The organism is Domibacillus sp. DTU_2020_1001157_1_SI_ALB_TIR_016 (assembly GCF_032341995.1).
GTDB classification, from domain to species: domain Bacteria; phylum Bacillota; class Bacilli; order Bacillales; family Domibacillaceae; genus Domibacillus; species Domibacillus indicus_A.
The window spans coordinates 2,066,290-2,296,975 of sequence record NZ_CP135439.1 but is presented as its reverse complement, the minus strand read 5'-3'; the positions used below and the strand labels follow the sequence as shown (position 1 = coordinate 2,296,975).

235 protein-coding genes and 8 pseudogenes (1 of these 243 cut by a window edge) are annotated in these 230,686 nt (G+C 42.9%); 208 read left to right on the top strand and 35 right to left on the bottom strand.

Annotated features, from left to right (window positions below; genetic code table 11):
• From rimM to RRU94_RS19285, 92 genes are all read left to right on the top strand, one after another.
• On the top strand, positions 1 to 102 hold the final stretch of the coding sequence (gene rimM, locus RRU94_RS19740) for a ribosome maturation factor RimM (protein ID WP_315692553.1). The gene continues 414 nt to the left of window position 1, outside the view; 102 of the gene's 516 nt are visible here — the last part of the coding sequence; its start codon lies beyond the left edge, outside the window; the stop codon is at positions 100 to 102.
• Positions 99 to 833: a tRNA (guanosine(37)-N1)-methyltransferase TrmD gene (gene trmD, locus RRU94_RS19735; protein ID WP_315692552.1), complete on the top strand. Its 735-nt coding sequence runs from the start codon at positions 99 to 101 to the stop codon at positions 831 to 833. The genes rimM and trmD overlap by 4 nt, the downstream gene beginning before the upstream one ends.
• 130 nt (positions 834 to 963) lie before the next feature.
• Positions 964 to 1,308 (top strand): 50S ribosomal protein L19, encoded by a 345-nt coding sequence (gene rplS, locus RRU94_RS19730; protein ID WP_315696060.1) that lies wholly within the window; start codon positions 964 to 966, stop codon positions 1,306 to 1,308.
• A gap of 98 nt (positions 1,309 to 1,406) precedes the next feature.
• Positions 1,407 to 1,946: a signal peptidase I gene (lepB, locus tag RRU94_RS19725; RefSeq protein ID WP_315692551.1), complete on the top strand. Its 540-nt coding sequence runs from the start codon at positions 1,407 to 1,409 to the stop codon at positions 1,944 to 1,946.
• A 25-nt stretch (positions 1,947 to 1,971) separates the two neighbouring features.
• On the top strand, positions 1,972 to 2,826 hold the full coding sequence (gene ylqF, locus RRU94_RS19720) for a ribosome biogenesis GTPase YlqF (protein WP_315692550.1): 855 nt from the start codon (positions 1,972 to 1,974) through the stop codon (positions 2,824 to 2,826).
• A gap of 73 nt (positions 2,827 to 2,899) precedes the next feature.
• Positions 2,900 to 3,670, top strand: a complete 771-nt coding sequence (locus RRU94_RS19715; RefSeq protein ID WP_315692549.1) for a ribonuclease HII — start codon at positions 2,900 to 2,902, stop codon at positions 3,668 to 3,670.
• 19 nt (positions 3,671 to 3,689) lie between these two features.
• A complete protein-coding gene (locus RRU94_RS19710; RefSeq protein WP_315692548.1) occupies positions 3,690 to 5,447 on the top strand; it encodes a hypothetical protein in 1,758 nt (585 codons plus the stop codon).
• Positions 5,444 to 5,716: an EscU/YscU/HrcU family type III secretion system export apparatus switch protein gene (locus RRU94_RS19705; protein WP_309087069.1), complete on the top strand. Its 273-nt coding sequence runs from the start codon at positions 5,444 to 5,446 to the stop codon at positions 5,714 to 5,716. The genes RRU94_RS19710 and RRU94_RS19705 overlap by 4 nt, the downstream gene beginning before the upstream one ends.
• Positions 5,717 to 5,870: 154 nt before the next feature.
• Positions 5,871 to 7,031, top strand: a complete 1,161-nt coding sequence (gene sucC / locus RRU94_RS19700; protein WP_242232064.1) for an ADP-forming succinate--CoA ligase subunit beta — start codon at positions 5,871 to 5,873, stop codon at positions 7,029 to 7,031.
• A gap of 34 nt (positions 7,032 to 7,065) precedes the next feature.
• A complete protein-coding gene (gene sucD, locus RRU94_RS19695) occupies positions 7,066 to 7,968 on the top strand; it encodes a succinate--CoA ligase subunit alpha (protein WP_242232063.1) in 903 nt (300 codons plus the stop codon).
• A gap of 66 nt (positions 7,969 to 8,034) precedes the next feature.
• The gene (dprA, locus tag RRU94_RS19690) at positions 8,035 to 8,913 is read left to right on the top strand and encodes a DNA-processing protein DprA (protein WP_315692546.1); all 879 of its coding nucleotides are present in this window, start codon (positions 8,035 to 8,037) and stop codon (positions 8,911 to 8,913) included.
• 205 nt (positions 8,914 to 9,118) lie between these two features.
• Complete coding sequence (gene topA / locus RRU94_RS19685; RefSeq protein ID WP_315692545.1) at positions 9,119 to 11,197, top strand: type I DNA topoisomerase; 2,079 nt, start codon at positions 9,119 to 9,121, stop codon at positions 11,195 to 11,197.
• 143 nt (positions 11,198 to 11,340) lie between these two features.
• On the top strand, positions 11,341 to 12,645 hold the full coding sequence (trmFO, locus tag RRU94_RS19680; protein ID WP_315692544.1) for an FADH(2)-oxidizing methylenetetrahydrofolate--tRNA-(uracil(54)-C(5))-methyltransferase TrmFO: 1,305 nt from the start codon (positions 11,341 to 11,343) through the stop codon (positions 12,643 to 12,645).
• A 62-nt stretch (positions 12,646 to 12,707) separates the two neighbouring features.
• On the top strand, positions 12,708 to 13,607 hold the full coding sequence (gene xerC / locus RRU94_RS19675) for a tyrosine recombinase XerC (RefSeq protein WP_309087074.1): 900 nt from the start codon (positions 12,708 to 12,710) through the stop codon (positions 13,605 to 13,607).
• Between the two features lie 14 nt (positions 13,608 to 13,621).
• Complete coding sequence (gene hslV / locus RRU94_RS19670; protein WP_315692543.1) at positions 13,622 to 14,161, top strand: ATP-dependent protease subunit HslV; 540 nt, start codon at positions 13,622 to 13,624, stop codon at positions 14,159 to 14,161.
• Positions 14,162 to 14,190: 29 nt separating this feature from the next.
• Positions 14,191 to 15,585, top strand: coding sequence for an ATP-dependent protease ATPase subunit HslU (gene hslU / locus RRU94_RS19665; protein ID WP_315696058.1), 1,395 nt, complete (start codon positions 14,191 to 14,193; stop codon positions 15,583 to 15,585).
• A gap of 20 nt (positions 15,586 to 15,605) precedes the next feature.
• A complete protein-coding gene (codY, locus tag RRU94_RS19660; RefSeq protein ID WP_251270249.1) occupies positions 15,606 to 16,385 on the top strand; it encodes a GTP-sensing pleiotropic transcriptional regulator CodY in 780 nt (259 codons plus the stop codon).
• A gap of 235 nt (positions 16,386 to 16,620) precedes the next feature.
• Positions 16,621 to 17,019: a flagellar basal body rod protein FlgB gene (gene flgB / locus RRU94_RS19655; RefSeq protein ID WP_315692542.1), complete on the top strand. Its 399-nt coding sequence runs from the start codon at positions 16,621 to 16,623 to the stop codon at positions 17,017 to 17,019.
• Positions 17,016 to 17,468: a flagellar basal body rod protein FlgC gene (gene flgC, locus RRU94_RS19650; RefSeq protein WP_315696055.1), complete on the top strand. Its 453-nt coding sequence runs from the start codon at positions 17,016 to 17,018 to the stop codon at positions 17,466 to 17,468. Before flgB ends, flgC begins: the two co-directional genes overlap by 4 nt.
• A 21-nt stretch (positions 17,469 to 17,489) precedes the next feature.
• A complete protein-coding gene (fliE, locus tag RRU94_RS19645) occupies positions 17,490 to 17,795 on the top strand; it encodes a flagellar hook-basal body complex protein FliE (RefSeq protein ID WP_309087078.1) in 306 nt (101 codons plus the stop codon).
• Between the two features lie 36 nt (positions 17,796 to 17,831).
• Positions 17,832 to 19,400 (top strand): flagellar basal-body MS-ring/collar protein FliF, encoded by a 1,569-nt coding sequence (fliF, locus tag RRU94_RS19640; RefSeq protein WP_315692541.1) that lies wholly within the window; start codon positions 17,832 to 17,834, stop codon positions 19,398 to 19,400.
• 9 nt (positions 19,401 to 19,409) lie between these two features.
• Entirely contained in the window at positions 19,410 to 20,423 is a 1,014-nt protein-coding gene (fliG, locus tag RRU94_RS19635; protein WP_242234424.1) for a flagellar motor switch protein FliG, read from the top strand.
• Positions 20,416 to 21,174 (top strand): flagellar assembly protein FliH, encoded by a 759-nt coding sequence (fliH, locus tag RRU94_RS19630; RefSeq protein ID WP_315692538.1) that lies wholly within the window; start codon positions 20,416 to 20,418, stop codon positions 21,172 to 21,174. The genes fliG and fliH overlap by 8 nt, the downstream gene beginning before the upstream one ends.
• 3 nt (positions 21,175 to 21,177) lie before the next feature.
• Positions 21,178 to 22,494 carry a flagellar protein export ATPase FliI gene (gene fliI, locus RRU94_RS19625; RefSeq protein ID WP_315692537.1) on the top strand — a complete coding sequence of 439 codons (1,317 nt, stop codon included), beginning with the start codon at positions 21,178 to 21,180 and terminating at the stop codon, positions 22,492 to 22,494.
• A 3-nt stretch (positions 22,495 to 22,497) separates the two neighbouring features.
• Positions 22,498 to 22,944: a flagellar export protein FliJ gene (gene fliJ, locus RRU94_RS19620; protein ID WP_315692536.1), complete on the top strand. Its 447-nt coding sequence runs from the start codon at positions 22,498 to 22,500 to the stop codon at positions 22,942 to 22,944.
• Between the two features lie 7 nt (positions 22,945 to 22,951).
• Entirely contained in the window at positions 22,952 to 23,569 is a 618-nt protein-coding gene (locus tag RRU94_RS19615) for a MotE family protein (RefSeq protein ID WP_315692535.1), read from the top strand.
• A 53-nt stretch (positions 23,570 to 23,622) separates the two neighbouring features.
• Positions 23,623 to 24,975, top strand: coding sequence for a flagellar hook-length control protein FliK (locus RRU94_RS19610; RefSeq protein ID WP_315692533.1), 1,353 nt, complete (start codon positions 23,623 to 23,625; stop codon positions 24,973 to 24,975).
• Between the two features lie 3 nt (positions 24,976 to 24,978).
• Positions 24,979 to 25,644: a flagellar hook assembly protein FlgD gene (gene flgD / locus RRU94_RS19605; RefSeq protein ID WP_315692531.1), complete on the top strand. Its 666-nt coding sequence runs from the start codon at positions 24,979 to 24,981 to the stop codon at positions 25,642 to 25,644.
• Between the two features lie 13 nt (positions 25,645 to 25,657).
• Positions 25,658 to 26,047, top strand: a complete 390-nt coding sequence (locus RRU94_RS19600; protein WP_315692530.1) for a TIGR02530 family flagellar biosynthesis protein — start codon at positions 25,658 to 25,660, stop codon at positions 26,045 to 26,047.
• Between the two features lie 76 nt (positions 26,048 to 26,123).
• A complete protein-coding gene (flgG, locus tag RRU94_RS19595; RefSeq protein ID WP_315692529.1) occupies positions 26,124 to 26,918 on the top strand; it encodes a flagellar basal body rod protein FlgG in 795 nt (264 codons plus the stop codon).
• A gap of 61 nt (positions 26,919 to 26,979) precedes the next feature.
• Positions 26,980 to 27,201 (top strand): flagellar FlbD family protein, encoded by a 222-nt coding sequence (locus tag RRU94_RS19590; protein ID WP_315692528.1) that lies wholly within the window; start codon positions 26,980 to 26,982, stop codon positions 27,199 to 27,201.
• Complete coding sequence (gene fliL / locus RRU94_RS19585) at positions 27,191 to 27,640, top strand: flagellar basal body-associated protein FliL (protein WP_315692527.1); 450 nt, start codon at positions 27,191 to 27,193, stop codon at positions 27,638 to 27,640. The genes RRU94_RS19590 and fliL overlap by 11 nt, the downstream gene beginning before the upstream one ends.
• 31 nt (positions 27,641 to 27,671) lie before the next feature.
• On the top strand, positions 27,672 to 28,673 hold the full coding sequence (gene fliM, locus RRU94_RS19580; protein ID WP_309087090.1) for a flagellar motor switch protein FliM: 1,002 nt from the start codon (positions 27,672 to 27,674) through the stop codon (positions 28,671 to 28,673).
• Entirely contained in the window at positions 28,663 to 29,838 is a 1,176-nt protein-coding gene (fliY, locus tag RRU94_RS19575; RefSeq protein WP_315696053.1) for a flagellar motor switch phosphatase FliY, read from the top strand. Before fliM ends, fliY begins: the two co-directional genes overlap by 11 nt.
• Positions 29,839 to 29,860: 22 nt before the next feature.
• Positions 29,861 to 30,226 (top strand): response regulator, encoded by a 366-nt coding sequence (locus RRU94_RS19570; RefSeq protein ID WP_242234436.1) that lies wholly within the window; start codon positions 29,861 to 29,863, stop codon positions 30,224 to 30,226.
• 13 nt (positions 30,227 to 30,239) lie between these two features.
• Positions 30,240 to 30,911 carry a flagellar biosynthetic protein FliO gene (locus RRU94_RS19565; protein WP_315692525.1) on the top strand — a complete coding sequence of 224 codons (672 nt, stop codon included), beginning with the start codon at positions 30,240 to 30,242 and terminating at the stop codon, positions 30,909 to 30,911.
• Complete coding sequence (gene fliP, locus RRU94_RS19560; RefSeq protein ID WP_251270230.1) at positions 30,904 to 31,569, top strand: flagellar type III secretion system pore protein FliP; 666 nt, start codon at positions 30,904 to 30,906, stop codon at positions 31,567 to 31,569. The genes RRU94_RS19565 and fliP overlap by 8 nt, the downstream gene beginning before the upstream one ends.
• 12 nt (positions 31,570 to 31,581) lie before the next feature.
• Complete coding sequence (gene fliQ, locus RRU94_RS19555) at positions 31,582 to 31,851, top strand: flagellar biosynthesis protein FliQ (protein ID WP_315692524.1); 270 nt, start codon at positions 31,582 to 31,584, stop codon at positions 31,849 to 31,851.
• A gap of 6 nt (positions 31,852 to 31,857) precedes the next feature.
• Positions 31,858 to 32,634, top strand: coding sequence for a flagellar biosynthetic protein FliR (gene fliR / locus RRU94_RS19550; protein ID WP_315692523.1), 777 nt, complete (start codon positions 31,858 to 31,860; stop codon positions 32,632 to 32,634).
• Between the two features lies 1 nt (position 32,635).
• Positions 32,636 to 33,712, top strand: coding sequence for a flagellar biosynthesis protein FlhB (flhB, locus tag RRU94_RS19545; RefSeq protein ID WP_315692522.1), 1,077 nt, complete (start codon positions 32,636 to 32,638; stop codon positions 33,710 to 33,712).
• 22 nt (positions 33,713 to 33,734) lie between these two features.
• The gene (gene flhA / locus RRU94_RS19540) at positions 33,735 to 35,771 is read left to right on the top strand and encodes a flagellar biosynthesis protein FlhA (RefSeq protein ID WP_315692521.1); all 2,037 of its coding nucleotides are present in this window, start codon (positions 33,735 to 33,737) and stop codon (positions 35,769 to 35,771) included.
• Positions 35,768 to 36,883 (top strand): flagellar biosynthesis GTPase FlhF, encoded by a 1,116-nt coding sequence (flhF, locus tag RRU94_RS19535; protein WP_315692519.1) that lies wholly within the window; start codon positions 35,768 to 35,770, stop codon positions 36,881 to 36,883. The genes flhA and flhF overlap by 4 nt, the downstream gene beginning before the upstream one ends.
• Positions 36,880 to 37,770: a MinD/ParA family protein gene (locus tag RRU94_RS19530; protein ID WP_315692518.1), complete on the top strand. Its 891-nt coding sequence runs from the start codon at positions 36,880 to 36,882 to the stop codon at positions 37,768 to 37,770. The genes flhF and RRU94_RS19530 overlap by 4 nt, the downstream gene beginning before the upstream one ends.
• Positions 37,767 to 38,858: a protein-glutamate methylesterase/protein-glutamine glutaminase gene (locus RRU94_RS19525; RefSeq protein WP_315692517.1), complete on the top strand. Its 1,092-nt coding sequence runs from the start codon at positions 37,767 to 37,769 to the stop codon at positions 38,856 to 38,858. Before RRU94_RS19530 ends, RRU94_RS19525 begins: the two co-directional genes overlap by 4 nt.
• Positions 38,859 to 38,864: 6 nt before the next feature.
• The gene (locus RRU94_RS19520) at positions 38,865 to 40,904 is read left to right on the top strand and encodes a chemotaxis protein CheW (RefSeq protein ID WP_315692516.1); all 2,040 of its coding nucleotides are present in this window, start codon (positions 38,865 to 38,867) and stop codon (positions 40,902 to 40,904) included.
• 13 nt (positions 40,905 to 40,917) lie between these two features.
• Positions 40,918 to 41,355, top strand: a complete 438-nt coding sequence (locus tag RRU94_RS19515; protein WP_315692515.1) for a chemotaxis protein CheW — start codon at positions 40,918 to 40,920, stop codon at positions 41,353 to 41,355.
• A 10-nt stretch (positions 41,356 to 41,365) separates the two neighbouring features.
• Positions 41,366 to 42,007, top strand: coding sequence for a chemotaxis protein CheC (locus tag RRU94_RS19510; protein WP_315692514.1), 642 nt, complete (start codon positions 41,366 to 41,368; stop codon positions 42,005 to 42,007).
• Positions 41,997 to 42,497, top strand: coding sequence for a chemotaxis protein CheD (locus RRU94_RS19505; RefSeq protein WP_251270219.1), 501 nt, complete (start codon positions 41,997 to 41,999; stop codon positions 42,495 to 42,497). The genes RRU94_RS19510 and RRU94_RS19505 overlap by 11 nt, the downstream gene beginning before the upstream one ends.
• A 127-nt stretch (positions 42,498 to 42,624) precedes the next feature.
• On the top strand, positions 42,625 to 43,386 hold the full coding sequence (locus RRU94_RS19500; RefSeq protein ID WP_315692512.1) for a FliA/WhiG family RNA polymerase sigma factor: 762 nt from the start codon (positions 42,625 to 42,627) through the stop codon (positions 43,384 to 43,386).
• Positions 43,387 to 43,411: 25 nt separating this feature from the next.
• Positions 43,412 to 43,717: a hypothetical protein gene (locus RRU94_RS19495; RefSeq protein WP_315692511.1), complete on the top strand. Its 306-nt coding sequence runs from the start codon at positions 43,412 to 43,414 to the stop codon at positions 43,715 to 43,717.
• Positions 43,714 to 44,190, top strand: a complete 477-nt coding sequence (locus RRU94_RS19490; protein WP_315692510.1) for a DUF6115 domain-containing protein — start codon at positions 43,714 to 43,716, stop codon at positions 44,188 to 44,190. The genes RRU94_RS19495 and RRU94_RS19490 overlap by 4 nt, the downstream gene beginning before the upstream one ends.
• A 145-nt stretch (positions 44,191 to 44,335) precedes the next feature.
• Complete coding sequence (gene rpsB, locus RRU94_RS19485; RefSeq protein WP_050181424.1) at positions 44,336 to 45,088, top strand: 30S ribosomal protein S2; 753 nt, start codon at positions 44,336 to 44,338, stop codon at positions 45,086 to 45,088.
• A gap of 104 nt (positions 45,089 to 45,192) precedes the next feature.
• Entirely contained in the window at positions 45,193 to 46,074 is an 882-nt protein-coding gene (tsf, locus tag RRU94_RS19480; protein WP_315692508.1) for a translation elongation factor Ts, read from the top strand.
• A gap of 91 nt (positions 46,075 to 46,165) precedes the next feature.
• Positions 46,166 to 46,888, top strand: a complete 723-nt coding sequence (gene pyrH / locus RRU94_RS19475; protein WP_251270214.1) for a UMP kinase — start codon at positions 46,166 to 46,168, stop codon at positions 46,886 to 46,888.
• Positions 46,889 to 46,905: 17 nt separating this feature from the next.
• On the top strand, positions 46,906 to 47,448 hold the full coding sequence (gene frr, locus RRU94_RS19470; protein ID WP_255821970.1) for a ribosome recycling factor: 543 nt from the start codon (positions 46,906 to 46,908) through the stop codon (positions 47,446 to 47,448).
• Between the two features lie 117 nt (positions 47,449 to 47,565).
• Entirely contained in the window at positions 47,566 to 48,327 is a 762-nt protein-coding gene (locus RRU94_RS19465) for an undecaprenyl pyrophosphate synthase (protein ID WP_315692507.1), read from the top strand.
• Between the two features lie 24 nt (positions 48,328 to 48,351).
• Positions 48,352 to 49,143, top strand: a complete 792-nt coding sequence (locus tag RRU94_RS19460) for a phosphatidate cytidylyltransferase (RefSeq protein ID WP_315692506.1) — start codon at positions 48,352 to 48,354, stop codon at positions 49,141 to 49,143.
• A gap of 13 nt (positions 49,144 to 49,156) precedes the next feature.
• Complete coding sequence (locus RRU94_RS19455) at positions 49,157 to 50,302, top strand: 1-deoxy-D-xylulose-5-phosphate reductoisomerase (protein WP_315692504.1); 1,146 nt, start codon at positions 49,157 to 49,159, stop codon at positions 50,300 to 50,302.
• A gap of 20 nt (positions 50,303 to 50,322) precedes the next feature.
• Positions 50,323 to 51,582 (top strand): RIP metalloprotease RseP, encoded by a 1,260-nt coding sequence (gene rseP / locus RRU94_RS19450; protein WP_315692503.1) that lies wholly within the window; start codon positions 50,323 to 50,325, stop codon positions 51,580 to 51,582.
• A gap of 28 nt (positions 51,583 to 51,610) precedes the next feature.
• Positions 51,611 to 53,317, top strand: coding sequence for a proline--tRNA ligase (locus RRU94_RS19445; protein ID WP_315692501.1), 1,707 nt, complete (start codon positions 51,611 to 51,613; stop codon positions 53,315 to 53,317).
• Positions 53,318 to 53,376: 59 nt separating this feature from the next.
• The gene (locus tag RRU94_RS19440; protein WP_315692500.1) at positions 53,377 to 57,687 is read left to right on the top strand and encodes a PolC-type DNA polymerase III; all 4,311 of its coding nucleotides are present in this window, start codon (positions 53,377 to 53,379) and stop codon (positions 57,685 to 57,687) included.
• A gap of 148 nt (positions 57,688 to 57,835) precedes the next feature.
• Positions 57,836 to 58,309 (top strand): ribosome maturation factor RimP, encoded by a 474-nt coding sequence (gene rimP, locus RRU94_RS19435; protein WP_315692499.1) that lies wholly within the window; start codon positions 57,836 to 57,838, stop codon positions 58,307 to 58,309.
• Positions 58,310 to 58,351: 42 nt separating this feature from the next.
• The gene (nusA, locus tag RRU94_RS19430; protein WP_251270206.1) at positions 58,352 to 59,488 is read left to right on the top strand and encodes a transcription termination factor NusA; all 1,137 of its coding nucleotides are present in this window, start codon (positions 58,352 to 58,354) and stop codon (positions 59,486 to 59,488) included.
• A gap of 14 nt (positions 59,489 to 59,502) precedes the next feature.
• A complete protein-coding gene (gene rnpM / locus RRU94_RS19425) occupies positions 59,503 to 59,778 on the top strand; it encodes an RNase P modulator RnpM (RefSeq protein WP_242234464.1) in 276 nt (91 codons plus the stop codon).
• Between the two features lies 1 nt (position 59,779).
• Positions 59,780 to 60,088, top strand: coding sequence for a YlxQ family RNA-binding protein (locus tag RRU94_RS19420; protein WP_242234465.1), 309 nt, complete (start codon positions 59,780 to 59,782; stop codon positions 60,086 to 60,088).
• Between the two features lie 37 nt (positions 60,089 to 60,125).
• Positions 60,126 to 62,105, top strand: a complete 1,980-nt coding sequence (infB, locus tag RRU94_RS19415) for a translation initiation factor IF-2 (RefSeq protein WP_315692497.1) — start codon at positions 60,126 to 60,128, stop codon at positions 62,103 to 62,105.
• A 24-nt stretch (positions 62,106 to 62,129) separates the two neighbouring features.
• Complete coding sequence (rbfA, locus tag RRU94_RS19410; protein ID WP_046175015.1) at positions 62,130 to 62,480, top strand: 30S ribosome-binding factor RbfA; 351 nt, start codon at positions 62,130 to 62,132, stop codon at positions 62,478 to 62,480.
• Between the two features lie 85 nt (positions 62,481 to 62,565).
• Positions 62,566 to 63,459, top strand: a complete 894-nt coding sequence (gene truB / locus RRU94_RS19405) for a tRNA pseudouridine(55) synthase TruB (RefSeq protein WP_315692496.1) — start codon at positions 62,566 to 62,568, stop codon at positions 63,457 to 63,459.
• A 22-nt stretch (positions 63,460 to 63,481) separates the two neighbouring features.
• Positions 63,482 to 64,444, top strand: coding sequence for a bifunctional riboflavin kinase/FAD synthetase (gene ribF / locus RRU94_RS19400; protein WP_315692495.1), 963 nt, complete (start codon positions 63,482 to 63,484; stop codon positions 64,442 to 64,444).
• A gap of 109 nt (positions 64,445 to 64,553) precedes the next feature.
• Positions 64,554 to 64,823 carry a 30S ribosomal protein S15 gene (rpsO, locus tag RRU94_RS19395; protein WP_242234468.1) on the top strand — a complete coding sequence of 90 codons (270 nt, stop codon included), beginning with the start codon at positions 64,554 to 64,556 and terminating at the stop codon, positions 64,821 to 64,823.
• Between the two features lie 77 nt (positions 64,824 to 64,900).
• Positions 64,901 to 67,027: a polyribonucleotide nucleotidyltransferase gene (gene pnp, locus RRU94_RS19390; protein WP_251270203.1), complete on the top strand. Its 2,127-nt coding sequence runs from the start codon at positions 64,901 to 64,903 to the stop codon at positions 67,025 to 67,027.
• Positions 67,028 to 67,160: 133 nt separating this feature from the next.
• The gene (locus tag RRU94_RS19385) at positions 67,161 to 68,402 is read left to right on the top strand and encodes a M16 family metallopeptidase (protein ID WP_315696050.1); all 1,242 of its coding nucleotides are present in this window, start codon (positions 67,161 to 67,163) and stop codon (positions 68,400 to 68,402) included.
• 106 nt (positions 68,403 to 68,508) lie between these two features.
• Positions 68,509 to 69,381 carry a dipicolinate synthase subunit DpsA gene (gene dpsA / locus RRU94_RS19380; RefSeq protein ID WP_315692494.1) on the top strand — a complete coding sequence of 291 codons (873 nt, stop codon included), beginning with the start codon at positions 68,509 to 68,511 and terminating at the stop codon, positions 69,379 to 69,381.
• Positions 69,382 to 69,384: 3 nt separating this feature from the next.
• Positions 69,385 to 69,990 (top strand): dipicolinate synthase subunit B, encoded by a 606-nt coding sequence (locus RRU94_RS19375; RefSeq protein ID WP_315692493.1) that lies wholly within the window; start codon positions 69,385 to 69,387, stop codon positions 69,988 to 69,990.
• A gap of 173 nt (positions 69,991 to 70,163) precedes the next feature.
• Positions 70,164 to 71,216 (top strand): aspartate-semialdehyde dehydrogenase, encoded by a 1,053-nt coding sequence (asd, locus tag RRU94_RS19370; RefSeq protein WP_251270200.1) that lies wholly within the window; start codon positions 70,164 to 70,166, stop codon positions 71,214 to 71,216.
• A gap of 40 nt (positions 71,217 to 71,256) precedes the next feature.
• Positions 71,257 to 72,465, top strand: a complete 1,209-nt coding sequence (gene dapG, locus RRU94_RS19365; protein ID WP_315692491.1) for an aspartate kinase — start codon at positions 71,257 to 71,259, stop codon at positions 72,463 to 72,465.
• Between the two features lie 42 nt (positions 72,466 to 72,507).
• Entirely contained in the window at positions 72,508 to 73,374 is an 867-nt protein-coding gene (dapA, locus tag RRU94_RS19360) for a 4-hydroxy-tetrahydrodipicolinate synthase (protein WP_315692490.1), read from the top strand.
• A gap of 143 nt (positions 73,375 to 73,517) precedes the next feature.
• The gene (locus RRU94_RS19355) at positions 73,518 to 75,185 is read left to right on the top strand and encodes a ribonuclease J (protein WP_251270197.1); all 1,668 of its coding nucleotides are present in this window, start codon (positions 73,518 to 73,520) and stop codon (positions 75,183 to 75,185) included.
• A gap of 102 nt (positions 75,186 to 75,287) precedes the next feature.
• Positions 75,288 to 77,585 carry a DNA translocase FtsK gene (locus RRU94_RS19350; protein ID WP_315692488.1) on the top strand — a complete coding sequence of 766 codons (2,298 nt, stop codon included), beginning with the start codon at positions 75,288 to 75,290 and terminating at the stop codon, positions 77,583 to 77,585.
• Between the two features lie 266 nt (positions 77,586 to 77,851).
• Positions 77,852 to 78,577: a GntR family transcriptional regulator gene (locus tag RRU94_RS19345; RefSeq protein WP_242234477.1), complete on the top strand. Its 726-nt coding sequence runs from the start codon at positions 77,852 to 77,854 to the stop codon at positions 78,575 to 78,577.
• A gap of 45 nt (positions 78,578 to 78,622) precedes the next feature.
• A complete protein-coding gene (locus RRU94_RS19340; protein WP_315692485.1) occupies positions 78,623 to 79,711 on the top strand; it encodes a BMP family lipoprotein in 1,089 nt (362 codons plus the stop codon).
• A 154-nt stretch (positions 79,712 to 79,865) separates the two neighbouring features.
• Positions 79,866 to 81,392, top strand: coding sequence for an ABC transporter ATP-binding protein (locus tag RRU94_RS19335; RefSeq protein WP_315692484.1), 1,527 nt, complete (start codon positions 79,866 to 79,868; stop codon positions 81,390 to 81,392).
• Positions 81,379 to 82,431: an ABC transporter permease gene (locus RRU94_RS19330; RefSeq protein WP_410492987.1), complete on the top strand. Its 1,053-nt coding sequence runs from the start codon at positions 81,379 to 81,381 to the stop codon at positions 82,429 to 82,431. The genes RRU94_RS19335 and RRU94_RS19330 overlap by 14 nt, the downstream gene beginning before the upstream one ends.
• The gene (locus tag RRU94_RS19325) at positions 82,432 to 83,391 is read left to right on the top strand and encodes an ABC transporter permease (protein ID WP_315692482.1); all 960 of its coding nucleotides are present in this window, start codon (positions 82,432 to 82,434) and stop codon (positions 83,389 to 83,391) included.
• A gap of 285 nt (positions 83,392 to 83,676) precedes the next feature.
• Positions 83,677 to 84,954 (top strand): EF-P 5-aminopentanol modification-associated protein YfmF, encoded by a 1,278-nt coding sequence (yfmF, locus tag RRU94_RS19320; RefSeq protein WP_315692481.1) that lies wholly within the window; start codon positions 83,677 to 83,679, stop codon positions 84,952 to 84,954.
• Entirely contained in the window at positions 84,951 to 86,249 is a 1,299-nt protein-coding gene (yfmH, locus tag RRU94_RS19315) for an EF-P 5-aminopentanol modification-associated protein YfmH (RefSeq protein ID WP_315692480.1), read from the top strand. Before yfmF ends, yfmH begins: the two co-directional genes overlap by 4 nt.
• On the top strand, positions 86,250 to 86,972 hold the full coding sequence (gene ymfI, locus RRU94_RS19310; RefSeq protein WP_315692479.1) for an elongation factor P 5-aminopentanone reductase: 723 nt from the start codon (positions 86,250 to 86,252) through the stop codon (positions 86,970 to 86,972).
• A gap of 58 nt (positions 86,973 to 87,030) precedes the next feature.
• Positions 87,031 to 87,276, top strand: coding sequence for a DUF3243 domain-containing protein (locus RRU94_RS19305; RefSeq protein ID WP_315692478.1), 246 nt, complete (start codon positions 87,031 to 87,033; stop codon positions 87,274 to 87,276).
• 138 nt (positions 87,277 to 87,414) lie between these two features.
• Entirely contained in the window at positions 87,415 to 88,206 is a 792-nt protein-coding gene (locus RRU94_RS19300) for a DUF3388 domain-containing protein (RefSeq protein WP_242234486.1), read from the top strand.
• 18 nt (positions 88,207 to 88,224) lie between these two features.
• Positions 88,225 to 89,109 (top strand): helix-turn-helix domain-containing protein, encoded by an 885-nt coding sequence (locus RRU94_RS19295; protein WP_315692476.1) that lies wholly within the window; start codon positions 88,225 to 88,227, stop codon positions 89,107 to 89,109.
• 24 nt (positions 89,110 to 89,133) lie between these two features.
• Entirely contained in the window at positions 89,134 to 89,712 is a 579-nt protein-coding gene (gene pgsA, locus RRU94_RS19290) for a CDP-diacylglycerol--glycerol-3-phosphate 3-phosphatidyltransferase (protein ID WP_315692475.1), read from the top strand.
• Between the two features lie 64 nt (positions 89,713 to 89,776).
• The gene (locus tag RRU94_RS19285) at positions 89,777 to 91,027 is read left to right on the top strand and encodes a competence/damage-inducible protein A (protein WP_315692474.1); all 1,251 of its coding nucleotides are present in this window, start codon (positions 89,777 to 89,779) and stop codon (positions 91,025 to 91,027) included.
• A gap of 215 nt (positions 91,028 to 91,242) precedes the next feature.
• Here RRU94_RS19285 and RRU94_RS19280 read toward each other — a convergent pair whose 3' ends face one another.
• The gene (locus RRU94_RS19280; RefSeq protein ID WP_315692472.1) at positions 91,243 to 91,407 is read right to left on the bottom strand and encodes a hypothetical protein; all 165 of its coding nucleotides are present in this window, start codon (positions 91,405 to 91,407) and stop codon (positions 91,243 to 91,245) included.
• A 32-nt stretch (positions 91,408 to 91,439) separates the two neighbouring features.
• Between RRU94_RS19280 and recA the strand changes: the two genes are divergently transcribed.
• The 12 genes from recA (at position 91,440) to RRU94_RS19220 (ending at position 106,098) form a co-directional block, all read left to right on the top strand.
• Complete coding sequence (gene recA / locus RRU94_RS19275) at positions 91,440 to 92,489, top strand: recombinase RecA (RefSeq protein ID WP_315692471.1); 1,050 nt, start codon at positions 91,440 to 91,442, stop codon at positions 92,487 to 92,489.
• Between the two features lie 241 nt (positions 92,490 to 92,730).
• The gene (rny, locus tag RRU94_RS19270) at positions 92,731 to 94,290 is read left to right on the top strand and encodes a ribonuclease Y (RefSeq protein ID WP_251270185.1); all 1,560 of its coding nucleotides are present in this window, start codon (positions 92,731 to 92,733) and stop codon (positions 94,288 to 94,290) included.
• A gap of 63 nt (positions 94,291 to 94,353) precedes the next feature.
• Positions 94,354 to 95,154 (top strand): TIGR00282 family metallophosphoesterase, encoded by an 801-nt coding sequence (locus RRU94_RS19265; RefSeq protein WP_315692470.1) that lies wholly within the window; start codon positions 94,354 to 94,356, stop codon positions 95,152 to 95,154.
• A gap of 67 nt (positions 95,155 to 95,221) precedes the next feature.
• Positions 95,222 to 95,482 (top strand): stage V sporulation protein S, encoded by a 261-nt coding sequence (locus tag RRU94_RS19260; protein ID WP_050181379.1) that lies wholly within the window; start codon positions 95,222 to 95,224, stop codon positions 95,480 to 95,482.
• Between the two features lie 177 nt (positions 95,483 to 95,659).
• Positions 95,660 to 97,402: a 2-oxoacid:acceptor oxidoreductase subunit alpha gene (locus tag RRU94_RS19255; RefSeq protein ID WP_315692467.1), complete on the top strand. Its 1,743-nt coding sequence runs from the start codon at positions 95,660 to 95,662 to the stop codon at positions 97,400 to 97,402.
• A 2-nt stretch (positions 97,403 to 97,404) separates the two neighbouring features.
• On the top strand, positions 97,405 to 98,286 hold the full coding sequence (locus RRU94_RS19250) for a 2-oxoacid:ferredoxin oxidoreductase subunit beta (RefSeq protein ID WP_251270182.1): 882 nt from the start codon (positions 97,405 to 97,407) through the stop codon (positions 98,284 to 98,286).
• A 122-nt stretch (positions 98,287 to 98,408) separates the two neighbouring features.
• On the top strand, positions 98,409 to 99,944 hold the full coding sequence (gene miaB, locus RRU94_RS19245) for a tRNA (N6-isopentenyl adenosine(37)-C2)-methylthiotransferase MiaB (protein WP_315692466.1): 1,536 nt from the start codon (positions 98,409 to 98,411) through the stop codon (positions 99,942 to 99,944).
• 1 nt (position 99,945) lies between these two features.
• Complete coding sequence (locus RRU94_RS19240) at positions 99,946 to 100,383, top strand: YlbF/YmcA family competence regulator (protein ID WP_315692465.1); 438 nt, start codon at positions 99,946 to 99,948, stop codon at positions 100,381 to 100,383.
• A gap of 102 nt (positions 100,384 to 100,485) precedes the next feature.
• Complete coding sequence (gene cotE, locus RRU94_RS19235) at positions 100,486 to 100,986, top strand: outer spore coat protein CotE (protein WP_242234497.1); 501 nt, start codon at positions 100,486 to 100,488, stop codon at positions 100,984 to 100,986.
• Between the two features lie 85 nt (positions 100,987 to 101,071).
• Positions 101,072 to 103,651, top strand: coding sequence for a DNA mismatch repair protein MutS (gene mutS, locus RRU94_RS19230; protein WP_315692464.1), 2,580 nt, complete (start codon positions 101,072 to 101,074; stop codon positions 103,649 to 103,651).
• Between the two features lie 11 nt (positions 103,652 to 103,662).
• On the top strand, positions 103,663 to 105,525 hold the full coding sequence (gene mutL, locus RRU94_RS19225; RefSeq protein WP_315692463.1) for a DNA mismatch repair endonuclease MutL: 1,863 nt from the start codon (positions 103,663 to 103,665) through the stop codon (positions 105,523 to 105,525).
• 12 nt (positions 105,526 to 105,537) lie between these two features.
• A complete protein-coding gene (locus RRU94_RS19220; RefSeq protein WP_315692462.1) occupies positions 105,538 to 106,098 on the top strand; it encodes a glycerol-3-phosphate responsive antiterminator in 561 nt (186 codons plus the stop codon).
• Between the two features lie 30 nt (positions 106,099 to 106,128).
• On the opposite strand, the gene RRU94_RS19215 is transcribed toward RRU94_RS19220, so the two are convergent.
• Positions 106,129 to 106,893: a polyphosphate kinase 2 family protein gene (locus RRU94_RS19215; protein WP_410492986.1), complete on the bottom strand. Its 765-nt coding sequence runs from the start codon at positions 106,891 to 106,893 to the stop codon at positions 106,129 to 106,131.
• Positions 106,894 to 107,131: 238 nt separating this feature from the next.
• On the opposite strand from RRU94_RS19215, the gene RRU94_RS19210 reads away from it, so the two are divergent.
• The 7 genes from RRU94_RS19210 to RRU94_RS19180 all read left to right on the top strand — a co-directional run bounded on the left by RRU94_RS19210 (position 107,132) and on the right by RRU94_RS19180 (position 114,160).
• Positions 107,132 to 107,947, top strand: a complete 816-nt coding sequence (locus tag RRU94_RS19210) for an MIP/aquaporin family protein (protein WP_315692460.1) — start codon at positions 107,132 to 107,134, stop codon at positions 107,945 to 107,947.
• A 13-nt stretch (positions 107,948 to 107,960) separates the two neighbouring features.
• A complete protein-coding gene (gene glpK, locus RRU94_RS19205) occupies positions 107,961 to 109,451 on the top strand; it encodes a glycerol kinase GlpK (protein WP_315692459.1) in 1,491 nt (496 codons plus the stop codon).
• A gap of 151 nt (positions 109,452 to 109,602) precedes the next feature.
• Positions 109,603 to 111,225, top strand: coding sequence for a glycerol-3-phosphate dehydrogenase/oxidase (locus RRU94_RS19200; RefSeq protein WP_315692457.1), 1,623 nt, complete (start codon positions 109,603 to 109,605; stop codon positions 111,223 to 111,225).
• A gap of 53 nt (positions 111,226 to 111,278) precedes the next feature.
• Positions 111,279 to 112,220: a tRNA (adenosine(37)-N6)-dimethylallyltransferase MiaA gene (miaA, locus tag RRU94_RS19195; RefSeq protein ID WP_315692456.1), complete on the top strand. Its 942-nt coding sequence runs from the start codon at positions 111,279 to 111,281 to the stop codon at positions 112,218 to 112,220.
• A 43-nt stretch (positions 112,221 to 112,263) separates the two neighbouring features.
• Positions 112,264 to 112,494: an RNA chaperone Hfq gene (hfq, locus tag RRU94_RS19190; RefSeq protein ID WP_242234506.1), complete on the top strand. Its 231-nt coding sequence runs from the start codon at positions 112,264 to 112,266 to the stop codon at positions 112,492 to 112,494.
• An 81-nt stretch (positions 112,495 to 112,575) separates the two neighbouring features.
• A complete protein-coding gene (locus RRU94_RS19185; protein WP_315692455.1) occupies positions 112,576 to 113,487 on the top strand; it encodes an AAA family ATPase in 912 nt (303 codons plus the stop codon).
• A 37-nt stretch (positions 113,488 to 113,524) separates the two neighbouring features.
• The gene (locus RRU94_RS19180) at positions 113,525 to 114,160 is read left to right on the top strand and encodes a TetR/AcrR family transcriptional regulator (protein ID WP_315692454.1); all 636 of its coding nucleotides are present in this window, start codon (positions 113,525 to 113,527) and stop codon (positions 114,158 to 114,160) included.
• A gap of 46 nt (positions 114,161 to 114,206) precedes the next feature.
• Here RRU94_RS19180 and RRU94_RS19175 read toward each other — a convergent pair whose 3' ends face one another.
• Positions 114,207 to 114,815: a trimeric intracellular cation channel family protein gene (locus RRU94_RS19175; protein WP_315692453.1), complete on the bottom strand. Its 609-nt coding sequence runs from the start codon at positions 114,813 to 114,815 to the stop codon at positions 114,207 to 114,209.
• A gap of 150 nt (positions 114,816 to 114,965) precedes the next feature.
• Between RRU94_RS19175 and RRU94_RS19170 the strand changes: the two genes are divergently transcribed.
• The 3 genes from RRU94_RS19170 (at position 114,966) to glnA (ending at position 118,121) form a co-directional block, all read left to right on the top strand.
• Entirely contained in the window at positions 114,966 to 116,228 is a 1,263-nt protein-coding gene (locus RRU94_RS19170) for a methionine gamma-lyase family protein (RefSeq protein WP_315696048.1), read from the top strand.
• A 117-nt stretch (positions 116,229 to 116,345) separates the two neighbouring features.
• A complete protein-coding gene (locus tag RRU94_RS19165; RefSeq protein WP_242234510.1) occupies positions 116,346 to 116,741 on the top strand; it encodes a MerR family transcriptional regulator in 396 nt (131 codons plus the stop codon).
• A 45-nt stretch (positions 116,742 to 116,786) separates the two neighbouring features.
• Positions 116,787 to 118,121 carry a type I glutamate--ammonia ligase gene (glnA, locus tag RRU94_RS19160; RefSeq protein ID WP_315692451.1) on the top strand — a complete coding sequence of 445 codons (1,335 nt, stop codon included), beginning with the start codon at positions 116,787 to 116,789 and terminating at the stop codon, positions 118,119 to 118,121.
• Here the strand turns inward: glnA and RRU94_RS19155 are convergent.
• The gene (locus RRU94_RS19155; protein ID WP_315692450.1) at positions 118,110 to 118,535 is read right to left on the bottom strand and encodes a tyrosine-type recombinase/integrase; all 426 of its coding nucleotides are present in this window, start codon (positions 118,533 to 118,535) and stop codon (positions 118,110 to 118,112) included. The genes glnA and RRU94_RS19155 overlap by 12 nt on opposite strands.
• Positions 118,536 to 118,604: 69 nt before the next feature.
• The gene (locus RRU94_RS19150; RefSeq protein ID WP_315696046.1) at positions 118,605 to 119,201 is read right to left on the bottom strand and encodes a tyrosine-type recombinase/integrase; all 597 of its coding nucleotides are present in this window, start codon (positions 119,199 to 119,201) and stop codon (positions 118,605 to 118,607) included.
• 36 nt (positions 119,202 to 119,237) lie between these two features.
• Between RRU94_RS19150 and RRU94_RS19145 the strand changes: the two are divergent.
• Positions 119,238 to 119,561 (top strand): annotated as a pseudogene (locus RRU94_RS19145) (RusA family crossover junction endodeoxyribonuclease); the annotation flags it as partial.
• 76 nt (positions 119,562 to 119,637) lie between these two features.
• Here the strand turns inward: RRU94_RS19145 and RRU94_RS19140 are convergent.
• Complete coding sequence (locus tag RRU94_RS19140) at positions 119,638 to 119,901, bottom strand: hypothetical protein (RefSeq protein ID WP_315692449.1); 264 nt, start codon at positions 119,899 to 119,901, stop codon at positions 119,638 to 119,640.
• 109 nt (positions 119,902 to 120,010) lie between these two features.
• Here RRU94_RS19140 and RRU94_RS19135 point away from each other — a divergent pair, with 109 nt between their 5' ends.
• A complete protein-coding gene (locus tag RRU94_RS19135; protein ID WP_315692448.1) occupies positions 120,011 to 120,403 on the top strand; it encodes a hypothetical protein in 393 nt (130 codons plus the stop codon).
• A gap of 548 nt (positions 120,404 to 120,951) precedes the next feature.
• On the opposite strand, the gene RRU94_RS19130 is transcribed toward RRU94_RS19135, so the two are convergent.
• Positions 120,952 to 121,287 (bottom strand): L,D-transpeptidase, encoded by a 336-nt coding sequence (locus RRU94_RS19130; protein ID WP_315692446.1) that lies wholly within the window; start codon positions 121,285 to 121,287, stop codon positions 120,952 to 120,954.
• Positions 121,288 to 121,907: 620 nt separating this feature from the next.
• Between RRU94_RS19130 and RRU94_RS19125 the strand changes: the two genes are divergently transcribed.
• Both RRU94_RS19125 and RRU94_RS19120 read left to right on the top strand, forming a co-directional pair.
• Entirely contained in the window at positions 121,908 to 122,237 is a 330-nt protein-coding gene (locus RRU94_RS19125; RefSeq protein ID WP_315692445.1) for a hypothetical protein, read from the top strand.
• A complete protein-coding gene (locus RRU94_RS19120; RefSeq protein ID WP_315692444.1) occupies positions 122,218 to 122,502 on the top strand; it encodes a hypothetical protein in 285 nt (94 codons plus the stop codon). Before RRU94_RS19125 ends, RRU94_RS19120 begins: the two co-directional genes overlap by 20 nt.
• Positions 122,503 to 122,553: 51 nt before the next feature.
• Here the strand turns inward: RRU94_RS19120 and RRU94_RS19115 are convergent, their stop codons facing one another.
• A complete protein-coding gene (locus RRU94_RS19115; RefSeq protein WP_315692443.1) occupies positions 122,554 to 123,084 on the bottom strand; it encodes a DUF5065 family protein in 531 nt (176 codons plus the stop codon).
• Positions 123,085 to 123,498: 414 nt separating this feature from the next.
• On the bottom strand, positions 123,499 to 123,798 hold the full coding sequence (locus RRU94_RS19110) for a hypothetical protein (RefSeq protein ID WP_315692442.1): 300 nt from the start codon (positions 123,796 to 123,798) through the stop codon (positions 123,499 to 123,501).
• 144 nt (positions 123,799 to 123,942) lie between these two features.
• Here RRU94_RS19110 and RRU94_RS19105 point away from each other — a divergent pair, with 144 nt between their 5' ends.
• Entirely contained in the window at positions 123,943 to 124,263 is a 321-nt protein-coding gene (locus RRU94_RS19105; protein ID WP_315692441.1) for a hypothetical protein, read from the top strand.
• Between the two features lie 499 nt (positions 124,264 to 124,762).
• On the opposite strand, the gene RRU94_RS19100 is transcribed toward RRU94_RS19105, so the two are convergent.
• Complete coding sequence (locus tag RRU94_RS19100; RefSeq protein ID WP_315692440.1) at positions 124,763 to 124,948, bottom strand: aspartyl-phosphate phosphatase Spo0E family protein; 186 nt, start codon at positions 124,946 to 124,948, stop codon at positions 124,763 to 124,765.
• A 112-nt stretch (positions 124,949 to 125,060) separates the two neighbouring features.
• The gene (locus RRU94_RS19095; RefSeq protein WP_309087278.1) at positions 125,061 to 125,228 is read right to left on the bottom strand and encodes an aspartyl-phosphate phosphatase Spo0E family protein; all 168 of its coding nucleotides are present in this window, start codon (positions 125,226 to 125,228) and stop codon (positions 125,061 to 125,063) included.
• Between the two features lie 172 nt (positions 125,229 to 125,400).
• Between RRU94_RS19095 and RRU94_RS19090 the strand changes: the two genes are divergently transcribed.
• The 5 genes from RRU94_RS19090 to RRU94_RS19070 all read left to right on the top strand — a co-directional run bounded on the left by RRU94_RS19090 (position 125,401) and on the right by RRU94_RS19070 (position 128,488).
• Positions 125,401 to 125,703, top strand: coding sequence for a hypothetical protein (locus tag RRU94_RS19090; RefSeq protein WP_315692439.1), 303 nt, complete (start codon positions 125,401 to 125,403; stop codon positions 125,701 to 125,703).
• A 212-nt stretch (positions 125,704 to 125,915) separates the two neighbouring features.
• Positions 125,916 to 126,089 carry a DUF3954 domain-containing protein gene (locus RRU94_RS19085; protein ID WP_315692438.1) on the top strand — a complete coding sequence of 58 codons (174 nt, stop codon included), beginning with the start codon at positions 125,916 to 125,918 and terminating at the stop codon, positions 126,087 to 126,089.
• Positions 126,090 to 126,395: 306 nt separating this feature from the next.
• A complete protein-coding gene (locus tag RRU94_RS19080; RefSeq protein ID WP_315692437.1) occupies positions 126,396 to 127,244 on the top strand; it encodes an STAS domain-containing protein in 849 nt (282 codons plus the stop codon).
• Between the two features lie 288 nt (positions 127,245 to 127,532).
• Entirely contained in the window at positions 127,533 to 127,916 is a 384-nt protein-coding gene (locus RRU94_RS19075) for an ArpU family phage packaging/lysis transcriptional regulator (RefSeq protein ID WP_315692436.1), read from the top strand.
• Between the two features lie 410 nt (positions 127,917 to 128,326).
• On the top strand, positions 128,327 to 128,488 hold the full coding sequence (locus RRU94_RS19070) for a hypothetical protein (RefSeq protein WP_315692435.1): 162 nt from the start codon (positions 128,327 to 128,329) through the stop codon (positions 128,486 to 128,488).
• Positions 128,489 to 128,535: 47 nt separating this feature from the next.
• On the opposite strand, the gene RRU94_RS19065 is transcribed toward RRU94_RS19070, so the two are convergent.
• Both RRU94_RS19065 and RRU94_RS19060 read right to left on the bottom strand, forming a co-directional pair.
• Complete coding sequence (locus RRU94_RS19065; RefSeq protein ID WP_315692434.1) at positions 128,536 to 128,883, bottom strand: hypothetical protein; 348 nt, start codon at positions 128,881 to 128,883, stop codon at positions 128,536 to 128,538.
• 406 nt (positions 128,884 to 129,289) lie between these two features.
• Entirely contained in the window at positions 129,290 to 129,460 is a 171-nt protein-coding gene (locus RRU94_RS19060; protein ID WP_315692432.1) for a DUF8096 family protein, read from the bottom strand.
• 100 nt (positions 129,461 to 129,560) lie between these two features.
• Between RRU94_RS19060 and RRU94_RS19055 the strand changes: the two genes are divergently transcribed.
• The 5 genes and pseudogenes from RRU94_RS19055 (at position 129,561) to RRU94_RS19035 (ending at position 133,951) form a co-directional block, all read left to right on the top strand.
• A complete protein-coding gene (locus RRU94_RS19055) occupies positions 129,561 to 129,743 on the top strand; it encodes a hypothetical protein (RefSeq protein ID WP_315692431.1) in 183 nt (60 codons plus the stop codon).
• A gap of 82 nt (positions 129,744 to 129,825) precedes the next feature.
• Positions 129,826 to 130,526, top strand: a pseudogene (locus RRU94_RS19050) (hypothetical protein).
• Positions 130,523 to 131,818, top strand: coding sequence for a PBSX family phage terminase large subunit (locus RRU94_RS19045; protein ID WP_315692430.1), 1,296 nt, complete (start codon positions 130,523 to 130,525; stop codon positions 131,816 to 131,818). The pseudogene RRU94_RS19050 and the gene RRU94_RS19045 overlap by 4 nt, the downstream one beginning before the upstream one ends.
• Positions 131,819 to 131,822: 4 nt before the next feature.
• The gene (locus RRU94_RS19040) at positions 131,823 to 133,217 is read left to right on the top strand and encodes an anti-CBASS protein Acb1 family protein (protein ID WP_315692429.1); all 1,395 of its coding nucleotides are present in this window, start codon (positions 131,823 to 131,825) and stop codon (positions 133,215 to 133,217) included.
• Positions 133,175 to 133,951 carry a phage head morphogenesis protein gene (locus tag RRU94_RS19035; protein ID WP_315692427.1) on the top strand — a complete coding sequence of 259 codons (777 nt, stop codon included), beginning with the start codon at positions 133,175 to 133,177 and terminating at the stop codon, positions 133,949 to 133,951. The genes RRU94_RS19040 and RRU94_RS19035 overlap by 43 nt, the downstream gene beginning before the upstream one ends.
• Here RRU94_RS19035 and RRU94_RS19030 read toward each other — a convergent pair.
• The gene (locus RRU94_RS19030; RefSeq protein ID WP_315692425.1) at positions 133,929 to 135,026 is read right to left on the bottom strand and encodes an ATP-binding protein; all 1,098 of its coding nucleotides are present in this window, start codon (positions 135,024 to 135,026) and stop codon (positions 133,929 to 133,931) included. The genes RRU94_RS19035 and RRU94_RS19030 overlap by 23 nt on opposite strands.
• Positions 135,027 to 135,205: 179 nt before the next feature.
• Here RRU94_RS19030 and RRU94_RS19025 point away from each other — a divergent pair, with 179 nt between their 5' ends.
• The gene (locus tag RRU94_RS19025) at positions 135,206 to 135,664 is read left to right on the top strand and encodes a DUF2213 domain-containing protein (protein WP_315692424.1); all 459 of its coding nucleotides are present in this window, start codon (positions 135,206 to 135,208) and stop codon (positions 135,662 to 135,664) included.
• Here RRU94_RS19025 and RRU94_RS19020 read toward each other — a convergent pair.
• Positions 135,620 to 135,880, bottom strand: a complete 261-nt coding sequence (locus tag RRU94_RS19020) for an Arm DNA-binding domain-containing protein (RefSeq protein WP_315692423.1) — start codon at positions 135,878 to 135,880, stop codon at positions 135,620 to 135,622. The two genes, RRU94_RS19025 and RRU94_RS19020, sit on opposite strands and share 45 nt — an antisense overlap.
• 288 nt (positions 135,881 to 136,168) lie before the next feature.
• On the opposite strand from RRU94_RS19020, the gene RRU94_RS19015 reads away from it, so the two are divergent.
• The 15 genes from RRU94_RS19015 (at position 136,169) to RRU94_RS18945 (ending at position 153,844) form a co-directional block, all read left to right on the top strand.
• Positions 136,169 to 139,480 (top strand): substrate-binding domain-containing protein, encoded by a 3,312-nt coding sequence (locus RRU94_RS19015; RefSeq protein WP_315692422.1) that lies wholly within the window; start codon positions 136,169 to 136,171, stop codon positions 139,478 to 139,480.
• A gap of 19 nt (positions 139,481 to 139,499) precedes the next feature.
• On the top strand, positions 139,500 to 140,207 hold the full coding sequence (locus RRU94_RS19010) for a LytR/AlgR family response regulator transcription factor (protein ID WP_315692421.1): 708 nt from the start codon (positions 139,500 to 139,502) through the stop codon (positions 140,205 to 140,207).
• A gap of 218 nt (positions 140,208 to 140,425) precedes the next feature.
• The gene (locus RRU94_RS19005; RefSeq protein ID WP_315692420.1) at positions 140,426 to 141,427 is read left to right on the top strand and encodes a LacI family DNA-binding transcriptional regulator; all 1,002 of its coding nucleotides are present in this window, start codon (positions 140,426 to 140,428) and stop codon (positions 141,425 to 141,427) included.
• Between the two features lie 244 nt (positions 141,428 to 141,671).
• Positions 141,672 to 142,496: a sugar phosphate isomerase/epimerase family protein gene (locus tag RRU94_RS19000; protein WP_315692419.1), complete on the top strand. Its 825-nt coding sequence runs from the start codon at positions 141,672 to 141,674 to the stop codon at positions 142,494 to 142,496.
• A 21-nt stretch (positions 142,497 to 142,517) separates the two neighbouring features.
• Positions 142,518 to 143,684: a substrate-binding domain-containing protein gene (locus tag RRU94_RS18995; RefSeq protein WP_315692418.1), complete on the top strand. Its 1,167-nt coding sequence runs from the start codon at positions 142,518 to 142,520 to the stop codon at positions 143,682 to 143,684.
• Between the two features lie 26 nt (positions 143,685 to 143,710).
• Positions 143,711 to 144,904 carry a levoglucosan dehydrogenase gene (locus RRU94_RS18990; RefSeq protein ID WP_315692416.1) on the top strand — a complete coding sequence of 398 codons (1,194 nt, stop codon included), beginning with the start codon at positions 143,711 to 143,713 and terminating at the stop codon, positions 144,902 to 144,904.
• Between the two features lie 63 nt (positions 144,905 to 144,967).
• Positions 144,968 to 146,467, top strand: a complete 1,500-nt coding sequence (locus RRU94_RS18985) for a sugar ABC transporter ATP-binding protein (protein WP_315692415.1) — start codon at positions 144,968 to 144,970, stop codon at positions 146,465 to 146,467.
• The gene (locus tag RRU94_RS18980) at positions 146,448 to 147,446 is read left to right on the top strand and encodes an ABC transporter permease (protein WP_315692414.1); all 999 of its coding nucleotides are present in this window, start codon (positions 146,448 to 146,450) and stop codon (positions 147,444 to 147,446) included. The genes RRU94_RS18985 and RRU94_RS18980 overlap by 20 nt, the downstream gene beginning before the upstream one ends.
• A 22-nt stretch (positions 147,447 to 147,468) precedes the next feature.
• Positions 147,469 to 148,647 (top strand): Gfo/Idh/MocA family protein, encoded by a 1,179-nt coding sequence (locus RRU94_RS18975; RefSeq protein ID WP_315692413.1) that lies wholly within the window; start codon positions 147,469 to 147,471, stop codon positions 148,645 to 148,647.
• On the top strand, positions 148,644 to 149,615 hold the full coding sequence (locus RRU94_RS18970; protein WP_315692412.1) for a sugar phosphate isomerase/epimerase family protein: 972 nt from the start codon (positions 148,644 to 148,646) through the stop codon (positions 149,613 to 149,615). The genes RRU94_RS18975 and RRU94_RS18970 overlap by 4 nt, the downstream gene beginning before the upstream one ends.
• Positions 149,616 to 149,634: 19 nt before the next feature.
• A complete protein-coding gene (locus RRU94_RS18965; RefSeq protein WP_315692411.1) occupies positions 149,635 to 150,669 on the top strand; it encodes a zinc-dependent alcohol dehydrogenase family protein in 1,035 nt (344 codons plus the stop codon).
• A 21-nt stretch (positions 150,670 to 150,690) separates the two neighbouring features.
• A complete protein-coding gene (locus tag RRU94_RS18960) occupies positions 150,691 to 151,530 on the top strand; it encodes a sugar phosphate isomerase/epimerase family protein (protein WP_315692410.1) in 840 nt (279 codons plus the stop codon).
• A gap of 21 nt (positions 151,531 to 151,551) precedes the next feature.
• On the top strand, positions 151,552 to 152,796 hold the full coding sequence (locus RRU94_RS18955) for a substrate-binding domain-containing protein (RefSeq protein ID WP_410492985.1): 1,245 nt from the start codon (positions 151,552 to 151,554) through the stop codon (positions 152,794 to 152,796).
• A 340-nt stretch (positions 152,797 to 153,136) separates the two neighbouring features.
• Positions 153,137 to 153,364: a HAMP domain-containing protein gene (locus tag RRU94_RS18950; protein WP_315692409.1), complete on the top strand. Its 228-nt coding sequence runs from the start codon at positions 153,137 to 153,139 to the stop codon at positions 153,362 to 153,364.
• A 96-nt stretch (positions 153,365 to 153,460) separates the two neighbouring features.
• Complete coding sequence (locus tag RRU94_RS18945) at positions 153,461 to 153,844, top strand: methyl-accepting chemotaxis protein (RefSeq protein WP_315692408.1); 384 nt, start codon at positions 153,461 to 153,463, stop codon at positions 153,842 to 153,844.
• A 5-nt stretch (positions 153,845 to 153,849) separates the two neighbouring features.
• Here RRU94_RS18945 and RRU94_RS18940 read toward each other — a convergent pair whose 3' ends face one another.
• Positions 153,850 to 154,041: a hypothetical protein gene (locus RRU94_RS18940; RefSeq protein ID WP_315692407.1), complete on the bottom strand. Its 192-nt coding sequence runs from the start codon at positions 154,039 to 154,041 to the stop codon at positions 153,850 to 153,852.
• Positions 154,042 to 154,546: 505 nt separating this feature from the next.
• Here RRU94_RS18940 and RRU94_RS18935 point away from each other — a divergent pair.
• From RRU94_RS18935 to RRU94_RS18900, 8 genes and pseudogenes are all read left to right on the top strand, one after another.
• A complete protein-coding gene (locus tag RRU94_RS18935; protein WP_315692406.1) occupies positions 154,547 to 155,893 on the top strand; it encodes an MFS transporter in 1,347 nt (448 codons plus the stop codon).
• 100 nt (positions 155,894 to 155,993) lie between these two features.
• A complete protein-coding gene (locus RRU94_RS18930; protein ID WP_315692404.1) occupies positions 155,994 to 157,166 on the top strand; it encodes an iron-containing alcohol dehydrogenase in 1,173 nt (390 codons plus the stop codon).
• Between the two features lie 87 nt (positions 157,167 to 157,253).
• Positions 157,254 to 157,751, top strand: a pseudogene (locus tag RRU94_RS18925) (aldehyde dehydrogenase family protein); the annotation flags it as partial.
• Positions 157,752 to 157,910: 159 nt separating this feature from the next.
• Positions 157,911 to 158,225 (top strand): NIPSNAP family protein, encoded by a 315-nt coding sequence (locus RRU94_RS18920; protein WP_315692403.1) that lies wholly within the window; start codon positions 157,911 to 157,913, stop codon positions 158,223 to 158,225.
• A gap of 123 nt (positions 158,226 to 158,348) precedes the next feature.
• Positions 158,349 to 159,392, top strand: coding sequence for a TRAP transporter substrate-binding protein (locus RRU94_RS18915; protein ID WP_315692401.1), 1,044 nt, complete (start codon positions 158,349 to 158,351; stop codon positions 159,390 to 159,392).
• Positions 159,393 to 159,432: 40 nt separating this feature from the next.
• Positions 159,433 to 159,931, top strand: a pseudogene (locus tag RRU94_RS18910) (IS3 family transposase); the annotation flags it as partial.
• Positions 159,930 to 160,157: an ArdC family protein gene (locus RRU94_RS18905; protein WP_315692400.1), complete on the top strand. Its 228-nt coding sequence runs from the start codon at positions 159,930 to 159,932 to the stop codon at positions 160,155 to 160,157. The pseudogene RRU94_RS18910 and the gene RRU94_RS18905, both read left to right, overlap by 2 nt.
• An 87-nt stretch (positions 160,158 to 160,244) precedes the next feature.
• A complete protein-coding gene (locus RRU94_RS18900) occupies positions 160,245 to 160,709 on the top strand; it encodes a zincin-like metallopeptidase domain-containing protein (protein WP_315692398.1) in 465 nt (154 codons plus the stop codon).
• A gap of 289 nt (positions 160,710 to 160,998) precedes the next feature.
• Here the strand turns inward: RRU94_RS18900 and RRU94_RS18895 are convergent, their stop codons facing one another.
• Positions 160,999 to 161,658, bottom strand: coding sequence for a GntR family transcriptional regulator (locus RRU94_RS18895; RefSeq protein ID WP_315692397.1), 660 nt, complete (start codon positions 161,656 to 161,658; stop codon positions 160,999 to 161,001).
• Positions 161,659 to 161,813: 155 nt separating this feature from the next.
• Here RRU94_RS18895 and RRU94_RS18890 point away from each other — a divergent pair, with 155 nt between their 5' ends.
• The 22 genes from RRU94_RS18890 to RRU94_RS18785 all read left to right on the top strand — a co-directional run bounded on the left by RRU94_RS18890 (position 161,814) and on the right by RRU94_RS18785 (position 186,604).
• Positions 161,814 to 162,587: an electron transfer flavoprotein subunit beta/FixA family protein gene (locus RRU94_RS18890; RefSeq protein ID WP_315692396.1), complete on the top strand. Its 774-nt coding sequence runs from the start codon at positions 161,814 to 161,816 to the stop codon at positions 162,585 to 162,587.
• A 16-nt stretch (positions 162,588 to 162,603) separates the two neighbouring features.
• Positions 162,604 to 163,581 (top strand): electron transfer flavoprotein subunit alpha/FixB family protein, encoded by a 978-nt coding sequence (locus tag RRU94_RS18885; protein ID WP_315692395.1) that lies wholly within the window; start codon positions 162,604 to 162,606, stop codon positions 163,579 to 163,581.
• A 35-nt stretch (positions 163,582 to 163,616) separates the two neighbouring features.
• Positions 163,617 to 165,707, top strand: a complete 2,091-nt coding sequence (locus RRU94_RS18880) for a (Fe-S)-binding protein (RefSeq protein WP_315692394.1) — start codon at positions 163,617 to 163,619, stop codon at positions 165,705 to 165,707.
• 149 nt (positions 165,708 to 165,856) lie between these two features.
• A complete protein-coding gene (locus RRU94_RS18875) occupies positions 165,857 to 167,026 on the top strand; it encodes an iron-containing alcohol dehydrogenase (protein ID WP_315692393.1) in 1,170 nt (389 codons plus the stop codon).
• Positions 167,027 to 167,038: 12 nt separating this feature from the next.
• The gene (locus RRU94_RS18870; protein ID WP_315692392.1) at positions 167,039 to 168,499 is read left to right on the top strand and encodes an aldehyde dehydrogenase family protein; all 1,461 of its coding nucleotides are present in this window, start codon (positions 167,039 to 167,041) and stop codon (positions 168,497 to 168,499) included.
• Positions 168,500 to 169,138: 639 nt separating this feature from the next.
• Positions 169,139 to 170,158, top strand: coding sequence for a DctP family TRAP transporter solute-binding subunit (locus RRU94_RS18865; protein ID WP_315692390.1), 1,020 nt, complete (start codon positions 169,139 to 169,141; stop codon positions 170,156 to 170,158).
• A 149-nt stretch (positions 170,159 to 170,307) separates the two neighbouring features.
• Positions 170,308 to 171,450: an acyl-CoA dehydrogenase family protein gene (locus RRU94_RS18860; RefSeq protein WP_315692388.1), complete on the top strand. Its 1,143-nt coding sequence runs from the start codon at positions 170,308 to 170,310 to the stop codon at positions 171,448 to 171,450.
• 53 nt (positions 171,451 to 171,503) lie between these two features.
• Positions 171,504 to 173,099 carry an acyl CoA:acetate/3-ketoacid CoA transferase gene (locus RRU94_RS18855; RefSeq protein WP_315692387.1) on the top strand — a complete coding sequence of 532 codons (1,596 nt, stop codon included), beginning with the start codon at positions 171,504 to 171,506 and terminating at the stop codon, positions 173,097 to 173,099.
• A gap of 4 nt (positions 173,100 to 173,103) precedes the next feature.
• Complete coding sequence (locus RRU94_RS18850; protein WP_315692386.1) at positions 173,104 to 174,852, top strand: FAD-binding protein; 1,749 nt, start codon at positions 173,104 to 173,106, stop codon at positions 174,850 to 174,852.
• Entirely contained in the window at positions 174,849 to 175,613 is a 765-nt protein-coding gene (locus tag RRU94_RS18845) for an enoyl-CoA hydratase/isomerase family protein (protein WP_315692384.1), read from the top strand. The genes RRU94_RS18850 and RRU94_RS18845 overlap by 4 nt, the downstream gene beginning before the upstream one ends.
• A 16-nt stretch (positions 175,614 to 175,629) precedes the next feature.
• The gene (locus RRU94_RS18840) at positions 175,630 to 176,340 is read left to right on the top strand and encodes an RraA family protein (RefSeq protein WP_315692382.1); all 711 of its coding nucleotides are present in this window, start codon (positions 175,630 to 175,632) and stop codon (positions 176,338 to 176,340) included.
• The gene (locus tag RRU94_RS18835) at positions 176,337 to 177,332 is read left to right on the top strand and encodes a 2-hydroxyacid dehydrogenase (protein WP_315692381.1); all 996 of its coding nucleotides are present in this window, start codon (positions 176,337 to 176,339) and stop codon (positions 177,330 to 177,332) included. Before RRU94_RS18840 ends, RRU94_RS18835 begins: the two co-directional genes overlap by 4 nt.
• 391 nt (positions 177,333 to 177,723) lie before the next feature.
• The gene (locus tag RRU94_RS18830) at positions 177,724 to 177,855 is read left to right on the top strand and encodes a hypothetical protein (RefSeq protein ID WP_315692379.1); all 132 of its coding nucleotides are present in this window, start codon (positions 177,724 to 177,726) and stop codon (positions 177,853 to 177,855) included.
• A gap of 131 nt (positions 177,856 to 177,986) precedes the next feature.
• Entirely contained in the window at positions 177,987 to 178,562 is a 576-nt protein-coding gene (locus RRU94_RS18825) for a TRAP transporter small permease (RefSeq protein ID WP_315692378.1), read from the top strand.
• On the top strand, positions 178,559 to 179,833 hold the full coding sequence (locus RRU94_RS18820) for a TRAP transporter large permease subunit (RefSeq protein WP_315692377.1): 1,275 nt from the start codon (positions 178,559 to 178,561) through the stop codon (positions 179,831 to 179,833). The genes RRU94_RS18825 and RRU94_RS18820 overlap by 4 nt, the downstream gene beginning before the upstream one ends.
• A gap of 145 nt (positions 179,834 to 179,978) precedes the next feature.
• Positions 179,979 to 180,371 carry a zincin-like metallopeptidase domain-containing protein gene (locus RRU94_RS18815; protein ID WP_410493055.1) on the top strand — a complete coding sequence of 131 codons (393 nt, stop codon included), beginning with the start codon at positions 179,979 to 179,981 and terminating at the stop codon, positions 180,369 to 180,371.
• A gap of 1,284 nt (positions 180,372 to 181,655) precedes the next feature.
• Positions 181,656 to 182,657: an LLM class flavin-dependent oxidoreductase gene (locus RRU94_RS18810; RefSeq protein ID WP_315692375.1), complete on the top strand. Its 1,002-nt coding sequence runs from the start codon at positions 181,656 to 181,658 to the stop codon at positions 182,655 to 182,657.
• 83 nt (positions 182,658 to 182,740) lie between these two features.
• On the top strand, positions 182,741 to 183,082 hold the full coding sequence (locus RRU94_RS18805) for an ArsR/SmtB family transcription factor (protein WP_315692374.1): 342 nt from the start codon (positions 182,741 to 182,743) through the stop codon (positions 183,080 to 183,082).
• Positions 183,083 to 183,100: 18 nt separating this feature from the next.
• Positions 183,101 to 184,063 (top strand): TIGR03571 family LLM class oxidoreductase, encoded by a 963-nt coding sequence (locus tag RRU94_RS18800; RefSeq protein ID WP_315692373.1) that lies wholly within the window; start codon positions 183,101 to 183,103, stop codon positions 184,061 to 184,063.
• 255 nt (positions 184,064 to 184,318) lie between these two features.
• Positions 184,319 to 184,870, top strand: a complete 552-nt coding sequence (locus RRU94_RS18795) for an NADPH-dependent FMN reductase (RefSeq protein ID WP_315692372.1) — start codon at positions 184,319 to 184,321, stop codon at positions 184,868 to 184,870.
• Positions 184,871 to 185,102: 232 nt separating this feature from the next.
• On the top strand, positions 185,103 to 186,068 hold the full coding sequence (locus tag RRU94_RS18790) for a nuclear transport factor 2 family protein (RefSeq protein ID WP_315692371.1): 966 nt from the start codon (positions 185,103 to 185,105) through the stop codon (positions 186,066 to 186,068).
• Between the two features lie 158 nt (positions 186,069 to 186,226).
• The gene (locus tag RRU94_RS18785) at positions 186,227 to 186,604 is read left to right on the top strand and encodes a DMT family transporter (protein ID WP_315696042.1); all 378 of its coding nucleotides are present in this window, start codon (positions 186,227 to 186,229) and stop codon (positions 186,602 to 186,604) included.
• On the opposite strand, the pseudogene RRU94_RS18780 reads toward RRU94_RS18785, so the two are convergent.
• The 3 genes and pseudogenes from RRU94_RS18780 to RRU94_RS18770 all read right to left on the bottom strand — a co-directional run.
• Positions 186,601 to 186,705, bottom strand: a pseudogene (locus RRU94_RS18780) (hypothetical protein); the annotation flags it as partial. The gene RRU94_RS18785 and the pseudogene RRU94_RS18780 overlap by 4 nt on opposite strands.
• Positions 186,706 to 186,751: 46 nt before the next feature.
• Positions 186,752 to 186,949: pseudogene (locus RRU94_RS18775) on the bottom strand (small, acid-soluble spore protein, alpha/beta type).
• A gap of 239 nt (positions 186,950 to 187,188) precedes the next feature.
• Entirely contained in the window at positions 187,189 to 187,818 is a 630-nt protein-coding gene (locus RRU94_RS18770) for a DUF421 domain-containing protein (RefSeq protein ID WP_315692370.1), read from the bottom strand.
• A 389-nt stretch (positions 187,819 to 188,207) separates the two neighbouring features.
• Between RRU94_RS18770 and RRU94_RS18765 the strand changes: the two genes are divergently transcribed.
• On the top strand, positions 188,208 to 188,981 hold the full coding sequence (locus tag RRU94_RS18765) for a TerC family protein (protein WP_315692368.1): 774 nt from the start codon (positions 188,208 to 188,210) through the stop codon (positions 188,979 to 188,981).
• A 328-nt stretch (positions 188,982 to 189,309) separates the two neighbouring features.
• Here RRU94_RS18765 and RRU94_RS18760 read toward each other — a convergent pair whose 3' ends face one another.
• The gene (locus RRU94_RS18760; RefSeq protein ID WP_315692367.1) at positions 189,310 to 190,644 is read right to left on the bottom strand and encodes an MFS transporter; all 1,335 of its coding nucleotides are present in this window, start codon (positions 190,642 to 190,644) and stop codon (positions 189,310 to 189,312) included.
• A 422-nt stretch (positions 190,645 to 191,066) separates the two neighbouring features.
• Here RRU94_RS18760 and RRU94_RS18755 point away from each other — a divergent pair, with 422 nt between their 5' ends.
• Genes RRU94_RS18755 through RRU94_RS18745 form a run of 3 tightly spaced genes read left to right on the top strand, consistent with a single transcriptional unit; the run spans position 191,067 to position 194,509 of the window.
• Positions 191,067 to 191,774 (top strand): FadR/GntR family transcriptional regulator, encoded by a 708-nt coding sequence (locus tag RRU94_RS18755; RefSeq protein WP_315692366.1) that lies wholly within the window; start codon positions 191,067 to 191,069, stop codon positions 191,772 to 191,774.
• A gap of 19 nt (positions 191,775 to 191,793) precedes the next feature.
• Positions 191,794 to 193,203 (top strand): FAD-binding oxidoreductase, encoded by a 1,410-nt coding sequence (locus RRU94_RS18750; protein ID WP_315692365.1) that lies wholly within the window; start codon positions 191,794 to 191,796, stop codon positions 193,201 to 193,203.
• Position 193,204: 1 nt separating this feature from the next.
• Positions 193,205 to 194,509, top strand: a complete 1,305-nt coding sequence (locus RRU94_RS18745) for a (Fe-S)-binding protein (RefSeq protein ID WP_315692364.1) — start codon at positions 193,205 to 193,207, stop codon at positions 194,507 to 194,509.
• Positions 194,510 to 194,684: 175 nt separating this feature from the next.
• Here the strand turns inward: RRU94_RS18745 and RRU94_RS18740 are convergent, their stop codons facing one another.
• From RRU94_RS18740 to RRU94_RS18730, 3 genes are read right to left on the bottom strand one after another with little or no spacing between them, the layout of a single operon-like run.
• Positions 194,685 to 195,821, bottom strand: coding sequence for an alcohol dehydrogenase catalytic domain-containing protein (locus RRU94_RS18740; RefSeq protein ID WP_315692363.1), 1,137 nt, complete (start codon positions 195,819 to 195,821; stop codon positions 194,685 to 194,687).
• A 29-nt stretch (positions 195,822 to 195,850) separates the two neighbouring features.
• Entirely contained in the window at positions 195,851 to 196,210 is a 360-nt protein-coding gene (locus RRU94_RS18735; RefSeq protein ID WP_315692362.1) for a spore coat protein, read from the bottom strand.
• 18 nt (positions 196,211 to 196,228) lie between these two features.
• Positions 196,229 to 196,435 (bottom strand): spore coat protein, encoded by a 207-nt coding sequence (locus RRU94_RS18730; protein WP_315692360.1) that lies wholly within the window; start codon positions 196,433 to 196,435, stop codon positions 196,229 to 196,231.
• A 153-nt stretch (positions 196,436 to 196,588) separates the two neighbouring features.
• Here RRU94_RS18730 and RRU94_RS18725 point away from each other — a divergent pair, with 153 nt between their 5' ends.
• From RRU94_RS18725 to RRU94_RS18715, 3 genes are all read left to right on the top strand, one after another.
• A complete protein-coding gene (locus tag RRU94_RS18725) occupies positions 196,589 to 196,795 on the top strand; it encodes a hypothetical protein (protein ID WP_315692359.1) in 207 nt (68 codons plus the stop codon).
• On the top strand, positions 196,792 to 197,085 hold the full coding sequence (locus tag RRU94_RS18720; protein ID WP_315692358.1) for a spore coat protein: 294 nt from the start codon (positions 196,792 to 196,794) through the stop codon (positions 197,083 to 197,085). Before RRU94_RS18725 ends, RRU94_RS18720 begins: the two co-directional genes overlap by 4 nt.
• 537 nt (positions 197,086 to 197,622) lie before the next feature.
• Positions 197,623 to 198,720, top strand: a complete 1,098-nt coding sequence (locus RRU94_RS18715; protein WP_315692357.1) for an L-dopachrome tautomerase-related protein — start codon at positions 197,623 to 197,625, stop codon at positions 198,718 to 198,720.
• A 104-nt stretch (positions 198,721 to 198,824) separates the two neighbouring features.
• Here RRU94_RS18715 and RRU94_RS25745 read toward each other — a convergent pair whose 3' ends face one another.
• Complete coding sequence (locus tag RRU94_RS25745) at positions 198,825 to 199,178, bottom strand: IS3 family transposase (RefSeq protein WP_410493054.1); 354 nt, start codon at positions 199,176 to 199,178, stop codon at positions 198,825 to 198,827.
• Positions 199,179 to 199,324: 146 nt separating this feature from the next.
• A complete protein-coding gene (locus RRU94_RS18710; RefSeq protein WP_315692356.1) occupies positions 199,325 to 199,663 on the bottom strand; it encodes a transposase in 339 nt (112 codons plus the stop codon).
• A gap of 283 nt (positions 199,664 to 199,946) precedes the next feature.
• Between RRU94_RS18710 and RRU94_RS18705 the strand changes: the two genes are divergently transcribed.
• From RRU94_RS18705 to RRU94_RS18685, 5 genes are all read left to right on the top strand, one after another.
• Complete coding sequence (locus tag RRU94_RS18705; protein WP_315692355.1) at positions 199,947 to 200,075, top strand: LacI family DNA-binding transcriptional regulator; 129 nt, start codon at positions 199,947 to 199,949, stop codon at positions 200,073 to 200,075.
• Positions 200,076 to 200,471: 396 nt separating this feature from the next.
• A complete protein-coding gene (locus tag RRU94_RS18700; RefSeq protein WP_315692354.1) occupies positions 200,472 to 201,281 on the top strand; it encodes a sugar phosphate isomerase/epimerase family protein in 810 nt (269 codons plus the stop codon).
• Between the two features lie 141 nt (positions 201,282 to 201,422).
• A complete protein-coding gene (locus RRU94_RS18695) occupies positions 201,423 to 202,607 on the top strand; it encodes a levoglucosan dehydrogenase (protein WP_315692353.1) in 1,185 nt (394 codons plus the stop codon).
• A gap of 109 nt (positions 202,608 to 202,716) precedes the next feature.
• Positions 202,717 to 203,895 carry a Gfo/Idh/MocA family protein gene (locus RRU94_RS18690; protein WP_315692352.1) on the top strand — a complete coding sequence of 393 codons (1,179 nt, stop codon included), beginning with the start codon at positions 202,717 to 202,719 and terminating at the stop codon, positions 203,893 to 203,895.
• A 217-nt stretch (positions 203,896 to 204,112) separates the two neighbouring features.
• Complete coding sequence (locus RRU94_RS18685; RefSeq protein WP_315692350.1) at positions 204,113 to 205,381, top strand: MFS transporter; 1,269 nt, start codon at positions 204,113 to 204,115, stop codon at positions 205,379 to 205,381.
• A gap of 180 nt (positions 205,382 to 205,561) precedes the next feature.
• Here RRU94_RS18685 and RRU94_RS18680 read toward each other — a convergent pair.
• Positions 205,562 to 205,762, bottom strand: a pseudogene (locus tag RRU94_RS18680) (transposase); the annotation flags it as partial.
• On the opposite strand from RRU94_RS18680, the gene RRU94_RS18675 reads away from it, so the two are divergent.
• The 4 genes and pseudogenes from RRU94_RS18675 (at position 205,723) to RRU94_RS18660 (ending at position 208,159) form a co-directional block, all read left to right on the top strand.
• Complete coding sequence (locus tag RRU94_RS18675) at positions 205,723 to 206,313, top strand: hypothetical protein (RefSeq protein WP_315692349.1); 591 nt, start codon at positions 205,723 to 205,725, stop codon at positions 206,311 to 206,313. The pseudogene RRU94_RS18680 and the gene RRU94_RS18675 overlap by 40 nt on opposite strands.
• A gap of 407 nt (positions 206,314 to 206,720) precedes the next feature.
• Complete coding sequence (locus tag RRU94_RS18670; protein ID WP_315692348.1) at positions 206,721 to 207,071, top strand: helix-turn-helix domain-containing protein; 351 nt, start codon at positions 206,721 to 206,723, stop codon at positions 207,069 to 207,071.
• Positions 207,072 to 207,107: 36 nt separating this feature from the next.
• Positions 207,108 to 207,710: pseudogene (locus tag RRU94_RS18665) on the top strand (recombinase family protein).
• Positions 207,711 to 207,775: 65 nt separating this feature from the next.
• Positions 207,776 to 208,159 (top strand): hypothetical protein, encoded by a 384-nt coding sequence (locus RRU94_RS18660; protein ID WP_315692346.1) that lies wholly within the window; start codon positions 207,776 to 207,778, stop codon positions 208,157 to 208,159.
• A gap of 296 nt (positions 208,160 to 208,455) precedes the next feature.
• Here RRU94_RS18660 and RRU94_RS18655 read toward each other — a convergent pair whose 3' ends face one another.
• Complete coding sequence (locus RRU94_RS18655; protein ID WP_315692344.1) at positions 208,456 to 209,691, bottom strand: IS110 family RNA-guided transposase; 1,236 nt, start codon at positions 209,689 to 209,691, stop codon at positions 208,456 to 208,458.
• Between the two features lie 464 nt (positions 209,692 to 210,155).
• Between RRU94_RS18655 and RRU94_RS18650 the strand changes: the two genes are divergently transcribed.
• Both RRU94_RS18650 and RRU94_RS18645 read left to right on the top strand, forming a co-directional pair.
• Positions 210,156 to 210,308 carry a hypothetical protein gene (locus RRU94_RS18650; protein ID WP_315692343.1) on the top strand — a complete coding sequence of 51 codons (153 nt, stop codon included), beginning with the start codon at positions 210,156 to 210,158 and terminating at the stop codon, positions 210,306 to 210,308.
• Between the two features lie 29 nt (positions 210,309 to 210,337).
• A complete protein-coding gene (locus RRU94_RS18645; protein WP_315692342.1) occupies positions 210,338 to 210,709 on the top strand; it encodes an SMI1/KNR4 family protein in 372 nt (123 codons plus the stop codon).
• A gap of 154 nt (positions 210,710 to 210,863) precedes the next feature.
• Here RRU94_RS18645 and RRU94_RS18640 read toward each other — a convergent pair whose 3' ends face one another.
• The 3 genes from RRU94_RS18640 to RRU94_RS18630 form a co-directional block, all read right to left on the bottom strand.
• Positions 210,864 to 211,787 (bottom strand): hypothetical protein, encoded by a 924-nt coding sequence (locus tag RRU94_RS18640; RefSeq protein ID WP_315692341.1) that lies wholly within the window; start codon positions 211,785 to 211,787, stop codon positions 210,864 to 210,866.
• A 189-nt stretch (positions 211,788 to 211,976) separates the two neighbouring features.
• Entirely contained in the window at positions 211,977 to 212,417 is a 441-nt protein-coding gene (locus RRU94_RS18635; RefSeq protein WP_315692340.1) for a DUF4304 domain-containing protein, read from the bottom strand.
• A 167-nt stretch (positions 212,418 to 212,584) separates the two neighbouring features.
• Entirely contained in the window at positions 212,585 to 213,274 is a 690-nt protein-coding gene (locus tag RRU94_RS18630; RefSeq protein WP_315692339.1) for a DUF975 family protein, read from the bottom strand.
• A 218-nt stretch (positions 213,275 to 213,492) separates the two neighbouring features.
• Here RRU94_RS18630 and RRU94_RS18625 point away from each other — a divergent pair, with 218 nt between their 5' ends.
• The 3 genes from RRU94_RS18625 (at position 213,493) to arr (ending at position 214,905) form a co-directional block, all read left to right on the top strand.
• Positions 213,493 to 214,083 (top strand): barstar family protein, encoded by a 591-nt coding sequence (locus RRU94_RS18625; protein ID WP_315692338.1) that lies wholly within the window; start codon positions 213,493 to 213,495, stop codon positions 214,081 to 214,083.
• A 130-nt stretch (positions 214,084 to 214,213) separates the two neighbouring features.
• Positions 214,214 to 214,366 carry an SMI1/KNR4 family protein gene (locus RRU94_RS18620; RefSeq protein ID WP_315692337.1) on the top strand — a complete coding sequence of 51 codons (153 nt, stop codon included), beginning with the start codon at positions 214,214 to 214,216 and terminating at the stop codon, positions 214,364 to 214,366.
• Positions 214,367 to 214,488: 122 nt separating this feature from the next.
• Positions 214,489 to 214,905 (top strand): NAD(+)--rifampin ADP-ribosyltransferase, encoded by a 417-nt coding sequence (gene arr / locus RRU94_RS18615; protein ID WP_315691551.1) that lies wholly within the window; start codon positions 214,489 to 214,491, stop codon positions 214,903 to 214,905.
• A 1,494-nt stretch (positions 214,906 to 216,399) separates the two neighbouring features.
• Here the strand turns inward: arr and RRU94_RS18610 are convergent.
• Together RRU94_RS18610 and RRU94_RS18605 are read right to left on the bottom strand one after the other, a co-directional pair.
• Positions 216,400 to 216,933 carry a hypothetical protein gene (locus RRU94_RS18610; protein ID WP_315692336.1) on the bottom strand — a complete coding sequence of 178 codons (534 nt, stop codon included), beginning with the start codon at positions 216,931 to 216,933 and terminating at the stop codon, positions 216,400 to 216,402.
• A gap of 155 nt (positions 216,934 to 217,088) precedes the next feature.
• Positions 217,089 to 218,852: a sigma-54-dependent Fis family transcriptional regulator gene (locus RRU94_RS18605; protein WP_315692335.1), complete on the bottom strand. Its 1,764-nt coding sequence runs from the start codon at positions 218,850 to 218,852 to the stop codon at positions 217,089 to 217,091.
• Positions 218,853 to 219,093: 241 nt separating this feature from the next.
• Between RRU94_RS18605 and fdhA the strand changes: the two genes are divergently transcribed.
• Together fdhA and RRU94_RS18595 are read left to right on the top strand one after the other, a co-directional pair.
• Positions 219,094 to 220,308 (top strand): formaldehyde dehydrogenase, glutathione-independent, encoded by a 1,215-nt coding sequence (gene fdhA, locus RRU94_RS18600; protein WP_315692333.1) that lies wholly within the window; start codon positions 219,094 to 219,096, stop codon positions 220,306 to 220,308.
• 12 nt (positions 220,309 to 220,320) lie between these two features.
• Entirely contained in the window at positions 220,321 to 221,076 is a 756-nt protein-coding gene (locus RRU94_RS18595; RefSeq protein ID WP_251273164.1) for an MIP/aquaporin family protein, read from the top strand.
• A gap of 4 nt (positions 221,077 to 221,080) precedes the next feature.
• Here RRU94_RS18595 and RRU94_RS18590 read toward each other — a convergent pair whose 3' ends face one another.
• Entirely contained in the window at positions 221,081 to 221,206 is a 126-nt protein-coding gene (locus RRU94_RS18590; RefSeq protein WP_315692331.1) for a hypothetical protein, read from the bottom strand.
• Positions 221,207 to 221,425: 219 nt separating this feature from the next.
• On the opposite strand from RRU94_RS18590, the gene RRU94_RS18585 reads away from it, so the two are divergent.
• The 6 genes from RRU94_RS18585 (at position 221,426) to RRU94_RS18560 (ending at position 227,871) form a co-directional block, all read left to right on the top strand.
• Positions 221,426 to 221,728, top strand: a complete 303-nt coding sequence (locus tag RRU94_RS18585; RefSeq protein ID WP_315692329.1) for a hypothetical protein — start codon at positions 221,426 to 221,428, stop codon at positions 221,726 to 221,728.
• A gap of 186 nt (positions 221,729 to 221,914) precedes the next feature.
• Positions 221,915 to 222,244 carry a hypothetical protein gene (locus RRU94_RS18580; RefSeq protein WP_315692328.1) on the top strand — a complete coding sequence of 110 codons (330 nt, stop codon included), beginning with the start codon at positions 221,915 to 221,917 and terminating at the stop codon, positions 222,242 to 222,244.
• Positions 222,241 to 222,414, top strand: coding sequence for a hypothetical protein (locus RRU94_RS18575; protein ID WP_315692327.1), 174 nt, complete (start codon positions 222,241 to 222,243; stop codon positions 222,412 to 222,414). Before RRU94_RS18580 ends, RRU94_RS18575 begins: the two co-directional genes overlap by 4 nt.
• Positions 222,415 to 223,611: 1,197 nt before the next feature.
• Positions 223,612 to 225,816, top strand: a complete 2,205-nt coding sequence (locus RRU94_RS18570; RefSeq protein ID WP_315692325.1) for a phosphatase PAP2 family protein — start codon at positions 223,612 to 223,614, stop codon at positions 225,814 to 225,816.
• A gap of 212 nt (positions 225,817 to 226,028) precedes the next feature.
• Complete coding sequence (locus tag RRU94_RS18565) at positions 226,029 to 227,651, top strand: S-layer homology domain-containing protein (protein ID WP_315692324.1); 1,623 nt, start codon at positions 226,029 to 226,031, stop codon at positions 227,649 to 227,651.
• 85 nt (positions 227,652 to 227,736) lie between these two features.
• Positions 227,737 to 227,871 carry a hypothetical protein gene (locus tag RRU94_RS18560; RefSeq protein WP_315692323.1) on the top strand — a complete coding sequence of 45 codons (135 nt, stop codon included), beginning with the start codon at positions 227,737 to 227,739 and terminating at the stop codon, positions 227,869 to 227,871.
• A 27-nt stretch (positions 227,872 to 227,898) separates the two neighbouring features.
• On the opposite strand, the gene RRU94_RS18555 is transcribed toward RRU94_RS18560, so the two are convergent.
• Positions 227,899 to 228,054 (bottom strand): hypothetical protein, encoded by a 156-nt coding sequence (locus tag RRU94_RS18555; RefSeq protein ID WP_251270147.1) that lies wholly within the window; start codon positions 228,052 to 228,054, stop codon positions 227,899 to 227,901.
• Between the two features lie 191 nt (positions 228,055 to 228,245).
• On the opposite strand from RRU94_RS18555, the gene RRU94_RS18550 reads away from it, so the two are divergent.
• The 4 genes from RRU94_RS18550 (at position 228,246) to RRU94_RS18535 (ending at position 230,629) form a co-directional block, all read left to right on the top strand.
• Positions 228,246 to 228,473 (top strand): hypothetical protein, encoded by a 228-nt coding sequence (locus tag RRU94_RS18550; RefSeq protein ID WP_315692322.1) that lies wholly within the window; start codon positions 228,246 to 228,248, stop codon positions 228,471 to 228,473.
• Between the two features lie 82 nt (positions 228,474 to 228,555).
• Positions 228,556 to 228,768 (top strand): hypothetical protein, encoded by a 213-nt coding sequence (locus tag RRU94_RS18545; protein WP_251270145.1) that lies wholly within the window; start codon positions 228,556 to 228,558, stop codon positions 228,766 to 228,768.
• A 445-nt stretch (positions 228,769 to 229,213) separates the two neighbouring features.
• Positions 229,214 to 229,912, top strand: a complete 699-nt coding sequence (locus tag RRU94_RS18540; RefSeq protein ID WP_315692321.1) for a polysaccharide deacetylase family protein — start codon at positions 229,214 to 229,216, stop codon at positions 229,910 to 229,912.
• A 237-nt stretch (positions 229,913 to 230,149) separates the two neighbouring features.
• Positions 230,150 to 230,629, top strand: coding sequence for a DUF3942 family protein (locus RRU94_RS18535; RefSeq protein ID WP_315692320.1), 480 nt, complete (start codon positions 230,150 to 230,152; stop codon positions 230,627 to 230,629).
• Positions 230,630 to 230,686: the final 57 nt, after the last annotated feature.

The window sequence follows — 230,686 nt, the reverse complement described above, 5'->3', positions numbered from 1 at the left end:
GGCAAGACATTTTATATCCCTTACATTAATGATGTAGTGAAATCGATCGACAAAGAGAAAAAGCTGATCTTAATCGATCCGATGGAAGGACTGCTTGAATGAAGATCGATGTGCTGACACTATTTCCGGAAATGTTCGAGGGCGTTTTTTCTTCATCCATTATGAAAAAAGCATCCGAAAAAAATAAAGCGTCTTTTCGGGCGGTTAACTTTCGGGATTTTGCGGAAGGAAAGCATAAAGTGGTCGATGATTATCCGTACGGCGGCGGTGCGGGAATGGTGCTTAAGCCACAGCCTCTTTTTGACGCGGTAGAAGCGTTAAAGGGGGAAGCGGAGGCAGCTCCGCGCATTATTTTAATGTGCCCGCAGGGAGAGCGTTATACGCAAAAAAAAGCAGAAGAGCTTTCAAAAGAACAGCATTTGATTTTTTTATGCGGTCATTATGAAGGCTATGATGAACGGGTCCGCAATCACCTTGTAACCGACGAAATTTCGATCGGTGATTACGTGCTGACTGGCGGTGAACTGGGGGCAATGGTCATAGCGGACAGCGTGGTCCGTCTGCTGCCGGGCGTGCTTGGAAATGAACAGTCTGCCGTACTGGATTCATTTTCGTCCGGTATGCTTGAGCACCCCCATTACACACGTCCAGCCGACTTTAGAGGCATGAAGGTGCCGGATGTCCTTCTATCGGGCAATCATAAGCATATTGAAGAGTGGCGTGCAGAGCAGTCGCTTAAGCGCACGTGGGAACGGCGGCCTGATTTGCTGGATTTAATGAATTTAACCGATCAGGAAAAAGAAAAAATTAAGCGATGGGAATCCGAAAAATAACGTTGATTTAGTGGGGAATCTATGATAAAATTTCATAGTCAGTGTGTAAAATAACACGCTGCATTAAAACGGTGTTCCGCTGTCGTGATTGCGCGGGTATGAACATTTGTTAGAAGGAGAGGAAAACACAATGAACCAATTGATTCAAGAATTGACACAAGAGCAGCTTCGTACTGATCTTCCAGCTTTCCGTCCGGGAGACACAGTTCGTGTACACGTTAAAGTTATCGAGGGTACACGTGAGCGTATTCAGGTATTTGAAGGCGTTGTAATCAAGCGTCGCGGCGGCGGCGTAAGCGAAACATTCACAGTCCGCAAGATTTCTTACGGCGTGGGCGTTGAGCGTGCATTCCCGCTTCACACACCAAAAATCGCACAAATCGAAGTTATGCGTCGTGGTAAAGTTCGTCGTGCGAAATTGTACTACTTGCGTAACCTACGCGGTAAAGCAGCGCGTATTAAAGAAATTCGATAATAAGAGAGCAAAGGAGTCTGCCTGCAGACTCCTTTTTCTTTCAGGTTTTACGACCATCATGATATGATAAGTGTACTTGAATTGAAGGTGGTGCCAGCATGGCTAAAGGAAAAAATGAATTTTGGGAATGGACGAAAGCGCTGCTGATCGCGGTCGGGCTTGCTGCCCTGATCCGGTATTTTATATTTGCGCCGATTGTGGTCGACGGTCTTTCGATGATGCCGACACTTGAAAGCGGGGATCGGATGATTGTGAATAAACTTGGTGATCCGGACCGTTTCGACATTGTCGTATTTCATGCGCCCGAACAGAAAGATTACATAAAACGAGTCATAGGTCTTCCGGGAGACACCATTGAGTATAAAAATGACGTTTTATACGTGAATGGGAAAGCTATAGAAGAACCGTATTTGGATGAATATAAGAGCGAAGTAACCGACGGTCCATTGACCCCTGACTTTACGTTAGCTGAAATTACCGGCCAGGAAACCGTGCCGGAAGGCGAGATTTTTGTGATGGGCGACAATCGCCGTTTCAGTAAAGACAGCCGCCATATCGGTACTGTTAAAATTGATGAGATTGTCGGTGAAACCAGACTTGTTTACTGGCCGTTTGACCAAATTCATCTTGTAGAATAAACGGACTCGAAAGGAATGTGTACGCTTGACAATACAATGGTTTCCAGGCCATATGGCCAAAGCAAGACGGCAGGTAACAGAGAAATTAAAACTCGTTGATATCATTTTTGAATTGGTGGATGCGCGCCTGCCTTTGTCTTCGCGCAATCCGATGATCGATGAGATTTTAAACCAGAAGCCGCGGCTTGTCATCTTAAACAAAGAGGATATGGCAGATCCGGTTATGACAAAAGAGTGGATTGCTTACTTCAAAGAAAAAGGCATTGAAGCCGTTTCGGTGAATTCGCAGGCGGGCAGCGGACTCGACAAAATTGTAAAAGCAGCTGAGAGCATTTTAAAAGAAAAATGGGATCGAATGCGCGCACGGGGAATGAAGCCGCGGGCAATAAGAGCGATGATTGTTGGTATTCCAAATGTCGGCAAGTCAACACTCATTAACCGGATTGCAAAAAAAAATATTGCCAAAACCGGTAATATGCCAGGCGTAACAAAAGCACAGCAGTGGATTAAAACGGCTAAAAACCTGGAGCTTTTGGATACGCCGGGTATTTTATGGCCAAAGTTCGAAGACCCGGAAATCGGCTACAAATTGGCCTTGACGGGTGCCATAAAAGACGCGATCTTGAATTTGCAGGATGTGGCGATCTGGGGGCTTCGTTTTTTAGAGAGCGAGTATCCGTCGCGGCTTCAAGAGCGCTATGGCTACAGAGAACTTCCGGAAGACATGGCGGTTGTTTTTGAACAAATTGGTGAACGGCGCGGCTGCCTGTCTACAGGAGGCGGCATTGATTACGACAAGGTAACGGATGTAATTATTCGTGATGTGCGTACAACGCAGTTTGGCCGCCTTACGTTTGATATTCCGCCACAAAAAGCGTGAAGGACTTCCTTCACGTTTTTTTGTGGAAAAAAAAGAAAAAAAGCCGATAATACAGATAAGGAGCCAAGAAAACATGTGCAAGGAAACGATTACCCAAATTAAACAGCAGCTCGCAGCTGTCAGCAGCTTAGAAGACAAACAGCTGGCCCGGTGGGAGAAAGATGAAAGAAGGGGCGTACAGGCAGCTGTGAAAGCGTGCAGGCGCCGTCTTCAAAAGAAAAAGGATGAACAGGAGCGCCTGAAGCAAATGATGGCGTATGAGCGGGCAGCAATGAAGCGGGGGATGCAAAGCATTGCCGGCATTGATGAAGCGGGCAGAGGGCCCCTTGCAGGCCCTGTAGTAGCTGCTGCATGTATTCTGCCGGATGGTTTTTTGCCAGAAGGATTAAATGACTCTAAAAAAATAAAAGAATCCATCCGTGATGAACTATATGCGCTGATAATAGAAAAAGCGGCAGTCGGCGTCGGTATTGTCAGCGCAGAAGAAATTGACCGAATCAATATTTACGAAGCTGCTAAAAAAGCGATGATGCTTGCAGTAGAATCACTTCCAAAGCAGCCGGATCACCTGCTTGTCGATGCGATGACGCTGCCGGCTGCCATCAGCCAGGAGGCTATTATAAAAGGGGACGCTAAAAGTGCGTCTATTGCCGCAGCGTCTATTATTGCCAAGGTAACTCGTGACCGGCTCATGAAAGAATATGCAGCCCAATTTCCCGGCTATGGATTTGAAAAGAATATGGGATATGGCACGAAAGAGCATATTGAAGGATTAAAGCAATTTGGCGTAACGCCGCAGCACCGCAAAACATTTGCGCCTGTAAAAGATATGCACACACTATAAAAAGCAGGAGGAGCATTCTATGGAAATTGGGCAGCAGGCCCTTCAAAGAGGCGTGCGGCTGCAAGAGGCGCGCAGCCCGATTGACATATTGAAAGAAGGTCATATTTTTTCTGGTAAAACCATCAAGCTTTTACCCGGACAAATGGCTGAAATCGCAGCGCTTGGCCAAAAGCTGACCGCACAGCTTGAAACACCGCTGCAAGCAGGAGAGCGCTACACGTTTCAAGTGGTTTCTTTGGATCGGGGTGTTTCACTCCGTGTACTTGCAGAAAACCCGGCAGCAAAGCTTCCAGCCGATCAAGTGTCTGTCCTGCTTGAAAAAATGGGACTGCAGCCAACGAAAGAAAACATGGCTTTTACAGCAGCAGCTCTCCAAAATGGAACAGCTCTTTCAAAATCTCTGATCCAAACCGCTTCAGGATGGCTTGGGAAGTCTGGAGCAGAAGGGATAGAAGTAGTCCGATTTATGCTGAGCCGTCATTTGCCGATAACAGAAAATGTTTTCCAGTCCCTGGCGGCTGCCCGTTCAACGGGTTCGATGACCGAAAAATTAGGTTCTTTACAGCAATTACTCGTACAAAATGGCTTTAAACAATCAGAGGCAGCCAAAGCGATTGGCCGCCTGCTTGGTGAAACAGCAGAGACATTTGCTTTTAAAGGCACAGCCAATGAAAAAGCGGTTCAGCTGGCTTCAGCGCTGCAAGGTACCGATACGCCCGAAAAAGCGGCAGCCATCCGGGTACTCGGCCAATCAATGGCTGCAAATCCTTCTTTAGCAGCCCAGCATGGAGAAGCACTGCTTGCCGGGATTGCCAGAAGCTCTGAGCCATCTTTGAACCAGAAGACGGAACTTCGCCCTGTCCAGCTGCTTAAACAAGCACTGTCCCAGCTGACTGGAAGTTCTGTGTCTGAAAAAGCAGTTACCGCTTTTAAGCAGGCTCTTTCTTTATCCCTCCCTCTTGGGCATCCCGAACGACCGGCTTTGATGCAGCAGTTGGCACAGCTCGCAGACGGGTTTGAAACGGGACAGTCCCTTTCTCAAAGAACGGCTGCATCCTTGCTTCAGCTGGCTTCTTCTGCCGCTGTATCCCTTCCTGACCAGGCCGCGGCAAGAATGGCTGTATTGATCGGTACCGATGCGCTTTCTTTTGAGGAACCGCCGGCAAGTTCGGTTCTACGTGATGCCTTCCGCTTTCTTGGAGTGGACCACGAAGCCGTTCTTGCCTCGAGAGAAAATATCCAAAACGCTCCGCAGACTGTTAAGCAGGAGCTGATCAAGCTCATGTCAGATACAATGCCGGCACCCATTAAAGAAGCTGCTGAGCAGTTGGTTGGCCGTCTTAATGCACAGCATATTTTGTCTGCCGAATCTGGCCCTGTTCAGCAGCTGGTGCTGCAGTCTCCCCTGCAATTTGGTGAATTTAAAGGCGATGTGACGATCAAGTGGGAAGGAAAGAAAAAAGCAGACGGAAAAATTGACGCTGATTTTTGCCGTGTATTGTTTTATGTGGAAATGCCGCGTTTAAAACAAACGGTCATTGACATGCAGGTGCAAAACCGGATTGTGTATTTGCACATTGCCGCGGAAATTCCGGGCCCGCTGCTGAAAAAAATAAGCAGCCCGGCTGTTGATTCGTTGAAAGAGGCCCTTGAAGCAGGCGGATACCGCTTGTCTGGCGTTTCGTTCAAGGAACCAGCGGCGCTGGAAAAGGAAAAGCCGCCGCTTGCCCGCATTATGGATGATGATCGTTATATGGGGGTGGATATACGCATATGAACCAGCCAAACCGGAGGCAGGCCGCCGCTCTTTCTTATAATCCAGACTCAGTGGGAGCACCAGTTGTAAAAGCAAAAGGGAAAGGACTCATCGCTGATCAAATTATTGCCTCTGCAAAAGAAAATAATATTCCGATACAAGAAGATCCAGGGCTTGTTGAGCTGCTGGGACAACTCGAAATAAATGAAGCGATTCCAGAAGATTTATATCAAGCGGTAGCCGAAGTATTCGCATTTGTATACCGTCTTGATCAGTCCCTTGATAAATAAACATTGTAAGCGTTTTGCGAAAAATGTCTGTTCTTGAAAAAAGAACAGATTTTTTATGTTCAAAACCTGGACATAATTCAGATTTTTCTCTACAATGAAGTCGCAGTCTGTTTTGCAAAAAGACTATGTTTTGAGACCGATAGGAGGCTGGAAGATGAATATTCATGAGTATCAAGGGAAAGAAGTTCTCAGAAGCTACGGCGTTGCCGTGCCGAATGGGAAAGTTGCGTTTTCCGTTGAAGAAGCGGTTGAAGCAGCAAAAGAACTTGGCACAGCAGTAAACGTTGTCAAAGCACAGATTCATGCGGGCGGCCGCGGAAAAGCGGGCGGCGTTAAAGTCGCAAAGAATCTCGATGAAGTACGTACATATGCACAAGAAATCCTCGGTAAAGTGTTAGTCACGCACCAGACAGGTCCTGAAGGCAAAGAAGTAAAGCGCCTTCTTATTGAAGAAGGATGCGACATTCAAAAAGAATACTATATCGGCTTAGTGCTGGACCGCGCAACGTCTCAAGTTGTTTTAATGGCATCTGAAGAAGGCGGAACAGAGATTGAAGAAGTAGCCGAAGCAACACCAGAAAAAATCTTTAAAGAGTATATTGACCCAGTAACTGGCCTTAGCGCATACCAGGCCCGCCGTATTGCGTTCAATATCAATATTCCGAAAGAACTTGTTGGACAAGCTGTTAAATTTATGATGAGCCTTTACACTGCGTTTGTAGAAAAAGACTGCTCTATTGCTGAAATTAACCCGCTTGTTGTAACAGGTGATGGAAAAGTAATGGCGCTGGATGCAAAATTGAATTTTGATTCAAATGCTCTATACCGTCATAAAGACATTTTAGAATATCGTGATCTTGAAGAAGAAGATGCAAAAGAAATCGAAGCATCAAAATATGACCTCAGCTACATTGCCCTTGATGGAAATATCGGCTGCATGGTAAACGGTGCAGGTCTTGCCATGGCAACGATGGATATTATCAAGCATTATGGCGGCGATCCGGCTAACTTCCTTGATGTTGGGGGCGGCGCAACAGCTGAAAAAGTAACAGAAGCATTTAAAATTATTTTGTCTGATGAAAATGTAAAGGGTATTTTCGTTAACATTTTCGGCGGCATTATGAAATGTGACGTTATTGCAACAGGTGTGGTAGAAGCTGCGAAGCAGGTAAGCCTGTCCGTACCACTTGTTGTGCGTTTAGAAGGTACGAATGTAGATGCCGGTAAAGCAATCTTGAACGAGTCAGGTCTTGACATCGTTTCAGCAGATTCTATGGCAGATGGCGCGCAAAAGATCGTTAGTCTCGTAAAATAATCAGGATGTTGACAATAGAAAGGCAGGTATAGGCATGAGTGTATTCATTAATAAAGATACAAAGGTAATTGTTCAGGGCATCACGGGCTCTACTGCCCTTTTCCATACAAAACAAATGCTTGAATATGGAACGAAAATTGTTGGCGGTGTTACTCCTGGTAAGGGCGGCACTGAAGTAGAAGGCGTACCGGTATTTAATACGCTTCAAGAAGCCGTGCAGGCAACAGGTGCCAACGCGTCTGTTATTTACGTACCGGCTCCATTCGCAGCAGATGCGATTTTGGAAGCGGTTGACGCAAATCTTGACCTTGCTATTTGTATTACAGAACATATCCCAGTACTCGACATGGTAAAAGTAAAACGTTATATGCAAGGTAAGAAAACGCGCCTTGTTGGGCCAAACTGCCCAGGTGTTATCACACCGGATGAGTGCAAAATCGGTATCATGCCAGGGTATATCCATACAAAAGGCCATGTTGGTGTTGTATCACGCTCCGGCACACTTACGTACGAAGCTGTACACCAGTTAACACAAGCAGGAATCGGCCAGTCTACAGCTGTTGGTATCGGCGGTGACCCGGTGAACGGAACAGACTTTATTGATGTCTTAAAAGCATTCAATGAAGATCCGGAAACAAAAGCCGTTATCATGATTGGTGAAATCGGCGGTACAGCAGAAGAAGAAGCAGCCGAGTGGGTAAAAGCCAACATGACGAAACCAGTTGTCGGCTTTATCGGCGGACGTACAGCGCCTCCAGGAAAGCGTATGGGCCATGCTGGTGCGATTATTTCAGGTGGTAAAGGAACAGCTGACGAAAAAATCCGTGTTATGAACGAATGCGGCATTCAAGTAGCGGAAACTCCGTCTGTTATGGGTGAAACATTAATTAAAGTTCTTGAGCAGCAAGGACTTTTAGAAGAATGCAAAACACATTAATCGAAAACGAAGACGCCTGAGTTACTCAGGCGTCTCTCTTTGCATGTATTAAGGGAGGGAAATGCGTTGCACCATACAACTAAGCATCTTTTAAAACTGCAGTACTGTCCAGGTATCAGCTGGAAAGACCAATATGTATTATTAAAAAATGATCCTTATTTAAGCCATCTTCCCCGCATGACAGCCGCAGAATTTGCTGCCGCCACAAACCGTTCGATTGGACAAGCAGAAACCATTTTAAGCGGGTTTCATTCTCTTTCCTATCATCATCTTTATTCTTCTTTATTGGAGTCCTCTACAACCTTTATTCCCATTTTTGACCCGCAATATCCTGAACCATTAAAAATGCTCCCACAGCCTCCATGGGGCTTATTTGCTATGGGAGAAACGGCCCTTATGAGCAGCCGGAATATGCTTGCTGTTGTGGGGGCCCGTGATGGAAATGAATACGGAAAACAAGTACTGCAAATGCTGGTCCCTGCTTTAGTCAAAAGAAATATTGCAATCGTCAGCGGGCTTGCTAAAGGAATCGACGCTTTTTCACATGAAGCTGCCCTTCGGGCAGGCGGCAAAACGATTGCGGTTATTGCGGGCGGATTTAGTCATTTCTACCCAAAAGAAAACAAACCATTAGCACATCGCATTTCCAGGCAAGGTCTTATTTTGTCTGAATACGCACCGAACCGAAAGCCGGAGAAATGGCAATTTCCAGCTCGAAATCGGATCATCAGTGGATTATCAAAGGGTGTGTTAGTCGTACAAGCAGCTAAAAAAAGCGGTTCACTTATCACTGCTTCTTTTGCACTTGAACAAGGCATTGACGTATTTGCAGTACCAGGACCAATTACTCATCCGCTTTCGGAAGGTGTGCATGCTCTAATTGCGGATGGAGCCAAAATTGTTCATGGTGCTGACGATATTTTATCGGAATGGAGGCAGGAATAAAAAAACTTTTCGCGAAAACAGTTGCAATTCAGGTTTATATCATATAAATTTTGCAACAGAATGATTTTTACAAACCATGTCCTGTTTTGTAATAAATAGAGAATGAAAATGAATAGCACAAATAAAGAAACGTTTGACAAACAAACCATAACCGCATAATAATATGTCTAATTATTCATTTTACCTCTCGGGGAGGCTTTATCTTATGTCAGATTATTTAGTAATAGTAGAGTCCCCGGCGAAAGCGAAGACAATTGAACGCTATCTCGGGAAAAAATACAAGGTGCGCGCATCCATGGGGCATGTTCGGGATTTGCCGAAAAGCCAAATGGGCGTAGACATAGAACATAATTATGATCCAAAATACATTACGATCCGCGGCAAAGGCCCGGTTTTAAAAGAACTAAAAACAGCTGCCAAAAGAGCGAAAAAAATCTACCTCGCGGCTGACCCGGATCGCGAAGGAGAAGCGATTGCCTGGCATTTGGCGCATTCACTAAACATTGATACTGCCTCTGACTGCCGGGTCGTATTTAACGAGATTACCAAAGACGCGATCAAGGAATCTTTTAAGCACCCGCGGCCAATTAATATGGATTTGGTGGATGCCCAGCAGGCACGGCGGATTCTTGACCGGCTTGTCGGCTATAATATCAGTCCGTTATTGTGGAAAAAAGTAAAAAAGGGCCTGAGTGCTGGACGTGTTCAATCAGTGGCTCTTCGCCTTGTGATTGATCGTGAAAATGAAATTAAAATATTTGTACCAGAAGAATATTGGACCATTGAAGCAGAATTTACAAAAGGAACGGATACATTCAATGCTTCTTTTTACGGGTTAAATGGCAAAAAAGAAAAGCTTTCATCAGAAGCCGATGTAAAAAAAGTGCTGGCTGCGATTGAAGGGAATCAGTTTTCGATTCAAACCGTTACAAAAAAAGAACGCCGGCGTAATCCAGCTGCTGCGTTTACCACTTCTTCGCTGCAGCAGGAAGCGGCACGCAAATTAAATTTTCGAGCGAAAAAAACAATGATGCTCGCCCAGCAATTGTATGAAGGAATCGACCTTGGCAAGGAAGGCACGGTGGGTTTGATCACGTATATGAGAACGGATTCAACACGCGTCTCGGAAGTAGCGCAGTCGGAAAGCCTGGAGTACATCACTGCTCATTATGGAAAAGAATATGTGAAAGAGCAGGGGCAAAAAAGCGAATCAAAGAAAAAAGGTGCCCAGGATGCCCATGAAGCGATTCGTCCGACCAGCACGATGCGTGAGCCGTCCGCACTGAAAGATTTTCTTTCGCGGGATCAGCATCGCCTTTATAAGCTCATATGGGAGAGATTTATCGCGAGTCAAATGGCCGCAGCTGTAATGGATACCGTCAGCACAGATATTGTAAACGGTGATGTGATGTTCCGGGCAACGGGGTCAAAAGTAAAGTTTCCTGGCTTTATGAAAGTATATGTAGAAGGTACGGATGACACAAAAGAAGAAAAAGAAAACTTTCTGCCAAATCTCGAAAAAGGGGATACGGTGCAATCAAAGGAAATTGATCCAAAGCAGCACTTTACTCAGCCGCCGCCCCGTTATACAGAAGCCCGTCTTGTTAAAACGCTGGAAGAGCTCGGCATTGGGCGTCCGTCCACGTATGCACCTACTCTTGACACGATTCAAAAACGCGGATACGTGGCACTGGATAATAAGCGTTTTGTTCCGACAGAACTGGGAACGATCGTCCACGAATTGATGGCCGAGTTTTTTGCGGATATTATCGATGTGGAATTTACGGTGAAAATGGAACGTGACCTTGATAATGTAGAAGAAGGCATTAAAAAATGGGCAGCCGTTATTGATGAGTTCTACAAGGGCTTTGAAGGCCATCTGGAAAAAGCAGAAAAAGAAATGGAACAGGTTGAAATAAAGGATGAGCCTGCTGGTGAGGATTGTGAAAAATGCGGCCATGAAATGGTCTTTAAAATGGGCCGCTTCGGGAAGTTTATGGCATGCAGTAACTTCCCGGACTGCCGAAATACAAAAGCCATTGTAAAAGAAATCGGTGTGAAATGCCCTAAGTGTGCAGAAGGTAATATAATAGAAAGAAAAAGTAAAAAACGGCGTATTTTTTATGGCTGTGACCAATTCCCTGGATGCGATTTTCTATCGTGGGATAAGCCAATTGAGCGCCCATGTCCGAAATGCGGAAAACTGCTCGTTGAGAAAAAGCTGAAAAAAGGCGTGCAGATTCAATGCACAGAATGTGATTATAAGGAACAGCCGCAGTCTTAAAGTGGTGAAAGCCGCCTTGTTTGGAGCAAAACAAGGCGGCTTTTTGCATGGACAACAACATTTTGCTTTTTTTCTACAAGCAGGTAGTGTACAATGCTTAATGGACATACGGGTACGTACCTTTAAAGCAGGGGGAAACAACGATGAATCAACCAATTAACGTAATCGGAGCGGGACTTGCGGGCAGCGAAGCCGCCTTTCAAATAGCAGAACGGGGCTTGCAGGTCCGCTTATACGAAATGCGCCCGGTTAAACAAACACCAGCGCATCATACAGATAAATTTGCCGAGCTTGTGTGCAGCAATTCATTGCGGGCAAACGGGCTGACAAATGCGGTTGGCGTGTTAAAAGAAGAAATGCGCCGTTTAAATTCAGTGATTATCAGTTCAGCAGATGCATGTGCGGTTCCGGCGGGCGGTGCACTGGCTGTAGACCGGCATGAATTTGCGGGACACGTAACAGAGCGGGTGAAAAATCATCCGAATGTAACCGTGATTAATGAAGAAGTAACGGAAATTCCAGAAGGGATTACCATTATTGCAACAGGTCCTCTGACAACGAGCGGATTAGCTGAAAAAATAAAAGAGCTTACAGGGGAAGAATATTTATACTTTTATGACGCGGCAGCACCGATTGTTGAAAAAGACAGTATTGATATGAATATTGTGTATTTAAAATCCCGCTATGACAAAGGGGAAGCGGCTTATTTAAACTGCCCGATGAATGAAGAAGAGTTTGACCGTTTTTACGAAGCATTGATCGCGGCCGAAACGGTGCCGTTAAAAGAATTTGAAAAAGAAATTTTCTTTGAAGGCTGTATGCCGATTGAAGTTATGGCCAGCCGGGGCAAGAAAACCATGCTGTTTGGCCCGATGAAGCCGGTCGGACTGGAAGATCCACGTACAGGAAAGCGCCCATACGCAGTAGTGCAGCTTCGCCAGGATAACGCAGCCGGAACACTTTACAACATTGTTGGTTTTCAAACCCACTTGAAATGGGGGCCGCAAAAAGAAGTGCTTCAGCTTATTCCGGGACTTCAAAATGTTGAAATTGTTCGTTACGGAGTAATGCACCGCAATACGTTTATTAATTCACCAAAAGCGCTGCTGCCAACTTATCAGCTAAAAAGCCGTCCAACACTTTTCTTTGCCGGACAAATGACTGGCGTAGAAGGATATGTAGAGTCAGCGGCAAGCGGCTTAATGGCAGGAATTAATGCTGCAAGGCTGGCACTTGGACAGGATCCGGTAACCGCACCGCAGGAAACAGCTATTGGCGGCATGGCACACTATATTACGCATACATCCCCGGATAATTTTCAGCCGATGAATGCCAACTTTGGGTTGTTCCCGGCGTTGCCAGAGAAAATTAAAGGCAAAAAAGAACGGTACAAAGCGCTCGCTGGGCGGGCTTTAGAAACAATTCAAACTTTTTCGAAAAGTTTGTAAATTTCTTGCGAAGGGCTGCTGACATATGCTATTATGTAGTAGCCCTTTTGTGAGGTGGGAAAATGTCTAAACTTTTCAAAAATTATACAAACTCTTATTTTGCTTACCTGCAAATTGAAAAAAACAGCTCTGTTCATACGGTAAAGAATTATCGTGATGATCTGGAGCACTTTTTTATGTTCATGAATGAACAGCTTATTACAGAATTAACAGATGTAACGCATCAAACAGCGCGCTTATATTTAACCTTGCTTCATGAGAAAAAAATGGCGCGGGCGTCTGTTTCACGAAAAATATCGGCCCTTCGCGGGTTTTATCGTTTTTTAATGAGGGAAAATGTCGTAACGGAAAATCCGTTTTTGCTTGTGCATCGGCCGAAAGGAACAAAGAAGCTCCCGTCTTTTTTTTATGAAGAGGAAATGAGGGAGCTATTTGAAGCGGCAGAAGGGACAGATCCCCTGTCTATCCGAAATCGGGCGCTGCTTGAAATCCTCTACGGGACGGGTATTCGTGTCAGTGAGTGTGCGGCGATTGAGCTGCCCGATTTGGATGCGCGCCTCGGTGTTCTTCTCGTCCATGGAAAAGGCGGGAAAGAAAGGTACGTGCCATACGGCAGTTTTGCAGCAGAGGCTGTGGAACATTACAATCAAAACAGCCGGCCCCTTTTAATGAAGAAAAATGAACATAGTAAATTGTTTGTGAACTTCAGGGGTGCGCCAATCACGACTGGCGGAATCCGCCATATTTTAAATGATTTAATTCAAAAAGCTTCGTTATCAGGGAAAATTCATCCGCATATGCTAAGGCATACGTTCGCAACGCATATGTTAAATAACGGCGCGGATATGAGAACGGTACAGGAGCTGCTTGGGCATGCCAGCCTTTCGTCTACCCAAATGTACACACATATTACGAAAGAACACCTGCAGCATACATACCGCAATCATCATCCACGTGCATAAAGGAGAGAGAAGAAGTGGGAGAATTTCATGCAACAACGATATTTGCTGTTAAGCACAATGGATCTTCAGCGATGGCTGGAGATGGACAAGTAACGTTTGGCAACGCGGTTGTAATGAAGCACACGGCTAAAAAAGTACGTCGCCTTTTTAATGGAAAAGTCGTCGCTGGCTTTGCCGGATCAGTTGCGGATGCGTTTACGTTATTTGAGCTTTTTGAAAAAAAACTGAATGAATACAGCGGCAATCTGCAGCGGGCAGCTGTCGAGCTTGCCAAGGAGTGGCGTACTGATAAAATGCTTCGCCGTCTGGAAGCCATGCTGATCGTGATGGATAAAGACAATTTACTCCTTGTATCGGGTACAGGCGAAGTCATTGAACCGGATGACGGCATTTTAGCGATTGGATCGGGCGGGAATTATGCTTTGTCAGCAGGACGGGCACTCAAGCAATATGCTGTAGGGCTGACTGCGGCGGAAATTGCAGAAGCCGCCTTGAAAACGGCAGCAGATATATGTGTATACACGAACCATAATATTATTGTGGAAGAACTGTAGTGAGGAGTGAAAAAATGAAGCCAAATACGATGAATATGACACCGCGCCAAATTGTCGAGCGTCTTGATCAATATATTGTAGGACAAAAAGAAGCGAAAAAGTCTGTCGCTGTTGCGCTTCGTAACCGGTACCGCAGAAGTTTGCTTGATGAAGCGATTCGTGATGAAGTCGTGCCGAAAAATATACTCATGATTGGGCCGACTGGGGTGGGGAAAACAGAAATTGCCCGTCGTATGGCCAAGCTTGCAGGTGCGCCATTTATTAAAGTGGAAGCCACAAAGTTTACCGAAGTGGGCTACGTCGGCAGGGATGTTGAATCAATGGTGCGGGATTTGGCTGAAACGGCCGTCCGGCTCGTCAAAGAAGAAAAGATGAACGAAGTAAAGGAACCGGCCAAAGAAGCGGCAAACCGCCGTCTTGTCGAGCTGCTTGTTCCATCACGCAAAAAAAGCACATCGGTTAAAAATCCGTTTGAAATGCTGTTTGGAGGACAGAACAGCCAGCAGGAAGAACCAGATGATTCAACTGAAGATATGTCTATTTTTGAAAAACGCCGTGCAGTTGAGCAAAAGCTTGCAGCCGGAGAACTTGAAAATGAAACCATTACGGTGGAAGTGGAAGAGCAGCCGCCTTCTATGTTTGATTTGTTTCAAGGCTCCGGAATGGAGCAAATGGGGATGAATATGCAGGATGCTCTTGGCGGACTGATGCCGAAAAAAAAGAAAAAGAAAAAGCTTGCTGTGAAAGACGCCCGCTCTGTACTGGAACAGGAAGAAGCCCAAAAGCTGATTGATATGGATGAGGTTACACAGGAAGCAGTTAGACGTGCCGAACAAACCGGGATTATATTCATTGATGAAGTGGATAAAATAGCGGTAAAAGGCGGTGCATCTTCAGGAGCCAATGTTTCACGCGAAGGAGTTCAGCGCGACATTCTGCCAATTGTAGAAGGGTCAACCATTGTGACGAAATACGGGACGGTTAAAACAGACTATATTCTATTTATTGCAGCAGGCGCCTTTCACATGTCTAAGCCGTCTGATTTAATCCCAGAGCTGCAAGGGCGCTTCCCGATCCGGGTTGAATTAGAGAAGCTGTCAACAGACGATTTTGTTCGAATTTTAGTAGAGCCGGATAATGCGCTTCTTAAGCAGTATAAAGCATTGCTTGAAACAGAAGGCATCCATGTTGAATTTACAGATGAAGCTGTTCAGCGCCTGGCCGAAATTGCTTTTCATGTGAACAGTGAAACAGACAATATCGGTGCCCGCCGTCTGCATACAATCATGGAAAAGCTGCTTGAAGATTTATCTTTTGAAGCACCAGACATTACGATGGAAAAAATCACAATCACACCGCAATACGTAGATGAGAAATTATCTGCTATTTCACAGAACAAAGATTTAAGCGAATTTATTTTATAATCAATCGGAGGAACTGCATCATGAATCTTTTAGAGAAAACAAGAAAAATTAATCAAATGCTGCAAAACGCGGCAGGTAAAACGGTGAACTTTAAAGAAATGGCTGAATCCCTTTCTGAAGTAATTGAAGCGAATATTTTTGTCGTGAGCCGCCGCGGAAAACTGCTTGGCTTTGGCGTAAACCAGCAAATTGAAAACGAGCGAATGAAACAAATGCTCGTTGAACGCCAATTTCCAGAGCAATACACAAAAAGCCTGTTTAATTTAACTGAAACATCATCCAACTTAGATGTAAACAGTGAATACACCGCTTTTCCAGTGGAAAACAAGGAGCTGTTTCAAAACGGCTTAACAACGATTGTACCGATCGTAGGTGCTGGTGAGCGTCTTGGTACACTTGTACTGGCTCGATTAGAAGAACAATTCCATGATGATGATTTGATTTTAGCGGAGTACGGAGCAACAGTCGTTGGAATGGAAATTCTTCGTGAAAAAGCGGAAGAAATGCAGGAAGAAGCCCGCAGTAAAGCGGTAGTGCAAATGGCCATCAGCTCTCTTTCCTACAGCGAGCTGGAAGCAATCGAGCACATTTTCGAAGAATTAGATGGGAAAGAAGGACTGCTGGTTGCGTCTAAAATTGCAGACCGTGTGGGCATTACCCGCTCTGTTATTGTAAACGCGCTTCGTAAGCTTGAAAGTGCCGGGGTGATCGAATCACGTTCGCTTGGTATGAAAGGCACATATATCAAAGTCCTAAACAATAAATTCTTGATGGAATTGGAAAAACTGAAATCAAATTAACAGAAAACACCTGCAGTAACAAATACTGCAGGTGTTTTTTTGTCGATTTTTTTATGATAATAATACCAAAAATGTTTAAGTATGAGAGTATTATGTCAATTTATTCTTTAGTTATAGGAAATATGAAATTTTTTTGTTATTTTTGTTAAGTAGGTGTCGAAAAATGTCTTTTATGTTATATTTCTTTAAGTGTATAATTTATTAACAAAATAACTAAAGAATTCAAGGTACTGGAGTGGTTAAATTGAACCTGTTTTCAAATTCAATCACTTCTTTAGAACGAGGTTTGGATTACGCGGCTTTAAAGCAAAAAACGATTGCTGATAATATTGCCAATGTCGATACACCAAACTATAAGGCTAAAGAGGTAAACTTCAAGGAAATATTGGAAAATAATCAAAATGATTTTAAAAATAACCGAACGGATCAGCGTCATTTTCATTTTTCCGCTCAATCACCAAACCATGTCATTATGACTGCACGAAATATGTCCTACAACGAAAATGGAAATAGTGTAGATTTAGATGCCGAAATGTCCAAAATGGCAGAAAATCAAATTTATTATAATGCACTGACAGACCGGCTTAGTTCAAAGTATGCTTCTCTGACAAATATCATAAAAGGAGGCAGATAAATATGTTTAACGGAATGAACATTACGGCATCTGCCCTGACTGCACAGCGTCTGCGTATGGATGTTATTTCTTCTAATATGGCAAATGCTGAATCTACCCGGGCAAAGCTCGTGGATGGAGAATGGCAGCCTTATCAGCGTAAATCCGTTGTGCTGCAGCCGAAAGGAAATTCGTTTTCAAGCTTTTTGCAGATGGCGTCAAACCGCCAGGAAGCAGGAAACGGTGTAAAAGTGACTAAAATCATTGAAGATACAGAAACACCTAATAAAATGGTTTATGACCCAGAACATCCTGATGCGAATGAAGAGGGCTATGTAAGCATGCCAAATGTAGACCCTTTACGGGAAATGGTTGATTTAATGAGTACAACCCGCTCTTATGAGGCGAATGTAACGGTTTTCAATGCTTCGAAGGCTATGATGACTAAAGCGCTTGAAATTGGGAAATAAGGAAATAAGGAGATGATTTAAATGGCGATTGAAGCATTAAATGCGGTTTCTACACCTGCGATCGAAACATCTGCTTTAAAAAAAGCAGCTACACCCTATGAATCTCAGCAAAAATTCGCGGATTTTTTAAAAGATTCGTTGAATACTGTCATGAAAACGGAAGCGGAGTCAAACTCGCTGACGGCAAAAATGATCAATGGTGAAAATGTCGATATCCATCAAGTGATGTCAGCCGCTCAAAAATCAGGCATCACCATGCAGTTAACATTGGAAGTCCGTAATAAAGCTGTAGAAGCTTATCAGGAAATGATGCGGATGCAGATGTAATAGATCATGACCGAATGAAGTGACCGGGGGATTGTAATGAACGAAAATATAAAACAACAGCTTGCAAGAATAAAAGAATATTGGAACAGCCGGTCAAAAAAACAAAAAGTGATTGGAATATCATCCTTTGCTCTTTTTGTTATTGCGTTGTCACTAATCGTTTTTTTGACTAACAGAACGACAATGGTTCCTCTTTACAGCGAGCTTGCTCCTTCAGAGATTGGTGCTGTAAAAGAAAATCTCGACGGGCGGGGTATTCCGTACGAAGTGACTGAAGGAGGAACCAGTATCCTTGTGCCGGAAGAATCGGTCGATACGCTTAAAGTGGATCTAGCCGCTGAAGGCCTTCCGCAGTCCGGTACGATCGATTACAGCTTTTTCAGCGAAAATGCCGGGTTCGGAATGACGGACAATGAATTTAATGTTCTTAAGCTTGATGCGATGCAAACCGAGCTTAGCAATCTTATTTCTGAGATTGATGGAGTAAAAGATGCGAAGGTTATGATTAACCTGCCGCAGCAGCAAATTTTCGTTACCGATGAAGCAGAAAAAGCATCTGCTTCGGTTGTGCTGAATACGGAACCAGGCTATCAATTTGATGAAAAACAAATTAAGTCCCTCTATCACTTAGTATCCAAAAGTGTCCCGAACCTTCCTGTCGAAAATATTGCCATTATGAATCAAAATTTTGAATACTACGACCTTGCGAGTGCAGGAAGCGGTTCGGGCGATTCATTCGAACAGCAGCTGGCTGTGAAAAAACAAGTGGAACGCGATGTACAGCGGCAGGTACAAAGTATGCTTGGCACACTGATGGGCGCGGACAAGGTGGTTGCAACAGTTACAGCCGATATTGACTTTACCCAGGAGAATCGAGAAGAAAACCTGATAGAGCCGGTTGACGAAGAAAACATGGAAGGTATCCAAATCAGTGCTCAAAGAATTACCGAAACCTATTCAGGGGATGCAGCAGGAGCAGGAGGCGTTCCGCAGGCAGAAGAAGAAGGAGACACAGCCACTTCTTACCTTGAGGGAGCAACAGGTACAGGTGATTACGAGCGGACAGAGGAAACGGTCAATAACGAAGTAAACCGGATTCGCCGGGAAATCAAAGAAAGTCCTTATAAGATCCGGGACTTAGGTATCCAGGTTATGGTAGAGCCGCCAACGCCGAATGATCCAAACTCCATGCCTGACCAAAGCGTGGAAGAAATCCAGCAGCTGCTCGGCAACATTGTCAGAACGTCTATTGATGAAAGCTATAATACTGATTTAACAGACCAGGCACTTGAAGATAAAATTACGGTTTCAGTTCAGGAATTAAATGGGAAAGTTACATTTGAGGAAGAAGAAACATCCTCTGTTCCATGGTGGGTATATCTCATTGGGGCTATTCTTCTTGTCATTATTGGTGTGCTCGTCTTCATGATGGTAAGAAGACGCCGTGAGGAAGAAGAAGAATTCGAGGAAGAATTAGAAGAAGAGATTGAAGCACTGTTGACTGAAACAGAGAGCAGCACAAGACGGAAACAGTTAGAAAAAATGGCGAAAGAAAAACCAGAAGAGTTTGCAAAACTGCTTCGTACTTGGCTGTCTGAGGAATAGGAGGGCAATATGGCGATACGTGAGAAGAAACTGACCGGAAAACAAAAAGCCGCAATCCTGCTTATTTCTCTTGGACCGGATTACTCGGCTTCTGTTTACAAACATTTATCAGAAGAAGAAATTGAACGGCTAACACTGGAAATTTCGGGTGTGAAAAAAGTAGATACCGAGATTAAAGAAGAAGTGTTTGAAGAATTTCATAATATTGCATTGGCGCAGGATTATATTTCCCAGGGTGGGATCGGTTATGCCAAAACTGTTCTTGAAAAAGCGCTCGGTGCTGACCAGGCGCAAAATATTATTAACCGTTTAACATCGTCCCTGCAGGTTCGGCCGTTTGATTTTGCTCGCCGGGCAGACCCGGGACAAATATTAAACTTTATTCAAAATGAGCACCCGCAGACGATTGCTTTGATTCTTTCTTATTTGGATCCGCAGCAGGCAGGGCAGATTTTATCGGAGCTGCCGCAGGAAGTTCAAGCGGATATCGCAAAAAGAATTGCCATTATGGACAGCACGTCTCCAGAAATTATCAATGAAGTTGAAGCGATTTTAGAACGGAAATTGAGCTCAACGGTAACGCAGGATTATACACAGACAGGCGGAGTGGAAGCGGTCGTTGAAGTGCTGAATGGTGTAGACCGCTCAACGGAAAAAACGATTTTGGATGCACTTGAAATACAAGATCCTGAATTGGCAGAAGAAATTAAAAAGCGCATGTTTGTGTTTGAAGATATTGTTACACTGGATAACCGCTCTATTCAGCGTGTTATTCGCGACTGTGAAAATGAAGACTTGCTGCTTTCTCTTAAAGTTTCAAGCGAGGAAGTGCGTGAAGTGGTTTTCCGTAATATGTCTCAGCGAATGGTGGAGACGTTTAAAGAAGAAATGGAATATATGGGCCCTGTCCGGCTTCGTGATGTGGAAGAAGCGCAGTCACGAATTGTTGCGACGATTCGCCGTCTAGAGGAAACGGGAGAAATTATCATTGCTCGTGGCGGAGGAGATGATATTATTGTCTAATTTTGAACGGTATGAGTGGCCGATAGAACAAGAAGCGAGTACACGAATCATTGGCATAAAGCCTATTTACACACGCAATGAACAAAAAGAAGCAGTTGCACCGGATTTTTCTCATGAACGATCACAAGTGTTAGAAGAAGCAAACCGCCAGGCACAAAGAATTTTAGAAGAGGCTGAAACGAAGCGGCAGCGGATCGAACAAGAATCTGCCGCCTGGCAGCAAAATTGGGTGCAGGAAAAAGAACGCCTGCAAAAAGAAGCCTATGACCAGGCGTTTCAGCAGGGAGCAGAACAAGGAAGAGCAGCCGGATACAATGAGATGAAAGAGCTGATTGAAGAAGCACATTCTATCGTGGCATCTTCGAAAATTGAATACGAAAAAAATGTTGAGCGGTCAGAACGTACCATCATAGAGCTTGCTGTTATCTGCGCAGAAAAAATTCTGCGTACAGAGCTCGATCAAAACGAAGATGCTTTTATGAGTATCATTCGTTCAGCATTAAAAGAAACAAAAAACCAAAAAGAAATTCAAATTCATGTTCATCCAGGAAAATATGAATTGGTCATTTCACAAAAAGATGAAATAGAAGCTCTATTCCCAAATGAAATCAACTGCTATATTTTTCCGAATGAAGAAGCAGGGGAAAACGCCTGCTTTATTGAAACATCCAATGGCCGAATTGATGCCGGCGTTGATACACAGCTGCACCAGCTGCGTAAAACGCTGCTTCAATTGCTGGAGAGTGAATAAGAGATGAAAGCACAGGACTTAAAGCATGTGATCCCGACTCTTGATTCATTTAAAAGATATGGACGGGTAAAAAGGGTTGTCGGCTTAATGATTGAATCACAAGGTCCAGAAAGCTCTATTGGTGATATTTGTTTGATCCATTCGAAAGACAATAAACGGACCATTATGGCCGAGGTAACCGGGTTTCGGGATGAAATGATGATCTTAATGCCATACCGGAATATAAACGAAATTTCACCGGGCAGCCTTGTAGAATCACTCGGTCACCCTCTTCAAGTAAAATCAGGACCGGCTTTGATCGGTAAAATTATTGATTCGCTTGGAGAACCTTTTGACGATTCTGTGCTGCCGCGGACGTTGACGCCGATTGAAACAGAATCAGATCCGCCAAATCCGATGACAAGACCGCCAATACGGGAAAAGCTTGAAGTCGGTGTACGGGCTATTGATGGGATGCTGACAGTAGGGAAAGGCCAGCGGGTCGGTATTTTTGCAGGAAGCGGTGTTGGGAAAAGCACACTGCTTGGCATGATTGCCCGCAATACAAAAGCAGATTTAAACGTCATTGCTTTGATTGGGGAGCGCGGCCGTGAAGTGCGTGAATTTATTGAACGGGACCTTGGCCCCGAAGGAATGAAAAAGTCGATTGTAGTCGCCGCCACTTCAGACCAGCCGGCACTGATGCGTATTAAAGGAGCATTTACCGCTACAGCCATTGCTGAGTACTTTCGGGATAAAGGGCTGAATGTCATGCTTATGATGGATTCAGTCACGCGGGTTGCCATGGCACAGCGTGAAATCGGGCTGGCCGTTGGAGAGCCTCCTGCCACCAAAGGATACACGCCATCCGTTTTTGCAATTATGCCAAAGTTGTTGGAACGCACAGGAACAAACGAACATGGAACGATTACTGCTTTTTATACCGTGCTCGTAGATGGTGATGACATGAATGAACCGATTGCAGATGCCGTGCGGGGAATATTGGATGGACACATTGTGTTAGACCGTGAACTCGCGAACAAGGGGCAGTACCCAGCTATAAACGTATTAAAAAGTGTCAGCCGTCTTATGCCCCATATCGTCAGCCGAAGCCATTATGATGCGGCAGTAGCAGTAAGGGATTCGTTAAATACGTATTTAAACTCTGAAGATTTGATTAACATCGGTGCATATAAAAGAGGGTCATCCGCTGAGATTGATAGAGCCATTCAAAACTATCAGCCGATTCTCTCGTTTTTAAAACAGCGGACGGATGAGCAGGCCGGACTGGATGAAACAGAAGCCGGTTTAGTTCATCTAGCCCAAGGAAGGGACAGTTAATGCATGTCATTTAATTATAAATTCGAGAAAATTATGCAGCTTCGTGAACGTGAAAAAGAGGAGTCTGAGAACGTATTCAGAGAAGCACAGGGCCAATTTGAAACGGAAGCAAACAAACTGTATGAGCTGTTAAAGAAAAAAGAAGATTTAATCGCCGTGCAGGAACAAAAAATGAAATCCGGTTTTTCTGTACTCGATATTCAGCACTATCAGCAGTTTATCTCGAATTTGGAAAAATTAATTGATCAGCAGCAGCGAGTGGTTGTAACAGCACGCGGCCGGATGCAGTGGTGTGAACAGCAGCTAAAGGAAAAAAATATAGAAGTAAAAAAATACAGCAAAATCCGAGCGAATGAATTAACGCATTATCGCAAATGGGCAGCTTCAGAAGAAGCAAAGCAAATGGACGAGCTTTCATCCATTCAGTTTATGAACCGAAAGATCAGGTGATGAACACATGGCAGGAAAAAAGAAAAAAAAAGTTCCGGCTGATATGGAGGAAAAAAACAGTTACAACCCTTTTCAATGGCTGCTGTTTATCGTTGTTATTCCCTTGTTGTTTGCACTGACTGTTGGTTTGGTTGTCATGACGATTGCCGGCGTAAACGTATTTGAAAAAACAAAGGAAGTAGCAGCGAATATTCCTTATGTATCAGAATGGACTGGAGCAACCGAACAAGACGGTAAAACAGACAGCGAAAAAGTAGTAGAGCTGCAGGCGGAAATCAAAAACAAACAAGCAAAGATTGATCAGCTGTCGGATGATCTTGAAAGCTCCAAAGCGGAAATCGAAGAATTGTTAACAGAGCAGGACCGGCTGAATGCCCAGCTTAAGCAGCTTCAGAACCAGCAAACAGAAACAGCCGCAACGGAAGAAAAAAGTGTAGCGAACAATGTTGCCAAAACATATGAATCAATGGATGAAGAAAGTATTGCCGGAATTATTACGAACTTAACAAACAATGAAGCAGTCGCGATTTTGCAGGAATTAAGTGTTGAAAAACAAGCAGCGATTTTTGAAAACCTAGACGCGAAAAAAGCCGCTGAATATACAAAAATATTATCGAACGAATGAGAATTATGAAGTAAAATGTGAGATAATGCGGGAGGAAAAAAGAGGGGTGACAAATGATGCAGATTACTTTAGGGTCTAGTTCTTTACCACTATCTAATGGACCTCTGTTAAATCCAGCCGGAGCCGGCGGTACAGGAGGATTTGGCAGCCTGCTGCTTGGTTCTGTTCAACAGGCTGTTCAAAACCCGGCTGTTTTGGTTCCGTCCACAAGCACTACTTCCAACGACTTATCTGCTTTGTTGGCTTCTTTGTTCAACAGTGCTGGCGGCTCTGAGCCGGCAGAAGAACTAGTTGGAAAAAAAGCGGAGCTCTTAACACTAGCCGAAGAGCTTGTTGAAAAAGGAGAAATGCCTACGCTTCAAGAACTGGCGGTTCTACTGCAAACGGATGTGGAAACACTGCAGCATTCCCTCCAGAAGCTGATTCACGCAGTAAATGGAAGTGCAGAAGAAGCGGGTTTAGAGAACCCATTAGAGGATACGGGAAACCCGGAAACAGACGAAACGCTGTCAATTGAACAGCTAACAGCTTTAATAAGTCAGCTTAGTGAACAAGTGCCGCCTTTATTGAAAGAAGCCGATAAGCCATTCGTCGTAACAGCCATAAGGGCAGCACAGCTCATAAACTATTTTGCCCAGCATATACAAAAGCCGGAGCCTCGTTTTCAAGCATTGCAAACCGCATTGGAAAATGCAGAAGCGCTGGTAAAACAGCAGCTTAATAACGTCCTGCCACAAACAAAACAAACGGGACTGCAGAGTGCTGCTGGTCTTCAAGTCAATACCACTCCTGTAAATCAAGCGAGTTTGGAGGCAGCATTTACAAATTATAAAAGAATTCAAGGGCCAGAAAATTCGACTGAAAGCAAAGTCGCTGCTTTAAAGCCGGCTGCACAGGCTGCAGAAGCTGTGAACCCGGTGTTGCATCCGCTCTCTAAAACAGAACAGTTTGTGATGAGTGTGAAAACAACGCCGCGGCCAATGAATATGGAGCAGTTTATCCAAAAATTTGAACAAATTTTGGGCAGCTCTAACATGCTGAGAATGCCAAATGGAACAAAAATGCTGATTAAGCTTTATCCGGAGCAGCTTGGCTCTCTCCGTATTGAACTGCTTCAGCAAAACGGGGTGATGACAGCTAAAATTTTATCATCGACTCAAACAGTGAAAGAACTGCTTGAACAAAATGCCCACCAATTAAAGCATGCATTCAGCCAGCAAAACGTGACAATCGATAAATTGGACATCATAAGTTCGGAAACGAAACAGCAGCTGTTTGACCGAGGTGCCCAGCAGCAGCGCCAGCAGGAACAAAAACAGCCGGAACAGGAATCAACAGAGCAGAACGAGACTGAAATGCTCTCTACCTTTGAGGAAGCATTGCAAAACGTTACATTGGAGGTGTAATAGATGTCGAAAATTGATCCTTCGCTTTATTTGGCCAATAACCCGGCTCAAACGAAACAAACCGGCAACAGTTCGCTCGGCAAAGATGAGTTTTTAAAAATTTTAATGGCACAGCTGCAAAACCAGGATCCGCTTAATCCGATGGAAGACAAAGAGTTTATTGCGCAGATGGCCCAGTTTACATCATTGGAGCAAATGGTAAATATGACCTCAATGATTGAAAAAATGGTTCAGTCACAAACTGCTTCTCAAATGATTAATTATCAGTCATTTGTCGGCAAAGATGTAACGTGGCATAAAATGACGGACCAGACAGATGAAAATGGACAGCCGATTGTAGAAACAGGAAATGGCACGATTGCTTCTATCAAGTTTGCCGGTGAAAGCGTCCAGTTTACGTTAACAGATGGAACGGTACTTGAACCAGCGAATATTTCTGAACTAACCGGCGGGACGAGCTCGACAGGATCGACAGGATCGAGCAGCGCAGTCAGTTCGAATCCATTAGTGGAAGCGAGCTATTTAATTGGCCGCACTGTCACATGGGGCACAGAAGGTGATGGACAAAGCGCGGCTGTTCAATCCGTTTCGATGAAGGACGGACAGATTTGGCTGCAGCTTGCAAATGGTGAAAAAATCACGGCTTCTACCTTAACAAAGATCGAGTAGGCGGGTGACGAGAATGAAAGCAGTCAATCCAATAATTCATGGAGTACGCCAGCCCATCATTCCGCCAGCTAAAAAGCAGTCAGCACAAAACACTGTCTCAACATTTAATGAAACCTTTAAAACGGTCACCGCAACACCAAAAGAGCTGATCATTTCCAAGCATGCCGTGCAGCGGTTAACAGAGCGGGGGATCCATTTGAATGAAACAGAATGGAACTTGATTGGCGAGAAACTTTCCGAGGCTAAGTCTAAAGGAGTAACCGATTCACTCGTTGTACTGAAAGATGCTACGCTTGTGGCAAGTGCACAAAACCATACCATTATTACGGCGATGAACCGCGAAGAAGCAACTGCACATCTTTTTACCAATATCAATGGCGCTATTCTTATGGACACACTTTAAATTGGCTGGACCGAACAGGAGGCCAACCGTCTGCTGACCGATTGACGCGGACAAATTCGAAAGGAGAAAAGAACTTATGTTACGTTCAATGTACTCAGGAATCAGCGGAATGAAAAACTTTCAAACAAAGCTTGATGTAATCGGAAATAATATTTCAAATGTGAACACGTATGGATTTAAAAAAGGAAGAACAGTTTTTAAGGATATGGTCTCTCAATCTATTGCAGGAGCAAGTGGAGCAAATGCAGGAAAAGGCGGAACGAATCCCAAACAAGTTGGCCTTGGAGCTCAATTGTCAGCAATTGATACAATTCAAACGCAGGGTTCATTACAGACAACTGGCCGTTCACTAGATTTATCAATATCAGGAGATGGTTTTTTTCAACTAACAGACGGTACTAATACTTATTATTCAAGAGCAGGAAATTTTTATTTGGACTCTGAAGGTACTTTAGTGAATAGCGATGGCTTGGCAGTTGTCTTAGAGGGTGAGGGACTTGGGGAAAACGCCAAGGATGCTAAAAGCATCAGTATCGGGGCTGACGGAAACATTAATTATGTAAATGCTGATGGTGAGTTGGTTTCTGCGGGTGTTATTCAAATTACAAAGTTTTCTAACCCGGATGGTTTGGAAAAAGTCGGAGCTAATTTATTCAGTGAAACAACAAATTCCGGTGACGCGGAGAACATAGGAGCGCCTGGTGAAGAAGGACGTGGTTCGCTGGTAGCTGGAGCTCTTGAAATGTCTAATGTAGACCTTTCCGAAGAATTCTCAGAAATGATCGTAGCACAGCGTGGTTTCCAAGCAAATACACGTATTATTACAACATCAGATGAAATTTTACAGGAATTAATGAGCATGAAGCGTTAATTGCTTCTTTACTTTCAAATGCAGGGGAGGGACAGGGCTGGCACGTTCAGCCCTGGCATACATGATTACTGTAACAAAACTGAACGGCAAGCCGTTCTCGCTAAATGCTATTTACATAGAAACGGTGGAAAGCTTTCCGGACACCACAATTACACTAACCAATGGAAGAAAGTATGTTGTTCTCGAACCGCATGAACAGGTAAGGGCGGATATTGAATCGTTTTATGCACGCATTTCGCTTCTCGGAAAAGTAAAGGCGGAGGAGGAACAGGATGGAGAATGAACAAAAAGTGCCGAAAAATAAATTACTTACTATTATGATTGTGCTGCTGGCCGTTATCCTGCTGGCCGGCACGATCGCCGTAATTATTATTTTGCGCGCGTCAGGCGGAGAAGAAGCTCAAAAAGAGCCATCTATTGATGAAGTGCTTGAATCGTCTGTGGATATTCCTGAAATGACAACAAACCTTGCTTCGGAGGACTTTATCCGTATTTCGTTTAAAATTCAAATGGACAGCAAGGAAGCGATGGAAGAAATGACAAAGCGGGACTTTCAGGCGAAAGATATCATTATTCAAAAGTTATCGGAAATGACAGCAGATGACTTAAAAGGCGAAGCCGGAAAACAGAAACTAACGGAAACGCTAAAAACAAATTTAAATAGTATTATGCAGGAAGGGAAAGTAGAGAAAGTATACATTACTTCCTATATCATTCAGTAACGATACCTGCACTTGATCGGAGGTGAGACAATTGTCAGGAGAAATCTTGTCTCAAAATGAAATTGATGCCCTCTTGTCTGCTTTGTCAACGGGGGAAATGAATGCGGATGAGTTAAAGAAAGAAGAAGCAGAAAAGAAAGTAAAGGTATATGATTTTAAACGTGCCTTGCGGTTTTCAAAAGACCAGATTCGAAGTTTAACAAGAATGCATGATAACTTTGCCCGGATTTTGACGACATTTTTTGCGGCACAGCTTCGTACGTACGTGCAGCTTGAAGTGGTATCTGCTGATCAAATTCCTTACGGAGAGTTTATCAGCTCGATTCCAAACCGGACGATTTTAAATGTATTTGAAGTTCCGCCGCTTGAGGGACGGATCCTAATGGAAGTAAATCCGAACGTCGCTTATGCGATGCTGGACCGTCTTCTCGGCGGACGGGGTGTAAGTGTCAATAAAGTAGAAAATTTAACAGAAATTGAAACGCGGATCATGTCGAACATGTTTGATCATGCTTTTGAAAATTACCGAGAAGCATGGTCTAATGTTGTAGAAATCGATCCAATCGCTACTGATTTTGAAGTGAATCCACAATTTTTGCAAATGGTTTCTCAAAACGAAACCGTCGTAGTGATCTCGTTAAATACAACGATTGGGGAAACAACAGGCATGATCAACATTTGTATTCCGCATGTTGTCTTGGAACCTATTATTCCAAAGCTTTCTGTACACTACTGGATGCAAAATCCTGACAAAAAAGAACGCAGCCCACAGGAAGCGCAAAATTTGGACAGTCGGATCAAAAAAGCTTCCCTGCCGGTTATCGCAGAGCTTGGCCAAACGGCTATCACGATTGAAGAGTTCTTAACGATGACAGAAGGAGATGTGATCAGCTTAAATACAGTAGTTGGCGACGCACTTACGATAAAAGTAGGGAATGTACCGAAATTTTCAGCACAGCCCGGGCGTGTAAACCGCAAACTGGCTGTTCAGGTGCTTGATTATGTGAAAGGAGGGGAAGATGATGATGAGTGATGATATGCTCTCACAAGAAGAAATTGATGCATTGTTAAGAGGCGGAGACAGCGATGATACAGAAGAAAGCGCAACGCTTGAAGCCACTAAAAATGTAGAAGAATATTTAGACGCATTCGAACAAGATACGCTTGGTGAAATCGGCAATATCTCATTCGGCAGCTCAGCAACGGCTCTTTCAAGCCTGCTGAACCAAAAAGTAGAGATTACAACACCTACCGTATCAGTTGTAGAAAAAAGCCGGTTAAAAGATGAGTTTCCACATCCGTATGCGGCGATTGAGGTTCAATACACCGAAGGATTTGCCGGGGCAAATTTACTTGTAATTCATCAAAATGATGCGGCTATTATTGCCGATTTAATGCTTGGTGGAAGTGGAGCAGGCATAGCGCCTGATTTAGGAGAGCTGCAGCTAAGTGCCGTGCAGGAAGCGATGAACCAAATGATGGGTTCAGCTGCTACTTCCATGTCAACTATTTTCAATAAAAGGGTGGATATCTCCCCGCCGTCGATTTCTCTTTTAAATTTACATGAGGGAGAGGGAGAGGAGACGATTCCAGAGCAAGAGCTGCTCGTTAAAATATCGTTCCGCTTAACAGTGGGGGACCTGATTGATTCAAATATTATGCAGCTGATCCCGCTTCAATTCGGGAAGCAGCTTGTCACAGAGCTGATGAATCCAGTGCCGCAGGAAGCAGCACCGCCGCCGATTCAGCAGGCTCCGGTAACGAAACCGGCTGCTGCCCAGGCGCCACCGCCGCCTGCGGAGCTCCCGTCTATGCCGGCGAGACCATCTCAGGAACCGGTTTATATGGGCCAGAATGCAGGCAGACAAGCTTCTGAGGCAAAAGTTGAAACGGCCGTTTTTTCTTCGTTTCAGTCACCTCAGCTTGGAGATCAGGAAGCGCGCAACTTAAATATGCTGTTTGATATCCCGCTTCAGGTAACGGTCGAGCTTGGCCGTACAAACCGAAACGTGAAAGATATTTTAGAATTAACATCCGGTTCTATTATTGAACTGGATAAATTGGCTGGAGAGCCAGTTGATGTACTTGTTAACAACCGTTTGATCGCCAGAGGCGAAGTGGTTGTAATAGAAGAAAACTTCGGCGTCCGGATTACAAATATTGCAAGTCCGGCTGACCGATTAAAAAATTTAAATTAAATTAAATACAGGGGGTTTTCTGATGAGTAATCGAATTTTAGTGGTGGATGACGCCGCATTTATGCGCATGATGATCAAGGACATTTTATCGAAGAATGGATATGAGGTAGTAGGCGAAGCTGAAAATGGTGCCCAGGCTGTTGAAAAATATGCTGAATTGAAACCGGATCTTGTAACGATGGATATCACAATGCCGGAAAAAGACGGGATTGCTGCCTTGAAAGAAATTAAAGCAGCAGATGCCAGCGCGAAGATTATCATGTGCTCAGCTATGGGGCAGCAGGCAATGGTTATTGATGCGATTCAAGCAGGAGCCAAGGATTTTATTGTCAAACCGTTTCAGGCTGATCGAGTGATCGAAGCTATTTCTAAAGTGCTTTCTTCTTAAGGTGTGATGGTTCATGAACTTATTTATAAAAGCGACTTTTGCGCTTTTATTAGCGTTTGTGTTGTTTTCCGGCAATGAGATCGTTGCCGGAGCAGCACTTTCCGATAAAAGTAGTGTACAAGATTGCATAAACAATCCAGATTCGTGCCAGCAGGAACAGCCGGCCGCGAACAACAGCCAGGATAATGCTGATGAAAATGTCACCGCTTCAGTCGGGGTCAGTTTTTGGGAAATTATTCGGGTGATTGCGGCACTTGCTTTTGTAGTGGCGCTTCTTTATTTTCTGCTTCGGTTTGTGAATAAAAAAAGCCGTTCTTACCAGGAAACGCATATTGTCCGGCATTTAGGCGGTACGCCGCTTGGAGGCAGCCGGTCCATTCAAGTTGTAAAAGTAGGAGATCGCGTCCTGGTTTTAGGAGTAGGAGACGATGTATCCCTTTTAAAAGAAATTGACGATCCGGCTGAGCGGGGTGACTTAATTAGCCGCTATGAAGAACAATCAGAGAAAATGATTCAGCCTGCTGAATTTGTGAGCAAGCTGAAAGAACGGCTGGGCAGACAGAGCGAAGAAAAAGAACCTGCTTCATTCAAGCAGGAATTTGAACAAAAAATGCATGAGCTCAGAAAAAAACGGGAGCAGGCTATGCGGGAATTGGCAGACAGGGAGCGGAAACAAGATGAATGAATTTATGGAAATATTTAATTCAAGCGACCCGGAAAATGTATCAACATCTGTTAAATTGCTGCTAATGTTAACCGTTTTATCCCTGGCGCCGAGTATCTTAATTCTCATGACTTGTTTTACACGAATTGTCATTGTGTTATCGTTTGTCAGGACAGCTCTCGGCACGCAGCAAATGCCGCCAACACAGGTTTTACTTGGACTTTCCCTTTTTTTAACCTTTTTTATTATGTCTCCGGTTTTACAGGAAGTGAATGAAGAAGCATTAACACCGCTTTTCAATGAAGAAATCAATCTTGAAGAAGCATACTCGCTGGCGAGCGGCCCATTTAAAGAATTTATGAGCGAGCAGACCCGTCAAAAAGATTTACAGTTGTTTTTGGATTACACTCAGGCAGAGCAGCCGAAATCGATTGACGACATTCCGCTGACAACGCTTGTGCCGGCTTTTGCACTAAGCGAAATCAAAACGGCTTTTCAAATTGGTTTTATGATTTTTATTCCGTTTCTTGTAATCGACATGATTGTGGCAAGTGTCCTTATGTCTATGGGAATGATGATGCTGCCGCCCGTTATGATTTCCCTTCCTTTTAAAATCCTGCTGTTTGTTTTAATTGATGGGTGGTATCTCGTAATAGAATCCTTGCTTCAAAGCTTTTAGGAAGGTGACAACATGAATACAGAAATGGTTCTTTCCCTGGCTGAAAAAGGGGTATATACAACTTTAATTGTGTGCGCGCCGCTTTTGCTTCTGGCACTTGGGATCGGTTTGATTGTGAGTATTTTTCAGGCAACAACGCAAATTCAGGAGCAGACGCTTGCGTTCGTGCCAAAAATTGCGGGTGTTTTAATTGGCCTGATTTTTTTTGGCCCATGGATGCTGGAGCAAATGATCACCTATACATCGGATATTTTTACTAATTTAACGAGATTTGTTGGTTAAACAAGTATGACAGAATTAATGCCAGATCCATCTCTTTTTTTGCTTGTCCTTGTTCGTATATCGGCTTTTTTTGTGACCATGCCGTTGTTTTCATATCGGACCATTCCCGCACAGCACCGGGCTGCTTTTTCGTTAGTGCTTGCCTGGACGATGTATTACACGATCGATGCCGCACCCATTGAAATCAATGGGGAATATATTTTGCTTATTTTAAAAGAAGCTATGGTAGGTCTTTTAATTGGTATGTCCGGATTTATCGTTTTATCGGCTATTCAAATTGCCGGCGGCTTTATTGATTTTCAAATGGGTTTTGCGATTGCAAATGTTATTGACCCGCAGACGGGGGTTCAAAGTCCGCTGATGGGCCAATATTTATACATGTTTTCGTTATTGATGCTACTTGCCTTAAATGGGCATCACCTTATTTTAGATGGCATTTTCTACAGCTACCAGCTCATCCCGGTCAACGAGCTCACTTTTCCATTTGGCAGTCAGGAAACGGCTCATTATATGGCGAGAACGTTCAGCAGTGTATTTGTGATCGCTTTTCAAATGTCAATGCCTGTAGTAGCCGTTTTATTTTTAACGGATGTGATGCTTGGTGTGGTAGCACGAACCGTGCCGCAGCTAAACATCTTCGTAGTGGGCTTTCCATTGAAAATTGGGGCGGCTTTTGCGGTTATGTTTATTGTAATGGGTGTGATTTTTACGCTTGTTCGTCAGTTGTTTCAAATGATGCTTCTCACTATGCGGGATTTAATGACGATTTTTGGAGGCGGATAACGTGCTTAAATTAGATTTGCAATTTTTTGCAGGTGAAAAAACAGAAAAAGCCACGCCGAAAAAAAAGCAGGATTCCCGTAAAAAAGGCCAGGTTACAAAAAGTCAGGACTTAAACACAGCGGTCAGCCTGCTCGTTCTGTTCGGTTTTTTATCGCTGTTTGCTGCTTCAATGGGCAGAAACATTTTTCATATGTTTAAACATTCGCTTCAAACTTACATGATGATGGAAGTAACGGAAGCGAACTTAAAAACGATTGTATTTGAAATTATGGAACAAGGTTTAATGATTGTCGGTCCATTTATGGCAGCGGCAGTGGCGGCGGGAGTCGTCGCCAATTATGCTCAGGTAGGATGGCTGGTTACAGGCGAGCCTATTAAACCAAAGCTTGACAAGCTGGATCCGATCAAAGGATTTAAACGAATTTTTTCGATGCGGGCGATTGTAGAGTTGTTAAAATCAATATTGAAAATTGGTTTTGTCGGTACGGCCGCTTTTGTTATTTTGTGGTCAAATATGGATGAAGTGTTGAAGCTGGCCCTAAAGCCTATTCAAGATACGCTTCCGTTTGTCGGTTCTATTACCGTGCAAATGGGTTTAGCCGCCGCCGCCGCATTACTCGTTTTAGGGGTTTTGGATTACTTTTACCAAAAGTATGATTTCGAAAAAAGCCTGCGTATGTCCAAGCAGGATATAAAAGATGAGCATAAAAACTCAGAAGGTGACCCGCTCATTAAATCAAAAATCCGCCAGACGCAAAGAGAAATGGCTATGCGCCGAATGATGCAGGAAGTGCCGAATGCAGACGTCGTGATCACCAACCCGACTCACTACGCCATTGCGCTAAAGTATGATGAATCCAAAAGGGATGCGCCGTATGTAGTGGCCAAAGGCACAGATTATCTAGCGCAAAAAATTAAATTTGTGGCTAAAGAAAATGACGTCATGATGGTTGAAAACCGGCCGCTTGCACGGGCTCTTCATGATCAAACGGAAATAGGTGATTCAGTACCGGAAGAATTCTTTAAAGCCATTGCTGAAATTCTAGCATACGTATATCGAATAAAAAATAAATTGTAATTTTTCGTTGGGAGAGAAAAAAATGAAAGCAAGAGACCTCTCGGTTTTACTAAGCGTGATCTTAATTGTTGCCATGCTGATCGTTCCATTGCCAACATGGCTGTTAAGTGTGCTCATCATCATGAATATCTCTCTTGCGCTTCTCGTTTTGCTCATCTCCATGAACATGAAAGAAGCGCTGGAGTTTTCTGTGTTTCCGTCGCTCCTTTTATTGTTGACGTTATTCCGGCTTGGCCTGAATGTGTCGACAACGCGTTCCATATTGAGTCACGGCGAAGCTGGGGGCGTTGTCGAGACATTCGGGACATTCGTAGTTGGCGGTAATGTTGTAGTAGGGATGGTTATTTTCGTTATTCTGGTTATCATCCAGTTTGTTGTCATTACAAAAGGAGCCGAGCGTGTATCAGAAGTGGCAGCCCGGTTTACACTCGATGCCATGCCGGGAAAACAGATGAGTATTGATGCGGATTTGAATGCTGGGATGATTTCTGAAGCCCAGGCACGCGAGCGCCGGGAAAAAGTCAGCCGTGAAGCCGATTTTTACGGTGCGATGGATGGGGCAACAAAGTTTGTTAAAGGAGATGCGATTGCCGGTATTATTATGGTTATCATTAACTTAATTGTCGGCATGGTCATTGGTGTGATGCAGCAGGATCTATCTTTTGCTGAATCGGCTGCCCGTTATTCTCTTTTAACGGTTGGGGATGGAATCGTTTCACAAGTGCCGGCACTGCTTATTACAACCGCAACAGGTATTGTTGTGACCCGTGCAGCTTCTAATGGAAATTTAGGAGAAGAAATTACGGCACAGCTTTTACGTTATCCTTCTATGCTGTATATCGCAGCAGGAACGATTTTTCTGTTAGGCATCGCTACGCCTATTACGGATCTGTTAACTATTCCTGTTGCAGCCGGTCTTGCATATGGCGGCTATATGATGAACCGGGTACCGAAACCAGATCTGGAGGATCCGGTGCCGTCTGAAGAAGAAACAGAAATGGAAGAGTTAAAAAGTCCAGAATCTGTGGTCAACCTTTTGACCATAGACCCGATTGAATTTGAATTTGGGTATGGCTTAATTCCGCTCGCCGATACAAATCAAGGCGGAGATTTGCTTGATCGTATCGTAATGATCAGGCGCCAGCTGGCACTTGAGCTCGGCCTGGTTATTCCGGTTGTACGCATCCGGGATAATATTCAGCTTCAGCCAAATGAATATCGTATGAAAATCAAAGGCAGTGAAGTGGCAGGCGGGGAACTGCTGCTGGATCATTATCTGGCAATGAGCCCGGGTGAAGAAGATGATTTAGTAGAAGGCATTGACACGATCGAGCCATCATTCGGCCTGCCGGCAAAATGGATTACCGAAGATGCGAAGGAGCAGGCAGAAATCTTCGGCTATACCGTTGTTGATCCGCCGAGTGTTGTGTCCACTCATTTAACGGAAACGATTAAAAAGTATGCAAACGAACTTTTAGGGCGCCAGGAAACACAGCAGTTAATCGACCATTTAAAAGAAACATATCCGATTTTAGTAGATGAAGTAACACCAAATCCACTTTCTGTTGGAGAAGTGCAAAAAGTGCTGTCAAAGCTGTTGAAAGAAAACTTATCTATTCGTAATCTGCCGATCATCTTTGAAACCCTGGCTGACTATGGAAAAATGACTTCAGACACCGATTTACTAACAGAGTATGTAAGGCAGGCGCTTGCCCGCCAAATTACCATGCAGTTTGCAGATGAAAGCGGGTCATTGAACGTTATTACGCTGTCAGGAAGAATTGAAAAGCTGATTGCAGATGGTGTGCAGCAAACCGAACATGGAAACTATCTATCTATCGATCCAAATGATTCGCAGCGTATTTTAGAAGCGACGGCTCAGCAGGTTGAACAAGCATCTTTTATGCAGCAATCGCCTGTTATTCTTTGTTCTCCTGCTATTCGGATGTATGTACGGCAGCTTTTAGAGCGTTATTTTCCACAAATACCGGTGCTGTCTTATAATGAGCTTGAACCAAGTGTGGAAGTGCAAAGTACAGGGGTGGTGACCATCGAATGAGAGTAAAAAAATATCTTGCGCCTTCTATGCCGGAAGTGATGAAAAAAGTCAGAGCAGAATTAGGAGCCCAGGCCGTTATTTTGCAGTCAAGAACGGTTTACTCGGGTGGAATTTTCGGCTTATTTAAGAAAAAAAACATTGAGGTGGTGGCAGCAATCGATTCTGCACCCGCTGCTGTGCCTGCACAGCCGGAAGTAAAGCGGCCGGCTTTGCAGGAAAAGCCAGCTTCAATAGTTCCTGAAGAATTAAAAAATGAAATGAACGATATGAAAAAAATGATTCGGGACCTTCAAAAATCAACGGCTTCTTCTGCTTTGTATCCGGATATGCTGCAGCCGGCCATTGATCAATTAAGCCGGCATGGAATAGCGAAAGAATGGATTGACCAAACGGCTTCCTGTTTATTCGAAAAATGGCATACCGAAAAAGAAGCAGCCACAGCCCGGCAAATAAGGGAGTGGACACTTCTTTATTTAAAGAGCTGTCTGCCGGATTCCGGCTCATTAAACAAAGCCGGAGTAAAGTTTTCTTATTTACTCGGTCCGACGGGAGTGGGCAAAACCACAACCATTGCAAAGCTTGCTTCAAAGCAGGTGCTTGATTTCAATCGAAAAGTAGCTTTTATTACAACAGATACATACCGGATTGCGGCCATTGAGCAGCTGAAAACGTATTCTGGGCTTTTGAATGCACCAATGAAAGTAGCTTATTCAAGGGAAGACATGAACCAGTGTATGCAGGAATTGAGCTCGGCTGACGCTGTTTTTATTGATACAGCAGGGCGCAACTATCTCGATGGCCAGTATGTAGCGGATCTTCGGTCTTTGATCATGCAGCGTCCCGAAGAATCTGCTTATTTCCTCGTATTAAGTGCAACAGCGAAAGAAGAAGATTTACATGCTATTATTCAAAATTTCTCATCTTTACGAATAGATGGATTTATTTTCACAAAGGTTGATGAAACAAAAACAAAAGGGGCTCTCCTTAATTTAATGTATACGTATAAACGGCATACCGCTTTTGTCTCTAATGGTCAAAATGTACCAGATGACTTGATTAAACTTTCGACGGAACAATTAGTAGATTACATTTTTGAGGACTGGAAAGCATGAAAGACCAAGCGGAGCTGCTTCGCCAAAAAATGATGCAAAAGTCATTCCAGTCAAGACCTTATAATCAAAAAGCGGCTCGAACGCTGGCCATTGTCAGCGGCAAGGGCGGTGTTGGAAAAACAAACATTTCTGTTAATTTAGCGGTCGGGCTTGCAAAAATAAATAAAAAAGTTTTGCTATTTGATATGGACATTGGTATGGGTAATATTTATCATTTAATTAATGGCAACCCCTCATTATCGATTGTTGATTTTTTTGAAAGGGACTTTCCGCTTACTCAGCTTATTCAAGCTGGACCTGCGGGGCTTTCTTACATTCACGGGGGTTCTGCTTTTTCGTCCCTGTTCGAATGGAAAGAAGCTTATCAAGAAAAATGGATTTCAGGACTTCAGTCACTGATAGCAGGATTTGACTTTCTCATTTTCGACATGGGAGCAGGGGCTACAAAAGAAAGCTTAAATATTCTCCAAGCAGTCGATGAAGTGCTGACAGTTACGACGCCTGAACCAACTGCTATGACGGATGCGTACTCTATGATGAAATTTATTCACATGCGCGATCCGCAAAAGATCTTTTATTTAATTTGTAACCGGGTGGAATCGAGAAAAGAAGGTCAGGAAACCGCTGGGCGTTTGGGCAGTACGATGCATCGGTTTTTAAATGTAAAGCCCATTTTTCTTGGAACCATTCCGGAAGATTCTGCAGTGAGAAAAGCAGTAAAAATGGGGCAGCCATTTCTTCTCTCCTTTCCAAAAGCAAAAATCTCATTTTCTTTTGAGCAAATTGTGCATCAATACGCAGAGGAGCCAAAGGGAACCTTCAAGGAAGGGTCCCGTTTTATAAGTAAGCTGCGCCGCTTCTTTACAGAAAGAGGAGGGGACGAATGAACGCAAAAAGGGTTCTTGTAGTGGATGACTCCGCTTTTATGAGAAAGTTGATTTCCGAGTTTTTATCTGAACATCCTCAGCTTGAAGTGATAGCTTTTGGCCGAAATGGACGAGATGGTGTAAAAAAAGCACTGGAGCTTAAACCAGATGTGATCACTCTTGATGTTGAAATGCCGGAAATGGATGGGCTGGAGGCTTTAAAAGCCATTATGGAAAAGCAGCCGTGTCCAGTGGTGATGTTGTCTAGCTTAACAAAAGAAGGAACGGAAACAACACTGAAAGCGATTGAGCTTGGTGCAGTTGATTTTATTGCAAAACCATCAGGAACGATCTCGCTCGATCTTCACAAAATTAAAGATGTCCTGATTGAAAAAGTACTGGGTGCATCAAAAGCAAATATCAGCATGCAGCCCGCTATATTAAAAAAAACTGCTGTTATTTCTCCTCCGGCTGAGAGCGAATATACAGAGACAAACACTGTGCGTCCCCAGGTTCGAAGCAAAAAAATGAATAAACTGGTTTTGATTGCGACTTCTACTGGAGGGCCGCGCGCCTTGCAGCATGTAGTGACTAAACTTCCAGCCTCGCTTCCGGCACCGGTCGTGATTGTTCAGCATATGCCGCCTGGTTTTACAAAGTCTTTGTCAGACAGGCTTGATTCATTGTCCGAAATTCGGGTGAAAGAAGGCAAAGATGGTGAAATTCTGCAAAATGGCACAGTGTATATCGCACCGGGTGGAAAGCATCTGCGTTTGAAAAAAACAGGGACATCCACCGTTATTGCATTAGATGAATTGCCTCCGGAAGGCGGACACCGTCCTGCAGCCAATGCGACATTCCGTTCTGCCGCCGCTATACACGACCTTGAAAAAACAGCAGTCATTATGACTGGAATGGGGTCGGACGGAGCGGAAGGGCTTATTACATTAAAAGAAACCGGAACTGTGAAGGCTATTGCGGAAGCGAAAGAAACATGTGTGGTATATGGGATGCCGAAAGCGGCCATTGCAACACACCTTGTTGATGATGTAGTGCCGGTCGACGAGATTGCTTCAGCCATTGTTAAGCACGTATACAATAAGAGGTGAACACGTATGGATACAAATCAGTATTTAGAAATTTTTATTGATGAAAGCAAAGAACATCTTCAAGCAATGAGCGAGCATTTGCTTGAATTAGAGAAAGATCCGGAAAATATCGCGATTGTAAATGAAATTTTCCGCTCCGCCCATACGTTAAAAGGGATGTCTGCAACGATGGGATATGAAGATTTGGCCAATTTAACCCATAAATTGGAGAACGTCCTTGATGCAATTCGTAACCATCAAATATCTGTATCCTTGGAAATAATGGATACGGTTTTTTCTTCTGTAGATGACCTTGAAGCAATGGTAGAAGATATTGCGGCAGGAGGAGACGGCAAAAGGGACGTTTCAGCTATTGTAGAAAAACTTCTGATTATTGAACAGGGAGAAGCAGCAGCAGCGGTTGAAGCTCCCGAGGCTCCCATGGCTTCCCAGCCCGCAGCCGCTCTTTCATATGACGAATTTGAATGGACAGTGATTAATCAATCAAAAGAGCAGGGATTCACTTGTTTGGAGATCGCCGTTTCACTTCGAGCGGATTGTGTATTAAAAGCCGCGCGTGTATTTATGGTGTTTGAGGTGCTTGAGAAATGTGGAGAAGTGATCAAAAGCTCTCCTTCCTCTGAGCAGCTGGAAGAAGAAAAATTTGATGAAACCTTTACGGTCACACTTATTACAAAAGAACCGGCAGGCGATATTGGAGAAAAAATAAAGAAAGTGTCTGAAGTAGAGCGGGTGCAGGTAACAGAAATTACTTCTGTAACCGAGCCGAAAATGAAGCCCGCTTCCTCACCGCCTGCAGCGCCTCAGCCAAAACTGGACAGTGCTGCACAGGAAGCAGCTAAGAAACAGCCGGCAGAGGCAGAAAAAGGCGAAGCCAAATCGCCGAAGCAGGCTGCCTCTAATAAAACCATTCGGGTAAATATTGAGCGCCTTGATATTTTAATGAACTTATTTGAAGAGCTTGTGATTGACCGGGGACGGCTTGAATCTATTTCGGCAGAGTTAAATCATACCGAGCTGAATGAAACTGTAGAACGTATGTCACGTATTTCAGGAGACTTGCAAAATATTATCTTAAACATGCGCATGGTTCCGGTAGAAACAGTGTTCAACCGTTTTCCAAAGCTGGTCCGTCAATTATCACGGGATTTAGGAAAGCAAATCAACTTGGAAATTATCGGTGCGGAAACAGAACTTGACCGTACGGTGATCGATGAAATTGGCGATCCACTCGTTCACTTAATTCGGAATGCGGGAGATCACGGAATCGAGATGCCGGAAGTCCGTCTTTCAAAAGGCAAGCCGGCTGAAGGAACGATCAAGCTGAAAGCGTACCATAGCGGCAACCATGTATTTATTGAAATTGAAGATGACGGGGCCGGGATCAATAAAGACCGCGTTCTTCAAAAAGCGCTTGATAAAGGAATCGTAACAGAAGAGCAGGCACTAGGAATGACAGACCGCCAGATTTTTGAGCTCATTATGGCATCTGGTTTCTCAACAGCTGAAGTGATTTCTGATTTATCGGGACGCGGCGTAGGGTTGGATGTTGTGAAAACGACCATTGAATCGCTGGGCGGCTCCATTACGATCGATTCTCAAGAAGGAGCAGGCTCCATCTTCTCCATTCAGCTGCCGCTGACACTATCGATTATTTCTGTTATGCTCGTCGAAGCGAAAAAAGAAAAATATGCCATTCCTTTGTCTTCTATTATCGAAACGGCGATTGTCAAAAAAGAAGATATTATGAATGCGCATAACCAGCAGGTCATTGATTTCCGTGGAAAGGTAGTACCTCTTTTGTTTTTAAAGGATATTTTCTCTGTGCCGCATGAAGAAGATGACGACCGTTTTTACTCTGTTGTCCTCGTCCGCAAAGGGGAAAAGATGGCTGGATTAGTGGTAGATTCATTTATCGGACAACAGGAAGTAGTGCTTAAATCACTCGGAAACTATTTATCAAATGTTTTTGCGATCTCCGGCGCGACTATACTCGGAGACGGACAAGTAGCGCTGATTGTAGATTGCAATGCGCTGATTAAATAAGGAGGTGCATCAAATGAGTGAAACCCTTGCATCTAAAACAGTAAAAGTGATAGCTTTTCAGCTGGTAGATAAAGAATATGCACTTCCCGTTCACCAGGTTTATTCTATTGAGAAGTTAATGCATATTACACGTGTCCCGGGAACAGTTCCTTTTGTAAAAGGGGTTATTAATTTAAGAGGGGTTGTAACGCCGATTATTGACCTCCGCAGCCGTTTCGGCTTGTCGGATAAACAATATGATGAATCAACCCGTATTATTATTGCTTCTTTCGATGATATTGAGGTGGGACTGGTTGTAGACGGTGCCAACGACGTACTTGATATTCCAGTAGATGCCATTGAGCCTCAGCCCGAAGTGGTAGGCTCACTTGGAGATGAGTATATAACAGGTGTAGCAAAACTTGAAAAAAGGCTGCTTATTATGCTGAGCCTGCAAAAGATTTTCAACTAAGGCTGCTGCAATGAATTATATTGATAGAATTCAACCCATTCACCTTGATATTTTAAAAGAAGTAGGCAATATAGGAGCAGGTCATGCGGCGACGTCCCTTTCCACTTTATTAAACCGGAAAATCGACATGAAGGTCCCGAACGTCCGGATTGTTCCTTTTGCAGAAATGATGGAGCTAACCGGCGGCTCTGAAAAAGAAGTAGTCAGTGTCAGCCTGCGAATTGAAGGGGAAGCAGGCGGCAATATGTTTTTTATGCTGGCTGTTGAAGAAGCCGATCGTTTTATTCAAAAATTAATGGGTGACGAATCCTTTACATTCCGCAAACATGATACGCATACGATCGGCTTTTCTGCCATGCAGGAAATGGGCAATATTTTATCTGGTTCATACTTGTCTGCTTTGGGAGATTTTACACAGCTCAAGCTGCAGCCTTCCGTACCAGAACTGGCGGTGGATATGTTTGGCGCAATCATTAGCTATGGACTGCTTGAGATCTCTCAATACAGCGATTATACCATCGTCATTGATACGATTTTAACGGAAACGGATGAGGGGGACGTTGAAACGGTCAAAGGCCATTTCTTTCTTCTTCTGTCACCGGATTCTTTTCCTATTTTGTTTAAAGCGCTTGGTGCAGGCTATGATAAATAAAATAGGTGAAATCATCAAAGTCGGTATTGCGGACATGAATATTGTCAAGCCGCCGAATATGATTCGAACTTCCGGGCTCGGCTCCTGTGTCGGGGTTGTTCTTTACGATGAAGTGTCACACATAGCGGGAATGGTCCATGTGATGCTTCCGGATTCCAATCTTGCCAAAGCTGATATTAAAAATAAAGCCAAATTTGCCGATACGGGTATTCAAGCGCTGATTGCGGAGCTTGCAAAACAGGGGGTCCGTCCAGGCCGCCTGAAGGCGAAAATAGCGGGAGGCGCCCAGATGTTTCAATTTAAATCAGGTTCTGATTTAATGAAAATTGGCCCCAGGAATGTAGCTGCTGTAAAAGAACAGCTGCAAAAAGCCCATATTCCTATTCTTTCAGAAGATACCGGCGGCAGCAGCGGCAGAACGATTGAATTCGATCCAATGACGTTTCTTTTGCATATTCGGACGGTTAATAAGGGCGAACAAAAGATTTAATTCGAGTGAGCAGCGGACTGATGGCCGCTGCTTTTTAGTGTATATTGTTGGCAAAAGAAATACTTTTCATTAGAATAAAAGAAAGACTTGCAGCGTGTTGTAGTCGTACGCCGGAAGGAGAGGTTCAATGGCGCAAAAAATGCCTGAAGATGAACAAAAACTATGGGAAAGATGGAAGCAGGAACAGCATCCCGATGCTGGAGATGCACTGGTAGCTCGTTATATGCCGCTTGTCACATTTCATTGTCGGCGTATTGGAGCAGCTCTCCCAAAAACAGTAAGCAGGGAAGAAATAGCGAGCTATGGAATGACAGGGCTTTATGATGCTCTGCTGAAGTTTGAACCATCACGAGATTTAAAGTTTGACACCTATGCTTCTTTTCGGATTCGTGGCGCCATTTTAGACGGTCTCAGAAAAGAGGACTGGCTGCCGCGGGCAACGAGAGAAAAATCCAAAAAAATTGAAGCAGCTTCTTCGATGCTTGAACAGAAATATTTACGTGTTGCTACACCTGAAGAGGTAGCTGACGAACTTGGCATGTCTGTGGCCGACATTCAAGATACAATGGCGGAACATTTTTTTTCTCATGTACTGTCTATGGATGAACAGGCGCAGGATCCTGATCAGCCGGAAGCAGGAGGGTTTGTGCTGAAAGACCCGCGCACCAAAACACCTGAGGAAGAAATGGTCAAGCAGGAGCAGATTCAGGAGCTATCCGCGCAAATCAAAAAGTTAACAGATAAAGAGCAGCTGGTGATTGATCTCTTTTATAAAGAAGAATTGACGCTTACGGAAATTGGCGAGGTATTAAACTTATCCACTTCACGAATCTCACAAATCCATTCAAAAGCTCTTTTTAAGTTGAAGCAGCAGCTCTTAAAGCATTAAATATGGATGCAGCGGGGGCTGCTAAATGGATTTTAAATCAATTGAAATGCAGGTGGCGCTTCCACGTACATTTGAAGGAGCAAAGCCGGCTCAAGACCGTCAGCAGCCCTTTTTTGTTGCCCAGCAGCATATACAGCATAAAGCCGTCAAAGAAATGAAGGGGAAAGGGACGGTGGCAGCTGGGAGTCATCAAAGCAACCAAACAGGCGGGCAGGGTGGCGAAGAGCAGCAAAACAAACAGAAAAAGAAAAAAGAAATCCGCAGAAGATGGGATATGCCCATCCTTATAAAGGGGAGCAGATCAACTTTAGCGGGTAAGAGGGACGTATGACAATATTTTTAATCACCATTTCTTTTTTAATTCATGCGATGAGCTTATTTGCCCTGATTATCCTTTTCCAGCGGCAGAACAAAATCAGCGACTCGGAGAAAAAAGCAAAGCAGGCCGCAAAGGATATGGAAGAAATGATGACGGCCTTCCTAATAGAAATAAAAGAAGAAAATGAGCAGCTTATTGCGAAATTGGGAAGTATTCCTCCGGCAAAAAAACCAAATGCTAAAGACCCGGAGCCCAGGGAAAAGCCACTGCCCCCGCTCACGCCTCGAAAAGCTGCGGCAAAAGCCTATACGGGGATGAAAACAGTCCAAGTAGAAAGAAATACAGAAAAGGAAGTGCCGCAGTCGAAAAAAATAGCGGATATGAGAGAGCAGGGAATGACAGAGGAAGAAATCGCAAAAATGCTTCATATTGGGGTAACGGAAGTGCAGCTTGCACTTAAATTTAACAAAACTGCAGGAAAGTAGTTGCAGCCCTATATCGAATGTGTTATAGTAACTAACGGTGTTAATACACACGTCTTTTGATTCATCAGCCGGTGCCGTCTCAGACGGAAGCTGTGTGAGTGTGAGAAAGACGGAGGAAATCAAACCAAACAGGAGGAAACAAAACATGTCAGTAATTTCTATGAAGCAATTGCTTGAAGCAGGCGTTCACTTCGGTCACCAAACTCGCCGTTGGAACCCAAAAATGAAAAAGTACATTTTCCAAGAGCGTAACGGGATCTACATCATCGATCTTCAAAAAACCGTTCGCAAAGTGGAAGAAGCGTACAAATTTGTAAGAGAAGTTGCCGGTGACGGCGGTAAAATCTTGTTTGTTGGTACAAAAAAACAAGCCCAAGATTCTGTGAAAGAAGAAGCAGAACGTTCAGGTATGTACTATGTAAACCAACGCTGGTTGGGTGGTACACTTACTAACTTCTCAACAATCCAAAAACGTGTACAACGTTTGAAAAACATTGAAAAAATGCAAGAAGACGGTACATTCGAAGTACTTCCAAAGAAAGAAGTTGTTCAGCTTAAAAAAGAGCATGAGCGTCTTGTTAAATTCCTTGGCGGTATTCGTGATATGAAAGGTCTTCCTGATGCCCTATTCATTATCGATCCACGCAAAGAGCGTATCGCTGTTGCGGAAGCACGTAAATTGAACATTCCTATCGTAGGTATCGTTGATACAAACTGCGATCCGGATGAAATCGATTATGTAATCCCAGCGAACGATGATGCGATCCGTGCGGTTAAACTTCTAACAGGTAAAATGGCTGACGCTGTTCTTGAAGCGAAACAAGGCGAAGAAATCGCTGAAGAAGAAGTTCAAGAAGAAGTGCAAGAAGCTGAAACAGCAGAAGCAGCAGCTGAGTAATGAAACAGATAAAGGTGATAAGAGGGATACCCTTATCACCTTTTTTTAAAGAAAGAAACAATAAAACCGCATAGCGGTTCTACATATTTAAAGGAGGAACCAAAATGGCTATTACTGCACAAATGGTAAAAGAACTTCGTGAAAAAACAGGCGCAGGCATGATGGACTGCAAAAAAGCACTTGTTGAAACAAACGGTGATTTAGATCAAGCAATCGATTTCCTTCGTGAAAAGGGAATTGCAAAAGCAGCGAAAAAATCAGACCGTATTGCAGCTGAAGGTACAACATTTATTACAAGTGAAGGCGACACAGCTGTTCTCTTGGAAGTAAATGCAGAAACAGATTTCGTTGCGAAAAACGAAAACTTCCAAGTGCTTGTAAAAGAAATCGCCGCTCACCTATTAGCGAACAAGCCAGCTTCTGTTGAAGAAGCTCTTGCACAAACAATGGAAAACGGTAAAACAGTTGATACGTACATCAGCGAAGCAATCTCGAAAATCGGTGAAAAACTTACACTTCGCCGCTTTGAAATCCGTACAAAAGGCGAAAACGCTGCATTTGGTGAGTACCTGCACATGGGCGGCCGTATCGGCGTATTAGCTATTGTTGAAGGCACTACAGATGCTTCAGCAGCCAAAGATGTAGCGATGCATGCAGCTGCATTAAATCCAAAATATGTTTCACGCGACCAAGTTTCTGAAGAAGAAGTAGATCGTGAGCGTAAAGTATTAACAGAACAAGCGCTTAACGAAGGCAAACCAGAAAACATTGTTGCAAAAATGGTTGAAGGCCGTCTTGGCAAATTCTTTGAAGAAATCTGCATTTTGGATCAAAGCTTTGTTAAAGATCCAGATCAAAAAGTACGCCAGTTCCTTGAGTCTAAAGGAGCAACTTTAACTGAGTTCGTTCGTTACGAAGTGGGCGAAGGCTTAGAAAAGCGTCAAGATAACTTTGCAGAAGAAGTTATGAGCCAAGTTAAAAAATAATGATTCCGCATCCGCCGGTCGGAAAGGAATAAATGGAATCCCTTGCCGCTCTTGGTGAGGGATTTCATGTACATTACAGATGGAGGTCTACATGAGCCAGCCAAAGTATAAACGTGTTGTATTAAAATTAAGTGGTGAAGCATTAGCAGGTGAAGCAGGATTTGGTATTAACCCTGCTGTTATTCAATCTGTTGCAGAACAGGTAAAAGAAGTAAGCGAATTGGATGTGGAAGTGGCAGTTGTGGTAGGCGGCGGTAACATTTGGCGCGGCAAGATTGGCAGCGAAATGGGTATGGACCGCGCAACAGCGGATTATATGGGGATGCTTGCAACCGTGATGAATTCAATGGCGCTGCAGGACAGCCTAGAACAGCTCGGAATTGAAACACGCGTACAGACATCCATTGAAATGCGCCAGATTGCTGAGCCGTACATTCGCCGTCGTGCGATTCGTCATTTGGAAAAAGGCCGTGTTGTTATTTTTGCTGCGGGTACTGGAAATCCTTACTTCTCAACCGATACAACTGCTGCACTGCGTGCTGCTGAAATTGAAGCGGAAGTTATTTTAATGGCGAAAAACAACGTGGATGGCGTGTACAGCGCCGATCCAAAAGTAGACAAAGATGCGGTTAAATACTCAGAGTTGTCTTACCTGGATGTGATTAAGGAAGGACTTGCGGTTATGGATTCCACTGCTTCTTCCCTATGCATGGACAATGATATTCCGCTTGTTGTTTTCTCGGTTACGGAAAAAGGGAACATCAAACGTGTTGTACTTGGTGATAATATCGGAACAATCGTGAGGGGGAAATAAACGTGTCTCAAGAAGTAATGAATCAATCAAAAGAAAGAATGGATAAAGCGATCTCCGCATTTAATCGCGAGCTTGCTTCCATTCGTGCTGGACGCGCAAGCGCGAACGTGCTTGACCGTATTACAATTGATTATTACGGCGCGCCAACACCAATTAACCAGCTTGCTTCTATTAACATTCCAGAAGCCCGCCTGTTAGTCATTACACCATATGATAAATCATCTATGGGTGATATTGAAAAAGCAATTTTAAAGTCAGACCTTGGTTTGACACCATCGAATGATGGTTCTGTGATTCGATTGAACTTTCCTGCTTTAACAGAAGAGCGCCGCAAAGAATTGGCCAAGCTTGTTAAAAAAGAAGCGGAAGAGGCAAAAGTAGCGATTCGCAACATTCGTCGTGACACGAACGATGATTTGAAAAAGGGCGAAAAAAATGGTGATCTAACTGAGGATGACCTTCGCGGCTACACAGAAGATGTTCAAAAACAAACGGACAATTATATCCGCAAAGTGGATGAAATTGCCAAGGAAAAAGAACAAGAGATCATGGAAGTGTAAAGAAAAAACCCTCTTGCTGGCAGGAGGGTTTCTTTTTTTGGATTTTATCGCTCCAATTACTACGAAAACAGCATCTATGGTAAAATAGGTTGGAAGAAGCGATATGGGGGATTTTGTATGGCACATAAACAGTGGTTTTGGCAATCAAAAAACGCAGGAGAGCCTGTGATTTCCGAAGAAGGGATTCCTGCGCATATTGCCATTATTATGGATGGGAACGGCCGCTGGGCAAAAAAAAGAGCGCTGCCCCGTATTGCCGGTCATAATGAGGGAATGAAAACGGTTCGGGAAATCACAAGGGCTGCAAATAAGCTTGGTGTTAAAGTGCTGACGCTTTATGCGTTCTCGACAGAAAACTGGAAGCGGCCTAAGCTTGAAGTTGATTTTTTAATGAAGCTTCCACAGGAGTTTCTCTCTACATTTTTGCCTGAACTAATGGAAGAAAACGTACGTGTAGAAATGATAGGTGATATCGAGCAGCTTCCTGCACACACAAGAAATGCTGTGCAAAATGCAAAAAACCAAACAGCCGAAAACAATGGACTTATTCTTAATTTTGCATTGAATTATGGCAGTCGAACAGAGCTTGTTCAAGCTATGCGTTCTATGATAACAGATGTTCAGTCGGGAACATTATCAGAGCAGGATATAACAGATGCTACTGTTTCCCGCTATTTAATGACCAGCCATTTGCCAGAGCCCGACCTCCTCATTCGAACAAGCGGAGAGCATCGACTAAGCAACTTTATGTTATGGCAGCTGGCTTATACGGAATTTTTCTTTACGGACGTTTTATGGCCTGATTTTTCAGAAAAACATCTACTTGAGGCAGTAGCTTCATATCAAAAAAGATCAAGGCGGTTTGGCGGGTTGTCGTAATGGAATGATGGGGGATTAACAATCATGAAACAACGAATGATAACAGGAATGATAGCGGCAGCAGCATTTTTGCCAATCGTACTGATTGGGGGGCTGCCCTTTCTTATTCTTGTTTACGTAATGAGTGCGGTGGCTGTAATAGAAGCATTAAAAATGAAACAGATTTCGATTTTCTCCATACCAGGCCTGTTGTCGATTTTGCTCGTCTTTATTATGCTGATTCCGCAGAGCGACAGGACGGACTGGCAATTCCTGGGTATGGAGAAGTTTGAATATCTTGGCTTATTCGTTTTGCTGTTTCTTGTTGTAACGGTCATGACGAAAAACCAATTTACGTTTGAAGATGCTGCTTATTGTATATTGCTGACACTTTATATCGGCTTTGGTTTCTATTATTTTATCGAAACGAGAGAAGCCGGCGGCGTTTTGTATGTCTTTTTTGCCCTGTTTATTACGTGGGCATCTGACTCGGGCGCATATTTTATTGGCCGCTCATTTGGAAAACGCAAGCTTTGGCCGGATATCAGCCCGAACAAAACAGTGGCCGGCTTTTACGGGGGAATTGGCTCTGCCGTAGTCGTTGCGGCAGTTTTTCTGCTGTTTCTTGATTTCCAGGCGCCGGCTCTGTGGGTACTCGTATCGGCAGCGATTCTGTCTGTAGCAGGCCAGGTAGGCGATTTGGCAGAATCCGCTCTGAAGCGGCATTATGGTGTAAAAGATTCAGGTAATCTGCTGCCAGGCCATGGTGGGATTTTAGACCGCACAGACAGCTGGCTGTTCGTGTTTCCGCTGTTGCACATGCTTCAACTATTGTAGGGAGATGAATGTAGTGAAAACGATAAGTTTATTAGGGGCAACCGGATCCATTGGTGTGCAGACTCTTGATATTATACGAAAGCATCCAAATTCTTTCCGGCTAGCGGCTTTTTCTGCAGGGAAAAACGAGGAAGCTGCTGAAAACATCATTCGAGAATTTGAGCCAGCGCTCGTCTCCGTTATTGAAAAAAATACAGCGGAACGCCTGCAGACGAAGTTTCCGTCCATACGCGTATTGTATGGAAAGGAAGGGCTTGAAGCAGCGGCAGTGATTCCGGAAGCAGACACACTTGTAAACGCGGTGATTGGCAGTGTCGGCCTGGAGCCGACGCTTAAAGCGATAAAGGCAAAAAAAAACATCGCCATTGCTAATAAAGAAACGCTTGTTACAGCTGGACATATTGTAACAGAGGCCGCAAAGCAGGCGGGCGTTCATTTACTTCCAGTTGACAGTGAGCATTCAGCCATTTTTCAAAGCCTGCAGGGTGAACAGGAAAAAAATATCAGCCGGCTCATTTTAACAGCTTCAGGCGGAAGCTTCCGTGATAGAAAAAGGGATGAGCTCGAAAAAGTAACCGTAGAAGAAACATTAAATCATCCAAACTGGTCTATGGGCGCGAAAATAACAGTCGATTCTGCTACAATGATGAATAAGGGGCTTGAAGTAATTGAAGCGCACTGGCTGTTTGGCCTGCCTTATGAACAAATTGATGTTATTTTGCATCGTGAAAGCATCATCCACTCGATGGTTGAGTTTCATGACCGGTCGGTGATGGCACAGCTTGGTTCACCTGATATGCGTGTGCCAATCCAGTATGCACTCACTTGGCCGGACCGGCTGCCTCTTCCTGGTACGGCTCAGCTGAATTTAGCCGAGATTGGCCGTCTTCATTTTCAAGAGATGGATTTTGACCGATACCGTATGCTTCATCTTGCGTACACAGCGGGACGCACAGGCGGAACGATGCCTGCCGTGATGAATGCGGCAAATGAAGAAGCAGTCGCTGCTTTTCTCGATCGGAAAATATCATTTTTGCAAATTGATGAAATGGTGGAGCGGACGATGGAGGGACATACACCTGTTCAATCACCAGAACTTGGGGCAGTGCTGGAGGCAGATGCTGAAGCCAGGGCGGCAGTACGCTCACTTTTATCATAAAAAAAGGTGGTTAGAAACGTTTGAATACCGTTATAGCGTTTATCGTTATCTTTGGATCGCTTGTTTTTTTCCATGAATTAGGCCACTTTCTCTTTGCTAAGCGGGCCGGTATTCTATGCCGTGAATTTGCGATCGGATTCGGTCCAAAAATATTTGCGCATAAAAAAGGAGAAACCGTTTATACGATCCGCCTGCTTCCGCTCGGAGGCTATGTACGCATGGCGGGTGAAGACCCGGAAACGACAGAACTGAAAGCCGGCCAGAGAATTGGCGTTGTTTTTAATGAAAAAGGCGAGGCGGTTAATTTAATTGTAAATGGCCGGGATCGCTTTAAAGATGCTCGCACGATTGAAATTGAAAAAGCGGATCTTGAGCATGGCTTAACGATCAGTGGATATGAAGAAGGCGAAGAAGAACTGCGCACTTATCCGGTACACCGTGAAGCTTTAATGACCGAAGACCAGTTAAGCACGCAAATTGCGCCGTATGACCGCCAATTTAATTCAAAAACGCTTCCGCAGCGTGCTATGGCTATTTTTGCCGGTCCTTTGTTTAACTTCATTCTTGCGTTCATTATTTTCGTAGTACTGGCCATGATTCAGGGAATTCCAACGGACGAGCCAAAGCTTGGTGAAGTGATTAACAATGGGGCAGCAGTTGAAGCGGGCCTGAAAGAAGGAGACCGTGTGATCTCTATTAATGGAGAAAACATGGGATCCTGGAAAGAAATCGTTACGGTTATTCAGGACAACCCAGGAAAAGAGTTAACTTTTTCGATCGATCGTAATGGGGAACAATTAACGATACCTGTTACGCCGGATAAAGAAACGGCAGAAGGCGAAACATTCGGCCGTATCGGCGTGTATAGTCCTTTTGAGCACTCTGTACTTGGCTCGTTCACGTATGGGGCCAAAGAAGTGTACGTTTGGACGAAGATGATCATCAATATGCTTGGCACGATTGTAACGGGACAGTTTTCGCTTGATATGCTGTCAGGGCCTGTTGGCATTTATGTTTCCACCGATACAGTCGCTCAGTCCGGCATTTTAAACCTGGCAAAATGGGCGGGCGTACTGAGCATAAATCTCGGGATTATGAATCTCCTGCCGCTTCCAGCTTTAGACGGCGGACGCCTGCTGTTTTTCTTGTATGAAGCGATACGTGGAAAGCCGGTAGACCGCCGCATGGAGGGTATGGTGCATTTTGTCGGCTTTGCGCTGCTTATGCTTTTGATGATTGTGGTTACATGGAATGATATTGAAAGATTCTTTTTACAGTAAATTATTATTTTAGTCGAGGTGCGATTGAATGAAACAAAGCAAAACGTTAATTCCAACGATGCGGGAAGTACCGGCTGATGCGGACGTAAAAAGCCATCAGCTGCTTCTTCGCGCCGGTTTTATCCGGCAAAATGCAAGCGGGATTTACAGCTATCTGCCGCTTGGCCAAAAAATGCTCCGCAAAGTAGAAGCGATTGTCCGTGAAGAAATGGATGCCGCAGGGGCAGTTGAACTTCTCATGCCGGCCCTGCAGCAGGCAGAGCTTTGGGAGGAGTCAGGACGCTGGCAGACTTATGGTCCGGAACTCATGCGTTTAAAAGATCGTCATTCACGTGACTTCGCACTCGGCGCAACCCATGAGGAAGTGATTACGTCTCTTATCCGGGATGAAATAAAATCATACAAGCGCCTGCCGCTGACTTTGTACCAAATTCAAACAAAGTTCCGTGATGAAAAACGACCACGGTTTGGCCTGCTTCGCGGCCGTGAATTTATTATGAAAGATGCATACTCCTTCCATGCTTCACAAGAGAGTCTGGACGAAGTATATGATCGTTTATTTGAAGCATATTCGAATATCTTCCGCCGCTGCGGATTGAATTTCCGGGCGGTTATTGCCGACTCAGGTGCAATGGGCGGAAAAGACACACATGAGTTTATGGTGTTGTCTGATATCGGTGAAGATACAATCGCGTATTCAGACACATCTGATTATGCAGCAAATGTGGAGATGGCGCCGGTCACAGTCGTATATGAAAAAAGTGACGAGGAACAAAAACCGCTTGAGAAAGTAGAAACACCTGATTCAAAAACGATTGAGAAAGTCAGTGCGTTTTTGGATGTTTCGGCTGAGCAGTGCATTAAAACTCTTCTTTTTAACGTCGACGATGAAATGGTTGTTGTTCTTGCACGCGGAGATCATGAAATCAACGATATTAAATTGAAAAATGTCTTGAATGCCAAAACGGTCGAAATGGCGGATGAAGAAGAGGCCGTAAAATTATTTGGTGCTTCGTTCGGTTCGCTTGGCCCGGTTGGCCTTCCGGCTGATGTGAAAATACTGGCTGATAACGCCGTTCAATCGATGGTAAACATTGTGTGCGGGGCGAACGAAAATGGCTTTCATTATGTGAATGCCAATGCAGATCGTGATTTCCATGTAACAGAATTTGCAGATCTTCGCTTTATTTTAGAAGGTGATCCGTCTCCAGATGGAGAAGGAACGATTCAGTTTGCAAAAGGAATCGAAGTTGGCCACATCTTCAAGCTGGGCACGCGTTACAGTGAAGCAATGAACGCTGTGTATCTGGATGAAAACGGCCGGACACAGCCGATGATTATGGGCTGCTACGGTATTGGCGTTTCCCGTGTTCTTGCAGCAATGGCGGAACAATACAATGATGAAAACGGCTTTGTATGGCCGCTAAATCTTACGCCATTTGATGTTCATGTGATTCCCGTCAATGTGAAAGACTCGGCGCAGACAGATGCAGCAAACGAAATCTATACGGCTCTTCGGAATGCAGGTATGGATGTGCTGCTCGATGATCGTGCTGAACGTGCAGGGGTTAAGTTTACCGATAGTGATTTAATTGGTGTGCCTGTTCGTGTAACAGCAGGGAAAAAAGCTGCTGAAGGCATTGTTGAAATAAAAGTACGCCAGACAGGCGAAGTAGTAGAAACGTCTGTTGAAGAAATCGTGCAAGCGGTACGCAGCTTGCAGGCTGCACTTTAAAAGAAAAAGGATGACCGGCTCGTGCCGCTCATCCTTTTCTGTGTAAGGGGGAAATAAAAATGAAGGAAGTATCAAGTGGACGGAGCCGCTTTTTAATCCTGCTGGACCAGCTTCGGCTAACAGAAGATGCAGTGGTCCGCCACTTTGAAGGAACCGAAATCAAAAAATTAACCGTATTAAAACAAGAAAAAAAGTGGCATTTTGTATTTGCGGCCCCAGCGCTGATTCCGTGTAATGTTCTCATGCGGTTTGCCGATTCGCTGTCTGCCACATTTGCCACATTTGCCTCGGTTACTTTCTCAATGGAAGTGCAGGATCGCACGTGCACACCGGAGCATATCATCGATTACTGGCCGTATTGCGTCCGCCAGCTTGAAGGCATGGCACCTCCGCTTTTAGCGACATTAAATGGGCAAAAACCAGAGGTATCAGGGACCAAGCTTGTGATCGGCACCCAAAATGAAATGGAAGGCATGGCGCTCAAAAATAAATATGGACGCCGTTTGTGTGAAGTGTATGAAAGTCTCGGATTTCCGCCGCTGACATTTGACATACAAGTTTCCCAAAACGAGCGAAACGAAGAATATGAAAAGTTTTTAGAAGAAAAGCGCAAAGAAGATGCGGAACGAGCACGCCAGGCAGTCATCGATATGCAAAACCGGGCAAAAGAGCAGGATGAGGCTCCAGAAGAATCCGGCCCTGTGACGATTGGTTATATGATCAAGCCCGATGCAGAATTTAAAAAGCTTGAAGAAATTGTTGATGAAGAGCGCCGGATTGCTTCAGAAGGGTATATTTTCGACGCAGAAACGAAAGAGCTGCGCAGCGGCCGTACGCTGCTCACTTTTAAGATTACCGACTACACGGACTCCTTAATGGTCAAAATGTTTTCGCGTGATAAAGAAGACGCTGCGATGTTTAACCGTATTAAAAAAGGCATGTGGGTACGTGTGCGGGGGTCTGTTCAAAATGACACCTTTGTCCGTGACCTCGTGATGATCGCCAATGATGTAAATGAAATTCGTTCCCCGATGCGGGAAGATACAGCAGAGGAAAAACGGGTGGAACTTCATCTTCATTCACCGATGAGCCAGATGGATGCCATAACTTCCATCAGCACATTAGTCGGGCAGGCAAAAAAATGGGGGCATCCGGCTATCGCTATTACCGATCATGCAGTGGCTCAGTCGTTCCCGGAAGCATACAGTGCCGGAAAAAAACATGGCGTAAAAATTTTATATGGGATGGAAGCCAATCTCGTTAATGACGGTGTGCCGATCGCATATGAAGATGCCGACCGGGAGCTTGCTACAGACACGTATGTGGTTTTTGACGTTGAAACGACGGGTCTTTCAGCAGTATACGATACGATTATTGAACTGGCAGCAGTCAAAATAAAAGACGGTGAAATTATTGACCGGTTTGAACGATTTGCCAACCCGCATCATCCGCTGTCTGCAACAACCATTGAACTGACCGGGATTACCGATGACATGGTACAAGATGCACCTGAGGTAGACGAAGTGCTCCGTGATTTCAAAGAGTGGACCGGGGATGCCATCTTGGTTGCGCATAATGCGTCGTTTGATATGGGCTTTATTCAAACAGGCTACAAAAAGTATGCTATAGGCCGGACCTCAAATCCAGTGATTGATACACTGGAGCTGGCACGTTTACTGTACCCGGATATGAAAAATCACCGGCTGAACACACTGGCGAAAAAATTCGATGTAGAATTAACTCAGCATCACCGCGCGATTTACGATGCGGAAGCGACGGGATACATCCTGCTTAAATTGTTAAAAGATGCAGATGAAAAAGGGATTAAGAAACATAATGAGTTCAATAACTTTATGGGGGAAGGCGGGGCCTATAAACGTGCACGCCCTTACCACTGTACGATTCTTGCCCAAAATGCAGAAGGGCTGAAAAATTTATTTAAGCTTGTGTCCCTCTCGCATATCAATTACTTTTACCGTGTGCCGCGAATCCCGCGTTCTGTTTTGCAAAAACACCGCGGCGGCTTGCTGATTGGCTCCGGCTGCAACAAAGGGGAAGTATTTGAAGCGATGATGCAAAAAGGGATGGACGAAGCACGACAGGCTGCTGAGTTTTATGATTATTTAGAAGTGCAGCCGAAAGCCGTAAATGCGCCGCTGATTGAAATGGAGCTTGTACGTGATGAAGCAGGGCTTGAAGATATTATTCGAAACATCGTCACCATTGGAGAAGAACAAAACAAACTAGTTGCCGCAACCGGCAATGTTCATTATTTAAATGAAGAAGACAAAGTGTACCGCCACATTTTAATTTCATCTATGGGCGGAGCCAATCCATTAAATCGCCAGACACTGCCGGACGTTCACTTCCGGACAACGGATGATATGCTTGACGCTTTTTCATTTTTGGGGAAAGAAAAAGCGCATGAGATCGTTGTGGCCAACACGAATAAGATCGCTGATATGATCGAAGAAGTCAAACCGATTAAGGACGATCTGTATACGCCGAAAATTGAAGGCGCTGACGAAGAAATGCGGGAAATGAGTTATGGTATGGCACGGAAGATTTATGGGGATAACCTGCCAGAAATTGTAGAAGCGCGGCTTGAAAAAGAATTAAAAAGTATCATCGGCCATGGATTCGCGGTTATTTATCTAATTTCGCATAAGCTGGTGAAAAAGTCGCTTGATGACGGTTACCTGGTTGGCTCACGCGGATCGGTCGGTTCGTCATTTGTTGCCACAATGACCGAAATAACAGAAGTAAATCCGCTGCCTCCGCACTATGTATGCTCATCGTGCAAAAAATCCGAGTTCTTTGATGATGGGTCGGTCGGCTCCGGATTTGACCTGCCGGATAAAGATTGTCCAAACTGCAGGATCCCCTACAAAAAAGACGGACATGATATTCCGTTTGAAACATTCCTTGGGTTTAAAGGGGACAAAGTGCCGGATATCGATTTAAACTTTTCCGGTGAGTATCAGCCGCGTGCGCATAATTACACGAAAGAGCTGTTTGGTGAGGATTATGTATTCAGGGCCGGCACCATTGGTACGGTAGCGGAAAAAACCGCCTACGGCTATGTGAAAAAGTATGCTGAAGAATATACGAAGCAATACCGGAGTGCCGAAGTAGACCGTCTTGTATCCGGATGTACGGGCGTTAAGCGAACAACCGGACAGCATCCAGGCGGTATCATCGTTGTGCCGGATTACATGGATATATACGATTTTTCACCGATTCAGTATCCGGCTGACTCTGATAAATCGGAGTGGAAAACGACCCATTTTGATTTCCATTCCATTCACGATAACCTGCTTAAGCTCGATATTCTCGGTCACGACGATCCAACGGTAATCCGGATGCTTCAGGATTTATCAGGCATAGATCCAAAAACGATTCCGACCGATGATCCTGAAGTAATGAAGATTTTCAGCGGCACTGAATCCCTCGGTGTAACGGAAGAGCAAATTATGTGTAAAACCGGTACACTTGGTATTCCGGAATTTGGTACGCGGTTCGTCCGCCAGATGCTTGAAGAAACAAAACCAACTACATTCTCAGAGCTCGTTCAAATTTCCGGTTTGTCTCACGGAACGGATGTATGGCTCGGAAATGCGCAGGAGCTGATTCAAAAAGGCATCTGCCAGCTGTCTGACGTAATCGGCTGCCGGGATGACATTATGGTCTATTTGATTTATCAAGGGCTTGAACCGGCTTTTGCTTTTAAAATCATGGAATCTGTCCGTAAAGGAAAAGGGCTGACAGAAGAAATGGAAGAAGAAATGCGCAAAAATGAAGTGCCGGAATGGTATATTGATTCATGTAAAAAAATCAAATACATGTTTCCGAAAGCGCACGCCGCCGCTTACGTTTTAATGGCTGTGCGGATCGCGTACTTTAAAGTACATTTGCCGCTTCTTTACTATGCTGCTTATTTTACGGTCCGGGCGGAAGATTTTGATATCGATGTGATGTCAAAGGGCTCGTCTGCGATCAAAGCCCTGCTTCAGGAAATTAACGCAAAAGGGCTGGATGCATCACCGAAAGAGAAAAACTTGATGACAGTTCTTGAGCTGGCACTTGAGATGGTAGAGCGAGGCTTTACGTTCAAAAAAGTGGATTTATACCGTTCAAGCGCAGACGAATTTGTCATTGACGGCAATTCTCTTATTCCGCCGTTTAATGCGCTGCCGGGTCTTGGGACAAATGCGGCTAAAAATATTGTGGCGTCCCGTGAGCACGGTGAGTTTTTATCCAAAGAGGATTTACAGCAGCGCGGCAAGGTTTCGAAAACCATTATGGAATATTTGGAGAAAATGGGATGTCTCGACGCGCTGCCCGACCAAAACCAGCTGTCACTGTTTTGAGGCGCGTTTGCAAAAAGGGTGCATTTATGGTATCCTTACAGATGGAAATTGCATGATAACTCTCTTCGAAAGAGTGGGCCGCCCCCACTCTTTCGTGTTTGTTGCGGGGATGTTCCGAAACAAATTTTTTCATGCGGGAGGATAAAAAATGAGCAAAATCATCGAAACGGTTGAACAAATCGCCGTACCAATCATTGAAGAATTAAACCTCGAACTCGTTGAAACAGAGTATGTAAAAGAGGGGAAAAACTGGTTTTTGCGCCTCTACATTGACAAAGAAAACGGCGTGGACATTGAAGAGTGCGCAGCGGTCAGCGAACGGTTGAGCGAAAAGCTTGATGCACTCGACCCGGACCCGATTCCAGACAATTATTTCCTTGAAGTCTCATCACCAGGGGCAGAGCGTCCGCTTAAAAAAGAGCAGGACTTTGAACGGGCTGTCGGCCGGCATGTGAACATTAAGCTTTATGAGCCAATTGATGGGGAAAAAACATTTGAAGGAACACTTCTTTCCTTTGCAGATGGCGAGCTGACTGTAGAATATATGGTTAAAACCCGCAAAAAGCAAGTGACGGTTCCACTTTCCAAAGTGGCAAAAGCGCGTCTGGCTGTCACATTTTAAAAAAATTTAATAAGATATGGATGTAAGGAGGCTTTTTGGCCAATGAGTTCAGAATTATATGATGCGTTGCTTTATCTTGAGAAAGAAAAAGGCATTGAGCGCAGTTTGTTAATTGAAGCAATTGAAGCAGCACTTGTCTCAGCGTATAAACGCAATTTTAACCAGGCACAAAACGTTCGGGTGGAGCTGAATTTAGAAGCCGGCTCAATGCGTGTGTTTGCCCGGAAAGAGGTAGTAGAGGAAGTATTCGACTTCCGTTTGGAAATTGCGCTGGCTGATGCAGTACAAATCAATCCTTCTTATGAAATTGGCGATGTGGTCGAAATGGAAGTAACACCAAAAGATTTTGGCCGAATTGCAGCTCAAGCAGCAAAGCAAGTTGTAACGCAGCGTGTTCGTGAAGCAGAACGCGGAATTATTTATTCGGAATTTATCGACCGTGAAGAAGATATTATGACCGGTATTGTACAGCGCCAGGATGCCCGCTTTATTTATGTAAGCCTTGGCAAAATCGAGGCGCTTTTGCCACAGGCAGAGCAAATGGCGAATGAAACATACAAGCCGCATGATCGAATCAAAGTGTTTATTACAAAAGTGGAGCGGACAACAAAAGGCCCGCAAATTTATGTATCACGCACACATCCAGGACTTCTGAAGCGCTTGTTTGAAATTGAAGTGCCGGAAATTTTTGACGGCACTGTTGAAATTCGCTCGGTATCACGCGAAGCAGGCGACCGTTCCAAAATTTCTGTTCATGCAGAAAACCCGGAAGTGGATCCGATTGGCGCTTGCGTCGGTCCGAAAGGCAATCGCGTTCAGGCAATCGTAAACGAGCTGAAAGGCGAAAAAATCGATATCGTTCAGTGGTCAGAAGATCCGGTTGTCTTTGTGGCTAATGCCCTCAGCCCGGCTAAAGTCGTTGAGGTTATGGTGGAAGAGGAAAACAAAGCAACAACCGTTATCGTACCGGATTATCAATTATCACTGGCTATCGGCAAGCGCGGTCAAAACGCCCGTCTTGCAGCGAAACTAACCGGCTGGAAAATTGATATCAAAAGTGAAACGGACGCTCGGGCAGCAGGCATTTATCCAAGCGGAAAAACAGCCGAGCAGGATGAAGATGATACGGAGCCGTCGAACAACAACCTTGAAGATTTCTTTTCTGAAGAAATCGAATAAGGAGGCGTACTGCAATGCCAATGCCTAAAAAAGTGCCGCTTAGAAAGTGTGCGGCAACAGGAGAAATGAAACCTAAAAAAGAAATGATTCGCATTGTCCGGTCGAAGGAAGGCGAAGTGTCCGTTGACCCAACCGGCAAAAAATCGGGACGGGGCACTTATGTTTCCCGGACGAAAGAAGCGGTGGAAGCGGCTCAAAAGAAAAATGTGCTGGCACGGCAGCTGAGTGCGGAAGTGCCGCCATCTATTTATGAGGAATTATTTGAGCTTGTGGCGAAAGGCAACGACTGAGATGGCCGTACATCCATGGGCTTCGTTTCTCGGTCTTGCCAACCGGGCCGGCAAGCTGATTACCGGTGAAGAACTGACCGTAAAAGAAATACAGCGCGGGAATGCAAAACTGGTTCTTTTATCGAAAGATGCATCCCGCAACACAGAAAAGAAAATAACGGATAAAGCAGCTTTTTACAAAGTGCCGGTGCGCCGCGTAGAAAATCGCGAAGTACTCGGACAGGCCATTGGCAAAGAAGCGCGTGTCGTTGTGGCGGTAACGGACACCGGTTTTGCTAAAAAGCTTAAAACGCTTATCGAGGAGGAGTGACAGAAGCGATCTGTCATGACAAGGAGGCTGTTTGAATTTGAATAATAAACCGAATAATCAACAATCAACTACGAATAAACCGGCGGGAAACCGTGGACCGGCAAAGCCGAAGCCAACAGGTTCTAGACCAGGCCAGCAAAAGCAGGGCGGTTCAAAACCGGGTTCCCGCGGCATTAACGGCGGGCCACGCGGAAAAGGCCGTTCCGGTGGACAGCGTAAAGGAGCACCGAAACAGCCAATTCCAGTGAAAAAGAAAGAAATTCCGGAAAAAATTGTTTTCTCCGGTTCTTTAACAGTGGGCGAGCTTGCCAAGAAAATGAACGTTGAACCATCTGATGTCATTAAAAAATTGTTTATGCTCGGCGTAATGGCAACGATCAATCAGGAGCTTGATAAAGATGCTATTGAACTTGTGGCAGGCGAGTTTAACGTAGAGGTAGAAGAAGAAATTTTAATCGATAAAGCGGACCTTGAAACATATTTTGAAGAAGAAGATTCTCAGGAAACTGCGGTTGAACGTCCGGCTGTTGTAACCATTATGGGTCACGTTGACCACGGGAAAACGACACTTTTGGATTCTATCCGTAACACCAAAGTAACAGAAGGCGAAGCTGGTGGTATTACGCAGCATATCGGTGCCTACCAAGCTGAAGCAAACGGCAAAAAGATTACATTCCTTGACACACCAGGACACGCTGCGTTTACAACAATGCGTGCACGTGGTGCGAAAGTAACCGATATTACCATTCTTGTAGTGGCAGCCGATGACGGTGTTATGCCACAAACCGTTGAAGCCATCAACCACGCAAAAGCAGCAGAAGTGCCGATTATCGTTGCTGTAAACAAAATTGATAAGCCGGCTGCAAATCCGGATCGTGTGATGCAGGAATTAACAGAGCATGGACTTGTTCCTGAAGCATGGGGCGGCGATACCATCTTCGTTCCGCTTTCAGCAAAACACGGCGAAGGTATTGATACATTGCTCGAGATGATTCTTCTTGTTGCAGAAGTAGAAGAATTAAAAGCAGATCCAAAACGAAAAGCAATGGGTACAGTTATTGAAGCCGAGCTGGATAAAGGCCGCGGTTCTGTAGCAACATTGCTTGTTCAAAACGGTACGTTAAATGTCGGTGACCCGATTGTTGTTGGAAACACATTTGGCCGTGTCCGCGCCATGGTAAACGACATTGGCCGCCGTGTTAAAACAGCTGGCCCGTCTACCCCGGTTGAAATTACCGGATTGAATGAAGTGCCGCTTGCGGGTGATCGATTCGTCGTATTCGAAGACGAGAAAACAGCACGTCAAATCGGGGAATCCCGTGCGCAGGATGCTCTTTTGGCACAGCGGAGCGAGAAAACAAAAGTCAGCCTTGATAACCTGTTTGAACATATGAAACAAGGGGAAATGAAAGATTTAAACATCGTTTTAAAAGCCGATGTACAAGGATCGGTTGAAGCGGTAGCGGCTGCTCTTCAAAAAATTGAAGTAGAAGGCGTAAACGTAAAAATCATCCATACCGGTGCCGGTGCGATTACAGAATCAGATATTATTTTGGCTTCTGCTTCAAATGCCATCGTTATTGGATTCAATGTGCGTCCGGATGTGAATGCAAAACGCACGGCGGAAGCGGAAGAAGTAGAAGTACGCCTGCATCGTATTATCTACAAAGTCATCGAAGAAATCGAGGCTGCGATGAAAGGAATGCTTGATCCGGAATTTGAAGAAAAAATTATCGGACAAGCGGAAGTACGCCAGACATTCAAAGTGTCTAAAATCGGTACAATTGCGGGAAGCTATGTAACAGAAGGGAAAATCACACGTGATTCAGGCGTCCGCTTGATTCGCGACGGCATCGTTATTTTCGAAGGAGAAGTCGATGCGCTGAAACGCTTCAAAGATGATGCAAAAGAAGTCGCGCAGGGCTATGAGTGCGGGATTACCATTCGTGGCTTTAATGATGTCAAAGAAGGCGATATTATTGAAGCGTTTATCGAACAGGAAATCGAACGTAAGTAACCTTCGTCCCAAGGAGTGAGAAGTATGTCAATGCGTTCTAATCGTGTGGCGGAACAAATGAAAAAAGAACTGACGGAAATTTTAAGCCGGAAAGTTAAAGATCCCCGTATTGGATTTCTAACCGTAACGGATGTAGAGGTTACCGGAGATCTGCAGCAGGCAACCGTTTATATTACGGTGCTTGGCGGTGAAGAAGAGCGGGAGGGTACACTGAAGGCATTAGCGAAAGCAAAAGGATTTATCCGTTCTGAACTTGGAACTCGAATCCGTCTTCGCAAAACCCCGGAGCTTATGTTTGAGTTTGATGAATCAGTTGCGTACGGAAACAAAATCGATACGCTGCTGCGGGAATTAAGAGACTCGGACCCGTCGTAATACAAAAAGAGCGCCTTGAGAAGCAGCAGGAATGTCGGCTGCTTGATCAGGCGCTTTTTTTTGACAGCAAAAGGAGGCTTGAAATATGAATGGCATTTTGCCGCTATGGAAAGAAAAAGGAATGACATCACATGATTGTGTATTTAAAGCCCGTAAAATTCTTCGTACGAAAAAAGTAGGCCATACGGGTACACTCGATCCCGATGTAGAAGGCGTGCTTCCTCTTTGTATCGGGACAGCAACGAGGCTCGCTGAATATATTACCGACAGTGGAAAAATCTATGAGGCAGAAGTAACCATTGGCTTTTCAACAGAAACGGAGGATGCGTCTGGAGCAGTGGTGGAGTCAAGGCCGATTGACCGGGCTATTACGGATGCCGAGCTTGGAAGTGTGCTCCAAAGCCTCACTGGTGAAATTGAGCAAACACCACCTATGTACTCGGCTGTAAAAGTGAACGGCAGGCGTTTATATGAATATGCACGGGCCGGACAAACGGTAGAGCGCCCGTCACGGATCGTCTCTATTTACAGCATTGAGCGAATCAGCCCGATCGAACAGGAAAATGAAAAAGTCCGCTTTTCCATTCGCGTTTCTTGCGGGAAAGGGACCTATATTCGAACTTTGGCTGTAATGATTGGCGAAAAGCTCGGCTACCCGGCGCATATGTCACGCCTGGTACGTACTCATTCAGGAGGCTTCGGTGAAGACGACTGCGTCACGCTGTCTGTGCTGGCAGAACGGGCTCCAGAGGATGTCTTAAAGCCGGTTGAAACAGCGGTTTCTCATTTGCCGAAGTGGATCGTAAATGATACAGTAGCAGTAAAGGTAAAGAATGGGGCTGTTTTGTCGAAGCCTGCCCAGTGGCCGGCTGGGGAGTCCGAAGCAGCTGTTTATTTAAACGGGGAACTATTGGCCATCTACCAGGTTCATCCGGAAAAAACAGGGCTGATCAAGCCGGTTAAAGTGATGCCACAATGACAGAGAGACAGGTGTGAAATGTATGGATGTTATTATGCTGCGCCACCCGCACAGCCATAAAAAAGAAGAATTCGAACCGATGGCGCTTGCGCTTGGTTTTTTTGACGGGGTACATAAAGGGCATCAACAGGTAATCTCTGCCGCTAAAAAAACGGCGGATAAGCACGGCTGGAAAAGTGCCGTAATGACATTTGATCCTCATCCGTCTGTTGTTCTTGGCAGAAAGCATCAGCATATCCGCTATATTACTCCTCTTGAGGAAAAAAAGCGTTTGATCGCTGATCTCGGTATTGACTATTTGTTCGTGGTCCGATTTACGTCTGATTTTGCAGCCCTTGAACCACAGCAGTTTGTAGACCAGTATATCATTGGTTTAAATGTTCAGCACGTGACGGCCGGTTTTGATTATACATACGGCCGTCTTGGAAAAGGAACGATGGAAACATTACTGTTTCATTCACGCGGGGCATTTGCTTTTACATCTGTTGATAAGCTTGAATTTGGGGAGGAAAAAGTAAGTTCGACCAAAATAAGAGAGCTGCTTTCGGAAGGACTTGTACGCGATGCGTCCGATTTACTCGGCCGCCCTTACCGGATGCACGGGACGGTTATTCACGGTGATAAACGCGGCCGGAAAATGGGTTTTCCCACCGCGAATATCGAACCCGATGATGATTATTTCCTGCCGCGCACCGGTGTATACGCCGTAAAAATCCGTGTGAAAAATGAATGGCATGAAGGGGTGTGCAATGTTGGGTTCCGTCCGACATTTAAAAGTCCGGACAAGCCGGTTTTATCAATCGAAGTGCATATTTTTCAGTATACGGGGGATATTTACGGAGAAGAAGTGGAAGTGGACTGGTTTATTCGGCTGCGCGGGGAGCAGAAGTTTAGCGGTATTGAAGAGCTGGCTGCACAAATTGAACGGGATAAAAAAGCAGCTGTGCATTTCTTCGACAGCAAACGTCTTGACGAAGAAGCATAAATTTCTTATAATAAGAAGTGCTTGACATTTTGAACCGCTGCTTGGCATTGCGAATCTCCAACGCATGCTCGGCTGACGGGGATGAATCAATTTAAAGGAGGAATTACAAATGGCATTAACACAAGAACGCAAAAACGAACTAATTCAGGAGTACAGAACACACGAAAGCGACACTGGGTCTCCAGAAGTTCAAATCGCTGTATTAACTGAACAAATCAACACGTTGAATGATCACTTACGTACACATAAAAAAGACCACCATTCACGTCGCGGTCTTCTAAAAATGGTCGGCCGCCGTCGTAACCTGCTTTCATACCTTCGTAACAAGGATGTAGCACGTTACCGCGAGTTGATCCAAAAGCTCGGTTTGCGCCGATAATTCACGATAAAGCGGGATTTTTCCCGCTTTTTTGTTAGGAAAAAAACGTTTTTTTAAATAAAGAGAGGTGCAACCAAATGGAGCAGGGAAAAAGAACATTTTCCATCGACTGGGCAGGACGCGAATTAACGGTTGAAATAGGACAAATCGCGAAGCAGGCCAATGGTTCAGCGCTAATTCGCTACGGCGATACGGTCGTACTTAGTACTGCAACAGCTTCTAAGGAAGCGAAAGCAGTGGATTTCTTTCCGTTAACAGTAAACTACGAAGAGCGTCTTTATGCCGCAGGTAAAATTCCAGGCGGATTTATTAAAAGAGAAGGCCGTCCGAGTGAAAAAGCGACACTGGCAAGCCGGTTAATTGACCGCCCAATTCGTCCGCTTTTTGCCGATGGATTCCGTAATGAAGTTCAAGTGATCAGCATGGTCATGAGTGTAGACCAGGACTGCTCACCTGAAATGGCTGCAATGTTCGGTTCCTCACTGGCGCTGTCAGTATCAGATATTCCATTCGAAGGTCCAATTGCCGGGGTAAACGTCGGCCGTGTAGACGGTTCTTTCGTGATCAACCCGACAGTGGAGCAGCAGGAAAAAAGTGATATTGATTTGTCGGTCGCTGGCACTAAAGAAGCAATCAACATGGTTGAAGCGGGAGCAGACGAAGTACCAGAAGAAGTGATGCTTGAAGCGATTATGTTTGGCCACGAAGAAATCAAGCGCTTAATCGCTTTCCAGGAAGAAATTGTCGCTGCATGCGGAAAAGAAAAGCGTGAAGTTGTTCTTTATGAAAACGACAAAGTGCTGGAAGCCAAAATTCGTGCAATGTGTGAAGCGGATATGAAGCAGGCGATTCAAACACCTGAAAAGCATGCGCGCGAGGAAGCGATCACAGAAGTGAAAAATGCTGTGAAAGAAGCGCTTCTTTCGGAAGGCGAAGAAGAACAAGTGCTGGCTGAAGCCTCCGCTATTCTCGAAAAACTCGTTAAAGAAGAAGTGCGCCGTTTGATTACCGTTGAAAAAATTCGTCCAGACGGCCGGAAGATCGACGAAATTCGTCCGCTTTCTTCCGAAACCACATTACTTCCACGTACACATGGCTCCGCTATGTTTACCCGTGGACAAACACAGGTACTGAGTGTAGCTACGCTTGGTGCTTTAGGTGATGTGCAAATTTTGGACGGTCTTGGAACGGAAGAATCAAAACGGTTTATGCACCATTACAATTTCCCTTCGTTCAGCGTAGGGGAAACACGTCCGCTTCGTGCACCGGGCCGCCGGGAAATTGGGCATGGTGCTCTTGGAGAGCGTGCTCTTTATCCGATTATCCCTGATGAAAAAGACTTCCCGTATACGATTCGCCTTGTATCAGAGGTGCTTGAATCGAACGGATCTTCATCTCAAGCGAGTATTTGTGCAAGCACAATGGCGATGATGGATGCAGGTGTACCAATTAAAGCGCCTGTCGCTGGTATTGCAATGGGTCTTGTTAAGTCTGGCGAGCATTATACAGTGTTGTCTGATATTCAAGGCATGGAAGACCACCTTGGTGATATGGACTTTAAAGTAGCAGGTACAGCAAAAGGCGTGACCGCTCTTCAAATGGATATTAAAATCGATGGATTAAGCCGTGAGATTTTAGAAGAAGCGCTTCAGCAGGCAAAAGAAGGAAGAATGCATATTTTAGAGCATATGCTGTCTGTAATTGATACGCCGCGCAATGAATTGTCGGCTTACGCGCCGAAAATTATGACCATGACCATCAATCCGGATAAAATCCGTGATGTTATTGGGCCGAGCGGCAAACAAATCAATAAAATTATTGAAGAAACTGGCGTAAAAATCGATATTGAACAAGACGGAACCGTCTTTATTTCATCGGTGAACCAGGAAGACAATGAACGGGCGAAGAAAATTATCGAAGACATTGTACGTGAAGTACAAGTCGGCGAGCTTTACATGGGGAAAGTAAAGCGTATTGAGAAATTCGGCGCTTTTGTTGAGCTGTTCAAAGGCAAAGACGGTCTTGTGCACATTTCCGAGCTTGCTGAAGAGCGGGTTGGCAAGGTAGAAGATGTATTGAAAATAGGCGATGAAATCCTTGTAAAAGTAATTGCTATTGATAATCAAGGGCGCGTAAATGTGTCTAGAAAAGCTGTTTTAAAAGAACAGCGTGAAAAAGAAGAAGCAGCTAAACAGCAGCAATAACATTAAAGGCAGGGACTTCGTATGAAGTCTCTGCTTTTTTTTATAGCTTTTGGAAGCGAAGTATGATATTGTTATTCATTGATATTGTGATGTGGTCAACAAGATGAACAGAAACTAGGGGGATATGATTACGTTGATAAAACGATTTACATGCAAGAATGGCGTGACCATCGTAACAGAAGAAATGACCACGGTTCGGTCCGCTGCAATTGGCATATGGATTGCAACAGGATCCCGTGACGAGTCACCAGAACTAAACGGTGTGTCCCATTTTCTTGAACATATGTTCTTTAAAGGAACAGATACATTAAGTGCAAAAGAAATAGCAGAAAGCTTTGACAGCATCGGCGGTCAAGTAAATGCTTTTACGTCAAAAGAATACACGTGCTACTATGCAAAGGTGCTTGATAATCATGCAGAGCACGCTTTAAATGTGCTGGCAGATATGTTTTTCCATTCTAAATTTGATACAGAAGAGCTTGAAAAAGAGCGCAATGTTATTTTAGAGGAAATTAAAATGTATGAAGACGCGCCGGACGATATCGTTCATGATTTGCTTAGCAGCGCCGCTTACGGTAACCATCCGCTTGGCCTTCCGATTTTGGGGACAGAAGAAACATTGGCTGCTTTCACACGTGACACGCTCAAAGAATACATGTACAACATGTATACACCGGATCGGGTAGTCATTTCGATCGCAGGCAATATTACAGAAGAGCTCGTGAAAAAAGCAGAAGCTCTTTTTGGAGAGTACGAAGGCGGCAAAGCGCCGGCCATGGAGGCTGTTTCTCACTTTTACCATGAGAAAAAAGCACGCTCGAAAGAAACAGAGCAAGCGCATTTATGCTTTGGATATGAAGGTGTCCCAATCGGAGACAAAGACATTTACAATTTAATCGTACTCAATAATATTATCGGTGGAAGCATGTCTAGCCGTCTTTTCCAGGAAGTTCGTGAAGAACGGGGTCTTGCGTATTCTGTGTACTCGTACCATTCTTCTTATAAAGATACGGGTCTGATCACATTTTATGGTGGAACAGGAGCCGAACAGCTGGAAGAATTATATGCGACCATTATGAAGTCCATCGACCTTGTTAAAAAGGAAGGAATTACACCAAAAGAGCTTCAAAACAGTAAGGAACAGCTTAAAGGCAGCTTAATGCTTAGTCTGGAGAGCACAAACAGCCGTATGAGCCGTAATGGAAAAAACGAGCTGCTTCTTAAGCGCCACCGTACGCTTGATGAAGTCGTCTCACTAATTGATAACGTAAAAAAAGACCGGGTGGACGCACTGGCAGCAGAATTGTTTAATAAACCATTCTCAGCCGCGCTGATCAGCCCGGATGGCAAATGGCCGAAAACAGCCCAAATTTGAATCCGCTCAAAGAGTGGATTCTTTTTTTTGGAACAAAACAGAACGCACAGGGAAAAATGGCGGTTCATACAATAAAAAGAATACGCCGCAATTGGAGGAGATTTAGGTGAAAGCATTGATTTATGGCGGAGATGCCAGACAGATTGAGATGGGCCGCCTGTTAATGGAACGCGGCATCCATGTGTACATGGCTGGATTTGATCAGGCAAAGAAGGAACTCTCAGGCGCACAGGTTCTGAAACCGGAAGACGTGTCCTATCAGCTGATGGACTTGTTTATATTGCCGGTTTCGGGCGTGAAAAAAGGAGGGGTAGTGGATGCCCCGTTTTCATCAAACCCGCTTTTCATGACAAAAGAAATTGCCGAGTCTCTGTCACCCAATTGCATTATCGTAAGCGGCATTGAAACACCAGCCCTAAAAAGCATAGTAGACCGTGACATTCTGTATATTTTCGACCGGGAAGACGCAGCGGTGCTTAACTCTATTCCGACAGCTGAAGGAACCCTGATGATCGCCATGCAAAAAACGGATCATACCATTCACGGGGCCAATGTGATGGTAATCGGGCTTGGCCGCGTCGGTATTACAACGGCCCGGCTGTTCTATCAGGCCGGTGCTCATGTAACGGCAGCGGTGCGGGAAACAGGGAAGTTTGCTAGAGCAAAAGAAATGAGCCTGTATCCTTTTTATATGGAAAGCATGAAAGAAGAAATTAAACGAGCCGACATTGTGATCAATACAGTGCCGGATATGGTTTTAACAAAAGAAATATTAGAGCAAATGAAGCCGGGCTCTCTGGTGATTGACCTCGCCTCTGAACCGGGAGGAACGGATTTCGAAGCTGCCCAAAAAGCAGGAATAGAAGCCATTCATGCTCTCGGCCTGCCGGGCAAAGTAGCGCCAAAAACAGCTGGGGAAATACTGGCTCATGTTTTATGGGATGCTGTAAAAGAATGGAAAGAAGAAAGGGGATTGTAAGAAGTGGACCTATCGTTAAAAGGGCGTCGGATTGGGTTCGGGATCACAGGATCACATTGTACATTTGAAGAAATAGTGCCGGTCGTGGCGAAGTTAAGAGAACTGGGAGCCGAGGTAGTGCCGGTGGCAACGAATACAGTACAAAAAGAAGCAAGCCGGTTCGGTTCGGCAGGAGAGTGGCTGAAGAAAGTAGAAGAGGTAGCAGGCCAAAAAGCGATTACAACCATTCAAGATGCTGAACCGCTGGGACCAAAAAATCCAGTGGATTGCATGGTAATCGCGCCTATGACCGGAAACTCCATCAGTAAATTTGCCAACGCTGCTACAGACTCTCCCGTCTTAATGGCTGCCAAGGCTACACTGCGAAATGGAAGCCCTGTGGTAGTCGCTGTCTCAACAAACGATGCGCTTGGGTTAAACAGCCAAAATATTGTAAAGCTCTTAAATATGAAAAATATTTATTTTGTTCCTTTTGGTCAGGACGATCCCATTAAAAAACCAAATTCTTTAGTGGCGTTTATGGATTTGATTCCCGCAACGGTTTCAGAAGCCCTTTCCCATAAACAAATTCAGCCGCTGTTGAAAGAATATCCGTCTTCAACCGTTTAAAGAAATCACCGCTTTTTTTATTTCCCATTGATTTTCTTCTTTCCATCGTCCTTTAATGTGTTAAAATAGTGCTATTATCAGTATCAAGATACTTTTTTCAACATTCATGATAATTCGACAATGTATCTTTATACAAAAAGATGAACTTTTATTACCGGAAGGGGAAGATTTGAATGAGTAACACAGGTTTTCACGTAGCCGTCGTTGGAGCGACGGGAGCGGTCGGACAGCAAATGCTAAAAACATTGGAAGAGCGCAATTTCCCGATTAAGACATTGACGCTTCTTTCATCCGCCCGTTCAGCGGGAAAAACCGTTTCTTTTAGAGGCGAAGAAGTAACAGTTCAAGAAGCAAAGCCAGAGAGCTTTGAAGGAATCGATATCGCTCTGTTTTCCGCAGGAGGCAGCGTATCAGAAGCATTGGCTCCGGAAGCGGCAAAACGCGGTGCGATCGTGATCGATAATACAAGTGCTTTCCGCATGCATCCGGATGTGCCGCTTGTCGTGCCGGAAGTCAACAAAGAAGATTTGCGTAACCATAACGGCATCATTGCCAACCCGAACTGCTCAACGATTCAAATGCTTGTAGCGCTTGAGCCGATTCGCCAGGCAGCAGGCTTGAAAAAAGTAATCGTTTCTACGTACCAGGCTGTATCAGGTGCGGGAGCAAAAGCAGTTGAAGAGCTTTACAGCCAGACAAAAGCGATCGTAAACAATGAATCGTTTGAGCCGAAGATTTTACCAGTCGGCAGCGACAAAAAACATTATCAAATTGCATTCAACGCCATTCCGCAAATTGATAAATTCCAAGATAACGGCTTCACATATGAAGAAATGAAAATGATTAATGAAACAAAGAAAATTATGCATATGGAAGACCTGCCGGTTGCCGCAACGTGTGTCCGCCTGCCAATTGCAACGGGCCACTCAGAATCTCTTTATTTTGAAACGGAAAAAGGCGGCTTGAGCGCAGCGGATATCCAGGCTTTGCTAAAAGACGCTCCAGGTGTTGTGCTGCAGGATAATCCTTCTGAACAGCTTTATCCAATGCCGGCAGACTGCGTAGGCAAAAATGATACTTTTGTTGGACGGATTCGTAAAGATCTTGATACAGATAACGGTTTCCATATGTGGGTTGTTTCTGATAATCTGTTAAAGGGAGCAGCTTGGAATTCTGTTCAGATTGCTGAGACGTTAATTGAAATGGGCCTTGTAACAGAAAAATAAGCCGGCTGCCACTCCTAATTGAGAAAGCCAGGTGTATAATGTGAACATCATCATTCAAAAGTTTGGCGGGACATCTGTCCGTGATGAACAGTCACGGCTGAGCGCTCTTAGTCATGTACAGCGCGCGGTACGTGAAGGATATAAAGTAGTTGTCGTAGTTTCTGCGATGGGGCGAAAAGGCGATCCGTATGCGACGGATACGCTTCTTTCGCTTGCAGGAAGCGGGACAGGGGTGTTGACAAAGCGGGAAACAGACCTGCTCATGTCAACCGGAGAACTTATTTCCAGTCTTGTTTTTTCAGCGATGCTGAAAGAAAACGGGCTGTCGTCTGTTGCGCTTACGGGCGCTCAAGCCGGCTTTTTAACGGACCATAACCATACGGATGCGAAAATTGTCAAAATCGAGCCGTCAAGGCTGCTGAAAGAATTTGAAGCGTGCGACGTCGTTGTCGTAGCAGGCTTTCAAGGTGCGACAAGCACAGGTGAAATTACAACTCTTGGACGCGGCGGCAGCGATACGTCTGCAGCAGCGCTCGGTGCAGCATTGCAGGCCGATTTTATCGACATTTTTACAGATGTAAACGGAATTATGACAGCCGATCCGAGAATTGCCAAAAATGCTCGGCCATTGTCTGTTGTAACTTATACAGAAGTATGTAACATGGCTTATCAAGGTGCGAAAGTCATTCATCCGCGGGCTGTGGAAATTGCCATGCAGGCGAAGGTGCCCCTTCGTATACGGTCTACGTATTCGGAGGAAACAGGTACCCTTGTTACTTCTTCTCCGGATGAAAACCGCGGCTCTGATACACGTGACCGGCTTGTGACGGGGGTTGCCCACGTAACAGGCATCACACGCATTCGGATACAAACGACAGAGCAGGCGGAGATTTTTGCATTGATGGCATCAGAAGGCATCAGTGTTGATTTTATCAACATTTCTGAAGATCGTGTCACGTACACGGTTGTGGATGCGAATGCGCCAAAAGCAAAGCAGCGTTTAGAAGAAAATGGATATACCCCGCTTCTCGACCCTGATTGTGCGAAAGTGTCAGTTGTAGGCGCTGGCATGACAGGCGTACCGGGAGTTACATCGAAAATTGTTTCAGCGCTCGCTGCAAAAGGTATCTCTATTATGCAGTCCGCAGACAGTCATACGACGATCTGGGTGTTAGTGAAAGAAGACCAGATGCCGGCTGCTGTTAATGCTCTGCATGATGCATTTTTACTTGAACAAATAAATGAATAGGCTGAATTGATTGAGGAAGCCGGAATTAGGAGGCGATTGCACATGATTTCTTTCGGCCGGTTGTCGACGGCAATGGTGACGCCGTTTGACTCAAAAGGAAACATTGATTTCGAAAAAACCACACAGCTGATTGAACATTTAATCGGAACCGGAACCGATTCGCTTGTCGTAGCGGGAACAACCGGTGAATCACCAACACTTACAACTGAGGAAAAAGTGGCGCTTTTCCGCCATACCGTTAAAGTAGTCAATGGCCGTATTCCGGTCGTTGCCGGTACGGGAAGCAACAATACAAAAGCGTCCATTGAATTAACGAAAAAAGCGGAGGCAGAAGGCGTTGACGCCATTATGCTCGTGGCTCCTTATTATAATAAACCGAACCAGGAAGGGTTGTTTCAGCACTTTAAAACAGTAGCGGAATCTACTCATCTTCCCGTTATGATCTATAACATTCCGGGCCGTTCTTCTGTTTTAATTGAGCCAAAAACAACGATCCGTCTTGCGAATGAAGTATCAAATATCATGTCAACGAAAGAAGCGAGCGGCAGCCTGGATATCATCACAGAAATCGTCGCAAATACTGGAGATGATTTTCTTGTATACAGCGGTGATGACGGGCTGACACTGCCGGTTCTTTCGGTAGGAGGCACAGGAATCATTTCTGTCGCATCTCACGTGGCTGGAAAAGAAATGAAGCAAATGGTGAATGCTTATTTAAGTGGAGATGTTCAAACAGCAGCTTCCATTCATCAAACTCTTCTTCCGCTTTTCCGCGGATTGTTTGCTGCACCAAACCCGGTGCCGGTCAAAACGGCTCTTCAAATGAAAGGTCTCGATGTGGGCGGTGTTCGTCTGCCGCTTCTTCCTTTAACAGAAGAGGAGCGAACAACCCTGTCGACACTGCTTTAAAAATAAAGCCGGTTTTTGCAGAACTTCTGCAAAAACCGGCTTTTCTTATTTCCTGGCAGATAGTATTGGCTTTCATTTTCTTCATCGCTTATAATAGACGTAATGTTTGGATCGGGTCTTTTAAATGTTTAGGAGGAAATAATGTGAGCAAGAGAACAAATGAATTAATTAAGATTATCCCGCTGGGCGGAGTCGGGGAAGTCGGGAAAAATATGACAGTCGTAGAAGTGGATCAGGATATTTTCGTGATCGACACCGGCCTTATGTTTCCTGAGAATGAAATGCTTGGAATCGACATTGTCATTCCGGACATTACATATCTGGAAGAAAACAAGGAGCGAGTAAAAGGTATTTTCCTGACGCACGGTCATGAAGATGCGATCGGCTCGCTCGGGTATGTACTTAAAAAAGTACAGGCACCTGTATATGGAACCAAATTAACGCTGGCGCTTGCCAAGATGCGCCTGCGTGAAGAGAATGTAAAAGAAGATGTTAAGTTTTACACGGTGCATTCCGAATCGAAATTGCGTTTTGATCATGCGGACGTGACTTTTTTCCGGACAACACACAGCATTCCGGATTCTGTCGGCGTCGCCATCCACACATCCGAAGGCGCCATCGTACACACAGGTGAATTTAAATTTGACCAAAGTGCAAAAGGCCACTACGCACCGGATATCGGCAAAATGGCAGCGCTTGGTAAAAATGGTGTTTTCGCTTTGCTTTCTGACTCTACAGAAGCTGAACGTCCGGGTCATACAACTTCTGAGGCAGTCATTGCCTCTCAGCTTTCGGATGCGTTTCATTCAGCTGAAGGCCGGATTATCGTTTCACTTTTTGCGTCTAACTTAATTCGTATGCAGCAGGTATTTGATGCTGCATATGAAAATGGCCGCAAGGTAGCGGTGAGCGGAAAAAGCATTCAGCGTGTAAATGATATTGCCATCCGGCTTGGCTATTTGCAGGTTGAAGATGATATTTTAATCAGCTTAAATGAAATTAGCAAGCATGCTGATCATGAAGTGGTGATCCTCGCAACAGGCGTACAGGGTGAGCCAATTGAGGCGCTTCAGAAAATGGCGAAGGGAACAAACCGTCATGTGAAAATTAAAGAAGGCGATACGGTGCTGATTACTGCATCTCCATCTCCAGGCTTAGAGCTGCTGATGGCCAAAACAGTCAACCTTCTTTACCGTGCCGGCGCAAATGTGTTAACAGGCAGCCGCCGTGTGCACGTTTCCGGACACGGATCTCAAGAAGACTTAAAGTTTATGCTTAATTTAATGAAGCCGACGTATTTCATTCCGATTCAAGGGGAATACCGTATGCTTAAAGCGCATAAAAATCTGGCACTAGTGACTGGCGTGCCGGAAGAGAATACGTACATCCCGGAAAAAGGCGACGTCATTGAATTTAAAAATGGAAAGATGCGTCCGGCCGGTCGTGTAACCGCCGGCAATGTCCTGATTGACGGAATTGGTGTGGGAGATGTAGGCAATATCGTTCTTCGTGACCGAAAGCTGTTGTCACAGGATGGCATTTTCACGGTTGTGATTACGTTAAGCAAAAAACAAAAAAGAATTGTTGCCGGACCGGAAATTATCTCACGCGGTTTTGTGTATGTACGCGAGTCAGAAAAGCTGATCGATGATTCCGTAAAGCTTGTGACAGGTATTGTCGAGAAAAATCTTGCGGGTGAAACATTTGAATGGTCTGGTATTAAGCAGGATATTCGTGATCAATTAAACTCATTCTTACATGAAAAAACAAAGCGGCGTCCAATGATCCTGCCGATTATCATGGAAGTATAAACGCTCATATGTTCTCATGTGTCGATCATATGATATAATGTGAAAGCAGCCGAAACCGGCTGCTTTCAACTGTTTAAAGATCATGAAAAGTAGGGTGACGACATGGCACAAAAAAAACGAAAAAAACCGGTCCGGCGCCGGACCAATAAAGAAAAAAAGCAAATAGAATCATTGAAGATCCAGGGAGCCGGCGCTCTTATCTTTGTCCTTTGCGCTGTAGGTCTGCTTGGCACCGGAGTCGCTGGAGCTGTTATTAAAGGAGCGGCCGCTTTTTTCTTTGGCACGCTGTATGCGCTCGGATTGATCGGTCTATGCGGTATGGCACTTTATATGATTGTAAGGCGAAAACGGCCGCCGGTTTGGGAACGTAAAATTACGGGCAGCCTGCTGATAGTTTCCAGTGTGCTTGTATTTCTGCATATTCGCCTGTTTGAAAACCCGGCAGAAGGTGTGAATTACACAGCTGAAACGTGGTATTTATACAAACAAAGCGTGTCAGGTGTCGGAACGATGGATATCGGCGGCGGAATGATTGGCGGAGCCTTATTTCATCTTTTTTTCTTTCTATTTGGCCGGCCGGGCACATGGATTTTTGGACTGGCTTTATTTTTCGCAGGGATTGTGTTAGTAGGCGGCAAGCCGCTTGTTGAAAAATTGGTACATGGCGCCGCTCTTGCGGGCGAAAAGCTGAACGATTCCTGGCATCAAGCGAGGGAACAGTGGGCAGAGCGAAGGGAATGGAAGGAGCAGGAGCAGGAGCAGGCTGAGAAGGACAAGCCGAGAGCAGCGGTAAAAGAAGCTCTACCTGAAGTAGAAAGCAAAGAAGACCCTGTTATGTCAGAGGCCGCACCACTTATTTCAAGCTTTGCTGAAAAAGCTTATACAGAAGAACCGGTTACGCAGCAGAAGAAACATGAACCGGAAGCACCGCAGGAAGCAGAGCCAGCGGTTCTATCGTTTACAGAATCAGAAAACAAAGATTACAAGCTGCCGCCGGCTTCTCTTCTCCAAAAGCCGCAGCAGGCAGATCAAAGCAATGAAAAAAAACATATTCAAAAAAATGCTCAAAAACTCGAAAAAACGTTCCAAAGCTTTGGTGTTAAAGCGAAAGTGACTCAGATCCATCTTGGTCCGGCTGTTACCAAGTATGAAGTACAGCCGGATACCGGCGTAAAGGTAAGCAAAATTGTCGGCTTGACGGATGATTTGGCGCTGGCGCTTGCAGCAAAAGATATTCGGATGGAAGCACCAATTCCAGGAAAATCCGCTATAGGAATTGAAGTGCCGAATGCTGAAGTGGCAATGGTCAGCTTTCGTGAAGTGATTGAAGCAAAGCAGAATGAAAAAAAGGATTCAAAACTTCTAGCAGCACTCGGGCGTGATATTACCGGTGAAGCCATTGCAGCTGAACTGAATAAAATGCCGCACTTGCTTGTTGCCGGGGCAACAGGAAGCGGAAAAAGTGTCTGCATTAACGGCATCATCACCAGTATTTTAATGCGTGCTAAGCCGCACGAAGTGAAGATGATGATGATTGATCCGAAAATGGTGGAGCTCAATGTATACAATGGTATTCCGCATTTGCTCGCCCCTGTTGTAACAGACGCGAAAAAAGCTTCACAAGCGTTGAAAAAAGTAGTGGGGGAAATGGAACGCCGGTACGATTTGTTTTCACACACAGGCACGCGAAATATCGAAGGCTATAATGGCTATGTGACCAAGCACAATAACGAAACGGGCGAGAAGCAGCCTCATTTGCCGTATATTGTCGTGATTGTAGACGAGCTGGCTGACTTAATGATGGTTGCTTCAAGCGATGTAGAAGATTCGATTACAAGGCTTGCTCAAATGGCCCGGGCAGCCGGCATTCATTTAATTATTGCCACGCAGCGTCCATCTGTAGATGTTATTACCGGTGTTATTAAAGCGAATATCCCATCGCGCATCGCTTTCTCTGTTTCCTCGGCAACCGATTCCCGCACCATTTTAGATATGGGCGGTGCCGAAAAACTTCTCGGACGCGGGGATATGCTTTTTTACCCGTCTGGAGCGGTAAAGCCGATTCGGGTCCAGGGTGCCTTTTTGTCAGATGAAGAGGTAGAAGATATCGTAGATTTTGTGATTGCCCAGCAAAAAGCGCAATACCAGGAAGAAATGATTCCAGAAGATGTGCCGGAAACAGCCGGCCAGTCGGAGGATGAGCTGTATGATGACGCAGTGCAGCTGATTGCTGAAATGCAGACTGCTTCGGTATCTATGCTGCAGCGCCGCTTTCGAATCGGCTACAGCCGGGCAGCGCGTTTAATTGACGAAATGGAAATGAGAGGCGTTATTGGCCCGTATGAAGGAAGCAAACCGAGAACAGTACTCGTTCCAAAGCCGTCTGAAGAGCATATGTAAAAAAGAACAGCCGAATGGCTGTTCTTTTTTTAAAAAAATTTTTTATTAAAGTATACATAACTATGTAGGCGATTTCCTTGTTGTTATTACTTTACTTGTATAATGATACAAACAAGAGAATGTTTAAGAAATTCTTTCTTTTCACTATTAAATAGTATCTTTTCAATTATCAAAAAAAATGATATGTTAAATGAAATTAGCGTAAATGTTAAACCTCAGAGGTCTGATGTCTCGTGCGAATGAAATGAAAAGGTGGTGACGATTCTGTGTCCATTAAACAGGACAACCGGCATTTATACCTTCAGGTAATTGACCGGCTGAAAAAAGATATTGAAGAAGGGATCTATAAAGAAAAAGAAAAGCTTCCTTCAGAATTTGAGCTGGCCAAACAGCTTGGCGTCAGCAGAGCTACTCTTCGGGAAGCGCTGCGCATACTCGAGGAGGAAAATGTGATTATCCGGCGTCATGGAGTAGGCACATTTGTTCATTCCAAGCCATTATTCACATCCGGCATTGAGCAGTTGATCAGCGTGACGGATATGATTGTAAATGCTGGCATGGAACCGAGTACCATTTTTCTCTCGTCTGCAGTGATGCAGGCAACTGAGGAGGATGCGCGCAGGCTGGCATGTGAGCCGGATGCGGAATTAATGGTGATTGAGCGCGTGCGGACTGCCAACGGAGTACCGGTTGTTTATTGTATTGATAAAATACCGAAAGTACTGTTTCCGGGGCAATTTGACGCAGGACAAGAATCCTTGTTTACCTTATTTGACGAGCATGCTGCACATCCTGTTTCGCATGCTGTAGCCAACATTGAACCATATGGCTGGCATGAAAAAGTATCACCGATTCTGGATTGTGAGCCTGAAACCGCACTGCTTGCCCTAAAGCAGCTTCATTATACGGAGAATGATGTGCCGGTTTTGTACTCGGTGAATTATTTTCGGGCGGACAAGTTCAGTTTTCATGTTCTGCGTAGACGTATGTAATCCAGGCATCCACGTTAATTAAATTACTAGAGGGGGCATAAAAGAATGAAAAAACGTAATTTTGGTTTTGCAATGTCCATGGTTTTAGCAGCCGGCACAATTTTAGGTGCATGCGGCGGCGGTGAAGAAGCTGATAATAATGGCGGCGGCAACGACGGAGGAGAATCCGATAAGTTTACGGTTGGGATGGTAACAGATGTCGGCGGTGTTGACGATAAATCCTTTAACCAATCTGCCTGGGAAGGGCTTCAGGCATTCGGTAAAGAAAACAATCTTGAAAAAGGTACGGATGGTTTTGATTACATTCAATCAAAAAGCGATGCCGATTACAAAACAAACTTGAATACTGCAGTTCGAAATGGCTTTGATTTAACGTATGGTATTGGTTATAAGTTAAAACCAGCCATTGAAGAAGTGGCAAAACAGCGGAAAAACAGCCAGTTTGCGATTGTGGATGATGTGGTAGAAGGTTTAGATAACGTGACAAGCATTACCTTCAAAGAAAATGAAGGTTCATTCCTTGTTGGGGTAGTAGCAGGCCTTCAAACAAAAACAGACAAAGTCGGATTTATTGGCGGAGTTGAAAGTGAACTGATCGACAAATTTGCCGGCGGTTTTGAAGCCGGTGTCAAAGCTGTAAATCCAGACGCGGACGTTGTTATTGAATATGCCGGTGCATTTGATAAAGCGGATAAAGGCCAGCAAATGGCATCTGCTATGTACTCTTCCGGTGCTGATATCATTTACCACGCAGCAGGCGGCACAGGAAACGGCGTATTTTCAGAAGCGAAAAGCTTAAAACAAAAAGATCCAAGCAAAGAAATCTGGGTCATCGGTGTTGACCGCGACCAGGCAGAAGAAGGAAAAGTAACAGCAGGCGGCAAGGAAATGAATGTAACGCTGACTTCTATGGTTAAGCGTGTAGACCTTGCTGTTCAAGACGTGGCAACAAAAGCCCAAAACGGTGAATTCCCGGGCGGCGAAGTGATTGAGTATGGTCTTGAGGCAAACGGTGTAAGCATTGCGCCAACACAGGATAACTTAACAGAAGAATCAAAAGCTGCTGTAAAGGAATGGACAGATAAAATTAAAAATGGTGAAGTTGAAGTGCCAACAAAACCAAGCGGAAAATAATCCGTTTAGCGGATGCCGGACTGAACGCCGGCATCCCTTTTTAAAGATGACGGGAGTATAGACAAGCTATACTGCCTTGATTTTTAAAAAATTTTGCTCATAAGGTCAGACATCCTACTGGATTATAAGCGTTTTAAAAAGGAGAGTGAGAAAGATGGATTATGTAATCGAAATGCTTGGCATTCGAAAAGAATTTAACGGATTCGTGGCGAACGATAATATTACGTTGCAGCTCGCCAAAGGAGAAATTCATGCTCTTCTCGGTGAAAATGGAGCGGGAAAATCGACCTTAATGAATGTACTTTTCGGTCTTTATCAGCCAGAAGCAGGACGCATTCGGGTAAATGGACAGGACGTTCACATCACTGATCCGAATAAAGCGAACGATTTAGGCATTGGCATGGTGCATCAGCATTTTATGCTGGTGGACACGTTCACTGTAACGGAAAATATTGTGCTGGGCAATGAGCCGAAGAAATTCGGAACGGTAAATATGAAAAAAGCTGAACAAAAGGTGCGGGAATTGTCAGAGCAGTATGGTCTTTCGGTTGATCCGACAGCGAAAATTGCGGATATTTCAGTGGGTATGCAGCAACGTGTCGAAATCTTAAAAACACTATACCGCGGTGCGGAAATCTTAATTTTTGATGAACCAACCGCCGTCTTGACGCCGCAGGAAATCAAAGAATTGATTGGAATTATGCGTGCGCTCATTAAAGAAGGAAAATCAATTATTCTCATTACGCACAAATTAAAAGAAATTATGGAAGTATGTGACCGGGTAACGGTTATTCGAAAAGGAAAAGGAATTGGCACGGTAGACGTATCGGAAACAAATCCGAATCATTTAGCGAGCTTAATGGTGGGCCGCGATGTCACCTTTACGACTGAGAAGACGGAAGCCGCTCCAGCTCATAATGTGCTCGAGGTACGTGGACTTTCGGTAAACGATTCACGCGGTGTCCCAGCGGTGCGCAATTTAAACCTCGATGTGCGGGCCGGTGAAATTGTCGGTATTTGCGGTGTAGACGGCAACGGCCAAACAGAATTAATCGAAGCCATTACAGGACTTCGAAAAGCAGCTGAGGGCTCTATTCAGCTGAATGGCAAAGATATTACAGGCTTTAAGCCGCGGAAGGTAACCGAAGCCGGTGTTGGGCATATTCCGCAGGATCGGCACAAGCATGGGTTAGTGCTTGACTACCCGATTGGCACGAACATCGTCCTTCAAACGTATTATCAAAAGCCGTATTCAAAAGCGGGAATTATGAATTATAAAGAAGTGTACAAAAAAGCAACCACGCTGATCAAGGAATTTGACGTGCGGACGCCGTCTGAGACAACGCTGGCACGGGCTCTTTCAGGCGGGAACCAGCAAAAAGCCATTATCGGCCGGGAAGTGGATCGTAATCCCGACCTTTTAATTGCCGCCCAGCCGACACGCGGACTTGACGTCGGAGCAATTGAATTTATTCACCGCCGTCTTATCGAACAGCGTGACAATGGAAAAGCAGTTTTGCTTCTTTCATTTGAGCTTGATGAAATTATGAATGTATCAGACCGGATCGCGGTTATTTATGAAGGGCAGATTGTCGCCAACGTGGATCCGAAAACAACAACAGAACAGGAACTCGGCCTCCTGATGGCCGGATCAAAGAAGGGAGCGGATGAGCGTGTCTAAAAATTGGACTGTATTGGCAGTTCCGGTTATTTCCGTTCTGCTCGGCCTGCTTGCGGGGGCCATTATTATGCTGGTCAGTGGAAACGATCCAGCAGCGGGGTATGCCGCCTTATGGAACGGGGCATTCGGTGATTCGTTTTATACAGGTGAAACATTGCGCCAAATGACGCCATATGTATTTGCAGGTCTTGCCGTTGCATTCGCTTTCCGAACAGGTTTATTTAATATCGGGGTAGAAGGACAGCTTCTTGTCGGATGGCTTGCTTCGGTGTGGGTTGGTCTGGCATTTGAGCTTCCTAAATTCATTCATCTGCCGCTCGCTATTTTGGCGGGGGCGGCTGCAGGAGCGGCCTGGGGCTTTATTCCCGGCTTCCTAAAAGCGCGCCTGCGTGTACATGAAGTTATTGTAACCATTATGATGAACTACACAGCGCTTCACGTAACAAACTACCTTATCCGTGACGTAATCAGCGACGGTGCGGATGCAACAGATCCTGTGCATGAAACAGCCAGCCTTCAATCGGAGTTTCTGCAAAGTATAACAGATTTTTCATCACTTCATAACGGAATTTATTTAGCAGTTGTGGCTGCCATTGTGATGTGGTTTATGCTGGAAAAAACAACGCTTGGCTATGAGCTGCGTGCAGTTGGTTACAACCAGCATGCCTCTGAATATGCCGGTATGAGTGTAAACCGGAACATTATTTTGTCCATGGTCATTTCAGGCGCATTTGCCGGTATTGGCGGCTCCATGCAGGGGCTTGGTACATTTGGCAATATGTTTATTAACTCCGGATTTTCCGGTATCGGTTTTGACGGTATCGCCGTTGCGCTTTTGGGAGGAAATACAGCGATCGGCGTTGTGCTGGCGGCTCTTTTGTTCGGTGCATTAAAAGTAGGCTCATTGAATATGCCAATCGAATCAGGCGTGCCGAATGAGCTCGTTGAAATTGTCATTGCGCTGATTATTTTCTTTGTAGCATCAAGCTATATGATTACCTGGCTTCTAGGCCGCTTTAAAAAGAAGGAGGCGAAATAAATGGATGCGTTAACGATCATTGCGTTAATCGTTTCTTCGTCCTTGTTCGCAGCTACACCGCTTATTTTCACGGCACTTGGCGGCGTATTTTCGGAAAAATCCGGCGTTGTAAACATCGGCCTGGAGGGACTGATGATTATCGGCGCATTTACAGCAATTGTTTTTAACTTAACATTTGCTGATACATTTGGCAGTGCAACACCTTGGGTTGCGCTTCTGGCGGCCATGCTTGCCGGAGGATTACTGTCGCTGCTTCATGGTTTGGCGTCTATTACGTTCCGGGCCGATCAAGTTGTCAGCGGGGTCGCCATTAACTTCCTCGCGCTCGGCCTGTCCCTGTTTCTTGTGAAACTGCTGTATGACAAAGGCCAGACAGACATGATCAAAATGAATTTTATTAAAAAAGATATTCCTTTTTTAAGTGATATCCCTGTCATTGGTGATATTTTCTTTAGCGACATTGCAAGACCAACTATATTAGCTTTTGCGATCGCCATTATTTCCTGGTTTGTGCTGTACAAAACACCGTTTGGCCTGCGTCTCCGCTCTGTTGGGGAGCATCCGATGGCGGCTGACACAATGGGCGTAAATGTGGCCAAAACACGCTATATCGCCGTGTTTATTTCGGGACTTCTCGGCGGTCTTGGTGGCGCGGTGTATGCCCAGTCTATTTCACTGGATTTCAGCCACGCTACCATTACCGGCCAGGGCTTTATGGCACTTGCAGCCATGATCTTTGGAAAGTGGCATCCACTTGGCGCGATGGGAGCAGCTATTTTCTTTGGCTTTGCCCAAAGCCTCAGTATTGTCAGCTCGAACATTCCGTTTTTGCAGGACGTTCCAGACGTCTACCTGCTGATTGCTCCATATGTGCTGACCATTTTAGCATTGGCCGGCTTTATCGGACGTGCTGACGCACCGAAAGCATCCGGTACACCGTATGTTAAAGGAAGCAGATAAAAAAGAGTTCCGCTATATGCGGGATTCTTTTTTTTGCTTTAGGTCATAGCCTTTTGTTTACCTTTTACATCATTCTTTAAAACAGAAGGAGAAAAGGTGATTAAAAACGCCTGCTTTTTCTCATACTGTTTTTAAAGTTCGTACATGTTGACAGGTATATCCTGCCCAAATTCTTCATTATATATAAGGTTTTTGTTTCCTTTAAGACATTATATTTCCTATAGGAAGATAGTGAAGATATACTAGTAAAAGGTATTCAGCAACTGGATGCAGAGGAGGAATTCGATGGAAACGACACGTGAACAGACATTTGCTAAACCAGGATATAATATTCACACGATTGAAACGGAAAAATTTAAAACAAATACGATTATTATTAAAATGAGGGCGCCTCTCCAGAAAGAGACCGTGACGATGCGTGCACTTTTGCCGCATGTTTTGCAGTCCGGCACCGAAAATGCGCCGTCAGCAGCTGCTTTTCGCACAGAGCTGGATGAACTATACGGTGCATTGTTTTTTTCAGATTCCGCAAAAAAAGGAAACGAGCATGTGCTTACCTTTACAATGGAAGCAGCCAATGAAAAGTATCTACACGGCGAGAATGGTTTGTTCGACCGGGCGCTTACACTTTTGGCCGACGTACTGTTTCGTCCCCATTTAAAAGAAGGGGTTTTCCCGGACAAAGTCGTTCAGCAGGAAAAACGGAGCCTGGAGCAGCGGATCCGGTCCATTTATGATGATAAAACCCGTTATGCTTCACTTAAGCTTGTGGAAGAAATGTACGGAGATGATCCGTATGCATTGCCAGCCGGCGGCTTATTGGAAAAAGTGGGTTCGATTGATGCAACATCACTATATACGTATTACCAAAAAGCGCTTGCAGAAGATATCATTGATATTTTCGTGATTGGTGATGTGAAAGCAGAAGAAGTAGCTGCCAAAATCGAGTCGCATCTTCCGTTCCAAAATCGGACTGCAGCACCTGTCCAAACAGAGCCGGGCGCGGTCACTCAGGAAGGACGCGAAATTCATGAAAAGCAGGATATCAATCAAGGCAAGCTGAACATCGGCTGCCGTACAACCATTACGTATGGAGATCCGCAATTTGTCGCCATGCAGGTCGCGAATGGCATATTTGGTGCTTTTTCCCACTCGAAATTGTTTATGAATGTGCGTGAAAAAGAAAGTCTTGCGTATTACGCGGCAAGCCGTCTCGACAGTCATAAAGGCTTTGTGGCGATGCTTGCGGGTATTGATCAAAAAAATTATGAAAAAACAGTCCGCATCATGAAAGAACAGCTGGAAGAAATGAAAAAAGGCCATATTTCCGATCTGGAAATGAATCAAACAAAGGCACTCTTGAAAAACCAGCTGCAGGAATCAGCCGATACAGCGCGTGGCTTGGTAGAAGTGCTTTACCATAACCTCGCATCGGGGACAAAGCGCCCAATCAATCAGTGGCTGGAAGAGATTGATGCTGTGACAAAAGAACAGGCAGCAGCGGCCGCCCAAACCATTACGATTGATACGGTGTACTTTTTGTCAGGCAAGGAGGAAGAGTGATGGAGAAAACAGTTTTTGACCAAATGAATGAAACGGTTTATCATGAACAGCTCGACAATGGGCTTAATGTGTATATCCTTCCGAAAAAAGGGTTTAATAAAACGTACGTAACCTTTACAACAAACTACGGATCGATCGATAATGACTTTATCCCAAATGGAGAAACAGAATTTATTCATGTGCCAGACGGCATTGCCCATTTTCTTGAACACAAAATGTTTGAAAAAGCAGACGGCGATGTATTTCAAAAATTCAGCAGCCAGGGGGCATCAGCAAATGCCTTTACTTCTTTTACGCGGACGGCTTATTTGTTTTCAGCCACATCCAACATAAAAGAAAACACAGAAACATTGATTGATTTTGTTCAAGATCCTTATTTTACAGAACAAACGGTCGAGAAAGAAAAAGGCATCATCGGCCAGGAAATCCGGATGTATGATGATAATCCGGACTGGCGCGTATATTTTGGCTTAATTGAAAATTTATATAAAGACCATCCCGTAAAAATTGATATTGCCGGCACGGTCGAATCCATTGCCGATATTACCAAAGACCACCTTTACACGTGCTACAACACGTTTTATCATCCAGTCAACATGTCGCTGTTTATTGTTGGACCGGTGGATGCTGATGAAATGATGGCTTTCGTGAAAGAAAACCAATCGAAAAAGTCTTTTCCGGAGCCCGTTCCAGTTGAGCGGCGGTTCCCTGAAGAGGCTGAAAAAGCAGGTCTTGAGCATAAAGAGATCCGCATGAGTGTGAATACGCCAAAATGCGAAGTAGGCTTTAAAATGCCCGCCTCAGACCGCACAGGCAAGGATAAGCTGCGGGAAGAACTGGCGGCAAGCCTTTTGCTTGAAATGCTGTTTGGCAGAACAGCCGAGTTTTATGAAAAAGCGTACGAATCTGGCTTGATTGACGACACGTTCGGCTTTGACTACACAGCAGAACGAGGATTCAGCTTCGCGCTTGTCGGCGGGGATTCCAATGATCCGAATACGCTGGCTGAGCGCATTCAAACACAGCTGTTAGAAGCAAAAGAAGGCGGTCATTTAACAGACGAAGCGTTTGAGCGTGCCCGCAAAAAGAAAATCGGAGCTACCCTCCGCGCGTTTAACTCTCCTGAATACATTGCCAACCAATTTACGCGCTATCAGTTCAATGAACTGAATTTATTTGATACAGTACCGGTATTAGAAGAAATGACCCTTCAGGATGTGACTGCTTTTGCAAAAGAAATGATTCAAGCTGAACGTTTTTCTTCCTGCTTTGTACTGCCAAAAGAGACGGCATAAATGGAAAAAACAGTGTTAATTACCGGGGCATCCGGCGGCATCGGCCGTGCCATTGCTTTGAAAATGGCCGCCTCAGGCTGGGATACCATTCTTCACTACAGCCGCAACGAAGAATCGGTGCGCGGGGCGGCACAAACCATTCAAAAAATGGGCAGAGAAGCTTTGACGGTTCAAGCGGATTTAACAAACCGGCAGGAGGTCCAGCGCCTGGCAGAAGCATCTCAGTCAGCTGAAGCGCTCATTTTTGCCGCTGGCATGAGCCAGTACAGCCTGCTCCAGGATGTCTCAGATGAAGAAATGGAACGGCTGTGGCTTGTTCATGTAAAAGCGCCGATGATTTTATCGAGAGAGCTGCTGCCGGCTTTGCTTCGGAAAGCGCCGGCTTCCATCACGTTTATTTCGTCGGTCTGGGGTGAAACGGGTGCTTCGTGTGAATCCGTTTATTCTGCTGTAAAAGGCGCTCAGATTGCTTTTGCCAAAGCGCTGTCGAAAGAGCTAGGTCCGTCCCGAATTCGTGTAAATGCGATTGCACCTGGTGCAGTAGACACACCGATGAACAGCGAATTTTCCCAGGAGGAAAAAGAGGAAATCGCTTCAGATATCCCGCTTGGTCGTTTTGCTCTTCCCGATGAAATTGCTTCGGCGGCTTCCTTTTTATCTTCCAGCGAAGCCGGTTACATTACCGGCCACACGCTGTCGGTAAATGGTGGATGGTACGCATAAATTCGTGCGCCGGGTACACACTAAAGAGGATTCTTACTTGAAAAGGAGGATGCTCAACATGTCTGTACTCGATAATTGGCAGGAATGGAAAAAATTTCTAGGTAACCGTATGGATAATGCTCTGCACCGTGGTATGCCGGAAGAAGCAATTAACAAATTGGCATATGAGATCGGTGACTACTTGCAAGCAAATGTAGAACCAAAAAATGAGCAAGAGCGTGTGTTAGCCGATTTATGGTCTGTTGCTGATGAATCTGAGCAAAAAGTCCTGGCGTCATGCATGATGAAACTCGTTCAAAAATAATACAAAAGCGAACCCTTTCCAGCTGTCTGAAGCTGGAAAGGGTTTTCTTTTGACTTGTGCTTTTAAAAATACATAATATCCTTTATTATAGTAAAAGGATCCATGGCTGCACTATACAAGCCGTGCTGGAGGAATATGATGGTAAAAAAAGAATATTACCTTGAATACAAAATTAAAAAAAACCGTCCCGGCCTGCTCGGGGATATTTCTTCCCTGCTGGGCATGCTGTCGATTAATATTGTAACGATTAATGGTGTGGATGATCAAAACCGCGGTTTATTAATGCGTGCGGAAAGTGAAGACCAAATCAAGCGTCTTGAATCTATTTTGCGCACAATGGACACGATTGAGATTGTGAAACTGAGGGAGCCGAAGCTGCGAGATCGAATGGCGGTGCGCCACGGCCGTTATATTGAACGTGATGCGGATGATCGGAAAACTTTTCGCTTTGTACGAAGTGAGCTTGGACTTCTGGTTGATTTTATGGCAGAATTGTACAAAATGGATGGCCATCGATTAATTGGTATTCGTGGCATGCCAAGAGTGGGGAAAACGGAATCTATCGTCGCGGCTAGTGTATGTGCGAACAAAAAATGGCTGTTCATGTCGTCCACCATGATTAAACAGACCGTTCGTGAACAACTGCTTCGTGATGAATACAGCCCAAAGAATATCTTTATTCTTGATGGAGTGATCTCAGCCAAACGTGCCGGTGAAAAGCATTGGCAGCTTATTCGGGAAGTGATGCAGCTTCCGGCTGTAAAAGTGGTAGAGCACCCGGATGTATTTGCAGAAAACAGTCACTACTCAATCGACGATTTTGACTATATTATCGAGCTGCGCAATGAACCGGACGAAGAGATTACATATGAGGCAGTCGAAAAAAATAACCTATTTCAGGACTCGGAGTTCGGTGGGTTTAACTTTTAATATTGGAAGGTGTTATGGGTGACAGAATTAGGGAGAAGATTGAAGGAAGCGCGCGAAGCAAAAGGAATGTCACTTTCTGATGTTCAGGAAACCACAAAAATTCAAAAACGGTATCTTGAAGGTATTGAAGAAGGCACATACGACATTATGCCGGGCAAGTTTTATGTCCGGGCATTTATTAAGCAATATGCGGAAGCGGTCGGTTTAAATGCAGAACAACTATTTGAAGAATTTAAAAGCGAGGTGCCGTCTTCTAGCGAAGATGAAGTGCCGCTTCGTCCAACGGGCGCCGCTTTGTCTGAGCAAAAAACACGCGTTGATGCATCAAAGCCCGTTCGGGAATCTTCTAAATGGCTTGATTATCTGCCAAAGATTTTAGTAGGGGCGTTTATCATTGGCGCGATTGCACTCGTTTATGTGCTTATTCCAAAAAGCGGTTCAGAAAGTGATCCGGCTGTAGAGGAAGAGGTACAAGTAGAAGAGCCGCAAACAGAGAAGCCGGCTGTGGAAGAAACACCGGCAACTGAGGAAAAACCAGCTGAGGAAGAAAAAGCAGAACCGGCTAAACCAGCTGCACCGGCTCAAACACTTTCAGCCGTATCTACAAGTGGACGCCAGACGGTTTATGAGCTTTCCGGAGCGGACAAGCTAGAAATTGCTGTTGCTTCCAAAGGAGAAACATGGATCGAAATTACGGACGGAAGCGGCAAAAGCTATTTCAGCGGCATGCTTGCAAAAGGACAAACGCAAACACATAATATGACCGGTCAAAAAGAAGCGAAGATTAAAGTCGGCTTTGCCCCGGATACCGTTATTACGGTGAATGGACAGGCGCTTGCATACAAACTGCCGGCAGACAGCCAGGTGCTGCAGGATATTATCATTCGCCCGAAAGCACAATAACGGTCGTTTCTGGAGGGAACAGTTTTGAATTTACCTAATAAAATTACCATTTCACGTATTTTAATGATTCCATTCTTTATCTTAATTATGTCGGTTGATTTTGGATGGGGAACAATACGGGTTTTGGGAACGAATATGCCGGTCGAGCATTTTGTCGGAGCAATTCTTTTTATCATTGCTTCAACGACAGATTGGATTGACGGCTACATTGCAAGAAAGTACAACCTGGTAACGAATTTCGGCAAGTTTCTGGATCCATTGGCAGACAAACTGCTTGTATCAGCAGCGCTTATTTTGCTTGTGGAACTGCAGCTCGCACCTGCGTGGATTGTCATCGCTATTATTTGCCGTGAGTTTGCGGTAACAGGGCTTCGCCTCATTCTGGCGGAAACCGGCGAAGTGGTGGCAGCGAATACGCTTGGGAAGATTAAAACGTGGACGCAGATTGTGGCCATTGCCGTTTTGCTGCTGCATAATGCGCCATTTGAAAGTATAGGCTTTCCATTTGGCGATATTATGCTGTGGGTGGCCCTGTTCTTCACGCTTTGGTCCGGCTGGGATTACTTTAAGTTAAACAAAGATGTTTTTAAAGACTCGAAATGAGCAAAGAGGCACCCTGGATTCTCCACGGTGCCTTTCGCTTACTAAAAAGGAGTGTATACATAAAATGAATGCAGAAATTATCGCAGTAGGATCTGAATTATTGCTTGGCCAGATTACCAATACCAATGCCCGCTTCCTGTCTCAGCATCTGGCGGAAATCGGCGTAAACGTTTATTATCATACGGTCGTCGGCGATAATGAGCAGCGTTTAGTGGACGCCGTTCAGCTTGCACAAAAACGGGCGGATTTAATCGTGTTTTCAGGCGGCCTCGGTCCGACAAAAGACGACTTAACAAAAGAAACCATTGCCCGTTTAATTGGTAAGACGCTCGAATACAACGAAGAAGCGCTTGAAAGTATCGAGGCGTACTTTCAAAAAACCGGCCGTATCATGACGGAAAACAATAAAAAACAAGCGCTCGTGATTGAAGGCAGCATTGTGCTTCCAAACGATAACGGCATGGCTCCGGGAATGTTTGCAAAAACAGGCGACACATATTATATGCTTCTTCCGGGTCCGCCGCGTGAAATGCAGCCGATGTTTACGAACTACGGCCGCGCTGAAATTTTAAAGACAATGGAAAAAGTAGAGCGCATTGAGTCGCGCGTACTGCGGTTTTTCGGCATTGGCGAATCAGCCCTTGAAACGGAAATTGATGATATTTTAGTAAAGCAGACCAATCCGACGATTGCTCCGCTCGCAGGAGACGGAGAAGTTATTTTGCGAATTACGGCCAAGCATGAATCGTTAGCAGAAGCAGAACGTTTGATTCAACAGGCAGAAGACGACATTTTAAAGCGAGTCGGTGCTTTTTTCTATGGCTATGGAGAAACGACGATCGCGGCTGAACTGGCGGCGAAATTAAAAGAAAAGCAAGTGACGGTTGCTGCTGCAGAAAGCTTAACCGGCGGCTTGTTTTCGGGTGAACTTACAGCAATCCCTGGTACAAGCGCTGTTGTAAAAGGCGGCATCGTTTGTTACACAAACGAAGTGAAAAATAAGGTGCTGGGGGTAAAAAGTGAAACGTTAGCGGCTCATGGGGCAGTCAGCGCAGAATGTGCAAAAGAATTGGCTGAAAACGTTCGTGAGCTGTGCGGCGCTGACATCGGCATTTCTTTCACAGGAGCAGCGGGGCCGGACCCATTAGAAGGGCACGAGCCGGGCACGGTCTTCCTGGCGATTGCGTTTGCAGGGCGGCAGACCATTGTTCATCCGCTGAAAATGGCTGGAAGCCGGGCCGGCATCCGCAAGCGTACAGTCAAATATGGCTGCCACTATTTGCTTGCTTTGCTTGATGAAGCCGAGCAGGGCTGAAAAGGGCGTTTTTCGAAGAACCGAGCGTTGTGATTCCTGGCTGGCAGAAGACCGGAAAGCCGACTTGGCACGGCAGTTTTATAGACAAAAAAATTCTTCATAAATGCAGGTCCGCCGGTAGTTCCGGCGGGCTTTTTTAATAGGTTTCGTGGTATAATAAGAAAGCAGTAACCCGGTTGAAGCAAATAAAAATCTTCAACTGATCTTCTTTTTCTTCATAGCTTTTTACTCAATTCTATCTCTTCATTCCACAAGCATATTCCAACTTTAGGAAGGGTGAAAAAATCGAATAAATGTTCGTTTTTTGCTTGTAATTCACCGCCAATTAAGGTATAGTTAAAGCAGGTTAAAACACCAACCGGCATAACAGCTGTTCCCATATAGATACACATTTTAGAGGAGGAATTTTATAGTGAACGATCGTCAGGCTGCCTTAGATATGGCACTTAAACAAATTGAAAAACAATTCGGTAAAGGCTCGGTTATGAAGCTTGGTGAGCAGGCAGAGCGCCGTGTGTCCACTACACCGAGTGGATCGCTTGCACTTGACTCCGCCCTTGGAGTAGGCGGCTATCCTCGCGGGCGTGTTGTCGAAATCTATGGACCGGAAAGCTCTGGTAAAACAACGGTTGCTCTTCACGCGATTGCAGAAGTACAGGCAAAAGGCGGACAAGCTGCTTTTATCGATGCTGAGCATGCGCTTGATCCGGTTTATGCACAGAAACTTGGCGTAAACATCGATGAGCTTCTTCTATCACAGCCGGATACAGGTGAGCAGGCACTTGAAATTGCAGAAGCTCTTGTACGCAGCGGCGCGATTGATATTATCGTAGTTGACTCGGTAGCTGCACTTGTACCAAAAGCGGAAATTGAAGGCGAAATGGGTGCGTCGCACGTCGGCTTGCAGGCACGTTTGATGTCGCAGGCGCTTCGTAAATTATCAGGTGCGATCAATAAATCAAACACGATCGCGATCTTTATCAATCAGATCCGTGAAAAAGTAGGGATTATGTTCGGAAACCCGGAAACAACTCCAGGTGGACGTGCGCTTAAATTCTACAGCTCTATTCGTCTTGAAGTAAGACGTGCAGAAGCGTTGAAACAAGGGAATGACATTGTCGGAAACAAAACAAAAATCAAAGTCGTGAAAAACAAAGTGGCACCGCCGTTCCGCGTAGCCGAAGTAGATATTATGTACGGAGAAGGCATCTCGCGTGAAGGGGAAATCATCGACCTTGGTTCTGAAGAAGATATTGTGGAAAAAAGCGGCGCCTGGTATTCATACAATGGTGAACGTCTTGGACAGGGCCGTGAAAATGCGAAACAGTTCTTGAAAGAAAATCCAGATGTACGTCACGAGATTATGATGAAAATCCGTGAGCGTTATGGATTGGACAATGTTCAGGATCTTCCGCCGGCGGAAGAAGACAACGGAGCGGATACGTTGTTTAACGAAGAATAAGAGAAAAAGCAGGAGAGCGGGTCAGCCCGTTTTCCTGCTTTTTTGTTAGGCTCTTCCGAAATCAGGGGTTTCATGGAGAAAACCTTGACAATGAAATTTTACACCGATAAAATTAAACTTGTATATTTGACATTTTTTATCTTGAAAATGGAAATGTAGTGCTGTTTGTTTCATAACTTATGCGACAGCAGCCAACATGTGAAGCACATGACAATTATTTATAGCAAGAGGAGGTGAAATGATGGAACCCATTACAATCATCTCCATTTTGCTTGGCCTTATCATTGGTGTCGTTGTTGGCTATTTTGTAAGAAAATCAATTGCCGAATCGAAAATTGCAGGCGCGCGCAGCGTTGCTGACCAGATTGTTGAAGATGCAAAGCGGGAAGCGGAAGCGTCGAAAAAAGAAGCTCTTTTAGAGGCAAAAGATGAAATTCATAAATTGCGCACGGAAACAGAGCATGAACTCCGTGAAAGACGAAATGAATTGCAAAAACAAGAAAACCGCCTCCTTCAAAAAGAAGAAAACCTTGATCGAAAGGATGAATCCCTGAATAAACGGGAAGAAACTCTTGAAAACAAAGAGGCATCGTTAAACACAAGACAACAACATATTGAAGAGATGGACAGCAAAGTGGATGAGATGGTGAAAAAGCAGCAATCCGAGCTTGAGCGAATTTCCGCTCTGACACGTGAAGATGCACGCTCCATCATTTTAGAACGGACGGAACAGGAATTATCCCACGATATTGCAATCATGGTGAAAGAAAATGAACAACGTGCGAAGGAAGAATCTGATAAAAAAGCACGTGAAGTACTATCCCTTGCCATCCAGCGCTGTGCAGCTGACCATGTGGCAGAAACGACCGTATCCGTCGTTTCACTGCCAAATGATGAAATGAAAGGGCGCATTATCGGGCGCGAGGGGCGGAATATCCGTACACTTGAAACGCTTACCGGTATCGATTTAATTATCGATGATACGCCTGAAGCTGTCATCCTTTCCGGCTTTGATCCAATTCGCCGTGAAACGGCCCGCATTGCGTTGGAGAAATTGGTGCAGGATGGACGTATTCATCCGGCGCGTATCGAGGAAATGGTCGATAAAGCCCGGCGTGAATTGGATGAGCATATTCGTGAAATTGGCGAACAAACCACATTTGATGTCGGCGTCCATGGATTGCATCCAGATCTCATCAAAATTCTCGGCCGCTTGAAATACCGGACAAGCTATGGGCAAAACGTACTGAAACACTCGATCGAAGTGGCTTATCTTTCCGGCTTACTGGCAGCGGAGCTTGGTGAAGATGAAACACTTGCCCGCCGAGCAGGCCTGCTTCATGACATCGGTAAAGCAGTTGATCATGAAGTAGAAGGCAGCCACGTTGAAATCGGTGTAGAACTTGGTCAAAAGTATAAAGAACATCCTGTTGTCATCAACAGCATTGCTTCCCACCACGGTGACACAGAGCCAACATCTGTTATTGCCGTTCTTGTTGCAGCAGCAGATGCCTTATCTGCCGCACGACCGGGTGCGCGAAGCGAAACACTTGAAAATTACATCCGTCGTTTGGAAAAACTGGAAGAAATTTCAGAATCATACGATGGTGTTGAAAAATCATTTGCCATTCAAGCGGGACGCGAAGTACGTATTATGGTGAAACCGGAGCAAATTGATGATTTGCAGGCTCACCGTCTTGCACGCGATATTCGCAAACGAATTGAAGGGGAGCTCGATTATCCGGGCCATATTAAAGTAACCGTTATTCGTGAAACGAGAGCAGTTGAATACGCAAAATAAGTGAAAGCGGTGTGCGAAAATCACACCGCTTTTCTTTTTTAACAAGAAGAAAGAAGGAGAAATATGGATTTATTATTTGTTGGGGACGTTGTCGGCTCCCCGGGGCGTGATATGGTAAGTGAGTACGTGCCGAAATTAAAGAAAAAGTACCGCCCGGCTATTACGATCATTAACGGTGAAAATGCAGCGGCGGGACGCGGCATTACAGAAAAAATTTATAAAACCTTTATGCAGGATGGTGCCAACGTCGTCACACTCGGCAACCATGCATGGGACAATCGGGATATATTTAATTTTATTGATGGGGCAAAATGGCTCGTCCGTCCGGCGAACTTTCCTGCATCCGTTCCAGGAAAAGGGATTTCTTATGTGCCGGCCGGTGAATTCGAAGTAGCGGTTATTAATTTACAAGGCCGCGTATTTATGAACGACCTGGACTGCCCTTTTCAAAAAGCAGACCAGCTTGTAGAAGAAGCGAGAAAGCGGACGCCGTTTATTTTTGTTGATTTCCATGCGGAAACAACAAGCGAGAAGCAGGCAATGGGCTGGTTTTTAGATGGACGGGTAACTGCTGTTGTCGGCACTCATACACATGTACAAACAGCAGACAACCGGGTGCTGCCAGGCGGAACCGCTTATTTAACGGATGTAGGCATGACAGGGCCGTACGACGGGATTTTAGGCATGGAAAGAGAAACGATTATCCAGAAGTTTCAAAACCAGCTCCCGGCTCGATTCGAGGTGCCGAAAGAAGGACGTACCCAATTATCAGCATGTCTCATTCAAACAGACCGGAAAACAGGACGTGCCAAGTCGATAGAGCGTATTTTAATTAACGATGATCACCCTTTTCACGATTATTGATTCATAGCCCTTCTTCCTTTGAATATATATGAAAGACGAATGGAGGCTTTAGAAGGGGGATTAGGGAATGGATGTGTTAAAAGTTTCATCAAAATCAAACCCGAATTCGGTCGCAGGTGCGCTGGCCGGAACCATGCGGGAAAAAGGCAGTGCAGAAATACAAGCCGTCGGAGCAGGCGCCTTGAATCAGGCGGTTAAAGCAGTCGCTATTGCGAGAGGATTTGTCGCACCTGGCGGCATCGATCTTATTTGTATCCCCGCTTTTACAAGTATTGTAATCGCGGGAGAAGCGCGAACGGCAATGAAATTAATTGTTCAATCCCGATAAGCATTCCAGCCAAATGGCTGGAATGCTTTTTAAGTGGAGCCCCCTCGAAACACCATAAAACACACAAAAAGACATTTTTTACTGATGGAGCATTCGTATAGTGATTTAAGTTTAAAAGTGATACACTAGGAGAAGCAGAAAAATGATGGGGTCATATTTAAAGGAGTGTTAGAAACAATGGCAGAGCAGCTTTCTTGGAAAGTGGGAGGACAGCAAGGGGAAGGAATTGAAAGTACAGGTGAAATTTTCTCAATGGCGTTAAACCGCCTCGGATACTACCTGTACGGATACCGCCACTTTTCATCTCGTATTAAAGGCGGACATACAAACAATAAAATTCGTGTGAGCACGAAAAAAGTAAGCTCGGTCGCAGATGACCTTGATATATTGGTGGCTTTTGACCAGGAAACGATTGATGTGAACTACCGCGAGCTTCATGCAAATGGGATTATTATTGCGGATACGAAGTTTAAACCGGTCAAGCCGGATGACACAGAAGCTGGTTTTTATGCGGTTCCATTTACCGAAATTGCAACAGAGCTTGGCACTTCACTGATGAAAAACATGGTGGCTGTTGGTGCTACATGTGCCGTTATTAACCTCGATGTTTCTGTGTTTCTCGGAGTCGTAGAAGAGATTTTTGGCCGTAAAGGTGAAACGGTCGTTCAAAAAAACATGGAAGCTATACAGCAGGGCTACGCGTACATGAAAGAACAGCTTGACGGTGGGACAAGCGCTCTTCAGCTTCCTCCGGCAGATGGACAGAAGCGGATGTTTATGATCGGTAACGATGCGATAGCGCTTGGTGCGCTTGCAGCAGGTGTACGCTTAATGGCAGCTTATCCGATTACACCCGCTTCGGAAATTATGGAGTATTTAATTAAAAAGTTACCGAAAGTCGGCGGCACCGTTATTCAAACGGAAGACGAAATTGCAGCTGCGACGATGGCAATCGGCGCTAACTACGGCGGTATCCGATCCTTTACGGCATCAGCCGGTCCGGGACTGTCTCTTATGATGGAAGCCATTGGCTTATCCGGCATGACGGAAACGCCGCTTGTCGTCGTTGATACACAGCGCGGCGGTCCGTCAACAGGACTTCCAACAAAGCAGGAGCAGTCTGATTTAATGGCGATGATTTACGGAACACATGGTGAAATTCCAAAAGTCGTGATCGCGCCGGGAACAGCAGAAGAAGGATTTTACGATACAGTAGAAGCGTTCAACATTGCTGAGGAGTATCAGGTGCCTGTAATTGTCCTGTCTGACCTGCAGCTTTCACTTGGCAAACACACGGTGGAGCCGCTCGATTACAGCCGGGTGAACATCCGCCGCGGCAAACTGGTAAAAGAGGGTATTGCACCGCGCGAAGATAAATCTTATTTTAAACGGTATGAAGTCACACAAGACGGTGTATCTCCACGGGTGATTCCGGGCGTTGTCGGCGGGATTCATCACGTAACCGGGGTTGAGCATGATGAAACAGGCAAGCCGTCCGAGTCGCCGGCTAACCGGAACGCACAAATGGACAAGCGTATGAGAAAACTCGAAAACCTGCCGCATGTGTTCCCGAACCCTGTTTATAAAAATGCCAAGCATGCGGAAGCAGACCTTTTATTGATTGGCTTTAATTCTACCGGCGGTGTGATTGAAGAAGCAATGGAGCGCCTTGAAGCGGATGGCATCAAAGTAAACCATGCGCGCATCCGGTTGATCCACCCATTCCCAACAGAAGAAATTCTGCCGCTTATTGAGTCGGCAAAACAGGTCGCTGTTGTAGAAAACAACGCGACAGGCCAGCTGGCAAGTATCATTAAAATGAACGCCGGCTACCCGCATAAAATTAAAAGCATCTTGAAATATGACGGTAATCCATTCCAGCCGCATCATATTGTTGAGAGCAGCAAGGAGCTGATTTAATCATGGCAACAGCAACAACTGCAACATTTAAAGATTTCCGTAATAGTGTGAAGCCTAACTGGTGCCCCGGCTGTGGGGACTTCTCCGTGCAGGCGGCTATTCAGCGCGCAGCAGCCAATGTGGGGTTAACGCCCGAAAAACTAGCGGTTATTTCCGGGATCGGCTGCTCCGGCCGGATTTCCGGTTACATTAATTCATACGGACTTCATGGCATTCACGGCCGGGCGCTTCCGATTGCGCAAGGCGTGAAAATGGCCAATAAAGATTTGACAGTTATCGCATCCGGCGGTGACGGCGATGGATTTGCGATCGGAATGGGGCATACCATTCATGCGATGCGCCGCAACATCGATTTAACGTATATCGTTATGGACAACCAAATTTACGGATTAACAAAAGGCCAGACTTCTCCGCGTTCAGCAGCCGGCTTTAAAACAAAATCAACACCGCTTGGTGCGATTGAGCAGACATTGTCACCGATGCAACTAGCTGTTACAACAGGCGCTACGTTTGTGGCGCAAAGCTTTTCAACGGATTTAAAAGATTTAACAGCGATCATTGAAGCGGGTATTAACCATAAAGGTTTTTCTATTATCAATGTGTTCAGCCCATGTGTAACGTATAATAAAGTGAACACGTATGACTGGTTTAAAGAAAACTTAACAAAGCTTTCGACAATTGAAGGCTACGATCCGTCTGACCGCCAGGCTGCGATGAATACACTGATGCAGCACGACGACCTGGTAACAGGCATCATTTATCAGGATACAGAGCGTCCTTCTTACCAGGAGCTCGTTGAAGGCTACGCGGAAACGCCGCTCACTGAAGCGGATCTGGATCTTGGAGAAGAAACATTTAAGAAGCTTGTTGAAGAATTTATGTAAGATTTATGGCGCAGAGAAGAAATCTCTGTGCTTTTTCTGTGCCTTGCTTGAGTGCGGTCTTGGAACGGTATATACTTAAGAAATGTGCACGATAGTTTGAAAGATCGGAAAGGGGATTCACCATGAACGAAGAACAACGAAAAAACAGCGAGCAGGCTCGTCCATCGGACAAAAAATCCGTTAAGGACTACAGCCAGTATTTCCAATCTGTTTACACGCCGCCTTCTTTAAAAGACGCTAAAAAGCGCGGAAAAGAAGAAGTAGCGTATCACAATGATTTTAAAATCGACGAGCGTTTTCAAGGGCTGGGCAATGGCAAAAACTTTTATATCCGTACGTACGGATGTCAAATGAATGCCCACGACACGGAAGTCATGGCGGGTATTTTTATGGCACTCGGCTACAATGCGGTGGAAACACCGGAAGAAGCAGATGTTATTTTACTGAATACATGTGCCATCCGTGAAAATGCAGAAAACAAGGTGTTTGGTGAGATCGGATTCCTGAAACATTTAAAACGGGATAACCCGAACCTGCTTCTGGGCGTCTGCGGCTGTATGTCCCAGGAAGAATCAGTGGTAAACAAAATTTTAAAATCATATCATCACGTGGATATGATTTTCGGTACACACAATATTCACCGTCTGCCGGAAATCCTAAATGAAGCCTACATGTCCAAAGAAATGGTTGTAGAAGTGTGGTCTAAAGAAGGCGACGTGATCGAAAATCTTCCGAAAGTGCGCCAGGGCAATGTAAAAGCCTGGGTAAACATTATGTACGGCTGTGACAAGTTCTGCACATACTGCATCGTGCCGTATACACGCGGAAAAGAGCGGAGCCGCCGTCCGGAAGAAATCATCCAGGAAGTACGCCAGCTTGCGGCGCAGGGCTACCAGGAAGTGATGCTGCTTGGCCAAAACGTAAATGCCTATGGAAAAGATTTTATCGACATGGAATATCGTCTTGGGGACTTAATGGATGAAATTCGCCAGATCGGCATTCCGCGTGTGCGCTTTACAACAAGCCATCCGCGTGATTTTGACGACTATTTAATCGAGGTGCTCGCTAAAGGCGGCAACTTGATGGACCATATCCATCTGCCGGTACAAAGCGGTTCAACGGATATCCTCAAAATCATGGCCCGTAAATACACACGCGAGCAGTTTTTAGAGCTTGTGCGTAAAATCAAAGCAGCAATGCCGGATGTGGCACTGACAACCGATATTATTGTCGGCTATCCGAACGAAACAGAAGAACAATTCGAAGAAACGATGTCGCTTTATCGTGAAGTCGGCTTTGAAATGGCGTATACGTACTTGTATTCACCGCGTGAAGGCACGCCGGCTGCAAAAATGGTTGATAATGTGCCGATGGACGTGAAAAAAGCGCGTTTGCAGCGGTTAAATGAACTTGTGAACGAATTATCTAATGAGTCTATGAAGCGGTATAAAGGCCAAATCGTTGAAGTGCTCATTGAAGGAGAAAGCAAGAAAAATCCGGATGTTCTTGCCGGCTACACATCTAAGAACAAGCTTGTAAACGTAAAAGCACCAAAATCGGCAATCGGAAAAATTATTCCAGTGCGTATTACGGAAACAAAATCATGGTCAATGGACGGGGAAGCGGTAGAAATCGAAAATATGGCCGAGGTGAACTAAAATGGAGAAAACCATTTACACAAAAGACGAGATTATTGCCAAAGCAACAGAGCTCGCCAATATGATTTCGGCTACAGAAGAAGTGGCGTTTTTTAAACAGGCAGAAGCCAAAATCCACGAAAATCAGAAGCTCCGCGAAAAAATGGCGGGTTTAAAAAGCCTGCAAAAGCAAGCTGTTAATTTCCAGCACTATAAAAAAACAGAAGCGCTGAAGGCAACAGAAGAAAAAATCGCTAAAATTGAGCAGGAGCTTGATGAAATGCCGATCGTGCAGCAATTCAAGCAGTCGCAGACAGACGTAAACGCCATTTTACAGATGATTGCGACAGCCATCTCTAACAAAGTGACCGACAATATTATCACGGAAACAGGCGGCGACCTGCTTCGTGGTGAAACAGGCGCCCAGGTAAGAAACAGCCCGCCAGGAAGCTGCTCGTAACAAACAATCCTGCCTTTTAGGCGGGATTTTTTTCAATCTTGGGCACCCGTCTCACTTTCTCTGCATACAATAGGAAGACCACATCAGAGGAGGGACAACAGATTGAGCCAATTCCGCGAGATCATCACAAAGTCCGTCGTTGCCAAAGGCCGGAAGTATACGCAGTCGCACCATGCTGTTCTGCCGCCGAATAAGCCATCCGGCATTTTAGGGTGCTGGATTATCAACCACGAGTACAAAGCGAAAAAAGCCGGCAATAAAGTAGAAGTATTTGGCACGTACGAAATCAACGTCTGGTATTCTTACCACAACCACACGAAAACGGCTGTTGTCACGGATAAAGTTGAATACAAAGACGTGTTGAAATTAACGTACCGGGATGATGAGTACGACGGAGATGACCATGTTTGGGTAAAAGTACTGCAGCAGCCAAATTGCCAGGAAGCCGTCATTTCGGACTGCGGTACGAAAATCAACGTGCAGGCGGAACGCGAATTGCTTGTAGAAGTCACAGGTGAGACAAAAGTCTGCGTGGCGTTTCATGACTACGAAGACGAATGGGATTGCGAGCGGGAAACAGCAGAAGAACACCATGACCACTAAATGAGCTGGCGGGGAACGAACCGTTTTCCCGCTTTTTTTTCGTGTGCTATACTATCAGAAGAAGAAAGACAGAGAGGAATGCGACATGGCACAATATACTCCAATGATTCAGCAATATTTGCGTGTAAAGGCAGACTACCAAGATGCCTTTTTATTTTTTCGCCTCGGCGATTTTTATGAAATGTTTTTTGAGGATGCACTAAATGCAAGCCAGATACTAGAAATCACTTTAACATCGCGGGACGGCGGCAGCGCAGACCGGATTCCGATGTGCGGCGTGCCCTATCATTCTGCCAAAGGGTACATAGAGCGGCTGGTCGCAGCAGGACATAAAGTAGCCATCTGCGAGCAGCGGGAAGATCCGAAGCAGGCAAAAGGCGTGATCAAACGGGAAGTTGTCCAGGTCATTACGCCGGGGACCATGATGGAAGGGTCCGGCATTCAAGAAAAAGAAAATCATTACCTGGCCGTGTTCGAACGTTCCGGCAATAACTATGCGGTAGCGGCAGCCGATGTGACAACCGGCGAGTGTAAAACAGCTCTTTTTCCTTCGTTTGATGCGGCTCTTCATGAGCTGGCAGCTTACGGGGTAAAGGAAGTGATTACGGACGGCACGCTGGATGAGCCGGAAGCAAAGCAGATACACGGCCGGCTTGGCGCGGTTCTTTCGGTAGAGGAATCCGCGGAAGAAGATTCATTCAGCCCTCTTTTGAGCCAGCTGAAGCACGGACTGCTCCGCCAGACCTCGGCCCGCTTGTATCATTACCTGCACCGGACGCAAAAGCGCAGCCTCGACCACCTGCAGCCGGCAGAGCCGTATGAAATTCGTGATTATATGAATATCGATTACTTTTCAAAACGAAATCTAGAGCTGACAGAAACGATCCGTTCAAAAGGGAAAAAAGGCTCGCTTCTCTGGCTGCTGGATGAAACAAAAACCGCCATGGGCGGGCGTTTACTAAAGCAGTGGATTGACCGTCCACTGCTCGATGAAAAAGAAATTGGCCGCCGCCTGGAGGTTGTAGATACATTTATCAAGGCTTTTTTTGAGCGGGAAGAACTGCGTGAACAGCTGAAAGAAGTGTATGATTTAGAGCGGCTTGCCGGCCGGGTCGCTTTTGGCAGTGTGAATGCGCGTGATTTGGTTCAGTTGAAAAAATCACTTGAACAAATTCCTTTGCTTGTTCACGTATTAAAACAAATGAATGGAGCCGAGCTGGACAAGCTGGCTGATTCATTGGATCCGTGCGAGGAGCTTTTGGACGAGCTGGAGCAGGCGCTTGTGGAAGAGCCTCCGATCTCGGTAAAAGAAGGCGGCATGATCCGGGACGGGTTCCATGCTCAGCTCGATGAATACCGGGATGCTTCCCGTAACGGCAAGCAGTGGATCGCAGAACTCGAGCAGCAGGAACGTGCAAAAACGGGCATTAAATCGCTCAAAATCGGCTACAACCGCATTTTTGGCTACTACATTGAAGTAACAAAAGCCAACCTTGGCTTGCTTGAGGAAGGCCGGTATGAGCGCAAGCAGACGCTCGCCAACTGCGAGCGGTTTGTCACACCGGAACTGAAAGAAAAAGAAGCGCTTATTTTAGAAGCAAACGAAAAAATGGTGGAGCTTGAGTATGACCTGTTTTGCGAGCTGCGTGAGCACGTGAAGAGCTTTATTCCGCGCCTGCAGCTCCTTGCTCGCATGGTGAGTGAGGTGGATGTGCTGCAATGCTTTGCGGCGGTAAGTGAGTCGCGCCGGTTTGTCCGCCCGGTGTTTTCAAAGGACGGCCGGATGTGGATTAAAGAAGGCCGCCATCCGGTTGTAGAAAAAGTAATGGACGCGCAAGGATTTGTGCCGAATGACTGCCATATGGAAGAAGGCCGGAACGTGCTCTTGATTACCGGACCGAATATGTCCGGTAAAAGTACGTATATGCGCCAGACGGCGCTGATTGCCATTTTGGCGCAAATCGGCTGTTATGTACCGGCAGATGAAGCGGTGCTGCCGATTTTTGACCAGATTTTCACCCGGATCGGCGCAGCGGACGATTTGGTGTCCGGACAAAGTACATTTATGGTTGAAATGCTTGAAGCGAAGCATGCAATCGTCAGCGCCACAAACCGCTCGCTTATTTTATTTGATGAAATTGGCCGCGGTACATCTACGTATGATGGGATGGCGCTTGCACAGGCGATGATTGAATACATTCATACAACAATTGGTGCGAAAACACTGTTTTCCACTCATTACCATGAGTTAACGGTGCTTGACCAATCCCTCGAGCATATGCAAAATGTTCATGTCACTGCAGCGGAGCAGGACGGGAAGGTCGTCTTTTTACACAAAGTGAAAGACGGCGCGGCCGATAAAAGCTACGGCATTCATGTAGCGGAGCTGGCCGGCCTTCCTGAAGCGGTGATTTCGCGGGCGTCAACGCTTTTGCACTCTTTAGAAAATCGTGAAGAGCACGATGCGCCGGCTGCCGCTCACCAGGAAGGACAGCTTTCTTTCTTTGATGAAGCGCCTGTTCCGGCTCCGGTTGAGAAGGAGCCAAAGCCGTCCAAGGAAGATCCGTCTATTGTTGCCAAGCTGCTCAGCTATGACATTATGGAAATGACGCCGATGGAAGCAATGAATACATTATATGCTCTGCAAAAAGAAGCAAAAAAATGAGGTGAACATAAATGGGGATTATCCGCCAGCTTGACGAGTCATTATCCAATAAAATTGCGGCCGGTGAAGTGGTGGAGCGTCCGGCCTCAGTTGTGAAAGAACTAACCGAAAATGCGCTTGATGCCGGAAGCACGGTTGTTGAAATTGATGTGGAAGAAGCCGGCCTTGGGCTGATCCGAATTACCGACAACGGGTCCGGCATAGAGCCGGATGATGTAGAGCGGGCTTTTTACCGGCACGCTACAAGCAAAATAAAAGATGAAAATGATCTCTTTCGTATCCGCACACTCGGCTTTCGGGGCGAAGCGCTGCCGAGTATCGCCTCGGTATCTGATGTAACGATGGCTACGTCTACAGGGAGCGGCGCCGGGACGGAGATTGTTTTGTCCGGCGGCGCCATCCAGTCCAAGCGGCCGGGGCCTGCCCGTAAAGGAACGGAAATTATAGTCTCGAACCTGTTTTTTAATACGCCAGCCCGGCTGAAATATATGAAAAGCGTTCACACGGAACTCGGCAATATTACCGACGGGGTCAACCGGATGGCTTTAAGCCGCCCGGATGTGTCGTTCCGTCTCCGCCATAATGGCCGTGAGCTATTAAAAACAAATGGAAACGGCGATGCAAGACAGGTGCTTGCCGCTATTTACGGAACGTCTATTGCCAAGCAAATGATTCCGGTCGAAGCGCAGTCGCTCGATTTTCGGCTGTCCGGCTTCGTGTCGCTTCCGGAGGTGACACGTGCGTCGCGAAATTATATGTCGATGATTGTTAACGGACGGTTTATTAAAAACTTTAAAATTTCTAACGCTATTTTAGAAGGCTATCACACTTTTCTGCCGGTCGGGCGTTATCCGATTGTGCTGTTAAATATTGAAATGGACCCATTGCTCGTCGATGTAAACGTACACCCGGCGAAGCTGGAAGTGCGCTTTAGTAAAGAGGGGGAGCTTTGCGCACTGATTGCCTCCTCCATTAAAGAAGCGCTGCGAAAAGAAACGCTGATTCCAGATGCACTGCCTGTACTGAAAAAGCGTAAAGACTTTACAGAGCAGCCGGCCTTTCAATTTGATGCGCCGTCTCCTCCGCGCAAACCGGCCATGCCGCCGGCGTCGGAAGTGGAAAAGCTGTACAAGCCTGAATATTACGAGGAGCCTGTAAAAGAAGGGCCGCCGCACACCGCGTTTTATCCAGCCGAGCACGAAACGCCTGCCGAACCGGAGCCGGTAAAAGAACCGAAGCAGGTAAAAGCGGAAGCGCCAGTCGTGCCTGCCGAACCGGCAGAGCCGAAAGAGCGTATGCCGATGCTGTATCCTATCGGCCAGATGCACGGCACGTATATTTTTGCCCAAAACGAAAACGGCTTGTATATGATCGACCAGCATGCCGCTCAAGAGCGGATTAAATATGAATACTTTCGGGAAAAAGTCGGACAAACGGCACCGGAGCTTCAAGAACTGCTTATTCCGCTCACGTTTGATTTTTCAGCGGACGAGTTTATGAAAATCGAAGAGAACCGGTCCGCACTTGAAGACATCGGTGTATTTTTAGAGCCGTTCGGCGACCGGTCGTATGTTGTCCGTGCGCATCCAGTCTGGTTTCCGAAAAATGAAGAGCGCGATGTGATCGAAGAAATGATTGAAGAAGTACTGGCGATGAAAAAACCGGATGTGAAAAAAATTCGCGAGGAAGCAGCAATTTTAATGAGCTGCAAAGGATCGATTAAAGCGAACCGCCATCTCCGGAATGATGAAATTGAGCAGCTGCTGGCTGATCTCCGGCGCAGCGAAGACCCTTTTACGTGTCCGCATGGCCGGCCCATCACCATTCATCTGTCCAACTATGATATTGAAAAAATGTTCAAACGAATTATGTAAAGAGGTGGCCCGATGTCTTTTAATGGACAAGCAATTCTGCCGGCAATCCGGTCAATGAAAGACTTTGAGAAAATGCTCTCTATGAAGTATGAATACGGTGTGTTTTTAGATCTGCACATCGGGCAGGTAAAAAGTGTGCTTGATCTTGCCCAGCAAAATGGGAAAAAGATGTTTGTTCACCTTGATTTAATAAACGGGCTTGCCGGTGATGAGCACGGGGTGGAATTTATTGCCCGATATGCCAAGCCATACGGCATTATTTCCACAAAAGGAAGCGCCCTCGTCAAAGCAAGGCAAAAAGGGCTCGTGGCTACGCAGCGGGCCTTTATTCTAGATTCGAATGCGGTCAACAGAAGCGTTCGGCTTGCACAAAAAGCGGAGCCGGACTTTATTGAAGTGCTGCCGGGTGTAGCGCCAAAGATTATCCAGCTGATCCGCCATGAAACCGGAAAGCCGGTTTTTGCGGGCGGGCTGATCGAAACAAAAGAGGAAGTAGAAGCCGCTCTTTCGGCAGGTGCGTCTGCTGTAACCACATCAGATGTCGCCCTGTGGAAAGAATTTGCCGGGAATTGAAATAAGCGCAGCCAATAAGGCTGCGCTTTTTTAATTGGCGCCGTAAAGGGCATAGTCGGGCAGCGGCAGCTCAAGCTGCAGAAGCGATTCTTCAATATGCGAGACGGCTCTTTTGAGAACGTCTGCCCGTGCAAACTTTTTATCATTTCCTTCAATCACGAACCATGGTGCGTGAGCAAAATCTGTTTTCTCAAGCATTTCTTCGGCCGCTTCCACATACTGATCCCACTTTTTCCGGTTGCGCCAGTCTTCATCGGTAATTTTCCAGCGTTTTAAAGGGTTTTGCTGCCGTTCTTCAAAACGGCGCAGCTGCTCGTCTTTGGAAATGTGCACCCAAAACTTCATCATTATGTATCGTTCATCTGTTAATGACTTTTCGAATGCATTAATTTCATCGTACGCCCGCTTCCATTCGCGGTTGACGGCATAGCCTTCAATTCGCTCAACGAGTACACGGCCATACCAGGAGCGATCGAAAATCCCAATTTGCCCGTGCTGCGGCAGCTTGCGCCAGAACCGCTGCAAGTAATGGTAGCGCAGCTCATGCGGCTGGGGAGCTGAAATCGGATGAACCAATACGCCGCGCGGATCGAGCTGTTCATTCATCCGCTTGATTGCCCCGCCTTTTCCGGCCGCATCCATGCCTTCAAATGCAATAATTAAGCCGATTTTTTCATGAAACAGCGTTTGCTGCAGAGCAAGAAGGCGCCGCTGGTACTTTTCAAGCTCTGCTTTATACAGCTTTTTATCCGTTAACTGCTTGTCCTGCTTTAATTTTTCTAATTGGATTTTCATCTTCATTCCTCCTTTTCTTTCCCATACCCATTATCGCGCTTTTTCAACATTTTTTAAAAATATTTGACACCGCTTTCAATTAGCGTTATCATAAACAGCAAGTTCATAAATTTGTGACCGAGAACATGGAGACTCACATTGACACCCTTCAAGGGGACCAGTGTGAGTTTTTTTGTTTTCTGCTTTAAGCGTCCCGGGCGTAAAAGGCGGAACAACGAGAAGAAGGGATGGAAACAAAATGACACCATTTATGGGAGAGTTGATTGGAACGGCCATGCTCATTATTTTTGGAGCAGGTGTATGCGCTAACACGAGTTTAAAAAAATCATTTGCCAATGGAGGCGGGTGGATGGTGATCGCGTTTGGCTGGGGACTGGCCGTTACAATGGCTGTGTATGCGGTAGGCGGAGCCAGCGGGGCGCACCTGAACCCGGCGGTTACGATCGCACTGGCGATTACTGGTTCTTTTCCATGGACAGATGTTGTATCATATGTAACAGCTCAAATGATCGGTGCCATTATCGGCTCGGCGGTTGTATTTCTGCACTTTCTGCCGCATTGGGAAGAAACGGACGATCCTGGCGCGAAGCTTGGCGTTTTTGCTACATCGCCGGCGGTTAACCGCCCGTATGCCAACGTAGTGAGTGAAGTGATTGGAACCTTTATTTTAGTGATTGGACTATTAACTATTGGAGCGAATAAGTTTACGGACGGCTTGAATCCATTAATTGTCGGCTTTTTAATTATTGCCATTGGGCTGTCGCTGGGCGGTACGACGGGCTATGCGATCAACCCGGCCCGTGACCTGGGTCCGCGCATCGCACATTTTCTGCTTCCGATTGCCGGTAAAGGCGGTTCGAACTGGAAGTATGCCTGGGTTCCGGTAGTGGGACCGGTTTTGGGCTCGGTGCTGGCTGCTTTCTTTTATAAAGGATTTTTCCTGAATGAAGGAACAGGCGCATTTTTTATTACGCTAGCGCTGTCAGTGGTTTTTATTTTAATAATCAAGCTTGCTTCAGCGTGGCCTGCTGTGCAAAGCTATACACATAAATAAGGGGGATTTTGGAATGGAAAAGTACATTATGTCAATTGACCAAGGAACTACAAGCTCACGGGCGATTTTGTTTAATAAAGGAGGAGAAATTGTTCATTCTGCACAAAAAGAATTTAAGCAGTATTTCCCGAATCCAGGCTGGGTGGAGCATGACGCAAATGAAATTTGGGCATCCGTTTTATCCTGTATCGCAACAGTGTTAAGTGAAGTGGACATTCGTGCTGACCAAATCGAAGCAATCGGCATTACCAACCAGCGTGAAACAGCGGTCATCTGGGACAAAGAAACCGGCCGTCCCATTTATCACGCCATCGTCTGGCAGTCGCGCCAGACGGCAGATATCTGCGCGGATATTAAAGCAAAAGGCCATGAACAAACATTCCGTGATAAAACGGGGCTTTTGGTTGACCCTTATTTTTCCGGAACGAAAGTAAAATGGCTTTTGGATCACGTAGAAGGAGCACGCGAGCGGGCGGAAAGAGAAGAATTATTATTCGGTACAATCGATACGTGGCTGATTTGGAAGCTGACAGGCGGAAAAGCGCACGTGACCGATTATTCAAATGCGGCGCGGACACTGATGTTTAACATTCATACATTGGAATGGGACGAGGAACTGCTCCAGATTTTAACAGTGCCAAAGCAGCTGCTGCCGGACGTTCGCCCTTCTTCAGAAGTATACGGCAAAACAGCGCCATTTCACTTTTTTGGACAGGAAATCCCGGTTGCCGGTGCTGCAGGAGATCAGCAGGCAGCGCTGTTCGGACAAGCATGCTTCGAGAAAGGCATGGCGAAAAATACATACGGCACCGGCTGCTTTATGTTGATGAATACCGGTGAAACAGCCGTGAAATCAGAGCATGGCCTGCTGACAACGATTGCCTGGGGTGTTGACGGAAAAGTAGAATACGCGCTTGAAGGAAGTATTTTTGTAGCTGGCTCTGCGATTCAGTGGCTGCGTGACGGCATGCGGATGATCAAAACAGCGGCAGACAGTGAGAAATATGCGGAGCGGGTAGAGTCCACCGATGGTGTTTATGTGGTACCGGCTTTTGTGGGACTGGGTACGCCATACTGGGAAAGTGATGTACGAGGAGCCGTGTTTGGTGTTACACGCGGAACGGAGAAAGAGCATTTTATTCGCGCGGTGCTCGAGTCTCTTGCATATCAAACGAGAGATGTGCTTGAAGCGATGGAAGCGGACTCCGGCATTTCGCTGAAAACGCTCCGTGTAGACGGCGGTGCCGTCATGAATGCTTTTTTAATGCAGTTTCAAAGCGACGTGCTGAATGTGCCGGTTGAGCGCACCCAAATCCATGAAACGACAGCACTTGGGTCGGCTTATCTGGCCGGGCTTGCAGTCGGTTTCTGGAACGACCGGTCGGAAATCGCGCAAAACTGGCAGGTAGCCCGCACGTTCGAGCCGGAAATGTCCGAAGAAGTCCGTGAAACATTATACGCAGGCTGGAAAAAAGCGATAAAGGCTGCTATTGCGTTTCAATAACACTAATGATACAATAAATATAAGTTAATACATTGTCCGGAGAAACGGGAGAGACCTGAAAGCAAGACAGCATCGGCTGTTTTGTTCTTTCAGGTCTCTTTTTGTTTATCCAGGGGTAAAAAGAAACAACCAACACTAAGGGGATGACAAAATGAAGTTCACCAATCACCAGCGGTCAGAAGCGATACAGGCATTGCAAAACGGGCAGTATGACATTCTCGTAATTGGCGGCGGCATCACCGGCGCCGGCATTGCCGTTGATGCTTCCATGCGCGGCATGAAAACCGCTTTAATTGATATGCAGGATTTCGCGGCAGGTACATCGAGCCGTTCCACCAAGCTTGTGCACGGCGGCCTTCGCTATTTAAAACAATTTGAAGTGAAAATGGTGGCAGAGGTCGGCAAAGAACGGGCGATCGTATACGAAAACGGCCCGCATGTAACCACGCCGGAATGGATGCTGCTTCCGTTCCACGCAGGCGGTACATTCGGCCCGTTTTCTACGTCTCTCGGTCTCCGCGTTTATGATTTTTTAGCAGGTGTCAAGCGGTCAGAGCGCCGGAAAATGTTTTCGGCTTCAGAAACGCTGAAGCAGGAACCGCTTGTAAAGCGTGAAGGCTTAAAAGGCGGCGGTTACTATGTAGAGTACCGGACAGACGATGCACGCCTGACACTTGAAGTGATGAAGCGGGCGGCCGAAAAAGGGGCACACTGCCTGAACTATGTGAAAGCGGAAGGCTTTACATATGAGGACGGCAAAGTAACCGGCGTTCAAGCCATTGATCAATTAACCGGCCAAGCGCTCACTATTACGGCCGCCAAAGTGATTAACGCTTCCGGACCGTGGGTAGATGAGGTGCGCAAAAAAGACGGAAGTGAAAACGGCAAGCACCTCCGCCTGACAAAAGGCGTTCATATTGTTATCGATCAGTCCGTTTTTCCGCTTCAGCAGGCTGTTTACTTTGATACGCCGGACAAACGGATGGTGTTTGCGATTCCGCGTGATGGCAAAACGTATGTCGGTACAACCGATACATTCTACAACACCGATCCGATCCGCCCGGATATTACAGCGGAAGACCGCGCTTACCTGCTTGATGCGATCCGGTTTATGTTTCCTTCCGTAAAGGTAGGCGAAGCCGATATTGAATCGTCCTGGTCGGGTGTCCGCCCGCTTATTTACGAAGAGGGCAAAGACCCGTCTGAAATTTCCCGTAAAGATGAGATCTGGGAAACCGAATCCGGCCTGCTGACGATCGCTGGCGGGAAATTAACGGGCTACCGAAAAATGGCCGAAACCATCGTGGACCTGGTTGCCAAGCGGCTTAAGGAGGACCGGGGAATTCTTTACAGCCCATCCGAAACGAAGCACCTGCCGATCTCAGGCGGTGATGTGGGCGGCTCGGCGAACTTCCCGGCGTTTGTACAATCGAAAACAGCAATCGGCGCGGCCAAAGGCTTTACTCAAAAGGATGCAGAAAAAATTGCCCGTATGTACGGGTCCAATGCAGAAAAAGTATTTGCCTATAAGGAAGACAGTGAACTGCCGGACTTGTTAAATGCCCAGCTCATGTATGCAATCGAGGAAGAAATGGCGTATACGCCGGCAGACTTTTTCATCCGCCGTACAGGAGCCCTGCTGTTTGATATCCAAACGGTCCTTGCGTACAAAGAGCAGGTGATAAACAAAATGGCCCGGCTGTTCGGCTGGTCAGAAGAAGAAAGGGCCAAACATGCCACAGAGCTTCAAAAAGAGATCGATGCCTGTTCGTAAGGGTCCGTATCCGCTATAATAAGGATACTTATCCATAAAAGGCTGTGAAAAACGTGACAAAAAACAAAGTCGCTGTCGTGATTGGCCCGACAGCATCCGGAAAAACCGATTTAAGTATTCACCTGGCCAAACAATTTGACGGTGAGGTGATCAGCGGGGATTCCATGCAGATTTACCGGAGGCTTTCCGTCGGAACCGCAAAAGTAACAGAAGAAGAAATGGACGGGATTCCGCATCATTTAATTGATATTAAAAATGTAGATGAATCTTTTTCTGCTGCCGAGTTTCAGCAGCTCGCCCGCGAAAAAATCGCGGATATCAACGCGCGGGGCCGGCTGCCCATCATATGCGGCGGCACGGGTCTTTACATTCAATCTGTTTTATATGACTACCAATTTGCCCGTGAAGAGACAGACGGTACTGTTCGGGCAGCTCTTGAAGCAGAAGCGGACAGAATAGGGCCACAAGCGCTCCATGATGAGTTGAAGCGGGTGGACTCTGTAACAGCTGCCACGTTTCATCCGAACAATGTGCGCCGGACAATCCGGGCGCTTGAAATTTACCGGACAACAGGCGAGCCGCCATCCCAGCGGCCAAGTGCCGAAGCACCGACAGAAAAATACGAAAGTGCCATGATCGGGCTGACCATGGACCGGGATGTGCTGTATGACCGAATCAACCGCCGGGTAGATTTGATGGTCGAGCAGGGCTTATTGGAAGAAGCAGAATGGCTGTACCGCCAGCAGCTGTCCGATGTGCCGGCTGTTCAGGCGATTGGCTACAAAGAGCTGTTTCCGTTTTTGCGCGGTGAGCAGACGCTTGAAGAAGCGCTCGATGTGCTCAAGCAAAATTCACGCCGGTATGCCAAACGCCAGCTTACCTGGTTCCGTAATAAAATGGAGATTGACTGGTTTGATGTAACGGATGAAGCGGCACGAAAAGAAAAAAAACAACAAATTTGCTCGCTGCTGGCAGGAAAGCTGAATCTAAGGTAGAATTAGTAATAATGGATTCAGAGAGAAAGAGGAGGAACCAAGCATGAAACAGCCAATTAACATTCAAGACCAATTTCTAAACCAGCTGCGCAAAGAAAATACGATGGTTACCGTATTTTTACTGAATGGATTTCAGCTGCGCGGGCTGATTAAAGGATTTGATAACTTTACCGTTCTGGTAGAAACCGATGGGAAACAGCAGCTTGTGTTTAAACATGCCATTTCGACATTTGCTCCTCAGCGCAGCGTCAACTTGAATTTCGAAGAACAATAAGAGAAGACTCCAGAGATCCGCCTAGAGCGGGTCTTTTTTTTGTGCGCCTGCATATCTTTTCTTATAAAGGAGGGGCGCAGCATGAAGCAGACAAACAAGGAAGGCCGTATTCATGTCGTCCTCAACCCAAAAGAAAAGCCGGCGCCGCTTGCTGACGGCTGGCCGGAGCATCCGGAACACGGGGTGCTTCGCAAGATTGAAGAAGAAATGGATACGTTAATTGGCCTGAGCGGCCTCAAAATACTCATACGGGAGCTGTATGCAGCGGCCTACATCAGCAAAAAACGCGTCGAAGCCGGCATCGATACGCGCGGGCAAATGCTGCATATGCTGTTTACGGGCAACCCGGGCACCGGAAAAACAACCGCTGCCCGGTTGTTTGCTTCGATGTTTAAGCGGATCGGCCTGCTGGAAAAAGGCCATTTTATTGAAGCGGAGCGGGCGGACCTGGTCGGGGAATATATCGGCCATACAGCACAAAAAACACGCGATCTCGTTAAAAAAGCGCTTGGCGGCGTGCTGTTTATTGATGAAGCCTACTCTCTGGCGCGGGGCGGAGAAAAAGACTTTGGCAAAGAAGCGATTGATACGCTTGTGAAACAGATGGAGGATCATCAAAACAGCTTTATTTTAATACTGGCCGGCTATCCGCGGGAAATGGCGCACTTTTTGTCGATGAATCCGGGGCTTCAGTCAAGATTTCCAATTGTTCACCACTTTCCGGATTATACAACGGAGGAGCTGCTTCAAATTGCGGATGTGATCGCCGGAGAAAAAAATTATGAAATCGACCGGGAAGGCCGGGCTGTTCTTCAGGCGATGATTGAACAGGAAAAACGGCGGGCGGGGTTTCGTTTCGCAAACGGGAGGAATGTGAGAACGCTCATTGAAAAAGCGGCCCGGCGCCAGGCGATCCGGCTGATGAAGCAGACCGCCCATTCAAAAAAAGAGCTGAAAACATTGAAAGGGGAAGATTTTCAATTGTCACAATAAAAAAACATATGTTAGAATGTCCAAAAGGATGATGAAGATGAAAAAAAAGCCTGTGAAGGAAAGAATCATTGAAACCGCTTTAGTAATGTTCGAAAAACACGGCTACCACGGAGTGACCATCGACCAGATTGTAGATGAATGCGGAACGTCAAAAGGCGGATTTTATCACAATTTCCGGTCAAAAGATGAGCTGCTGTACCATATTCATGACGTGTTTATTTCGTATCTGCTCAACAAAGCCAAAGAATCGTACGAAAAAGAAACAGACCCTGTTTCACGAATGTGCGGAATCATTACTTCGTTTACAAAAATCTTTGATTTGTATAAGCCGCATATTACGGTATTCTACCAGGAAAGTACGTATTTAAAAGGGGATTTTGAAAAGCAGATTAACGAAAAACGTGACCAGTACCGCCAGCTGCTTCTCCAGATTATCCGTGAAGGACAGGATAATGGCGATTTCCGTCCGGAAGTGCCGGCTGAAATTTCTACCATGGCGATTATGGGAATGATCAACTGGATGTACAAATGGTTTAAAAAAGAAGGCGAATTATCGATTGAAGATATCGCCCGTATTTTTAACGACATGATGCTGCATTCCCTGTTGACCGAAAGCGCCATGAAAGCTGGAAAAGGAGATCAATTCCTGCTAAAGAAAGAACCTGTTCAATAAACGGGTTCTTTTTTTGCACAAAAAAAAGCCCGCGTGAGACGGGCTCTTACAGTTTAACCGTACGTTTTGGCAGATGCCAGCTGTATTTGTAAGAAAGAATGCGCAGTACCGTAATAAACAGAAATAAAATAATAAGCTGTGCCGGTGTTTCTGCACCGCCAAGGGCAATGATCAAGCCGGCAAGCGCCGCCCAGACGCCGTATACTTCATCGCGAAGCAGCGCGGGCTTCCGCTGTGCCAGCACATCCCGTACAAGCCCGCCGCCGCTTCCAGTCAGTACAGCGGCCACGACAACAGCGCTGAGCGGGTGATTCATGCCGGCTGCATATAATGCGCCCTGCACAGCGAAGGCAGCGAGGCCGATCGCATCAAAAAAATTCCCCCATACCGGCCAGTGGCGGAGCAGATTTTGCGGAAACAAAATGACTGCCGTAATGGAAAGAGCTGCGATCGTAAAAAATTCTCCCTGCTCCCACAGCGCGGAAACCGGAACACCGATCAATAAATTCCGGATGGCACCGCCCCCAAACGCGGTAATCATCCCTAAAATATATATGCCAAACAAATCATACTCTTCTTCCATTGCCACAATTGCCCCTGAAATCGCAAACGCAATCGTGCCAAGAATCGTAAAAACATCCCATGTAAGTTCCATTCCGAACCTTCCTTCATTCAAAATGATTAATGTTCGGCTTCTATTATAAACCATTCTCTTAATTCACATCTACTTTTTCTTTCAAGAAATCCGGTATTTTGCTATGATGAAAAAAGCGAATAAGAAAGTAGGAACACAATCATGACCAGCATGTTTGATTTACTGAAAAACGGCGCTGCCATCCGCGAAAAAGCGGCAGAGGCAGAGGCGAAAATTGCCGGCATTCACCGGCAGATTGACGAGCGGGCGGAGTTCAATCAATTTCGTGTACTCAAAAGCTTTCAATCGAATCAGGTAAGCGATTTTCACTTTACCCCATCTACCGGCTATGGTTATGATGACGCGGGAAGGGAAACGCTTGAAAAAGTATACGCAGACGTATTCGGCGGTGAAAATGCCCTTGTGCGTCCACAAATTATTTCAGGTACGCACGCGATCACCATTTCACTGTTCGGCATTTTACGTCCCGGCGATGAATTACTTTACATTACAGGAAAGCCATACGATACATTAGATGAAATTATCGGCATAAACGGACCATCCAATGGTTCACTTCGTGAATTTGGCATTTCCTATCAGCACGTGGATCTGGATGAAAACGGCCGGCCGGACTTTGACCGTATCCGCGCTAGTATCAACGAACGGACGAAGGTGATTGCGATCCAGCGTTCAAAAGGCTATGCCGTGCGGCCGTCTTTTACGATAGAAGACATTCGGGAGATGGTTTCGTTTGTGAAAGAAATCAAGCCCGATGCTATAGTGTTTGTAGACAACTGCTACGGGGAATTTGTTGAGCAGGAAGAGCCGCTGCATGCCGGTGCTGATTTGATGGCCGGCTCCCTTATTAAAAATCCGGGCGGCGGCATTGCCAAAACCGGCGGATACATTGTCGGCAAAAAGGAATACGTGGAAAGCTGTTCGTACCGCATGACCTCACCGGGCATCGGGGCGGAAGCAGGCGCCAGCCTTTACAGCCTTCAGGAAATGTACCAGGGACTGTTTCTCGCTCCGCATGTAGTGGCGGAAAGCTTAAAAGGCGCTGTGTTTACAGCAGCGATGCTTGAAGGCTTTGGCATGAATACTACACCGGCATGGAACGAGCCGCGCACAGATTTAATTCAAGCGGTAGAGTTTGGTGACCGCGATAAAATGGTCGCTTTTTGCCAGGCAATTCAGTTTGCCTCGCCTGTAAACTCGCATGTAACCCCGCAGCCTGCTTATATGCCGGGCTATGAGGATGACGTGATTATGGCGGCAGGCACATTCGTACAGGGCGCCAGTATCGAACTGACCGCAGACGGGCCGCTGCGTCCACCATACGCGGCATACGTACAGGGCGGACTTACGTATGCCCATGTGAAAATTGCGGTGGCAAGCGCGATTGACTATTTAATGGAAACGGAAAAAATCTGACAACCTATGAATCAACAAATGAATGAAGTGTGACAAAACGTTACACCGAGTTGACAAATGATCTTACATGATTTATAGTAAGGGTATCAGATCAGATAAGAAAAAGGAGGGGATAATATGAGCAGCCAAATACGCCGGACGATGCCGCTTTTTCCAATGGGAACCGTCATGAAATTAACGGATTTAACCGCAAGGCAGATTCGCTATTATGAGCAGCATCAATTAATTACCCCGGATCGTTCTGATGGAAACCGGCGTCTCTATTCATTGAACGATATTGACCGCCTCTTAGAAGTGAAAGATCTTCTGGACCAGGGCATCAATATGGCCGGGATTAAAAAAATCCTGCTTAAAGACGGATCGCAGGAGCTCGAATTAGAAACAAGAGATAGTGGCCAAAAGCCGAAAAAAGAGTTCACGGATGAAGAACTTCGCAAGCTGCTTCGCAAAGAGCTGATCAATGCGGGACGCTTCAATCGTTCTTCTGGAATGGACCGGCGGTTTTTTCACTAATCTTTTGCATACAAGGTTTACATATTTGAGGAGGAATGGATACAAATGGGTAAATACACACGTGAAGACATTCAGCGCTTAGCGAAAGAACAAGACGTGAGATACATTCGTCTTCAGTTCACAGACATTCTTGGCACAATCAAAAACGTAGAAATTCCAGTGAGCCAGCTTGACAAAGCGCTTGATAACAAAATGATGTTCGATGGATCTTCAATCGAAGGTTTTGTGCGTATTGAAGAATCTGACATGCAGCTTTATCCGGACCTTGACACTTGGGTTGTATTCCCTTGGACTGCTGAAAAAGGTAAAGTAGCGCGTCTTATCTGTGATATCTACACTCCAGAAGGCGAGCCGTTCTCAGGCGACCCGCGTGCAAACTTAAAACGTGTTTTAAAAGAAATGGAAGAGCTTGGCTTCACAGACTTCAATCTTGGGCCTGAGCCGGAATTCTTCTTGTTCAAATTGGACGAAAAGGGTGAACCAACTCTTGAGCTAAACGATAACGGTGGATATTTCGACCTTGCGCCAACAGACCTTGGTGAAAACTGCCGCCGCGACATCGTGCTTGAGCTTGAAGAAATGGGCTTTGAAATCGAAGCATCTCATCACGAAGTAGCGCCAGGACAACACGAAATCGACTTTAAATATGCGGATGCCGTTACAGCTTGTGACAACATCCAAACATTTAAACTTGTTGTTAAAACAATTGCCCGCAAGCACGGCTTGCACGCGACATTCATGCCAAAACCATTGTTCGGTGTAAACGGCTCTGGTATGCACATGAACTTGTCTTTATTCAAAGACGGCAAAAACGCGTTCTTTGATGAAAGCGGCGAATTGAAACTAAGCGAAACAGCTTACCAATTTATCGCAGGTACAGTGAAAAACGCAGAAGCGTTCACAGCGATCTGTAACCCAACAGTTAACTCTTACAAACGCCTTGTACCAGGTTACGAAGCTCCTTGCTACGTTGCATGGTCAGCGCAAAACCGCAGCCCGCTTATCCGTATCCCGGCATCACGCGGCATGAGCACACGTGTAGAAGTACGTTCTGTTGACCCATCAGCGAACCCGTACCTTGCAATGGCTGTGCTTTTAAAAGCAGGTCTTGATGGAATCAAAAACAAAATGCCAGCTCCAGCTCCAGTAGACCGCAACATCTACGCAATGGACAAAGAAGAGCGTGAAGCAGAAGGCGTACGCGACCTTCCAGCTACACTAGCAGCAGCTCTTGAAGTGTTGAAGCAAAACGACACAATCAAAGACGCGCTAGGCGAGCACATTCTTGAGCACTTCATCGAAGCAAAAGAAATCGAATGGGATATGTTCCGCACACAAGTACATCCTTGGGAGCGCGAGCAGTACATGTCAATGTACTAAGAAAATCAACCCCTTGAGCCGTATGGCTTCAAGGGGTTTTTCTTTGTTGGGCAAATGATGGGCAAGTAGCTTAATAGCTACTTGCCCATCATTTGCCCATCTTTTTTTCTGCGAGTTTTTTTGCCCGAAAAGGTCTTTTGTATATTCCTCGAAGCGGCCCATTTGCTGTTCCTCCAATTTCTTTGAAAGATGGGCATAGACATCAGCTGTTATTTCAATTCCACCATGGCCTAATCGTTCCTGAATATATTTTAAATCTGCACCAGCTTCCATTTGTAACACTACATGAGTGTGTCGAAGTGAATGAATAGGCAACTGAGGATGATCTATACGTGCCAATATCTTTTTAAAAGCATTAAATAATGAAGATTTCGGCATGTAGTTTCCATCATTACGGCAAAGAACTAAATTCAAATCATGGTGATATAAATCGCCAAGTGCTAGCTTGTTCTGATTCTGATTTTTAAAATGATCTTGAAGAATTCAAGTTAATGATTTACTGATAGTGATGGTACGGCGAGAATTGTAATTCTTTGTGTCTCCAAAGAGCTTGTCCTTTGCTTTTTCTTTAAAATCTAAGGTCTTTGATACTGTAATAGTTTGGTCTTTAAAATTAATATCTGGCCACCGTAAAGCAGCAGCTTCACCTTTTCGGAGTCCTGTTTCAATCAAGACAAGGAAGAAGAGCCAGTACACGTAACCGTATTGGTAAGCTTCTTTTAGAAAAGAAGGGATATTATCTGAATCAATAAATTTTACTTCTCTTTTCCTTACAGCACCTTTTATTGTCGCTCCTTCGCAGGGATTAAAGGAAAGTCTGCACTGGGTTACAGCCTTTTTCATTGCATTAAAAAGGGTACCGTGAATAATTTCAATAGTACGCCTGCTATAATTCGCCTGATAAAGATTATTTAAAAACTTTTGGTACTTAGAAGGAGATAAGTCCTTCAATAATAAATTTTTAAAATATGGGTTAATATGATTTCGAATATTAGCTTCATGAAGATCAAAAGTATTTCGCCGGACAGAATCTTTTTTATGCTCATGTAGCCATTCATGTAGATAAGATTGTAAAGAAATATTTGTTTCTACTTTACCTTCTTCTAGCTGTATCTTAAATCAAGAAACTTTAAGGAGTATGTAAAGGTAGTGGCGGCACAACACCGGCCAGCTAAGCTGCTGGAAGGACCGCTGCAGGTTAAGGTGAAAGTGTACAAGCCAATGCTCAAAAGGTTCAGTAAAAAGAAAATAGCCGTCGCAGAAGCAGGACTGTTACGGCCGATTACAAAGCCAGACGTGGATAATTATGTGAAGGGTATTAAGGATGCATTGAACAAGGTAATCTGGAATGATGATAGCCAGGTAGTTGATCTGACTGTCTCCAAGTTTTATAGTGAATCGCCAAGGGTGGAAGTGTTAGTTGAAGAGTTAGAACAATGATGACAACAGTTGACCGAAATTATGTAATGAAAAAGGATGTTAAAAAGTGAAAAGCCCTTAGTAAAAGGGCTCTTGCTTAGTCTTCTCTATATTTATAGGCGCCATAAGACGCTCCCAGCTTGCTCTCAATGTAGTCTTGTGGGTTTGCTGTAAAAATTTCTTTATCCCTGATAGCTTGAATTACAACATCATTATACATGTTTGCAACTCGGCACAGTCCATCAATTAAATCGTAAAGCTCTTGATTGTCGTTTGTTTGAGCAACGGACCATTCTTGAATTTCATGTAGTTTTTCTCTTACATCATAAAGAGCTTCTAATTCGAATTTTTCATTAAACATTTGATGCACCTCCAAGTTGTTGTACTAACCTAATCCTATTGTTTAGAGGATTAAATTATTACAGGAGTGAAGCAAAACTCGAAGCTGCTTCTTCATTTTAAAAAGTTAAATGAAACAACACGATCAGTTGAAAATAATTGAGTTAGAGAATTGGATTGAACAATTAATGGCATACCGTGGAGCATTAACAGTGCAACAATGGATACCTGAGGAAGTACAAGCCTATTGCATCGAGAAGTTTGGATCAAAGCGGCCAGCTTACGTGAAGAAAGCAGAACAGGATGATGCTCTTCGCTTTTCAAAAAATAGTCAGCGAAAGAGGAATGATCTGTGTCTGACAAGACCGAACAAGCAACAATACGAGCGTTATCTGAAACAAGGTTTGACAGACGAAAGCATTATTAACCGGTATCCTCATTTACCGTCCGGTTGGCTACAGGAAGCAAGGAAGCGTGGGGATTTATATAAAAAAGCAGCCAGTCAAAGGAATGACTACAAATAATCAGGATTCGCAAAATAGGAAGATAAGTAGGTTGAAGATGATTAATCAGAAAGGGGGGGGGTTCTCTTTAACAATTAATCGATACTGCAGAGAAAAGGTTTCTTGGATAACTACAACTAAAAAATCCCTGTGGTTTTACTTTCCACAAGGAGCTTTTAAATTTAGTAAAGGGTAGGGGTAGGATAACAAACAACAACATCAATAAATCTCGGGTCAATACCGTAAAATACCCAGTAAAAACCGTTCCATCTATATCCAGAGACTTCACCATACTCGACACGTGTTGGGTAAAACCAGAAGCTTTCCCCGTTTGTTAGCCAAACATAAGTGTTTTGAAATACACAGTCTATCATATAGTCTCCAGAAAAAGGCTTTCGTGGAATAAATGATGGTGGAGGAGATTGTGGTGGCACGCGATTTCACTCCTTTATTAGATAAGTACTCACATAATATGCTGAAACAAATAGAAGCGATCTAGGACAATTGAAAAGGAGTGTGCATAAACCGGTACCTTAGTTGATTAAGAGATAGAGAAAAGGACCAAAATATTATTTATGAATGGAAACTCTAGTACCAATTGGCACTTTCGAAGATAAGTCTAGGACATCATTATTAAACATCCTAATACATCCGTGTGAGACATCCTTTCCAATTGAAGCGGGATTATTTGTACCATGTATACCATAATGAGGCTTGGACAGCCCCATCCAAAACACTCCAAATGGTCCACCAGGATTGCGCTGTTTGTTGATAATGGTGTATGTCCCAGAAGGAGTGGGTGATAATATTTTTCCAACTGCAATGGGGTAAGCTTTTATAAGTTTATTTCCATCAAAAAGTTTCAATTGGTGTTGTGATGTTGATACGTCAATCCATTTCACCATGAAGATCAACTCCATTTTTGGATTAGTATATGAAGATATCCAGGCGTTGGTTAATGAATATAAATTGTACAGTTAATGAAGAATGAAAGTAAAACAGCTTAATAAGAAGTCTATCCATGTAAGCAATAAAAATCTTAGCTTAAGCGACAATAGACAGATTCTATTGAATCAAAAAAACAACTATTCTAGGCAAGAATAGTTGTTCGAAAGTGATTAGTGATTGAAGAAGGAAGACTAAAATGGATAGCCTATTTTTATTATATTCAGCGACGAGTTAAACAGTGAGAAGGTAATTAATTAAATCAACAGTACGTCCGAAAAATTGAATAAAAGGGGTGGCGGCCTTGCAACTTCCACAGGGAGATTAGGTCATTTTTGGTGTTGAAGATAAGCCAACTTCTCAGGATTTCTGGTTCTGAAGAAAGCTTCTTGAGCAGGGGATCGGGCAAGAAGCGTCGGTAATAGAATATAAAAAGGAGGGAATGGAGGCAGAAGCGGTGTCCTTATACTTATAGAAAGAAAAGAATTTGGATGTATTGTACGGAAATCTATAAACATGCCCTCCTTTTACCTCTAACATAGTTTGTACTTTTGCTTATTTGAAAAAAGGGGAGAGAGACTTGGAGATCGGAGAGTGGAAAATAGCCAAAATTGGGGACATTATAGTCATCGGATATGTGAGTAGTATCGGTTATTATGATAATCAAATTGAGCTAGCCATAGTAGGAAGAATTATAAAAGGCAAAATGATGTGGGGATCGCCAACGAAATTACTATTTGGAGAGCACCGTCTAAAACCCATTGGCACACTATTGGATGATATTCAGGATAAAACAGCGCTCATAGATCTAGCTCTTATGACAAAGGACAAAGAATGGTTTGAAGGATTGACGGGAGGATTAAAAAATGGCATACCGAGGAGCAGTAACAGTGCAACAATGGACACCTGAGGAAGTAAAAACTTACTGTGATAAAAATTTTGGATCAAAGCGTCCGACATATGTAAAGAAGGCAGAGGAAGAAGATGCTCTTCGTTTTTCTAAAAACAGTGAACGCAAAAGGAACGATCTTTGCCTAACCAGACCAAACAAGCAGCAATACGAACGGTATCTGAAACAGGGTTTAACTGAAGAAAACATTATTAATCGATATCCTCACCTGCCAGTAGGGTGGTTACAGGAGGCAAAAAAGCGTTGGGGAGTGAAAGAAGACTAAAATCAACAATCAAAAAGAACAGTTTAACGTCATGTTCAGGACAGACAATGATTATTTAGAGAACTGAGAGAGCTTCCCAGCAGCATCTTTATAGAAATGGCGAGTCAACATAGGTTCATGAAATGAAGTCAAGGGGCTGTCATCCAAAGGAACTTGCACATAAACACGATAGTGGCCAGCTGGTAGCTTGGAAGTGCTAATATTTGTTAACGATTCAAAGTAACGAATACGGTCTTTCTTTTGTGGTATTTTTACCCACTTATTTAATGAACCACTGTGTACAGCGAATCCCTTTGAATTTGTAATATAAAATGTTGCACGGTGTTTTGTTTCAAAAGCCTTAGCAAAATCATTATCATCTGCCGGTTTCTCACCTAGGACGTCCATGTAGACACTCAAGGAATTTTTGGCATAAGAAGCATACTGGGCTGAAAGGTTTCCCTGTACTTCACTTATAGTAGCTGCTGATGCCGTATGCTGAGCTCCTTTTGGAAGAAGAGTCTCTGCTGCGCCAAGTCCGCCGAGAGCAAGAGCGCCAGTAATTGCTAGTTTTCCGAGTTTGTTTTTAATAGCTTTTTGCATGATTTATTACCCCCATTGTGGTTTTAGGTGAGAAATTATGGAATATTACCTTTTTAAACCTATCAAACAGTTATGGAATAATAAACCTTTTATATATAAAAATTACATTAATGATTAATATTTCATAATGATGCTTGATGTAACAAACAATTATTTTAGAGAAAATTTGCATAAAAAAGCAGCCAGGCGTAAGGGACCTGACTGCAGAAACAGCTTACCAGTATAAAATTATAGACCATTAAAGAATAATTTATGCAGAAAAGCCAGGGAAGCTCTTGAGATGGAAGAGCCTAAAAAAGAAGAAAGAGAGCAGAATCCCCAGGAAGAGAAATATGAGCAGGACGGAACTGCTTAATTAACAAAGGAGGGACTTCCCCTCCTCAACAACAGATCAAAACTGTTTATTAGCTTCTCTTATTTTATCAAATAGTCACCCATAAGTAAGATTGCTGTGACAACCGAGGCAAACAAAGAAAGAAGAAATAATATTATTCTTATGCTTCTTCGAATTTCCTTAAACCGTTCATTATAAAGATCACCAAAGAGGAAAGAAGCAGAGAGAATTATAATTCCAATGATAGTAAATTTTATTATTTCTTCTCCAGCAAGTTCACTAAATGTTTTAGTAGAAGCTTCATTATGCAAAATAAGATAACAGACCATAGCAGCAAAATAAATAAAAAACATATACAAGAAAAACTTTAGTTTCACCATAAGTCTAATCATTCCTATCCTACGAATATAATATTAAATAGGCTTTATCAGCTCATCAAATTATACACTAACTGGGTTAAAAGTAAATATAATACAGGGAAATTATTTGAGGGGACGTCGAATTGAATAAAAGGGGTGGCAGCCTTGATTAGATTAGGAGAGTGGATGAAAGTCCAAATCGGTAGCATTTCGGCAGTCGGCTATGTTAGTAATATTGCGCAGGTTGGATTTTATGACCATCAAATCGAATTAACAAAAGTAGCCTGGATCGTAGGGAAGGAAATTGAATTTAAGAAGCCAACTCAAGGTCTTTATGGAGAAGACCAGCTTGAACCTGTAGGTGATTTTTGGGACAAGCTTCAGGATAAATCAGCGTTCATTGATCTGGCTCTGCTGACGAGGGATGAAAAATGGTTTAGAGAATTGATGGGAGAAAAACAAAAATGGCATACCGTGGAGCAGTAGTGGTACAGCAATGTACGCCAGAACAAGTACAAGGATATTGCGCTGAGGAGTTTGGATCAAAGCGACCGGCTTATGTGAGGAAAGCAGAAAAAGAGGATGCCCTTCGTTTTTCAAAAAACAGTGAGCGAAAGGGGAACAATCTGTGTCTGACAAGACCGAATAAGCAGCAATACGAGCGATAGTTGCAACAGGGATTGACGGAAGCGAAGAAAACGATGGGGATTTGCATAAAAAAGCAGCCAGGTGTAAAAAACCTGACTGCAGGAGGGGTGGCTTACCCATGCCACAGTATGGACCACTCAAGAGAAATTTATACAAGAAAGCCGAGGAGATTTCCAAGCTTCAAGGCCAAAGCGAACACCAAGGACGTTATAAGTTAGGGGACACTAATATTTAACACCTCGATATTAGACATTTACCCTAATTAAGGAAAAGATGAAAAAGCAGCCAGAAGGGAATCTGACTGTTTAAGCGAGTATGTAAAATTGAGGCAATCTCGTTAAGTATAACAAGGAGCTTTTCGATTGTGAAGCTGGACATGGAGAATCAATTTATTTAACTCTTCACTGTGATCCAATGCTTCTTGGCTAGAGATTCCGTGTGACTGAATGGCAGCGTTCAATAATTCACGAGTCTTCTCTATTTCTAGTAATAAATAACTGATTCCATCTTTTTCTATGTTCATACTTTTCTCTCTTTCTAGGTTAATAAGGTATATATACCCATACAAAAAAGAAAGAAACTATTGATTTAAAATTAAATAAAAAAAGTCGAAACTCATCCGGCTTTAAATTGAATCATCTATTTTGAAATTGATATTGAAGGATCAGCTCATCTAACTGTTCACTGTAACGCAACGTCTCTTGGCTTCCAAGGCCATATTGCTGTCCAGCTGTAATCATTAGATGGCGAAGGTTATTAATACGAGCAAGTAAGTCACAAAAAGCGCCTTGGGTATAATTCATGACGTTCCTCCTGAGTTCATAGTAACCATCTTTAGGGATATTATAGAATATTTATATATAAAAGGGAATAACTATTTGTCGAAAAATGTATTTTTTATTATTAATGATTGATTTGGCGTTACAAACAGGTGATAAAAAATAATTGGAGGAATTGACGGAAGGAGAACAAAAAATGGCATACCGTGGAGCAGTAATTGTGCAGCAGTGGACACCCGAGGAAGTGCAGGCTTATTGTGCTAAAGAGTTTGAATCAAAGCGACCAGCTCATGTGAAGAAAGCAGAACAAGATGATGCTTTACGTTTTTCTAAAAACAGTGAGCGCAAAAGGAACAATCTTTGTCTGACAAGACCAAACAAGCAGCAATACGAGCGGTATCTCAAACAGGGTCTTACGGAAGAAAACATTATTAATCGATATCCTCAGCTGCCAGCTGGTTGGCTGCAGGAAGCAAAGAAGCGGTGGGGACTTGTATAAAAAAAGACAGCCAGGCTGGGGCCTGACTGTAGACAAAGTTACGAGCTTTAGGAGTTGGATATAGATAACAGTAATAGCATTTCCTACTCCTCAGCTCTTTATACACATATATGAAAAAATAAATAAAAAGTTTTAAAAAAAGCCGAGAGGAAATCCCCCGGCCTTTAAAATATTACTCGCGATCTTATTTTAACAGACTGGGGGGCTCTCTTGTGGAGATTAAAACAACAACAGAAATTAATTTATTGAAAGACGCTGTATATGTGGTTATGGACGGTAAGTTGCGGGAAGTTGACAAGCCTGAAAGCGGACACGGCAAGCAGATTATTAGCTGGCAGGGCAACAAGCCTTGTCATGCTAAGCTGGAGACTGATATTAAATTTTAATCGATAGTTGACCGAAACCGTTGAGTAAAACACTTTCTCGAACCACAGATAGCTCAAGGTTAAAATTCAATAGAAATACAGCAGCAAAGATATATCCAGGCAGAGATGACAGGAAGTTATCTACAGCATGTAAGAACTTGGGTTAAGGCTTCCCATTGTTTTTGTCTAACTATTTTTTATTTCCGCCTTAACGTGTATGGATGAGCTGAAAAATAGCTAATATAAAGGTTGTGAAGCATATCGCAACCTTGTAATATGTTCTTTAGTATACTGAAAATTGGTGCACACTTCGGAGGATAAAAATGAATGGAAAATGACTTAAAGATTCTTGGGGAAGCAATATTAGAAGCAAAGCACGAAATTGCTAAAAAGGTCCATGAAATTAGATTAGCTGAAGCTACTGAAGAACAAAAACAAATTGCCTCCCAGTTGGATGAACAAGAAGTTATAAATATTAGAGCCAATTTTGTAGCTCGTTTTGGAGAAGCCCTTGTAAAAGGCGTAGATAAAGAAAAAATATATAACGATATAGAACAATGGGGAAAAGAAACAGGGCAATTTGCGTACAGTTTAGGCGTTTCATTAGATGAGGCACTTGGAGATACAGCCTTTTACCGTACTTTTATAAGTGAAGTTATAGAAGAAGCTGTAATCAAACATAATTTGTCGGTGAGAACAGTGTTTGCCTCTGCCAGGGTGATTGACCCGCTCCTTGACCATGCTGTTTATTGCTTCAGTTTGACCTATATCCATTTTTACAAGGAAACCCTTGAGAATGCGAAAACGGCATTTATAGAGTTATCCGTTCCAGTAGTTCCTCTTTCAAAAGGTATAGCCGTTTTGCCGTTGATTGGCAATATGGATACAGAAAGAGCTGGACTGTTGATGGAAGAAACATTAAAAGCAGCCAAAAGGCTAAACTTAACGCATCTGATACTTGATTTATCTGGCGTACTAGTGGTTGATACAATGGTGGCAGACCAAATTTTTAAAGTAATCGATGCATTAAAACTGCTTGGTGTTCAGACGATTCTTACAGGAATCCGACCTGAAATTGCACAAACAGTCGTAAGTCTTGGTTTAGATTTCAGCAAACAAGTAACATGGGCAAATCTCCAGCAAGCTTTGGTTGATGTTCAACTTTTCCATAATTAATTTGTACGTAAGACAACAAGTTGTATAGCCTTTCTTAGTTCAGATAGCGGGTGTTTTAATTAAATAAGGAATAAAGCAGAGGAGCAAAGCTTCTCTCTTTCTTATAATAAAGCGCGAACCCTATTTTTTAAAAGCACAATAACTCAAATTTTTACCTAACTGTAAGTTCAAACTAAATAAATACGCTTATTGGAAACCCCAAGGGCACTGAACAGACGCGGAAATCCGTGTGCTGTTTGGTGTCCTTTTTTATTTTCATTTACAAAGAGAGAGAAAGAGGAGAAGAAAATGACGGTAAAGCAGCTAGCACTTTTTAAAAATATAGACGAAAAAGAAATTCAAAACCTGCTGATTATGGAGCTACGGAATTATCGAGCTCTTAAAGTACAAATTGAAAACAAAAAAGAGAGGGAAGAAGCTGGAGTAATTGATCTTTTTCCTTCAGTTCGGCAGCAGGACCAGCTGAATGAGTTAAAGGTGAAGCAGATCGATCGTGCGCTAAATCGGAGCCTAGATTTTATTGAACGAAGAATCATTGAAATGAAGTACTTCACTTCTGATGAAACAAAGGATATCAACATCTATTTGGAATTAGGCTTAAAGAAAGGAAAGTACTATGACAAAAAACGCTCGGCCATTTATCGTCTTGCTACCGCCCTGGGAATTATTTAAGCGTGTTTGGATAAAAAGCGAACAAAAATCGGACATTTCCTGAACAAAACAGGCACCATTTTGGGCACCCTTTTATTTTTCGAATAAAGGTAACATTTTCTTATCGGATGAAGCACTTAGCGACAGTCGGTGGGAGAAGCGCCTTTCCCTTATCAAGACGTACTCAGGTGTATCGAATGACTATGAAGGTTGCCGGCTGAATTTACGGGGGAACAACTGGAGTCTAGCAGTATTGCGCACGATAGCCACGGGGTCGCAAAGTGTGAAAGTCCTTTGCAAAACCAATTATCATTGGACAACGACCGTTACCTGCAATCCTGGCCATTCTCCCAGGTGATTGTGTATGAACGGGTTTTTTAATTCAAAAGAGCAAATAGCGCAAGGCGGTGCTTTTATAAGGAGATAGAAAGATGAAAATAGAAGATCAGCTACCGAGAGAAATTAAGAAGCAGATCAAAGATACGTCAAGCCCAGAGAAGTTAAGCCGGCGGGAAATAGAAGAATTAATGGGGAAGAACATGACTACCTCAAAGCGGGTAGGTGGCCGAATTAGAAGTATAAATAGAAAATAAATAACCCTCCGCTAGTTAAAGGGAGGGGTAAGAATGATTCTTGCAAACTAGGATTGTCTTTTTAAATGTAAGTTTCCTTTGTTAAACATAACAAGAGCATTGAATCTTTCATATAAAGCATAAACCGGGTAACAAAAAGCTAAAAATACAAAAACGGTTGGGACACTGTCTACAATAGGGAAAAACCCAGCAAGAAAGTTTTGTACTGTAATTCCTAACCAAATCAACAAAGGAATAACGACTAAAGCGACTAAAAGTAAAAAAGGTGTAACCTTAGTTTCCCTTAATTTAGCTTTACAATGAGGGCATTTCATCGTGAAGGGCGATGAAAAGTCTTCGAAATTTTCTAGGGTTAGCTTTTTCTTGCAATTTGGACAAGATGTAGATGTTTTCACTTAAAAACTCCTCAAATAGAATTTAAAAATAAATTATAAACGATGATTATTGTTAAATAAACACTTTTTTAATCATTATTGGTTAATCGTGTTGTTACCCGTAATAAGCATTGATCTCATTAAATATCTGGGAGCTGATGGCTACAAATAGACCTGTATACGGTCGCGTGAATGGTCGAATTAGGCAGAAAAGTTAGATAGAAAGTAGCTTACAAGTTCATTGGTGATGTATGGTGAAAGAAAAAACGAGGTTTAGTAATCGTGTACTTTGAAGTAAATCTAGGAACTAATAATATATTGAATTTTTGCTTTCGGTTTTACCTTGGGCTGTGCTGCCTATTCTATTAATTTCAATATGGGTGTACCAAACAATACGCCAATAATAAAAACCCTGCTAGCAACAGGGTTAAACAATCTTCTTCATGCCACACTTACGGCATTCACGAAGGAATATCATATTTTTGATGGAGCTTTTAAACTGGGCATTGTCACAATTATCACAACGACCGCTTTTGATGTCCGGGAATTCTCGGATGTTATAAATAATGCTTAAATCGATTTCTTGCTTTGTTTCCATGATGTTCACCTCGCTTGGACAATCATATCACTAAACCAAGTAGGAGCAAGGAAGGAATTTATCTCCTTTAATCGAATGTAAGGTGTAAGGAGATGATGAATTGAAAATAAAAGTTAGTTATTATTGCTTAGACTCTAATGGGATGCTGGAAGGTCTACAAAAATATGAACAAGTAGAAATAAATCCGGATTTAGCTGGCGGCGTAAGGAAGCTAGTTGAAGAAGCATTAAGCAAAAAGTTATACATAAGTAAAAAGAAATTAAAAGTTATAAGTATGACATGAATGTAGCTTCATTTTCTATTAGCACCCACAACGGTGCTTTTTTCTTTGCCCATTAAATTCTCGGAGGTGGTGGTGATGTGAAGTGGCGAACTGGGAAGATATCAGATCAGAATGGGAAACAACCAAGATCACACTTGCTGCATTAGCGGAAAAGTATGACATAAAACTCGGTACCTTAAAAAGCCGGAAAAGCCGTGAAGGATGGTCACGAGATCCAACCAAAAAGGATGCAATCAAAAGCGAAAAGGTTGCACCCATTAAACAGAAGGATGCAACCCCCAAAAAGCAGGGCGGACAACCAGGCAACAAAGGAAATCCAAAGCCTGCTACTAAGTTTCCGAAACGCAAGAGGTCATGGGTGCGATGACCGAGCTTTCCGCCGCTGATTTAATCTGGCAGCAGATACAGATCCAATTTGCCGCAATCATTCGCTCTCAACAGATTATGTGGGTTGAAGATAAGGATGAAATGATCAAAGAGATCAAGAAGACTGAAACTTACTCGGATGAAGATTCAATATCAGAAAAGCAGGAATGGGAGTTTCAATTCGCTTGGGATCGACAGGCAACCTTTCTTAACGCCCAGTCTCGAGCGATGGCCGAGCTCCGCTCTCTGATCAAGCAATTTGACAAGTTGGCGTATGTTCATGATGAGCACCGCTTAAAGCTTGAAGGTATGCAAGCCGCTATTGCTAAGTCTAAAGCCGAGGTCGAGAAGCTGAGTAATAATAACGATGATGGACCAATTGAAATTGTCATCAAAAGAAAAGGTGAGGGTGCATGACAGTAGTTGAAAAAGAAGTAAGCCCACACTTTGACGATTTTCTTTTTGAATGGTCCACTAAATTTCAGTTTCTTGTTGGCGGCTATGGATCAGGTAAAAGCTATCACGTTGCATTAAAAATCATTCTGAAGCTGTTGGCAGAAAAACGAACCGCCCTTGTTGTGCGTGAGGTATACGATACACACCGCGATTCGACTTACTCTTTACTCGAGGAGCTGGTCATTGATCTAGGGCTTGATGGCCGCATTAAATGCATGACATCTCCTATGCAAATCCGCTTCCCGAATGGGAGCAAGATCATTTTTAAAGGGATGGACAAGCCAGCTAAATTAAAGTCGATCAATAACATCTCACTTGTCTGGCTGGAAGAGTGTTCAGAAATTAAGTATTCAGGCTTTAAGGAATTGCTCGGACGTCTCCGGCATCCAACATTAAAGCTGCACATGATCTTATCAACTAATCCAATCGGGGAGGATAACTGGTCCTTTAAGCATTTTTTCAAGGATGAACAAAACAACCGCCTCGTATTGGATGACGCGGATCTTTACGAAAAACGGACAGTCATCACGAATGATACTTACTATCACCATTCAACCGCTGACGATAACTTTTTTCTACCTGAAAGCTACATTGCTCAGTTGGATGAATTAAAAGACTATGATCCAGACCTTTACCGTATTGCTCGGAAAGGCCGTTTTGGCGTGAACGGCGTGAAGGTGCTGCCTCAGTTTGAAGTGCAGCCACACAATGAAGTGATGGAGGCTATACGGAGAACGGTAAAAATTGATAAACGGGTAGGCATGGACTTTGGATTCGAAGATTCTTATAACGCTATCGTTCGAATGGCTGTAGATGATAGAAGAAAAATCCTTTATCTCTCCTGGGAGTACTACAAAAACAAAATGACGGATCCTCAGACAGCAGAGGACATCATTGAATTTAAAGAAACCCGTGAGCTCATCATTGCGGACTCAGCAGAGCCAAAGGCCATTGAGTTTTTCCGACAGCAAGGCTTTAACATTCGAGGAGCTGAAAAGTTTCAAGGTTCCCGCCTGGCTAACACGAAAAAGGTCAAGCGTTTCAAGAAAATCATTTGCTCTGATCAGTGTCCTAACGTGATTGCCGAATTAAAGACGCTCACTTACAAAAAGAACAAGTTAGATGAAATCATTCCAGATGAGTTTAATGTTGATCCGCATACATTTTCAGCAATCTGGTACGGCCTTGATGGCTATGAAGTCGCAGATCTGAAGAATCCACTTGAGCGGTATAAACAGTTACTGGGGAGGTGAATAGATGAACACACTCGATGCGGCTAGACAGCAAGTGAACCAAATGAGAAATGATTTTATGGTTGGTCACGGTAAAGGAAGCCAGAAAGACATGTTGGTCCGGCAGCGTCCGAGCCTGCGTCAAAAATTAACTGATGAAGACATCACAAACCTTTATGCCAGTAATCGGATCGTTCAAAACATTATCGATATACCCGCTGAAGACATGACACGCAGCTGGTTCATGTTACGCATGGACAATGACAAGCTGGGCAAAGACATTATGAGCCGGCTTGCTGATCTGAATGCAAAAGAAGCCTTCAAAAAAATGCGGCAGCATGAACGGCTGCGTGGTGATGGATTTATTTCTTTAGGGGTGACTCAGAAGACCCCGATTAATCTTGCTGCTGAGCTGAAAGAAGAAACAATAAAAAGAATCGATTATCTCCATGCTTTTTCGAGCATGAAGGTGATCAGTTTCTTAACAAACGAGGATATGTTTAGTCCGAAATATGGTCAGGTGGAGCGTTTTAAAATCCGTCGTCGCTCCAGCAATTCAGGAATCGTAGTGCCGCAATTAGAAGATACTCTTGTCCACTTATCCCGCTTTCTTCACGATCAAACGAGGCGGCTTGAGGATGATGAAAGAGGCCAGTCATTGCTTGAGCCGCTTTATGACGTTATTAAAGTGCTTGATACTTCTTTATGGTCCGTTGGCCAGATTCTTTATGACTATACCTTCAAAGTGTACAAATCCAAAGATGTCGCCAGTCTGAAGAAAGAAGACAGGCGGGAGCTAGGCATGCTCATGGACTTCATGTTCCGGACTGAGGCGCTTGCTATTATTGCGGATCATGAAGAGCTGAAAAAAGAATCTACCAGTACAGTCGGCATGAAAGACCTGCTTGATTTCGTTTGGGATTATATAGCTGGTGCCGCTCGCATGCCCAAGACAGTTATTAAAGGGCAGGAAGCTGGCACAATAGCAGGCGCACAATACGATGTAATGAACTATTATTCTCGCATTGCTGCTCATCAGGAAAATGAAATGAAGCCGTTGCTCGGAAGGCTCATTCGTATGATTTTATGGGCAGAGGATGAACCAGGCGGCCGTGTGGATCCGGACTCACTGGAGTGGGAAATCAAGTTCAATCCACTTTGGTCTGTTGATGCAAAAACAGATGCAGAGATCAGGAAGCTAACCGCTGAAACGGATGCGATCTACATCGTTAACGGTGTTCATACAGCAGATGAAGTAAGAGAAGCACGCTTTGGGCAGTTTGGTTTGACAGAAGAACTAAAAATGAGCGGTGATTCTATAGATTATGAGCGCATGGCTAAAGAAGTTTATGAGGGCTTGGAAAGGAAGTCATCAAAATGGCTAGGAAAATGCCACCCACGCGTTTTCCTGATGCTGTAGCAGTTTCATATTACCGAATCATTAAGAGGCTCATAGACGAACTGGGAAAGGTCACGCTGAGTGTGTTTGATGAAAGTATTAAGCCGGAAATCAAAAACTATCGAAACCGGGTTGATGATGAATCATACAGAATAGACGGTCCGCTTGATGTGATCAGACAAGCTATTGAAGTGATAAAAGGTTTATCGCTCGGCATCTTTACGGCTGATGCTGTGCTAAATGCTGCTACAAACTTTGTGAACGGCATTAATGTTTTTAACAAAAAGAACATGCAGGATCAAGGGCGCGTGAAAGGTATCGATCCAACGCAGTTTGAGCCTTGGCTTGATGAGTTTATGAGAACATCCATAGCGGAGAATGTGAGCTATATCAGCACGATACGGGATGAATACTTTCCTGAAATTGAATCCATTGTCTATCAGGGTGTAAAGAATGGCACCAGTGAAAAAGAAATACGCGATCAGCTAGTGCGGCGCACCGGAATGTCAGTAAATCGTGCGAAGTTTATTGCCCGAGATCAGACCGGCTCCATTCTTGGTCAGATGACCGCTGAGCGACATAAGGCAATGGGAGTGGAAAAGTTCAGATGGGTAACATCTAATGATGAGTGGGTCCGGGATTCTTATAAGGGGCTGGAAGGACAGGTTTTTGAATACGCCAATCCTCCAGCTGCCGGATTGCCGGGTACTGATTATAACTGCCGTTGTACTGCTAATCCTGTTTTTGATGATTAAAGGATTTAGGTAAAGTGATTCTGACAGTCGTTCCTTCACCAAGTTGACTGTTAATCTTTATTGTGCCGTTATGGTTTTCTATAATCCGTCTACACATCATAAGTCCTAAGCCTGTCCCTTTTTCTTTTGTTGTATAGAAAGGTTCAAATAATCTTTTTAGTCTTTCTTTTGAGATACCACTCCCTTTATCAGTAACTTCTATTAAAAGGCTATTTTTATTTGTATTTTTAAGTGAAATCACTATTTCCTGTGCGGGATCGGTCGTTGCTTCAATCGCATTTTGTACCAGGTTCATTAAAACTTGTATTATCTGGTTGGGGTCGCAATGAGCAATAAGTGTTGAATTGGAACTAATAGATTCGGAAAGACGTACCCCTCTAAGGGTTGCTTGGGGGCTCATAAATTTTATAACATGAGAGATTAACACCTTAATGTCTGTATCTCTAGTATCCATATTTTCTTTAGGTTTAGATATAAACATAAACTCATTGACGATGGTATTAATTCGATTTAGTTCTGTAAGCATTACTTCCAAATAAATATTTATTGTCTCGTCATTTGAAAGTTCCTCAATCAATTGAGCAAAACCTGTTATGGATGTTAAAGGATTTCGAATTTCATGGGCAACACCAGCTGCTAATTCACCAATTAACGAAAGTTTTTCTAGTTCCTGAATTTTTAAGGCATTCTTTCGGAACTCTGTGATTTCGAAAACTGTGCCAATTACTTCAACGACTTGGGAATTTATAGTTATTGGAGTTAACGTAGTAAGATAAGAGAATCCATTTGTACTTCCTTCGAAGCTAATAATATTGCCGTTCCAGGCTGTTTCATAGCAATAGAAGGCAGCATTTAGTTGATCTCCAGAAAAGAAATCAGATAACGGCTTGCCAACAAAAGATGAAGAAGAAAGACCTAACTTTTTTAGAAAAGAGCCTTCGCTAAATGTATGAATAAAATTGTTATCTTTCTTTACAAATTTAAATACGAATCCCTTCTCGCTTGGAACATTATGTTTATATTCGATTTTATTATTTGAAATATTCTGATTACTAGCATTGTTATTATGATCCATATGAGGCACCTTCTGTCCGCTGTATTGATAAGTAAACTCAAATTATTGCAATCTATAAAATATTTCTAAATTATATAATATATCCAATAACCTTTCTTAAAACAAATAAACTTCTGTTAAAAATGCTTCGAGACCGAAATTGGTCTTTTTTTATTGTCTTAAAAGGAGGTGAGAACATTGTGAAGGTACAGCGTTATGACCGCATGCTGATTACAGATTCCATGCTGAAAAAAGATTCAGCTGGCTTTTTAACCGTGACAGCTCCTATTACTCGGCCAGGGGTTTTCCCTTATCAAAGGCAAGACGGGGCGATTCAGTATGAAGCAAAGTTGCCGGATGAAGTATTCAGTGATTTAGCTATTTTCTCCGCTCGATCTAAACCGGTCACAGACGGGCATCCAAATGAAGCGGTGACGGTTGAAAACGTTAGCCGCTATTCAAAAGGAATGTCACACACGGACAGCCGGGTGGAAGGTGGCATGCTGGTTGTCACAATGACGATAACGGATGCTGCTTTAATGGACCGTATTTTCAGCGGGGAACAAAGTGAAATTAGTATCGGCTTCATGAGCGATATTATAGAGCAGCGGTTTTTACGGACCGAACCTTTTTTTGTACTCAAGCAGCCAGTTTGTTAAGAATGATTCCAGGGTATATACTTTTTCATTGACTTCAAAGCCTTCCAAAATTCTTTTTTCTTCTTCTGCAGCAGCAATTTGAGCCTCAATTGCCGACGTAAAACCTCTCTTTGATTTTTCTTTATACTTATGTGTTATAGGGTCTTTATAACGAATGCGGAATTCATAATACACTTTTTTCTCACCGCTTTTTTTATACTTGCGAATACTGGCCATTTGCATTCTCCTTTCCATCTTTATTTGAGCGTAAAGATAATAATGTACTTTTTCTATACAGCTGTAAGTACAATATCGATACATCTTTACTTGAAGAAGGAGAATTAAAAGAAATCAATGTTGCAGCCCAAGGAGAACGTTCAAAACCTTATCTCATTTAGTTTAAAACAAGCCAATAAGAAATTGTTTTTTAAGGAAAGGGTTGTCATTCAGCCTTGCCAATGCCAGAATTACTGTTAAGGTTTTTTTACTTTTATTTCGTTTTTTAACAAGTGAGGAGAGAATCAAATGAAGGATTCGGGATATGTTTCAGAGGAAGGCTTTCAGGACACGGGAATGATATTTAAGTTTATACGCAAAAATAACAAGTTTATCCATACGTTTTCTGAAGGCGAATTACTTTATAAAATGAATTTTCACCCAGAAGGGCTTATTGGAAAAACATTATATGAAGTGTATCCAGACGACATTGAGATGGCAAACTTATTAATTACATATTACGAAAAAGCGTGGGAAGGCCGTTTTGTCAAATACGAAGGTGTGTACAATGATATACAGTATGTGACATATTTAAGACCTTTGGTTTCAGAAGGGAAAGTGGTTGAAATAGTCGGAACGTGTATTGACATCACAAAAAGAAAAAAGATGGAAGAAGAGATCCGACAAAAAGAAAATTTATATCGGACGGTTCTTGGGACAATGTCCGAAGCGGTACTGATTGAAACAGGGGGAGAAATCATCACGCTTAATGAAAGCGCAAACAAAATGCTTAGGATTAAAACAGGTGATTTTACAGAATCTTCTATGAAGGAATTAAATCAGGAGTACATAAAAGAAAACGGCTCAACGATTCCTTATTCAGAGCTGCCGGGGGTCATTACCCAGCGGAATGGCACTCCTATTAAAGATTTTATATTAGGAGTAAAAGATAAAAACAAGGAAACAAAGTGGCTTTCTGTTAATTCTAACCCGCTTACATTACCGGGTAAGTATGAACGTTCTGCCCTTGTGACACTATCCGAAATTACATTTCAAAAACAACAAGAAAGAAAATTAATGGATTCTTACGCTTTTCAGCGCAATTTGATTGATCGGCTGGACAGCGGAATTATTGTGACAGATCGAAATAAAAAGATTAGGCTTATGAACAAGAAGTTTTATGAAATGTTCAAGTTAGACGGCGAGATTGATTTATACATTGGACATCATGCTCCGGACCTACATAGCTTTTTTGAAGAAGAAATGAATGAGCTGGAAACTGAAAAGCTCGGAAATCAGAACAGCATAGCAAAAGAGATTGAAGTCCATCAAACTGTCATACTGCAGTGTAACTGTGTTCCACTTAATAAGGAAAACGAAGATTATGGTTATTTGTGGGGTTTTGAAGATGTGACTGAAAGCAAAAGAATGGAAAAAATGATTATTCAAGCAAAAGAAGAAGCTGAAAAAGCAAATGTAGCTAAATCGGACTTTCTGTCTAAAATGAGCCATGAGCTCCGTACGCCGCTAAATGGCATTCTTGGCTTTGCTCAGCTTTTGGAAGTGGAAGAGGGATTAACCGAAACGCAGCAAGACTTTGTTCAGGAAATTTTAAATGGAGGAAGACATTTACTAGAATTAGTAAATGAAGTATTGGATTTATCGAGAATCGAAACAGGCAATTTGAAAATTTCAATAGATGAGGTTAATCTTCTTACCGTTATGAACGAATGCATCAATATTGTTCAGCCGCTGGCAAAGAAAAAGAACATAAGCATTCATAATCAATTAACTCCCTTTCAAAACACCTTAGTTCTTGCTGATCCAATTCGCCTTAAACAAATAATCCTTAACCTTCTGGATAATGCCATTAAGTATAACAAGGATTACGGAAAAATAAATATTGATTGCTATCAAAAAGGGAGCGAGCAGGTTGTTCATATCGTGGATACAGGTATAGGGCTTTCAAAAGAAGAATATACTAAAATATTTGTTCCGTTCTATCGAATCGAAGGCACAAAGGAAGCAGGAACAGGCATCGGCTTGTCTCTCGTTAAACAGCTTGTACACTTAATGGGAGGGGATATTAGTGTGACAAGCACTAAAGGAAAAGGAAGTGATTTTTCTTTTAGTCTGCCCGTTCCAACTAATTTAAAAGCCGCTGTCAGGTGGGGTGAGCAGGTGGAACCACGTACTGTAAGCAATGATAAAGCAGAGCACTACCGCTTGCTCTATATCGAAGATAATAAGGCCAATTTTCATTTAGTAAGTAACATTATTGAATCGCAGCCTTCCTTTACGCTCTTATCAGCCCCCACTGGAAAAAAAGGATTAGAACTCGCAGCGAAGAAAAAAGTGGATTTAATTTTGCTTGATATTAATCTCCCCGATATTCATGGTTACGAAGTTTTTGACAGGCTAAAAAGGAATGAACAAACGAAGGATATTGCCGTTATTGCAGTCAGTGCAAATGCGATGCCAGTGGATATTCAATATGCCTTGGCTAAAGGGTTTGATAACTATGTGACAAAACCCATAAATGTAAAAGAGTTTTTAACAGTCGTGCAGGAAACGTTAAATAAAACAATTTATCAAAATATCCCAGATCATAACATTTTAAGCACAGGACCTTACGGGGAAGAAGCTGTCTCCGCAAAAACACTCCAGTTATCTTTAGAAGATTTGAAGAAAATCAAGAAAAAGAACTACAAAGCAGCCATCGCCATGCACTATGGCGGAAGCGATTGGTCAAGGTCCCAAGTGGAAGGAGTAAAAGCCACTTTTGAAAAAATGGGGATTGAGATCATAGCGGTAACGGATGCCCAATTTGACTGGGAAAAGCAAGTGGCGGATATTGAAGCCATTTTAGCCCAAAGGCCGGATATACTTATAAGTATCCCTGTAAAACCGGCACGAATGGAAAGCATATATAAAAAAGCAGCCCAGGCGAATACAAAGCTGGTATTCATGGATAATATACCAAAGAATCTACAGCATGGAAAAGATTATGTTAGTATTGTATCCTCAGACAACTATGGAAATGGTATTGAATCCGCTCATGTTATGGCTGATAAATTAGGTGGAAAAGGCAATATAGGCGTTATTTATTATAAAGAGGATTTTTTTGCAACCAAACAAAGAACAGAAGCATTTGAAAAAACGATACAAGAAGCTTATCCTAAAATTCGAATTGTTGACCGCATTGGCATTGACGGTCCGAATGATGGACAAAAAGCAGCAGCTTCCATGATTGGAAAACATCAGGACTTGAATGGTATCTTTGTCGTGTGGGATGTGCCAGCTGAAGGAGCCTTAAAAGCTGCTCATGCTGAAGGAAGAAATGATTTGGTCATTACAACGGCCGATTTGGGCTTAAATGTGGCAGTGGAAATCGCCCAGGGCGGTCTAATAAAGGGACTGGGTGCGCAGCTTCCATACCAGCAGGGAGTCGCTGAAGCCATTCTAGCAGGATATGCGTTAATTGGAAAATATGCGCCGCCCTATGTGGCTGTCCCATCTTTAAGAGTAACAAAAGAAAATATTCTGGACGCCTGGAAACTCGTTTATAACAAGGAGGCGCCAGCCATCATTCAAAAAGCAGCAGCTCAAGAAGAAGTGTAAAGAAAGAGGGAAATACCGGATGAAAGTGTTAATCGCTGAGGATGACGCAGCCTCAAGAAAACTGTTAAGATATTTTATCGGCAGTTTACCTGATTATAAAATTGTTGGAGAAGCAACGAACGGTGAAGAATTAATCAAGTATGTGACGAAAGAAAAACCGGATATTGCTTTGGTGGATATTGGAATGCCTTTAATGGATGGTATGGAAGCAGTTAAAGCATGTAAAGAACTTTTTCCATCCTTGCAGGTTATTTTTACTACCGGCCATGACGATTATGCACTCGAGGCATTTAATGTAAGAGCTGTTGATTATATTTTAAAGCCAATTGAGCGAAATCGTTTATACAGTGCGTTAGAGAGGGCTGCACAAGCCGGTAAACTAAAAGCTGGTAAAGAGCCGTCTGCTAAAAAGAATTTAACGATTAAACAGCACAAAAATATCATTTTTATTCCGCTTGATGAAATTATCTTTATAGAGAGAGAGGATCGCAAATCCGTCATTTATACAAGAAATAATAAATTCGAAACAAATGAAACGTTAGCAAGCTTAGAAGAAGCTCTTGACTCCAGGTTTATAGCGTCTCATAGATCCTGTATCATTAATATGAGGCTTTTAATAAAAATTGAAGCAGCGGGTCAAGGATATAAAGCATATTTTAAAGATTATGACCGGTCAGCAAAGGTTTCAAAGCATAAAATCGATGAATTGCAAAGATATATGTCATAAGAAATTATGGAACTCAGCCTAAGGTGCTGAGTTTTTTTATTTTTTAAAATTTATACTTTTTTTGTTTAAACGAATCATTTTTAGGTCTGAAACCTGGAAAATGCCTTGTCGAATGGAAGAAAACTGTGTTTGAAACCGGTTAGACACTTAAAATGAATACGTTTACAATGCGGTTATAGCAAAATAACAAGAGACAAAAAAGAAAAGAGAATCCTAAAATGCCAGGAATTAAAGAGGTAGCCAAACAAGCAAATGTTTCAATTGCTACTGTATCAAGGGTGTTAAGCAAACCGGAAACGGTGGCGAAGGAGACTATCAAAAAAGTATTAGAAGTCATCGAAGATTTAAATTATCAACCTAATGCAGCCGCCCGCCAGCTACGAATGTCTGAAACAACAACGATTCTAGTAGTTGTCCCGGATATTACGAATACATTCTTTTCCGATGTGCTGAGAGGGATAGAATTTTTAGCTCTTGAAAACGGTTACCAGGTTTTGCTTGGAGATGCAGACAATAGTGCTGAACGTGAGAAGGGATACTTAAGTATACTTCGCCAAAAAAAGGCAGCAGGAATGATTTTGCTGACAGCAGGAATTGAAGCGGACATCGTGGAAGAAATAGCCTCTGAGTATCCGGTCGTTCTTGCATGCGAATACTTGGAAGGCGTTAATGTTCCGACAGTTTCTATTGACAACGTCAGCGGTGCAAGAAAAGCAACCGAGTATCTGATTAATCTTGGGCACAAGAGAATAGGCTTTATCTCAGGCCCCATGAATAGCGTACTGAGCAGAGACAGGCTGAAGGGATTTTATCAGGCGATGGCACAGTATAATCTGAAGGTTGAACCCGAATTAGTGCAGGAAGGCAACTTTTCTTATAAAAGCGGCTTGAATATGATGCTCAAACTTTTAGCGTACAGCCACACACCTACAGCAGTTTTTGCGGCAAACGATGAGATGGCCTTTGGTGCTGTTAATGCAATTGAACGAAAAGGATTATCTGTTCCGAACGACATATCGGTTATTGGCTTTGACAATATAAAGTTTTCGGCCATCTTTAAGCCAGCACTAACAACGATCTCACAGCCGACTTTTGACATAGGCACAAAAGCGATGGAACTTTTAATAGGCCTCATGACAAAGCAGGAAATGAAGAAAACACAGTACATTTTAGAAAACAAGCTGGTTCTTCGGGATTCATGCTATAAATGCAGACATTGAAAGACAAATTTTAAAAAATGATGTAAACGTTTACGGGCAGAATAAAACAGCCTCACTAGAAGTTTTGATGGCAAAAGCTTTAACGAAAAGGTAAGTAGTTATACTACAGATAATTTTTTTAGTGAATGTAAACGTTTACCATTGATTCTTTAAAATTCGCAAGCTGCTCATTTTAAGGAGGTGGTGGAGCCACATTCGCAGTCGTTGATGTACTTTTATAAACTATTCAAATGGGGGAAAAATAATGAAATTTGGATACCAAACAAATACGTGGGGCGGGGTTGTCGGTCATCCTGCCGGAGTCACTTCAATAAAAGATCTTTATTACCTAGCGAATGGCTCTACCGAGGAAGCTTTAAAGGACATTTCGGAAGCCGGCTTTAAAGGATTTGAAATTTTTGATGGAAACCTGATGCAGTATAAGGACAATAAAGAAGAATTTAAAGCGTTGCTTGCAAAATACAAACTAACCTTGATTGGTGTTTATACAGGCGGGAACTTTATTTACCCGGATATTTTGGAAGAAGAATTAACAAAAATTGAAGAAGTAGCTGCACTTTCTGCTGAATTTAGTGCTCGTCATTTAGTTATCGGCGGAGGAGCTGTCCGTTCGGCGGGTATTCTAGAAAGCGATTACGAAGATTTGGGGACAGCACTTAATAAGGTACAAGAGATTGCAGAAAAACATGGGTTGATCCCAACGTATCACCCGCACCTTGGAACAAATGTGGAAGCGCCTGAACAATTAGATAAGTTAATGCAGCATACAACTATCGATTTATGCCCTGATACGGCTCATATTGAAGCAGGCGGCGGTGATCCGGTAGAAGTTGTTCGTAAATATGCAGACCGGATTAAATACATTCACTTTAAAGATTATGAGAATGGCGAGTTTCTTCCTTTAGGAAAAGGCCATCAGAAGTTTGAGGAAATGGTCCGCATTCTAAATGAAGCCGGTTACGATGATTGGATTACGGTTGAGCTAGACAGCTATGAGGTACCAAAGCAAGGGGCGGAAATAAGCCGAAGCTTCTTAGCGTCATTTGAAAAAACACAAATGGCAAACTAAACGAAAAAAGGGGACTTGGGGATGAAAAGAAAAGCTCCATTATTAACATCTATGTTATTGAGCGGCAGCCTTTTGCTTGCGGCATGTCAGGGACAGCAAGCTGCGAAACAGGAAGAACCAGCAAATAAACCAGTGGAAATAGCGAAAACGGGTTCTTTAACCATTAATCCTGAAATTGAAGATAAAGAGATTATGGGGAAAGGTCCTTTTGGAGAAAAAGCTGTTTCAGCGAAAACACTGGAATTAACGGAAGAAGATATTGCAAAGATAAAAGAAGGCAATTACACAGCAGCACTTGTCATGCATTATTCGGGCACTGACTACATGACTGCCCAGACAGATGCGCTGAAAGCAAGCTTTGATCGTATGGGTATTGAAGTCATTGCCGTAACAGATGCTCAATTTAAAGCAGAAAAGCAGGTTTCTGATATTGAAACAGTTACTGCGAAAAAACCGGATATCATTGTTAGTGTGCCAGTAGACCCTGTGTCGACTGCAGCAGCTTACAAAAAAGCAGCTGACGCAGGCATCAAATTAGTCTTCATGGATGGTACTGCCCAAGGGTTAGAGCCAGGAAAGGATTTTGTCAGTATTGTATCAGGCGATAACTACGGAAATGGTGTAGAGGCTGCGGAAGTAATGGCGAAAGAACTTGATGGCAAAGGCAAGATTGGCGTCGTTTTCCATGATGCAGATTTCTTTGTAACAAAGCAGCGCCAAACCGCTTTTGAAGAAACAATAAAAGAAAAATACCCAGATATTGAAATCGTCGCCCATGGAGGCATTACAGGTCCAAACGACGGTGAAAAAGTAGCGTCGGCTATGTTGACCCAGCACAATGATTTAGATGGGATCTTTGCGATCTGGGACGTGCCGGGTGAAGGAGTCGTTTCAGCAGCACGTACAGCAGGAAGAGACGATCTTGTCATCACAACCACAGACCTGGGTACAAACGTTGGGCTGGAAATGGCATCCGGAGGCACAGTAAAAGGACTTGGCGCACAGCTTCCATATGACCAGGGAATCGCTGAAGCCATTTTAGGCGGGTATGCTTTGCTTGGTAAGAAAGCGCCCTCATATGTAACAACACCAGCTGTACAAGTAACAGAAGATAACTTGGAAGAGTCTTGGAAGCTTGTTTACCGCCAAGATGTTCCCGAATTAATTCAAAGCGCAGTTCAACAATAAATTACACAAACAATGGAGGAATAAAAATGAAAAAACTTAATGTAGGCATGATTGGCGGAGGATTTATGGGGAAAGCGCATGCACTTGCTTATGCAGGGATGCCAATGTTTTTCTGGCCGGCTCCAGTAATTCCACACCGTCACACGGTAGTAGATGTAACAGACGAATTGGCAAAAGATGCAGCAGCACGCCTTGGGTTTGACAACTATTCTTCAGACTGGAGAAAAGTAGTGGAAGATCCGGAAATCGATATTATCGACATTGTAACGCCAAATGATTCTCATGCTGAAATTGCGATCGCTGCCGCTAAAGCGGGCAAGCATATTATTTCCGAAAAGCCGCTTGCGCGTGATGCAGCGGAAGCAAAAACCATGCTAGATGCCGTAAAAGAAGCAGGCGTAAAGCACATGGTTGCGTTCAACTACCGCAGAACACCAGCGGTTGCGCTGGCGAAAAAATACATTGAAGAAGGCAAGCTGGGCGAGATTTTGAATTTCCGCGGCACGTACCTGCAGGACTGGTCGGCTGATCCGAATTCACCCCTTTCATGGCGCTTCCAAAAAGACCGTGCAGGTTCCGGTGCACTTGGCGATATCGGAACACACGTGATTGACTTTGCCCGCTACCTTGTCGGTGAGATCTCCGATGTAAACGCTGTCGCAAAAACATGGATCGGCGAACGCCCAATTCAAAGCGGGGGCGCTGATAAGCTTGGTACCGTAAAAGCAGATGAAGATGTACCAAAAGCAGCGGTTGATGTAGATGATGAATTCATGACACTTGTGAAATTTGAAAATGGTGCTGTTGGAAGCATTGAAGCAACCCGCAACGCGTGGGGACGCAACAACTTCCTGACATTTGAAATTCACGGTGAAAAAGGGTCTCTTGTCTTTAACTATGAGCGCCGCGATGAACTGCAGGTATGCTTCTCAGATGATCCGGGCGACAGCCGTGGTTTCAGAACCGTGTATACAGGTCCTGCTCATCCATACGGAGAAGGCTTATGGCCAATCCCGGCACTTGGAATCGGCTACGGTGAAACGAAAATTATTGAAACATATGACTTTATGAAATCTATTGCGGAAGATACAAAAGTCTCACCTGACTTTGAAGACGGCTACCAAATCGCCGTTATTTCAGATGCGATTCTGGAATCAGCGGAAAAAGGCGAATGGGTGAATCTTTCGAAACAAGGCGAAATGGTGAATCTTTCAAAATAAGGAATTTGAAAAAATAAATGGAGGCTGCAGCCGCAGCCTCTGTTATAAAGAAGGTGAATGAGATTGGAAAAGCCGATGCTTTCGATGAAAAATATCTCAAAAGCGTTTAATGGAATTACGGTACTCAATTCAGTTGATTTCTCTGTTAAAAAGGGTGAAGTTCATGCGCTCATGGGCGGGAACGGAGCCGGAAAATCGACATTAATGAAAATTTTAACAGGTGTTTACACAGCCGATCAAGGCGAAATTTACATTGATGACCAGCTCGTTGAAATTAACAATACAGATGATGCAAGAAAAAATTATATATCTATGATTTTTCAGGAGTTCAGCTTAATTCCTACGTTAACAGTAGCACAAAATATTTTTCTTACTAGAGAAGATAAAACATCAATCGGACTACTAAATGATAAAGAGTGTGTGGAAAAAACGAGAAATTTGCTTCAAGAGCTAGAAGTCGACATTGATCCGAACGAACTTGTCGGTAATCTCGGTGTAGGGTATTGGCAGATGACCGAAATCGCAAAAGCATTATCACAGGAAACAAAAATTCTCGTCATGGACGAGCCAACCGCTTCTTTAACAAAAAAAGAAACAAAAATATTATTTTCCTTTATTAATCAATTGAAATCAAAAGGCTATGCGATTATTTATATTTCACATCGTATGGATGAGATTCTTGAAGTTTGTGACCGAATTACCATTTTACGTGACGGGAAACATGTCGCTACTGAAGACTGCAAACAAATCGATCTTGATATGGTTATTCAGTACATTGTCGGAACGGGTATGGATAAAGCATTTGAATGGAAAGAACGGGAGTATGCAAAAGACGTTGCGCCTGTACTGGAAGTAAAGAATTTATCACTTGATTCAAAAGTCCAGGATGTGAATTTTAACCTGTACCCGGGTGAGATTGTTGGCATCGCAGGATTGATGGGAAGCGGCCGTACTGAAACGGTAAGCGCTATCTTTGGAACGGGTCCGAAAGACAGCGGCGATATTATTATAAACGGCCAGCCTGTAACGGTTAAAAATGCATCCGATGCTATTAAAGCAGGATTGGCTCTTATTCCGGAAGACCGGCGTGTCCAAGGTCTTGTTCTAGAGCATAGTGTAAAAGACAACATTATCCTGCCGATCTTATCAAAAATGCAGAAAGGTTTCTTTATTGATAATAAAAAAGCCAATAAAGTGGCCAATGACTTTGTAAGAAAACTAAACATTAAAACAGACGATATTTATAAAACAACCAATCTATTATCCGGCGGCAATCAGCAGAAAATTGTTTTGGCAAAATGGCTGGCAAATGATCCAGCGGTGCTTATGCTTGATGAACCAACCATTGGGGTGGACATCGGAGCTAAAACGGAAATTGTTGATGTAGTTCGGGAACTAGCAGACAGCGGGAAAGCCGTTCTGGTCATTTCCTCAGAACTTCCGGAGCTTCTCGCATTAAGTGACCGTATATTGGTCATGCATGAAGGGCGCATTATCAAAGAAATGCAAAGACGTGAAATTGAAACAGAGGAGGAGTTACAACATGCAATCCAAGGGTTCTAATCTAAATGGTACAGTTGCTCTGGGCAGCCATACGGTTTCGCGCAAGAAAACATTCGATTGGCGGGACTACATTGTTTATCTTGCTTTTATCGGTGTCATCATTTATTTCTCAGTTACTTTGCATGATCAGGGATTTGTTACAACAGACAACCTGCTTAATATCATTCGTCAAACGGCGATGATTTCTTTAATGGGCCTTGCGATGACATTTGTTATCAGCACAGGAGAAATTGACCTGTCTGTCGGATCGATTGCCGCATTGTCTTCTTTAACAGCAGCATTAACCATCCAAGCCGGATTTGGCATGATCGGCGGCGTAGCGGTTGGTTTAGGAACAGGCCTTCTTGTTGGATTAGTAAATGGTTTATTAGTAACAAAACTAGCGATTCCATCCTTCCTGGTGACACTTGGTACGATGGGAACCGTCGCAGGTCTTGCGATGTGGATTACAGACACGGCACCAGTGCCGATTGTAGATGCAACATTCAACTTTGTATTTGGATCAGGTGATATCGGACCAATTCCTATTCTTTTGGTTTGGACAGTGGCAGCAACCATTATTGCCCACTTTTTACTTCGTAAAACATCATTCGGAAGACAAACGCTTGCAACAGGCGGAAATGAAAGTGCCGCAAGATTCTCAGGTGTTAAAACACAGCGTATTAAGCTTCTTGTTTTCCTTGGTTCCGGCTTTATGGCGGGCTTTGCCGGGCTGCTTTATGCAGGCCGCATGCACGCAGGACGTTTCACATTTGGTGAAGGAGACGAACTTTCTGTTATTGCCGCGGTTATTCTCGGCGGAACGAGTCTTTTTGGCGGAGTCGGAACAGTTATTGGCACAGTGATCGGTTCCTTAATGATCGGAACGATTAACAATGGACTGATCATTATGGGCTTGGATGTCAGCCAGCAAATGATGATTAAAGGATTAATTATTATTTTGGCTGTAGCATTCGGTAAAAAAGCAATCAAACGATAATTGTCGAGTAGGGGGGACACAAATGAAGAGAGTAAAAGTGGGCGTGATTGGCACCGGCTTTATTGGTCCCACTCATATTGAAGCGATTAGAAGACTTGGTTTTGTAGATGTTGTGGCACTTGCCGGGCATGGGCAGGAATCGGCAGAACGAAAAGCGGCTGAGCTTGGTATTCCAAAAGCGTATGGCGATTATAGAGATATGCTGGAGGACGAAGAGATTGAAGTGGTTCATAATTGCACCCCAAACCAGCTTCACTTTTCAATCAATAAAGAGATTATTCTAGCAGGAAAACATATTATTTCGGAAAAACCGCTGGCCATGTCCAGCGTGGAATCGGCGGAACTTCTTTCCCTTGCCAAAGAACACAGTGTTGTTCATGGTGTGAGCTTCAACTACCGCCAATTCCCAATTGTGAAGCAGCTGGCAATCATGATTAAGAAAGAAGAACTTGGCAGAATCAATTTAGTGCATGGGAGCTACTTGCAGGACTGGCTTTTGTATGAAACCGACTTCAATTGGCGTTTGGCTCCGGAGGTCGGCGGTAAATCACGTGCAGTCGCAGATATTGGCTCTCATTGGTGCGACACGGTTCAATATGTAACAGGCAAAAAAATTGTGGAAGTGTTTGCGGATTTAGCGACAGTCATTCCCGTCAGAAAAAAACCGTCTTCCACACAAGAAACATTTGGCGGTCAAGCTTTAACAGAAGCCGAATACGAAGATATCCCGATCGATACAGAAGATTATGCCTCAGTACTTATCCGTTTTGAGGATGGAACAAAAGGCGTTTTCACCGTCTCCCAGGTGAGCGCGGGCAGAAAAAACCGGTTAAGTTTTGAAGTGAATGGGAGCAAGCACTCCGCTCAATGGAATCAGGAAGAACCTGAGAAACTTTGGATTGGCCACCGTGACAAACCAAATGAGCTGCTGATGGCGGACCCATCGTTATTTGCCCCGGAAGCAAAAGCTTTCATTCATCATCCCGGAGGCCATAATGAAGGCTGGCCGGATGCCATGAAAAATATGATGATGAATTTTTACAGCTTTATCCGCGAAGGCAAAGATCCGAATCATGACGAAACACCGTTTGCTACATTTGAAGATGGCCACATCTCCATGTGCATTACCGATGCTATTCTGCAAAGTCATGAACAGCAAAAATGGATGAAAGTAGAGTCGATTAAGGAGGTTTCATTGTGAAGCTGGGTGTGTTTACCGTTTTATATCAACAGCTGCCTTTTGAGGGCATGCTGGATAAGCTGAAAGAAATGGGCGTGGAAGCAGTAGAGCTCGGAACTGGAAATTACCCTGGGAATAGTCACTGTGATCCAGATGAACTTTTAAGCAGCCCGGAGAAAATAAAGGCATTTAAAAAAGCCGTAGAAAGCCGAGGAATGACAATCAGCGGGTTGAGCTGCCATGGAAACCCGCTTCACCCGAACAAAAAATTCGCGGCAGAATCTCACGCCGTTTGGCAAAAAACCGTGAAGCTTGCAGAACGTCTGGAAATCCCGGTTGTAAACGGTTTTTCCGGCTGCCCAGGTGATCATGCAGAAGCTAAATTCCCAAACTGGGTGACGTGTTCCTGGCCGCCGGAGTATGCGGAAATGCTGGACTGGCAATGGACTGAAGTCGTCATTCCATACTGGAAAGAAGAAGTGAAATTTGCACAGTCACATGGGATTAATCAAATTGCACTCGAAATGCATCCCGGTTTTGTTGTGTATAATCCGGACACGCTGCTGAAGCTGAGAGAGCATGCAGGAGAAGCAATCGGTGCGAATTTTGATCCAAGCCATCTTCTCTGGCAGGGAATTAATCCGGTAGAAGCGGTGAAAAAGCTTGGAAAAGAAAATGCCATTTACCACTTCCATGCAAAAGATACGTATTTAGACCAAGCGAATATTGATGTAAATGGTGTTCTGGATACAAAACACTACAGCGACATTTTAAACCGTGCGTGGACTTTCCGTTCTGTTGGTTATGGGCAGAATGAAAAAATGTGGAAAGATATTATGAGTACTCTGCGGGCGGTTGGTTATGATTATGTTGTTTCAATTGAACACGAAGATATGCTTGCCTCCGTTGATGAAGGACTAGGCAAAGCGATTTCATTATTAAAAGATGTCATGTTTAAAGAGCCTGTCGGCGAGATGTGGTGGGCGTAACATAAGTGGAGGGATATTGATGACAATGCGAGCGGTTATATTTCCAGGTGAGAAAAAAGTAGAAATCCAGCAGGTTGATATTCCAACACCCGGCCTGGGTGAAGTACTTATTCAATTAAAAGCATCAGCCATCTGCCGAAGTGATATGAGCTTGTATTATGGAACATCGGTTTTTGGCGACGGCAATAAAAAAGCATCTATTATTCCGGGACATGAACCGGCTGGCATAATCACAGAAGTAGGAGATGGCGTTACAACTCATAAAGTGGGTGATCGCGTTGCTGTTTACCTAGCACTTGGGTGTGGTGAATGTGCACACTGTAAGAGCGGCTATAAAATGTTCTGTAAAGAATTTAAATGTATTGGCTTTGATGCCCACGGCGGAGACGCGGATTACATGGTGGCGCCGGCTGAAAACTGCATGAGACTCCCAGATGATATGAACTTTGTAACGGCAGCTGTCTCAACGGATGCTGTCGGCACATTGTACCATGCCCAAAAACGTTTAAACATTTCCGGAAGAGATACGCTCGTAATGTTCGGCCTCGGGCCGATGGGGAATGCCGGGGTTATGATTGCAAAAGGCCTTGGTGCAACCGTTATTGCGGTCGATATGCTGGATGAGCGATTAGAAATGGCAAAAGAATTAGGCGCGGATTATACGATTAACGGAAAAGACGCCAATGTATTAGAAGAAATTGCCCGCATTACAAACGGCCAAGGTGCAGACGCGGCCATTGACTGTTCAGGAAGTCCTTATGCAGAAAACGATGCGTTAAGCTGTGTTAGACCTCACGGGCGTGTAGCATTCATTGGTGAAAGCAAGGAAACAACGATTAAACCGAGTGAACAATTGATCCGCAAACAAATTACGGTAATGGGTTCGTGGTATTTCCCAATTCATGAATATGATGAAATTGCAGATTTTATCGTGAAAAAGAAATTGCCTGTTAAAAAGCTGGTTACACATATTTTTCCACTGACAGAAGCAGAAACCGCTTTCCGTTTATTTGATGAAAGAAAAACGGAAAAAGCCGTATTTGTTTGGGAATAAAATCAAAAGGGGCGAGAGAAGATGAAAGGTATTGCCTTTAATACGTGGCCTTACAGCGGTTTTCCAGCGTGGGTTCCTTCTTATCCGCTGGATGACGTGATTAACCGGCTGTCATCATTCGGCTATGATGCAATCGAGATCGGCTGTGCCAGTCCGCACGCCTGGCCTGACTATTTATCAAAAGAACGAAGACAAGAGATTTCAACGCTTTTAAAACAAAGAAATTTAAAAGTGGCAGCAATGCTTCCTGCACCTGGAGGAGGACCGGGAATGAACCCAAGCTCTCCGCTACGGGAAGAAAGAGAATTTACAATCAATCATTATAAAGAAGTGGTTCGCCTTGCTCATGAATGGGAATGCTCGACAGTTATGTGGATTGCCGGCTGGGTCGTTCACGGAACATCTCAGCAAGATGCATGGAACTACAGCCTTGAAGGTTTAGGGGATGTGGCAAACTATGCAAAAGAACTTGGCGTGACTATGGTCGTTGAACCAACGCCTGCTGACAGTAATTTAATTGAAACAGCAGATGATGCACTGATTCTAAGTGAGCAAACAGGTGCATCAAACGTGAAAGTGATGTTTGATACATTCCATGCTCTCTACCGAAATGAAGTGGCAAGCGACTATGTATACCGTATGGCAGATAAACTTCACCATGTTCATATTGCTGACAGCGACCGGCTGCCGCCTGGACAGGGCAGATGTGATTTTCCGGCGGTATTAAAGGCTCTAAAAGATATTAATTACGATGGATACTTATCAATGGAAGTTGGTTTCCATACACGCCAAGCTGAGCCCGACTGGTACGCAAGAACGTCTATTGAATATTTGAAAGCAGAATTAAAAAAGCTTGATTAATTCTTTTTAAATGGAAGAGTGATGCCACAGACGACCGTGGCTGCTCTTTCGAATGAAAAAGAAAGCGGTTATACCTTTGGAGATGGAGGGATTAATATGAAAAAATCGTTTTTATTGTTTATAACAGTGCTCTTAGGTGCTTTTCTTGCTCTTGCAGGATGTGGAAACCAAAACGCAAGTTCTGATAAGGGCCAAACAGAACAAAAAGCAGCTGAGCTTCCAGATTCAGGCGCTTTAACGATTAGTGAAGACATTCCAAGTGGCACGAAGATTTTAAGTAAAGGTCCGAATGGGGAAGGAGCGATTTCTGCAAAAACATTGAATTTATCAGAGGAAGAGATCGCTAAAGTAAAAGAAGGAAAATATAAAGCCGCCATCGTTATGCATTATGCCGGCAATGACTGGTCTAAAGCACAAATCGATGGACTCAAAGCCGCTTTTAAACGGATGGGAATCGAAGTCATTGCGGTAACAGATGGACAATTCAAAGCAGAAAAGCAAGTGTCTGATATTGAAACAGTACTAGCAAAAGATCCAGATATTATCGTAAGTATTCCGGTAGATCCTGTTTCAACAGCCGATGCGTACAAAAAAGCAGCAGCAGCAGGTGTAAAATTAGTTTTCATGGATAACGCACCACAAGGGTTAGTAGCAGGGAAAGATTATGTTAGCGTTGTTTCTGCTGATAACTATGGCAACGGTGTAGAGGCAGCAGAAATTATGGCTGACCAGCTTGAAGAAAAAGGGAAAATCGGCGTGATTTATCATGATGCAGATTTCTTTGTTACACGCCAGCGCACGGAAGCATTTGAAAAAACAATTAAAGAAAAATATCCAAACATTGAAATCGTTGCACGCAGCGGTATTACAGATCCAAATACAGGTGAAAAAATCGCATCTGCTATGTTGACAAAAAATAATGATTTAGATGGGATCTTCGCGGTATGGGATGTACCGGCTGAAGGAGTGCTTTCCGCTGCCCGTACAGCAGGAAAAGACGACCTTGTTATCACAACGATTGATCTTGGGACAAACGTTGCTCTCGATATTGCACAAGGCGGAATTGTAAAAGGGCTTGGTGCACAGCTTCCATATGACCAAGGGATTGCTGAAGCGATTTTATCAGGGTACTCCTTGCTTGGAAAAGAAGCACCGCCATATGTTGCAGTACCTTCATTAAATGTAACGAAGGAAAACATTTTGGAATCTTGGAAAATGGTTTACCACACAGATGCACCAGATGTTATTCAACAAGCAGCGCAATAAAGTTTAAAACAAATCAGGACCGACCCGAAGTCCATTCTCATTGCCTTTGGGTCCGGTCCTTTGCTTTTCTTAAATTAATAGTTTTTACAATTCAGCGACTACACTATATGGATGGTGAAAACATGCCGAAGAAGAAAATACACTGGCCACGCAAGAAAAAAGAAGGAAAGACACGAACAAATAAAGGAATTCCTTTATTTAAAAATAACCGCATCAGCCAAAAATAAGGTTCAGTTCTTGCAATCGTTATTTTATTATTTATTGCTGCAACCGCTATTTAGAAAATGACTATTCAGCTTCTGTTCAAGAGGCAAAAGAAGCGGCAAGACAATCCCTTGTTTTGCTAATTCTATCTGTAATCATTGCGTTCCTCGTGAGCATCATTTTCTCTAAATGGATCGGCCGTGTTGTTGAATTGAATTTGAAAAAAGTTATACATGTCAGCACAAGTATTACCCAGGGCAAATTAAATATTGAATCGATCGATTACGATGGCAAGGATAATGTTGGACAGCTTGCAGAATCCGTAAACAAAATGGCTGATAATTTACGATCAATTGTTTCTTAACTTCTTACTGTTTCACAGCAAGTTGGTACACAAAGCGGCACATTATATTCAATGGTTGTTGAAGTAAAAGACGGCAGCTAGCAAATTGCTAGCTCAATGGATGAATTGGCTCTAGGAACAGAACAGCAGGCAGATGCTGCATCTTCTATCAGTGAACTCATTGAATCCCTAAATCAACAAATTGCAGATACCCATAAAAGCGGCATACAGCTTTCCGAAACATCAAACAGGGTGCTTCATGTTTCAGAGGAAGGCCGAATACAAATGGAACAAACCGCCGGACAGATGCAGCATATTACCTCCCTCTTTTCAGAGTCTGTTGAAAAAGTACAAGGACTTGAAAAAAGGACCCTTGAAATCTCCCATTTGGCAAATGTGATTCAGGACATATCAGCTCAAACAAACTTGCTGGCTTTAAATGCGGCCATCAAAGCAGCGCGTGCGGGGGAGCATGGCCGGGGTTTTGCGGTTGCTGCGTGACATGATCAATCACTCCCTAATGGGTTTTTGATTTGCCTTGCCTTAACAGTATGAATCGTTTCTGCTCTTCTCACGCTGAAATGGCTAGTTAATTCCATTTCAGTTGGCAGCTTAGATCCGGACGAGAACTTCCCGATTTCAATCATGTTTAATAGCTCACGAGAGATGATTTGAAAAACCTTTTCTTTTTGGGACATGTCTATTTACCACCTTTCATACTCCATATATTTCTTTTAGGAAAGAATAAAAAGCGAAAAATTTGTATTATAAATAATTTATATGTATTACAACTTTTAATTTCGATCTAAAATCCCTTTATTTTTTTAAAAAAATCACGTTTACAATCGCTTTCAAAGTGCTTATAATAAAATTAGATACATAATTATATAACTAATGAAATATTTGTAATACAAATTTGTATTACAAGTACGAGCTACAAAAGCAGTCAGTAAAGAAAGAGTTTTTTTGTTAATGAATACAAGTTCCTTACACAAATGTATATCTCACCATTAAATGGAAAATGATTTTAGAACCTCACTCTTGAAAACCCTTACAAATTGTTTGGTTTTATCCTCAGCTCATCGAAGAAATATACTTTTAATACTTCTCAATGAGTAAATAAATTAGGATTTTGATTTCAAAGGCAGTAAGACAAAGTGATTCATGATGTAATTTGGTTATTTATAAAAAGGAGGAAGTAATATGAGCAATGCAACAACACCTTTGGAAAAGCAAGTCACAAAAAAAGTGACAAGGCGAATTGTACCCTTTCTTATTTTGCTTTATGTAATCGCATTCATTGACAGAGCGAATTTAGGTTATGCCGCTTTGGACATGAATGAAGCACTGTCACTGACAAGCCAAATGTTTGGCATCGCATCAGGTATTTTCTTTATTAGTTATTTCATGCTCGAAGTACCGAGTAATGTCATGCTGGAGAAATTTGGGGCAAGAAAATGGATTGCCCGTATTCTGGTTACCTGGGGCATTGTTGTTGCTCTAACAGGATTTGTTCAAAGTGCTGCACAGCTGTATATTTTGCGTTTTTTGCTTGGTGGGCTGGAGGCCGGGTTTTTCCCAGGTATTATTTTGTATTTGACTTACTGGTTCAGAGCGAAAGAACGGGCAAAAACCATTGCGATGTTTATGACCGCCATTGCGGTTTCTTATATTATCGGAGCCCCGCTATCTACATGGATTATGGATAATATCCATTGGGCAGGAATGGATGGATGGCGCTGGATGTTCATTCTTGAAGGAATACCAGCAGTTATTTTAGGGGTTTTTACGTTGTTTTATTTAACAGACCGGCCAGAACAAGCAAAGTGGCTGACAAGTGAAGAGAAAAATTGGTTAACAACGGAATTGAAAAAAGAAAAAGAAGAAAATGCGAAGGCAGAGCCAGGTTTAAAGCAACATAGCCATAAGCAAACGTTAACAAATCCTCGCGTATGGTATTTGGCTTTAATTTACTTTACATTTAACATCGGCTTGTATGGAATTGGCTTCTGGCTGCCGCAGATCCTGAAGTCACTGTCAGATGTATTAACGAACACGCAAGTTGGATTATTGACGACGATTCCATATATCGCAGGGGCGATTGCCATGAATATCTGGTCCCGTCGTTCGGACCGTTCTGGAGAAAGACGGATTCATGCAGCCATTCCGTTAATTGTTGGTTCTGTGGGGTTGTTTGCATCAGGCATGACATCTAACCCGCTTATTTCAATTGCGATGATGGCAGTAGCCGTTTCAGGCATGTACAGTTTTTATGGCCCATTCTGGTCTTTGGCCACACAGTTCCTTAGCACATCTGCTGCTGCTGTAGGGATTGCCGCGATCAACTCGATCGGAAATCTAAGCGGGTTTGCAGGGCCTTATGCTATCGGGGCGATATATGAAACTACAGGAAGTGTAAGCCTGGCATTATTCTTCTTAAGCGGAGCTCTTTTACTAGCAAGTGTTTTTCTGTTTGCTATGAGAAAAAATCAATTAAATCAGCCAGTTGGACAGCCTGCTGAATTGGCTGGCGAATCAGTTGCAAAATAATACATCTTTTTATTCGGAAAGAAAGTAAAATTACAGCCCGTCGTTTTGGGAGAATGATGCTTTTGAAGAATTCATCCGGCGGGGAAAGGAGTTTTAATCAATGTCTGCTAAGTCTTTTGCTTATTATATGCCGACACGTATTGAGAGCGGGAGTGGTATATCAAAAAAAACGGGAGAATTCATCAGAGAACTAGGGATTTCCAATGTATTGATTGTAACAGATAAAGGCGTACGGACAGCTAACCTTTTAGAGGAAGTTGAAAAGTCACTTCTGGATGCAAATGTGCAGTATGAAATTTATGATGAGATTGAACCTAATCCATCTGCTGAAACGATAGAAAACGGTACTGAATTTTTGCAGCAGCATAAAAGTGAGGCTGTACTCGCTGTTGGTGGTGGAAGCAGTATTGATACGGCTAAAGGAATCGCCGTTATGGCTGTTAACCCGGGCAACATCATTGATTATGAAGGTGTGGGGAAAATTCAGAATCCGCCGCTGCCAATTATCGCGATCCCTACAACAGCAGGAACTGGAAGTGAAGTAACCCCATCAACCGTTGTAACAAATAGGGAAACGTCCTTTAAATTAGCTGTGATTAGTCCAAACTTATATCCGCGTCTTGCTATACTGGATCCGATTCTTACACTGAATCTGCCTCAAGGAATTACAGCGGCTACAGGGATGGATGCCTTAACACATGCCATCGAATCTTATACCTCCAAGACGGCAAATCCGATCAGCCAGGCGTTTGCGATACAGGCGGTTAAAATGATTGGGGAAAATTTAACGAAAACGTATTTTGTCGGAACAGATTTAGAGAGCAGGGAGAACATGCTGGTTGCGTCCATGCTTGCTGGAGCAGCTTTTGCCCAATCCCGATTAGGGAATGTTCATGCCATTTCGCACACATTTGGAGGAGTATTTAACGTTCCTCATGGAATTGCGAATGCAGCCTTACTGCCGTTTGTAATGAGATACAATTTGCCGGCATGCGCTGAACAGTATAAAGATATTGCGGCCGCCCTAGGAGCAGATGTTATTGGATTAACAGCTGTACAGGCTGCTGAAAAAGCGATCGAGGAAGTCATTCAAATGAATCAGTCGATGAACATCCCTCTTAATATTCAGGAGCTAGGTGTTTCATTAGATGCTTTGCCGAAGTTGGTAGAAGACTCAATGCGTAGTGGAAATGTACTCGTAAATCCTAGATTGACAAGAGCAGAAGATATTCAGTCTATTATTGAGAACGCGTACAACGGCACTTTACACTAATTTTACCAGTAGAAAAACGATTTTATTGTTTTTAGAACTTACATAAATCAAGGAGGGGTTTAAGATGAGTATCGAAATAGTTTAGATCCAAGTGTTCAAGTAGGTCCCCTGGTCAGTTCGGACCGTTTAGCGAAAGTAGAAGAGTACATAAACGATGTTGTATCGAAAGGAGCACATATTTTGTGTGGGGGGCAGCACATAGGAGGAGAGCTGTCAGATGGGTTGTTTTATGAACCAACAATCTTAGGGAATGTCAGCTCAAATATGCTAATTACAACAGAGGAAACATTTGGACCGGTTGCTCCTATCATTCCGTTTGATACCGAAGAAGAAGTCATCCAATTGGCAAACAGTACAGAATACGGTCTCGCGTCGTATTTTTATACACAAAATATCAGCCGATCAGTCCGGATTGCTGAAGCGTTAGAGTTTGGTATTATCGGCATGAATGATGTCGTTCCAGCGGTTGCCCAAGCGCCATTTGGCGGAATAAAAGAAAGCGGCATGGGACGTGAAGGTGGACATCAAGGATTAGATGAATATTTAGCAGAAAAATGCATTTCAATGGGTATTGAAGCGAAATAAAGGTGGAAACAGACAAAAGCAGTGAAAAAGAAACACAAGAATAATGAACAACAGAGTGTTCCGTAGCCTTTTTATTAATCGCTATAGAATGCTTTGATAAAAATACTCAAAAAACAATGTTGAAAAAACGAGAAAATATTAATGGTAAGGAGAATGAAAATGATTTATGAGATGAGGACTTATTCTATTAAAATTGGCAAGACACAGGAATATATTCAGCTTTTTGAAGAAAAAGGCCTTCCGATTATTTCGAAGTACGCTAAACTAGTCGGCTATTGGTATACGGAAATTGGTGAACTGAACCAGGTTATTCATGTATGGGAATATGAAAGCATGGATACACGGGCAGAAAAACGAAAAGCGCTTTACAGTGACCAGGAATGGTTGGAAAACTTTATTCCGAAAGGTCTGCCATTGCTTGAAAAGCAGGAATCTAAAATTTTATATGCTGCAAATTTTTCCCCAATTAAATAGAAAATACCAATCATTGATTTTGAAGCTGTTTTCCGTATTAAATGATAAGTCAGGAAGTTTTGTTTAGTTGAAATTGATATATTGCTATATCCGTCTTTCATTATAAACAAGGGGGTATTCTATATGAAAAAACCTATGGTTAAAGTATTAGCCCTTCCTTTATCAGTATTCGTTTTGCTCGGGGGATGCAGCAGTGGAAGCGAGAATGCGGGAAACACTTCGAACGGCTCTAACAGTTCTGGTAAGCCGGTTACACTTAAAATCACAAACTTTTATGCGGATGACCATGTCGTGAATAAAGCGATAATAGAGAAATTTATTCCCGTGGTTGAAGAAAATTCAAATGGGACCATACAGGTAGACCATTTCCCGAACAGCACTCTTGGCGGGGAAGAAGCAATGTACGATGGGACTCGAAATGGAACCATTGAGATGGCTGTATTAAGTCAAATTATGGAGCCGGATGTTCCGAAGATAGGTATCTTCTCGATGCCTTTCTTGTTTAAGGATTATGCAAATGCAAAAGCTGTGCTGGACAGTGAAATCGGTGAAGACATTAAAACGGAATTTGAAGTGAATACGGGATTGAAACATCTTGGTTATGGAATTAACGGATTCCGAGTTTTCTCTAGTAATCGTCCGGTTGAAAAGATTGGAGATTTTGAAGGGTTAAAACTAAGAATGCCAAATGTACCGATGATGATCGCATTGGGTCAATCTTTAGGAGCGAATATTTCTCCAATGCCACTTCCTGAAATTTTCCCTGCTCTTGAACAAAAAGTAATCGATGGACAGGATAATCCGTATGCGGCATTGCGCTCTAATGCATGGTATGAAGTGCAAACAAATGTACTAGAATCACGTCATCTGTTTTTGCCGAACAATTATGTTGCAAGTAATAAATTTTGGAGCAGCCTAAATCCAGAGCAGCAGAAAGTGGTTGCAGAAGCTGTACAGGCTACGGTAGAACGCGAGTGGGAGTTAACTGAAAGCGGCGAAGCAGAAGACAAAAAATTTCTTAAAGAAAAAGGATTAACGATTACAGTGCCGGACGAAAAATTTATGAATGATATGATCGAGGCTACTGAGGGAGTATATACGGAATTTTATAAAGAGAATCCTTGGGCTGAAGAAATTGTAAATGAGATTAAAGCACAGCAGAAATAAATAAGAACGCCGCACATTCACGCCCGAGTTCAAAAAGCAAATGGTGCAGCTGTACCGGAATGGAAAAACGAAACGAGCTATTATTGATGAGTATGAGCTGACTCGGTCATCTCTTGACCGGTGGATTCACCAGGATGAAACGTCCGGTTCTTTTAAAGAGAAAGACAATCGTTCTTCTGAACAGCAGGAGCTTTTAGAACTTCGCAAGGAACTAAAGCAACTGCGGATGGAAAACGATATTTTAAAGCAAGCCGCGCTGATCATGGGACGAAAGTAAATGTCATCAAGCGAAACAAAGACAAATACTCAGTATCAGCAATGTGCAGCGTCCTGCAAATCTCGCGTAGTACGTACTATATGAGGCCAAAGAACGTCGGTCAGAAGATAACGTAACAGGCACTATCATAGAGATTTTCGAACAAAACCGAAATGCCTACGGCACCCGCAAGATCAAAGTCGAACTGCATAAACGTGGATTCACTGTTTCCAGGCGATGCATTGGCCGCATTATGAAGGAACAAGGGCTTGTTTCTTCATATGGAGAAAGGGACGATCCCGTGGCGGCGCCCTTGGAATAACGGAACACCGGTTAACGGGGTCAATCAAAAACCGTACCGCGGTATTAATTCCCTTCTTTTGGAGCCAGGTGAGTACAGCACGTTTAAGCAGATCAGGGAAGCTGGCGGCAAAGTCCATAAAGGTGAAAAAGGCCATATCGTGGTGTTCTGGAAGTGGATAGAGAGCGAAAATGAAGAAACCGGGTAAAAGGAACAGATCCCGTTTCTTCGCTACTACAAAGTCTTTAATGTGATCAAGCAGGCAGAGGGTCTCCAAAGCAAGCGGGAGACGGAAATGTTTGACCATAATCCAATTGAATCCGCTCAAGAGATTGTGGAGGGATATGTCGACTCACCCATTATCCGCCACCAGTCCGGGCGTGCTGTGTATTTTCACAAATTGGATCGTGTTAGCGTGCCTCCGCTGGAAGATTACCGGGAAGGAGAAGTGTATTATTCAGTCCAGTTTCATGAATTGGTACACAGCACGGGCCATAACAGCCGCCTTGCCCGCAAAGGAATTATAGAGAGTGGCGTGTCGTTTGGGGATGCAACCTATTCTAAAGAAGAGCTGGTTGCGGAAATTGGCGCGGCTATGCTGTGCGGCCTGGCCAGGATTGAGAATGCGACGATTGAAAACAGTGCCAGCTATATACAATCCTGGCTGCGGGTACTCAAGGAAGATTCTAAGCTGATCGTCTATGCGGCGGCGCAGGCCCAAAAAGCGGCTGATCATGTCTCTATGTCAGAACCGGAATAAAAAAGCTTTTTATAAAAACGCTCGTTAAACTCCTTGTACTTGGGAAGAGGATTTAATTTGGTTGTATGGATCAGCCTTTCTACTGCTTTGGTTGGAAATGAATTGTAAATAGAAAAGAGGATTAGTATGAGTGATTATAAGTAAGAACCGGCAATAGGAGTGGCAATCAATGTAATAAAAAAATATATAGAAGAATAGGGAGAATAAAGATTTTAGCGCCTAACCCCCCCACTAAATCAAAGATTTTGATGGAGTTAGGCGCTAATTTTTTGATCAATTTTTGAATCCATTAGTTGAATGTTTCTTCATTTTTAATTTTTTCCCATACAAATTTCATATGAACTTTAAAAGCATCTATACATTTTTCAACATCTCGTTCATATAAAGCATTCAGTATCGGTTCATGAAGCTTAACAACCTCATTTAATTCTTCAAAATAAATTTGATTACTAAAGTACCATATTCTGTTAGAAACTGCACTTAAGTCTTCCCAAACTTTGAACATAAATTCATGATCGGCAAGCTTATAGATATATGTGTGGAAAGCAATATCTGTATTATTTAACTCTTCTAAATCATTCTCTTTTCCTGCTTGAAGCATGTTTTGATAAATCTCATTAAGTTCCGCCAGATCTTCTTCTGTAATGTTTTGTATAGCCCGTTCAATTGCTAGAGGTTCTACGGCTTCACGGAAACTGTAGATTTCTTCTATATTCTTTTTGGAAAAGTTTGAAACGAAGGTTCCTTTATGAGGGTAATGAACAACAAATCCCTCTTTTTTCAATCTTGAGAGTGCTTCTCTTATCGGTGCTTGGCTTACATTGTACGTTTTGGCCATTTCTAATTCTAAAAGCCGATCTCCAGGCTTTAATTCGCCCTTAATAATTGCATCTTTTAGGAGATCGCAAACTTGATCCGAGAGAGAATAATTTTTAACAACTTTCGACATAAAAACGCCCCTTTAGTCTTATATATTATCGATAATATTAATTCTAACGTAAAAAAAACAAATAAGCAAACTTCAAAAAATATTTTGACAATTCAAAGGATTATTGTTATCTTTTATATATTATCGATAATATATATTGAAAGGGAGGTATTAGCATGAATATTTACGTTATTATGAAAAGGACTTTTGATACCGAGGAAAAACTTGTTATTGAAAACGGTAACATTGAAGAGTCAGGTGCAGAATTTATCATTAATCCTTATGATGAATACGCGATTGAGGAAGCCATTCAGTTGAAAGACAAACATGATGGTGAAGTGACTGTCATTTCTGTTGGCGTTGAAGACGCAGAAAAAGAGCTGAGAACCGCTTTAGCAATGGGTGCAGATAAAGCAGTTCTTGTGAATACGGAAGATGATTTGGAAGATGGCGATGAATTTACAACAGCTAAGATCTTGGCCCATTTTTTTAAGGAAAATGATTTTGATATTATTCTCGGCGGGAACGTTGCGATTGACGGAGGGTCTGGTCAAGTAGGACCGCGCCTGGCTGAGCTGCTTGACATTCCGTATGTTACGACAATCACCAAACTTACTATTAATGGTGAAACAGCAACAGTAGAACGTGATGTTGAAGGTGACAGTGAAATTCTTGAAGTTAATCTTCCAGTGCTTGTAACAGCTCAACAAGGATTAAATGAACCTCGTTATCCTTCCCTGCCGGGTATCATGAAAGCAAAGAAAAAGCCGTTTGAAGAGTTGGAGATTGGCGATCTGGATCTTGATGAAGATGATGTTGAGGCTAAAACAAAAGTCATTGATATTTATCTGCCTCCTAAAAAAGAGGCAGGCAGGGTGCTTGAAGGTGAATTAGAAGACCAGGTAACGCAACTAGTGAACTTGCTGCAAAAAGAAGCGAAAGTCATTTAATAAAGGGGAGATAACAATGACACGTAAAATATTAGTAATCGGAGAAGTTCGTGACGGATCCTTGCGCAAGGTATCTTTGGAAGCGCTTGCGGCTAGCCGGACAATCGCTGAAGGCGGAGAAATTATTGGTGTTCTTTGCGGGGAGAGCGTGAGTCATTTAGCTGGTGAAATGATTACATACGGCGCAGACCGTGTCATCACTGTAGAAAATGAGCAGCTAAAAAATTACACAACTGATGGCTTTGCTCAGGCTGCCATGGCGGCTATAAACCAAGAAAAGCCGGATGGAATTATAATGGGTCATACCGCGCGAGGAAAAGATCTCTCGCCGCGCCTTGCTACTAAGCTTGGTTCAGGTCTCATTTCTGATGCTGTCGATGTAGCTATTGAAGGTGGAAACATTGTTTTTACACGCCCGATTTATTCTGGCAAAGCCTTTGAAAAGAAAATGATTACGGACGGGCTTTTATTTGCAACAATCCGTCCGAATAATATTTCGGCACTGGAGGAAGACAAATCCCGGTCCGGTGATATTCAATCATTAAGTCCAGAAATCAAAGATTTGCGCACTGTGATTAAAGAAATCGTTCGTAAAACATCTGAAGGGGTAGATCTTTCTGAAGCGCAGGTGATTGTAGCAGGAGGCCGCGGCGTGAAGAGTGCGGAAGGTTTTAAAGTACTTGAAGAACTCGCCGAGCTATTTGGCGGAGCGGTCGGCGCTTCACGCGGCGCATGCGATGCTGATTACTGTGACTATTCACTTCAAATTGGTCAAACAGGGAAAGTTGTAACACCAGATCTTTATATTGCATGTGGGATTTCTGGAGCAATCCAGCATTTAGCTGGCATGTCGAATTCGAAAGTGACAGTCGCCATTAATAAAGATCCTGAAGCACCGATTTTTGGAGTGGCAGATTACGGCATTGTAGGCGATTTATTTGAGGTTGTTCCATTGTTAATAAAAGAGCTTAAAAAAGAACTTATTAACGTTTAAATAATCAAAACGTTAAGTTAAGGGGAATTACGCCAATGAATACCTTATTAACAATTAATCTTATAGCGTTTCTTATTGTTGTCGGTTATGCGGTCTATTTATTTACCTATTTACTCAAAACACGTTATCAATTTATTAAATTGGGCAAGAAAGTCGAATTTGATAATCAGCTAAAAGAACGATGGGATAAAGTAAAAGTAAACGTCTTTGGCCAGAAAAAGCTTATGAAAGATAAAAAAAGCGGGACTATTCATGTGATGTTCTTTTACGGCTTTCTTCTCGTTCAATTAGGTGCAATTGATTTTATTATAAAAGGTCTGGTCCCGGGGGCGCATCTGCCGCTGGGCCCGCTCTATCCGGTTTTCACTCTTTTCCAGGAGATTGTTACACTCGTGATTTTAGTAGCTGTTGTCTGGGCCTTCCACCGCCGCTACATTGAAAAACTTGTCCGTTTGAAAAGAGGATTTAAATCAGGACTTGTCCTCCTTTTTATCGGCGGATTAATGATATCTGTTTTATTTGGAAATGGGATGTCGCTTATCTGGCATCAGCATGAACTATCTGTGTTTGAGCCTGTTGCCTCTTCGGTTGCATTTATATTGAGCGGGGTAGGAGAGACCATGGCAATTGGTTTATTTTATGCAGCATGGTGGGTTCATTTATTTTTCTTGCTCGCCTTCCTCGTGTATGTTCCGCAGTCAAAACATGCACATTTAATTGCAGGACCGGCAAACGTATTTTTCAGCCGGCTTTCTTCACCAGGAAAGTTAGAAAAAATTAACTTTGAAGATGAGACTCAGGAAACGTTTGGTGTTGGAAAGGTGGAAAATTTCACACAGAACCAGTTAATTGATTTGTATGCATGTGTGGAATGCGGACGCTGCACGAATATGTGTCCGGCTACTGGCACTGGCAAGATGCTGTCCCCAATGGATTTAATCGTTAAACTGCGCGATCATCTAACGTTTTCAGGTGCAGCTATCACATCACAACAGCCATGGGTTCCCGCATTCGCGTTTTCCAATACGCAAGGCAATAAAATTGGAAAAGGGATCGATCCATATAGCCCTTCAATGATCGGCGATGTGATAACAGAAGAAGAAATTTGGGCATGTACGACATGCCGAAACTGTGAAGATCAATGTCCGGTTATGAATGAGCACGTAGATAAAATTATCGACATGCGCCGCTACCTCGTGCTAACAGAAGGGAAAATGAACGCTGAAGCCCAGCGTGCCATGATGAACATTGAGCGTCAGGGAAATCCGTGGGGCTTGAACCGGAAAGATAAAGAAAAATGGCGCGAGCTGCGTGATGATGTGTATATCCCGACCATGAAAGAAGCACAAAAAGCGGGAGAAGAACCGGAATTTTTATTCTGGGTCGGCTCGATGGGTGCGTTTGACAGCAGAAGCCAGAAAATTGCATTGTCATTCGCAAAACTGATGAATGAAGCAGGTGTGTCTTTTGCGATTCTCGGCAATAAAGAAAAAAACTCAGGCGATACACCACGCCGTCTTGGCAATGAATTTTTATTCCAGGAACTAGCCGCAGCAAACATTGCAGAATTTGAGAAAAATGATGTAAAAAAAATTGTTACCATCGATCCTCATGCCTATAACATTTTTAAAAACGAATATCCAGATTTTGGATTTAAGGCGGAAGTATACCATCATTCAGAGCTGCTTGACCAGCTCCTCAAAGAGGGGCGTTTAAAGCCGCAATATGAAGTGAACGAAGCCATTACATTCCACGATTCCTGCTATCTTGGCCGTTACAATGAAGTCTATGATCCTCCGAGAGAAATTTTAAAGTCAATTCCAGGGGTGAAACTTGTGGAAATGGATCGGCGGCGTGAAACAGGGATGTGCTGCGGTGCAGGCGGCGGTTTAATGTGGGTGGAAGAAACCGCAGGAAGTCGTATTAATGTTGCAAGAACGGAGCAAGCCCTGGCAGTTAGTCCAAGCGTCATCGGTTCTGGATGCCCGTATTGCTTAACAATGTTAAGTGATGGAACAAAGGCAAAGGAAGTAGAAGAAACCATTAAAACAATGGATGTGGCGGAGATTTTAGAAAGATCCATTATTTACCGTGAATCAAAACGACAAAATGAGATTTTAGTTTAAAAAGATTGAATTTAAAAATTATTTTGACAGGTTAGTGAAAAGTTGATATCTTTTGGTTATATATTATCGATAATATAGTATTGATTAAATAATATCAATTTTGAAAACGGTTACTTTTACCATTAAACTTATTTATCGGGAGGTTATTTATGAACTTACTAACAGATTCATTTGAATTTGGGCTGCATACACAGATTTACTTCGGGGTAGGGCGTCTCCAGGAATTATCGGACATTATTAAGAAAAATGATTATAAAAAAGTCCTTATTTGTACAGATAAAGGCCTTGCAACTTCGGGAGCGCTTAAGCGATTGGAAACAATCTTAGAAAGTGGAGAAATTAAATATGAGGTGTTTGATGAAGTAGAACCTGATCCAACATTAAGAGTCGTAAAAAAAGTAGAAAAAATCTTTCATGATTCACAATGTGAAGCGATTATTGGTTTTGGCGGAGGTAGTTCAATTGATACAGCAAAAGGCGTTTCGATCGCTGTTGCAAATCCTGGTGATTTAAGTCAATTTGAAGGGAAAAACCAGGTTCCCAATAAAGGACCAGATATTATCGCGATCCCGACGACAGCAGGAACGGGATCAGAAGTCACACACGCAACCGTATTAAAAGATGAAGAGAGAAAATATAAAATGGGTATTCTTAGCCAGCATCTGCACCCGAAGGCAGCGATTCTAGATCCCGAGTTGCTGACAACTTTGCCAAGAGGGCTTGCAGCTATTACAGGTATGGACGCTCTAAGCCATGCGATTGAGTCGTACACATCCAATCAGGCACAGCCTATCACAGAAGCATTGGGCTTACATGCAATTGACCTAATCGGTAAATGGCTTCGCCCTTTTGTAGCAGATCGTACCAATGTTGAAGCGGCGTCTCACATGATGATGGCAAGTACGATCGCTGGTGCTGCTTTTATTTGGGGAAGGGTCGCAGCGGTTCATGCATTGTCCCATCCATTAGGCGGCCGGTATAAAGTTGCCCATGGTTTAGCAAATTCCATTCTTTTGCCAGTAGTCATGGAGTACAATTTGAGTACTAATTTTGGAAAGTTTAAACGAATTGCAGATCAGCTTGGAGAAAACACGCATGGTTTAAGTGAGCGGGATGCAGCAGAAAAGTCAGTCAAAGCCGTTGAAGACTTAGTAAAAGATTTAGATATTCCGAAGACATTGACAGCTATCAATGTTGAATTGTCAGATGAAGAAATTCAAGTTGTAGCTCAAGAAGCGTTTGATAGCGGAATGACAAGTGCCAATCCCAAAAATACGACAGTCCAAGACTTGATTACAATGCTTAATACTATTAAATAAGAGGTGAGAAATATGGAGGCTATTCAAAATTCGACTATTATTGTTAACAACTATATCGGTGGAAAATGGGTTCCGTCATCAAATAATGAAACCTATCAAAGAGAAAACCCGGCTAATATTGAAGAAACGATTGCAATTGCACCAAATTCAACGGAAGAAGATGCAAACCGTGCAGTAGAATCAGCTCACAAAGCATTTCAATCCTGGTCTAAAGTTCCAGCTGTTACACGAGGGAAATATTTATATCAATTTGCTGAGGTGCTAGAAGCAAATAAAAAGGAAGTAGCTGAATTGTTAACCATCGAGCAGGGGAAACCTCTTGTTGAATCACTGGGTGAGATTAATAAAACGATCAGCGAAGTTCGCTTTACAGCCGGCGAAGCATCCAGATTATCTGGTGAAACACTGCCAAGCGAACGAGAAAATGTAGATATTCGGACAATCCGCGTACCGAAAGGCGTTATTTTAGCCATTTCCCCGTGGAACTTTCCGCTTGTGACACCGCTTCGAAAAATCGCTCCGGCACTAGCTGCAGGAAATACAGTCGTTTTTAAGCCGGCCAGTATAACAGCTGCAATGGGTGCTAAAATCGTCGAATTGTTTGAAAAAGCTGGCCTGCCGGAGGGTGTTTTAAATTTAGTGATCGGTTCGGGTCGAAGTGTTGGAAATCAGCTTGTAAACCACCCGAAAGTACGCGGAATTACCTTCACAGGCTCAACTGGTGTCGGCTCAAGCATTTACGAACAGGCAGCCAAGAGGCTCGTACAGGTACAGCTTGAAATGGGTGGGAAAAATGCAGCAATTGTGTTCGATTACCCGGATATTGAAGGAGCCGTAAATCAAATTATTCCAGCTGCGTTTGCGAATGCCGGACAAAGATGTACATCCATCAGCCGAGTCATTGTAAGTGAAGCAGATGTCGGTCGGGTTGTAGAAGCTTTGAAGAAAAAAACAGAAGAATATACGATTGGCGATGGTATAGAGGACAACATTACCATGGGTCCTCTTGTATCAAAAGAACAGCTTAAAACGACTCAATCCTATGTCGAAATCGGTCTGGAAGAAGGAGCAGAGCTCGTCACAGGAGGAAAAGAGGCAAAGCTTGAGAAACGGGGATACTATTATGAACCGACTATATTTTCTAGCGTAAAACCTAGTCACAAAATAGCGAAAGAAGAGATATTCGGCCCGGTACTTGTTGTGTTATCTGCATCGAGCTTCGAGGAAGCGCTTGAAATATGCAATGACAATGAGTATGGACTTGCAGCTTCTTGTTTTACCCAAAATAAAGCCTATCAAACTGCATTTGTGAATGGGGCACAAGCAGGCATGATCCATCTAAATAACGGTACAATCAGCGAATCTCATGCACCATTTGGCGGATTGAAGCATTCTGCTATCGGTCCGTATTCCATTGGCAGCACAGCAAAAGATTTCTTTACCGAACTAAAAGTCATTTATGATGCCAATTAAAAAAGTAAGTAAATAGATCTGCAGAAATGATTAATTCTTGGTGATGACCTTAGCCCTTATGACTTGTCATTGCCGGAGACAATGCTGCTTAAATTTTTTAGAAGGTAAAAGCTTTCTATTATTCGTTGAGTTCTATTTACTTTCACACATATAATTCCTGTTTACTCATTGAAAGTCATACGTTAACCCGTTTGAGTACAGCCATTTCACTTGAACATTTTATCGATAATATATAATCGAAAAAAGCGTTTCCTTTTTAATTGGTGAAATGGCGATGGGCTTAACGATGACTGTTATTCTCACACTTGTTTTAATGCTTGATGAAATATACAGACCTTGATCCGGTTTATTTTTAGTATCTTCTTCGTCCTTAGTTGTGTTATTGGCTCGTTAACTCCTCCTGTCGATGTCATACGTGCTTTTGTTTGTAGCATGACAAAAATCGGAAGGGAAGAAAAATATTATTAAAGTCATTTGACCTTTCCCGTCGGAAGAAATTATGGTTTTGATTCTTCTTATTTTGTTCCCAACGATCACCGTCACAGTGCCGCTGGAATTTTTAACAAAAGCAGATTTCAGCTTTTGTTGATCTAGTAACTCGAAAACAATTATAAAGCATTATACAGGGGAGGGAATGTAGTGAAAAAGATTTTACTGTTAGTTTTAATTTGCATGTCAATTGTTGGATTGACTGCTTGTTCCGGTAACGAAGAGAAAGGAACAGAGGCAAATGGCAGTAAGCCAATAGTGATGAAGCTTGGATCAGTAAATAATGATAAACACACTCTTCATGACGGTTATGAAAAATTTAAAGAAATTGTAGAGAAAGAAACGAATGGGGAAATTAAAGTAGAGATCTACATGAATGGTTTGCTAGGGAATGACCAATCCATGATTGAAGCTCTTCAATTAGGAACTATCGAAAGCGTGGGTGTTTCTACATCAATGTTAGCAAACTGGGCGCCATCTATGCTGGCATTTGATTTGCCTTTCATGATTAAAGACGAAGCTACAGCAGATAAAATATTAGACGGGCCTTTCGGTGAAAAAGCAGCAAAGCAGTTGGAAGAAGAGCAGCTTTTGCTTTTAGGTTATATGGAAAATGGTTTTAGACAGCTTACAAATAGTAAACATGAAGTAAAAACGCTTCAAGATATGGAAGGATTCAAAATTCGGACAATGCAAACACCACTTAATCTAGCAACATGGAAAGCATTAGGTACGAACCCGACACCAATGCCTTATACAGAACTTTTTACAGCGATGGAGCAAAAAGTTATCGATGCACAGGAAAATCCGTATGGAAACATGGCGCTTGATAAATTTTATGAGGTGCAAAAGTATCTGACTCAAACAAATCATGTCTACAATCCAATGGGACTTGTCATCTCTAAGAAGTTTTATGATCAATTGACTCCAGAACAACAAAAAGTGATCAAAGAAGCCGGTGAAGAAGCTTCTATTTATCAAAGAGAACTTAATCGCGAAAAAAGTCAGGAGTATTTAAAAACACTGGAAGATAAGGGCATGGTGATTACAGAACTATCCCCAGAAGCACGGAAAGAATTTGAGGAGAAATCTCAAAGTGTGAATGAGGAATTTAAAGAAAAAATCGGCAAGGAGTATTATGACGAGTTCGTTGCGGAAGCAGGAAAATAGGCTAACGTAATGAAAGATAAAACGATAAAAACTCGTAATTTCAATTACGCAGAGCTGGAAGAATAATTTCCGGCTCCGTTTCAAAAACAGCTCTTTTATTATCGTTTGGATTGTTAAAAATTATTTCAAGAAAAGGGGAAGGGATCCATATGCAACTAACTGAAACGCAACAAGATTGGAAAGAAGTCGCACGGGATTTTGCCAAACGTAAACTAGAGCCTGCTACAGAATGGCTGGAGGGTGAAAAGTTCTGGGCCAATGCAAAGAATCTAGCGGACCACGGATTTTTAGGATTAACACTTCCAGAAGAATACGGGGGAATGGGCCTGAATTTATTTGATGCGGTGCTGATCATTGAAGAATTGTGCCGCGTATGCCCGACAAGCGGCCGCCATGCATATCACGCAAGCATGGGGATCGCGTCCTTCATTAACACGTTGGGAAATGAAGAGCAGAAGAAAAAATATTTACCGCTTATTACATCCGGCAAGCTGTTCGTTGCACTCGGGATGAGTGAACCAGAAGCGGGAAGTGCAGCAACCGATATTAAGACGACGGCTGTTGAAGACGGTGAATATTATCGTTTAAATGGATCAAAAGTCTTTATCAGTGATGCGCATCTTTCTGATGTATTTGTTGTATACGCACGCTTCGGCAATTCAGGCCGTACATCCGATATTGGCGCCATCCTTGTAGAACGTGGAACACCGGGCTTTACGGTAGGACCAAATGAAGAAAATATGAGCGGTGAAATTCAATGTGCGCTCTATTTTGAAGATGCAATGGTGCCAAAAGAAAATGTTCTGGTCACTCAGGATGCCTTTAAAAAGTTAATGGGCGTGTACAATGGCGTTCGCTTGGGATTCTTGGCGCAAACAATGGGGATTACCCAGGCGGCATTTGACCGTACGATGGAACATGTAAAGCAAAGGAAGCAGTTTGGCAAAGAAATTTGTGAGTTCCAGGGATTACAATGGATGATCTCAGACATGTATGTACAGCTTGAAGCGGCTCGTACACTTTTATACCGCGCAGCGGAAGCAGCTTCAGATAATAAGCCTGATAAAAATGCAGTGAGTGTTGCGAAAATTTTCGTGGCAGAAGCTTCTCAAAAGATTACCGATACGTGCATTCAGCTTCATGGCGGTTACGGTTTTTCAAAGCAATATCCACTGGAATGGTATTACCGCTGTGTACGGGCTGCTTCTATAGCAGGCGGTACGCTGCAAGTTCATAAAACGATGCTCGCATCGAGTGTATTGGAAAGAAAGTTTGACCAGCGAAGCAAATAAAAACTGTGTGGCTGTAAGCCGTTAAAATTATAAAGAAAAAAGGGGGAGATGAGATGGGAACATCATCTCGTATCCAAAAAAATAACTCAAAAATTGTTTCAGCTGAAGAAGCAGTAAAAAATATTCCAAGTGATGCCACCATTACGATTGGCGGCCTGATTTCCATTCTCTGTCCGGAAAAAGTAATGGCTGCACTCGGAGACAGGTTTGCACGCACGGGAGAACCGAAGAATTTATCGGTCATTACACCGGTAAGGGTCGGCTGGGATCCAAATAAAAGTACGGGGCTTGAACATGTAGCGCAAAAAGGAATGCTGAAACGGCTGATAAGCGGCAGTTTTAATGTGAAGGAAAGCCCTAAATTAACAGACATGATTAAAAATAATGAAATCGAAGCGTACAATTTTTCAATGGGTACCTTATTTCAATTAATTCGCTCTATAGCGGGTGGACATCCGGGTCTTTTAACAACAGTAGGGCTGCACACATATGTCGATCCACGTCAGGACGGCGGCCGGTTAAACGATTATACGAAAGAAGAAATCGTTCGACTGCTTGAAATTGATGGAAAGGAACATTTATTTTATCCTTCTTTTCCAATCGATGTTGCCATTATCAGAGGAACAACGGCAGATGAAAACGGTAATATTACACTTGAAGAAGAACCAGCGACATTAAGCGGTCTTGAGATGGCGATGGCTGCTAAAGCAAGCGGCGGATATGTTATCGCCCAGGTAAAGCGAGTTACCGAGAATAAAACACTGCATCCGCGTTCTGTCGAAATACCTGGCATTTTAGTTGATGCGATTGTGATTGATGAAGAGCAGACACAAAGCTTGCTGCCTGATTACGAGCCGAGCTGGACAGGAGAAATTAAAAAGCCGCTCAATCAGCTTAAGAAAGCGCTGCCTCTTGATGCCAAAAAAGTGATTTTGCGCAGGGCAGCTCAAGAAGTCGAGAAAGGATCCATCATCAACCTTGGTGTAGGCATTCCCGTTGACCTTCCACAGCTTGCTTTAGAAGGAGGATTTTTCGATGATGTGACGTTTTCTTTAGAACATGGAGCAATTGGCGGCGTTCCTATGGGTGTAGAAGTGTTTGGTGCCCATACAAATCCAGAGGCCTTTGTCACTTCTCCTCAAATATTTGATTATTACCAGTCAGGCGGCCTTTCCACAACATTACTGGGATTTGCGCAAATTGACGGAGCTGGGAATGTGAATGTAAGTAAGTTTAACGGAATATTCCGTGGTTCCGGCGGTTTTATCGACATTACGCATAAAACACCAAAAATTATGTTTTGCGGCACATTAACGAGCGGGGGATTAAAAGTTTCAATCGAAAATGGAGAAATCAACATTGAACGTGAAGGAAGGCATAAGAAATTTATTAACTCCATTGAGCATATGACATTTAATGCGCAGGAGGCACTGAAAAAAGGGCAGGAAGTTCTTTATGTGACAGAACGATGTGTATTCCGTCTAGAAAATGACGGGCTGGTTCTTATTGAATATGCACCTGGTATAGATGTGCAAAAAGATATTCTTTTAAATGTAGAATGCCCGGTAAGAGTCGCAGATAATGTCAAGCTGATGGATCCAGCGCTTTTCAGCCATGACGAGAATAAAAAAGTAATGGAAAGGGTGTAAAGGCGTGACTATTAAAGTAGACCATATAATTGAAACCGATGTACTGGTTGTTGGAGGCGGAGGAGCTGCTGCAAGAGCAGCTCTTTCAGCAGCACAAACAGGCGCCAATGTGCGGATGGCAATCAAAGCAAGATGGCTGACAGGCGGTTCGACTGCCACCGCGTTTTCGGAATTATTGGCGATCGCTGCAGCGATTGGACATGCGGATGAACGGGATCATCCAGAAATTCATTATGAGGACACGCTTGATGCTGGAAGAGGATTTATTGATCCAGAGCTTGTCTGGACACTCGCATCAGAAGTTCCTGACCGCATTCAAGATTTGATCGATATTGGTTTGAACTTTGATAAACAGGAAAACGGCAAACTCGTACAAGGAATGAGTGATTTTGCTACATATCCAAGAACGTGCCGGGTAAATGGTGTTACAGCACGACACATTTTAGTGGCACTTGGAAAACAAATCAAAAAGCGCAATGTGCCGATTGATGAAAATATGATGGTATTTAAATTATTAACAGGTGATGACCAAGCCATCTCAGGCGCATTGGGCATGAACCGTGAAACAAAAGAAATCACCCTTTATAAAACGCCTTCTGTGATTCTTGCATGCGGCGGTGCCCAGCATGTTTACAAATACGCAGTTGGAACTTCTGACATGATCGGAAATGGGTATGCCATGGCCTATGAACTTGGAATCCCACTGGTCAATATGGAATTTATTCAGATTGGACCGGCAGCGGTTAAGCCATCCATGACCCTGTTATCAGGCCCTGTATGGAAAACAAAACCGATTTTGACCAACAGTAAGGGAGAAAATATTCTCCAAAAGCATGTTCCTGAAAATATATCAATTGATGACGTTTACAACGAAAAGGTCTTCCCGTTTACAATTTCTTCTGCGGCTTATTATTTGGATACGTCCATTCAAAAAGAACTCGAATTAAACCCGACGCCAAATGGTGGTGTGTGGGGGATTATGCCTCCTGGATCCGAAGCGATTGTCGATGAAAAGATACCGAAAACAAAAGGTGTTTTAAAAGCAAAAGGCATCGATGTTTTTAATGATCCTTTTGAAGTGGCGCTTGTAGCACAGTGTATGAATGGCGGCGCTTTAATTGAATCGCCGGATGGAACGACAAAAGTAGCCGGTTTATTTATCGCTGGAGAAACAGCAGGAGGATTGCGCGGCCCGGATCGTCCAGGAGGCAACTCACTTGCTGAAGGCCAGGTTTTTGGTCATCGTACAGGCCAGGCCGCTGCCAAGCACGCTGAGCAGTCAGGAAACCATATGGAGTCTGAAGAAAAATCACACGCAGTACTTGAAAATCTTATGGGCTGGATGAGGCGCAGCAAAGGTCAGAAAGAGCTGAATGACGCCATCATTTCTTTACAAGAAAATATGTACCAAAATTGTCTTGTGATTCGCAATGAAGATCGCTTGAATGACGCCATGACCCATATTCAAGCATGTGAGCAGTCACTTGAAAGCGGTGAGTTTCACATTGATCAAGACAATCTTTCTGCAGCCATCGATTTTAAACATATGCTGACCGTGGCAAAATCGATTGTTTTATCTGCGCAAACACGTACAGAAAGCAGAAGCTGTCATTACCGCGAAGATTATCCGGAAAAAGATGATGAGAACTGGATTAAGAGTATTTTTATTGCACAAGAAAATGGAGAGATGGGAGTGCACACGCGCCAATGGCCTCGTCATCGTAAAAATGAAAAAAGTGAAGTTAAATTATGAATGTGACAGTTTCGATTGATGAAGGTATCGCCTCTATTTTGCTTCATAATCCTCCATTAAATATTTTGTCAAACGCAGTCAAACGGGACATAAAGGAGACCTTTCAATCTCTTGCAAGCAATAAAAACGTGCGGGTCATTTTATTTGAGACAGCTGGCGAGCACTTTTGCTGTGGCGCTGATTTAAAAGAATTTCCTGATCGGATTAAGCAAAACAAAGCAAAAGAGGCTTGGATTGAAGGACACGGCATGCTGCAAGCCATTATGAATGTTCCCCAGCCAACGATTGTTTGTGTAAAAGGAAATGCACTTGGCGGCGGAGCGGAATTGGCCAGTGCATTCGATATTCGTTTATTCGCCGACGACGTTTCATTCGGCTACCCGGAGGTAAGCCGGGCTGTTTTTCCGGGTAATGGGGGGCTGGAAAGGTTTATGGAGCTTTCTGGAGAATCGCATGCCGCCTTTCTGTTTTTAACTGGTGAAAGAATCTCAGCATCCGAGGCATTAAGAATCGGTATGGCGAATAAGGTCGTGGAAACCGAGAAGCTGGAGCTTGAAGGAAAGAAAACAGCACAGCTTCTCGCTTCGTATTCAAATGTCACGATTCAAACGATTAAAAGAGTCATTCAAGATTGCCTGAAAGGGGACCAATTTTTCCGAAAAGGAATGAATGACTTCGCTTCTCTTCATGAGACAGAGGATGTGAAAGAATCCATTACAGCTTTTTTTGAAAAAAGAAAACCCGTTTATCAACATAAATAAAGTGGGGGCGTAAAACATGAACATGGGATTTAGAATATTTTCAGTCGAAAAGCAGATTGATCCAGCCATCGTGGAACAATTCAAAGATGTTGTGACGCCGCATATCAGTGATAATATGAACCGTATCCATGCAGCAGGTGCGGAACTGCGGCCGTACCATAAGGATGGGAAACTGGTCGGCTCTGCGATTACAGTGAAAACAAGACCTGGAGACAATCTGCTTGTGCATAAAGCCATTGACCTTGCACAGCCAGGAGAGGTAATTGTTGTTGATGCAGGCGGCGATACGACAAACGCGATTGTAGGGGAAATAATGCAAAGAATCGCGAAGAGAAAGGGTATTGGCGGCTTTGTGATTAATGGTGCCATTCGGGATTCTCTGGCTTTCAGAAATGATACATTTCCTGTTTATGCAAAAGGTGTGACGCACCGAGGCCCTTACAAAGACGGTCCGGGTGAAATTAATGTACCGATTTCGATTGGCGGTATGATTATACATCCAGGCGATTTGATTGTCGGAGATGAAGATGGACTGGTTGTTGTTCCAATCGATGAAGCTGAAGAGATTCTGAAAAAAGCACAAAAAATGGCCCAGAATGAAGAAAAAATATTTGAGGCTATTGAACAAGGAACCGTTGACCGATCCTGGGTAGACCGTACGCTAAAAGAAAAAGGCTGTGAATTAATTGTTACGCCTTCGCTTATCAGCAGCGGTGAAAGTATATGAAACCAAAAGTATACATTACGAGAAAACTTCCAAAGCCGCTTGTAGAGAAAGTAAGTTATTTATGCGACGTGCGAATGTGGCAAGAAGCGGAGATTCCAGTTCCGCCTGAAGTATTAGAAAAGGAGATTCGATGTGTAGACGGCTTATTATGTTTACTGACAGAAACGATTGACGATTCTTTGATGAGTAAAGCGAAAAATCTTAAAATTATTGCAAATATGGCTGTTGGTTATAATAACATCGATTTGAACAGTGCGACAAAACGCGGCATTATGGTCACAAATACACCAGGGGTTTTAACTGAAACAACAGCGGATTTAACCTTTGCTTTATTAATGGCAACAGCACGCCGCATAGTGGAATCATCAGATTATTTGAGAAAAGGTGAATGGACAACATGGTCTCCCATGCAGTTAACCGGTCAGGATATTTATGGCGCGACATTAGGGATTGTTGGACTGGGAAGGATTGGAGAAGCCCTTGTGAAAAGGGCCAAAGGCTTTGATATGAATGTTCTTTATTATAATAGAAGCCGGAAGGTTCACCAAGAAGAAACACTTAAAATTAAATTTGCATCACTTGAAAACCTCCTTACTTTCTCGGACTTTGTGTGCGTTATGACGCCTTATACAAGAGAAACACACCACTTAATAGGCAAAGAACAGCTGGCATTAATGAAAGAAAATGCTGTTCTAATTAATACGGCGAGAGGAGGAATCGTGGATGAAGACGCTTTATACCACGCGTTAAAAACCAAACAGATTTGGGGAGCGGGTATAGACGTTTTCGAAAACGAGCCGGTTTCTTTAGACCACCCTTTGTTAACGCTGCCGAGCGTGGTGACTCTTCCGCATATTGGAAGCGCGAGCATTGTCACCAGAACAAAAATGGCCGACTTAGCGATAACGAATTTGCTCCAAGGGGTAAGAAACTCAATCCCTGATAACTTGCTTAACGAAATAAAGCGTAATGAGGTACTGAGGAATACCTAATTAGTGGAAGACAGACATTAGCTATCTCATAGTCTCTAGCCTTATGTAAAAGATAAGTCTTCTATTAAGACTTGTCTTTCTTTTTTTGAATACTGCAAAAAGTATGGATGCCCCCATGTCTCTTTAGAAGAAGCAATGAATTCAACAATGACTTACCAGAGCTTGTACTTGATGGTAAATTAGTTGTTTTGTCTGATCAAATTAGTACGATAAATGAATCGAACAAAAAATTTCAGAAAGTATTGAAAATTATGAACGCAACTTGTAATATGTTTCATATATTATACCGATTATCTATAATCGAAAATGAAAAAGGAGGGCTTATTATTCAAAGAAGTATAGTTATTTATCAGATAAAAATGTAAGCGCTTTATAAAAAGGAGGAAAGGTAGTGAAGGCTACACTTACCGGTTCTGCAGATATAGCAGAAAAAGAAACTGACGGATCCATAAAGGTAGAAATCTACCGGGATGTTTTATTAGGGAAAGACAATATCATATTTGAAGGGTTGAAAAATTCCTAATAGAAATTTTTGGAATCCTTTTGGTGTCACTCCTATGAACCACAAAGTAAAAAAATCATTTGACTATATAAGTGCCCAGAGAATGAGTCTTAATAAACTAAATTTAACTTTGTTAGGGAGGTAGAGAGACAATGAATAAAATATCAAAATCATTAGAAAACACATTAAACATTGTTATGGCTCTTGCATTAGCCATTATGGTCGTTCTTGTATTCGGCAACGTAGTTCTTCGCTACCTTTTCAATTCAGGTATTACCTGGTCAGAAGAAATGTCGCGGTACCTTTTTATTTGGCTGACGTTTCTCGGTGCCATTGGCGCCTTTAAAAACAAAGAACACTTAGGCGTGGACATGCTGATTAAGCGGCTTCCTAATAAGATGAAAAGAGTTGTACTTGTGATCAGCGATTTACTGATATTAGCCGTCCTTTACCTTGTCCTTGACGGCAGCTGGAAGATGACGATGATTAACATTGACAGCAAGGCGCCAGCTACAGGCCTGCCGCTGGCTTTTGTATATGGGACAGGCATTTTAGTCAGTATTTCTATGGGAATCATGACCATTTATAACTTGTATCAGGTGATGTTTAACAAAATCAAGGATGAGGACTTAGTTAAGATTAGTGATTCAGAAGAATTGATTGCTCTTCACGAAGAAGAGTTTATCACAGACGACATCATGATAAGCAAGGAGGAGAAAAAGGCATGATCGGTGTATTTGTCGGATCTTTACTCGGTGCAATGGCATTAGGAATGCCGATTGCCTTTGCCCTACTTGTAAGCAGCGTGATCTTAATGTATGCCCTTGGTATTTTTGACAGCCAGATTATCGCGCAGAACCTCATCAGCGGCGCGGATAACTTCCCGCTTATGGCGATCCCGTTCTTTATGCTGGCGGGAGAGTTAATGAATCAGGGAGGGCTGTCACGGCGGATCGTTGAAATGGCGATGACGCTGGTTGGCCATATTCGCGGAGGCCTTGGTTATGTGGCCATTCTGGCGGCTTTATTATTTGCCAGTATCTCTGGTTCAGCTGTAGCCGATACAGCAGCTCTTGGTGCCGTCTTAATTCCGATTATGGCTAAAGCCGGCTATAACGTAAACCGGTCGAGCGGACTGATTGCTACAGGGGGAATTATTGCCCCGGTCCTGCCGCCAAGTATTGGTTTTATCATTTTCGGTGTGGCAAGTGGTGTATCTATTACCCAGCTGTTTATGGCGGGAATTGTGCCCGGCCTGTTAATGGCTCTCGGCCTGGTGGTTACATGGGCCATTGTGGCCCGCAAGGATAAGGTAGAAGTGCAGCCCCGCGCATCGGTTAAAGAGATGCTTGCTGCTGTTCGTCACGGAATCTGGGCTTTATTCCTTCCAGTTATTATTATTGCAGGATTGAAATTTGGGATTTTTACACCGACGGAAGCCGCGGTTGTAGCCGCTGTATACGCACTGTTTGTCGGTCTTATTGTATATCGTGAATTAAAAGTGAAAGACTTATTCAACGTATTTGTTCATGCAGGCAAGATGACCAGTGTCGTCATGTTTCTGGTGGCAGCCGCACTCGTTTCCTCCTGGCTGATCACGGTGGCTAACCTGCCTGGCGCAGTCATTGGAATGCTAGAGCCGTTCCTGGACAAACCGCTCCTTCTGCTCATTATGATTAACCTGCTGGTGATCGTAGTTGGAACCGCCATGGATATGACGCCGACGATTTTAATTTTAACACCTGTTTTAATGCCGATTATTGACGCAGCGGGTATTGATCCTGTTTACTTCGGTGTCCTGTTCATTCTGAACAACGCAATTGGTCTCCTTACGCCTCCAGTTGGAACGGTCTTAAATGTTATGTGCGGAATAAGTAAAATCAGTTTGGAAGATTTGATGAAAGGCATCTGGCCTTTCCTGCTTGTAGAAGTCATTATCTTAATTTTGTTAATTTTGTTCCCGTCATTAGTATTAGTCCCGCTTGAGTGGTTTACATAAACTAGTATCCACCTCTAATACTGATTTTTTCGCGGAATACAATTTTACGGACAAATGGTTCTTAAAAGCAGGCGGGAGACGGAAATATTTGACCATCATCCGATTGAGTCTGCCTAGCAGATGATAAAAATGCGCATTCGCAGTTATTCCTCATCATTCCGGGCGGTCTGTTTACTTTCCCAATTTGGATTATGTTAGCGGACCGTCGCTGGAAGACTACTGGGAAGCAGAAGAGTATTATTCGGTTCTGTTTCATGAACTCGTTCACAGCACAGGCCATAACAGCCGCCTTGCCCGCAAAGGGATTATACAAAGCGGCGTGGCATTTGGAGATGCAACCTATTCTAAAGAAGAGCTAGTTGCGGAAATTGGCGCGGCGATGCTGTGTGGCGTGGCCAGGATTGAGAATGCGACGATTGAAAACATTGCCAGCTATATCGAGTCCTGGCTACGTGTCCTAAAAGAAGATTCAAAACTGATTGTGCAGGCAGCAGCACAGGCCCAAAAAGCAGCTGATTATATTAGGTCACCAAAGTAAAATCGTATATTATTGATGACAATTAAAAAGTTAGTAATCATAGGTGTACTTAATCGAAAGTGTACTTGAGCAAAGGTGTATATTTGTTAAAGTACACTTCTGTTATTACAAGGTATTCCCAATCAAGAGATTCTTTTAGTATTTCATATGATTTTTGATCTCTTGTTACAGTTTTTAAATGAAGTATGTGTAAAAGTAAACCTCTCTATCAAAATTTCAGATTTAGGTGGAGAGGTTCACATGTATTTAAAAAGCTTATGTGAGTAGCAGGCAACGATTGGGCAACATGTAATTTCATTTCAACAAGGCGAGCATATTCATATGGAGAATTCTTTGCAAATTGATCTTGATTATATGCTTGAGATTCCAATAGAAAGACAATCATAAAGTTATCAATCATAGGTATACCTAGTCAAAAGTATACTTTTGATTATGTACACTTTTGTTGTTACTAAGGTGTTTGCACTCAATAGAATCCCTGTATATTGACCTATGAACATCCGTTTCATACAATGAGATAGAATGAAATTAATTAAACAAGATAGGTGGCGGCTGTGGTGTTTCAAGTAATTAACGAAAAAGAAGCAGCTGAATGCAAAAAGCCCTCTGCCTGTTTATACATTAGAGAGCTTAAAGGAAAAATTGCTTCTTGAATGAACGTATCATTCCCATGCAATTGAAGGGAATACACTTACATTAAAAGAAACAAAGGTCGTCCTTGAAGGTATTACCGTAGGCGGCAAAACCATACGGGAACATCTAGAAGTTATTAATCATCAGGAAGCCATTAAGTATGTTGAAAAAATCGTAATAGCGAGAGAGCCTTTATCCCAATTACAAATCAAAAATATTCATCGTCTTGTTTTAAAGGGGATTGATGATGAACATGCTGGTGTATACGGTGATCAGGAAGTGTTTATTTCTGGAGCAGAACACACTCCGGCTTTCATTCTTTTCTTTTAAAAGAAAAGAATGAAAGCCGGAGATATTATCGACCTGCTCTCCAGGTGAAAAGATATGGCGGACAGCTGCTCATTATTTCTAACAGTAATGAAGACCATAGAAATTTAGCAGACAAGATCGAATACAGCAGCCAGCTGATTAGACAATGCTAGGGTGACTATACAAAATTATAATTATCATATGGTTGACAAAGTAAAAACAAAGTTATAATATCGCTATATCGTAATATACCGATTAACTTTTTGTGTTTATATCGATATATTTAGATTTAACGATATATACTTTTTATTCATACTAATAATAAGGAGAAGGAGAAAAGGAATGAAAATTAGTGTACTGGATCAAACTCAGTTATTGGAAGGCATTTCAGCAGAAGAAGCTTTTGCTCAGTCAGTGGAGCTGGCAAAATATGTAGATCAATTAGGGTACCACCGCTACTGGTTATCAGAACACCATAGCTCAGATGCGTTAGCTGGATCTTCTCCTGAAATTCTTGCTAGCCACCTGTTAGCGAAAACAGATAATATTAAAGTAGGGACTGGTGGAGTGATGCTGCCGCACTACAGTGCATACAAAGTAGCCGAGAATTTTAAGGTGATGAGTGCACTCGCTCCAGGACGTGTAGATATGGGGGTAGGCCGTGCCCCTGGAGGCCATCATTTATCGACGAGAGCACTGCAGGGTGATAAAGTGAGAAATGTGGATATTTTCCCTGAACAAATTGACCAGGTGTTAGAATATCTCGAGGACAGGCTGCCTGATCTCCATCCGATCAGAGGTTTGGAAACTACACCCGTTATCAAGAAAAAACCAGATGTGTGGATCCTTGGGACAAGCAACTCTTCAGGCCTTTTAGCAGCGGAGAAAGGACTGCCTTACGCTTTTGCACAATTCATTAACTATCAGCCGGGTGGAATGGACCAGGCGTTAAAGCTGTATGTCGATCACTTTAAACCTTCTAAATACTTAGATCAGCCACAAGTGCTGGTAACCATGAAAATTATTGTTGCGGACACCGATGAAGAAGCCGAAAAAATTGCTCAGAGTGCATTGCGGTTTAATTACTACCTGCACCGCGGGCGGCTTACACGTCTGGTAGATCCTGAACGAGCATTGTCACATGTCATCAATCCAGCTGAAAAACGAGAAATAGAAGCTGTGAAAGAAACATATATCATCGGCTCTAAAGAAACCGTTGCACAAAAAATAAAGGATTTAACCGATCAGTTTCCAATTGATGAACTGATGGCTATTACCCCTATTTACAATTTTGAAAAAAGAAAACGCTCCTTTGAACTTTTAAAAGAAGCCGTTAGTGAATAATCATCTTTCTCATTGGCTGCTTTTTGAATCAACATAATCAATTGAATAGGAGCGTCTCTTTTTCTAAAAAAGGAGACAACAAAATGACTGAAGATCAACAATTAATCAATGATGAAAAATTAGTAGACATATTTAAAGCATTATCAAATGCAACAAGGCTGAAAATTTTACAGATGCTAAAAGAGCCGGAAAAAAATTTCCCTCCTCAAGTCCATGTCCGTAAAGGGGACGATTTCTCAGGAGGGGTTTGTGTAGGAGATATACGAGATAAGATAGACATAGGTCAGTCAACGACTTCTCAATATTTATCCCTGCTGCAGCAAAGCGGTCTTTTAGAAGCGAAACGAATCGGCCAGTGGACCTATTACCGCAGAAATGAAGAAGTGATTAAACAATTAGAAGAGTTTATCGGTAAAAACCTGTAATACAATAGGAGGGATTATATGAGCCTTAAACGGCACGGGGCATTTAATCGAATGTATCAAAAAGGTAAAATGACTCTTGGATTTTTAACACCATTTGAACCGATGACAAATGAGCTTCCAAGGATGGAAAATACAGTCGAGCTCGCTCGAAAAATAGAAGATTTGGGATTCTCGGCAATTTGGCTGCGGGATGTAACCATGCAGGACTTAAACTCTAACGATCACGGGCAGCTATATGATTTGTGGATTTATTTAACCTACCTTGCTGCACGTACAAATCATATTGCATTAGGGACATCTAGTGTGGTTCTTCCCTTGCGTCACCCTGTTCGGGTTGTAAAAGAAGCAACGTCTGTCGACCGGCTGTTTCCTAATCGACTTATAATGGGAGTCGCTTCAGGAGACCGGCAAAAAGATTTTACTGCTTTAGGAATAGAGAGGGAGAAAAGGGGAGACATATTTAAACAGAGCTTTAATTTCCTTGAGCGATTACTTAAGGAAGATCGCCCAACGGTTGATTCTAGCCTAGGCAGTATAGATGGCAGAAATATGAAATTAATTCCAAACCCTGTTAGTGCCATTCCAACTATGGTGACAGGGTTTAGCCAGCAATCCATGGAGTGGATTGCTGAGCATGGGGACGGCTGGATTCAATACCCGCGCAGTATTAAAGAGCAAGCTTCATTGATTCAACATTACCGTGCACTAGCAGACGTGAAAAACCCGGGAATATTTAAACCGTTTACGCAAACTTTGTATATCGATTTATCGGAAAATCCAGATGAACTGCCGACAAGCATTCCATTAGGTTACCGTTTAGGGCGTCATCATCTGCTTGAATTATTATACAAATTCCAAGAAGTAGGGGTTAATCATTTGGCATTTGTGCCGTATTTCGCGACGCGGCCAGTAGAAGAGATGATCCAGGAAATCGGTGAGGAGATCTTATCTCATTTTCCGACACATACATCTGATAATTAAGCGTGTTTTTTTAAAGGGAGGATGAGATCCACCGTTGGCTGAGTGGCTATCCGACTTTCTGTATTGGCTCCCTCGTTCCTTAAAAAGAGAAGCACAGAATGAAGCTATTAAATACACACCTAATTCAGCTAAACATTTTGAAAGCTGAGGAACTCGATTTCCTATTGAGTACTGATATATTTTGGAAAGTGCAAACAACTCTAAAAATAGTTAAATGTTCAGGAGAATTAGTGAAATGAAAGGCACGTGACAGACATGAAACTTTTAGGAATATCAGGTTCAATAATCGGTACAAAAACTGCAGTTGTTGTAAAGGAAGTACTCAAAGAAGTTAAGAAGCTTGATCCCCAAGTAGAAGCTGAGATGCTTGACTTAAAGAACTATGACGTACAGTTTAGTGATGGACGCAAGGTGAGTGAGTATGCAGGAGATACAAAAAAGGTGATAGATAAAATTTTAAATGCTGATTTTTATATTATTGGAACTCCCATCTTTCAAGCCTCTCTTGCGGGTGCATTAAAAAACTTATTTGATTTATTTCCTCCTGCCACTTTCGCTGGAAAGGTAATGGGCTTCATAGCGACAGGAGGAACGTATCAGCATTACCTTGTTATTGAGCACCAATTAAAGCCGATTGCAAGTTATTTCAGAGCATATGTAGAACCGCATCATGTGTATCTGCATCCAGATCATTTTAATAATCAAAATGAAATCGTGGATTCAGAAATAATAGAGCGTATAAATGAACTTGCCAAAGGTCTTTTATTTATGCATAAACAATTACACATACCGGAGATGTCTAGATAGATAAATTAATAGAATGCTCAAAATGCGGGGCTGCCAGCTCATAATCGGTATTAATTATAAATGTCATTTACAAAGCTAGATATCCACTAATGGAAAGTATCGTTTTATGTTTTTGTTTTTAGGAAAGGAGAGCCATTAATGAAGTCTTTAAAAACAGCGATTATTGGTGGTTCGCTTGAAGGCTTACTTATAGGTATCTCCTTACATCACAAAAATTAGGAGTGTGTAGGAAATGAATGCAAATCATAACATAAAGCCTGCGGAGCCAAACCGAGCTGAGATTCAAAAAATCTTTTTAGATTTTTCCTCGGCACTTGAGGCAAACAATCTATCGTCGATTAAAAACCATTTTACGCCCGATGCAGTAGCGAAGTTCAGCCATTTAGGAGAACTTAGGGGAGTAGATGCCATTATCAAAGGGCTGGCTTACAGTGGTCCTGAACTAGATGTTATACGCTATAAAGTAACGAATTCGTATGTAGCAGTAAGTGGCGGCCAAGCCTCACAAAGTGCATACATGACAGGTATTCTGGCCGATGACCTCCAAGACGGAGAACTTGACAGCTTTTCATTCGGTGGCCATTTTGCGAACACGTATATACGTACCAATGAGGGCTGGAAAATTTCATATCTTCGGTTCGAAATGGATTGGCAGCGCGGCAACAGCAACTATGTAACGGATTGGAAGCTGCCTGACGGCACAGGCGGCTGGCGTGGGAAAGTAGTAGCTCCGATGATCCTAAGCGAGCTGGACGCACCTTGGCAAGTTTTTCCCAAACCTGATGAGCGGGGTACGGATGAAGAACAGGTGGCCGAAGCGTACATTCGCTATGCCTGGGCATTAGACCAAGCTGACTTTAGCTTGCTGACAACTGCCTTTACTGAGGACGCAAAAGCAGATATGTCTCCATTTGGACCTATGGACGGACGACGGGAGATTGTGAGTTTGTTGAAAATGTTGCGTAACGGACAACCCTACATGCAGCACGCAGCGACAAATTTCCGTATGAACGTTACAGGAGATACTGCAACGATGGACATCTATCGTGTTGTACCATTCATTCCAACAAGAGAAACTTTAGATGTTCCTATCTTTGGTGCCCGTTATGAAAGTCGGCTGCGCCGTGATGCGGGAATGTGGAAGTTCAAATGGCTTCACTATATCCCAGGCTGGATTCACGGTGAGGAGAGTATTTAAATACTAAATATTTAACTCCCAAACCTTCCTAAGTTGCATCAAAAACTTTGTATTAACGCACTTGACCCTGCTGCCACGTAAAAAGTATTTTTAGCATTATATAGAAAGAAAATTTGTCATTAAATATATGCAGGCGGATGCATATTATGTAAAAGGAGATATTCATAAAACTATTATTTTATTTTTTAGCCCTTATAGCAGGTGCTTCTTTAAGTATTGAAGGAGCAATAGGAGGAACATTAAGAGAAAATATAGGGGAGGTAGAAACCACCTTCTATATGTTTAGTATAGGGTTTATGACGTTAATATTATTTACGTTATTCTTAGTTGACACTCCCACGGCTAAAGCTGCAAGCCCTTCACCTTGCGGTGAGACGGGTGGGATTCTGAAGTGCGAACGCGTTCCCAGTCCATTTCTGTTTAGAACTCCCCTTCAGTTAAGGGCGGTGTCATTAGCCCGTCCTGCTTCGTTTTGTATGCCTTCGGCATACATGTACCTTACAGGCGGTCCTGCTGTTACCACAGGACTAGGTTAAGCTGCTTGTTTGTTTTTCTTTTTTGAAAGGCCGCTGGTGGCTTTCGAAATATTAATGGCCGCATTCGCATCAGCGTGAAGTTTATACTGGCATTTGACACACGCAAACGTGTGTCTTTTTCGCTTCTTTTTGTCTACATGGCCACATTTACATGTTTGAAAAGCTAGACAATTGCTGTTTCGTCATTTCTACAAGACGCTTCGTGATTTCACCGCCGACAGAACCGTTTTCACGCGCTGTTGTATCCGCACCTAGCTGAACACCAAATTTAGAAGCAATTTCTTACTTTATCTGGTCAATAGCCTGCTGGGCACCTGAAGCCAATAGTCGGTTGCTGCGTGACATGATCAATCACTCCCTAATGGGTTTTTGATTTGCCTTGCCTTAACAGTATGGATCGTTTCTGCTCTTCTCACGCTGGTAACAAAATCAAAGAGGGCATTTTTTTAGGAAAAGGTTTTGTTAAACGTTACTGTTGATTTAAAGACGGTAAGACTTCATTTACGAATATAACATAAATGATATTATGTTGCATTTGGTAATAGTCCAAGGTATTTATGGATTCCTTGGAATTTCTTTTTAATTCAGGACTCTTCAGGCTTAAAATCCAAATTCTTCGATTCATCATAAGCCTCTTTAAACAAGGGTGGTGTAGTGGGGGAAGATTCCTTTGTTGAAGAAGAACGAATCCCGTTTTCAGCTAATAGGTCCAATATTTTTTGGATATCTTCTTTGGTTGCAGGAGCCTTACCCGGCTTTAGAACAGTCGATAAATGTCCGTTAGATTCTAATATAGCCAGTTCTACGTCTTCAATGCTTCCGATTTTTTGCTGGCGAAGTGCGACTTCCAGTTCATCAGTTGTTAATCGCGCTTTTTTTAATTCATCTAATTTCATCTTTCCATCTTTAATTAATACAGATGGTACTCCTATGAACAGTTCTCTTAATTTTGGGAACCATATTTGCATTTTCATTAATAAGACAATCCCTATAATAAACAACGTACCTCCGTAAATGGCTTCCCACTCCGTCTTTAACGCTAAAGGTCCAATAATGATCGTGCCGACTGCAATCCTCATTACAGATTCTGCAACAGTCATTTCTGAAAGTGACTTCTTTCCTGCAGTGCGAAGAAGAAAAATACCATAAAATAACAAAAGTAATATCTTTAAGGGATATGGCAATGACGGTATATTATTTAAAAAATCCGGCAACTTATTTCACTCCATTTATTTTCTTTTCTTGTTATTATCCATTAGTTCAATCTGAAGTATGTAACTTGATAAAATTAAACCAAAAGGGATAAAAACAAAAATGATGAATGTTCCTTTTCAGTTATAAGCAAATTCCTAAAGGGCTTTTTCTATCACAACAGTTTTTCTAATAATAAGAAAACATCCATTAAAATCGAAACCGATTCAACATAAGGGTATTATGCTGTGTTTGAAACGCCCCGGCTCGGAGGGCTTTTTTTGCTAGCGTATAGAGAAGAAACATTCTAAGAAACCACCGTATTCAATGGTTACCTACGGATTAGAAGGGTAATACTGTTAATATTGCTATTTTTACAACACACTTTACGTTTTAGGAAGGAGAGGGATGAATGGAGTCACTCTGGCTGGAATATGCCTGGACATTGTTAATTTTAATTGGATTAGAAGGATTGCTATCGGCTGATAACGCCCTTGTGCTGGCGGTTATCGCCAAGCATTTACCCGAAGATCAGAAAAAAAGAGCGATAAATTATGGAATCATAATGGCATTTGCTTTCCGATTTGCAGCGCTTTTTGCCATTTCGTTTATTGCAAATGTCTGGCAGATCCAGGCGATAGGAGCAGCGTATCTTCTTTACTTAGGCTTAAAGCATGTGATTAAGGCCCGTTTCGGGAAAGAAAATGAAAATATTCGTGAGGAGATCAAAGAGGACGCTGCTGGGAAAGGTTTCTGGCCTACAGTAGGAAAGATTGCCTTAGCGGACCTCGCTTTTGCGATTGATTCGATTCTGGCTGCGGTTGCTTTAGCTCTTGGCCTTCCAGATTCACCGCTTGAGGATTTTGGCGGCATGGATGGAGGACAATTTATAGTTGTTGTGATTGGAGGGATTGCCGGCCTGATCCTGATTAAGTATGCAGCAACCTGGTTTGTGAAACTTCTTGACCAGCGTCCGGCATTGGAAACAACGGCTTATGCCATTGTAGCCTGGGTCGGTGTCAAACTGGCTGTCATTACGCTTGCCCACGAGGATATTGGGGTCCTAGACCATCACTTTCCACACAGCACTGCCTGGACGCTGGTTTTTTATGGCGTATTAGTGGCCATTGCCTTGATCGGCTGGTTTGCACCAGCCAATAAGTCATTGGAGAAAGAGAAGTTATAAATAAAAGAGAGAACAAGACTCGATTGACTCGATTACCTTGTTCTCCGCTCCATAGAATTGGGCTGTTTGCTTTTCTTTTAGTGCTTTGTGAACCTGTCTTTACTACAAGACATTTAAAAGGGATCGCATAAATGCAGTGTGCAGCACACCACTGCTTCAGAAAAATCAACTTCCTTCATTCACAAATAATAGTTTAATCATTCAGCGTAATAGAAAAATTTAATTTTTCTGCTCCTATGTTTAGTTGTGTAAGCATATATAATAGCTTGTCGAAGAAACGAGTTTTCATCATGTTATGAAAGCATGTGTTATAGGAATATCTTTTAAACTAAACTGTTTTTTTGATTATTTTCTGGCTGGTTGATTTGGCTTGTGCCGAACTGTTTTTAATAAACAATACTAATACGAAGCCAATCAGGAGCATGGCGCTAAGGAATATAAGTCCTGCACCTGTAGAGCCGGTTGAGTCCTTAAGCATCCCTACTGCATAAGGTCCAAGAAAACCGCCCAGATTTCCAATGGAGTTAATGACGGCAATACCTACAACTGTTGTGGATGGAGTTAATAACATGGACGGAAGTGCGAAAAATGGCCCTTTAAAGCAATACATTCCAGCAAGAGACAGAGTAAGGAAGAACATTGAAAGAAATGGATTGCTTGTTAATCCAGCTCCAATTAGAGCAAGAGCTCCAATGACCAGTGGAATAGCCGAATGCATTTTTCTTTCGCCAGTTCGATCAGAGCGTACTGCCCAGTAGTTCATCGCAATTGTAGCCACAATAAAAGGAATCGTGGATATAAGACCGATTTGAGTATTGCTTAAAAAGCTGGAGAGTTCTTTTATAATTTGAGGCATCCAATAGCCAACACCAAGGCTTCCTGAAATATAAACAAAATAAATGATCGCCAAATGCCACACTTTTTTATCAGTAAGCGCTTTTTTATGATCTTTTTCTTGCACTTCTTTCTTTCCTTCATGCTCTTCTTTATCCTTACGAAGTTCTTCAATCAGCCAGGTTTTTTCTTCTTTAGAAAGCCATTTCGCTTCTTCAGGTTTATTTGTTAAATAAAAATATGTAACAATTCCTAGAATGACTGCTGGAGAGCCTTCTAAAATAAACATCCAGCGCCAGCCTGAAACACCAAGCCACTCAATGTTATCCATAATCCATGTCGATAATGGCCCGCCGATAATATAAGATACGGGAATAGCTGTCATAAACATAGCGATGGTACGGGCGAGTTCTTTTTTTCTAAACCAGAAGTTTAAATAAAGAATAATTCCAGGGAAAAAGCCGGCTTCAGCGACACCAAGCAGGAAGCGGATAATATAAAGGTGAGAAGCTTCTTGAGCAAAGGCCGTAGCGACAGAGACGATCCCCCAGGTAATCAAAATCCGTGCAATCCACACTCTTGAACCATAACGCTGCAGTAAGATGTTGCTTGGCACTTCAAATAAGAAATAACCAATAAAGAAAATACCAGAAATAAATCCAAATACTTCACTTGTGATGCCAAGATCCGCATTCATGTCCAAGGCCGCATATCCAATGTTCGCTCTGTCCAGATAAGATATGATGTACAGAATAAAAAGGAATGGGATGAGGCGCATAGTTACTTTTTTGATGGTTCGTTTTTCTACATCTTTTGAATAATCTTTCACTCTGATTCCCCCTAATGTTCATAATGAAAAGACCGTGGATTCCTGCTTAAAATAAGTACACAAAACAAAAACAATCTCATTTATCTATAACGGATTCTACCTATTATGTAAGGGTTTACAAAGAAAGGTAGAAATTTTTCAAAGTCCAATGGTCATACAGTTCAAAGAAGAATAACATTATGAACAACAAATTTGCATGACTAATTTATGGAACTTCGAAAATTTGTTATACAAATTTAATGGATTATATTGTTTTGTTTACCATTTTTATTTATTATAGAGTCTATAAAAAGCTTTGTAAATCAACTTTTAGAAAAATTAAAATATAAATGTATAACAAATTACTTGAAATTTGTTATACAAATTTGTTATAAATAAAGCAATACTTCTTGTTGCAATGAAGAGAGAGGAAGGAACGAAACATGTCAAAAAAGGAAAAGATCTCGCAAGTCATCTCTCGTGAATTATTGAACCAGATTGAATCCGGAACATTTCCCCCCGGATCAAAGCTGCCCACTGAGATGGAGTTGTCTGCCCAGTTTGGTGTTAGCAGAGTGCCTATACGCGAAGCATTGAGTATGCTCCGGGCTGCAGGTATGATCTCTTCACGGCAGGGCGGGGGGACTTATGTAGAAGAGGCAACCAATTCAACATTGCTGCAGCGCGTACGAATAGAAAGTGATGATGTCGAAAGTATTAAGCATCTCTTTGAAATGAGAAAAATCTTGGAGCCTGAAGGAGCCTACTTAGCAGCACTCAGACGTACACCAGAACAGCTTGAACGAATGAAAGAAATATTAAAAAGAATGGAAGATGAGTCGCTTCAAAAAGGTATGAGTGCAATCGATGCAGATATCGATTTTCATCGTTCTGTTATTTTGGCGACACACAATCCCATTATGATTCAAACGTTGGAAAACTTGTCTTCTTTATATAAAAGATCTTTAGACATTACTCTTCGGCCAAATGCAGAACTTAAACAAAGACGTGAGGCTGTTTATAAAGAGCATTATAATATTTTGCTGGCCATTGAAGCAGAAGAACCGGAACTGGCCAAGATTCAATGCGTGATTCATCTTAAAAATGCGGAAAAGAAATTAAGCTTATTATTGAGAGACTATACAGTATAGACAAAAGGGGAGACGGGAAATGAAAGCGGTTAAACCGAAACACATTGAAGAAATTCAAAACATCGTGAAAGAAGGAAGAGTCCTAATAGATGAAAGTGATCGCTTTAGTTATTCATTTGACGGCTCTTTCGGCACGTTTTTGCCGGATGCAGTCATTCAGACCAAAAGTGTGGAAGAACTGGCTGCTCTTGTGAAACTGGCAAACCGCGAGCAGATTCCGGTTTATCCCCGCGGCCAGTCAACTTCTTTAAGCGGCGGGCCTCTTCCGGTAAAAGGGGGACTTGTGTTTGATTTATCTGTTATGAACGATGTGCTTGAAATTTATGAAGAAGATTTGGTTGCCGTTGTTTCTCCGGGTGTACTGACATCCGCTATCCATCAAGCCGCAGAACAAAGAGGGCTTATGTATCCGCCGGATCCAAGCAGTTCTCATGTATCTACCATTGGCGGCAATCTGGCTGAAAATTCAGGCGGGCCCAGAGGATTAAAGTACGGAGTAACCAAAGATTATGTGATTGGGTTGGAAGTGATCACGCCGGAAGGGGAGATTATTAAAACAGGTGGAAAAACAGTAAAAAACGTAACCGGCTATGATTTAACAAAACTGATTGTCGGATCAGAGGGAACGCTGGGTATTATTACAAAAGCGATACTTCGGCTTATTCCAAAACCCATCGCTTCTGCCACGGTTATGGCGGTGTTCAACAGCCTTGTTGATGCAGGAAGTGCCATTTCAAAAATCTTATCGGCAGGGATTTTGCCTTCAAAAATGGAGCTGATGGATCAGTCTTCTATTACGGCGGTTGAAAATTACGAACCGTTAGGCCTGCCAACAGAGGCAGAAGCCATTATCTTAATTGAATTGGATGGGCATCCTCTGGCTTTGGAAGACGAAGTAAAAAAGATAAATGAACTATGCCATTCGGTTGGTGCTGAGGAAATTCGTATTCCACAAAACAAAGCTGAAGAAGCAGAAATCTGGAGAGCCCGTAAGCTGGTGTCGCCAGCTATCGTCCGTATAAAACCAACTAAAATTTCAGAAGATGCCACGGTGCCAAGAAGCAAAATTCCGCAAATGTGCCAAAGGCTTCAAGAAATTCGTGATAAGTACAACATACACCTTGTTGTATTTGGTCATGCAGGGGATGGAAATTTACACCCTAACATTATTTGCGACAAAAACGACAAGGAAGAAATGCGCCGTGTTGAGCAGGCGGTTGCTGAGATCTTTACAACAGCAGTGGAACTCGGCGGAACACTTTCGGGGGAACACGGTATTGGCTTAATGAAAGCCCCATTCATGGAAATGGAGCTGGGTGCAGCCGGTCTGGATATGATGAAGCGTATTAAAAAAGTGTGGGACCCAAACAACATCATGAACCCTGGAAAAATATTCCCTGAACCGGGGCAGAAATTGGAGTTGAGTTAAGATGAAGCAAACGCTCGAACAACTAAAAGAAGAATTACAGTATAAAAAAACAAATGCCTGCGTACAATGCGGCTATTGTCTGCCGGTTTGTCCGACTTATATGACAATGGGGAAAGAAACACATTCTCCGCGCGGCCGAATTAACCTGATCAAAATGGTCGGGGAAGGAAAAATAACAGATTTATCGGTTCTGGAAGAGCCAATGAATATGTGCCTTGGCTGCCGCGCCTGTGAAACAGCATGTCCAACCGGAGTTCAATATGGGTCTCTTTTAGAAGCAGCGCGGGCAGCGATTGTGAAACGCAAGACATTTTCTGTTCCTGTCCGGCTGCTGAGAAAGGCCATGTTTAAAAAAGTATTTCCAAGCAGGCAGGCTATGACATTAACGGGTAATGCCGTTTGGCTTTATGAAAAAAGCGGAGTACGAAAAGCAGCCCATAAATCTGGTATGACAAACAAGTTGCCCTATCATTTAGGGGCATTCGAAGCGGTCATGCCACAGGCCGTTTCACCGAAAGAGCGCAAAAAAACGTCTAACAGAATAAAAGCAAAAGGAGAAAAGAAATACACGGTCGCCTTTTTTACTGGATGTATTATGGATGCCATGTTTCAGCATATTAACCGGTTATCGATTGAGCTGCTGGCTGAAGCGGGCTGTGATGTTGTCGTTATACAAAAACAAACATGCTGCGGGGCGCTGCATGCACATTCTGGGGAAATGGAGGAAGCCAAGCGTCTGGCTAAGCAAAATATCGCAGCGTTTGAAGAAGAGAACGTTGATTTTGTTGTGAATAATGCAGGAGGATGTGGTGCTATGCTGTATGAATATGGTCATTTGCTTGCAAGTGATCAGGAATGGGCAGCTAGAGCTTCGGCATTCTCTGAAAAATCTAAAGATATCAGCGAGGTACTGATTTCGTGCGGCGGTTTGCCGAATCTGCGATTAAATCGGGAGGAGCGGGTAACGTATCAACGTTCCTGCCACATGACAAATGTGCAGAAAGTGACAAAACAGCCTGTAGAGCTTTTAAAAAGTATTTCAAGCATTCAATTGATAGAAATGGAGCGGGCAGACATGTGCTGCGGTTCAGCAGGAGTTTATAACATCGTTAACTATGATGCATCTATGGAAATTCTCGATGAAAAGATGAAAGACACAAAAGCGACCGGAGCATCGGTTGTAATTACGACCAATCCAGGATGCCTGCTGCAGATGAAGCTGGGTATTGAACGTGAAAATCTTTCTCAGTCTGTGAGAGCACTGCACTTAATCGAGTATCTTGCTGAAACAGCTGGAATTTCATGAATTGTATATTTAACCTGTTTGACACTCCTACGGCTTGCGGCTTTAGCCGTGGGAGTGTCAACAACGAGGTAATTATGAGCCTTTTTCTACTTATTCAATTATTGTTGGACAATAGACAGAAACCTTAAACTACCGGGGTTCAGCTTATCATGGCGAGGGCGCTTCTTTTTTGTTTTTATGGTTTCAATACAACTTTTATGCAGTCATCTGTTTTTGTATCAAACAATTCATAACCTTTTTTTGCTTGATCAAGCGGCAGAATGTGGGTAACCACATCACTCGGATCTACTTTGCCTTCCGCAATCAGCTTATACAAATGAGGCATGCGGTGGATAACGGGTGCCTGGCCTGTTCGTATATTAATATTCCGCTGGAAGAAATCCCCCATTGGAAAACCATTGTACGCTGCGCCGTATACGCCGGTTACTTGCACGGTGCCGCCTTTTCGAACAGCCTGGCTGGCAATAATAAGACCGCCCAGAGCACCGCCGTGAAGCTTCATGCCTGTTGCGAGAAACTCGATTGGCGTCATTTTCCCGCTCATTCCAACGCAATCAATAACCACATCTGCTCCGCCGCTTGTCATTTCTTTCAAGTGATTTCCAATATTTTGTTCATCTTCAAAGTTTACAATTTCCACTTTGTTTGTTCTCTTCGCATGTTCAAGGCGGTAACCGACATAATCAACCGCAATTACGCGTTTTGCTCCTTTTAGCCAGGCAAATTTTTGGGCAAGCAATCCCACCGGTCCACAGCCGAGAATAATTACGGTGTCGCCTTCTTTTACACCGGCATTGTCAACACTCCAGTGTGCGGTTGAAGCGGCGTCCGCAAGCAGGACAAGCTTCTCATCCTCGACTTCGCTGTCTTCAGGAATTTTAAACGGTGTAAAATTCCCATATGGAACGCGCATATATTCTGCCTGTCCGCCGGGATATCCTCCCGTCGTGCCGGTATATCCAAAATAAGCACCCATTTCGCCATTGTCGTTGGAATTATCGCATTGGCTTTCAAGCTCATGCTTACAGAACCAGCACTCTCCGCAGCTGATATTAAACGGAATAATCACACGGTCCCCTTTTTTCACCTTTGTGACAGCTGGACCGACTTCCTCTACGACTCCCATCGGTTCATGTCCGATAATATAATCCTCTTGAAGATTCGGGATCATGCCGTGAATCAAATGCAAATCAGAACCGCAGATTGCCGTTAATGTAGGCTTGACGATAATATCATCCGGTTTTTGAATAGTAGGCGCTTTTACTTCTTTTACAACCACTTCTTTTACGCCTTGAAATGTGACAGCTTTCATTTGTTAAACCTCCTCCACGATGGTCATATTTATTTTGGCGGGGTTGGAAATAACCCTTTTCGATTTGTATTGGTCGGGAAGAGCGGCAGCCGGGCGATATCTACGGCTGTTTCAGCAGATTTGATATCCATTTGAACCTGTTTGTCCACGTTATATGGATGGAGCCAGCCTTTATGCAGCATTAGCTCCGTTACTTCACCATGAAGATCAATGCCTTGCTCCAGATGTTTGATAAGGACAGAGCGGACTTCTGGGGTAGCGGCTTCTGTTATCGCAGCCGCGCAGTTTCTTACTCCATTTTTCACAGAAAGCAAAAACTCTAATGCAATACCGGAATCAGCAAGCTCAGGCATCCCTACTGAATTAATCGGATCTAAATAATCGTTCACACTTTCCACCTCCAAAAATTAAAATGCTCTGGCTCCCTTGTAAAGCTCTAATAATTCATTCATTTGGTGAATCGACTGCTGTGCATCTTTTTCCATCATTGCTTTTAAATCGCTGTCAAAGCACGCCCCCTGCATGAGTTTTGATTTCAGCATACAGACGGTTTTAAAGTTAATCATTTCATGGATCTCCATTGTTTCATGAAATGCAAGTCCTTTTTGGTCCATATTTATCACCCCCTTAGTTAGTCACAACATTCATTTTTCCTTTTATTTTCTTCATTTATTCAGAGGGTTCATTCAATTCGTGCATGTTTGAATAAGGAACAGATGAAAAGCCAAAATAAGAAGCGTGTATGAATAACTGAAGAGGTGATAAATGTGAGGAATCATTTAGGTCAGCACGAGTCTCTGGAACTGCATGAATTAGTCGTTTTTAAAAGCCTCTGTACGACAAAATCAGCGACGATGAGCAAACTTGCACAGGATCCGGAATTAAAAACCCTGCTTGAAGCAGACGCACAAGCGGGCCAGCAGCACCTTCAGCAGCTAAAAACATTTTTACCGGGAGGGGGCATTATACAATGAATGAATTATTTAAAAACGTTGCGGGAATGAGCGGAATGACGGATCAGGTCATTGCAACTGACTTTTTGATTTCTGTTAAATCCGGTGTGAAAAATACAGCATTTGCGCTTACGGAAGCCGCAACACCTGAATTGCGTTCAGCCCTGCGTGAACAGCTGATGGCTGCCATTTCAATCCATGAACAGATCAGCAAATATATGATGGAAAAGGGATATTACCACCCTTACAACCTGGAAGAACAGGCAAAAATTGATCTAGCTGTTGCACAAACAAGCCAGAACCTTGTTTAAATAGCGAACCATCCTCCTGCTTTGCCCGCTTCTTCTACCAAACAAAAGACAGGGCTTTTATCATCTTCGGCGAGAACACCCCCACTTCAAGCTTGCTAAGTGGGGGATGAATCGTTGCTCTTTCAGTCATTCTTTTTCCTTGAACGCTCTATTGCTAAAATGGTGTAATTAGGTACAGAACAAATGTTCAGTGGGTGAGGAAAATGATAAAAACCAAAATAGAAGAAACTCGTCACAGATTTTAAAGATACTCAAGTGCCTGGAGGTTTAATTATGGCAAAAAGTGCGCATTTTGGTGCTAACAATTACGATAATCAACTTGGTATGGATGCGATCTCATGATCATTTACTGCTGCGATAGATAATAGCCATTTCAACTGAAATAGTTGAATTTAATTTGAATTTAAAACAATAAAATTGCGAAAACAATCAATTAAAACTACATTTAGACAGAAAAACTTATTAAGAATCAGGCACCAGAAAAGATTTTAACCATACATAGATGATATCCCGTTCGAATTTGTTAAGGAGGATATCATGCAACCTATATTACCTTTTGAAAAATATTTCGGTAAGTTGGAACTGGTTTATGCCTTTTATGGAGCTATGCCTACAGGTGTTAGTGTTTCAGAAACCGGTCGTATTTTTATTTGCTTTCCGAAATGGGGAGACAACGTTAAATTTACGGTGGCGGAAATTGTTGAGGATAAATTGCAGCCATACCCTAGTTTAGAAACCAATATGGTTAACCTCGGGAATATTACAATGTCTTTCATCAGTGTCCAAAGTGTAGTTGCTGATGGCCGGGGAACGCTTTGGGTATTAGATACAGCGGCACCAAACTTTTCTGAACCTATTAAAGGGGGGGCAAAATTAGTCGCTGTTGATTTAAAAACCAATACAATAAGAAGAGTATATACTTTTACAGAAGATATTGTCCTGCCAACAACTTATCTGAATGATGTCCGATTTGATTTTCGTGTTGGAAAAGCCGGTTATGCATATATAACTGATTCTTCTTCCAAAGGGCCCGGAGCTATTATCGTCGTAGATTTGGATAATGGAGACGCGTTTAGACGGTTAAATGGAGCAAATTCAACTTCACCCGATCCCTATCTTTTACCGAAAGTAGAAGGCAAAATTTTGATGAATCGAAATAAAGATGGCTCAACTTCTCCATTTAGATTGGCGTCTGATGGTATAGCGATTTCTCCCGACGGAAAGATTTTATTTTTTTGTCCACTAACCAGTCGTCATCTGTTTTCGATCTCAACAGAAGCCCTAAGAGACGGAACTATACCGGACATGGATTTACTTTATCATGTGGAGTATTGGGGTGAAAAAGGGGCATCTGATGGCATGATCACCGATACAAAAGGAAACATTTATGCTGGAGACTATGAAAACAACAGTATTCGAAAGATATTGCCGAATGGCATAATGGAAACCATCGCACATGATCCAAGAATTTTATGGCCGGATACTTTTTCGATTGGTCCGGATCAATATTTATATTTTATTGTGAACCAATTACATCGGCAGGCAAGATTTCATTATGGAAAAGACCTACGACAAAAACCATATAGTTTACTTCGCATGAGAATCGATGAATTACCTGCTCCTACCTTTTCATAATAGAAATAGGGATTAATTTTTTTTACAGACTTTCCAAGCGGGAAAGCCCACTTCTTCAGAAGTGGGATGAGAGCGGGGTCGAACCGGGCATGTCTCTTGACACGTCAAAGGTTCGATTTTTTTATTTTTTCAATTTTAGCATTTGCGTATCGAACACACATTTGGCATTCTTGTTCTATAAAAGTAAATTGGAAAGGAGGATCAAACGTGGAAAATATTTCATTGAAGTTAGAGTTGATGAAACCAACGGAAACAAAGAAACTCGGGAAAAGGACAGGCCCCGACTGTCCGAAATACCGCCGTTTATTACGAATCACTGATTGAATGTCTAAGTTCTTCATTAATCGATAGACACGTTTATGGTTTAGGTACATTCCTTCTTCCTGAAGAGCAATTTTCATTCTGGGACAGCCGTAATAAGGGTGAGAAAGGTGGATGGCCATCATATGCTCTTTCAGTACTTGTTCCTTCTCTTTGGCAGCTTCTCTTAAGGGCCGTGTATGATTCCGTTTGTAATATCCCGAACGGGATACCTCGGCGATTTCAATTAAACTCCTAAGAGAATGCTTCTTTCTTAATTCATGGATGATTTCAAAACGGGTTACTATGGGGATCTGTCCTCCTTGTGTAGATTGGGATACTGCTTTTTTAAATAGGCCACCTGGGCTTTCAGATAGTCTCGTTCTTCCTCAATGGACTGAAAATGAGTTCTTTGACGGCCTTTAAGTGGATTGTTTTCCTTTGAATCTGTTTCCTTTCTACGCAGATCAAAGGCCTCTCCTTTTTTGCCCTTTTCCACCCACTGCCTTAATTGAGTAGAAGACCGAAGGCCAAGATCAGCCGCAATAGTCCGATAGCTTTCTTCTCCCTTTTCATAGCGCTGAACCGCTTTTTTCTTAAAGTCTTCTGTATAACGCTGAAAGGTTTGTCCTTTCTTAGCCATAAAAAATCCCCTCCAAGTAAAAGTGTATACACCCACATGTTAACACGCGGGCTTTTTACACTGTCTACTTAAAGGGGATAATATCAAGTTGCTGAGCTTTTTTATTTTTTTTAAATTTCTACTTTTTTTGTTTAAAAGGACAATTTTTAAGTCTGAAACCTAAAAAATATATTGTTGAATGGAAGAAAATCGTGTCGGAAAGCGGTTAGACACTAAGATTGGATACGGTTACAATGCGGTTATAGCAAACAACAAGAAACAAAAAAGAAAAGAGAATCCTAACATGCCAGGAATTAAAGAGGTAGCTAAACAGGCAAATATTTTAATCGCTACAGTATCCAGGGTGTTAAGCAAGCCGGAAACGGTAGCGAAGGAGACCATCAAAAAAACGGCACTAATGACAATTTCGTAACCAATTTTTGATATCGGTACAAAAGCGAAGGAATTGCTGATAGACTTCGTGACAAAGCAGGAGCTAGAAAAATACAGTATATTTTAGAGAACAAGCTTGTTCTTCGGAATTCATGCCATAAATGCAACCGTTAAAAACATACATTTTTAAAACGGTTATGTAAACGTTTACAGATAGACCTAAGGAACAATTGCGATCGGTCTTGCTAATAAAGAGTTTTTGGGCAGAGAAAGACAGTTATGCTATAAAAAAATTTGTAGTTGATGTAAACGTTTACGGAACACTCTTTGATAAAAATTCTTGATCATCTTAAGTTATTCCTTTAAGGAGGTGGTGGAGCCGCATTCGCAATCGATGTTGCACTTTTACAAACTATTTCAAAACGGGGGAAAAACAATGAAATTTGGATACCAAACAAATACGTGGGGCGGGGTTGTCGGTCATCCTGCCGGAGTCACTTCGATAAAAGATCTTTATTACTTAGCGAATGGGTCTACCGAAGAAGCATTAAAAGAGATTTCGGAAGCCGGTTTTAAAGGATTTGAAATTTTTGATGGAAACCTAATGCAATATAAGAACAATAAAGAAGAATTTAAAGCGCTGATGGAAAAATACGAGTTAACGCTGATCGGTGTTTATACAGGCGGCAACTTTATTTATTCGGATATTTTAGAAGAAGAACTTACAAAAATTGAAGAAGTAGCTGCACTTTCTGCTGAATTTAGTGCTCGTCATTTAGTTATCGGTGGAGGAGCTGTCCGTTCGGCGGGTATTCTAGAAAGCGATTACGAAAATTTGGGGACAGCACTTAATAAGGTACAAGAGATTGCTGAAAAGCAAGGGCTCATTCCAACCTATCACCCGCATCTTGGAACAAATGTTGAAGCACCGGAACAGCTGGATAAGCTGATGCAGCATACAACAATTGGCTTATGTCCTGACACGGCTCATATTGAAGCTGGCGGCGGTGATCCAGTTGAGGTGGTCCGCAAGTATGCAGACCGAATTAAATACATTCATTTTAAAGACTATCAAAATGGTGAATTTCTACCGCTCGGTGAAGGTCATCAGAAGTTTGATGAGATGCTCCGCCTTCTGAATGAAGCCGGTTACGACGATTGGATTACAGTTGAATTGGACAGCTATGAAGTGCCGAAGCAAGGAGCAGAAATAAGCCGGCGTTTCTTATCTTCATTTGAAAAGTAATAAAGGAAGAGAATTAATATAGCTTTGCTGTTTGGGATGTACCTGGAGAGGGAGTTTTAGCAGAGCAGCCCGAGCAGCCGGAAAAGAAGAAATTCAAAGCGCAGCAAAATAAAAATAATGACCATTTAGGAGGAAACTAAAATGAAAAAACTTAATGTAGGCATGATTGGCGGAGGATTTATGGGGAAAGCGCATGCACTTGCGTATGCAGGGATGCCAATGTTTTTCTGGCCGGCTCCAGTAATTCCACACCGTCACACAGTAGTAGATGTAACAGACGAATTGGCAAAAGATGCAGCGGCACGCCTTGGTTTTGACAACTATTCTTCTGACTGGAGAAAAGTAGTGGAAGACCCGGAAATCGATATTATCGATATCGTGACACCAAATGATTCCCACGCAGAAATTGCCATTGCAGCCGCTAAAGCGGGCAAGCATATTATTTCCGAAAAGCCGCTTGCGCGTGATGCAGCGGAAGCGAAAACCATGCTAGATGCCGTAAAAGAAGCAGGCGTAAAGCACATGGTTGCGTTCAACTACCGCAGAACACCAGCTGTTGCCTTGGCGAAAAAATACATTGAAGAAGGCAAGATTGGGAAAATCTTAAATTTCCGCGGCACGTACCTGCAGGACTGGTCGGCTGATCCGAATTCCCCGCTTTCATGGCGCTTCCAAAAAGACCGTGCCGGCTCTGGAGCTTTAGGAGATATTGGTACACACGTGATTGACTTTGCCCGCTACCTTGTCGGTGAGATCTCCGATGTAAACGCTGTTGCAAAAACATGGATCGGCGAACGCCCAATTCAAAGCGGGGGTGCTGATAAGCTTGGCACCGTGAAAGCAGATATCGATGTACCAAAAGCAGCGGTTGATGTAGATGATGAATTCATGACACTCGTGAAATTTGAAAACGGTGCTGTTGGAAGCATTGAGGCTACCCGTAACGCCTGGGGACGCAATAACTTCTTAACATTTGAAATTCACGGTGAAAAAGGCTCGCTCGTCTTTAACTATGAGCGCCGTGACGAACTTCAGGTGTGCTTCTCAGATGATCCAGGCGACAGCCGTGGTTTCAGAACCGTGTATACAGGCCCTGCTCATCCATACGGAGAAGGCTTATGGCCAATCCCGGCACTTGGAATCGGCTATGGGGAAACCAAAATTATTGAAACGTATGACTTTATGAAATCCATTGCGGAAGACACAAGCGTCTCACCAGACTTTGAGGACGGCTACCAAATCGCAGTGATTTCAGATGCAATCCTGGAATCAGCCGAAAAAGGCGAATGGGTGAACCTTACAAAGGTTGCAGCAGAAGTAAAATAAATCAAAAATTTTATAAAGGACGCTAACCAGCGTCCTCTCTATCTATTAAAGGTGAATACGGATTCCTCTAAAAGAAAAAACTTTTCATTTCGCAGGAAGGAGAAAGAACATGGAAAAAATAAAAGTCGGAGTTATCGGTACAGGTTTTATCGGCCCTACTCATATCGAGGCTGTTAGAAGACTTGGATTTGTAGAAGTCGTGGCATTAGCAGGGAGCAGCTTAGAGTCAGCTGAGGAAAAAGCATCCGAACTTGGCATTCCTAAAGCCTACGGTGATTACCGTGAAATGTTGCAGGACAATGACATTCAAGTTATACACAACTGTACCCCTAATCACCTTCACTTTGAGATTAACAAAGAGATCATACGCGCAGGCAAGCATGTGTTGTCTGAAAAGCCTTTAGCGATGTCCAGCGAGGAATCGGCAGAATTATTAGCGTTGGCCAAAGAACATAAAGTCGTACATGGCGTTAACTTTAATTACCGGCAATTCCCGATTGTAAAGCAGTTAGAGACCATGATACAAAATGGAGAATTAGGAAAAGTCAATTTGGTTCACGGAAGCTATTTGCAGGACTGGCTATTGTTTGAAACAGACTTTAATTGGCGTCTGGCTCCTGAAGTTGGAGGGAAATCCCGAGCTGTAGCCGATATTGGCTCCCACTGGTGTGATACCGTTCAATACGTAACAGGGAAAAAAATTGTGGAAGTCTTTGCTGATTTAGCAACAGTTATCCCGGTAAGGAAAAAATCCACTTCAAACGCAGCTACCTTTGGTGCACAAAACAACCAGGAAGAAACATACGAATATATTCCAATTAATACAGAAGATTATGCATCGGTTCTTATCCGGTTTGAAGATGGAACAAAAGGTGTATTCACGGTTTCCCAGGTAAGTGCAGGCCGAAAAAACAGATTAAGTTTTGAAATTAATGGCAGCCACCATTCAGCGTATTGGAACCAAGAGGAACCTGAGAAATTATGGATTGGACATCGAGACCAGCCAAATAAAGTTCTCTTAGCCGATCCTGCTTTATTTGCTGAGGAAGCGAGAGAAGCAATTCACCATCCAGGCGGCCATAATGAAGGATGGCCGGATGCTTTGAAAAATGGAATGTTAAATTTCTATACATTTATCAGAGAAAACAAAGATCCTCTAAGCGATCAACCCAATTTTGCTACATTTAAGGATGGACATTTATCTATGTGCATTACTGATGCGATTTTAGAAAGCCATCAACAACAAAAATGGGTGAAAGTAAACACAAAACAGGAAGTTCATAGTTAAATTGAAAGACGTTTATGAGTCTGTTGAACAAGAAATGGTTTAAATGACCATTCACAAACATGCAGTGGGGATAACAAGTCATATTTGTTTATGGAGCCACGTGCAAGTGCGCCTTTAAAGTATTGACGGCCGTTGCAGGAGAACTCTCTCCTGCTCATCAAATTTTCTATAAACATCATGAGGCACTATAACAAAATGTGAGGTTGAGGTGATAAAAATGAATGCGATTTCAAAAAAGGAACGTGGGCTTCCAGCTGCTGTCATTTGGGGTTATGTCGCAACATTAATCTTTATGGTTGGCGACGGTCTTGAGCATGGATGGCTCTCTCCATATCTTGTTGAACAGGGGCTGACTGTTCAACAATCAGCTACATTATTTACAGCGTATGGAGCGGTGCTGGCCATTGCCTCATACTTTTCTGGCGTACTGACAGAAGCTTTGGGGCCAAGAAGAGTCATGCTGGCGGGATTGCTTCTCTGGCTGGTTGGGCAAATTCTTTTTATTGAATTTGGCTTGAAAGACCATAATTATGCTTGGATGCTTCCAACCTATGCGCTGCGCGGATTTGGATATCCATTATTTTGTTACTCGTTTTTAGTATGGGTGACATATCGCAGTCCAGATCGTATTATGGCGACAGCTGTCGGTTTGTTTTGGGCCGCCTGGAGTGGTGGGCTATATGTTGTCGGAAGTTATTTCCCGGCGTACATGATTCCTAAAATAGGATACATCGGATTGATGTGGAGTGCTGTTGTCTGGGTAGTTCTTGGTGGAATAGTTGGACTTTTAGTTGTGAAAGATGAAGGAATTCGCTCTAAAGGCAATTCAAAAGAAAAAATGAAAAGTCTATTGAGCGGGTTGACCATTTGTGTGGAAAAGCCGAAAGTTGCGATCGGCGGGATCGTCCGTATCATCAATTCAACCGGTATCGGTGCTCTCCCAATCTTCTTTCCTCTATACCTGTCTTCTGAATATGGATTTAGTACAGGGCAATGGCTGCAGGTTTGGGGAACAATGTGGGTGGCGAATATTTTATTTAACCTTGTTATCCCGTACATCAGTGACAGATGGCTAGGCTGGCGTAATACGGTTATGTGGATTGGTAGTTTCGGTTGCGGTGTCATGACATTGGTTATGCTTTATACCCCTCAGGTCTTCGGTAACAGTTTCTGGGCAATGACGGTAGTTGGGATCTTTTTTGGAATCGTCCTTTGTGGCTTTGTACCACTTACAGCTCTTGTGACTTCATTAGCACCTAATCAAAAAGGTTCTGCTATGGCTGTGGTAAGCTTTGGTGCCGGAATGTCTTACTTTATCGCGCCAGCAATCGTTGGAGCCTTTATTGGAATTGTCGGCGTTCACGGCGTAATGTGGATTTTTGCTGGCTTGTATTTCCTTGGTGCTGTACTAATGAAATTTATGAAATCGTCGGATGAAGAAAAACAAAACGAAAAAAATTATCTTTCTGAGAAATATACAGGTTGAAGGCAGAAAGGTCCCATTACTTACAATTGGGTATAAGTTTTCTGATTTGCTGCATTTGCAAATACCCAATAAAACAGGCTTCATCCCTTGCTTTTCAAGGAATGAGGCCTGTTTTAATTAGACAGAAGGATTTGTAAGATAATATATTGAAATTAATAAAGTGTAGTGGGAAGGATGATTAAAGTCACCGAAGATTTCTGCCCGGTCTGTCACACGCACTTTGTGGGCAATCATTCGGGCAAGGTGCACAAGGCATGTCTAGTACTGGGTGTCTGGATAAACGCTAAAAATACTATTGGTGATGCCCTTCAGGCCATCCGAAATAAACAGAAGAACTTCTTTTGTACCACGTTCTTTCAGGTCAAGAAGCAGCTCTTTCCAATGAAGAACGATTCCTGCTTAGGAATACCGAGACAGATATGCGACTTTTGGAATTTTGGCAGTGGAACCAATCAGATCTTCTAAGTAATGCTCTTCGCAGAACACTTGCGGAGTTTATTGTAGCAAAAGCTTTAACTGCAAACAACAAAATGAGAATTGAGTGGAATGCATTTGACCTTGTAACACCGACAGGTATCAAGGTTGAAGTAAAGTCAGCCGCTTATGTGCAGTCATGGCAGCAAGTAAAAAATTCAGCCATCAGCTTTAGGATTGCTCCTGCAAAGGGATGGGAAGCCAGTACGAATAAATATGCGGTAGAAACAAGGAGAAACGCAGATGTGTATGTTTTCTGTTTGCTAAATGAACAGGATCGAAGCGCTATAAATCCACTGAATCTGAGCCAGTGGGAATTTTTTGTTCTTTCAACTAAGCAGATTAATCAAGAAAAAGAAAATCAAAAGACAGTTAGCTTAAACCGCCTTTTAAAAATGAAACCGGTTAGAACTGAATTTCTTGGACTGGCAAAAGCGGCGCGAGAGGTAATGATGTAATAAAGGGGCATCATTCTCCAGTAAAAAGGTATATCCTTCTCTTCTTGCTGTGGTTGATTAGGTCCATAATATTTTTACCAGTACTACTAAAAATAGAGTGTCTAGAATTTAAAAATTTTAGACGCTCTTTTTATTTTAAATAAGTGGTTCATTTCACGGTGAAGATAGAGTCTAAAAATTAGTCTAAATTAAATGTCTATAATATAACAGTGATATAGATACTGCGTGGGACAATATGGATATATTAGTTTGATAAGGGACTTATCTCCATAGAAGATGTTAGGGGCAATTTACTTAAAGAGTTGAAGCAGGTTTGAGCATTAATCACTGAAGAGAGGTGGAACTTAGAATGTTTAAAATAAAGCAATGTACTCTAAGGGACCAAAAAAAGAAAGCAGCTGTTTTATGTGAAGGCTGAAAACTCTCATTCTATATTTTCTTCAGGGCTAAGGACTGTCAGAATAGAAAAAGGATTGTCTCAGACTGGTGTTTGTAAAGCGTTGGGCTTATCGACTTCTGCTTTGTCAAGTTATGAACAAGGGCAGCGGCACCCTACTATTAATGGATTGAAAATATTAGCAGATTTCTATAATGTTACTACGGACTGGCTTATTGGACGAGATGAATATAAGCCTACTAAGAATGATTTGGTCATTCAAGATCCAAAACTAAACTATTGGTATAACGACCTTTCAAATGCAAGTGAAGAGGACTGGCGAAAGCTTCGGCAACTTTGGGAAGCTCTTAAAGAAAAATAAATCAATTCAATTAAAAGAAAGGGAAGGGCGTAAAGGATGAAGCTAGGCTATGCGAGAGTAAGTACAATTGGTCAGGATTTAGAAACTCAGATTGGACGGTTAGAAGCAGCTGGTGTATAAAAGGATCAATTATTTATTGAGAAAATGACCGGAACAAAAATAGCAGCGCGAGAACAAATCCAAGCACTTCTAAAACACGCCCGTTCCGGTGACCATATTTATGTAACTAAGATTGATCGTTTAGCCAGAAGCATTTTGGATTTAAATAAAGTTGTCAGTGAGTTAATGGAGAAAGGGATAAGTATAACGTTTATTGACCACAATATGACGTTTAAAGCTGATGCCAAAGATGATCCGTTTCAGATGTTGATCTTTAATACGCTTGGAAGCTTTGCACAATTCGAAAGAGACATGATTGTTTCGAGAACTGGAGAAGGGCGAAAAAGGGCCATGAAGAACGGAAAAAAGATGGGGCGAAAGGGACAACCGGAGCAGAACATTAAACAAGCTATAAAGTTATTCGAAGCAAGAGAGGAAAAAGGAATGACTATTTCTGATATCTCAAAATTGACCGGAGTTCCTCGTTCAACTATTTATGCAGAGTACAAGAAGTTAAAAGAACACTCTACAGTCAACTAAACTATAGTCTCTTGAGGCTACTTTCTTAACAAATACAGTAATTTTATTTATTAAAAGGAGAGAGCATGGTGCCAAAACGCTTTAAAGCTGTTTTACTGATTTTGTTACTAATTCTCTTTGTGATGCCTTGGTATAAATCTTTTGGTAGAAGTTTAAATGGCTTTACAATCCCACTTTGGGAACGAATTGATTTCTTGTTTGTTTTATATTTGGCTCCTGTGTTTGCTTTATGCGGCTTATACGCTGTTTTTCGTAAGAAGGAACTAGGGATTTTTTATTTTCTTGCTGGTGTTCCTATTACACTATTTTGGTTGTTTTGGCTTTACCATTTTGTAAATGGGATATCTTATATTCCATGGCAGTATTCTTACATTTGGGGAAAAACAGGTTTATTCTTATCTTTACTGATTTTGTTTACGTCATTTATTCCGACGCGTTCTAATTCCTAAAGAAGTAGAACAGGCCGCTAAATAAGGGCAGTCTCTGCCTGCCAAATCTTAATACTAAACTTGGAAAATTTTAAAAGAAAGGCACTGTTAAAGATCTTGTTAATTTTCTTGTTCAATTAACGGGCAGGTTAAATCAATAAAGAAGTATTCATCTTATACGAAACCAGCTAATAGTTTGTCAACATTTTTCAATAAAAACTTGAAATTGTTCATGCTATACTAAAAATAGCCATGCCAAATAACCTTCCTAATTCAAACAATTGGAAGGTTTTGTATGGTTTTGTTTTATTTCTTATTTAAGCTATATCTTGGAATGTGGAATAGCTTTTTAAAAGGGCATATATCCACTGTAAGAGCTTATTGGCACATGCGATTACAGCTACTTTATAAGGCTTTCCTTCTTCCCGTTTTTTATCATAGAACTCACGCAGTTTCTTATTTCTCGGGATGATTTCATTCGTTGTTTTCTTTTTACGACAATCACGGATGGCACATCGAACGGCCATATACAAGGCATGACGTAATCTACTTGAACCTCTTTTCGTAATCCGGTTTACAGTGCCTTTAAATCGACCAGACTCATAGATACTGGGATCGATTCCAGCGAATGCTACAAGCTTTTTAGGGTGATTAAACCGATCAATCTCACCAATTTCAGAAATAATCGTTGCCGCGATTTTTTCTCCGATACCAGGGATTGATTGGATAATCTTATATTCTTCCATTTCTTTTGCCAAAGCATCTATCTCATCTTCAAGCTTAGATAGATGCTTTTGGTACTCTATAAGCATTTTGATGTACATTTCGATGCTGAGGATATGGCTTTGATACAGGTTTTTCTGAAAGGGATTTCTAGTTGCTGCTTCTATCAGCTTCTTTGCCTGAGTATTTGCCCAATTCTTAGAACGGCTTTTACATAATTCATCGATTTTATTGGTTAACACTGCTTCATCAGTTGCCAAAACATCTTCCGATGTAGGATATTCCAATAGAGTTAGTAAAGAAACACCTGAATATAAATCCCCAAAAACGCCTCGATACTCAGGGAATACCTGGTCGAGCACTGCTTGAAATTGAAGTTTTGTTTGTACATAAATGCCTGTTATATTTGCGTGTTGTCTTGTAAGATTACGAAGATTTAAGAGTTGGATTCCTCGTTTTTTATGATGCTCCAAATCCTCTTTATAATACAGCTCACAAAGATGATAAGCATCAAGTACATCCGTCTTTACTTTGCGTAAAGAAGAGTTCTTTGCTCGATAAGAGATGAGTGGGTTAATGATAATTAATAAATAACCTTTTTCCTCGAAATACTGAACAACGGGTGTATGATAATGCCCAGTAGACTCTAAAACGACCGGAGGTCGAATTCCTGTTAAGTCTTCGATTTCTCTTAGGTATTGGTGTAAGCTCTCTAGTCCTTCAAGGGTATGTGCCACTTTAAAACTGCCTTTGTAAGGCTTCTTTTTTTCCAAGAACGCTTGAACTTGACTTTCACCTTTGGCTACATCCAGACCAACCACTGGATCCATTCTTTATCTCCTCCAATACGAATATTGCCGGTAACCCCTAATCCTTCTTGCAGTGTCATAGCTTCGCTTGTTATACGAGATCTTGGTCCCAACCAGCCAAAACATGTTTAAGCAAGTAGGGGGCGAACTGTTTACTTGACGGGATCTCAAGTCCCACGGGGGCTTACGTTCTACCCCGGCTACCGTTATCATAAAACCATATAAAAAATGGTCAACCAGAAATATTTTCTTTTCTGGCTGACCTTATAATACGAACGGGGGCTTTAATTGAAAAAGTGAACTATAAAACTCGCTCCTTAATGCAACAAAAATGTAATTATGTTGTGTTAGAAAAGCCCCGGCTGTCAAAAACAGCCGGGGCTTTTAATATACAGTCTGGACGAACTATTGATTAACGTACTCTCCGAAGTAAATACATGCTATTGTTAAGAAAAGGAAGAAGATTAGAGAATGGGGGATATCAAATGTTAACAGAAGGAAGTATAGTCCAAAAAACTTTGAATGCCTTAAAAACGCGCCTTGAACAAAACGATAACGTTATTGATGTCCAAAGCGAACAGGGCATGTATATAAAGCGACATGCACATTTAATCACCCGGCAAGCGACGAGGAAATAAATGATTTTGAAAACAAAACGGGCTTAATATTGCCGCCAGATTACAAAGCGTTTCTAAGAATAACAAATGGCTGCCGGTTATTTAATGATATTGAGCATGGTGGTGAGATTGAGCTTTATAGCTTGGAACAAATTCTCGAATTAAATGAGCATTACGACGAACTGGACGGTTGTTATGACATAGCATATATTTACCAGGATAACATTGTGATTAATTCTAAACTTTATTCAGAAAACCAAAAAAATTATCTTCTATGGAAAGACCACACAGAACAATTTACAGAAGCTGAGCCGTTACAGATGAACTTTGAGCTATGGCTGGACCGATTTGTTATGAGCCAAGGTGAAAAATTTTGGTGGTGGTTTATACATACTGCTGAAAATTACTATAGGCTTTCATAGGCTTCGTAATCAACAGTTTCAGTCAACTATTGATGAAGCAGAACCCATTGTTACATTCGTTTAATAAATACAAGAAACAGCCTTTCCTACCGATAAAATAAGAATGGCTGTTTTGTATGTATTCATGATTTAAAAATAGTTTTTTTGCTTTTCCCTATAAATTATTCAAAAGAATATAACCTTTATTCCAAGTACCTATTAGGAGATACTTGTCGTCTTTACTGAAACTAGCATAGCATGCATTAGGCAGGTCCTGAATATCAATAGCGTTTAGACTCTTGCTGTCTAAGATGACTACACACTCGCTAAAAGTAATTAATATAAATTTTCCATCGTTCGATAAAATTATATGTCGAAATTGTTGGGCAAATCCATGAACTTCTGGAAGAGAGAGTTTAACATCTTGTAGTACATTCTCAAATTTCGAGTCTAACATTACAACGTTATACCCATCAACTAGAATGTAACTATTCAATGCAGCATTAAAAAGTACTCCCTTCCAGACAAACCCCTTACTATTGTCAATCTTAATAAAAGAAAAATCTTTCTCCACAATTTTCACAATAGAAAATTCAGTGACCCCAGCCATTTCATTATTGGTACGGATTGTAAACAAATGAGCATTTTCCTCTTCCAGGTATTGAATATACGAAATGCTAGAATCCTCAAAATCTGAAATTGCCTCATATTGATCTAAATCTAGATCAAATACAAAGATTTGATCACTTGAACTAGTACTTGCCACAAATAATAATCCGGTTTTCTCCTTCAAGAAAGAAATCTGACCTTCTTTTAATTTTAAATTTTTTTTACTTCGAATGGTTTTTACAAGATTAAACTGTTCAGTTTCATAAATATAGGTACTTCCAGTAGTGTTTTGAATTAGTAATAACTTAGAACCATCGTTGTATTCTAAAGTACCAGGATGACTAGGCTTATTTAAAACAATAGGATCTTCCCAGTTTTTATTTAAGTAAATAAACGTTTTATTTGATACACGGGATATAAAGTTGAAATCATCCGACACGGCAAAAGAATAACTTGTGTTAAATGATTTCACCACCTCCATACTCAGCAATATCTTCACTCCTTAAAAGGTAATAACAGTACACTTTCGGCTGCGTTAGGTTAACAAGAAATCATTTAAATCATTGTACCACCATCAAAAATGGTCATTGCTTTCCTAACAATAAAATTTTATCATCCAAAACGCCTACTATTAATACATTGTTTCTATCAAAACTAACCAGCATGGACGTACTGTTGATTAATTTCTTTCGATATTTTTACTGCTCCACCAATTAGGAGAAGAGTTCCACCATTCTTCAGCTTCACTCAAAGCATTTCTTATTAGCCAGGAAATCTTGTCTGTATTGTCTTTGTTAAATTCAAACATCCCTTTTTCTTCTTTCCCAATACGAATTCTATAAGGTAAACCATCGCCATCAAATACATCTACATCGTAAACTTTTACCTTATTCAGAGGAATGTGTTTACCTGATCTATCTACATGACCTTCGGATGGACATTTAGAAATTTCAACATACAAGGCCTCGCCCCACATACTAAATTGAAACATTAGTAAATCAGCACGTTCTTCTAATTTTCTATAGAAATGAGGAAATGATCCTTTAAATCTCAATTCTCTCAAGACTGGAATAACAATTTCTTTCAGTGACTTTATCATTGCATCTCTTTCTAAAGACAAATTAATTCCTCCTCTTCTGTATAGTACAGTATCAGACAATTTAACTTCCTCAATCAATAGTATCGGTCAACTGTTGGGTAACTTTCTTGCGTGTCACGAGGTTTTTCTCCTTCAGTGTTTAAATTAATAGAAACCAAAAAAGAACTTCGGCTGAAGTTCTTTTTTGGTTAAGGTGTAATCGTCTCTGTTGTTGAATTGTTCTGTTTTGCAGCAGCTTCTGAATAGAATACGGCAAGGCATGTCTGAATATACGGTACCAGCCATAAAAATCCGATCCCGAGTGTAAGAAGGGAGAGGATTCCCCAGCCAATAAAGCTCAGGCAAAGCGTAAAATACTGATTCTTTAATCCGTCCATCATTTTACGGCTTTCTGTGATGGCTTCATTTACCGTATAAGAAGGATGATCCTTTAAAATAAAATAAGTCTGCGAGTACGAAAAGCTTTTAATGATCCCAGGTACGATAAGCAACAGCGACCAAAGAATAGTCAACAAAAACATCCAATAGCAGGCAATAATGGTTTTGAAAGAAGTACGGCCATCTCTGTAAATCCCAAATACATTTGATAGAGAGGGTGTCTCTTTGCGAGAAATGGATAAATAAAACCATAGAGAAGCAATAGTCAAAGGAGTGGTCAAAATAGAAAGGATGGTGCTAAATACATCAGAAGCAAGAGGGGTGCTGTCAGTATTAAACCAGGCTTCAAACCCGCCCGATAAATAAATTTCTACCACAGCTACTACCACAGCTGGCAGAAGGATAACCAATAAACCTAATATAAAAGTAAGCGAAATTGCTTTGCCCCAATATCCTTTAAGCACTTGCCGTGCTCTTTTTTTAATCTCGGTGTTGCTCAAAAAACTTTCCTCCTTTTTTTAATATATAAACAAAGAACAGAATACATCATAACAGCATTGTAAAGGGAAGACAATATATTGAAAATTTAATTAATATATAAAAAAATAACTGAAACATATAAAAAGAAAGTCTAAAAAAGGACGTGAGGAGCATTGAAAGAGTATTTCTTTGTTTTGGCATTGTCATTCGTGATGCTTGAGAGGATGTCGGCTTATCTTTGGCATTTTTACAAAATGAAAAAGAAAAATGGGAATACATATTATTAGTCAACAGTTTCGGTCTACTGTTGAGCAGTGAAATAAAATGCGACATAAATGCAATTATTTTTGTAATGTGTCTTCCTAAACCAACGTGGCAGGTTAGTGGAATAAGGGACTATGATAAACTAAAGAAAAACAGTGTAGTTAGAGGTGCCAGTATGAACAAAGTTTTCATCATTGATGGAGAGAATTTTTCTAATTTTAAGGGGTTTTGTAAGGAGTTTTCGAATGTAGTTCTCTCTGGAAAATATGAATGGAACGAAGGTCTAGATGCATTTAATGATATTTTGTGTGGTGGTTTTGGAGATATAGAATTTGGAGAAGAATACACAATTATTTGGAAAAATTCTGCTAAATCAAAAAGAGATTTAGGATACGGAGAAACCATTATTAAACTGAATGAAATATTGAAAAATTGCCATCCGACTAATAAAGAAAGCGTGATTCAAGAAATAAGAGATGCAAAGATGAACAAAGGTCCAACTATATTTGACTGGATAGAAGAAATCATCCTTGATAACGAAAATGTAACACTGATTATAGAGTAATTCTTATTCAGCTAACGGGGTGCTTTAGTGGAAAAAGTGAACCGTAAAACTCGCTCCTTAATGCAACATAAATGCAATTAAGTTACATTCAGATTGACCATTAAATCAAAATTTGGAGGTTAGACCATGCATGAAATTATTAGATACAAATAAAAAAGGCGTAGAGGAATCTGCGATAAGAGAAACAGAACAAAAGTTGAATATTCGTTTCCCGGACCAGTACGTTCAATTGTTTAAATTGGCCAATGGTTCTGAAGTTGGAGAATGGATTTTTTGTTTCTGATAACATCTTAGTCTCTACTTACATTATAACCCTATCTGAGGCTTATTTATAGACTGTTTTTTTACGCATGTCCTGCCTTATACTGTTATACGTAAGTCTAAAAGTATAAGGGGTGTGGCTATATGAATGACAAAAAAAATGTCTTAGATCCTGGCCCGTTTTTTCATGGTACTAAAGCAGAACTGAAAATTGGAGACCTGCTTGAACCTTTGTACTTATCCAATTATCAGGATAAAAAATCTAACCATATCTATTTTACTGGAACATTAAACGCTGCTAAATGGGGTGCTGAATTAGCAAAATCTAATTCAAAAGAGAGAATTTATATTGTAGAACCATTAGGTGATTTTGAAAATGATCCGAACTTAACTGACAAAAAATTTCCTGGAAACCCAACACGTTCTTATAGATCTAAATCTCCTTTGAAAATAATAGCTGAATTAAGTTCATGGGAAAGGCATTCCGATGAAGAAATAAATCATATGCTTACATCTTTAAAAAAGTTAAGTGAAGAAGGAAAAAATGTAATATACGATTGATCCTCACATTAAATGTTTTATTAATATTTTAGCATGAAAAAGACTAAGTCGTATTAAGGTATCTTTATACTTCCCAATGCAACATAAAGGGTTGATATGATCCCCTTTAAGTAGATAGTGTAAAAAGCCTGTGTGTTAACATGTGGGTGTATATACTTCTGCTTGGAGGGGATTTTTTGTGGCGAGCACTCTATTACAGTTCCGATAGAATATTTTTTTGCTTTAGATTGCTTGTATACTGGAAAATTAGGAGAGAACTATTACTTGATGAGAAATAAAGACATTAAAAAGAGGCGCGAAGAGGTCTCTCGGGACATTGGGGCAAAGCGCTTTCACTGAAACTTCGTTTCAAGCTTCATGTGTGGCGGAAAATAAGTATCCAGAACAAAGTGGAAGAAATGGCACACTTCCTGGGCATGCGCATTTCCCGGATCAATCTGTGAAACACCAGCACCCTGGCGTTTGACGGCTCTGGAAAAGTGGAACGGAACCCGAAAAAAGACCTTGCCACGTTTTCAACTGGCAAAGTCTATCATACGGATTTGTCTGCTTCTTATAATATTGGAGCTCGCTATTTTATCCGGGCTTTTCAAAAATCCACTTCGGAAACGAAATGGTTGTCACTTCAGGCAAAAGTTCCTGAGCTGGCAATAAGGACATCCCGGACCTTGTCTTCGTTCATTAGTCTCCATATTTAGTTAAGTGCGGAGCTTTTGATAAGCAAAACGTTAAGAATATCACTATGACTGCATTATATACAGCTGTTATGCGTACGAAAACGAAGAAAGCCCGCAATCTGGTCGGATTCTACAATGGCGTATTGAATAAATAAGATGCTTGACCATTTTGTACTCGAAGGTTGTGTACGTGTGCTTGCAGAAGAAGCGTGGTTAAACGCACAAAAAAGCCACGGAGGGAGTTCCGCAGCAAAAGGCTGATTATGTAATGAAGGTTGAAACTCGCAGGAGGTAGTTGGGGACTACCCTGATGCTAATTTACCCGCTTTGATGTGAAAACAAACCTATATACGCAAAAAAAAGCCGCGGTGACCGCCGCAGCAAACAAGATGAACTATGTAGAGTTCAGGAGAATGGGTGGCGGGTGTGTGCCACAGGAAAACATTTACCCGCTTTGGCACTAATGTAAACCAAAGAAATAAAAAAAGGCCGCGGTCGCGACTCCGCGGCGGGAAAAGATGAGTAATGATGCAACGACTGGTGAGGTATCCAAGATGTTGTGCATCGTTGCATGGTATTTTTTACCCGATCGAGAGAACAATAAACAGCAAGGAGGAATTTACAGCATGAGGATCTATCAGTTATACAGCGTCTTAAACAACGGAAATCATTACACTACGTATGTCGGCCCAGACCGCGAGAAAGCTTAAACCTGGCCATTTTACCAACGTCAAAAAAAGTTGTCACAAGGTGCAACAATCAAATAGGAGAAGCCGCATCAATAGCTGTTTAATTCATTGAGTGAACCGCTAATCCATCAGTGGATAGCATCAGTGCGATAAACAGGATAGCTTTTACCCGTATAGTAGATTGTACCGGTCTGTACCATTCCAAAACGTTGGGCCACGCGAACGCCATTGTCAGAAATAAAGATGCCGCCAATTTCCATTATGTTCATTCCCCTTTCTTGTAAACTCTTTAAATAGAGGGGGATGTCATTCAATAAGCATTTGGAGAATTGCGAACGATTTGTGTCTTCAGTATCGACCATTACAGTTGTCCAATACAAGTATATGTCTTTTGGTTCTTTGTAATCTACTATATAATCAGCAAGTTCTTTTTCATCCAATGTACCGTGCAGAACTTTTTCATAGACGTCCTTTTCTAAAGGTAAAAATGCATAGTGTCCTTTTAAAACACCGTTCGTTTCAAGGACTCGAATCACTTCCCCATTACGAGCCAAAACCTTCCTTATAATTTCTTCAGGGACATGCCACTGCTCTGGATAGAGACGATACTCCAGTTGGAGCACCTCCCGAATGTCTGAATTCAATCCTTTTCTAACTTTCATATATCCTCCAAATTTATAACAATATGACATGTTATCGCTAACATGGATTTTAAAGACTTGTATTTTCAGTGTTTACCTAATTCCATATTCAGGGTTCAGTTCACTTTACAGTTATTTTTCCTTTTTTTTCACTAGGCTCGAACCGCCCCCTCGCTTCACAACCCATACTTCTTCATTTTAAGATACAGTGTATTGCGACTAATCTTCAATATCCTCGCAGCTTTGCTTATATTCCATACAGCAGATGTTAGTGCTTGGGTGATGGCCTCTTTTTCCGTCTGTCTGAGTGAAGACGGTTTTTTTTCTACAATTGCTAATTGCTGAGTTTGTTGTTCATACACATCTTCAAAGTGTAAATCATCCGCCTTAATCTCGTTTCCTACGGCCAAAAAGGAGGCTTGGATAAGGACACTTTTAAGTTCTCTGATGTTTCCTGGCCAATGATAGGCGAGGATTTTTTGCTTTGCTTCCTCCGATAACGAGACTGGTGAATGGTCTAATGTATTAATGAAATGCTCGGTTAATTCAAGGATGTCGGTTCTGTCTTTCAGCGGCGGGAGGGTAATGAAAATCCCTTTAAGCCGGTAGTATAAGTCCTCTCGAAAGCGTCCTGCTTTAATTTCTTCACGTAAGTTTTTGTTTGTAGCCGCGATAACCCTTGTGTTGATCGGGATGACTTTCACACCGCCGACTCGTGTAACAATACTTTCTTGTAAGACACGGAGTAAAGCTGCTTGGGCCTTTAAGGACATATCGCCAATTTCGTCGAGAAAGATGGTTCCGCCGTTTGCTGCTTCAAATTTGCCCGGAGATCCTTTTTGATTCGCCCCTGTAAATGCCCCCTTTTCGTAGCCAAATAATTCACTTTCGATAAGATTTTCTGGGATCGCGCTACAATTCACAGCGACAAATGGTTTCCCGAATCGTGAGCCATGGCTATGTAATGATTGTGCAATAAGTTCCTTTCCTGTTCCACTTTTCCCGTAAATAATGACAGGGTAATCAAAAAAAGCCGCCTTTGTTATCATGTTTCGAACCTTTTCTATTTTGGGACAAGAGCCAATGATATCTGAGGTGCTGTATAGTTTTTTTGCCGTCTCGTCCTTCTTGTTTGCTTCGTTTAAAGAAACAACGGAGCTGTAAAATTTTTGTGATTGATCAGAGATGAGCTCAACCGAGTAACCTTTTCCGACATGAAACTCATCCCCGATGCAATCTTCCCCTAAAATAAAACGGGCTTTTTGATTAGCACGAATAATCGTATTTTCACGGTCAAGGGTAAGAAGCGGAACGGTTGATAAGTTTGATGTTAGCTCAAGTTCTTTTAATGCTAACACCTTTTCTTGCTTAGTCTGGTCAAGAAGCAGCCGGGTCTGTAAACTTTCGGCCATCATCATTGTTAAGGAAATCGTAAAAAGGTGATACATCTCTTTTTTTGCACTAATATTAACCGCACCTATTAACTCTCCAGTTGGAGAATAAATGGGACTTGCTGCACAGGTAAGAAAGTGATTTTTCACGTAGAAATGGTGCTCAGCGTGCGTAATGATTGGTTTCTTTTCGTAGATGGCGAGTCCCATCGCATTGGTGCCTTTTCTTTTTTCAGACCAATTGGAACCAACTGGCAAATAATCAATCGTCTCATTATTATCCAGATGGCCTACTTTGTGAATAATGGTTCCATTCCGATCAACAATCACTGTGACGAGTCCTTGGGAGTGAATGGCGGGATAAAGGTTTTCTAAAATTAATGTTGCGTGCCGAATCATCGACTGATTTTCAGTTAATACCTCTTGTAAGGCACTACCGGTTAAAATCGAGTCATCCATAGGGTCGGAAGGTGAAAGTCCAAAATTTTGACAACGTTTCCAAGAACGGTTGATTATATCAACCCGCTCGACAAGGTTCTCCTGTGGCATTTGCTTGTCCCCCTTTAAATAGTAACGTTTACTTTAAATTTATTATACTACTTGGATAAATATTTCCAAGTTCAAATGAACAACTGTCCTAAAATAGGACAGGGTTGTTGTTCAGAAAATAAGCAGGTTTAATAATCACTCATCATAAAAAGGGGCTTTAAACAAAAGCTTGGATCTTGGCGCAATTCTTGCAAGATATAAAGTGAACTGCCTGACATTTATCTTAAGGGGGAATTGCAAAATGAGTGGAAACAAAGCAGTCGCGTATGTGAAGCCAGGCAAGGTGGAAATACAGGACATAGGTTATCCCGATTTAGTGTTAAGAGACGGCCCAGGTGTTAATCCACTGAATGTTGGTCGTAAATGTAACCATGGTGTGATTTTAAAGGTTGTCACAACGAACATTTGTGGAAGCGATCAACATATGGTGCGCGGAAGAACGACTGCTCCAACTGGACTTGTTCTTGGACATGAAATTACAGGTGAAGTCATTGAAGTTGGAAGCGATGTTGAGTTCATTAAAAAAGGCGATCTCGTATCTGTTCCATTTAATATTGCTTGTGGGCGCTGTCGTAGTTGTAAAGAGCGTGACACTCATATTTGTGAAAATGTAAATCCTGATCGTCCAGGTTCAGCGTATGGCTATGTTGATATGGGCGGATGGGTCGGAGGTCAGTCTGAATATGTTATGGTTCCGTATGCTGATTTCCAGTTATTAAAATTCCCAGATAAAGATCAGGCAATGGAAAAAATAAAAGATTTAACAATGCTCTCAGATATTTTTCCAACAGGTTATCACGGTGCAGTCAGTGCAGGGGTCAAACCAGGTTCGACGGTTTATATTGCTGGAGCAGGTCCAGTTGGGTTAGCAGCAGCGCACTCAGCTCAATTACTCGGTGCGGCTGTTGTCATTGTCGGTGACCTGAACGGGGATCGGCTTCAACAAGCAAAAAGCTTTGGATGTGAAACCGTAAACCTTCATGAACATCCGGATCTTGGTGAGCAAATCGAACAAATTTTAGGGGTTCCTGAAGTCGACTGCGCCGTTGACTGCGTGGGATTTGAAGCGTCAGGACATGGAGCAAATGCAGGGGAAGCGCCGGCAACCGTACTTAATTCAATTATGACCGTAACACGTGCTGGCGGGAAACTTGGTATTCCAGGGCTTTATGTAACAGGGGATCCTGGTGGAATTGATGAAGATGCACGAATCGGGACATTAAAGGTGCGTCTTGGCCTTGGTTGGGCAAAAGCACATACCTTTGTAACTGGGCAAACACCTGTGATGAAATACCACCGTGACTTAATGGCAGCGATTTTAAGTGGAAGAGCACAAATTGCGAAAGCCGTAAATGCAACCGTTATTGCTTTAGAAGATGCGCCAAGAGGGTACCAAGAGTTTGATCAAGGTGCAGCGAGAAAGTATGTCATTGACCCTCACGGACTTGTAAAATAAAGGAGGTCTGTCATGGAACCCCCAGTTCTGTTCAAACGATGTGTGGCTGAAGGTATCGGAACTGCTTTACTCGTACTCATTGGTGCTGGAACTGCGGCGTTTAATGGGGTCATTACAACAAGTAATAATGCGGCGACGACACTTGCGGATATCGGCGTAATAAGTGTTGCCTTTGCGATTGTCGTCATGGCGATGATTTTTACAATCGGAAAAATCTCCGGCTGCCATATTAATCCTGCCGTTACAATTGGTTTAGCAGCCACCGGTCACTTTGCCTGGAAAGAAGTTCCCGCATACCTCATTGCTCAGTGCGTTGGCGGTATCATCGGTGCAATGGCGATTGTTGCTGTTCTTGGAATGGACGGTCTTCACCTTGGAGGGTTAGGTGCAACATCACTTGGTCCAAGTACAGGCTATGTACAGGGGATGGTTGTGGAAGCGATCGCAGCATTTGTACTTATGTTTGTGATTATGGGGATTGCTGTTGATTCGGACGCCCCGGGAAATTGGGCAGGGCTTGTAATTGGATTGACGGTAGGGGGACTGATCATGTTAACAGCTGGGGCAACTGGCGCTTCGTTTAACCCCGCTCGGACATTTGGCCCCTATGTGATAAATAGCTTAGCAGGTGGCAATATCAGCTGGGCACAGTTTCCCGTTTATGTGATTGGACCGATTATCGGTGCGATAGGGGGAGCCGTTGCTTATAAAGGGTTAACAACAAAGCAGCAGGTGGCCGGGTCTGCCCCCCGCTCTGTTAAAGTGTGAAGCGTTAAAGTGTTTGAGAAGTACGGGACGGTTCGATACCTCCATTGGACAAGCTGGCCAGTGTGGACATGGAACAGCTATCCCCTATTAGCTCCTTATGCAGCAGGGCTGCGAGATTCAGGCGATCCATGCGGACATCACCTCCCGCTCTGTCCAGGGTGCATTTGACAATCAAGATGATCCTGAATTTGAAATTATCTATGGCTACAGCAAGGACCACCGGCCCGACCTGAAGCAGATCAAGATTGGCCTTGGCGTCCAGCAGATGAAGTAGTTTTTCGCCGAAAAGGGCAGCGATTCTCCCTTTATTCTCGACAGCAGCCTCGTCACAAAGAGCAACCCGGCTGCCATGGACAAGGAGGCCCTTCAGTTTCTCTCGCGCCTGCCGGATACCTTCGACCTGAATGAATCCGCCAAGGGCGAAGCATTTGAAAAGAACGAATGGACAGACGTAAAAACGGCAGCCGGCAAAACGTACCGGCTGTATGAAACGGACGGAAAAGTGGAGGGGAAAAACAGAACCTTCTACCCTGTGGTGGTGGTCTACTCCGAAGAGCTGGCGGTGAAAAAACAGAAAGCCCTGGAGAAGAAATGGGCGAAAACGCACGCTTCCCTCCAGAAAGAGCTGGACAAAAAAGCAAAGATCGCCTAGAGCTGTGAAGCAGACGCCAAGACTGCCCTGCATGACATCATCCGGTCCGTATATGCGAAAGGATTCTTTGTAAAGGGAGACGTTCTTCCTGTCACCACCCAGCATCACAGCGGGCGCGGGCGCCCGAAAAAGGGTAACATTCCTGCAGAAGAAACCACCTACTTCCTGTCGTTCAGGAAGCTGGGCGTGCATCCTGCCTTCGCTGGGCGGGAGCAGCAGATGGGCTCCTGCTTCGTGCTGATTTCCAGCCCCAGCCTTGACATGACAGCGGAAGAGCGGCTCCTGCTCTATAAAAAGCAGATCCGCGTCGAAACATGGTTCCGGCTGCTTAAGGACCCGCTTCTGTTCCACAATGTGTACCTGAAGAACAGCCGCCGCGTCCAGTCGCTTGGCTATATCTTCTACATCGTGCTTCCGCACCTGTCCTATCTGGAATACCGTGTCCGGCGCTCGCTGGAGGGGCAGCTACGCACTGGATCGGGCAGGGCAACAAGAAAACCAGGACGCCCTCTGTGAAAACAATCATCAAGGAAGCCGAAGGCCTGCTGATTATGGCCATGGGCGAAGAACGCCATATCGTTGAGCCGCCCCTTCCCCAAATGTATCACCTGATCGAATGGGCCGGCTTTGACACTGGTATTCTTATCAGCCCCACTCTTGAAATGGAACGCTATATCAAGGGATAATCTGTAAATTAAAAAGTGTTGTCCAGCCTTCAGCCTTTCCAGCGTGTAAAATCCAAGTAAACCAATTAATATAATTTCATTAAATTGCCTTAAACATTTAAAACCTGTGCCGCCAAAGTAATTCCACAGCCTGTTGGCGGCGCGAAAAACAGGAAAAAGCAAAAAATATGAAATAGCTTATTTTGACATGCGGAATGTCAGTTACAAGAGGGCATCTCTTTTTTGTCGTTTATTTATGGAAGATTATTCATAATCAACACGTGTAACCCAATACAAAGATTTCAAACTTGCAGCGCCGTTTAAAATCAAAAATTAAAAGGTAGTTAATGCAGTAGAGATACTATTTTTTTGTATTAAAAAGACCTCAGCTAAAAAAACGGGGGTCCTTTGCTTTGCAGTATTGTTCAAATGCTGACTAATTAGACATTCTGCAGTATAGTAAATGAGTTAAAAGAACTATTCTCTTTTGATTTTAAAGAATTGGATCGTAGATTGGATAAGATCTTTAAAGCAAAAGATAAATACGGGATGCTTTCAATTGATGAAAAAAGAAAAGATATTATTTACCATGTATGGAGAATGTAACCCTGCTCTAAGCAGGGTTTTTATTTTACTCATTTAAAGGTTTTTCGGTTACGTTTCTTCTTATTATATACCCAAATGAATGGGCGGCATGATGTAAGTTAAAACGTTGAATTATTAACGTTTTAAAGTATTATTCACCATTTCATTTTGAAAAGCAGTTACGGTTGCTTTTCAAAATGAGAACTGTTCAAATAAATTAATTTTTTCTAAATTATAGACTACTTCCTAAAAATAGGAGGTAGTCTTTTTTCTTGAATTTGCATATCAGGATTTAATAGAGACTGGAAGTTTAGAAACAAAATTAAGATTAATATTCAAAATTACAAAGTATTGCTTGGTGTATTTGCTGGTTACTGTATTAATCATGGAGTTAGAAATATTAAAGAAATAATTAGTAGTGTGCTGCAAAAGTTTACATGATCTTTACAGATTCAATATATTTATACAATATAACCTTCTTATACTGGAATTTGTGCTGTTAATAAGTATTCAACTTCTTAAATGTCCGCTAAGAGATTGAATAAACTATTAAAGGTGAAAATAAAGTATTTGAAAAAGAAATCATTTAGAAATTCGCAGTAGAAACGGAGAGATGTAAAAGGTATGAAGTTTATGAAAAGAAAATTAATGAACTTAGTAACAACACTTGCAGTGTTAACGATGGGATGTTCCGCGCTTCCTGTTCAGGCCGCCAGCCAATCTTCTGATATCGAGGGGAGCGTTGCGAAAGATAAGCTTTCAAAACCTTCAAAACCACAAGGAACTACTGAAGAAGTAAATATAGATGTTCCTAAAGCTGAGCAACCTTTACCCGCAGTGGATAATGGCGGAAATGCAAATGATTCTGTCTTAAAGAATATAGCTGCGACCAATCCTTTTATTAATATTTTAGATGGTTTTGATCAAATCTGGTCAATGAATCAACCGGATTGGAGAGACGGAACAGCGTTAACTAAACCAGGTGCAAATGGTAAGATTGCAAAATATGGCGACGGACCTACCGTTTATTTTGATGGATATAAAAATGATGAAACAAAAGTAGTAGCTGATAAGAAAACATATGCAAACGAAGAAATCAGAGATGCTGAGACTTGGGAAGCTAATATAAAATATGTAGAAGATGTTACGAAAAACAGAACAGATGAAGAGGCATTAGCAGCCTATTACGATGATCAAAGAGATAAGATATATAGTATGATGGAAGCTTATGGGCCTTTAGCTAATACATACGTAGATATAATTAAACCGACAACAAGTATTGTAAGATCACCAGAGGACATGAATAAGGTATTGGAAGAAGCAACCGCTGAAGACGAAAGCCAGGGAATGGGGCAATGGAAGGAATCTGAACTTTCAGATGCGATGGATTTAGTTCATTTAATTAGATTTAGAAGTCCTTCTTCGTCAAACCCTGCTAAGTACTTTTTCTCTTCACCAAGACCATACAGAATGAATTCAAATGGAGAAGTGAAAGAAGTTGTTGATCAGAACGGTTTACCTGTTTGGGAAACAATCGGCAGTGGTGAAAGTGTAGTAGAAAAATTGCCTTCAGGCGGTACAAAAGAAACAGGAGAAAGACATTTCCAACAATATGAAACGAATGTGGAAGTAATTCCTGCATTAGAATATGTAAGAAGAAAAGCGGAAGACGGAAGAGGAAAAGATGGAGCTTTTCCGAGTGGGCATACAAGTGCATCGTATTTGTCAACATTCGGGTTTGCATATGCAACACCGGAAAGATATGCTGAATTTTTAACAAGAGCAGCTCAAATGGGAGAAAATAGAATAGTGGCCGGAATGCACTCTCCACTTGATGTGATAGGAGCAAGAATACAATCTACAGCAATGACTGCATTTGCATATAATCTTGCAGAAAACAAAGAGGTATTGGATAAGGCGTATGAAAATGCTGGAGAGGTATTCGGTGAATTAGCCCAATCAAAAGGAATGAGCTTGTACGAATATGCACATACCGTAACAGAGGATTATAAGTTTAAAAGTGCGTACGATGAAGAAAAGTGGGAAGACCATGAAGCAAATAAAGCTTTCTATCGGGAAAAACTTACTTACGGATTACCTCAAACAGGAACAAAAGGTTTAGACCCTGTAGTACCTAAAGGGGCAGAAGTTTTATTGGAAACTCGTCAACCTTATTTAACAGATCAACAACGCAGAGAAGTATTATATACCACAGAAATTGAATCAGGCTACCCTGTAATAGACGAGTCAAATGGTTGGGGCAGAATTGATTTAGTAACAGCAGCTGATGGATATGGTGCGTTTTTAAACAATGTAACAGTTGATATGGATGCTTCAAAAGGAAGATTTAATGCCCATGATTGGTGGAGAAATGATATTACTGGCAATGGTATGCTTACCAAGAAAGGGACAGGAATGCTTACATTGACAGGAGATAACAGTTATACAGGAGGCACATTGCTAAAAGAAGGAACGCTAGAAGCTACTTCTACGGCTGCTTTTGGTAAAGGCGATCTTTATTTAGAAAATGGAACAGTTTCAGTTGATGCAGATGGACCTTTAAATCTAAATGGCAATTTTACAATAGAAGCTGGAAACTTAGATATTGCAATGGATGATGATAGCAGTCAAGTAAATGTTGATGGACTGTTATACCTTGATGGTGGGGACCTGAATTTAGATCTTTCTAATTATGAAATAGGGAAGGCTAAAGACATTACTTTGGTGACTGCCGACAAGGTGAAAGGCAAATTCGATAATGTAACTGCTAGTGGTTACAAGGTAACTGTCAAATATAAAGGTAATAGTGTTATTGCAAGTATCAAAGCAAAAAAATAGCAATTGGTCATTCAAAATATCTAAGCTGCCGACTATTGTCGGCAGTTTTTTTCGTGTGCCGGCATGGTTTATAACTAGGTGATGAAAGTCCATTACAGAACTGGCAGGAGAAACTGGATGCCACTAAAAAAGACAATTAGTCTATTGCTGAATAGTACAATTGTACTGTACTATAAAAATGATGGAAAACTTTATATGGAAGAGAGTATATTTTGAAGAAAATCAACATCACTGTTACAATCATTTTACTGTTTTTGTCAATGACATCTATAACCGCAGTCGTTCAGGCCGATACCATTTTGCCACTGAATTCAACCGTTTCAGGCTCTATATCAGAGCAGGAGCCAATGGATGCATACACTGTATCTGTTGATGAAGCAGGCGTTTTATCAATTGATGTTAATGTGTACTTTTCGGCTGCTTTAATCGAGTTAAGAGATTCGAATAATGCGTTAGTAGGTAATTTTGAAGGTGTTTTTAACGGTCGCCCGGAAAATCCGACTTCATTTCACAAAGATGTTAATATAGAACCTGGCGTGTATACTGTTTTTGTGAAAGATTTTAATAAAACCAGTTTTGGGAATTATGATTTGAAGGTAGTACTTGATCCCGCGCACAACACGGAAATTGAACCGAATCAAACATTCCTTGAAGCAATGCCAATTCAAGTGAATGACAAAAGGTTCCGAGGTTTTATCAGCGCGAATGATCATGAAGACTATTATAAAGTAGAATTGAGTGAACCGGGTCGTTTAGTAGTAGACGTTGATTCTAAAATGGTAAATGGAAGTGTTGATTTATACGATTCGAAAGGAACGATGATTTTTTGGGATTCTTTAGGATTTTATCGGGGTCTGCCGTTACAATGGAAAAAACATGCGGATCTTGAACCAGGCACGTACTATATAAGTATTCGAGGAAACGATTTCTATCAAGGGATTTATGAAATGCTCGTCTCGTTTACTGCGGCAAATAATGAAGAGATCGAACCGAATAACAGTAAGAATACAGCGATGCCCATTCCTTTAAATGACCCGAAAACCTATACAGGCTTTTTGAGTTATACTGATAACTTCGATTACTATAAAATTGACATGAAATACGATGGGTATTTAACGATAAATTTTTCATCGGAATTCAGTAGCTACCAATTAACAAATGAAACAGGTATCGTATATGATTCTCATGTTAGCAGTGGAAGTGTTGGCGATCCGGAAACTTCCTCAAGGAAAACGGCACTTCCAAAAGGCACTTATTATTTTATACCCGCTGCTCAAGTGCTTTGGCAGGGCGGAGTGTATACGATGTCATTCAAACCTGAAACAAACTTTAAAGATGTCACGGCCCGCTATTCGTCTGCAGTCATTTTCTTGTTAGATAAAGAAGTGACAAATGGGCTTTCAAAAGATAAATTTGGGATAAATGACAACATTAAGCGAGTAGATGCAGCTATTTGGCTCGCCAAAATATTAGATCTGGATATTACAAACTCAATGAATACGCCTTATTCCGATTTGCCAAAAAGGGCATGGGGAGCTGTGAATGCTTTAAAAGAGGCAAACATAGTCAATGGAAAATCATCGTCCTATTTCGGGGGCAATGATTCAATGACCCGCGGTGAAATGGCATTGCTGCTCCAACGGGCATATAAATTAAACGGCGATGACGCCGAACTTTCATTTACAGATGTATCTCCGCGTTATGAAGAAGCGGTCAAAGCTTTAGTGAAAAACAACGTGACGCAAGGCAAATCATCCACCCAGTTTGGAACGAGCATACCTATTACTCGAGGAGAAATGGCGTTGTTCTTACACCGGGCTGAAACAACTAAATAACAACTGGATCGGTGCAGATAAATGTCATCTTGCACCGGTTTTTTTTTGCTTGCTCCATAAATGGGCACAAATGAGCTTGGCTTCAATGCAAGAAAAGGCGCAGAGGACAAACGAGTTGTACACAGGCGTGTTCACATCGCTTGAATCAGCAGAAGAAGCGCGGGCACTTATTGCTGTTGAATATGGATACAATCCAAGAATTAAATCGTATAGTGTATAACAAAAAAAGCCCCGATTTCAGTCGGGGTTACTCTTTTGGTTCAGTAATTTCGGTCCATTCATCCAAGTTAATTGCTTCCTTTTGCCTCTGGGGATTAAAATCACGGTATTGTACAAGTAATAAATCTGGCCCATACTTCAACAAATAACAGCCCAGCATATTTTCATTCTCGTATATCTTCATGAAATTCCCCCTTTAAATAAATGTATCATAACCAGAGGATTTTTTTCTTTTTAAACTCTCTCACCCAGTCGCACCAATTCCCTCTTGTTCACACTTCTTCTTAAATATTTTCGTCTATTTCGGCATAACACAAGCATTCCCGCCCATATCATTATTTAACACTAATTAACATAAGAGAAGAGGTGGTGGGAATGGACGAAGAAAAAAAGCTGACCGTAAAAAACATTCCTTTGTACATCGGAAAAAATAACACTCCCGCAAAGGAACATCCTGTAGACCCTGTTCGGTCCTTATCAGCGAAGCTCAATCCGGAATATGATAAGGATTTAATGGATGCGTTGGCAAAGGTCCCGAAACGAGAAAGATCTAAACTATACCGCGATGCGGTACGTCTTTACCTAAAACAAAATCCTCAATAAAACCCAAGATCTTTTCCAGCAAACAGTAACCTGCGCCGACAATCAGTTCACCACCATCAAAAGCGAAAAGGAGTGCTGCATAGTGATGAAGGATGTTGAAATTATCAAAATGTGCCGCCAATTTGTCGCCGGTCTTGTTTGGCAATACGGAGCACGTGCCTTTCCGCAGAACTGTTTAGCCAAGCTCGAAAGTATTACACGAAAGAAACTGGCTGAATTTACGGAGGATGAAAAGGAGAAGTTTAACTGGCCACTGTTCTTTAATATAGGAATGTTGGAGATCGAAATGGAGTAGAAAAAGCCCCGGTTTGGCCGGGTTTATAAGCACTTTTTAATATTTTTCGTATGAACCTTCGTCAATAATCCTCTCTCCTGTTCGTGGCCATGCACCACAATACAAATCTGTGTTTCTTCCTGGCATCGAGGAAAGACCATAACGATCTTCTCTTTTTTCTTCCACATATAATCCGCGACTTTATAAAAAAGGTAGCAAGAAGCTCCTTTATTCGTAAAGTCGCGATAAATCAGTCAATTACCATCTGCAAATTTGATCATAACAATGTCTTTTACACAGTAAGAGCTGTCTTTCAGGTATAAGTGATCGTTTTGTGGTTACAAAGATGTGACAACGCTTTTTCCTTGTTTCTTGAGAAGAGCTTTATTTATTTTGGATTTGTTTAATAACTTCATTTAGAATTATAATATTGTGTTAACAAACTACTAGAAAGTAAGGTTTGATTATGAAAAGGAAATTAATATTTATTGGATTAGGAATCCTCCTGGTATTTCTTTTGTTGCTTGGTACTTACAAATTAATGAATGCTAGAACATACCAGTTATTTGGTGGTTTAACCGAGCAGGTGGAGACAAATCAAAAAGTAGTTGCTTTAACCTTTGATGATGGTCCTACAAAGAACGTAAATGAAATTCTTCGACTATTGGATAAATACAATGTCAAGGCCACTTTCTTTCTAATTGGTAAAGACATTGAAACATATCCAGAGGGGGCTAAGAGGATTGTGGAAGCAGGACATCAAATTGGAAATCACACTTACTCTCATAATCGAATGGTTTTCAAGAAATCTTCTTATATTAAAGAAGAAATTGAAAAAACGGATCAACTAATTCGAAAAGCCGGATATAAGGGTGAAATTGGCTTCAGGCCGCCTAATGGAAAAAAGCTTATTGGACTGCCGTATTATTTAAATAAACACAATAGAGACACTATAACTTGGAACCTTGAACCCGACAGCTATTATACGACTGTTTCTGAAAAAGTGGATTACGTGAAACAAAATATTAAACCAGGTTCGATTATCTTGTTACATCCGATGTATGAAGGCAATGGAAAAGAACTTCAAACAATCGAGGGGATTCTAGAAGCACTCTCAGACAAAGGATACAAATTTGTAACTGTTAATGAGCTTCAGGAATTGTAAATGCAATACCAAGCACATAAAAAGCACCTTAAATGGTGCTTTTTGTCGTGCAGTTGCTGTATATATGATAGCGTAAAAAAAATAAAAACCTGTCACATGACAGGGTTAAATCATTTTCTTCATGCCGCAGTTACGGCACTCATGAAGAAAAACCATATTTGTAATCGAACTCTTAAACTGCGCATTATTACAATTATCACACTGGCTGCTCACTTTTTCTTATGAAGTCACTTGAACATGATAATAAATTTTGTGTCTAGTGAAGAGCAGGAAATTATCTCCTTTTGCCGAACTTATGATTATAAAACAGCAGAAGGAGTGATTCGTTTGAATTTTCAAGATATTTTTGCCAGGAAAGTTAAAGAACATCTGGTTGAAGATCCTGATAAAGCTGTTTTAAAGAAAGAATTTAAAGAGGTGTTATTCCCGTATCTCTCTGAATTAAACAGTAAAATAGGTTTCGAAGAGAATAGAAGTTATAGCTTTAGGATGTCACCTGAAACAGGCGGGAAAATAAGAATTAGAGATGCAGAACTACATATTAAGGTAAAACAAAATACGAACAAAATAAAAATTCTTCAGCATCAAAAAGAACTATATTTAGATGAGCTCATTGTTAAGAACGGCAAGCTTTTTAGCGAAAGGCATGATGAAGAATTTAAAATAGAACATTTAGAAGGGTATTTAGAAAAAACTTTTGCACCTGTCATATTTTAATTGGCCCCTTTTAAAATGACGGTTTTATATCTGAGTACTGTTAGTTTTTAAAGGTAG

What these genes read in the sequence shown, in the direction of transcription:
- pyrH (WP_251270214.1), top strand. Translation starts at nt 46,166, where the DNA reads ATGAGCCAGCCAAAGTATAAACGTGTTGTATTAAAATTAAGTGGTGAA.
- RRU94_RS18855 (WP_315692387.1), top strand. Translation starts at nt 171,504, where the DNA reads ATGGGAACATCATCTCGTATCCAAAAAAATAACTCAAAAATTGTTTCA.
- RRU94_RS18965 (WP_315692411.1), top strand. Translation starts at nt 149,635, where the DNA reads ATGACAATGCGAGCGGTTATATTTCCAGGTGAGAAAAAAGTAGAAATC.
- RRU94_RS18980 (WP_315692414.1), top strand. Translation starts at nt 146,448, where the DNA reads ATGCAATCCAAGGGTTCTAATCTAAATGGTACAGTTGCTCTGGGCAGC.
- RRU94_RS19600 (WP_315692530.1), top strand. Translation starts at nt 25,658, where the DNA reads ATGAAAGCAGTCAATCCAATAATTCATGGAGTACGCCAGCCCATCATT.
- fliL (WP_315692527.1), top strand. Translation starts at nt 27,191, where the DNA reads ATGGAGAATGAACAAAAAGTGCCGAAAAATAAATTACTTACTATTATG.
- RRU94_RS19335 (WP_315692484.1), top strand. Translation starts at nt 79,866, where the DNA reads ATGGATTATGTAATCGAAATGCTTGGCATTCGAAAAGAATTTAACGGA.
- hfq (WP_242234506.1), top strand. Translation starts at nt 112,264, where the DNA reads ATGAAACAGCCAATTAACATTCAAGACCAATTTCTAAACCAGCTGCGC.
- RRU94_RS18700 (WP_315692354.1), top strand. Translation starts at nt 200,472, where the DNA reads ATGAAATTTGGATACCAAACAAATACGTGGGGCGGGGTTGTCGGTCAT.
- RRU94_RS18945 (WP_315692408.1), top strand. Translation starts at nt 153,461, where the DNA reads ATGGATGAATTGGCTCTAGGAACAGAACAGCAGGCAGATGCTGCATCT.
- RRU94_RS18900 (WP_315692398.1), top strand. Translation starts at nt 160,245, where the DNA reads ATGTTTGACCATAATCCAATTGAATCCGCTCAAGAGATTGTGGAGGGA.
- RRU94_RS19715 (WP_315692549.1), top strand. Translation starts at nt 2,900, where the DNA reads ATGTGCAAGGAAACGATTACCCAAATTAAACAGCAGCTCGCAGCTGTC.
- RRU94_RS19530 (WP_315692518.1), top strand. Translation starts at nt 36,880, where the DNA reads ATGAAAGACCAAGCGGAGCTGCTTCGCCAAAAAATGATGCAAAAGTCA.
- RRU94_RS18800 (WP_315692373.1), top strand. Translation starts at nt 183,101, where the DNA reads ATGAGCCTTAAACGGCACGGGGCATTTAATCGAATGTATCAAAAAGGT.
- flhF (WP_315692519.1), top strand. Translation starts at nt 35,768, where the DNA reads ATGAGAGTAAAAAAATATCTTGCGCCTTCTATGCCGGAAGTGATGAAA.
- fliY (WP_315696053.1), top strand. Translation starts at nt 28,663, where the DNA reads ATGATGAGTGATGATATGCTCTCACAAGAAGAAATTGATGCATTGTTA.
- RRU94_RS18715 (WP_315692357.1), top strand. Translation starts at nt 197,623, where the DNA reads ATGCAACCTATATTACCTTTTGAAAAATATTTCGGTAAGTTGGAACTG.
- RRU94_RS19520 (WP_315692516.1), top strand. Translation starts at nt 38,865, where the DNA reads ATGGATACAAATCAGTATTTAGAAATTTTTATTGATGAAAGCAAAGAA.
- RRU94_RS19200 (WP_315692457.1), top strand. Translation starts at nt 109,603, where the DNA reads ATGAAGTTCACCAATCACCAGCGGTCAGAAGCGATACAGGCATTGCAA.
- RRU94_RS19250 (WP_251270182.1), top strand. Translation starts at nt 97,405, where the DNA reads ATGGCAACAGCAACAACTGCAACATTTAAAGATTTCCGTAATAGTGTG.
- ymfI (WP_315692479.1), top strand. Translation starts at nt 86,250, where the DNA reads ATGGAAAAAACAGTGTTAATTACCGGGGCATCCGGCGGCATCGGCCGT.
- RRU94_RS19100 (WP_315692440.1), bottom strand. Translation starts at nt 124,948, where the DNA reads ATGAACATAGAAAAAGATGGAATCAGTTATTTATTACTAGAAATAGAG.
- RRU94_RS19010 (WP_315692421.1), top strand. Translation starts at nt 139,500, where the DNA reads ATGAAAGTGTTAATCGCTGAGGATGACGCAGCCTCAAGAAAACTGTTA.
- RRU94_RS19325 (WP_315692482.1), top strand. Translation starts at nt 82,432, where the DNA reads ATGGATGCGTTAACGATCATTGCGTTAATCGTTTCTTCGTCCTTGTTC.
- pnp (WP_251270203.1), top strand. Translation starts at nt 64,901, where the DNA reads ATGGAGCAGGGAAAAAGAACATTTTCCATCGACTGGGCAGGACGCGAA.
- RRU94_RS18740 (WP_315692363.1), bottom strand. Translation starts at nt 195,821, where the DNA reads ATGAAAGCTGTCACATTTCAAGGCGTAAAAGAAGTGGTTGTAAAAGAA.
- fliP (WP_251270230.1), top strand. Translation starts at nt 30,904, where the DNA reads ATGAATGAATTTATGGAAATATTTAATTCAAGCGACCCGGAAAATGTA.
- RRU94_RS18885 (WP_315692395.1), top strand. Translation starts at nt 162,604, where the DNA reads ATGACACGTAAAATATTAGTAATCGGAGAAGTTCGTGACGGATCCTTG.
- mutL (WP_315692463.1), top strand. Translation starts at nt 103,663, where the DNA reads ATGGGGATTATCCGCCAGCTTGACGAGTCATTATCCAATAAAATTGCG.
- RRU94_RS18690 (WP_315692352.1), top strand. Translation starts at nt 202,717, where the DNA reads ATGGAAAAAATAAAAGTCGGAGTTATCGGTACAGGTTTTATCGGCCCT.
- RRU94_RS18660 (WP_315692346.1), top strand. Translation starts at nt 207,776, where the DNA reads ATGGTGCCAAAACGCTTTAAAGCTGTTTTACTGATTTTGTTACTAATT.
- RRU94_RS18935 (WP_315692406.1), top strand. Translation starts at nt 154,547, where the DNA reads ATGAGCAATGCAACAACACCTTTGGAAAAGCAAGTCACAAAAAAAGTG.
- flgG (WP_315692529.1), top strand. Translation starts at nt 26,124, where the DNA reads ATGTTACGTTCAATGTACTCAGGAATCAGCGGAATGAAAAACTTTCAA.
- RRU94_RS19260 (WP_050181379.1), top strand. Translation starts at nt 95,222, where the DNA reads ATGGATGTGTTAAAAGTTTCATCAAAATCAAACCCGAATTCGGTCGCA.
- trmFO (WP_315692544.1), top strand. Translation starts at nt 11,341, where the DNA reads ATGAATCAACCAATTAACGTAATCGGAGCGGGACTTGCGGGCAGCGAA.
- asd (WP_251270200.1), top strand. Translation starts at nt 70,164, where the DNA reads ATGAGTAACACAGGTTTTCACGTAGCCGTCGTTGGAGCGACGGGAGCG.
- RRU94_RS18655 (WP_315692344.1), bottom strand. Translation starts at nt 209,691, where the DNA reads ATGGATCCAGTGGTTGGTCTGGATGTAGCCAAAGGTGAAAGTCAAGTT.
- RRU94_RS18550 (WP_315692322.1), top strand. Translation starts at nt 228,246, where the DNA reads ATGGACGAAGAAAAAAAGCTGACCGTAAAAAACATTCCTTTGTACATC.
- RRU94_RS18795 (WP_315692372.1), top strand. Translation starts at nt 184,319, where the DNA reads ATGAAACTTTTAGGAATATCAGGTTCAATAATCGGTACAAAAACTGCA.
- flhA (WP_315692521.1), top strand. Translation starts at nt 33,735, where the DNA reads ATGAAAGCAAGAGACCTCTCGGTTTTACTAAGCGTGATCTTAATTGTT.
- RRU94_RS19115 (WP_315692443.1), bottom strand. Translation starts at nt 123,084, where the DNA reads ATGCAAAAAGCTATTAAAAACAAACTCGGAAAACTAGCAATTACTGGC.
- fdhA (WP_315692333.1), top strand. Translation starts at nt 219,094, where the DNA reads ATGAGTGGAAACAAAGCAGTCGCGTATGTGAAGCCAGGCAAGGTGGAA.
- RRU94_RS19255 (WP_315692467.1), top strand. Translation starts at nt 95,660, where the DNA reads ATGGCAGAGCAGCTTTCTTGGAAAGTGGGAGGACAGCAAGGGGAAGGA.
- rbfA (WP_046175015.1), top strand. Translation starts at nt 62,130, where the DNA reads ATGTCAATGCGTTCTAATCGTGTGGCGGAACAAATGAAAAAAGAACTG.
- RRU94_RS18960 (WP_315692410.1), top strand. Translation starts at nt 150,691, where the DNA reads ATGAAAGGTATTGCCTTTAATACGTGGCCTTACAGCGGTTTTCCAGCG.
- RRU94_RS19210 (WP_315692460.1), top strand. Translation starts at nt 107,132, where the DNA reads ATGACACCATTTATGGGAGAGTTGATTGGAACGGCCATGCTCATTATT.
- RRU94_RS19440 (WP_315692500.1), top strand. Translation starts at nt 53,377, where the DNA reads ATGAAGGAAGTATCAAGTGGACGGAGCCGCTTTTTAATCCTGCTGGAC.
- rimP (WP_315692499.1), top strand. Translation starts at nt 57,836, where the DNA reads ATGAGCAAAATCATCGAAACGGTTGAACAAATCGCCGTACCAATCATT.
- RRU94_RS18745 (WP_315692364.1), top strand. Translation starts at nt 193,205, where the DNA reads ATGAAGCAAACGCTCGAACAACTAAAAGAAGAATTACAGTATAAAAAA.
- RRU94_RS19130 (WP_315692446.1), bottom strand. Translation starts at nt 121,287, where the DNA reads ATGGTGAAATGGATTGACGTATCAACATCACAACACCAATTGAAACTT.
- RRU94_RS19040 (WP_315692429.1), top strand. Translation starts at nt 131,823, where the DNA reads ATGAACACACTCGATGCGGCTAGACAGCAAGTGAACCAAATGAGAAAT.
- RRU94_RS19075 (WP_315692436.1), top strand. Translation starts at nt 127,533, where the DNA reads ATGACGGTAAAGCAGCTAGCACTTTTTAAAAATATAGACGAAAAAGAA.
- RRU94_RS18840 (WP_315692382.1), top strand. Translation starts at nt 175,630, where the DNA reads ATGAACATGGGATTTAGAATATTTTCAGTCGAAAAGCAGATTGATCCA.
- RRU94_RS19045 (WP_315692430.1), top strand. Translation starts at nt 130,523, where the DNA reads ATGACAGTAGTTGAAAAAGAAGTAAGCCCACACTTTGACGATTTTCTT.
- RRU94_RS19000 (WP_315692419.1), top strand. Translation starts at nt 141,672, where the DNA reads ATGAAATTTGGATACCAAACAAATACGTGGGGCGGGGTTGTCGGTCAT.
- RRU94_RS19515 (WP_315692515.1), top strand. Translation starts at nt 40,918, where the DNA reads ATGAGTGAAACCCTTGCATCTAAAACAGTAAAAGTGATAGCTTTTCAG.
- rnpM (WP_242234464.1), top strand. Translation starts at nt 59,503, where the DNA reads ATGCCAATGCCTAAAAAAGTGCCGCTTAGAAAGTGTGCGGCAACAGGA.
- RRU94_RS18835 (WP_315692381.1), top strand. Translation starts at nt 176,337, where the DNA reads ATGAAACCAAAAGTATACATTACGAGAAAACTTCCAAAGCCGCTTGTA.
- RRU94_RS18905 (WP_315692400.1), top strand. Translation starts at nt 159,930, where the DNA reads ATGGAGAAAGGGACGATCCCGTGGCGGCGCCCTTGGAATAACGGAACA.
- miaB (WP_315692466.1), top strand. Translation starts at nt 98,409, where the DNA reads ATGAACGAAGAACAACGAAAAAACAGCGAGCAGGCTCGTCCATCGGAC.
- RRU94_RS18845 (WP_315692384.1), top strand. Translation starts at nt 174,849, where the DNA reads ATGAATGTGACAGTTTCGATTGATGAAGGTATCGCCTCTATTTTGCTT.
- RRU94_RS18990 (WP_315692416.1), top strand. Translation starts at nt 143,711, where the DNA reads ATGAAAAAACTTAATGTAGGCATGATTGGCGGAGGATTTATGGGGAAA.
- RRU94_RS18750 (WP_315692365.1), top strand. Translation starts at nt 191,794, where the DNA reads ATGAAAGCGGTTAAACCGAAACACATTGAAGAAATTCAAAACATCGTG.
- tsf (WP_315692508.1), top strand. Translation starts at nt 45,193, where the DNA reads ATGGCTATTACTGCACAAATGGTAAAAGAACTTCGTGAAAAAACAGGC.
- RRU94_RS18915 (WP_315692401.1), top strand. Translation starts at nt 158,349, where the DNA reads ATGAAAAAACCTATGGTTAAAGTATTAGCCCTTCCTTTATCAGTATTC.
- RRU94_RS19465 (WP_315692507.1), top strand. Translation starts at nt 47,566, where the DNA reads ATGGCACATAAACAGTGGTTTTGGCAATCAAAAAACGCAGGAGAGCCT.
- fliG (WP_242234424.1), top strand. Translation starts at nt 19,410, where the DNA reads ATGGCGATACGTGAGAAGAAACTGACCGGAAAACAAAAAGCCGCAATC.
- RRU94_RS19565 (WP_315692525.1), top strand. Translation starts at nt 30,240, where the DNA reads ATGAACTTATTTATAAAAGCGACTTTTGCGCTTTTATTAGCGTTTGTG.
- RRU94_RS18730 (WP_315692360.1), bottom strand. Translation starts at nt 196,435, where the DNA reads ATGGACCAAAAAGGACTTGCATTTCATGAAACAATGGAGATCCATGAA.
- RRU94_RS18685 (WP_315692350.1), top strand. Translation starts at nt 204,113, where the DNA reads ATGAATGCGATTTCAAAAAAGGAACGTGGGCTTCCAGCTGCTGTCATT.
- mutS (WP_315692464.1), top strand. Translation starts at nt 101,072, where the DNA reads ATGGCACAATATACTCCAATGATTCAGCAATATTTGCGTGTAAAGGCA.
- RRU94_RS18585 (WP_315692329.1), top strand. Translation starts at nt 221,426, where the DNA reads ATGGACAAGGAGGCCCTTCAGTTTCTCTCGCGCCTGCCGGATACCTTC.
- RRU94_RS18825 (WP_315692378.1), top strand. Translation starts at nt 177,987, where the DNA reads ATGAATAAAATATCAAAATCATTAGAAAACACATTAAACATTGTTATG.
- RRU94_RS18790 (WP_315692371.1), top strand. Translation starts at nt 185,103, where the DNA reads ATGAATGCAAATCATAACATAAAGCCTGCGGAGCCAAACCGAGCTGAG.
- RRU94_RS18560 (WP_315692323.1), top strand. Translation starts at nt 227,737, where the DNA reads ATGCAAGAAAAGGCGCAGAGGACAAACGAGTTGTACACAGGCGTGTTC.
- RRU94_RS18805 (WP_315692374.1), top strand. Translation starts at nt 182,741, where the DNA reads ATGACTGAAGATCAACAATTAATCAATGATGAAAAATTAGTAGACATA.
- RRU94_RS19015 (WP_315692422.1), top strand. Translation starts at nt 136,169, where the DNA reads ATGAAGGATTCGGGATATGTTTCAGAGGAAGGCTTTCAGGACACGGGA.
- RRU94_RS19185 (WP_315692455.1), top strand. Translation starts at nt 112,576, where the DNA reads ATGAAGCAGACAAACAAGGAAGGCCGTATTCATGTCGTCCTCAACCCA.
- RRU94_RS18570 (WP_315692325.1), top strand. Translation starts at nt 223,612, where the DNA reads ATGAAAAGAAAATTAATGAACTTAGTAACAACACTTGCAGTGTTAACG.
- RRU94_RS19350 (WP_315692488.1), top strand. Translation starts at nt 75,288, where the DNA reads ATGGCACAAAAAAAACGAAAAAAACCGGTCCGGCGCCGGACCAATAAA.
- RRU94_RS19005 (WP_315692420.1), top strand. Translation starts at nt 140,426, where the DNA reads ATGCCAGGAATTAAAGAGGTAGCCAAACAAGCAAATGTTTCAATTGCT.
- RRU94_RS18995 (WP_315692418.1), top strand. Translation starts at nt 142,518, where the DNA reads ATGAAAAGAAAAGCTCCATTATTAACATCTATGTTATTGAGCGGCAGC.
- RRU94_RS19095 (WP_309087278.1), bottom strand. Translation starts at nt 125,228, where the DNA reads ATGAATTATACCCAAGGCGCTTTTTGTGACTTACTTGCTCGTATTAAT.
- RRU94_RS18880 (WP_315692394.1), top strand. Translation starts at nt 163,617, where the DNA reads ATGAATACCTTATTAACAATTAATCTTATAGCGTTTCTTATTGTTGTC.
- xerC (WP_309087074.1), top strand. Translation starts at nt 12,708, where the DNA reads ATGTCTAAACTTTTCAAAAATTATACAAACTCTTATTTTGCTTACCTG.
- RRU94_RS19035 (WP_315692427.1), top strand. Translation starts at nt 133,175, where the DNA reads ATGGCTAGGAAAATGCCACCCACGCGTTTTCCTGATGCTGTAGCAGTT.
- RRU94_RS19140 (WP_315692449.1), bottom strand. Translation starts at nt 119,901, where the DNA reads ATGTTTAATGAAAAATTCGAATTAGAAGCTCTTTATGATGTAAGAGAA.
- RRU94_RS18555 (WP_251270147.1), bottom strand. Translation starts at nt 228,054, where the DNA reads ATGAAGATATACGAGAATGAAAATATGCTGGGCTGTTATTTGTTGAAG.
- RRU94_RS19510 (WP_315692514.1), top strand. Translation starts at nt 41,366, where the DNA reads ATGAATTATATTGATAGAATTCAACCCATTCACCTTGATATTTTAAAA.
- RRU94_RS18595 (WP_251273164.1), top strand. Translation starts at nt 220,321, where the DNA reads ATGGAACCCCCAGTTCTGTTCAAACGATGTGTGGCTGAAGGTATCGGA.
- RRU94_RS19165 (WP_242234510.1), top strand. Translation starts at nt 116,346, where the DNA reads ATGAGCAGCCAAATACGCCGGACGATGCCGCTTTTTCCAATGGGAACC.
- topA (WP_315692545.1), top strand. Translation starts at nt 9,119, where the DNA reads ATGTCAGATTATTTAGTAATAGTAGAGTCCCCGGCGAAAGCGAAGACA.
- RRU94_RS19300 (WP_242234486.1), top strand. Translation starts at nt 87,415, where the DNA reads ATGGTAAAAAAAGAATATTACCTTGAATACAAAATTAAAAAAAACCGT.
- rpsB (WP_050181424.1), top strand. Translation starts at nt 44,336, where the DNA reads ATGTCAGTAATTTCTATGAAGCAATTGCTTGAAGCAGGCGTTCACTTC.
- RRU94_RS19070 (WP_315692435.1), top strand. Translation starts at nt 128,327, where the DNA reads ATGAAAATAGAAGATCAGCTACCGAGAGAAATTAAGAAGCAGATCAAA.
- RRU94_RS19215 (WP_410492986.1), bottom strand. Translation starts at nt 106,893, where the DNA reads ATGAAAATCCAATTAGAAAAATTAAAGCAGGACAAGCAGTTAACGGAT.
- RRU94_RS18765 (WP_315692368.1), top strand. Translation starts at nt 188,208, where the DNA reads ATGGAGTCACTCTGGCTGGAATATGCCTGGACATTGTTAATTTTAATT.
- RRU94_RS18940 (WP_315692407.1), bottom strand. Translation starts at nt 154,041, where the DNA reads ATGTCCCAAAAAGAAAAGGTTTTTCAAATCATCTCTCGTGAGCTATTA.
- RRU94_RS19590 (WP_315692528.1), top strand. Translation starts at nt 26,980, where the DNA reads ATGATTACTGTAACAAAACTGAACGGCAAGCCGTTCTCGCTAAATGCT.
- fliJ (WP_315692536.1), top strand. Translation starts at nt 22,498, where the DNA reads ATGTCATTTAATTATAAATTCGAGAAAATTATGCAGCTTCGTGAACGT.
- glnA (WP_315692451.1), top strand. Translation starts at nt 116,787, where the DNA reads ATGGGTAAATACACACGTGAAGACATTCAGCGCTTAGCGAAAGAACAA.
- RRU94_RS19705 (WP_309087069.1), top strand. Translation starts at nt 5,444, where the DNA reads ATGAACCAGCCAAACCGGAGGCAGGCCGCCGCTCTTTCTTATAATCCA.
- RRU94_RS19610 (WP_315692533.1), top strand. Translation starts at nt 23,623, where the DNA reads ATGATGCAGATTACTTTAGGGTCTAGTTCTTTACCACTATCTAATGGA.
- RRU94_RS19060 (WP_315692432.1), bottom strand. Translation starts at nt 129,460, where the DNA reads ATGGAAACAAAGCAAGAAATCGATTTAAGCATTATTTATAACATCCGA.
- fliQ (WP_315692524.1), top strand. Translation starts at nt 31,582, where the DNA reads ATGAATACAGAAATGGTTCTTTCCCTGGCTGAAAAAGGGGTATATACA.
- flgD (WP_315692531.1), top strand. Translation starts at nt 24,979, where the DNA reads ATGTCGAAAATTGATCCTTCGCTTTATTTGGCCAATAACCCGGCTCAA.
- RRU94_RS19090 (WP_315692439.1), top strand. Translation starts at nt 125,401, where the DNA reads ATGGCATACCGTGGAGCAGTAATTGTGCAGCAGTGGACACCCGAGGAA.
- RRU94_RS18875 (WP_315692393.1), top strand. Translation starts at nt 165,857, where the DNA reads ATGAACTTACTAACAGATTCATTTGAATTTGGGCTGCATACACAGATT.
- fliI (WP_315692537.1), top strand. Translation starts at nt 21,178, where the DNA reads ATGAAAGCACAGGACTTAAAGCATGTGATCCCGACTCTTGATTCATTT.
- RRU94_RS19710 (WP_315692548.1), top strand. Translation starts at nt 3,690, where the DNA reads ATGGAAATTGGGCAGCAGGCCCTTCAAAGAGGCGTGCGGCTGCAAGAG.
- RRU94_RS18820 (WP_315692377.1), top strand. Translation starts at nt 178,559, where the DNA reads ATGATCGGTGTATTTGTCGGATCTTTACTCGGTGCAATGGCATTAGGA.
- RRU94_RS19445 (WP_315692501.1), top strand. Translation starts at nt 51,611, where the DNA reads ATGAAACAAAGCAAAACGTTAATTCCAACGATGCGGGAAGTACCGGCT.
- RRU94_RS19525 (WP_315692517.1), top strand. Translation starts at nt 37,767, where the DNA reads ATGAACGCAAAAAGGGTTCTTGTAGTGGATGACTCCGCTTTTATGAGA.
- RRU94_RS19110 (WP_315692442.1), bottom strand. Translation starts at nt 123,798, where the DNA reads ATGGTGAAACTAAAGTTTTTCTTGTATATGTTTTTTATTTATTTTGCT.
- RRU94_RS19180 (WP_315692454.1), top strand. Translation starts at nt 113,525, where the DNA reads ATGAAAAAAAAGCCTGTGAAGGAAAGAATCATTGAAACCGCTTTAGTA.
- RRU94_RS18810 (WP_315692375.1), top strand. Translation starts at nt 181,656, where the DNA reads ATGAAAATTAGTGTACTGGATCAAACTCAGTTATTGGAAGGCATTTCA.
- RRU94_RS18540 (WP_315692321.1), top strand. Translation starts at nt 229,214, where the DNA reads ATGAAAAGGAAATTAATATTTATTGGATTAGGAATCCTCCTGGTATTT.
- RRU94_RS19030 (WP_315692425.1), bottom strand. Translation starts at nt 135,026, where the DNA reads ATGGATCATAATAACAATGCTAGTAATCAGAATATTTCAAATAATAAA.
- yfmF (WP_315692481.1), top strand. Translation starts at nt 83,677, where the DNA reads ATGGAAACGACACGTGAACAGACATTTGCTAAACCAGGATATAATATT.
- RRU94_RS19175 (WP_315692453.1), bottom strand. Translation starts at nt 114,815, where the DNA reads ATGGAACTTACATGGGATGTTTTTACGATTCTTGGCACGATTGCGTTT.
- RRU94_RS18650 (WP_315692343.1), top strand. Translation starts at nt 210,156, where the DNA reads ATGTTAACAGAAGGAAGTATAGTCCAAAAAACTTTGAATGCCTTAAAA.
- RRU94_RS19460 (WP_315692506.1), top strand. Translation starts at nt 48,352, where the DNA reads ATGAAACAACGAATGATAACAGGAATGATAGCGGCAGCAGCATTTTTG.
- RRU94_RS19505 (WP_251270219.1), top strand. Translation starts at nt 41,997, where the DNA reads ATGATAAATAAAATAGGTGAAATCATCAAAGTCGGTATTGCGGACATG.
- RRU94_RS18920 (WP_315692403.1), top strand. Translation starts at nt 157,911, where the DNA reads ATGATTTATGAGATGAGGACTTATTCTATTAAAATTGGCAAGACACAG.
- RRU94_RS18860 (WP_315692388.1), top strand. Translation starts at nt 170,308, where the DNA reads ATGCAACTAACTGAAACGCAACAAGATTGGAAAGAAGTCGCACGGGAT.
- RRU94_RS19615 (WP_315692535.1), top strand. Translation starts at nt 22,952, where the DNA reads ATGGCAGGAAAAAAGAAAAAAAAAGTTCCGGCTGATATGGAGGAAAAA.
- RRU94_RS19330 (WP_410492987.1), top strand. Translation starts at nt 81,379, where the DNA reads ATGAGCGTGTCTAAAAATTGGACTGTATTGGCAGTTCCGGTTATTTCC.
- rny (WP_251270185.1), top strand. Translation starts at nt 92,731, where the DNA reads ATGGAACCCATTACAATCATCTCCATTTTGCTTGGCCTTATCATTGGT.
- RRU94_RS19280 (WP_315692472.1), bottom strand. Translation starts at nt 91,407, where the DNA reads ATGGGAACAGCTGTTATGCCGGTTGGTGTTTTAACCTGCTTTAACTAT.
- dapA (WP_315692490.1), top strand. Translation starts at nt 72,508, where the DNA reads ATGATTTCTTTCGGCCGGTTGTCGACGGCAATGGTGACGCCGTTTGAC.
- trmD (WP_315692552.1), top strand. Translation starts at nt 99, where the DNA reads ATGAAGATCGATGTGCTGACACTATTTCCGGAAATGTTCGAGGGCGTT.
- arr (WP_315691551.1), top strand. Translation starts at nt 214,489, where the DNA reads ATGAATGACAAAAAAAATGTCTTAGATCCTGGCCCGTTTTTTCATGGT.
- RRU94_RS18870 (WP_315692392.1), top strand. Translation starts at nt 167,039, where the DNA reads ATGGAGGCTATTCAAAATTCGACTATTATTGTTAACAACTATATCGGT.
- rpsO (WP_242234468.1), top strand. Translation starts at nt 64,554, where the DNA reads ATGGCATTAACACAAGAACGCAAAAACGAACTAATTCAGGAGTACAGA.
- RRU94_RS18620 (WP_315692337.1), top strand. Translation starts at nt 214,214, where the DNA reads ATGAAATTATTAGATACAAATAAAAAAGGCGTAGAGGAATCTGCGATA.
- ribF (WP_315692495.1), top strand. Translation starts at nt 63,482, where the DNA reads ATGGATGTTATTATGCTGCGCCACCCGCACAGCCATAAAAAAGAAGAA.
- RRU94_RS18895 (WP_315692397.1), bottom strand. Translation starts at nt 161,658, where the DNA reads ATGTCGAAAGTTGTTAAAAATTATTCTCTCTCGGATCAAGTTTGCGAT.
- sucD (WP_242232063.1), top strand. Translation starts at nt 7,066, where the DNA reads ATGAGTGTATTCATTAATAAAGATACAAAGGTAATTGTTCAGGGCATC.
- RRU94_RS18975 (WP_315692413.1), top strand. Translation starts at nt 147,469, where the DNA reads ATGAAGAGAGTAAAAGTGGGCGTGATTGGCACCGGCTTTATTGGTCCC.
- RRU94_RS18710 (WP_315692356.1), bottom strand. Translation starts at nt 199,663, where the DNA reads ATGGCTAAGAAAGGACAAACCTTTCAGCGTTATACAGAAGACTTTAAG.
- RRU94_RS19240 (WP_315692465.1), top strand. Translation starts at nt 99,946, where the DNA reads ATGGAGAAAACCATTTACACAAAAGACGAGATTATTGCCAAAGCAACA.
- RRU94_RS19265 (WP_315692470.1), top strand. Translation starts at nt 94,354, where the DNA reads ATGGATTTATTATTTGTTGGGGACGTTGTCGGCTCCCCGGGGCGTGAT.
- rplS (WP_315696060.1), top strand. Translation starts at nt 964, where the DNA reads ATGAACCAATTGATTCAAGAATTGACACAAGAGCAGCTTCGTACTGAT.
- frr (WP_255821970.1), top strand. Translation starts at nt 46,906, where the DNA reads ATGAATCAATCAAAAGAAAGAATGGATAAAGCGATCTCCGCATTTAAT.
- RRU94_RS19495 (WP_315692511.1), top strand. Translation starts at nt 43,412, where the DNA reads ATGGATTTTAAATCAATTGAAATGCAGGTGGCGCTTCCACGTACATTT.
- RRU94_RS19285 (WP_315692474.1), top strand. Translation starts at nt 89,777, where the DNA reads ATGAATGCAGAAATTATCGCAGTAGGATCTGAATTATTGCTTGGCCAG.
- RRU94_RS19135 (WP_315692448.1), top strand. Translation starts at nt 120,011, where the DNA reads ATGAAACAACACGATCAGTTGAAAATAATTGAGTTAGAGAATTGGATT.
- RRU94_RS18610 (WP_315692336.1), bottom strand. Translation starts at nt 216,933, where the DNA reads ATGAAAGTTAGAAAAGGATTGAATTCAGACATTCGGGAGGTGCTCCAA.
- truB (WP_315692496.1), top strand. Translation starts at nt 62,566, where the DNA reads ATGAATGGCATTTTGCCGCTATGGAAAGAAAAAGGAATGACATCACAT.
- RRU94_RS18930 (WP_315692404.1), top strand. Translation starts at nt 155,994, where the DNA reads ATGTCTGCTAAGTCTTTTGCTTATTATATGCCGACACGTATTGAGAGC.
- RRU94_RS19020 (WP_315692423.1), bottom strand. Translation starts at nt 135,880, where the DNA reads ATGGCCAGTATTCGCAAGTATAAAAAAAGCGGTGAGAAAAAAGTGTAT.
- fliF (WP_315692541.1), top strand. Translation starts at nt 17,832, where the DNA reads ATGAACGAAAATATAAAACAACAGCTTGCAAGAATAAAAGAATATTGG.
- RRU94_RS18755 (WP_315692366.1), top strand. Translation starts at nt 191,067, where the DNA reads ATGTCAAAAAAGGAAAAGATCTCGCAAGTCATCTCTCGTGAATTATTG.
- RRU94_RS19080 (WP_315692437.1), top strand. Translation starts at nt 126,396, where the DNA reads ATGGAAAATGACTTAAAGATTCTTGGGGAAGCAATATTAGAAGCAAAG.
- sucC (WP_242232064.1), top strand. Translation starts at nt 5,871, where the DNA reads ATGAATATTCATGAGTATCAAGGGAAAGAAGTTCTCAGAAGCTACGGC.
- RRU94_RS19570 (WP_242234436.1), top strand. Translation starts at nt 29,861, where the DNA reads ATGAGTAATCGAATTTTAGTGGTGGATGACGCCGCATTTATGCGCATG.
- RRU94_RS19500 (WP_315692512.1), top strand. Translation starts at nt 42,625, where the DNA reads ATGGCGCAAAAAATGCCTGAAGATGAACAAAAACTATGGGAAAGATGG.
- lepB (WP_315692551.1), top strand. Translation starts at nt 1,407, where the DNA reads ATGGCTAAAGGAAAAAATGAATTTTGGGAATGGACGAAAGCGCTGCTG.
- hslU (WP_315696058.1), top strand. Translation starts at nt 14,191, where the DNA reads ATGAATATGACACCGCGCCAAATTGTCGAGCGTCTTGATCAATATATT.
- RRU94_RS19220 (WP_315692462.1), top strand. Translation starts at nt 105,538, where the DNA reads ATGTCTTTTAATGGACAAGCAATTCTGCCGGCAATCCGGTCAATGAAA.
- glpK (WP_315692459.1), top strand. Translation starts at nt 107,961, where the DNA reads ATGGAAAAGTACATTATGTCAATTGACCAAGGAACTACAAGCTCACGG.
- RRU94_RS19305 (WP_315692478.1), top strand. Translation starts at nt 87,031, where the DNA reads ATGTCTGTACTCGATAATTGGCAGGAATGGAAAAAATTTCTAGGTAAC.
- RRU94_RS18955 (WP_410492985.1), top strand. Translation starts at nt 151,552, where the DNA reads ATGCCACAGACGACCGTGGCTGCTCTTTCGAATGAAAAAGAAAGCGGT.
- RRU94_RS18720 (WP_315692358.1), top strand. Translation starts at nt 196,792, where the DNA reads ATGAATGAATTATTTAAAAACGTTGCGGGAATGAGCGGAATGACGGAT.
- nusA (WP_251270206.1), top strand. Translation starts at nt 58,352, where the DNA reads ATGAGTTCAGAATTATATGATGCGTTGCTTTATCTTGAGAAAGAAAAA.
- fliR (WP_315692523.1), top strand. Translation starts at nt 31,858, where the DNA reads ATGACAGAATTAATGCCAGATCCATCTCTTTTTTTGCTTGTCCTTGTT.
- RRU94_RS19420 (WP_242234465.1), top strand. Translation starts at nt 59,780, where the DNA reads ATGGCCGTACATCCATGGGCTTCGTTTCTCGGTCTTGCCAACCGGGCC.
- RRU94_RS19340 (WP_315692485.1), top strand. Translation starts at nt 78,623, where the DNA reads ATGAAAAAACGTAATTTTGGTTTTGCAATGTCCATGGTTTTAGCAGCC.
- RRU94_RS18695 (WP_315692353.1), top strand. Translation starts at nt 201,423, where the DNA reads ATGAAAAAACTTAATGTAGGCATGATTGGCGGAGGATTTATGGGGAAA.
- codY (WP_251270249.1), top strand. Translation starts at nt 15,606, where the DNA reads ATGAATCTTTTAGAGAAAACAAGAAAAATTAATCAAATGCTGCAAAAC.
- RRU94_RS18605 (WP_315692335.1), bottom strand. Translation starts at nt 218,852, where the DNA reads ATGCCACAGGAGAACCTTGTCGAGCGGGTTGATATAATCAACCGTTCT.
- RRU94_RS18590 (WP_315692331.1), bottom strand. Translation starts at nt 221,206, where the DNA reads ATGGATCGCCTGAATCTCGCAGCCCTGCTGCATAAGGAGCTAATAGGG.
- RRU94_RS18535 (WP_315692320.1), top strand. Translation starts at nt 230,150, where the DNA reads ATGATAATAAATTTTGTGTCTAGTGAAGAGCAGGAAATTATCTCCTTT.
- RRU94_RS19170 (WP_315696048.1), top strand. Translation starts at nt 114,966, where the DNA reads ATGTTTGATTTACTGAAAAACGGCGCTGCCATCCGCGAAAAAGCGGCA.
- RRU94_RS18890 (WP_315692396.1), top strand. Translation starts at nt 161,814, where the DNA reads ATGAATATTTACGTTATTATGAAAAGGACTTTTGATACCGAGGAAAAA.
- fliE (WP_309087078.1), top strand. Translation starts at nt 17,490, where the DNA reads ATGGCGATTGAAGCATTAAATGCGGTTTCTACACCTGCGATCGAAACA.
- RRU94_RS19490 (WP_315692510.1), top strand. Translation starts at nt 43,714, where the DNA reads ATGACAATATTTTTAATCACCATTTCTTTTTTAATTCATGCGATGAGC.
- RRU94_RS18705 (WP_315692355.1), top strand. Translation starts at nt 199,947, where the DNA reads ATGCCAGGAATTAAAGAGGTAGCTAAACAGGCAAATATTTTAATCGCT.